Raw genomic sequence first — 230686 nt, forward strand, 5'->3', positions numbered from 1 at the left:
ATTTAGGGCATGTTCTTGCGTGCGGGGTAGGGTGATGGGCTCCATGGAGCAGTCGCCCTGGTAAGGTGCGCTGGGTGCCACTTTATTGATCATCCCTAAATAGCCACAGGCGAGAGAGGCGGCAATGGCTAAATATGGATTGCAGTCAGCTCCTGGAAAGCGATTTTCCAGTCTTTTTCCTTGAGGGGAGCTGTCGGGAACTCGCAATCCAGTTGTGCGGTTGTCATAGCCCCAGTGCAGGCTGGTCGGTGCAGCCATTTCCGGAGTAAAACGTCTATAGGAGTTTACATTCGGGGCAAAAAAGCTGATAAATCCAGGTGTATATTTCTGCATGCCGCCAATAAAGTTTAAGAATGTTTCATTTTCTTTTTCATTTTTGTCAGTGAAAATATTTTTTCCGGTTTTTTCATTAATGACGCTTTGATGTAAGTGTAGTGCGCTGCCAGGCTCATCCTCCATCGGTTTCGCCATAAAGGTTGCATAAATTCCATGGCGCAGTGCAGTTTCCCTTACTGTCCGTTTAAAAGTGAAAACCTGGTCAGCGAGTCGTAAAGGGTCTCCATGCAGAAAATTTATCTCCATTTGCGCGGTGCCAGACTCATGGATAAGCGTGTCCACATCCAGGCCTTGTGCCTCACAGAAATCATACATATCCTCAATGATAGGTTCGTATTCGTTGGCCGCATCGATGCTATAAGATTGCCGGGTTTTTTCTGTGCGGCCAGAGCGACCAACGGGTGCGGAAAGTTTTTCATCCGGGTCTAAATTTCGTTTCACCAGGTAGAATTCCACTTCAGGGGCAACAATCGGCTTCCACCCTTTAGCTGAATATTTTTCTAGAACAAATTTGAGAATATTGCGTGTACTAATCGGATGGGGTCGACCATCGCGTGTATAGCAATCATGAATAATTTGAGCAGTGGGATCATTGGCCCAGGGGTTTAGGCGAACTGAATCGGGATCGGGTACCAAAAGCATATCCGTATCGGCCGGGTCTACCAGTTCGTTATGTTCATCGACGTAGTCGCCGGTCACAGTCTGAACCAGAATGCTTTCCGGAAGGCGGCTGTCCTGGGTGAGGAATTTGTCGGTTGGGGTGAACTTTCCTCTGGCATTGCCCGACATATCAGGTACCAGGCACTCCACCTCGGCGATTTGGTGCTCTGCAAGCCAGTTTGTAATCTTCCGCATCTTAGCCCCTTAGGTAAAATGACCTCTCCCTGTGGTGACTTCAGTATACGCTTGGGCGCCTGCTTGCGTTGTTGTGAGCGAGGGCTGGGGAAAGGGCGCTGCAGATTAATGTGTAGGGTTGACTATGATTGTGACAAAAAGCCTGAGTTAGTATTCAGGAGTGTGTTGTTGCTAATCTTATAAGTTAGTGCTTTTCGGGCGCTCTTATCAGCTCAGGGAATTATTTTAATGAAAGTGCTGAGTGGACATACAGAATCGTACTACGCTGCGAGTGCCAATATGGCTCTCGAATACCCCTTGCTAAATGGGGATATAGAGGCGGATGTCTGTGTGATTGGCGCTGGATACACCGGTCTATCTACGGCACTGCACTTGGCTGAGAGAGGCTATAAGGTTGCGGTGCTTGAAGCTGAGCGAATATCCTGGGGCGCTTCTGGGAGAAATGGTGGTCATGTTGGGGTGGGCCAACGCCGCTGCCAAAGTGATCTGGAGGAAATGTTTGGCGCCGATATTGCGGCCCGGCTCTGGAAGTTCAGTATCGAGGCGGTGCAACTAGTTGAGCGGTTAATTGTTAAGCATAATATCCCCTGTGATCTCAAACGCGGCATTATGCACCTGGCAGCCAAGCCCAGTCATGATAACTATCTGCGTAAGGAAGCGGAGCTGTTGCGGGATCGCTATGGCTACCAGGGGGTGCGATACGCGGATGAGCAGGAAGTACAGGAGCTGGTTGGCTCCACGCGTTATCTCGGAGCTCAAATTGATAGCGATTCGTTGCACCTGCACCCACTAAACTATGCACTGGGGTTGGCAGCGGCCTGTGTTGGGATGGGGGTAAAACTTTTTGAACACAGCAGAGTGCTGCGTTATCGAGGTGGAAGTCCCTGTGAGATCGTAACTGCCAAGGGGCGAGTCAGGTCACGCAATGTGGTGCTGGCTTGTAATGCTTACTTAGGTAAACTCGAACCGCGCATGGCAGGCAAGATAATGCCTATCAATAACTTTGTAATCGCCACCGAGCCTTTGCCCGATTCACAGGCACAAGAGTTGATTGCCAACGATCACGCGGTACAGGACACGCTTTTTGTTATCAATTACTGGAAGCTCTCAGGCGATAACCGCTTGATCTTTGGCGGTGGTGAGAATTACACGACTCGCTTCCCAGCTGATATTCGCAAGTTTGTGCGTAAAAACATGTTGAAGGTATATCCGCAGCTGGAGAGGACTCACATTGAGTATGGCTGGGGAGGGGCTTTGGCAATTACTTTGAACCGCATGCCACACATGGGCAGGCTGGAACCCCATATTTATTACAGTCAGGGGTATTCCGGGCATGGGGTCCCCACGGCTACGTTTGCAGGTAAGGTCCTTGCTGAGGCAATTGCTGGGATCGAAGAGCGCTTCGATATTATGGCCAGGATACCAACAGATACCTTTCCTGGCGGCACCCTGTTACGTTGGCCGGGGCTTGTGTTGGGTATGTTCTATCACAGTATGATGGATAGGTTTGGGCGGTAGTTGCTACCTCGGCATTTCGGAGCCTTGTCTTGCCACCAGCGAGGATGACCAGGACAATTATCTTCTTGGTGGATATCTCTATAGTCTTCTGCTCGTGAAAGGCCCCTGTATACCACTCGACTCCCGAAGAGATCGGTCTATGTCTCTAACTCTGGCTGTGCTTGTAATGGGGGTTTCCGTAGGCTCTCCCTAGCATTGTTTTTTTCAATAATCATGAGACACTCCATTGCAGGCTTAAGTTATGCGGGATGGAGCTCAATCCTATGAGTTGGATTGGCGGCGCGGCGGGCTGCTTATCGGTCATTTGGTGGAAATTTATCAGCGTATAGAGGTTGCATGCCCACCGAATGAGTTGAACGGCCTTCTAAAGTTTGTTTTAGAAGTTAGCGATGCCCAATTGCTGGTGGCGAGCCAAGAGGTATGTCTAAGTGTACTCTGGAAGATTTACGGCGGGTGCTGGGTGTCCTGCTGGAAAAGTGGTATGGCAACAAAAGGCCCGCTGGGCATGAGTATGTGGAGGGGCCTTGATGGATGCTCGACCCGATAAGTTGGTAATTGCAATTTCTTCGCGTGCATTGTTTAACCTGGGTGAGAGCCACCAGGTATTTGAGGAGCAGGGGTTACAAGCCTTTTCCCGTTACCAGATTGACCGGGAGAACGATGTGCTGGATAAGGGAGACGCTTTTCCTCTTGTTGAGAAGTTATTAAAGATTAATGAGCTGCTAGAGGGAGAGCCCCGGGTTGAAGTGATATTACTTTCCCGCAACAGTGCTGATACCGGCTTGAGGGTGTTTAACTCCATCGAGCACTATGGTTTGGATATTACCCGTGCAGCTTTTTGTAATGGCGAGAGCCCTTACCGCTATATCGGCCCCTTTGGCTGTAATCTGTTTCTGTCTACAGATGGGCTGGATGTCCAGCGTGCACTGGAGCAGGGGGTGGCTGCGGCTACCTTGGTGGCAGGTGGGAGTCGCGAGTATCGGGATGACGTGCTGCGTTTTGCATTTGATGGCGACGCCGTTATTTTTTCTGATGAGGCTGAGAGAATTTATAAGCGCGATGGCCTTGCCGCTTTTGCGAAGGCGGAGCGGGCTTCAGCCCAGGAACCACTTGGCGGGGGTCCATTTAAAGGGTTCCTTGAGGCCCTGCAAAAGCTCCAGTCGGAATTCGGCCTGGATTCCTGTCCTATTCGTACTGCCTTGGTTACTGCGCGATCTGCGCCGGCTCATGAGCGAGTGATTCGCACCCTGCGGGCCTGGAATATTCGTGTAGATGAGTCGGTGTTTCTGGGTGGGTTGCCAAAAGGCGAGTTCCTGCGTGCTTTTGGGGCCGATGTCTTTTTTGATGATCAGCCGACACATTGTGCCTCAGCCGCGGAGCATGTTGCCACGGGACATGTGCCCCACGGTATTGCCAATGCTGAAGCCTGATCAAAGAATCCCGCCAGAATGGGATTTATCTCTCAAAGTCGATTGACACTAGCTCCTCTTCACCGGATATTCATCTGTCTGTTGGCCCGGGCTCTAATTCGCTGCTATTCTTTTCGCGCATAACTCAATGTGTTTTTTATAACAAACAATTTATCTGTCAGGGTTGCGCTCGTTCTGGGGCGGGGTGATTGATAGTAAGGGAGGACCTATGAAGCTGCAGCAGTTGCGATATATCTGGGAAGTGGCGCATCACGATCTCAACGTTTCTGCTACTGCGCAGAGTCTCTACACTTCTCAGCCGGGTATCAGTAAACAGATCCGCTTGCTTGAAGATGAGTTAGGTGTCGAAATCTTCGCTCGCAGCGGCAAGCACCTTACAAGGGTCACCCCTGCTGGTGAGGCAATTCTTAAGACGGCCGGCGAAATCATGCGCAAGGTTGAGAATATCAAGCAGGTTGCGCAAGAGTTTAGTAATGACAAGAAGGGCAGTCTGTCTGTTGCCACCACTCACACCCAGGCTCGCTATGCATTGCCCCCGGTTATCAAGCTGTTTATTTCCCGTTATCCGGAAGTGTCCCTCCATATGCATCAGGGCACTCCAATGCAAATTTCAGAAATGGCAGCGGATGGCACTGCGGATTTTGCAATTGCCACTGAAGCGTTGGAATTGTTCAGTGATTTAGTGATGATGCCGGTTTATCGCTGGAATCGCTGTGTACTGGTGCCGAAAGACCACCCCCTGTGCCAGGCCAGCAAACTGGATCTTGAGGAGGTTGCAAAGTACCCAATAGTGACTTATGTATTCGGCTTCACTGGTCGTTCAAAACTAGATGAGGCCTTTCTGGAAAAAGGACTGTCACCGAAAGTGGTATTTACTGCTGCTGATGCGGATGTGATCAAGACCTATGTGCGCCTTGGCTTGGGGATTGGTATTGTGGCGGATATGGCAGTGGATGGAGAGGATGAGGATCTGGTAGCGCTGGATGCCAGCAATTTGTTTGAACCCAGCGTGACAAAGATTGGTTTCCGAAAAGGAATTTTTCTACGCGGTTTTATGTATGAATTTATCCAGCAATTTGCCCCGCATCTAACCCGTGAGCTGGTTGATCAAGCGGCACATGCTGGGAGTCGTGCAGAGGTTGATGCGCTGTTTTCTGGCATGGAACTGCCAGTTTACTAGTCCAGCTATTTAAGAGGCCATGCTTTAAAGGTAGAGGCTAGGAGGCCTCTACCTGAATCATTGGTTGCAGTACTTCTTTGGCGAACTTGAAATAAACGGTATAAATCACCGCTTCCTGGCCTTCCCGCTCAACGACAAAAAAGGGTGCGCGCTCTACTTTGTATTGCTGGGCGATTTTTATTCCGGCGCTCTGTGGGTCGCGCACATCGGCTATCAGCGTCTGGTCGATAAACTTGAGCTGATCATTTCCCTCCAGCTTTTCCTGCACGTCGCGGCACTTGGCGCAGGGAGAGCCATCGGCGAGTACTTTTTTGACCAGTGTGATCTTCACAATAAATTCCTTGATCCGTTATAAGCACCGAAATTGGAGCTATTAACCACGAATTTATCAGAAGGTCTAATAACATTGAAATATCGATCCAGGATAGGGCTATAACCAAAAACTGTAGTCTCACTACAGGAATTGGTGCCAAACGCGGAATTGTCAGCTTCCCATAATCCTATTAGCGTAAAAACTGCTCAGTGGTATCTAAAAGCAGGCGCACCTTGGCTAAGCATTCGCGATGTTCTGCCGCAGGATCCGAGTCTGCGACAATGCCACCGCCCGCTGCGCAGGTTATGCGCCCATTGCTAGCACTGAAAGTGCGGATAGCAATATTGGTGTCAGCTCGGCCACAGCTACTGACGTAGCCGATGCTACCGCAATAAATGCCACGGGGACTGGACTCAAGCTCGCGGATGACTTCCATCGAGCGCCTTTTAGGTGCTCCGGTAATCGAGCCTCCAGGGAAGCAAGCTGCGAGGAGGTCACTGTAAGCAGAGTCCTCTGACATCTCGCCGGTAACAACACTAACGAGGTGGTGAACATTCGCGAAGCTGGCTAGCTGAAACAACTCTGGTACACGCACACTGCCTTTACGACACAACTTACTAAAATCATTGCGGAGTAGATCTACGATCATTAGGTTCTCGGCGCGATCCTTGGGGCTCCTCTGCAGGGTGAAGGCTGCTCTCTGGTCCGCTAGCGGGTCGGCAACCCGGGCAGCAGTGCCTTTGATTGGTTCTGTGCGCAAGCTGTCGCCATCTGCGCGGATAAAACGCTCCGGCGACATGCTCAGTAGGCTTCCCTGAGCTAATTCCATATAGGCAGAAAAGGGACCCGCGACCCGTGTGCGCAGGGCCAGGTAGGCACTGAAGGGGTCGCCTTCATAGGGGGCGCAAAACCTTTGCGTGAAGTTTGCCTGGTAGACATCTCCTGCGGCGATATATTCGAGAATGCGTTCAATCCGAGCGCGATATTCCTCAGCGCTGAACTCATGTTCAAATGGGGCCAGCAGGCGGAACTCCGCCGTGTTCAAAGGCTTTTCCCAGGTTATCGAGTTAAAACGCTCGGTCAATTCTTGCACTTGTCGAGGTGGGCAGGCTGGGTGGAATACCAGGTGGCAGCTGCCTAATTGGTGGTCTGCGATATAAGCCCAGCCATAGAGACCAAAAAAGCCTGCCGGTAAATCGGTAGGGCGGGTGTCCGATGGAAGATAGTTGCCCTCTACCCCAAGTTCATATCCCGCATAGCCGATCACTCCGCCGCAAAAAGGCAATTGCGAGTCCCGCTCCTGTGGGCACAGCTCGCAGGTCAAGTCATCCAGCTGTGAAAAGGGGGCTGGGCTATTTGCATGCAACTCGAGGGTGCTGAGGGGGTCGGCGCTGATGATGTCATAGCGGCCTCCACCAATGGGTCGGCCACTGTCGAGCCATACCGGTGCGGGTAGGTCGGCCACTGCGGCAAAGGCCGCTGCTGTGTTCAGGGAATAGGGCAGGGAGACAATTTGCATATCAAAACATGGCTGTCCGGAAGACGGCGCACACTACACATTTTGTGGCGGCGTGAAAAGTCCGCGTGGTTCTTTAGTCAATTCTGCGTTCGATACCGGCTTGTGACATTAAGCGCGTCGCAAGCTCCTCCACTGAAAGCTGTGTGGCATTGAGAAAAGGCACTTGTGCCCTTCGCAACATCTGCTCCACTTGGCGCACTTCGAATTCACATTGCTCCTTAGAAGCGTAGCGGCTATTGGCGCGTCTTTCCTGCCTAATTTGCATCAGGCGCTTGGGATCTATGGTCAGACCAAATAACTTGCGGCGATAAGGGCGCAAAATCTTTGGCAGTGTGGTGGAGTCCATGTCCTCCTCGGTAATGGGGTAGTTGGCAGCACGTAGCCCAAACTGCAGTGCCAGGTACAAGCAGGTGGGCGTTTTGCCGGACCGGGATACGCCGAGCAGTATCACGTCAGCCTGCTCAAACTCACTAACCCTGCGTCCATCATCGTTGTCGATAGCAAAGTGCACCGCATCAATGCGCTCACTATAGCGGCGGTTGTCGGCAATGCCGTGGGAGACATTGACGGTCTGTGCCGGGTCTCTACCGAACAGGTTGGCTAATGGTGTCAGGTAGTTTTCGAAAACATCCAGCATCAAGGCGGGACTTTGGTGTAACTGATCGCGGATCTGGTCAGAAACGATACTGGTAATAATGATCGGTTGGAGGCCCGATTCTTTAGCAGCTTTTTCAATCCGCTGAAGTGCTAGCTGTACCTTCTCGTTAGAGTCGATATAAGGCAGGGTTACCTGTTCCACATGCTGGTCCTGGAACTGGGCCAGAAGGCTGTGACCGATAGCTTCCACAGTGAGACCGGTTCCGTCGGAAATGAAAAAAGCGGTGCGCTTGTCTTTTGCCATAATTCTTCTCTATCTGTTGGCAGGTTGCCGGGCGGCGAAAAGGCGCCCAGTATAAAAGGGGTGGGACAAAAGGTCTTTTATTCCGTGATACTGAAATTTTTGTAGAAAATTTACAACATTTTCAACGTATTTTACGGGCTATTTTTTACAAGACTCATCCTTATAATCAGCGCCCACTAATACCTGATTTCAGAGGGGCTTCACTTGACGAACTTCACCATCGACTTCGCAAAACTGGGTATGGACGATGTCGACAAGGTCGGCGGTAAAAACGCATCACTCGGTGAGATAATCTCTTCACTTGCCGGTGCCGGCGTGAGTGTACCGGGCGGCTTTGCAACTACCGCGGAGGCCTTCCAGGCTTTCCTCGCCCACGAACAGTTAGAGCAGCGAATCGCCGAGCGTTTGAAAGGGCTGGACGTTGGTGATGTTGTGGAACTGGCGAAGGCCGGCGACGAAATTCGGAACTGGATTCTGCAAACGCCATTCCCCGCTCAGCTTGAAAAAGAGATTCGTGATGGATACGAGGCTTTGGGCGGTGGTGAGACGGCTGTCGCTGTGCGCTCCTCCGCAACAGCAGAAGACTTGCCGGATGCCTCTTTCGCAGGCCAGCAGGAGACTTTCCTAAACATCCGCGGAGTTGATGCGGTTTTGCAGGCGGTTAAGGAAGTTTTTGCTTCTCTCTATAACGATCGCGCTATTGCTTACCGGGTACATACGGGTTATGCGGATGTGGGGGTAGCCCTGTCTGCTGGTATTCAGCACATGGTGCGCAGTGAAACTGGTGCTGCCGGTGTAATGTTTACCCTGGATACAGAGAGCGGTTTCCGCGATGTAATCTTTATCACTGCTGCCTTCGGTTTGGGCGAGACAGTGGTGCAGGGTGCGGTAAACCCTGATGAATTTTATCTGTACAAGCCTGCCTTGGATACTGGTCGCCCTGCGATTTTGCGCCGCAACCGCGGTAGTAAAGCAATCAAGATGGTATACGACCAAAGTGGTGAGTGCGGCCGTTCTGTTAAAACTGTTGAGATGGCAGAAGAAGATCGCCAGCGTTTTGCTCTAAATGATGAAGAGTTGACCAGCCTGGCTGTGCAAGCTCGCAAGATTGAAGAGCACTATGGTCGGCCGATGGATATCGAGTGGGCCAAAGACGGTGACACCGGTGAGTTGTTTATTGTTCAGGCTCGTCCAGAGACAGTTCGTTCTCGCGATCAGGGTACCAGTATTGAGCGTTACAGCCTGCAGGAGCGTGGAGAGGTATTGTGTGAGGGCCGCGCGATTGGCCAGCGCATTGGCGCCGGCCGGGTGCGTAAGCTGAAGTCTGTTGAAGATATGGCGGCGATGCAGGATGGTGAAGTCCTGGTGACGGATATGACCGATCCAGACTGGGAGCCAGTACTGAAGAAGGCCAGTGCGATCGTTACCAATCGTGGCGGCCGTACCTGTCACGCGGCCATTATTGCTCGTGAGCTGGGTATTCCCGCGGTGGTCGGCTGTGGCAATGCTACCGAGCTGCTGGAAAGCGGCACTCCGGTGACCGTATCCTGTGCTGAGGGGGATACTGGTTTCGTTATGTCTGGAGAGCTGGATTTCCAGCGTGAGGAAACTGAAGTTTCCGAAATGCCGGATCTGCCATTTAAGATTATGCTCAATGTAGGCAACCCGGATCGCGCATTTGCTTTCAGCCACCTGCCCAATCAGGGCGTAGGCCTTGCACGCTTAGAGTTCATCCTCAACCGCATGATCGGTATTCACCCAAAAGCTCTGCTGGAGCTGGACAGCCTGCCGGAGGACCTGCAACAGAATATCCGTGAGCGCATTGGTGGCTATGCTTCTCCTGAAGACTTTATTGTTGAGAAGCTGGTTGAAGGTATCGCCACCTTGGCCGCTGCTTTCGCGCCTAACCGTGTCATTGTGCGTTTGTCAGATTTTAAATCCAATGAATACGCACACCTGGTTGGCGGCCAGTTGTATGAGCCTAGTGAAGAAAATCCGATGCTTGGCTTCCGCGGCGCTGCCCGTTATCGCTCTGAAGATTTCCGCCAATGCTTCGCTCTCGAATGTCGCGCATTGAAAAAAGTACGCGATGAGATGGGGCTGACCAATGTTGAAATTATGGTGCCCTTCGTACGTACACCGGAAGAGGCTGAGGAAGTTGTTGGCCTGCTTGCAGAGAATGGCCTGCGCCGCGGGGAAGGTGGACTCAAAGTCATTATGATGTGTGAGCTGCCTTCAAATGCCCTGCTGGCTGAGGAGTTCCTGCAGCATTTCGATGGTTTCTCTATCGGTTCAAATGACCTGACTCAGCTCACCTTGGGACTGGACCGAGACTCCGGCCTGGTGGCTGATCTATTCGATGAGCGCAATCCGGCAGTAAAGGCTCTGCTGTCCCGCGCTATCCAGGCTTGTAAGAAAGCCGGCAAATATGTGGGCATTTGCGGTCAGGGCCCTTCTGACCACAAAGACTTTGCCCGCTGGTTGATGGATGAAGGGATAGACAGTGTTTCCCTCAACCCGGATACCGCTGTAGATACCTGGCTATTCCTGGCGAACGAGGAAGCCTAATTTCCTCGCCGATGCGGCCCTTATTGGGCCGCTTTTCTATTTTTCAGTCTAAAACCTGGCTAAAATTTTTTTGCACAAACGCAAAGCGCCCCTGGCCAAAAATTAGGCTTCTGTTGCTGCTTCTCTCGATATCCTCGAAATTTGTCCTGCATTCTTTGTGTGAGACTTGCAGATCACACGCTACCTAAAAAATTCAAACCTCTATGCTTTTTCACCCAGAGAATTATTCATTCTAAGGCTTTGTATTTACCTCAATAGAATCGGAAGAGTCCTGAGGCAGCGCGTTAACCGGAAAAATTCGCGTATTTTGCTTTAGCACTGATTCACCAAATTGGGGATTATCCCCGGGTTGAGCTTGAAAGTGGATTCGGTTGGGCTGTTTCCCTTTCCATCCACTTCAGCAAAGCAGATAAAGTTGTTGAGGTGAGCTATGCAGTTAAGCAGACAATTAAAGATCCCCATTTTGCACATCTTCCTGATGTTATGTCTTTTGACATTGTTGGCGGTGCCCCCTGCAATAGCGAAGCCACGTGGTGGTAACTGGTTTGATGACCGAGCTGCCGCGAGGGGAGGAAGCCCGTCAATCAGGATTGATTTAAGTGAACAGCGAGCTTACTTGTACAAAGGTGGCAAGTTAGTAGGGGTATCCAGGATATCCTCAGGTAAACGCGGTTATAGCACACGCCCTGGACACTTCCGCGTTCTTTCCAAGCACCCCTATCACCGATCTTCGATTTACGGTAGTTATGTCGACAGGCGCTCGGGCCGCGTAGTGCGGTCTAATGTTAATACCCGTAAGCATCGTCGTCCTGCAGGTACTGTGTATCGTGGGGCCAGAATGAATAATTATATTCGTTTTAATGGTGGAATCGGCTTGCACGCCTCAGGCAGTGTACCCAGATACCCGGCATCCCATGGCTGTGTGCGTATGCCCCCGCATATGGCGAGAAAGTTTTATCGGCATGTGCGTGTTGGTACTCCGGTTAGGGTAACCCACTAGATGAATTTGTAACAGCGAAGGCTTGGCCGGGTATTATCAACAGTGGTGATACCCGGTATTTTTTTGTTTCCCTGCCAGCATTGCCCCAGTATCGCTATCATTCCTCTTTTCCCAATAACTGTGAGATAGCTGATGCCAATTTCTACTCCTGATCTGTGCGATGCCCATGGCGACGAGGTGCGAGTGGTTGAGCCGATGTTTGTAAATTACGGAGGCCGAGAGCGTTTCGGTGGAAAAATTGTAACCATTAAGTGTTTCGAGGATAACTCATTGGTGCGTGAACTGGTGACGGAGCCGGGCCAGGGAAAAGTATTGGTGGTGGATGCGGGAGGTTCTATGCGTAGAGCCTGTTTGGGGGATATGTTGGCAGAGAAGGCCGTGGCAAATGGCTGGGAAGGGATAGTGATGTATGGGTGTATCCGAGATGTCGATGAAATATCTGCGTTGGACCTGGGTGTTCAGGCCCTGGGAACCCACCCGATGAAAACTGAAAAGAAAGGTATTGGCGAAAGAGATCTTGCAGTTACTTTTGGCGGCGCTACCTTCCACCCTGGAGAATATCTCTATGCTGATAATAACGGCATTATCATTGCCGGTAAGTCACTAACCTGAAGTCAGATTCTCTGATTGAGCAAGTTACACAGCGGCGTTATAGGCAACGATTGGCGATATGTGTAGCCCTTTTTCTGTGGGAAAGGCAATTGCCTGCACTGGAGAGCGTGTCCTAGCGACTATCGGCCTGGTCTGCATGGAGTTTTGGGGGAATACGAGCCCTACACTGATAGGTGTTGTTGTCACAATAACTTCCATAAGAACTTCCTAAATCTACTTTTTGTTATCGGTCTTTGGCGCACAAATATATATCCTTTTGGTGAACTTTTTTTTCGCGGAACTTGTTGAATTGTTTGTTTGCCAGGGTTGCTCACCCCGTTTAGAGCGACTGAAGGATAGGTAGACTTTCCTGAACAATGGTGTCAGCTGGCGCATATCTTTACCTCCCTGCTTTCAACGTTCTCCGGCGGGTCATCCATTTCCTCAGGGCGTGGCTCCCCAGCGGAAAACGTCACCTATCATTGTGCTTTGGTAATCCTCGATATCCCGTTGGAAATGGCAGGGTATTTCGCCGTTACTGCCAGTATGGAAGGTAAAAATGAGTGAATGGCGTAAGAAGTTCTTTACCAGGCCTCTTCTCAAAGTCATTAAGCGGGTTCTTCCGCCAATTTCCGAGACTGAGCGCGAGGCGATGGAAGCCGGTGAGGTTTGGTGGGATGCCGAACTTTTATCGGGAAAGCCTGATTGGAAGCAGCTGCTGGACATGGGGCCGCCAGAGCTGAGTGAGGAAGAGAAGGCATTCCTGGATGGCCCCACAGAAGAACTCTGCCAAATGGTAAATGACTGGCAGATCAGCTTTGTCGATCACAATATCCCGGAGCATGTTTGGGACTTCCTGAGAAAAAATCGCTTTTTTGGCATTATCATTCCTAAGAAATACGGTGGTCTTGGGTTCTCCCCCACAGCACATGCCGAGATAGTCACCAAAATTTCCACCCGCAGCAATTGTGTGGGAGTGACGGTGATGGTGCCAAATTCCCTGGGCCCGGGAGAATTACTGTTATCCCATGGTACTCAGGAACAGAAAGACTATTATCTGCCTCGACTTGCGGACGGGACAGATATCCCATGTTTCGCCTTGACCAGCCCCCAGGCAGGCTCAGATGCTGCAGCCATGGTTGACCGGGGTGAGGTTTGTTATGGGGAGTATAAGGGCGAGAAAGTCCTCGGCATGCGTGTGAACTGGCACAAGCGGTATATTACCTTGGGACCGGTAGCCACGGTATTGGGACTAGCTTTCAAACTCTACGATCCAGAGCACATTTTGGGAGACAAGGAAGCGCTGGGAATTACCGTTGCACTAGTACCCACCGATACTCCCGGAATCACAATTGGCCAGCGTCATTTACCAGCCATGCAATCTTTCCAGAACGGACCTAATTGGGGAAAGGATGTTTTTATTCCCATGGATTGGATTATTGGTGGCGAGGAAAATGTCGGGAAGGGTTGGGAAATGCTGATGAGTGCCCTGGCTGCAGGGCGCGGTATTTCTTTACCCTCACTGTCTACTGGCGGGGCCAAGATGGCGGCGCGTACCACAGGTGCCTATGCGCGTATTAGAGAACAGTTCAATGTGCCAGTTGGGCGTTTTGAAGGAGTACAGCGACGCCTGGCAGAGATTGCTTCTATCGCCTTCGTGCTCGATAGTGCCCATAAAACCACAACCCGAGCCCTTGACCATGGACGAAAGCCAGCGGTAATTACAGCCATAATGAAGGCTAATGCCACCTCTGGATTGCGTCATGCAGTTAATGATGCAATGGATATCCATGCTGGCAAGGCGATAATGGATGGCCCCCTGAATTACCTGGGGAATGCCTACCGTGCCGTACCGGTAGCGATCACTGTAGAGGGTGCAAATCTACTGACCCGCAGCCTGATGATTTTTGGTCAGGGTGCAGTTCGTTGTCACCCCTACTTACTGGATGAAATGTTAGCGGCGGAGAATCCAGATGAAGAAGAGGGCTTGGACCAGCTGGATAAGTTATTGCCCAAGCATATGTGGTTCCAGGTAAAGACTCTGTTACGAGGGTTTTTCCATGGCTGGACAGTAGGGCTTTTCGCCAGCAGTCCTCGCAATGTCGGCGGGGCAGCAAAATACTATCGACAATTGAATCGCTATTCGGCAGTGCTCACTTTAGTAACAGAAATTTCTTTGATGAGCCTGGGTGGAGAGTTGAAAAGAAAAGAACTGATTTCTTCGCGCTTGGGAGATGTTCTCAGCCAGCTCTATTTACTCAGCTGCACTCTGAAGCGCTTCTACGACGACGGAAACCCCAAGGATGATTTACCCCTGTTGGAATACTCCATGCGTGATGGACTACACAAGATAGAGGTGAATCTTCTTGAAGTTTTTCAGAATTTTCCTCGACCATTCCTCGGCCAGGTTATGCATTTTCTAACCATGCCCTGGGGACACAGTGTACATACCGCATCAGATCGCCAGGCTCATGCTTGCGCGGAATTATTGCTGACTCCCTCTAAAACCCGGGATCGTCTCACTAGAGGTGTATTCCTGGGCAACCCTGGTGATGGGGTGGATATTGTCGAGCAGGCATTTATAAAAGTTTGCGCGTCAGAGAGAGCTAGGGAAAAGCTCAAGAAAGGGGGAGTGCGTACCCTGAGCCGTGAGAGTGTGGATGAGGGCTTGCAGCGTAATTTGATTAGTGATGAAGAGGCTGATGCTTTGCGTGATGCTGCTGATGCCGTGGATAAGGCAATCCAGGTCGACCACTTTGAGCATTTGGGGGAGGAGTCTGGAAAGATAGAATAACGCTACGTGGAACAAAAAAACTCCATGGAAGGCTCTTCCAAAGAGGCTCCAAGACGCTTTGCCAGTGTCGAGGAGTGTATTGATGCTCTGTTGGCAAAAGTTGGCAAGAAGGTTGTACTGGGTTTACCCCTTGGACTTGGTAAGGCCAACCATTTTGCCAACGCTCTTTATGCCCGCGCTGTTGCCGATCCCTCAATTTCCCTGACCATATTTACGGCTCTCACACTGGAACGGCCTCAGGGGGACAGCGATATCAGTCGTCGTTTTATCCAGCCATTACTGGATCGTTTATACAGTAGTTACCAGGACCTGGGTTATGTCTCACCACGCAGAAAGGAACATCTACCAAAAAATATTAATGTTATTGAATTCTTTATGGAGCCAGGTGCACTGTTGGGAAATCACTATGCCCAGCGACATTATGTAAGTGCGAATTACACCCAGGTGCCTGAAGATCTTCTGCGCTTTGGAGTGAATGTTATTGCCCAGATGGTGGCACCGATGGAGGGGGGAGGGCGTTACAGCTTGAGCTGTAATCCCGATTTGACTTTACCTTTGTTGAAACTGACAGCCAATCGGAAAGATCATCGGTTGTTCTTAGTGGGGGAGGTCAATCCGCAGCTGCCTTATATGACCGGTAGCAGTGAATTGGAAGAGAGTGAGTTTGACCTGCTGCTAGAAGGGGAGGTTTTTGATACCCCTTTATTCGCGGCCCCGGCTATCCCGGTCAGCTTTACCGAATACAGTATCGCATTCCATATTGCTAGCATGGTCGCCGATGGAGGAACCTTGCAAGTGGGTATTGGGGCTTTGGGAGATGCGGTCTGCCATGCACTGCGTTTGCGGCATAAAGAAAATGTCCATTACAGAAGTATCATTGAAAAACTGGTTGATCGTGAATCACTCCATTACCGGAAAGATCTTCCGCTGCTTTTGGAAAGTTTTAAGCAGGGTTTGTATGGCGCAAGTGAAATGGTGCCCCATGGTTTTCTGCACTTGCGCAGGGCGGGGGTTTTGTCCCGGGAGGTTTATCAGGATGCTGGGCTGCAACAGTTGTTGGATGGGGATGAAATCACCCATACCGTAAATGAGGAAACCTTGCTCGGATTGAAGAATGCAGGTCGTATCAGTTGTCCTCTCACTCCCGAAGATACAGAATTCTTACAACGCTTTGGTATAGTCGACCCCAGCTACAGTTGGCGCGGGCACAAGCTATTAACGCCTGACGGTGAGGAAGAAGAGTGTGACCTGCACAGCGAGCATGGCCGCAGACGTCTGATTGGCAGCTGCCTGAATAAGAAACTGCGCGGCGGGATCTGGTTGCATGGAGGTTTCTACTTGGGGCCGGAATTAATGTATCGGGAGCTGCGGGATCTTTCTCCTGATGAGCGCGCGGGAATTGATATGACCGCCATTGACTTCACCAATGATCTGCAGTCCCAGGGAGAACTGAAGCGCGCCCAACGTAAACAGGCTCGCTTTATCAATTCCGCCATGATGGTCACGCTGGGGGGCGCAGTGGTTTCAGATGCGCTGGTAGACAACCAGGTCGTCAGTGGCGTGGGTGGCCAGTACAATTTTGTTGCTCAGGCATTTGCGTTGCCGGGAGCACGCTCGGTGATTGCATTACCCAGCACTCGTGTGCGCGGTGGTATATGCGAGAGCAATATTGTATGGGAGTACCCCCATGCCACTATTCCCCGACACCTTCGCGATGTAGTGGTTACTGAATATGGCGCAGTGGACCTGCGCGGAAAAACCGATCGGGACGTAATGGTTTCCATGCTGAGTATTTGTGATAGCCGTTTCCAGGCAGTATTGTTGGAGCAGGCAAAATTCGCCGGCAAAATCGAAAAGAGTTTTGTCATCCCGCAGTCTTTTAATAACAACACCCCGGAACATATCACTGAAATTTTCTCCGTCGAAAGCACACTGGCGATATTGCCTTATTATCCCCTGGGTACAGATTTTACTGATGAGGAGGCCCTGCTTGCAGTCTCATTGCAGCAGTTGCGTGCGGCGGATCGCAGCTGGTGGAGAATGCTGATGGCAGTGATCCAGGGGCGTAAAGTGTGGCATGACAAGTCGACAGGCACTGAGTGGTTACAGCGTTGTTTGGCGCGAATGGGTTACGATCATACCGAAACTTACGAGCACCGCCTGGAAGCTTACATTGTTGCCGCTGCATTACGGAATCACATCGACAGGCGCCGCCCACTGCGTTGGGAGTAAGCCGTTGCCTGCTTAGTATTGTTTTTAACCCTGATAATCACGTTGTTGCGCCTGAATTGCCGTGAGTGCGATAGTGTAGACAATATCGTCGACCAGGGCACCGCGGGATAAATCATTCACCGGTTTGCGCAACCCCTGCAGCATGGGGCCAATACTGACCAAGTCCGCACTGCGCTGCACAGCTTTATAGGTTGTGTTGCCTGTATTCAAGTCGGGAAAAATAAATACCGTTGCACGTCCAGCAACAGGGCTATGTGGTGCTTTCTGAGCGGCTACATTTTCGGTAACGGCCGCATCGTATTGTAGGGGGCCATCAATGATCAGCCTGGGCCTTTTGCGTTTGGCAATTTCGGTTGCTTCGCGAACCTTGTCTACATCTGAGCCACTGCCTGAAGTTCCTGTAGAGTAGCTGATCATGGCTACACGAGGCTCTACGCCAAATGCTTTCGCTGAATCGGCGGACTGAATAGCAATCGCTGCCAGTTGCTCTGCGTTTGGGTCAGGGTTAATAGCGCAGTCCCCATAAACCAAAACTTGTTCGGGCAGCAGCATAAAAAATATAGAGGAAACCAGCTCTTCACCCGGTGCGGCTTTTATTAGCTGCAGAGCGGGACGGATGGTATTGGCGGTGGTGTGAATAGCCCCGGATACCAGTCCATCGACCTCATCCAGAGCCAACATCATAGTGCCGAGTACTACATTGTCATGGAGCTGCTCCTTTGCGACCACTTCTGTCAGGCCCTTGCTCCTACGCAATTCCACCATGGGCTCAATATAATTGTCACGCACAGTTTCCGGGTCGGTAATGTGAATTTTGTCAGAGAGTGTTAGACCTTGCTGCTCTGCGACCCTGGCAATGGTTTTTGTATTGCCGAGCAGAATAGGTTCGGCAATATCGCGCTCGGTGCAAATCAATGCTGCCCTGATGGTGCGTGGCTCTTCACCTTCGGGAAGTACAATACGCTTTTTTTTTCGGCGGGCCAGTTCCGTCAGATGATATCGGAAGGCTGGAGGGGAAAGTCTTCGGGGGCGGTTGGAAACCTGGCTCAAAGAATTCACCCAGTTTTCATCCAGGTGACTGGCAAAAAAATCTTGCACCCGGTTCACCCGCTCACGGTCATCTGCCGGTGTACGCAGGTTGAAGGTCTGTAAGTCCACTACAGTGCGCCAAGTATTGCCACTTACCAGCATTACTGGCAGGCCGGTCTCCATTGCTGGTGTGCAGAGTTTATGGACTTCACGATCCAGCCGATAACCCCCAGTTAGCAGCAGGCATCCGATTTTTACCCCGTTCATAGCTGCCAAGCAGGCCGCGGTGACTACATCAGGTCTATCGGCAGAAGTAACTAACAAAGCCCCGGGCTGAAATCGCCTGAGCATATTGGGGAGTGAACGGGAGCAGAAAGTTACATTGTGTAATCTCCGGGTCTCCAATTCTCCCCGGTTGATAAGTTGAGCATCGAAATGCCGCACCAGATCTAATGCGCGGGGAGCCAGAAGATCTGCATTCCAGGGTATACAGCCGACAATACGTAGAGGGGTTTGCCGGTAGAGGGATTCCCTGGTGATTGTGACTTTGTTTTCTGCGGGATCTTCACGTCCGGCACGCATACCTGCCGGTTGAGCACCGGGAGTATCAGTTTGCTCTTCAGGGGCTCCAACCTTATTGATAATGCAGCCCACTACACGGTTGGATTTTTCTCCGCCGAAGGAGTGAACAGCGAACTGTAACCGCTCTCGCAATTGCCTGATATCTCCACCATGAGGGCAGGCTACCAGTACTACTTCCGCATCCAGTGTCTTGGCAATCTGGTAATTGAGTTGGTTGGCAAACTGATTTTCACTGCTGGGTAGTACGCCTTCGATGACGGTCACGTCTGCATGCTGGCCGCCGCTTTGATATCGGGCCAGTATTTCTTCTAACAGATCTGGCATTTTCCCTGTAGAGACCATGGACTCAACATGTTTGGCACTGAAGGAGCGTGGAATATCCAGGTTGGAAACCTGCCGCAATATTTCGTTGGTCCGTTCAATGGTACCGTCTGGAGGCGGCGGCTCGGCCACAGGCTTGTAGAATTTAACTTCCACCTGGATACGCTCCAATGCCCGAATTAAGCCCAGGCTTACGGAAGTAATTCCGACTCCAGCGGCAAGGGGAACGAGCATCAGTGTGCGAGTGCGATGAGACATTTCTAGCGCACCTCAGATGCGAGCCTTGCGGCATCCCTGGCGATTACCCAATCCTCCCTGGTTGGGATTACAAAGATATCCAGCGTACCCGCCTTGGATATGAGCCCCTCGGCACCGAAGCGGGTTGCCTCATTGCGCTCCTGATTCAGTTGATAGCCGAGTGCGCTAAGCCAGCTAATGGTCCTATGGCGTACCCAGGAGGAGTTTTCTCCAATGCCCCCGGTAAATGCCAGGGCGCTGACCCTGCGCAAGGGCACAGTGTAGGCAGCGATATATTTAGCCAATCTATAACAGAATACCTCCAGGGCCAGGCGGGCTCCCTCGTGGCCGTTTTCCATTGCCTCTTCCAGTTCGCGACAGTCATTACTCAAACCGGATAGGCCGAGCAGGCCGCTCTCTCTATTCAGCAGCTGTTCCAGCTCGGCCAGGGAATAGTCCAGGGATTCTCCAAGGTGCAATAGCAGGCCTGGGTCCAGGTCGCCACAGCGGCTACCCATTACCAGTCCTTCGAGGGGCGTGAGTCCCATACTGGTATCCACACTGTGCCCGCCTTTGATAGCGGCAATGGAAGCGCCGTTACCCAGGTGTGCGGAAATTACGTTGGCCTCAGTAGTTGGTTTTCCCAATAGCTCGGCACTGCGCTCGGCAATATAGCGGTGGCTGCTCCCATGCATGCCGTAACGTCGAATATGGTGATCCTGGTATAGCCGGTAGGGCAGTGCGTAGAGGTAGGCATAGTCCGGCATACCCTGGTGAAATGCTGTATCGAACACGGCAGCTTGGGGTACTTGGGGAAAAGCGATCAGGGCAGTCTGGATCCCTTGCAGAGCAGCCGGGTTGTGCAGTGGTGCCAATTCGCAGCAGGAGCGAATTGCGGTCAGGACCTGCTGGTCTATCAATACTGAATCTGCGAATAACTCGCCGCCGTGGACCACCCGGTGGCCAATGGCGAGCAGACGGGCTTTTAGTCCGAGCCAGGTCCCATCAAACCGCTCAACCAGCCAACCAATCACACTTTCGCAGTCATCGCTTGGGGAGAGCGGCTGGCTGTTGTCCTCACTGCAATAACGCCAATTGAGAACTGCCCCGGAACTTCCCAGGGCATCGGCTTGACCTGATAAGTATTCCTCTCCACTGAATGGATCGAGTGCGGCAAACTTCAGTGAGGAGCTGCCACAGTTCAGAATTAGTACTAAGCCGGGGTTGGGCATAGGATGGGTGTCCCTGCGTATATACCCTAAGGCTAGCCAAGTTGGCGCAAAAGTCTTTTGAAAACATGGCTGGGGGTGAGAATAAAAAAGGGCCGCGATTGCGGCCCAAATTTAAAATGCAGAGATTAAAGCGCAGTTTGCTTCAACTGTACTTCTTCAGCAGAAACTTAACTCTCAGGCTGAGAGAAATCGTCAGCTTTTATCAGAAGAAGGCGGCTGGCGCCGCCTTAAACATACCTTTTGGGTATATAAAGAGGGCTTAGCCGAACTGGTTCATGGTGTTGTCTTTACCAGCAGCCTTCAGGGCAGCTTCACCAGCGAAGTACTCTTTGTGGTCGTCACCGATGTCAGAACCTGCCATGTTCTGGTGCTTAACACAGGCAATGCCCTGACGGATTTCTTTACGCTGAACGCCTTTCACGTAGCCCAGCATGCCTTGCTCACCGAAGTACTCCTTGGCCAGGTTGTCGGTAGACAGGGCTGCAGTGTGGTAAGTTGGCAGGGTGATCAGATGGTGGAAGATGCCTGCTTCGCGAGCCGCGTCAGCTTGGAAAGTACGGATCTTCTCATCAGCTGCTGCAGAAAGGTCAGAGTCGTCGTACTCGGCGCTCATCAGGTTGGCGCGGTCGTAAGCGGATACGTCTTTGCCTTCTTCACTCCAGGTATCAAAAACCTGCTGACGGAAGTTCAGTGTCCAGTTAAAGGACGGGCTGTTGTTGTAAACCAGTTTCGCATCGGGAACGACTTTACGGATTTCATCCATCATGCCGCCAATCTGGCCGATATGGGGCTTCTCGGTTTCGATCCAAATCAGGTCAGCACCATTTTGCAAGGAAGTGATGCTGTCCAGGATGCAGCGAGCTTCGCCGGTACCTTTGCGGAACTGGAAAAGGTTGGAAGCCAGGCGCTTAGGACGCAAAAGTTTGCCTTCGCGGTTGATTACAACGTCACCGTTAGCCAGTTCAGAAGCGTCGATTTCTTCGCAGTCCAGGAAAGCGTTGTACTGATCGCCCAGGTCGCCAGGCTCTTTGGTCACAGCGATCTGCTTGGTCAGGCCGGCACCCAGGGAGTCGGTACGGGCAACAATAACTCCGTTATCTACGCCCAACTCCAGGAACGCGTAACGAACAGCCCGGATCTTGGCCAGGAAGTCCTCGTGAGGAACGGTCACTTTACCGTCCTGGTGGCCACATTGCTTTTCGTCGGAAACCTGGTTCTCGATCTGGATACAGCAAGCACCCGCTTCGATCATTTGCTTGGCCATCAGGTAAGTGGCTTCCGCGTTACCAAAACCGGCATCGATGTCAGCGATGATTGGTACAACGTGGGTTTTATGGTTGTCGATCTTGTCCTGTACAGCCTTCTCGGCAGCCTTGTTACCGGCCTCGCGGGCAGCATCCAATTCGCGAAACAGGTCGTTCAGCTCGCGAGCATCTGCTTGACGCAGGAAGGTGTACAGCTCATTGATCAGGTGTGCAACAGAGGTTTTCTCGTGCATGGACTGGTCGGGCAGCGGACCAAATTCACTGCGCAGTGCAGCTACCATCCAGCCGGACAGGTACAGATAGCGGCGGTCAGTATTGCCTTCGAAGTGCTTCTTTATAGAAATCATCTTCTGCTGGCCGATGAAACCGTGCCAGCAACCCAGAGACTGAGTGTACTTGGAGGTGTCCTTGTCGTAATTCTCCATGTCAGCGCGCATGATATTGGCAGTGTACTTGGCAATATCCAGGCCGTTCTTGAATTTGTTCTGGGCGCGCATACGGGCAACAGATTCGGGATTGATAGCGTCCCAAGTGCCGCTTTTGCTGTCACGGAGCTTAGCTACCGCGTCGATGTCTTGAGTGTAGGTGGACATGACAGTGTTTCCTTAAAACGGTGACTGCGATTAGGTGTTGAGTATCTTAGGAGGAGTGGCATAATTTGCCTAATTTATTGATTTTATTTTCACTATCGATCTGGCGAATGATGTATGCAACTGGAAAGAGCTGACCTGAACCTGCTGGTGTATCTTGATGTACTGCTGCGAGAACGTAATGTAACCCGTGCGGCAAACTATCTAGGCCTATCCCAGCCAGCTATGAGTAACGGCCTTAAGCGTCTGCGAGAGCTGTTCGATGACCCCCTTCTGGTACGCACTCGCGAGGGCATGATGCCCACCGAGCGTGCCCTGGAGTTGCAGCCGATGGTGCGAGAAGCCCTGTCCAGTATCGATCGGGTGATTCAGCCTAATCGGGATTTTGATCCGGCGAATACACGCCGAACATTTCGAATCATGGCCAGTGACTATGCAGAATCCACTTTGATTCCGCCGCTACTCAAGCAGCTGCGTGATGATGCTCCTGGAATCAGCCTGGATATCATGACCCCCAGTGATGTGAGTTTCGTTGATGTGGAGCAGGGCAAAGTGGATATGGTAATCAACCGCTTTGACAGCATGCCGCAGAGCTTCCATCAGGCTACTGTGTGGCGAGACAGTTTCTCCTGTGTGATGCGGGCAGATAACCCCATGCTTGAAGACTACAATCTGCAAAGCTATTTGAAGGCCCAGCACATCTGGGTCAGTAAAACGGGCATGGGGGTTGGGGTAGGGGTAAACCCAGAGGATGTTCAGAGGCTCGGCTGGGTGGATGAGGCTATTGGGCGCTTGGGGGAAAAGCGCGATATTTCCGTGTTTACACGCCACTATCAGGTAGCCATGCTATTGGCAGAACAGAGCGATTTGATAGTGACAGTTCCCACCCGGCTGGCGCAGCTGGCCAGCGATAATCCGAGGGTTGTGCGAAGGGATCCCCCCCTGGATATTCCACCTCTGGAACTGAAAATGGCTTGGAGCCCCCTATTGCAGCAGAGTGCGCCGCACCGCTGGTTACGCCGCCTGATCTTGGATATCGGTCGGGCTCTGTAAGTGACTGGTGAGTAAGGAAGCATGCGCCTTGTAGGTGAATGCGTAGTTTTACTGGTAAGGTTTCACGCGCCAACCGCATTCATAAAAATTTGATCTATGAATAGTGGAAATTGCGCCTATAAATTAGCGGTATGTCGAAATGGCTGTTTAGAATGCCGTAATTCCAACAATTAGCGAGAGGCCCAGGGTATGACGGAACGAGTCCAAATCGGTAATCTGCAAATCGCACCGGAACTATACAATCTGGTTAGCGAGGAGGTGATTCCAGGAACCGGGGTCGATGCCGATAAATTCTGGGGTGGGCTCGATGCCATCGTCCGTGATCTGGCGCCAGTTAACCGCGAATTACTGCAAAAGCGTGATGAACTCCAGGAAACCCTGGATCGTTGGTACACAGAGAACCCCGAGGGTGTTCGCGACCTGGAAGGGTATCGTGAATACTTGCGTGAAATTGGCTACCTGGTAGATGAGCCTGCTGATTTTGCCGCTACTACCGAGAATGTCGACGAAGAGATTGCCACTCTTGCGGGGCCACAGTTGGTGGTGCCGGTGATGAATGCCCGTTACGCACTCAATGCAGCCAATGCCCGCTGGGGCAGCCTGTATGATGCCCTGTACGGAACTGACGTGATCAGCGAAGAGGGCGGTGCGGAAAAAGGCACCGAATACAACCCTGTACGGGGTGCCAAAGTTATTGAGTTTGCTCGCAACTTCCTGGATCAGTCTGCTCCACTTACCTGCGGCAGCCACAAAGATGCTGTGCAGTACCGCGTAAATGGCTCCCTGCTGGAAGTGGTACTGGCGAATGGTGATATCGCCACCGTCAAAGATGGTAAACAGTTTGTCGGTTATCGCGGTGACAGCGAAGAGCCCAGTTGTATTCTGCTTAAACAGCACGGCTTGCACTTTGAAGTTCAGGTAGATCGGGAAAGCCCTGTCGGTAAGACTGACGATGCTGGTGTAAAAGATGTGCTGCTGGAATCTGCTTTGACCACCATTATGGACTGCGAAGATTCCGTTGCCGCGGTCGATGCCGAGGATAAGGTTGTCGTTTATCGTAACTGGCTCGGCCTTATGCGAGGAGACCTGAAAGAAACCATTAATAAAGGTGGCAAGACCTTTGAGCGTAATTTGAATGCCGACCGTGAGTACACTACTCCAAATGGCAATCAGTTAACTTTGCCAGGTCGCAGCCTCATGTTTGTACGCAATGTCGGCCACCTGATGACTAATGATGCTGTTTTATTTGGTGATGGCCAGGAGATTCCTGAAGGCATCCTTGATGGCATGATTACCAGCCTGATCGCGCTACACGATCTACGCGGCGATGGAGAGATTAAGAACTCCCGTACCGGTAGTATCTATATCGTGAAACCAAAGATGCATGGTCCGGAAGAAGTGGCTTTTGCCAACATCCTGTTCAACCGTATTGAAGATGTCCTTGGCCTACCGCGTTTCACTGTAAAAATGGGCATTATGGATGAGGAGCGTCGTACCACGGTAAACCTGAAATCCTGTATTGCCGAAGCTAAAGAGCGTGTGGTATTTATCAATACCGGCTTCCTCGATCGCACTGGCGATGAAATCCATACCTCAATGCTTGCTGGTCCGATGATTCGTAAAGGCGATATGAAACAGTCTACCTGGATCAATGCCTATGAAGAGTGGAATGTAGATGTTGGTTTAAACTGCGGCTTAAAGGGCCGGGCTCAAATCGGTAAGGGAATGTGGCCAATACCTGACCAAATGTCAGCTATGATGCACGCCAAGCTTGCCCATCCCATGGCCGGTGCCAATACTGCCTGGGTTCCCTCTCCAACTGCCGCGACACTGCACGCATTGCATTACCACAAGGTAGATGTAAACCGCCGTCAAGAAGAAATCCAGCATCGCCATCACGCCAAGCTGGAAGATATCCTTACCGTACCCGTGGCTAATAATACCAATTGGAGCGCCAAAGAGATTCAGCTAGAGCTGGATAATAACGCCCAGGGGATACTTGGTTATGTTGTACGTTGGGTAGAACAGGGTGTAGGTTGTTCCAAAGTACCGGATATCAACGATGTTGGCCTGATGGAAGACCGCGCAACTCTGCGTATTTCCTCCCAACATATTGCCAACTGGTTGAAACATGGCATCGTGAGTGAGAAGCAGGTGCGAGAAACCATGGAGCGTATGGCAGCGATAGTAGATCGCCAAAATGCGGGTGATTCCAACTACAATAATATGGCCCCTGACTTCGATAAAAGCATTGCCTTTCAAGCTGCTTGTGAATTGGTTTTCGAGGGTTGTGCGCAGCCTAATGGTTATACTGAGCCGGTTCTGCATCGTCGCAGACGGGAATTTAAGGCTCTAAATGCATGATGATTTTGCTGCAGGACCCCTTAAGGGGTCTTTTTACTGGTCAAATCATTATGAAATCAAATCTAGCGCATACTTTAACGAGCTAAGGCGGTCGTCAGTACCCTCCTCTCTATGGGGAAGTTGATAAGAAATACCTACTAGACAAGGAAAGGGGTGCAGAGGTAACTGACGTAAGATTGTATATCCCGGGAATCTAGCAATTAGCCTTCCGGGAGACATTTACTAAAATACTGAATGAATTAGTATTTAATTTGACATATATAGATCTTGGAGACAGTGATTATAAGTTGGGAAAGATATAGTTATTCTATAATTTTGGGATAAAAACAGTTCCGTAATTTAAAAACACCCAAATAATAAGAGAGCCTTCAACTTATTTATTTGTAATATGTACATATAGAATACCTGCTAACCGAAAAAATCACATTTCATTAAGGTCAGCTGAATTCGAGTTACGAAATAGTTTCCAACAATATCAGTTTAAAAAATGATATCTATCAAAGTTGGTGTGTTGTTCAAGACACCAAGTAATCTTTAATGAAATGCTTTAAGCTATCAAGTATTATGAAAAGCTTAAGGAGCTACTTGTAGAGAATAATAACCAGGACTATATAATCTTTCACGTTGAATTCAGGTAGTTTTCTTTATAGTATATTTCAGTTTCTGTTGCAAAAAGAGGGGCGCCTCTATAAGTTGCACTTTCCTTAAATATAGTTTCCTCGTAATATTGGTTAGAGGATGCTCAAGCAATATTTTGTAGAGAAGCCAAGCCTTAAGGAAAGCTTTCGGAGTTCTTAGTGTTTTATTTTCCCTGCTTTATAGTTAGGTGTTTAATTAAACATGGAGGATGTTTTGATGATTCCTGGATTGATTCGGTGCTTAAGAACTGTATTTTTATTTAATTTTTTTTCTGCATCTATTTTTTTCAATGTAGCAATTGCGGAGTCGATTATTGATCCACCGAAGAACCCATTCTTGGCTGATTCTCCCTGGCCCATGAGCCATAGAAATCCCTACAACCAGGGGTCTTCATATTTAAAAGGTATAGAGTTAGATGATATTGCAAGCCTTCAAAAGGAGCTCTCTGAAACAATACCTGTTCCAATTATCCTTGCTTACTCTCCAATCTATGAAGTAAATGGTAAGAGAGTGGTTTGGGGAAGTACACTTGGATCTGTTTTTAAAATGGACATGAGTGGAAACCAGATAAATAGGATTGATACAAAGTTAAAAGATGAAATGACAGGAGGGCTCTCTGGTGCATATGTCCTTGTGGATAAAGATTACAAATTTTATGTGCCGGATGGCTCAAGTTTGTTGGTTTATGGGGATGCAATAAAGGGCGACCCAGGATCGGGTATAAATCTATATAAAAAGTTTGATATACCTGAGGAGCTTTTGACTGCTGAGAGTGAAGTAATTGTTGGGATGAATATGACTTACGATGGTTATATTTGTCTCGCAACCTCCAAAGGGTTGGTATTGGTAATCAATAGAAGTCTAGATAAGTTCTATCATACAAAGGTTGATGAAGGTGAGGAGGTATCAAACTCAATCTCTATAGATGAAGAAGGAGGTATCTATGTGGTTTCCAGTAAAAAGATGTATCGATTTCAGTGGTATGGAGATAGGGTGAGCGCCGACGAAGGAAAAGGAGCCTGGAAGGCAGCCTATGAAGCTGGGGGAGAGACACCTTGGCCGGGTCGACTGGGAATTGGTTCCGGCTCCACGCCCACATTAATGAATGCGGGTAATGATAAGCTGGTAGTGTTTACTGATGGTCAGGAGCTTATGAATCTGGTGGTGATGTGGCGAGACCAGATTCCGATGGATTGGAAACCGATTTCTGAAGAGAAAGATAGAAGAATTGCAGCGGAAATTCCTATTACTTTTGGTAATCCCAATGCGACAAGGAGTATATCTGAGCAATCGGTCTTGGTTCGAGGTGATCGAGCAGTTGTTGTTAATAATGACTATGGCTGGGATTTTTCGCGATTGCCGGGTGTTCCCCAAAGGCTTACGGTGTTGTTTTCTAATTTCCCTGAGAATGCCCCCTATGGTATCGAGCAATTTCATTGGAATTCTTACAGTCGCAGTTTGAGTAGTCTTTGGGCGAATAAAGAAATAAGCTGTCCTAATGGCGTGCCGACCATGAGCGAATCCTCTAATTTAGTTTACTGTTGGGGGCAGCGACAGGGTATGTGGACACTTGAAGCTGTGAATTGGGATACGGGTGACAGTGTGTTTCATATTCCGTTAGGATATCGAGAGAAATATAATAGTGTTTATTCGGCTGCTCAAATTGGGGGTAAGGGCGAAATAGTATCGGGTACTTTTGGAGGTGTAGTTCGTCTGCAAACTTCTAAATATTAAAGTGCTGATCAGCCCCACTTCCTCTTAAAATAAGTAGGGTTGATCTTATCTCGTAAATACACATTTATGTAAATAAAGCTGGCCTTAATATCATATTCCCATTAGGTATAGTGGTTTAGAGTTGATCTGACATTTATCGGTTTTTCAGGAAGTGCTCTGTCAGGCCAAATTCAGTTTACAGCCCTCTCCCCAGATGCTTTTCCACCTTCAAGTGTGGCTATCGGTATGCGGCCATTACACTTTTTACTCTGGTAGTGCAATCATTATAGTAATGTACTAGAGGCTGCTTCATAACTAGCAATCGACTATTCTCGCACACTCTCGGAGTAAAAAGACGAGTAGTTGTGAGCCGGTTCAAGTCAGAGTTGGCCCGACGATCAGTGGAAAGTGATTCATCCTTATTTAGCACTGCATCACCTATGGTGCTAAAAGTAGATGCAATCCCCAACGGTGCTAAATTGGCCTCTTTACACTTGCTAAATGAAGGGGATGTAGAAAGTGAAATACATTTAGATAAATTAATTAAGCTCCTATTATTAGAAGAACAAACACCTGAAGGCCAGCTTCGTGTAGTCGCAAGTATATATGAGTATCAAGAAAGTAATGGCTATTTGAATTTGGCGACTCCTACACTAATTACCGCTTATGATGGCCCGGCAGAAGTTAAGTTTATTGATTCTAGTGGCATGCCATTTAAGGTGGTGATTACGCCGGAGATCTGAGCTGAAAAAGGGGAATATATATTTTGAATGGGTTTAGTCGTCATTGTATTTTAATTTCTCTCATCCCATTGCCTAAGAGTTATATATCCAGTGCTTGCTCTCAGGATTGCATGTCATTATTTATATTGGCATACCTTTTCGCCAAGCGATCATGGAGTATTGGAGTATTGGAGTATTGGAGTATTGGAGTATAAAATTCTGACGTTCTTTGATGACAATCAACCCCCATTGACACTTTATAATACAGTCCATACTTACCATATCTATTTATAAATCCCTGATTTTATTGCTTCCTTATATGCCATACTTCTTCCTGTCAAATAAACAATCCCGTAGTTAATTAGTATTTTGGCGTCATTGAATAAAAAGACGTAACCGCTATATCGTGAAAATTCTCGGAGATAAAGTTGCACCTGTCTCGTAATGCGAAAGAGTCGATAAAAATTGCGCTGGCTCTGGTAATTGTTTATGCCATTGCAATGGGTATTAATTGGGAGAAACCTTTTTGGGGTGGATTTGCAGTTATTGTGTGTAGCCAAGCAAATCTCGGACAATCCTTAAATCGCGCCATTTTGTGGATCTTGGGGACTCTTTTTGCGCTATTAGGCGGCTGGATAATCGTTGCGTTGTTTCCCCAGGATCGCTGGCTCTTTATGATTGCCCTTTCTACTTGGGTTGCAAGCTGCGTATATTTTCTGCAGAGATCAAAGCATCAATATTTTTGGATGACTTGTGGCTATGTCATCTTATTGTTATGGGATGCGACAGGAGGTGACTTATCAATTTCCTATGAGGAAGGCATTTTACGTATCCAGGAGTCATTGCTTGGTATTATCGTCTATGGCCTAGTCGCTGTGCTGATATGGCCGAATTGTAGCCGTGAAGAACTACATCAAGCCGCGGTTTCCCTACTAGATGCTCACCGCGCATTTGCAGATAGGTGTTTTACAAGGATTCTAGATCGAAAAAAGGTGAAAATTCGTAGAGAAAAGAGAGTTGAACTGTTAAAAGCAGATGCACGCTTACGTACTGCAATTAATGATGCCAGTTCTGACAGTTACGAAATCTGGGAATGCCGTAGGCAGTGGAATCATTTGGGATGTCGTGCAACAGCGGTTACCCAGTCGTTGCTTAAATTAGAAGAAGGTCTGGCTCTATCCAGTGATCTGGGAATAATGAAGTTTCTTCTGGGAATGAAAGACTATTTGGAGGATATGAAGAGCCGATTTAAGAGGTTGCGCTTCGCCATTGCTGAAGACCAGTTAGCAGGCAGTGCTCAGGAGAGAGTGATTAGAGGAAATATTGATAAGGTAAAGGAGCTATCAACCTCAGAGACCGCGGCAATAGCCGTGACACGACGTTCATTAAATGATCTAGAGGTTGAAACTCGAGCACTAATAAGCTCTGTCAATGATATTAAAAGTTTAGGGAGTTCGTATTTGAAATTCCCTGGTGAAGAGGGCGCATATTGGTTTGGTTTGCTGATGCCTGATCCGGATAGGCTTGCCAATGTTGTTCGTGTGCTTGTTGGTATATGGATTTCCTATCTGGCCTATTTGTTTGTTCCGGATATGATTGGCGGATTGCTAGTTGTATTGTTGATTACAATCATAGCAATCATTGCTGCTGTTAGTCCACAAATTAGATTGTTTGAAACTTGTGCCTACACGATTCTAGTTTGTTTAATGTCTGCGCCATTGTACTTTTTTTTAATGCCCAAGCTTCCTGGGTATTATGCTTTGGGGTCGATGATCTTTGTCTGGACTTTTGTTATCTCTTACTTTGCGAATAAGTATTTTGGCGCTCAATCTATGATAAGGACTTTGGTTCTTATTTTTCCGCAGATCATATTCAATTTTAATAATGATCAAGTTTATAGTTTTGTTGTATATACAAACTATATATTTGTCTTGGCGATAATTTTTTGCATACTAGCTATATCAAGAAATATTCCCTTTTCCTCACACCCAGAAAGAAACTTCAAGAAAAATATAGATAGGCTTCTTGATAGTGCTGCTCGTCTCGTGGTTGAGGGCGATATACAACGTTTAAAAGATCGGTCGATATTCCATCGGCTATATGTCTTATATCATCTTAATATCGTTATGATTTCACATAAGAATATCCTCTATTGGAAAGAGGGAATCAATGAAAAGGCTATTAAGGGTATGTCTACTGATCAAATGCGGAGGATTATTGATTTGCTTATGCTGGTCGCCAATCAAGTAAAAATTTTATATGGAATTGATAGGTCAAAAATGAATTTAGTGGCGACAAAAAGAATGCTCCGAGAAGCATTCATATGGCGGTGTCTAGCAGGAAAAATATTTTTTTATTTGTCAGGTAGAAAACGAAGGATTCATATCGACTCATTAAAGAGAGGGTATAGGCGGATATTTGATAGGGCCAACGTCGATGTCGGCGAACTAATGGAGCTTAGAGAGTGTAGCGAACAGTCAAAAGAAGGAGTGTCTAATTTCTTGTATTTTTTGGGTGTTACGCATTGTATTAATAACTATCTGGCTGAATTTTTTCGTTTGTCAGAATCAGTGGACTGGAAATACTTCTGTGAAGAGAGATGCCTCTGAACCGAATAGGTAAAAGTATGGAAAAGGTACCTCACGATGTATCTATAGGTGGGTTTTTTATTTCTCCTGTTCTGGTTGCAGGCGTACTTGGAGTTATGGCGGCATTACTTACTGCTAGGGTTCTGGATCGTTATCGTCTCTCTAGATACTTTGCAAATCCGCCAATTGTAGTTATTTCGTTAAGCATAATTTACTCAGTCTTTATTGGGTCGGTATTTGTGGGTATATGAGGGTGAAAAAGCATAGAAAATACATACTGACGGGAGGTATGGTTTTCCTTGCTCTATTTTCGTTGGTTCTCCAGTTCTGGAAATACGTTAATAATCCGTGGACAAGAGATGGGAAAGTCCAAGCGGATATAATTCAGGTTACTCCCAGAGTTTCTGGTCAAGTAGTAGAATTACCAATTCGAGATAACCAGTTTGTCAATGCAGGCGAGCTCCTATTCCAAATAGATCCAAGAATCTATGAGGCTGCCTTGGCGGAAGCCCGGGCTCAATATGAAGAGGCAATTGATACCTATAACGCACAAAGGGAAAATATTCTGGCTTATGAAGCCAGACTGCGGGAATCCTCTGCAGCAATAGACCTGGCTCAGAGTAATATCAATGCTCTGGATGCGGAAATCATGAAATCCAGAGCAGAGTTTGAGCGTCAACAGGAATTACTTCCTCAACGTGCCACTTCAGTGCGGTCCCTTCAGGCTGCGCAAGCTGATTATGAATCCTCTGTGGAGTATCGTGCGGGTGCAGAGGCCAGCCTCGCTGAGTCCTTAGCTGTTTTAGAGCAGTCACAGGCAGATTTGGCGAGAGTCCGGGCGCAACTTGGTGCTCTTGGAGCGGATAATCCAGGTGTGCGTGCAGCTCTTGCGATGGTGCGACAAGCTGAACTCAATCTTGAGTACACAACTGTTACTGCGCCAGTTTCAGGTTATGTAACAAATCTGGACTTTCGCTATGGTGATCAAGCTGTAGCGAACCAACCGGCACTATCAATAGTAGATGTTAGTACTTACCGAATAGAGGGCTATTTTCGAGAGACCTTTATCCGTCGAATTTCGCCAGGGGATAAGGCAATTGTAACATTGATGGCTTATCCCCATAGGCCCCTCAAGGGTTATGTAGAGAGTATTGGCTGGGGGATAGCGCAGGATGATGGAACTGCTGGTAATGACTTGCTGCCAAGGGTAAACCCAACATTTGAATGGATTCGTCTAGCACAGCGGATTCCTGTGAGAGTTCACTTAACGGAAAGGCCTGAGTCTGTTGATCTTCGTGTTGGGTTTACCAGTTCAGTGCTCATATTGAGCGATACTGCGAGCGCCGAACAAGATGAAGCGGCGCACTCTCCATAACTCCAGCTATATAAGCTCTATAGGCCAACGATTGGCTTTGGGCATTATTCATCTATTTATTGGCAGCGGCTGTATGCTGGGCCCAGACTATGTACCACCTCCCGTGACCATTGAGGATTCATGGGTTTACCAAAATGATAAACGCCTAGATATCCTGGAGGCGGTCAATCCCTTTTGGTGGCAATCGGCTTTCTCTGACCCGGTACTGGATGAGCTTGTAGCCCAAGCAATAGAAAATAATCTGGAGTTAAGATCTGCTGCTCTCAGGGCACTGCAAGCGCAACAGCTTTTGGCTATCGCAATTGGAGATCAATATCCACAAATACAGCAAATTGAAGGGCTTGTGGATCGTTCAAAATACGTTCGCTCGGGAATAACTGGAAACCTACAAAGTGAATATTATCTTAACTTTAATTTAACTTGGGAATTGGATATGTGGGGGCAGCTGAGGCGTTTGGTGAACTCGGCTGCAGCGGATCTTGAAGCTAGTATGGCTGAATATGATGGGCTACTCATTTCTATCATTGCGCAAGTAGCTCAGACATATATCAATATACGCACCGTCAAGCGTCGAATTGAAGTAGCAAGAGAAAATATTCGTATACAGAGAGAAGGTTTAAGAATTGCGGAAGTGAAATTTCAAGCAGGTGAAGTTAGTGCATTGGATGCTGAACAAGCACAAACTTTACTGAGTAATACAGAAGCTACTGTTCCCGGATTGGAAATTATTCTCCAGCAACTAAAAAATACCTTGGCAATACTGCTTGGTATGCCTCCGCATAGTCTGAACGATATACTTTCCGTATCGCCAACGGTACCTCATGTACCCGCAATCACAGCTATTGGTATGCCTCAAGATCTCTTAAGGCAGCGCCCGGATATCCGACAGGCAGAGCGCCTACTTGCTGCTCAGGGGGAACTGATTGGGGTTGCGAGAGCTGAGCTTTACCCAAACTTTTCGATTGGGGGGTTGATCGGAGCGATCGATATCAGAGGGGGGCAGCTTAATGGTAGTAGCGATGCATGGGATATATTTTTGGAATTTGATTGGAATATCTTTAATTATGGACGACTGCGTAATAATGTCCGCTTACAGGATGCAACCTTCCAACAGCTTGTTTCAGACTACCAACAAGTTGTTTTACAAGCGCAGGTGGATGTAGAAAATGCAATAGTTGCTTATCTTAAATCACAAGAGCAACAGGTTTTCTATGAAACGGCTGCTCAGGCATCGAGGGAATCTGTAGACCTCTCATTTACACAATATATAGGTGGAGAAATAGAATTTAATACGGTCATTACAACCTTGGTTTCCAACCTTAATCAGCAGGATATACTTGTTGTCGCACAGGGTGCAGTGGCAACAAGTCTGGTGCAGGTATATTTGTCTCTTGGGGGAGGGTGGCAAATAAATGATGGACTTATGCCTTTAGAATTACTACCAGAGGAAACTATAGAGGATATGCTTAGACGTACTCATTACTGGGATAAGCTTTTAGATTAACTCATTACTATTAATCCAGATTCAGTTGTTTGATTATTCAATTGAGAATGGGCTCACTAACTTTAAAATATAAGATATGTATTCTTGATTATTAATTTAGAAATTTTTAAGCTTGGCTTTTCCGGGTAGTTCTGAGATTTTTTTTGCTCCGACCTGTTGCATTATCTGTGTTAGCTGTGCTTTCAATAGGTAAATTGCATGATCTGCTCCCTCTTTACCTAGTGCACAAACACTGTACATAAAAAAACGACCCAGAAAGCTGAATTGTGCTCCAAGAGAAAGGGCACTTGCTACATCTGCGCCCGACCTAAGCCCACTGTCTATAAGAAGTGGAATCTTACTCTGGTATGTCGTTTTAAGCTCCTGAACTAAGGGTAATGTAGCTTCTCCTTGGTCTAGTTGACGTGCGCCATGATTCGAAATAATCACTCCATCGGCACCTAATGCGATTGCTTTATCAACATCGGGTTTGCTCATAATACCTTTGATGATTAGTTTGTGTGGCCAACGATCTCGAATACTTTTTAAACTGTCAAAATCCAGTGGCCCCATAGTAGCTGTATTCATAAACTCAGTGAGTTCCAATTTCTTGCTCTCTTTGCTCATATATGGAGTAAGGTTCTTGAACTGGGGCAGCCCGTGCACGAGAGTGGCTAAACTCCAATGAGGCCGGATGGCTGCTTGATAGATGTTTTTTAGTGTAAGCTTTGGAGGCATAGCAAGACCATTGTAGAAGTCCCGCGGCCTTAAACCGAAGGTGGGTACATCAACGGTAATTGCTAGATTTTGATATTGAGCTCTCTCCAAGCGCTTGAGAAGATCGGTTAGGATGGAAGGTTCAGTGGGATTATATAGTTGGTACCACGCCATTCCCTGGGTTACTTCCGCTATGCGTTCTAGTGATTCAGAGGATACGGTACTGAGAATGTAAGGAATTTCATGTCTATAGGCAGCATCTGCCAGTATGACAGGAGCATCTGGCCACATTAGTCCCTGGAGACCTACGGGTGCAATTCCAAATGGTGCGCTGTAATGGTAATCAAACAGTTTGCAGCTTATATCCGGCTCAGTCGGCCGCTTGATGTATTGCGGTGTGAATTCGACAGATTTAAAGGGAATTCGATTTCGGCTAAGGCCTATATCATCCATACAGCCTTCAGTGAGGTAGTCATAGGCAAACTTCGGAATTTTCTTTTTAGCTTTCTTCCTTAATCTTTGGCTGCTTGCGAAGTGCCGATTAAATAGTTCATTGATTTGTACCATTTGGTATTTCCTGCCCGGTTATTTCCTTCAGGTTAGCAGTTGAAGTGTGAAGTATTAGTTCTTATTGAATTGCAGGAATCTTGGAGAGTATTAATTGTATCCAGGCTTCCTGTTCTGCTTTCGGTGAAAACATAGAGCATAACTTTAAATGTGCGACCTCAGTTTTCCAGTTTTATCTAACTCGAACCGTTTAAAGTCAGAAGCTAGCTGTAGATTGCCTCTGTATACAGATTGAGCTTCGAGGTATATGTCATTAATTGAGGGAGTTATATCAGCTCTTGATTGGTATCGCGGACTGAAATGGGTCAAAATCAGGTTGGGTACAGTTGCTTGCTCTGCAAAAGATGCCACCTGCTTGGCACAGCTGTGTCCGACCTTTACAGCTTTTTCAGCCATATCATCAGTAAAAGTAGACTCATGAACGAGAAGGTCACACTCTACGCAGGCTTTTTTTAACAATTCTGGGCTGTCATTATCTCCACAGATCACAATTTTTCTTGGCTTTTGCTTTCGGTGAAGAAACTCTGTAGAAGAGTATTCCCGGCCATTATAGATAATATTAATTCCGGCTCTCAGTTTGCCCCATAAGGGCCCTTGGGGGATGCCTGCTAGACACAATTTTTCGATATCTAAGGAAGCCCGTATTTTTCTCTCGGTAAAACTGTAAGCGTACGAGGGCACCCTGTGGGAAAGTTTAGTCAGGGAAATCATAAACTGTCCTTGGTCCAAGGTAGGTAATTTCTCCGAAGGAAAAAAATTCAACTCAAATGGTAGGTAGAGTTCAGTGCATGCCTGCGTAGATATAAGCCAGTCACGTATAGCCTTTGGTGCTACTACAGTCAGTGGTTTAGCTCTGCCTTGCATCCCCGCACTTGCCAATAGTCCTGGTAGTCCATAGCAATGATCACCATGGACATGGGTGATGAAAATTGCGCTTAGAGAGTTTAAGGACAGGGGAGTATGAAGGATTTGATGTTGAGTTCCCTCACCGCAGTCGATCAGGTACCAGCTTTTACCTTGACTTTCTATTAATGCGACAGCGCTTACGTTTCTGTCCTTTGTGGGAGTACCGGACGATGTACCCAAAAACAATAGTTCCAATGAGCATTTACCTCTGTTGTTGCCCCCCCAATCATACACACGATGTCAAGTCGGGAAGAGGGAATCATAGTTAGTATATTTGGCGATATCACAGTAACCAAGAAGCTGGGTAATCGGTGTTGACCTAAAGTAAAGTTGAGGTATTAAACTACTTTGCAAAATTGATTGGCAAAGAGGAAATGAGACAAATGACCGCAGAAACACAAAGAATCAACTTGCGAGGTTACTTGGAGCGTATCGGCTATAACCGCATGCCTGCTGTTGATTTACCGACGCTCAAGGGTCTCTTATCCCATCATGTGCGGACAATTCCTTTTGAGAATGTGACATCTTTTTTAGGGGGGGCAGTAGATATTGAAATTTCCGCTATCGAGGATAAGCTCGTACGCCACTTGAGGGGGGGATACTGTTTCGAGCAGAATGCTCTCTTGCGCGCTGCTTTGCAGCAGATAGGCTTTGCAGTTATCGGCCTTGCCGCGCGTGTCCTTTGGCAAACCCCAGTGGGACATCAACCTGCACAATCACACATGATACTGTTGGTAGAAGTAGATGAAGTCCCTTACTTGTTGGATGCAGGGTTTGGCAGTAATACACTCACTGCGCCGATGCGTTTGGATTCCACAGATCTCCAGACTACTCCCCACGGCACTTATCGTTTGACCCGAACAGATAATAGAGATTACCTGTTACAGGTAAAGGTCGAGGGGGTTTGGCAAGCTATGTATAGCTTTGATTTGAGTCCCCGTACGGCTGGTGATTATAAAATCGCCAATTGGTATTGCTGCACCCACCCGGAATCCCGCTTTGTAGAACACTTGATTGCAGCGCGGGCATTTTCCGAGGGGCGACATGCTTTGATCAATCGTCAATTGAGCTACCAGCCGATTATTGGCCCCAAAAGCGTAATAATGCTCGCCAATGTTAAGGAGCTTCGCCGAACTTTGTTGGATGTATTTGGTATTGAGGTGCCGACAGGTGCCGAAGTTGATCGGAGGCTGGCCAGTATTTTTCAGGGGCAGTCTTTCCATCAAGGTACAAAAAACGTCGGTGCAACAATCAGCAGAGTAGCCTCATGATTAAGGTGGGAGTTGTTTACCATTCAGTTTGCGGCACTACCAAGGCACTCGCAGAAGCTGTTGTAAAGGGGGTTAATAATCTAACCGGGTGTGAGGGGATAGCCTTGGCTGTTGAGGGACAGCATATACGGGCAGGGCGCTTCGATAACCAAAGAATAATGGCTCAGTTGGACGAGTGTGAGGCGATTGTGCTGGGTTCGCCAACTTTTATGGGGAATGTTTCAGCGCAATTTAAGTCATTTATAGATGCTGCCAGTGATCGTTACAGTGAGCTTAAATGGGCGGACAAGTTGGCTGCGGGATTTACTATTGGCAGCAACTACAGTGGAGATCAGCTTAATACCATCCAGGCCCTGCAGATATTTTCCTCCCAAATGGGAATGCTCTGGGTCCCTCTCGATATCTTACCTAGTCGGGATATACAGGGGAGAAATCGAGGTGGTTGCCAGTTGGGTTTGATTGCCGTAGAGGAGAGTGGGGGTGGTATTCATGAGCTGGATCGGCTAACTGCAGTATATTTGGGAGAGCGGGTCGGGCGTGTTGTCTCTAGAGGAAATTATACCGCCAGTATTTCTACGGTCGCTACCCTGCAAAGAGAGGAGGTGGAGAGAGTTTAGAGCCAATTAATTTGGCAGTCTTCTCCTGGGAGTAGTGCTTGAATTTTGGCTACTTGTTACTCATCTATCGACCTACCAAGTGCGAAGGGTTCGTAAATACCTGTGGCGCCATATGCAATTGCAAGTGAACAGCAACCTTTCGCTGCGGGATGCTTCTCCCGCAGCGAAAGGGCTGGGAATCGATTGACCCACCAATAGCATTAGCATCAAGTCTTTTATCTTTTGAATACAGCTTGGGGACTGCATATTTAGCCAACAGTAAATGTAAAAACTATACACTTACAAAGTCGTTATCATATATTTTAACTAATTAATTTAAAGATCCGAGTATTCGGTAATCAGAAGGTAAGGTTGAAGTTATATAGCGAACAAAGGGCGACTATTTGCGCTAGCAGCGGCTAAAAGAAGGGTTTGGACTTAACTTAGTAATAGCTAGCTTTGCGCGATAGAAATGATGCAACACAAGTCCTTTTTGTCTAGTCGTATCAATGCACTCAGTGATGGCGTTTTTGCTATCGCCATGACTCTGCTGGTGTTTAACATTCAAATTCCTGACTTGGTAGATATTAAGCCGGGCGAGGATTTTCAAACCAAAATGCAGCAACAGATTCCTCATATATTTTCCTGGCTATTGAGTGTTGCAATCCTTTGTCGTTTATGGCTCAACCACAATCACTTGATGGCTGATCATGAGTCTAAGTCTGTGGGCTTTACCAGCCTTAACTTTCTATTACTTGGTGCGGTTGCTTTTATTCCTTTTCCATCGGCTTTGTTGGGAGAGTATCCAGATCAAGCCTGGTCGGTAATTTTATTGTCCATCAGTTACGCAGTTGCTGCGCTGGCAATTGCAGGAATGTGGTTTATTGCTCCAAATAGAGCGAGTGTGAGTGGGAAAAGGGTGCTATTAGTGAGCATGGTCATGTTGCTGACCAGCATTTTGGCATGTCTCTTAACAATCTTTAATCCCTATTGGGGATTGGCGCTTTGGATAACGTACGTTGTGGGTATAGCTCCATTAGCTTACCTAATGGAGCGTTATGTCTTTGTCGAGGCTGATTAGTCTCTGATGGGAAAGGCCTGTACAGTGTAATACTACGGTTAACTCTTTTGTAAGGGGCAGCCGAACTCTTGCAACATTTTAATATGAGGGATTCCGGCTTCATAAAAAACAGGCCCCTCCGTTGTAAAGCCAGCTTTAGCATAAAAGCCTTTGGCATGTTGTTGGGCGTGAAGGTAGACTTTGCGATAACCATGCTGTTTAGCATGATTACAGATTGCTATTAGTAGTTGAGCACCGAGTCCCAGGCCACGGGCAGCTTTGCTAATCGCCATGCGGCCAATCTTACCATCTGTTGTCAACCGACCAGTGCCAACTGGAATGCCTGTACGAAAAACCAGGAAGTGTTGTGCGCTTTCTTCTTGATCATCCCACTCCAATTCCATGGGAACATTTTGTTCTAGCACAAATACGGCTTCTCGAATTGCCCGAATTCTCTCCCTTTCACTATTCCATTCAGCTGGGCGAATGAGAGTGTCCATTTCAGAAGTCCTCAGGTGGATAGATCAATGTGCCCTGTGCAACCAGTTGATCGAGAAGGCCGCTGACTTCGGCTATTTCCGGGAAAGCTTCGATATCATTCCAGGTTACTTCATGGGAGTCAGCGAACTGTTCGGCAAATACCAGTGGGCAGGGGAAGGCCTCACCATCAACAAACAAAGTGGCTGGTTCGCGGCAAAAGGCAGCGCGGGAGGCGGGGTTTAATACCAGTTGTACTCCCTTGGGCATCTGCTCGCGCCAATCTACTGCGTCATCTGCATCCAATGCCACTGTGTCCGGGTATTTTGCTTCAGTCATAACCGCGCCAAACCACTGGGCGATTTTTTCCGGTTGCTGCAGCCACTCGCCGAGCTGTTGTTGCAGGCGGGCAACAGAGGCGGGATCAATTTCCGCTGGGTTTTTCGCCACTTCAGCACCGGCATCGGTGTAGCGCTGGCTGTCCGGTAAATCCATAGCGATTTCAGCGGCGAAATCTTCGAGGATCGCGGCGGCGGAAGGGGCGCGGAAACCAATGGAGATTGTGGTGCATCCGCCTTCGGCTATTCCCCAGTGGCTGTATTGGGGCGGCAAGTAAAGCATATCGCCGGGCTCTAGTACCCAGCTGTTTTCTGCTTCGAATTCTTTCAGGATATTGAGGGACGTTCCTTCAAGGCGAGGATTGCTTTCATCCACCTTGGGGCCTTGTTGCCACAAACGCTTGCCTTCGGCCTGGAGAAGAAACACATCGTAGTGATCGTAGTGGGGACCAACGCTGCCCTTATCGGCGGCGTAACTGATCATCACATCATCCAGGCGCCAGTCGGGGATAAAGCGGAAGAAATCTTTCAGTTCAGCAATTTCTGACATCCACTGATCGACAGCTTGTACCAGCAGGGTCCAGTGGGTTTTAGGGAGGGAAAGAAAATCTTCTTCAGTGAATGGACCTGTGCGCAGCTCCCAGGGACTGCTCTTGCCATTCTCCAATACCAAGCGAGATTCGACCGCTTCCTCCAGGGCCATACCTGCGAGTTCTTCCCCGGAAATGGGCGACTCAAAATTGGCGAAAGCATTGCGTATCAGCAGGGGTTTCTGCTGCCAATAGTCACGCATAAAAACTTCGATGGGCATGTCGCCAAGATGGGTAAGGGGGCTGGCCACGGTAACTCTCACTGTCAGAAGGCTGGGGTTTGTGTCTGGATATTCTGAGGCTCGGAAACTATCCAGCGTACTGTTGTATTTTTTAAAAGATGACCAGCCGCACCAGGTGCGGCTGGTAGCCGGACTCGTTTAAATTTTACGAGCCTGTTCCACGGCGTTACCGATATAGGATGCCGGAGTCATTTCCAGCAGATCGCTCTTGGCCTCTGCGGGAATCTCCAGGTTCTCGATAAATACTTTCAGGGTTTCACGGGTGATACCCTGGCCACGGGTGAGGGCCTTCAGTTTCTCGTAAGGCTCTTCAATGTTGTAGCGACGCATAACCGTTTGGATCGGCTCTGCCAATACTTCCCATGAATTATCCAGGTCTTCCGCCAGGCGCTCGCGGTTGATTTCCAGTTTGCTCAGGCCTTTCATGGTGGCGGCATAGGCAATGGCGGAATAGCCCGCACCCACCCCCATATTGCGCAGTACGGTGGAGTCTGTCAGGTCGCGCTGCCAGCGGGATACTGGAAGTTTGGCTGCCAGGTGCTGGAATACGGCGTTGGCGATACCCAGGTTGCCTTCGGAGTTTTCGAAGTCAATGGGGTTAACTTTGTGCGGCATGGTGGAGGAGCCAACTTCACCGGCAACGACTTTTTGCTTGAAGTAACCCAGGGAGATATAGCCCCACACATCGCGGTCAAAATCGATCAGGATGGTGTTAAAGCGGGCAACAGCGTCGAACAGCTCAGCAATGTAGTCGTGGGGCTCGATCTGGGTGGTGTAGGGGTTCCAGGTAAGGCCCAGGGAAGAAATGAATTCTTCAGCATTTTGCTCCCAATCAATATTGGGATAGGCGGACAGGTGAGCGTTGTAATTACCTACCGCGCCGTTAATTTTACCCAGTAGCGGTACCGCTTTAATCTGTGCTACCTGGCGGCGCAAGCGCGCGGCCACGTTGGCAAGTTCTTTACCAACAGTAGACGGGCTGGCTGTCTGGCCGTGAGTACGGGACAGCATGGGTACGTCGGCAAAGTCCTGGGCCAGGTCTACGATAGCGTCAATCAGGGCTTCCATCGCAGGCAACATGACGTTGTCGCGACCGGCGCGAAGCATCAGGGCGTGGGACAGGTTGTTGATGTCCTCAGAGGTGCAGGCAAAGTGTACGAATTCGCTCACTGTTGCCAGCTGGGCATTGCTGCTGATTTTATCCTTGAGGAAGTATTCAACCGCTTTTACATCGTGGTTGGTGGTGCGCTCGATTTCCTTGATGCGCTCAGCATCTTCCAGGGAGAAGTCGGCCACAATGCTATCGAGCAGCATGTTGGCAGCTTCGTCAAACTGCTCAACTTCGGCGATCTCTTTATGTGCGGAAAGTTTTTGCAGCCAGCGTACTTCCACTTCAACGCGGGCGCGGATCAGGCCGTATTCACTGAAAATTTCACGCAGGGGGGCAGTCTTGCTCTCGTAGCGACCATCAATTGGGGATACCGCTGTGAGTGCGGAAAGCTCAACTGTCATAGTAAATCTCCGGGATTAGTGTTCTATAGATTCGATATGTGCGATCCATTCGTCGGTCGCACGCAAAAGCTTTTTGCGTTGGAACAACAGGTGCAGGCGACGCCCACCCAGCTGTCGCCATAGTGTCGCCGAGCGAACACCGGCAAACAGCATTGAGCGAATTTGATTGGCGATACGTTGCTGTTGCAGGTAGTTAAAATCGCCGAGAACCTGAATACGAAAGCGGAAGGTGCCGAGGGTGTCACTATAGGTGCTGGCCAGATTGGAAAAGATATTTTCGTGCGTCAGTGAAAAGTGTTCGGCTTGACCCTTGGCTTTCTCCAGGCGGCTGCCGATAACGGAAAGCAGGTCCTTTTTCTTGCTCAATTGTCGTTGCAAGTAGAGGACGGAGAGTGTGTAGCGCAGGCAATCTGTGTACTCGGGATGTTGCCGGGACTGCAATATTTGTTTGGAGACCTTAAGGCCGGGCAGCAGGTGCTTTGCCCCTGCAAAAATATCCTCAGTGCGGTCGGGGTTAATCTGGAAGAGGCTGTACACCCCCGTTTCCAGTTGCGCCTGGGGCGCCGTGCCAGTTTTGGCAAGGCGCTCCACCAGAGTTGCGGATTGAAAAATTCCGGCCAGTGCCAATGCCTGATCCCGCCAGTTATTCAAAATTGCTCCTTAGTGCTTCTTGTATTTTTCCAGTATGGCGGAGCCGATGCCTGTGGCTCGCTCAATAACCGCGCCACCGAGGCAAACCTCGCCATCATACAGTACCAGGGATTGGCCTGGCGTGATGGCACGCTGTGGCTCATCAAACGCTACGACCAAGCTCCCATTTTCCTGTACATGCACTGTGCAGTCCTGGTCTGGTTGGCGGTAGCGGGTTTTAGCCTGGCAGCGGAATGTTTCACCTGGTGCGGCTGCGTTAATCCAGTGCGTCTGGCTAGCCTCTAAGCCAGTTGCGTATAGCAGGGGATGATGTGCGCCTTGTGCGACAATTAATACATTGCGCTCCAGGTCCTTACCCACAACATACCAGGGTTCTTCACCGGCGCCTTTTACGCCGCCGATACCCAGGCCTTGGCGCTGGCCAATGGTGTGGTACATCAGGCCCGCATGACGCCCCATTGTTTCACCTTCCGGCGTTTCCATATCCCCGGGTTGTGCGGGCAGATATTGCTCAAGAAAGTCCTTGAAGCGACGCTCACCGATAAAACAGATACCGGTGCTGTCCTTTTTATTGTGAGTAATAAAGCCATTTTCCTCGGCAATACGTCGGACTTCCGGTTTCTCCAGCTCCCCCAGCGGAAAAAGGGAGCGGGCAAACTCTTCTTCTCCAACGGCGTGCAGGAAATAGCTTTGATCCTTATTGCCATCGAGTCCTTTGAGTAGATAGGTGCGGCCATCTATATCACGGCGGCGAGTGTAGTGCCCGGTAGCAATCGCATCAGCCCCGAGAACCTCGGCATATTCAAGGAAAACCTTAAATTTGATCTCCCGGTTACAAAGGATATCCGGGTTGGGGGTGCGTCCTTCTTTATACTCTGCCAGGAAATATTCGAATACGTGGTCCCAGTACTCTGCGGCAAAGTTAGCGGTATGTAATTTGATACCAAGCTTTTCACAGACTGCCTGGGCATCCGCCAGGTCAGCCTTGGCGGTGCAGTATTCTGTGCCGTCATCTTCATCCCAGTTTTTCATGAACAGGCCTTCCACCTGGTAGCCCTGCTGGATCAGCAGGTGTGCGGCTACAGAGGAATCCACACCGCCGGACATACCGACGATGATGCGCTTTGGCTGTTTGTTGAGGGTGGAATCAGGCATAAGAAGAACAGTCACTACTTCACTGGCATGAAAGGGGGGCGAATTTTACCTGCGAACGCCCCATTTGACCAAGACCGCTTTGATCTTCCGTTATAGATTATCGCTTTCGGCGCGGTCGATTGCGGTTGAGTGCTGGTTTTGTTCGGGGTTTGGGGGCGCCAAAAACCTCTTCTGTTCGATACTCGCCAGGCTTTAATGAGTCGAGCTTCCAGCGGCCTATCGCCACCCGGATTAGCCGCAGGGTAGGGAAGCCGACCGCTGCAGTCATCCGCCTTACCTGGCGATTCCGCCCCTCGGAAATAGTCAGCTCCAGCCAGCTGGTTGGAATCGACTTGCGTTCGCGAATTGGCGGTGTGCGGGGCCAGGGCTCCCTATCAGGCAGGCGCCTGGCCTTGGCCGGTGCGGTTCGGCCATCCTTCAGGTCTACCCCTTGCCTGAGCATATAAAGAGCATCATCAGTAATTTCACCCTCCACCTGGGCCCAATAGGTCTTGGGCATCTTCCGCTTGGGGTGGCTGATTTGATGTTGTAGCGCTCCATCATCAGTCAGCAGTAGTAAACCTTCAGAATCGTAGTCCAGGCGGCCCGCCGCATAGAATCCCTTGTGCTGGATATAGTTAGCCAGAGTGGCGCGATCCTGATCATCTGTAAATTGGCTTAATACGCCAAAAGGCTTGTTGAGGAGAATAATCTTTGCCATAAGAAAAATTGAGTATTGTAATCCAACTACAAAAATTAACCGAGGCTGCTATAATCCCGCCGTTTTTTATCCCCGCCCAATGGTCCCGGGGGAGCGGTGCAAGCAACGCTGGACCTAAAAAGTCATAGAATTTTGGGAGTTTACGCAATATGGGTCATATCCAAGTGCCGGCAGACGGCGAAAAAGTTACAGTCAATTCCGACGGTTCGCTGAATGTTCCGAATCGCCCGGTTATTCCTTTCATCGAGGGTGACGGCATCGGTGTGGATATCACCCCGGTAATGCGCAAGGTGATCGACGCGTCTGTAGAAAAAGCTTTCGGCGGCGAAAAGAAAATCGAGTGGATGGAAATCTACTGCGGTGAGAAAGCGGCAGAGACTTACGCTGGCGACTGGTTCCCGGCTGAAACCCTCGAAGCGATCAAAGACTACGTTGTTAGCATTAAAGGCCCTCTGACCACTCCAGTAGGTGGAGGTTTCCGTTCCCTGAACGTTGCCCTGCGTCAGGAGCTGGATCTGTACGTATGTCAGCGCCCGGTGCGCTGGTTCAGCGGTGTACCTTCTCCGGTTAAAGAGCCGAACAAGGTAGACATGGTTATCTTCCGTGAAAACTCCGAAGATATCTACGCTGGTATCGAGTGGAAAGCTGACACTGACGAAGCTAAGAAAGTTATCAAGTTCCTGCAGGACGAGATGGGTGTTAAGAAGATCCGTTTCCCTGAGAACTGTGGTATCGGTGTTAAGCCGGTTTCTGCAGAAGGTACCAAGCGTCTCGTGCGCAAGGCTATCCAGTACGCTGTGGACCAGGATCGCGATTCTGTAACCCTGGTACACAAAGGCAACATCATGAAGTTCACCGAAGGTGCCTTCGCTGATTGGGGTTACGAGCTGGCTCGCGACGAGTTTGGCGCTCAGCCGCTGGACGGCGGCCCCTGGCACAGCTTCAAGAATCCGAAGACTGGCAAGGAAATCGTTGTTAAGGACGTAATTGCTGACGCTATGCTGCAGCAGATCCTGCTGCGCCCGGCGGAGTATGACGTAATTGCTACCCTGAACCTGAACGGCGACTACTTGTCTGACGCACTGGCTGCACAGGTTGGTGGTATCGGTATCGCTCCGGGCGCAAACCTGTCCGACGACGTTGCCCTGTTCGAAGCAACCCACGGTACTGCGCCCAAGTACGCTGGCCAGGACAAGGTTAACCCGGGCTCCCTGATTCTTTCCGCTGAGATGATGCTGCGTCACCTGGGCTGGAACGAAGCTGCTGACTTAGTAATCAAAGGTATGGAAGGTGCTATCGAAGCCAAAACCGTAACCTACGATTTCGAGCGTCTGATGGACGGTGCTGAGCTGAAGTCCTGTTCTGCGTTTGGTGACGAAGTTATCAAGCACATGGCATAAGGTGCCAAATTGGATGCCGGGCTGTGAGGCTCGGCTCCGATAGTAAAAAGGCCCTTCACTGTGCTGTGAAGGGCCTTTTTTTGCGTGCGAACTTGCCGCAATAAGGCTAGTCGAGAGCCTCCGCTTCCTTTTCTCTCGCGCTCTCGGCATAGGCCGGTTCGGAGTTTGGAATGGAAGGTTTGCTGGCAGTGGGCATATCGCCCGAGGGCACAGTAGAAATATTGGCGGCGTGGTAGCCTTTATCGCCCCTGACGATATCAAAGGTGACTTGCTGACCAGCTTTCAGGGTTCGGTAGCCTTCCATCTGAATGGCGGAATAGTGCGCGAACAGATCCTCCCCTCCTTCATCTGCAAGAATAAACCCATATCCCTTTGCGTTGTTGAACCACTTCACGGTACCGGTAGGCATAACGAATTCCCTCTAATTGCCTGAGTGACCAGTTGGCCACCTTACAGAGTTTTTATATTTATTTGACCTGCGGATTAATCGACTGCGATCCTATCTGCGATTAACGGCTGTGAACGTGCAGGCACTAACTCTTGTAGTCAACTGGTATGGGAATGTCAAGAAACGCAGGTGGACTCTGTGATGTCTCTGTGTCGTTGGTCAAATAAGGTTACAATGGCAGGTTGTTGATGGTTGCGCAGGTTGCAACATCGAGGCTTTAAAAAATTCATTGATAATTGTTATGAGTATTCCGCAGATCATTACACTAAGCTCCGATATGTCAGAGGGAGACAGTTACGACTTGGAGGATTCCGATGGCGGGCTTGCACTGGAGGAGGCGCCACCCAAGTTAAAGCAGCCTCCCATGTATAAGGTCATTATGCTCAACGATGACTACACCCCCATGGACTTTGTTGTAGAGACTTTGGAACTGTTTTTTTCAGTCAACCGGGAGCGCGCCACGCAGTTGATGCTGCAAGTACACACGCGGGGAAAAGCAGTGTGCGGTGTCTATACTCGGGATATAGCGGAGACAAAGGCCGCGCAGGTCAATCAATTCGCCCAGGAGAATGAGCACCCCCTGTTATGCGAAATTGAGGCGGATGAAAGTAAAGAAGATTGATCTTGAATAGAGCTGCTTTTAAACAAGGGTCCCGTCACCTGAAGGGAATCAGCCAGGATATAGACGCCGGCAAAGGGTGCGCGCCTACCAGCGGAGTCGGCGGGAAATATTGGCGATTAGGGTTTGAGGTTTAGATGCTCAGCAAGGACTTAGAGGTAACGCTTAATCTGGCGTTCAAGGGTGCGCGCGCTAAACGGCACGAATTCATGACCGTAGAGCACCTATTGCTGGCGCTTTTGGACAATGAATCTGCGGCTGATGTGTTGCATGCCTGTGGAGCCGATCTAAGCGCGTTGCGACGTGAGTTGCTGGAGTTCGTAGACTCCACAACGCCATTAATCCCAGAGGCTGATACAGACCGTGAGACTCAGCCCACACTCGGGTTCCAGAGGGTCCTGCAAAGGGCCGTTTTCCATGTCCAGTCATCCGGTAAAAAGGAAGTCACAGGGGCTAATGTCCTCGTTGCTATTTTTTGTGAGCAGGAAAGTCAGGCTGTTTACTATCTGAAACAGCAGAGTGTTGCTCGTATTGATGTGGTGAATTACATCACCCATGGCATTTCCCGCGTAGGATCCAGTGGTAATAATCACCACCATGGCTCCGATACGACGCCTGAACAGGTTGATGAAGAGATCAGCGGGGGTGCAGAGCCAGGTGGCTCCGATCCACTGGAAAGTTATGCGACCAACCTGAACCAAGAGGCTATCCTCGGCCGCATTGACCCCCTGGTAGGGCGTGGGCCCGAAGTGGAACGGGTAACCCAGGTTCTGGCCAGGCGCCGCAAAAACAATCCGCTGCTTGTTGGTGAGTCTGGTGTTGGTAAGACCGCCATTGCTGAGGGGCTTGCTCGCCGTATAGTGGACGAAGATATTCCTGAACCGCTCAAAGACAGCACTATTTATTCCCTTGATCTTGGCTCCCTTCTGGCCGGGACAAAATACCGGGGAGATTTTGAAAAGCGCTTTAAAGCATTGTTGGCTGAATTAAAAAAGCGCGAGCACGCAGTACTGTTTATTGACGAAATTCACACGATTATCGGTGCGGGTGCGGCTTCCGGTGGAGTGATGGATGCCTCCAATCTGCTTAAGCCACTGCTTTCCAGTGGCCAGCTGCGCTGTATAGGCTCAACGACATTTACTGAGTACCGTGGGATTTTCGAAAAAGATCGGGCACTTTCCAGGCGCTTCCAGAAAATTGATGTCAGTGAGCCTTCGGTTGAAGAAACCATCCAAATCCTGCAGGGGTTACGGAGTTGTTTCGAAGACCACCACAAGGTGCGTTTTACCGATGCGGCCCTGGATGCCGCGGCACAGCTTTCCAGTCGCCATATCACCGAGCGATTCCTGCCGGATAAAGCAATTGACGTTATTGATGAGGCCGGCGCCTACCAATCCCTGCTACCTGCGGAGACTCGGAAGGAAGTAATTGGAGTTGGTGAAATTGAGTCCGTGATTGCGAAAATGGCCCGGATTCCAGCCAAGAGCGTATCGGCATCGGATAAGGAACAGTTATCCAAATTGGACGACAACCTGAAGATGGTTGTGTTTGGCCAGGATAGTGCCATTGAGGCGCTGAGTACGGCGATCAAGCTTAGCAGGGCGGGTCTCGGTGCGGAGGAGAAGCCCATAGGTTCCTTCCTCTTCTCTGGCCCAACCGGTGTCGGGAAGACTGAGCTGTGTCGCCAGTTGGCTAAAGTGATGGGAATCGAGTTGATTCGTTTCGATATGTCCGAGTATATGGAGCGCCATACGGTTTCCCGTCTGATTGGTGCTCCGCCGGGCTATGTCGGTTTTGATCAGGGCGGACTGCTGACTGATTCTGTGACCAAGCATCCCCACAGTGTTGTGTTACTGGATGAAATTGAGAAAGCACATCCAGAGGTGTTTAACCTGTTATTGCAGGTGATGGATCACGGTACTCTGACTGACAATAACGGCCGCAAGGCTGATTTCCGCAACGTTATTCTCATCATGACCACCAATGCAGGTGCTGAGCTGATGAGTCGGCGTTCTATTGGCTTTTCAAATCAGGATCACTCCACCGACGGCATGGAGGAGATCAAGAAAATGTTCACGCCGGAATTCCGCAATCGCTTGGATAGCATTATCCAGTTCGGGTCATTGCCGCTGGATGTGGTGAAGACGGTGGTGGACAAGTTTATTGTTGAGCTGCAGGCGCAACTTGATGATTCCCGCGTAACCTTGGCTGTAGATGATGAGGCCCGCGAGTGGCTGGCAATTCGTGGTTATGATGAAAAAATGGGTGCGCGTCCAATGTCGCGCCTGATTCGTGACAAGCTGCGCAAGCCCCTGGCCGAAGCTGTGTTGTTCGGTGAATTGGCAGAAGAGGGTGGGCGTGTTGCGGTCACTATCGAGGGTGATGAGCTGGCGATAAAAACTGCGGTTCCAGCCTGACTTTACCTCAGGTTCAACCGAAAAAAGCCACCTTGCGGTGGCTTTTTTTTGTCTGGACAAGCGGCCCTTAAGGCACTTCCCCAGGCGAGCAGTTTAACGGGCGCGGTAGGTAATGCGGCCCTTGCTCAGGTCGTAAGGGGTGAGTTCCACCTTGACCTTATCGCCAGTGAGGATACGAATGTAGTTTTTGCGCATTTTTCCAGAGATGTGCGCAATTACCACGTGTCCGTTTTCCAGCTTTACGCGGAAAGTGGTATTTGGCAGGGTGTCAATCACCTCGCCTTCCATTTCAATATAATCGTCTTTTGCCATGCGGCAGCAACCTTCAAATAACTTGATCAGACCATTTACCCCGGTGGCGCTTTGGCCTAGCCGCGGCTTGACGGGCGAGCATTTTGCACGAAAAGGCTGAATAGAGCAAAGGGCGTGTGCTAGTGCTTTAGAGAGACTTCAGGCTCCAGCGGTTTTCCTTAAGCATTTCAATCGGTCGAAACTGGCTTTTGTAGGCCATTTTGTGGCACTGCTCTATCCAGTAACCCAGGTAGAGATTGGGGAGTCCGAGTCGCCTGGCCCATTCAATCTGGTAGAGAATGCAGTAACTGCCCAAGCTGCGCTTGTCCTCATCCGGGTCGAAGAAAGTATAGATGGCAGAGAGGCCAGCGGTGAGCAGGTCAGTAACAGCTACTGCAACCAGCTTGCCTCTAGCGCGCAACTCAATATAGCGGGTGGCTCCCCAAGCCTGGCTCAGGAAACTTCGGTATTGTTCCCGGCTGGGTGGATACATCTCTCCGTCGGCATGGCGTTGCTCAATGTAGCGAGCATACAACTCGTAGTGCTCGTCAGTATCAATAGACTCGATGTGGAAGATATCCAGGTCTCGATTGCGTTTCCAGCAGCGGCGCTGGTTGCGATCTGGTACAAACAGGTTCACCGGCACCCTTGCCGGAATGCAAGCCCTACATGTGGCACATTGTGGGCGGTATAGGTAGGCGCCACTGCGGCGGAAACCCAGCTCGGACAGACGGTTGTACAGGCGTTGGTCCACCTCTGTCTGGGGGTCCACAAAAACCGTGGTGGCCTCCCGGTCCGGCAGGTAGCCGCAGGGGTGGGGCAGCGTGGCCAGCAAGCGTACAGAATCCAGTTGCGAATATTTACCCATAAGTCCAACAAAGCTTCCAAGGCTGTGGAAATGCGGGCTGTCTAATTCCGCTTTCCAGCAATTGTTCGAAATCCCTACGGCACAATTCAATGGCCCCCAGGCTGGTCAGGTGCGGGTTACTAACCTGGCAGTCGACGAGCGGGCAGCCCCACAATTCTAATTGCCGAATGAGGTGGACAAAAGCGACTTTGGAAGCGTCTGTTTCTCTGTGAAACATCGACTCGCCAAAGAACACTTTGCCAATGGCCAGTCCATAGAGTCCTCCAACAAGCTTGCCCTCTCGCCACACCTCTACAGAGTGGGCATGGCCGAGATGATGCATATCTACGTAGGCCTGGCACATCTCATCAGTGATCCAGGTGCCATCTTCGCCGGACCTGGGCGCGCGGCAGGCATCGATGACCTCCTCGAATGCCTGGTCAAATGTAACCTGAAAGGCTCCGCGGCGCAGTACTTTGCGAAGGCTTCGCCCGATCTTAAAGTCGTGGGGAATAACTACACAGCGTGGTGAGGGGCTCCACCAGAGAATGGGTTGCTCGTCGGAGTACCAGGGGAATATCCCGCGTCGGTACGCTGCGAGCAGCCAGTCTGGTGATAGGTCACCGCCAACTGCGAGCAAACCGTTGGGATCATCCAATGCCGCTCTAGTAGGGGGGAAGTCGATATGGTTTTCATCGAGCCACATCAAGCGGCTTTGGGTATTCCTTGCCACAAGCTGACTCCTGTCCGAGGAGATGGCGGGGGTCCGGGCGGAGAGATTCCACCCGGAGTGGGAGGGTGTTACTGGGCGTCCAGGAAGCGCTCGGCGTCCAGGGCCGCCATACAGCCGGTGCCGGCAGAAGTTACAGCCTGACGGTAGATATGATCAGAGACGTCACCGGCTGCAAATACGCCGGGAATGGATGTTTGGGTGGCATTACCCTCCAGGCCGCTTTGAACGATGATATAGCCACCATTCATTTCCAGCTGACCTTCAAAGATGCCGGTATTTGGCTTATGGCCAATGGCGATAAATACACCGGACACATCCAGCTCTTTGGTGGAGTCGTCCTGGGTGCTACGAACCCGCAGTCCCGTTACGCCGTTGTCATCGCCCAAAACCTCGTCCAGAGTGTGGTGCCAGCAAACCTTGATGTTGCCGTTTTCCACTTTTTCCATCAGGCGGTCCTGCAGAATTTTCTCCGCACGCAGTTCATTGCGGCGGTGAATCAGGGTTACTTCACCGGCGATATTGGACAGGTAAAGCGCCTCTTCAACGGCGGTGTTACCACCACCTACAACTGCTACTTTTTGATCGCGGTAGAAGAAACCATCGCAAGTTGCACAGGCGCTCACACCGCGCCCCTGAAAGGCTTCCTCGGACGGAAGACCTAAGTACTGGGCTGAGGCGCCAGTAGCGATGATCAGTGAGTCACAAGTGTAAGTCTCATTGCCCTTGAGGGTGAATGGGCGCTGGTTGAGGTCAACAGATTCAATGTGATCGAAAATGACCTGGGTGTCGAAACGCTCTGCGTGTTGCTGCATTTGTACCATCAAATCTGGGCCCTGCAGATCAGGGATGCCGCCCGGCCAGTTTTCAACTTCGGTTGTGGTGGTCAGCTGCCCACCTTGCTGCATACCGGTGATAACTACAGGATTCAGGTTAGCGCGGGCAGCGTAAATGGCGGCAGTGTAGCCTGCGGGGCCCGAGCCGAGAATGATCAGTCGATGATGATTGTTGCTCATGAAATTCTCTTTAAGACTGTCGGTGTGCAAAGTTTCCCCGGCGAACCGGGTTTCACAAGTCTGGCTACTTTTTGATCAGCCGGGACTATCAAGTTGGCGGATATAATAGGCGATAGTTACAAATGGGCGAAATAGTTTGCCTTAATTTGTTCCATTGGAAAGTGCTATCTGTGAGAGAGGTGTGTGACAGAGGCTCCCCCGACAATGGTTAAATGATGACAGATCATATGAATAAATTACCTTAGTAAGATAAGCTAATTGATTGATATATATGAAATTATACTTAATTAAAATTAATTCTTGGGACGGAACAAGGTTGTGCCTAAAGGTTAGGCGCCAGTCAGTTTTATGTTGGTTCAGATGTTGCCCTTGGATTTTAGATGGGAGGTAGGTGGAGGACCTGAGACTGTCAGCAGCAGGATAGGGCATCCCGCCCTTATTTCAGTTTGAATGAGGCAGTCCAGACCTTCGCAACAGAGATAGTGGATGGCGTTTTTTCTATCCGGCCACTTTTTGTTTTGAAGCCCCGTGGACATCATCGTGCAAGCCAGCACGACCTACCGGACTTGGCGGAGACCTTCGTATCGCTCAGCCGTAAAGCCAGGTGCGATATTGTTGCGGATGGGTACAATGTCCGCACTGTGGATGTTCTTGGCGCCACAAAGATTTCCCCGGAAGTATTGAAGTCTTCGTTAAAGACGCCAGGCATTGCCTTCCAAAAGGAATCTTTTGATGCGGTGGTGCACAAAATGGGTTTGCACTAGGTGATTAGTGTCGGTCAACCAATAGTCATTCAGGGGGCTTATTGAGATTGAAGCCTGGAGGACGGCTCATAGTTTGGGGGTTATTGCCTGGTACTGGCATTCTGCAGGCTGCTTTTATAGATTTTGTGCAAAAATTCAGCATGCCAGTTCATTGTGAGTCCCAGGCGTTTGATCGCTAATTTCTCTGAGAGGATCAGTTGCTATGGCACTTCAAGAGTGCTGATTTTGATGAAGTAGTACAAGTTTCTGTACTGTCTATCGTTTTAGTATGGAAGCCATACTGGGTGCTGAATTGGCCGAAGACCGCAGTAAACTGGTTGCTTTGAACCGGTTTGCGCGAAATAGGATACCGGTGAGCTTAAGACATGGGGCATCCTGGAAGGAAAGTGGGGAGGATCCATCTATCAAGGTATCTGACTGCTTCTTTCGCGCATATAAGCCAAGTTGGCGAAAAACAAATGTGCACAATCCGCGAGCGAACTAACTGAATGTTACTCATAAAAAGACTAGGGTAGAGAGCTGGATAGAAAACTGGGTCAAAGTTAGATGGTAAGGCTGGCCCCAGCTGAGCTGAAAAGCTTTATATTTAGCCAATCTTCAAAAAATCGGCATAAATTTTAGACAGGTGCCGGTTTTGCTAATCATTCTACAAACAACAAATTAGTATTGAGGTAAGCCATTGAAGGCCGAAAGTGCTACTGAAGAGACCTCTGACAAGAGCGGTGCTTTGCCGGATTCACTGATCGCCCGTTTGATTCGCGAAGGCGCATTGATCAGTTTACTAGCTGGGGCGTTATTACTCGCGATCAGTCTGCTGAGTTACGATTCTCAGGATCCCGGTTGGTCCCATACCGGGCAGTCCAGTCAAATTCACAATGCTATCGGCCCAGCTGGCGCTTGGCTTGCGGATGTATGTTTGTCACTGCTTGGTTGGATGGCTTACATATTTCCATTGCTGATCGGCTTGCGCGCATATCGTATTTTGCGTGACCGCAATGCTCGCTTCCATGGTCCTCTCTTTGCCCTCAGGGTTTTTGGATTAATCCTGGTGTTGGTCAGTGGCGCAGCGTTGGCGACATTATGTTTTGCTCCAGCGGACAACCCGTTACCGTTTTCCAATGGTGGAATTATAGGTGCAGCGCTTTCCAGTGCTACCGGTGCAAGCCTTGGTTATGTGGGAGCCACAATTTTATTACTGGCGATATTTGCTATTGGCATTACCGTGTTTACAGGCTTGTCCTGGCTAAAATTGGCGGAATCTATTGGGCGCAACGTGCTGGGATTGTTTGCTCTGCTCATTAGTTTTTATAAGCGCTGGCGCCAAAAACGAACCGAGGTGCGGGTAGCGCGTGAGGCCATAGTGGTGCGCAAAGCTGCGGTAGAAGAAGAAAAGCAACGTACAGCGAAGCGAATCCCGCCGAAGATTGAAGCCACAGCACCCAAGCCCAAGCAAAGCCCGCGTGCAGCCAAAGAGAAACAGGGAGAGCTTTTTAAAAGTGGTCCTGTTACCGGTACTTTGCCGCCTCTGGGATTATTGGACCCTGCCGACCAAAACAAGAAAGCAGGCTTCTCACGAGAGTCTTTGGAGGCCTTATCCCGGCTGCTTGAGTTAAAGCTAAAGGATTTCGGAGTGGTCGCTGAGGTGGTATCTGTTCTACCCGGTCCGGTGGTAACTCGCTTTGAAATCCAGCCAGCTCCAGGAGTGAAAGTCAGTAAAATTTCCAACCTGGCCAAAGACTTGGCGCGCTCCCTGGCGGTGATTAGTGTGCGCGTTGTGGAGGTAATTCCTGGCAAGTCAGTGGTGGGAATTGAGATTCCTAATGAGAATCGCCAGATGGTGCGTCTTAGTGAGGTGTTATCGGCAGATGTTTACGATAATGCCAAGTCGCCATTAACCCTGGCCCTGGGCCACGATATTTCCGGGCAGCCTGTAGTGGCTGATCTTGCGAAGATGCCACACCTTCTTGTAGCCGGGACTACCGGCTCCGGTAAGTCGGTCGGCATCAATGTAATGTTGCTCAGTCTGCTCTACAAGTCGACTCCTGAAGAGGTCCGCCTGATTTTGGTAGATCCAAAGATGTTGGAGTTGTCTGTTTATGAGGGCATCCCCCACCTTCTTACACCGGTTATTACTGATATGAATGATGCAGCCAATGGTCTGCGCTGGTGTGTTGGTGAAATGGAGCGCCGCTATAAGCTGATGGCTGCGATGGGTGTGCGCAACCTGGCAGGTTTTAACCGCAAGTTGAAGGAGGCGGAAGAAGCTGGGGAGCCACTTCTCGACCCATTGTGGCAACCGGATCCTGCTCTGAGCGTGCCCGAAGAGGATCAGACCGCTCCAGCGCTGAAATCGCTTCCCGCTATCGTGGTGGTTATCGATGAATTTGCCGACATGATGATGATCGTCGGTAAAAAAGTGGAGCAGTTGATTGCGCGCATCGCACAGAAGGCCCGTGCCGCAGGAATTCACTTGCTACTCGCGACCCAGCGCCCCTCAGTAGATGTGATTACTGGTTTGATCAAGGCAAATGTGCCTACCCGTATTGCTTTCCAGGTTTCTTCTAAAGTGGATTCTCGGACTATTCTCGATCAGGGTGGTGCTGAGCAGCTACTCGGGCACGGTGACATGTTGTACCTGCCCCCCGGCAGTGGTGTGCCTGTGCGGGTACATGGTGCTTTCGTGGATGACCATGAGGTGCATAAGGTAGTTGCAGATTGGGGGCGTCGCGGACAGCCAGATTATATTGATGGCATCATTGATGACAGCAATAACAGTATCCCAGTACCCGGCCTGCAATCTGAGGGAGGGGAGGATGAAGACCCAGAGGCTGATGCCCTCTATGATGAGGCAGTAGCCTTTGTAACAAAATCCCGGAAAGCCTCTATTTCTTCTGTGCAGCGCCAATTGCGTATCGGCTACAATCGGGCCGCGCGAATTATCGATGCCATGGAGGCTGCTGGTGTTGTTTCCCCTGCGGGGCATAATGGCAACCGCGAGGTATTGGCACCGCCTCCCGCTTAAGCTGAAGAGTCCGAAAAGGGGAGGTGGGGGTTAAGCTACAGTTCACTTGGCTGCGGCTAACCTTTAAGGAAATCAACACACTGGAATTCAATTATGAAAAGTGTTCTGCGCAACTTATTACTAAGTTTGACCGTTGCGACCAGTGCCGCCTGGGCCGATGCTACCGATGATCTCAGCAAACAGTTGCAACCACTGGCGGCGCTGTCTGGAAACTTCAAGCAGACCCTTATTGATGAGCGCGGGAAGGTAACCCAGGAGAGCAACGGTAACTTCTCTGTGCAACGGCCGGGAAAGCTCCGCTGGAAAACAGGGGAACCCTATGCGCAATTGTTGGTTACCAACAATAAAACCCTGTGGCTTTACGACCCGGACCTGGAGCAGGTAACCGTGCGGCCGGTTGACACCCGCATTAAGGAAACTCCGGCGTTGTTGCTTGGAGGCAAAGTAGAAGAGATCCGTAAATCCTTTGATGTAAATCTCAAAGATGGTGTTTATCACCTGACTCCCAAAAACCCCAAAGCCCCTTTTAAGGCAATGGAAATCCACTTTGCTAAGGATGGCTTGCCTGATTCCATGACTGTGCGTGATGGAATGGGGCAGACCACCAAAATTAAATTTAGCGGTATGAAGGCAAACCCGAAATTGTCCGACTCTATATTTAACTTTAAACCGCCCGCTGGTACCGACATTATCAAAGATGAGTGATCTGTTTCATTCCCCTCAAAGACACCAACCCCTGGCTGCTCGTATGCGGCCTAACTCTCTGGCCTCTTATGTGGGCCAGTCGCATTTATTGGGGGAGGGAAAACCGTTGCGCGAGGCGGTGGAGCGTGGTCAGCTGCACTCAATGATTCTTTGGGGGCCACCGGGAGTGGGTAAAACTACTTTCGCCCGATTACTCGCCCAGGAGTGTGATGCTCGCTTTGCCACACTTTCTGCCGTACTGGCTGGAGTAAAGGATATTCGCCAGGCAGTAGCGGAGGCCGAGCAACACAGGATGCAATCCAGCCGCGGCACTATCCTTTTTGTGGATGAGGTTCATCGTTTCAATAAGGCCCAGCAGGATGCGTTTCTTCCCTATGTGGAGGAGGGCACTGTAACTTTCGTTGGCGCCACCACCGAGAACCCCGCTTTCGAGTTAAATAATGCGCTCCTATCGAGGTGCCGAGTTTATCTGTTACGCAGCATTCCCGAAGATGATCTAGCGGGCCTTTTGCAGCGTGCATTGAGAACCGATCAACAGTTGCTCGACCGCAATACCTGTGTACCAGATGAGGTGTTGCTCAAGATTGCGCGTGCGGCCGATGGCGATGCGCGCAGTGCGCTCAATCTACTCGAGGTGGCCTGTGACCTCGCCAAAGAGCAGTCGGGACAGTTGGTTGTCGATGAAAGTGTACTTGCTGAAGTGCTCAGCGCTGATGTGCGTCGTTTCGATAAAGGTGGTGATTATTTTTACGATCAGATTTCTGCCATGCATAAGTCTGTACGTGGTTCCGATCCAGATGCTGCACTTTATTGGTTTGTACGGATGCTGGATGGTGGTTGTGATCCACTTTACGTCGCCCGCAGAGTGGTGCGTATGGCCAGTGAGGACATAGGCAACGCAGACCCGCGCGCATTACAGTTAGCTCTCAACGCCTGGGATGTGCAGGAGAGACTTGGCAGCCCAGAGGGGGAATTGGCAATCGCCCAGGCGATTACGTATCTCGCTGTGGCAGCGAAAAGCAATGCAGTCTATTCGGCTTATAAGCGCGCAGTTGCAGATGTACGTCGCGAGCCTAGCTACGATGTGCCGGTCCACTTGCGCAACGCGCCCACCAAGCTGGCAAAAAGCTTGTCCCATGGAGCTGAGTATCGCTATGCACATGACGAGCCCGATGCCTTTGCCGCGGGAGAAAACTATTTTCCAGAAGAAATTGCGGATCGCCAGTATTACCAGCCTGTCCCGCGGGGGCTGGAATTGAAGATCGCTGAAAAATTGCAGATGCTGCGCCGTCTCAATAGCGAGAGTGGCCAGCAGCGCTACAAATTCAAGCCATAGGTATTAGGGGGAAGCAGTAATGCAGTGGCTGGCTATTGCCGTTGGCGGTGCTCTCGGGGCAATCTTTCGCCACTTGGTTACTATATGGTGCTATCCGGTATTCAACGGTAAATTCCCCCTGGGTACCTTGGTGGTTAACATTGTCGGTTCATTTTTAATCGGAATTGCCTATATATTGATCACTCACCGTGCAATGCTCGGGGAGGAATGGCGACTCCTGTTAATGACCGGGTTGTTTGGTGCCCTAACTACCTTTTCCACTTTCTCCCTAGAAAGCTTGATACTGTGGCACAATGGCCAGCCATTGGTGGCAATTGGCTATGTTGTCGGCAGCCTGGTGAGTTGTCTGTTAGCCACTGGAGCCGCTGTCGCCTTGGCGACACGCTATTTTTAACCCAAGTTTATTTAATTTTAAGTTGTAGGAGCCTGATAGCAGGCGAACTGGAAACGATGCTCGATCCCAAACTGATTCGCACGGATATGGACCAAGTGGCCGCAGCTCTAAAAAAGCGTGGTGTAGAACTGGATACTGCCAAACTGGAAGCCCTTGAGGAGCGCCGCAAAGAATTGCAGGTGCGCACTGAGAGCTTGCAAAGCGAGCGCAATAGTAAATCGAAAAATATTGGCCGTGCTAAGGCCAATGGTGAAGATATTGCGCCCTTGCTGAAAGAAGTGGAGTCCCTTGGGGGTGAGCTGCAAAATGCCAAGCATGCATTGACTGAGTTACAGGAAGAACTCGATGCGATCCTGTCGGCAATCCCGAACCTGCCAGATGCATCTGTGCCTGAGGGCGAGAACGAAGATGATAACGTTGAGGTTCGTCGCTGGGGGCAGCCACGCGCATTCGGCTTCGAAGTTAAGGATCATGTGGATCTTGGAACCCAGTTGGGTGGCTTAGATTTCGAAATGGCCGCAAAGCTGACAGGCTCACGTTTTGCCGTAATGTCTGGCGAGGTCGCACGTCTGCACCGAGCCTTGGCGCAATTCATGCTGGATACCCATATCGAAGAGCATGGTTACCAGGAAACTAATGTACCGGTAGTTGTGAACAGTGACTCCCTCTACGGTACTTCTCAGCTACCCAAGTTTGAAGAAGACCTGTTCAAGCTTAAAGATGAACGTGGTTTCTACCTGATTCCAACTGCGGAAGTCCCACTAACCAATATGTACAGAGATCATATTGTTGAGGATGCAGAAACCCTGCCGCACAAACTGGTTGCTCACACGACTTGTTTTCGGTCTGAAGCAGGCTCCCACGGTCGTGACACCCGCGGCATGATTCGCCAGCACCAGTTTGAAAAAGTGGAACTGGTTTGGGTAACACGTCCGGAACAATCTGAAGAGGCTCTGGAAACCCTTACACAGAATGCAGAAACCATTCTGCAAAAACTCAATCTGCCATATCGCACTGTAGTGTTGTGCGGTGGCGATATTGGCTTCGCCGCCCGCAAGACCTACGATATCGAAGTTTGGATACCTTCCCAGGATAAATACCGCGAGATTTCCTCCTGTTCTCTAGTAGGTGATTTTCAGGCCCGCCGTATGAAAGCCCGCTGGCGCAATCCGGAAACTGGTAAACCGGAGCTGGTGCATACCCTGAATGGATCAGGGCTCGCAGTGGGACGAACCCTGATCGCGGTTTTGGAAAACTACCAGCGCGAGGATGGCAGCATTGAGATTCCTGAAGTGCTGCGTCCCTATATGCGCGGCCAGGAAGTTATCTCAGCTTCCTAAGGGCAGTTATCTGAAAGGGTGGGCTTTGTGCTTGCCCTTTTTTGTTGCCGGAACTTATTTTGCTCCGCCTGCTATTTGATGGAATAAAAAGTTGCGCTATTTACCCCTCGCATTTGATGTCAGACAACGCCCCTGCCTAATAGTTGGCGGTGGTTCTATTGCCACCCGTAAAGCGCGTTTGCTCAGTAAAGCTGGTGCGCGCTTGCTAGTGGTTTCCCCGGATATTACCGATGAGCTTCGTCAACTGGTGACAGATTCAGCTGGGGAATGGTTTGAAGCTGGTTATTCTGCTGAATATTTGCAGCGAACAGAACTGGTTGTGGCGGCATCTGACAGTACGGAAGTCAATGCGCAGGTTTCTGCCGATGCGCAGGCCGTACGCTTACCCGTTAATGCAGTGGATGCTCCGGATCTGTGTACTTTCACTTTCCCGGCAATTGTGGAGCGCGGGGATCTATCTATAGGGATCAGCAGCGGAGGAGCTGCCCCGGTCCTGGCACGAAGAATTCGTGCCCAGCTTGAGGCCTTGCTATCGCCGAGTGTCGCGTCCTTGGTGGACTTAGCTTCCCGGATGCGCGCTAAAGTTAAAGCGGCACTGCCAGAAAGCCGGCGTAAGAATTTCTGGGAGTGGGTATTTGCCGGGCCCGTCGCCAGTCGAATGGAAGCAGGCCAGCTGGCAGATGCGGAGAGAGAGCTACTTGAAGCGTTACAAGAGTGGCAAGGCAGCCCCAACCCAGTAGGGGAAGTTTACTTAGTGGGTGGGGGACCAGGAGATCCCGATCTTCTTACTTTTCGTGCATTGCGCCTGATGCAGCAGGCGGATGTTGTACTTTACGATCGTTTAGTATCTCCAGAGGTACTTGAGTTGGTACGTCGGGACGCCGAACGCATTTACGTTGGAAAAAGGAAGGCGTTTCACTCGGTGCCCCAGGATGATATCAACCAGCTACTGGTTGACTTGGCGAGTAAGGGGAAAAAGGTGTTGCGCCTGAAAGGCGGGGACCCCTTTATCTTTGGTCGCGGCGGCGAAGAGATCGATAGGCTGGCTGGAGCGGGAATCCCATTCCAGGTAGTACCGGGTATTACTGCGGCTGCGGGTTGTGCGAGCTATGCGGGTATTCCCTTGACGCATCGAGATCATGCCCAGTCGGTACGATTTGTCACCGGACATTTAAAGGAGGGCAATCTCGACCTGCCTTGGAGTGATCTGGCGTCGCCAGGCCAAACATTGGTTTTCTACATGGGCCTGACAGGGCTGCAGACAATTTGTACCGAGCTGACCCGTCATGGGTTGCCACCTGAAACACCTGCAGCTCTGATTGAAAAGGGGACTACGCGGGCGCAGAGAGTGACTGTGGGAGACCTCTCCACATTGCCAGCGCTGGCAGAAGAAAAAGCTGTGCGCGCCCCAACCCTGACCATTATCGGTGGAGTCGTCAGTTTGCATGAGAAGCTGAACTGGTACCAGCCTGGCTGAGAAAGTAGCCTGGAAGACCTGCGTGGGTTAGGGTCCAGCTGAGTTTGGCACAGAACCTATACTGAGAGTAATTTTTCAGTGGGGTTTGTGGCATGCTGCTGGCGATCCTTTGCTTTTATTGCACTAATATTGTGCGCTTTTTCCTTCCGCAACAGCGGGAGTTTCCATTAGTTGATCCAGCTGACTACTATTCCCGCCGTTACACTTATCATTACCGGCAAAAGAAAGAGTTGGTGAAATGGTTGTGGATAGGGGTTTCACTGGTGATGCTATGTTTCCCACTATTGCCTTTGGTGCTTGGGCTCAGCTTCTTCACCCTTTTCCTGTCTTTTGCCATTCTCGATGAAACGGCGTGACACCCCTGTAAGAGGTGTCCTTGCAATTTTTACTTTAGTGAAGTGTGAGCTTGTAGTGGGTTTCCTGTTCAATCAGGGGGGAAGGGTTTCCCTCTACCCAGTCACGATGTCCGCTGTCGAAAAATGGGGAGAGGGGATGGCCACTCTGCCCGGTTGCCATATGGAATATTCCCAAGTCCTCACGTCCAGGTGAAATCACCATGCGCTCAGATGCCCCATGAGTGGGCGACTGGAACCGGGGCATATGTGTATCCCCCGCCAGTGCATCGCTGGGCATTGCAGCAAACCAGTTTATGGCAGGGATAGCTCTTGCAAGTGGGTGGCGAATAGTAGCCGTATTTTGAGCGCCCCAGGTTTGCTGCTGTAAAGGGCTTCCTGTTGCAGCCATTTTATCCAAGACCTGGTTCAGTGCTGCGAGTTTGAGGGCTGTCCAGGATTCAAAATCTGGATTAAGCAATTGCTGTGGTTCCTGCTGAGCCAGTGCCCAGATAGGATACTCAAATTGTCTTTTTAATTGGCCAAAAGAAAACTTGGGGTCAAACTTGCGCATGTAGGCCAGGATAGGAGCAGTGCTAAGTTCCATAAATTTAAGGCGGTAATTGCGCACAATTCGGTAGCCCACTGAATCGGCACTGGCGCGAGCGCCCCAATCCTGAACCTGCTGGTAAACTTCGCTATAGCCCTCCTGATTTTTTAAAAAACCAGCCAGGTGCTCTTGCCACCGTTGCAGGAATATAGCGCGGTCATCGAGTTGGATATTTAGTAAGCTTTGTTCGTCGAACTGCTCAAGAGCGAGCAACCCATCGCGAATTTGCTGCTGGCGGGCACCGAGGGCATAGCCGTGGTCACCCATCAATTTCAACCAGTCTCCGTCGGTTGTGCGGGCATTGGCGGTCCAGATACGGTGAGTGGGTGGATTGTAAATGCGTGGCTGCTCTTCGGTTGAAAGGTATCCATTCCAGTAGGCTTCTCCATCAGCCCAGCTGACTGAGCGACTACCATCAAAGCCAACACGACGGGGGATAGCCCCAGCCACAGTCCAGCCGATATTGCCATCCCGGTCACCGACAACAAAATTCTGGTGGGGAATGCCAATTTCTGGTCCAAGATCCAGAGCCTGTTGTGTGGTGGTGGCTGACTCAATGCGCAACAGGTTCATGTTGCCACCTCGAATATCATGGGCTATCCAGCGGTAGGCCAGCGGGACTCCACGATAGTTTTGGCCGATGACCGGCCCCCAGATTGTTTTGCGGACCTCTAGTGTCTCATCCTCTTTACCCTTAATTGCAATAGTTTCTTTCTCGAAGGTGAAGTCCCGCCAGCCATCCGGGGTTCGATATTTGGTAGCGCCCTCATTTAACTCCAGTGGGATAAGATCGCCCCAGTCACCGCCGGTATTGGTGAACCCCCAGGCTACCGCACCGTTACTGCCAGCCACAATAATTGGGCCGCCGGGTAGGGTGACGCCGCGTATTTTTCTATCGCTCCCGGGAATATTCCAACCGGCGCGATACCAGATGTTCGGAACACTTAACCCTAGATGCATATCATTGGCTAAGATGGCACTGCCATGCTCGGTCAATTTTCCACCAACTACCCAATTGTTACTGCCGTAAACTTTATCGTCGCTCTCCATCTCCTGATAAACAATAGGATCGTCCGCTTTCAGCAGTGTAGATATGGGGGTTTGGGGAACAGGGATCTCGGCTTCATTTGGGCCGAAAAGAGGGGCATCCCAAGTCCCGCCTGCAGGGAAAAAGAAAGCGTATAGGTCTTCAGGCAGGAGTTCGGCTAGCGCAGTATCGCGACGTTCAAAATTTCCTTCCTCACTTTGTAACGTCAAGTACATACTGTAAGTTGCCAGCAAGCTGTCGGCGGCATTCCAAGGGCGGGGTTCTTGTCCCAGTAATAAATACTCCCAAGGTTTTGCTCCGAGTTGAGTCAAGCCGAAATTGACCCCTTGTACATAGTGATCGAGCAACTCACGTTGATCAGAGGGCATGACAGCAATATTTCGCTCTGCCCGCTTGCGAAATTGGTGCCTTCTCACCTTTTTATCTTTTTTCAAGGCGGCTTGGCCCAGTAACTCGGATAGTTCACCTGCGGAGTTGCGGCGCAACAAGTCCATCTGGAAAAAGCGCTCCTGTGCATGCAGAAAACCCAGGGCGAAGGCGGAGCTGTTTCGGTCCTTGGACTGAATCATGACCACCCCTTGGGCATCGCGCTGGATTACGACGGGCTCCTCAAGTGAGCCAGTTTCAATTTCGCCACTCAGAATTGGCAGGCTTGATCGCCACCAGGCCCAAATGGAAACTGCAGCCAGAACAAAAATGACTGCCAAAATAATTGGTAAGCGGAACTTCCAGCTTTTTAGATAGGACGTGCGCGCCATAATTCTTCCTGCAAAATATTATTTTATTGGGTCTTGGCCATATCGGGTTAGATTACCATTCGACTTGTGCGAGTTACTACAGAACACACATTGGTAACTTTTCGTGACGTTACTTTGTACACAATTTCCCACATTAACCTGTCTTTTCGCACATTCCTTCGCAAAACTGACCAGTCACCAGAAAAAGGTCATATCGGGGTTTTAAATCCGAAAATGCGATCGTAAGATGGCGTGGAATAACAAAAATAATAAACCGAGATCATCACGCTGTATAACAATAAACGCGAGGACGCGATGATGCACGATGTTGGTAGAACCGCAAAAACCCGTCAATTTAATCTATCTATCCTCTCTGGAGCCGTTGCCTTCATTACCGCTGTCAGTGGTAATGTGCAGGCTGCTGAAATTGAAGAGGTAGTAGTTACTGCCCAGAAGCGCGCGGAAAATCTACAGGAAGTTCCAATCGCGATTACCGCTTTTACTGGAGATAATATAAAAGAGTCAGGTGTCAAAAATCTGACTGACCTGGGGAGATATACGCCAGGCGTTGAAATGCACAATGATACTGCGCTGCAGCCTACTTACAGTGTGCGTGGCATCCAAACCAATGACTGGACCGTGGGATCAGATCCCGCTGTTGCTGTTTATGTGGACGGAGTTTATACCGGTCGTGGAGCTGGTGCCGAAATACCCCTAACCGATATCGAGAGGGTTGAAGTACTTAAAGGGCCACAGGGTACTTTATTTGGTCGCAATGCAACCGGCGGTGCGATCCATATCATCACCACTAAGCCGCAGGCAGATGACTCCACACAATTGAGTCTCACTGCAGGTAATTATGGGCGCCAGTCATCGGACTTACTGGTGAACCGCCAATTTACAGATAATCTGTATGGGCGCTTTTCTGCGTCGACCAATCGCCGAGATCCTTTTGCAGACAACTTAGCTGGCGGCTTCTCCGTAGGTGACCAGGATACCCAGACCTACCGGGCTTCTGTGTTATGGGAGCCTACTCAAGATACTGAAGTGTTGTGGCGTGCTGACTATGGCGTGATGGATCAGGGCAGTGCTTTACGTACGACTATAGTGCCCAGTCTACAGGGTGAAACAGACGTATTTGGCGATTTTGCCCTGGATACACCAACTATTGAGGATCGTGACTCTTTTGGTACCTCGCTGACAGTCACAAGCGATTTCGACAACTTCACTTTTACTTCGATCACAGCATATCGTGAATTCGATGCGCACCTCCAGCAGGACGAAGATGGCACTGCAAACCCGGATTATATGTTTGGCTCGGCCAATACGGACGATCAGAGCCAGTTCTCCCAGGAATTCAGGTTGAATGGAGCCACAGACAACATTAAGTGGACTTTGGGTGCTTCTTATTCCCAGGAGGAGGTAGACCATACAACTTATGCTTACTTCACCACCGGTTCAGTAGAATCCTTTGCTGTGTATGAGGGCGTTAAGGCCGCTTATCCTGACCTCACTCAAACAGAGCAAGAGGATATGGCGGTTATTACACGTCAACTTCTTCAGCAAGCTGGTCGTGAAGGTGTTGCCAGTGCCACTTTTGTGTATGACTTGATGCTCCAAACTGGGCAAGTAGATGCTTTACTTGCCGCCCTAGGGGCACCGAGTACGGTAACGGGAAGTATGCTGCAGGCTGATGCCGTAGTGGCGCAAATGATGGCTGGCTTTCAGCCTTGGGTTGCTTCAGATACGCCATGGAATGAGAGTGTTCGTAACACGGGGGATTATCGCTCAAGTGCCATATATGGAGATATGACTTGGAGTATCACCGACAAAATGGACCTTACGGTAGGTGCACGTTATACCTACGATCAAAAGGATTTCACGATTGAAACAGCCTATGGCAACAGTATTCCACTGTCACTTTCTGGTGGGCCAGTGCCCCTAGTCGATGGTGATGGAAATGTTATCGATGTAATCACGTTCCCAGAAATAGACCTGGGGTCTCAGCTATTTGGTATCGCCTTCTTTAATAATGGCCAGCCAGTTCTAGACTCCAAGTTGAGTGATAGCTGGAGTGATATTTCCGGGCGTATCGTGCTGGATTATCGTTGGACTGAGGAGATGATGACCTATATCTCTCTGGCTGATGGCTTTAAGGCCGGTGGGTTTAACAGCCTCAATTTTGGACCGGGCGTTGAACCCTCTTTTGATCAGGAGGATGTTGTTAACCTGGAGGTGGGTCTTAAGAGCAGCCTGTTTGACAATCGGGTACGCCTGAATGCCTCACTGTATAGCTATGAATACAAAAACTTACAGGAACTGGACCTGGTCGGCACTCCCATTCCCAGTTATAACCTGAGGAACTCCGATGCGGAGGGTACAGGTGCTGAGATAGAAGTGCAGTGGGCTGCGACAGACAACCTGTTCATTGCCGGTAATTACTCTTACTTGGATACCGAATTCACTGATTATCAAATCATCGAGGCTATTGGTGAAACGGAAGAAGACTCAAAAGTGGGTCAGGCAAGGGTTTCCACTCCAGAGAATAAATTTAATCTAATGGCAGAGTACACCGTAAACCTTGCCAGCGGAGGAGAATTTATTTTCCGTGGTGATTACAACTGGACCGATGAGCGGATTGGTTCGATTACTGATCGCACTCGTATCGTTGATGATTACCAGTTGTTTAACTTGCGAGCCGCCTGGAATAGTGCTTCCGATAATTATTCTGTAGCTCTCTGGGTACAGAACCTTACTGATGAGGAGATTGCTGGAGGCTATGGCGGCACAGGTGCGGCCATTGGCGCCAGTCCAGCGTGGCGATTTATGCCGAGAATGTATGGGGCTGATTTCACTGCACGATTTTAATTGAATATTTAATGTTAACATGATGAGAGTGCGGGCCGGTTTTACCGGCCCTTTTTTTTGCATAGTTCTGTTTCTGTAAACAAACTGGCGTGATTTTATTCATGTAGGCCTGCAAGCTCGTGGGAATGCACCTAAAACTGCGTATGATGATTTCAATAGAACAGAAATGTGGTGTAACCGATTATTGATATGGCAATTTTTGCAGGCGAAGTATCTTTAGAAGAAGTACAGCAGCAAATTCTTACAGCATATCGAAGAGTTCGGGGGGAGACAGAGCGTCTTGCTGAGCCTTTGTCCGCTGAGGATATGCAGCTCCAATCCATGCCGGATGCCAGCCCTACAAAGTGGCATTTGGCCCATACCAGTTGGTTTTTTGAGACCTTTGTGCTTAATTCCCGCCTACCGGGATACAGGACTTTCGATCAACACTTTCATCATCTTTTTAACTCCTATTACAACAGCTTGGGAACACCATTCACGCGATCGCAGCGCGGCTTGATTTCCCGTCCGGATATTGATCGAGTTTACGCCTATCGCAAGTCTGTAGATACTGGGATTGAGAAGCTGTTAAAAGATTCCCCGTGCTCATCAAACTTGGCGTCACTCATAGCTCTGGGCCTCAATCATGAGCAGCAGCATCAGGAGCTTTTACTAACAGATATTAAGCACGCTCTGTCGCTGAATCCTTTGGCTCCTGCTTATAGTGATGGGATACCGGAAGAGGAATCTGCAACTGCTGAGCCACTGCGCTGGTTGGAGATTCCAGGTGGCTGCTATGGCATTGGTAGTGAGGGTGAGGACTTTTTCTTTGATAACGAGGGTCCTGCCCATCAGCAGCTTGTACAGGAATTTTCCATAGCATCCCGCCTGGTAACTAATGGAGAATACCTCGCATTTATTGAAGATGGTGGTTATCAGCAACATCGCTTGTGGTTGTCGGACGGCTGGGCTTTGGTTCAACAAAATCAGCACAGACATCCTTTGTATTGGAGGGAAACTGAGAACGGTTGGCAACAGTTTAGCTTACACGGATTACAGCCGTTGAATGAGGCAGAGCCTGTACATCATTTGTCGTTCTATGAGGCTGATGCTTTTGCCACATGGGCCGGTAAGCGCCTACCCACAGAATTTGAGTGGGAGGCTGCTGCTTGTCACTTGCGCCAGCTTGATCAACTGGCTACTGCCAATCTGCTGGAAAAACGCTTCCTCAAACCTCTGCCTGCCCGTCGAGGGCAAACCCAATTCCTGGGGGATCTATGGGAGTGGACTTCCAGCTCCTACCTGCCGTATCACGGTTTTAAGGCTCGTGAAGATGCTGTAGGTGAATATAACGGCAAGTTTATGTGTAATCAGAAAGTTCTTCGAGGCGGTTCATTTGCTACGCCATCGGATCATATCAGAATCAGCTATAGAAATTTCTTTTATCCACATCAAGCGTGGCAATTTACCGGGGTCCGTTTAGCAGGAGACTAAATGTGAAAGCAGCCTTATCGTCCGTTCCAGAAAAGCAGCAACAGGATAGCGAATTTCTCAGGGATGTTCTGGAGGGGTTGGGAGGAAAAAGAAAAACATTGCCCTGTAAGTATTTGTATGACGAAGTAGGCTCTCGCCTTTTCGAGGAGATCTGTGAGGTTTCGGATTATTACCTGACCCGTACAGAGGCAAGTATATTTGCCACTAATCTTAAGGATATAGCCGATAAAATTGGACCTGAAGCGCTGCTAATCGAACCCGGTGCAGGTAATTGTGAAAAAATCGAAGCACTACTTGCTCAATTGGAATCCCCAAAAGGTTACTACCCGATTGATATATCCCCAGAGATACTTCTAAATGCTGAGCGTAGAATCAAGGCGAATCAACCCGAGATGCAAGTCTGGAGTGCGGTTGGTGATTTCACTCAGCCGGATGTATGGGACCAGTTAACCCAGCTTCCCTCTCGCAAGAGAGTCGTCTTCTTCCCTGGGTCAACAATTGGTAACTTCGAGCCGGATAAGGCTGAGCAGCTACTGGAACTATTTGCTGCGAACTTAGGAGCCGGTGATGGGTTGCTTATTGGTACTGATTTGGTCAAGGATTCGGTGAGGCTTGAGCGAGCCTACCATGACAGCGAACATGTTACCGAGAGGTTCAATAAAAACCTTCTAAATCGTATCAATACAGAGCTTGAGGCAGATTTTGACCTTTCCCTGTTTGCCCACCGTGCTTTCTACCACCAACTTCGCAAACGGGTTGAAATGCACTTAGTTAGCCTGAAGGATCACAGTGTATCAGTAGCTGGAACGCGTGTGGACTTTTCCGAGGGGGAAACAATACATACGGAAAATAGCCACAAGTATTCCATCAGTGATTTTAACCAGCTGCTTGCCAGGGGTGGATTCAGGCCAATCTGTCACTGGAAAGATGCTGCTGCATCTTATGCGATTCACTATGCCCAGGCCATTTAACGTTCTGGTAAAGGTTTTTTCATTATTTGTAGTAACAGCCCTCTTTGTCAGTGCTGCTATCGCTGAGCAGGACGATGATAAAATCATCGTCTATAAGCATCCGCTCTGCTTTTGCTGCAAAAAGTGGGTTAGCCATCTGAGAGAGAATCAATTGCAGGCATCATCTGTCTTCAAAGTAGATATGCAAGCAGTAAAAAAGCAATGGGGAGTACCCAAAGGTATGGAGGGGTGTCATACGGCTGTGTGGCAAGGGCGGTATGTATTCGAGGGGCATGTGCCCGCGCAATTCATACAAAAGTTCCTGGCATCGCCCCCTAAAGATAGTGTTGGCCTGATGGTGCCGGGGATGCCGATAGGCAGCCCCGGTATGGAAGCCAAAGATAAATTTGAGCCTTACAACATCTACTTGTTGTTGCAAGATGGGGATTATCGGCTCTATGCGCGCATAGAGGACCCGAGAGCTATTCAGTTAATGGATAGTAAACCTGCAGAATAAATGTCTAGATGTTTTTCCTTGGTTGTTTAAAGCCTTTCCAGATATTTAATATAATTATTTTATTGCAGCTTACTTTATTTGGATGCGTACCATAGAATCCAAAAATAGCTAATCAGTACACTGGAAATGCTCACCGGCAGCATTAAGAAGAAGAACTGCCAAAAGTTAAATGCCTTGATGCCAAATTTCTCAGCCTGTTGCAGCACAATAATATTACTTGCGGCACTGATGATAAATAGATTGCCAGCTACAGTGGAAATTGCAGAAAGTATCATTAGTGTTTGGGTTTCATGTTTGTGCAATAAATTGAGGTATATCTCAACTACAGGTACATTGGAAAACAATTGGCTGGCAAAAAAGCAAACAAAAGCAACAGTTTCTGGTTCAGCCAGATTGATGCCGCTTTCTTTAAGGAAAAACTGTAGTGACCCTGATTTTAAAAGAGAGCCTGTAACCACAAACATCGAAATAAAGAAGAAGAGGGTGGGCCAGTCGACTTCGCGTAAGATTTGCCGTCTTTTCCTGCTGGTTATGTAAATAGGTAGGCATGCAGCCAATCCGATCTGGCCTATAGAGGGGTGGTAAATGCCTTCCACATTATGCAGTACACTTCCCAAAATAATAAATACTAATAGCAGCACAGCAGATAATAGAGCGGGCCACTTTTGAGTGATCTTATTCTCCTCCCGGTATTTCCTGCTTGCCTCATAGTTGGCGATATCACTGGTTCTAAGAAAGCGTTTAAGCCATAGCATAGAGGTTAACAGGGTTATAACTGCAGGGATCAATATCCATTGGGCAAAGACAATAAACATATTGTCGAAATTACCCGCACCGGCAATCAGTATATTTTGTGGATTTCCTACTGGCGAGATCATACTGCCAATCGTTACCGTAGCACATAGAATAATAAGCAGTGGAATCAACCCCCAGTTCATATTGCGTGCCAGCATAATTGCAATAGGAACACCGATCACTGCGGCTGCGTCGTTAGTGAGTATTGCTGCACATATCGCCATGGTGATGACATAAGCTGCTAGCACCATATTGGGACTCTGAAAAGACAGGATACGCTTGCTGATTTGGGTGGATATTCCGGTGTCGTACAAAGCGGAGGCAATTGAAAAAACTGAAAACAGGTAAAGAATAAGATCCCAATCTATGGCAAAAAAAGCTTCCCGTAAGGTGATTTGCCGCATCAATAGCAGTGCTACAGCGCCAAGGGTCATGATATGCCAAATGCGAATAATAGATGGAAGCCACTGACGTGCGGCAATCAATAGAAAAATGATTGCTGAGACAAAGAGGCTTATCGACATGAGTACGGGTCCGGGCTTAGCCCCTTATAGTTGCTACGCTGGAGTCGATGCTCGCCATTTCCGACAGTTCCAAAGCACCAGTCCAGGCGAAAGATTTATAAATAAGACTTAATTATGAGTTTAAACAAACCTCTTCTCTTTACGAATTTCTTCGCAGGAGATGTGGTTGCTGGTTATTTGCTTTCTGCCATACATTGGAAGGCTGATGAAACAGGTATTGTCCTAGAGATAGGCGGGATTACCATTGTACTTCTACAAACACCTGCTGGTGCTTTTATTGATAGCACTCGTTTCAAGTGTGGACTGATTGCTAGTTGCGGCATAATTATTACTGCTGTGTCAGTTTTAATTGTCATGTTGATCAGCCGTAAACCGATTATTTACACGTCCCAGATTTTGATGGGAGTCGCGATAGCTTTTGTTGCGCGCTCAACTGTGGCGATTACTTTGGGGGTTTGCACAGAAAAGACATTTGCCCTGCAAACCAGGCGGCCAATCATGCTGGTAATATTTGCGCTGCTGCAACTGCAGCTGTATAGGCATCGCCGCTGGCGCAGCTATTTTTTTGTAATTTTTGTTCCAGAAACCATGCGCAAATCAGCTAAGTGCTAGTGGGTGAATGACAGCCTTAACCTCATAGATTGTCTCAATGGTAGCCGAGTCTTGACGCGCAACACCACTCCTCAAGCAGTCGTCGGTAGTTATATACTGAAAGTACCCGTATAACCTTTGTACGATACCCAAGGCGCTCAAGGCCTGATCTGATGTCGGAGGCGGTGAATTCCCGCCAGGGCCAGGGTTAGCCACTATGGATAGTGAGTTAAAAGTGTGTGGGGGATTCATTCCGCCAGTTGGACCTGATGTATGACTGAAAAGTTTACGCCTGCAACAGGCCTTGGGAACTGCCACCTTCAAACTGTATTTGGCCGCCTGCACCGGCCTTCCCCGTGGATTAATACCAGCCGTCGCTGGTATGAAACCCCTGATGGCGACTGCCTCGCTATGCACTATCCTCGTCCACTGGTGGATGATCCAGATCTTCCTTTGGTTCTGATACTCCACGGCCTGGAGGGGTCAGTAGCCTCTCCTTATGTGCAGGGGCTGATGCAATCTTTGTTGGAGCGGCACTACCAGGTAGCGGTAATGCACTTTCGCGGTTGTGGAGGTATTCCTAATCGATTGCCTCGAGCCTATCACAGTGGTGATAGTGAAGATCCTCGTTGGATGGTAGAGCAGCTGAGAGGGCAGTTGCCATCTACCCCGATTCTTGTGGTCGGTTATTCACTTGGTGGTAATGTGTTGCTGAAGATGCTGGGGGAGGACGGTATCTGCAGTCCGGTGGTAGGTGCAGTAGCTGTATCTTCCCCAATGGATCTACATGCGTGTAGCCGCAGAATCAACACTGGCCTATCCAAGCTCTACCAGCGGCACTTGCTCAGTTGTCTGCGCCTCACTCTTAAGCAAAAGGCGGAAGACCCTGGTATGGCAGCTGCTTTACCCAATTTGGACGATGCTACTTACTTTGTGAACTTTCGCCGGTTTGACAATACATTTACCGCACCCCTACATGGCTTCCGTGATGTCGATGACTATTACACCCGAGCTTCCAGCAAACGGCTGCTCAAGGAAATCCGGGTGCCAACAATGATTATTAATGCTGTAGACGACCCATTTGTGTGTCCGACTGCAATCCCACAGCAGGGTGAAGTCAGTGCGATGGTCAATCTTGAAATCAGTGAGCACGGTGGGCATGTAGGGTTTGTCGGTGGGACACTATGGAATCCGAATTATTGGCTGGAGCAAAAAATTCCCGCCTTTTTGGACTCTGCCCTAGGGCGTGGCAGATCTGGCTAAGGTTGCCGGCCCCCTATTCATTTTTAGATGTTTAGGAATACCGGCCAAATTCGGATTAGCGAATTAAGTACCCCTAGCAGCATTGTCCCTTGTTTTCGTTGCTTTGCAGCGCACGAGTAGAAAATGGCATCTCACGGCCACAGCCGGGAAATAGGCCGAAATGTTGGGAAAAGTCGCCAATATACTCAAAGTGGGGTGCCATTCGCGTCTCTGCCAGCATTCTCCATGTATTTCCACAGACAGGGAAAACACGGCCTTTCTCAATTACGTGATGCCCATCCAAGATAAATTCGTGTGGGCAACTTGGGATGGTGCCTTTGTATACAACTGCTTGGCCATAGTCTTCACAATCCTTTTCCAGCTGCGCCAGCTTGAACAGACGGTAGGTTGCGGAATAAAAGCGCACAGAACCACAGCGTGCGGAGAGGGTCGTATTTGTAACCTCCAGCGGGCGGCTTTCCATCAAGCGACTATCGCGAAATCCACTGCTTTGTGCCAGTTCCAGGAAGTCATTCCAGTAGAGGGCGCCACCGAGACACTCTCCCACTAGCTCGGGATCGGTGCGCAGGGTGTCTGGTACACGGCGGTCTGCGTAGACGTCGGAAAAATAAAACTCCCCGCCATCCTTGAGTAGCCGGTGGAGGCCGCGCAGTACGGCTCCTTTATCAGTGGACAGGTTCACAACACAGTTCGACACAATCACATCAAAACTGCCGGGCTCCAGATTAAGGTTTTCTAACTGCTCAATGTAACCATGCAGGAAGGTGACGTTGTCATAGCCAAATTTCTCCGAGTGGTAACTCTGGTGTTCGCGGGCAATTTGTAGTTGCTCATCAGTCATATCGACACCGACTACTTCGCCGCTTGGTCCAACCAATTGAGATAGTAGGTAGATATCGCGGCCGGAACCGCAGCCCAGGTCCAGCACCCGGCATCCCTCCAGCAGGGGTGGGCACACAAGCCCACAACCGTAATAGCGGGATAGGACCTCCGGGTGAATATTGGCCAGCAAAGGCTTCAACCACTCCGGGACAGCGCTGGCATCGCAGCAGGCATCAGTCTTCAAGTCCGATGAGCTTTTCAGTTGACGTCCGTAGTAGTCCTGTACAATGTCGTGCATCGGTTTTTTACCTTTCGCAGAGTTGCTTTCCTATATGGCACCAAAGCGCCTTCGCTGGGATCTTTTTACCTGTGTAAGAAGTCTGTAACAAGTGCAGGATTCGCGCGACCAAGTATTAGTAACTGGCAAACGGTTAAAGTTGCCTTTTGATGTCAGTGGGAGCTGGTTGTTAGATAATCTCTGCTTTTTGGTTAATATCCCCAGTTTCCGCGTTGACATTATGAGGGAACGTAATTGAGCAATTACCTTGTCCCGGGCGCCTCCACAGAAGAAGGTGCTGAAGACTCCCTGCAAAATTCACAGTTTCTTGTGGATTTGCGCCAGCAAATGCTTCGTTTTGCCAGTTTGCAGCTGCAGGATACCCAGCTAGCTGAAGATGCTGTACAGGAGGCCCTGATGGGGGCCCTGAAAAACTCTCGCAGTTTTAATGGCCGTTCAGCACTCAAGACCTGGGTTTTTGCCATCTTGAAAAACAAGATCGCCGATGTACTACGCCAGCGTCAGCGCTTTGTGGATGCAGACCAGCTTGTGCACGGCGACAGGGAGGAACATGATCATGATGAGTTATTCGATCAGACAGGTCACTGGCAGAAGGATGAGCGCCCCAAGAAGTGGGCTGATCCCGAGTCGGCGATTCACGATAAGCATTTCTGGCGAATCTTTGAAGCCTGCCTTAATTACCTGCCATCCCGCCAGGCCCAGCTATTTATGATGCGCGAGTTCATAGAGCTGGAAAGCCACGAGATTTGTGCCGCTGCCGAAGTGTCGGTGAGCAACTTGAATGTGACATTGCACCGAGCGCGCCTGCGCTTGCGTGAATGTCTGGAAGATCACTGGTTTGGCGTGGAGGGGTGAGCTGATGAAATCGTGCCGGGAAGCTACACGCCTGATGTCCGAATCCCAAGAGCGAAACCTGAATTTACGCGAGCAGGCGAGCCTAAAATTACACTTGGCAATGTGTGCGCCTTGCAGGAATTTTGGCAAGCAAATGCAAGTTCTTCGTCGTATTAGCAAATCTTATGCTGAAGGCGGGCCGGAGAAATCGGAAGATTAGCCCCACCATATGTTTATGGTGGGGCCCTTCCAAACTACCTGACAATTGCCCGCCTTGGGGGTGGTACATGTCGGTAGGCTATATGACCAGCCACAAAATGGGGCTGATACCAGTAGGCCCCGCAGTGCTCATAGGTCACATTACCAATTGTCACCCTTACACAGCTGGGTGGTAATGTGTACAGCCAGCCGCCTACTCCAACCGCAGTCACACCCCAATATGCCGGCCCTGGGTAGGGCCAGTGACGTGGCCGCCAGGGTGGAGGATAGGGCCGGTGATGAGGGTGTATCGGGCGTACTGGGTGAAATGGTGGATGATTGGGAAACCTGCGCTCAAATTCCCCGGCCCTGAAATCGCCGTGAAAGCGACCTTCAGGCATTGGTCTAAAGGCATTGAAATGCCCACCTACATTAAAATGAGCCCCAGCCCCACCATAGTGACCGCGCGCCTCTACTGGGGTGCTGAGTACCGACATGAACAACCCGCCCGATAGGAGTAGCAGTGCCGCCAGCCTCGCAAAGTTAACACTGATCATTGTGCACCCTCCATTTGCTTATTTGGCTCCGCCTTCTTCAGTGGGATCTTCTTAAGTTTCTCCGTAGCTGGCTTATACTTGCCTGTTGCCCCAGGCTTGGCCTCCATCCACTTTAAAGTGGCGAGGAAACGGGGCTTGGATGGGTCCCGGGTATTCACTGTGGAGATACGCAGGGGTAGAGGCTGATCTCCAACCTTTATCCAGATTTCCCAATCGAGGTTCTCCGACCGAAAAGCCCAGTGTTTGGTGCGCTGGCCATTTACCATAGGTGAGTTCACCAGAAATCCCTCTTTGATTCCGGCCCAGGCATCTGGCTTGCGTCCCCACTCAAGTAAATCGGCGAATGGTATTTCAATGCCGTAGTCCTTGGCTGCCTGGGTGAGCACCTCCGGTGTCGGTTGGGAGGCCTCTATTTCGGCAAAATAGCCATTACGAGGAGCCAGCATCGTGAACTTATTGTCGCTATGGAAGAATTGACGGGTTATTGAATCGGTGGTCAGGTCGACACGTAACTGATCGGGAGGTGTCGCCATATACATGACTTTACCGCCAATTAAGAGCTTCTGCTTATTATCCAGTACCACTTCAGTGAATATGCGGGCATTGAACATCAGCGTTTTCATACTTGCCAGGTATTTCCCCATTTGCTGCAAAGCCTCCATGGCTTTGGGGTCAATCGATTGGTTGGACTCGGCACTCTCCATTTGATTGGTTGGTGTCTGTGGCGAGTCTTTCTGACCTGGTGGCGGAGAGGGCTTGGGCACCGAGCCATTGGGTTCGGTTGTTTGGCTCTGGCTCTCTGCAGTTTCTGATGGCGGGGGGGGAGAGGGCTGGGCGGTTGCGGCAGGAACAGATATTACCAGCACTGCAAGGATCAGGGCACGAGTTAGGCCACCTAAAGGTTTCGGAGCGAGCATTTACCGGTACCTCTCAAGTCATACTCATGGCATTTAAATCAGTGTAGAGGACTTACCGGGTGGCGCAGAAAGGTGTGCTATGAGGCTGACAGGTGCAGGAGTAGCAGTGGCCTAATATGAAAAAACGTACCAGTCAGTTTGATGGGCAGCTTTAATAAAGTGACCCATTAGGCATTTTATCCTTAAAAATGAATAGCTTGGGACGAGCCTATTTGAGCTATCCTGACTTGTTTGCTAGAGTCGAGCGTAAGATTATCCAGTTTCTTTATGTCCATGAATGTTGTTCGACTGTCTTTTTTGCTGATTGCACTGCTGGTCTTCCAGACCGCAGGTGCTTTCTATGACAGTCACGATGAACTCCAGGATATCGCCAGTCACCTGCCTCTTCATCATAATGTGGACCATGAAGAGGCCTCAGGGAAGATTCCATTTCCCAGTGCTCCAAGCAACCCCGCTCTTGATAGAGATACCCTGGTATCTCAAGCTGGGGAAGAGCCTGACCAATCTGCTCCGCTGCTGGATTTTTGTAATCACTGTTGCCACTGCCATGGGAGCTCTATCACCGGGCTACTTGGCCAGGCATTCCAATCAATTTTAACGGGCAGTATCACATACCGGGAGTTGGCAAGCGCCGCGGTTCCCAGTGGTTACTTCTCACCTTTACTACGCCCACCTATAACCCAAGTCTGACCTTTCTATTGCTGCGCGAGTAAAGAGAGTCGAAAGACCCAACTCGCGTGTACGAGATGTGACTTGGGAGATATCCATGGATTTGTTTCACACGCTCATTGCGAGTGTGGTTTGTCGCCGTGCCGCCTGGCCATTGGCGGTGGCGATATTGTGTTTACCTACGCAGTCAGTATTTGCGCAGAAGGGGGAGTTGCTGACACTACCAAATGCGGTTGGGCTTACGCTCGCGCAGAACCCAGAACTTGCAATTTTTCCATTACAAAAAAGAGGGCTGGACGGTGCCGGGCAGACCGCAGCCCTAAAACCGGAGATGGAGCTGGGTGTCGAGACTGAGTACAAGCACTTCAATAATGGTGACTCGGATAATGCCCCAGATCCGGAAGACGATGCTGACAATGAGTTTGAACTGACGGTAACTCTCTCTTCTGTTGTGGAGCTGGGGAATAAGCGGCAGGCTCGAATAGATGTTGTCAATGCGCAGCGGGACCTGCTCATCGCTGATGAGCAGGCGATGGCCTTAGATCTGCTGGCGGAAGTTATCCGCCGCTATGCCCAGGTATTGGCTGCTCAGGAACTGGTGGTATTGGCGGAAGAGAAAGTCTCGCTTGCACGTGAGGCATTGAGTGCCGTTAGTGCGCGGGTCAGCGCTGCGGCCAGTCCTGTGTCAGAGCGAATGCGTGCGGAGTCCTCCCTGGAAAAAGCCATCCTCGCCGAACAGACCGATCAAAGCATGTTGGTGTATTACAAACATGCACTCTCGGCGCTATGGGGGCAGCCGACCCAGAACTATTGGGTGGATTCCGCCGAGCTTTATCGCTTTGAGCCGGGTGCCAGTTTTGAAGTGTTGTATGAAAGAGCCCAGGAAAACCCTGCGATTGCGCGCTTTGCCTCTGAAGAGCGTTTGCAGGCTTCAAGGCTACGGTTGACCCAGACTAACTCAAGGCCGGATGTTGGTTGGTATGCTGGCCTTCGTGTGAATCCGGCAGTGAACGAAACTGCTGTCCTGGCAGGCTTCAACGTTCCACTTTTAACAGCCAAGCGCAACCGTGGTGCCGAACTAGAGGCAGTGGCAGAGCTAGATCAAGTCATGCTGCGCCGTGAGGCTGCCCTGTTGCAGCTCTATCCTCAGCTTTTTCTTGCCGTGACCAGCCGTGAACAGGCTCTCGGCACTGTCTCCACATTGCAGGACTTTATTATTCCCAAACTTCGCCAGGCTTTGAATGAAGTGGATCGCGCTTACCGTCGCGGTAGGGATTCTTATGTAGACCTTATTTCCGCAAGAGAAGAATTGCTAAATGCCAAGCGTGCGCGAATTGAAGCAGCGCGATCTGTACTTCTTTTTGGCGCAGAGATCGAACAATTGACCGCCAGGCCCCTGGGGCCCATGGGCGCCGATAGCAGTAAATAATTTTGGATTGAGAAATGAGTAAATCAACTTATGTGATTCGGTTGGCAATACTATTCTTTTCCCTCATTTTTTCGGGGGATTGGCTGGTATCCCAAAGCTATGCAAGCGGCAGTCATGGTGATAGCCATGGAGGACACGAAGAGCACGAAGAAGCAAAAGGCCCAAACGGAGGCCGATTATTAGAAAAGGGCGATCTCACAGTAGAGCTCCTGATTTACGAAAGCGGTGTTCATCCGGAATTCCGTGCTTGGGTTACCCGTAATGGTAACTCTCTGGAAAATGCCAGCCTTTCCGTTGAGCTGGAAAGGCTTGGCGGCCAAGTGGATCAAATCTCTTTTAGCTGGGACTCCAGCACAGCGTTCTATCGTGGTGAGGGTATGGTAAAAGAACCGCACTCTTTCGATGTTTTAGTTTCTGTTTTCCTCAATGGTGAGCGTACCGAGTGGAAATATGAATCCCATGAAGGCCGCGTACAGATCTCTGAGCAAATAGCAAAAAAGGCTGGTATTAAAACCGCAGTTGCTGGTCCAGGCTCTATTAAAGAAAGCGTCACCTTATATGGTAAAACTGCGATTGATCATCGTAGCCTAAGCCATGTGCGGGCCCGCTATCCGGGAACCGTAATTACCATAAAAAAAGCGCTTGGTGACTTGGTAGAGAAAGGGGAAGAACTCGCTACTATCGAATCCAATGATAGCTTACAAACTTATCCATTGGTTGCACCGATTAGTGGCCAGATTATCGACAAGCAGGCCAGCCGCGGTGAATTCAGTGGTGAGCGAGTGCTGTTTACCATAGCAAACTATGATCAACTGTGGGCCGAGCTCCAGGTGTTTCCCACTCGTCGCGGCCAGATTAGCCGTGGCCAGAAAGTTTCCATTACTGCTGGTGACCGCACTTTCGAGTCAACGATTACCAGTCTTGCTCCCGGTGGTAATGGCCAGCCCTTCGCGATTGCAAGGGCAGTGATTGAAAACTCAAATGATCTCTGGACAACAGATCTGATGGTGCAGGGGCAAGTTGTAACCAGTGAAAATCCTGTGCCTCTAGTGGTTGAAAACCAGGCCTTGCAGCCTTTGCGCAATTGGACAGTGGTATTTGTCAAAGTAGGGCAAGCCTACGAAGTTCGTCCGCTCAAGCTTGGACGTACGGATGGCAAGGTGACAGAGGTGCTGAGTGGCCTCAATGTGGGTGATCGCTATGTCACGGAGAACAGCTACCTGATTAAAGCGGATATCGAAAAATCCGGTGCTGCGCATAACCACTAATTGAGGCGAGAAGATGATTGAAAGCATCCTGCGCTTCTCAATTGAGCGGCGCTACTTCATTCTATCCCTGATTTTTGTGTTGGTGGGGCTAGGGATTTGGAGTTACCAGAAGTTACCGATTGATGCGGTCCCCGACATTACCAATGTTCAGGTTCAGATTAATACCGAGGCTCCTGGTTACTCGCCATTGGAGGCAGAACAACGGATTACTTATCCTGTGGAGGCGGCACTCGCCGGCCTTCCCAACCTGGAATACACCCGTTCGATTTCCCGCTACGGACTTTCCCAGGTCACTGTAGTTTTTAGAGAGGGCACAGATCTCTATTTTGCGCGTAATTTAATTAACAGTCGCCTTGGTGCGATTAAAAGCAAATTACCACCTGAGCTGGAACCAGAGATGGGGCCCATTGCCACCGGGCTTGGTGAGATTTTTATGTACACCGTGGAGGCAATGCCCGGTGCCACCCAGCCAAATGGGCAGCCCTACGACGCCACAGCATTACGGGAAATCCAGGACTGGATTATTAAACCACAACTGTCTTTGGTGCCCGGTGTTACTGAAGTGAATACCATTGGCGGCTATAACAAGCAGTATCATGTCACTCCAGATCCTCGGCAGATGCTCAATTTCGGCGTATCCATGGAGGATATTGCTGAGGCCCTACGTCGCAATAACGAAAGTCGCGGTGCCGGCTACCTGGAGACTAACGGTCGCCAACTGCTGGTGCGCTCACCGGGGCAGCTGCAGAATATTGCCGAAATTGAAGGTGTGGTGATTACCAGCCGCGCTGGGGTGCCGGTCAAAATTTCGGATGTGGCCGAAGTAGCTATCGGTAAAGAACTGCGTACCGGTGCCGCCACTCGCGATGGCGAAGAAACCGTACTGGGCACCGCGATGATGCTGGTGGGGGAAAACTCCCGCGAAGTGGCCCTTAATGTTGCGGATGCTTTGGAGCGTGTAAAATCTACGGTGCCAGAAGGTATCAAGGTGGAGGCGGTTTACGATCGTACAACACTGGTAGATAAAGCCATCGCTACAGTGCAGAAAAACCTTATCGAAGGGGCTCTGCTGGTTATCGTCGTGCTGTTTCTTTTGCTGGGGAATATTCGAGCGGCCTTTATTACTGCAGCAGTGATTCCGCTTTCCATGCTTGCCACCATTTTCGGCATGGTGCAAACCGGTGTTTCTGCCAACCTGATGAGTCTCGGCGCACTCGATTTCGGCCTGATTGTCGATGGGGCCGTGATTATCGTGGAGAATGCCATTCGCAGGCTTGCGGAGGCTCAGAATCGCAAAGGTGGCAAGCTGCCCTTGCAGGAGCGGCTGGAGCTGGTATTTCAAGCCACTAATGAAGTGATTCGCCCCAGCTTATTTGGTGTGCTGATTATCACTGTAGTGTATATACCGCTGTTCACACTGACCGGCGTGGAAGGCAAGATGTTCCACCCCATGGCTGCCACTGTGGTGATGGCCTTGCTGGCCGCATTGGTGCTTTCACTGACTGTTGTGCCCGCAGCGGTTGCTGTTTTCCTTACCGGCAAAATCAGTGAGAAAGAAAACAAGGTAATCGTTGCTACCAAGTCTCTGTATAAGCCACTGCTAATCGCTTCGATGAAAGTGCGCTGGCTGGTGCTTTCCGGTGCTCTTGCGCTGGTACTTTTTTGTAGCTGGCTCGCCACTACCTTGGGCTCGGAATTTATTCCTCAGTTGAATGAGGGAGACATCGCACTGCACGCTTTGCGGGTTCCTGGCACCGGTTTGGAGCAATCGATCGAGATGCAGCGCTTGCTGGAACAGCGGATTAAGGAGTTTCCCCAGGTAGATAAAGTATTTGCAAAAATTGGTACCCCGGAAGTGGCGACGGATCCAATGCCGCCTAATGTAGCCGATAATTTTGTAATCCTGAAATCCAGGGATCAATGGCCCAACCCGAAACTGTCCCAGGAACTATTGGTGGCGGAAATTGAGGAAGCTGTACGTGAGTTGCCGGGTAACAACTACGAGTTTACCCAGCCAATCCAGATGCGCTTTAATGAGCTGATTTCTGGTGTGCGTGCAGACTTAGGTATTAAAGTGTTCGGTGATGATTTGGATCAGCTGGTGACCTCCGCCAATGAAATCCTCGGCGTACTGAATGGGATAGAGGGTGTTGCCGATGCGCGAGTAGAGCAGGTGGAGGGGCTGCCAGTTCTCTCCATATTGCCGAAGCGTATTGCGCTAGCGCGCTACGGCATAGACCTACAAACCTTGCAGGATCTGGTTTCCACCGCTATTGGGGGTGAAGAGGCCGGATTGATTTACGAAGGCGACCGCCGTTTCCAATTGGTTGTACGCTTACCGGAAGAGCTACGCAGGGACTACAAGAATCTCGGTGATTTGCCTGTACCTTTACCTGCAGGCAGCCCATTGGGTAGTTACGTCCCCTTGTCTGAAGTCGCCAGTCTGGAAATGACTCCAGCCCCAAACCAGATCAGTCGTGAAAACGGCAAACGCCGTATAGTAGTAACAGCAAACGTACGTGACCGTGATCTGGGGTCTTTCGTCGAAGAGGCGAGGGCAGGTATTGAGCAGCAGGTCTCCCTGCCTGCGGGCTACTGGTTAGTATATGGAGGCACTTTCGAACAACTGGAGTCCGCGAGCACCCGTCTTTCTATCGTGGTCCCGTTAACACTCTTGGTAATCCTCGGTTTACTGGTAATGGCCTTCGGCTCGTTTAAGGATGCTTTGATTATCTTTACCGGAGTCCCTTTGGCATTGACTGGAGGTGTTTTGGCTCTATGGCTGCGGGATATGCCGTTGTCAATATCTGCCGGAGTCGGTTTTATCGCACTTTCCGGTGTGGCAGTCTTGAATGGCTTGGTAATGCTCTCCTTTATACGGCAACTGCGCCAGCAAGGAGGAGAGCTGCTTACCTCCATCATTGATGGCGCTATGATCAGACTACGCCCTGTTTTGATGACTGCACTGGTTGCTAGTCTTGGCTTTGTGCCTATGGCACTGAACGTGGGCACCGGGGCTGAAGTCCAAAGACCGCTAGCTACTGTGGTGATTGGGGGAATTATCTCTTCGACACTGCTAACTCTATTTGTATTGCCGTTACTTTATCGGATTGTGCATGGGAGAGAAGAGGTCATTAAAGAAAGTATAAAGTTGACTTAATTTTTCGTGTATCTGCCTACTTCACCTAATAAGTGGGAGGTAGGCAGAGCATTCCTGGAAGAATCTATTTTTCCTCCAAGGTTCTTCTCATGTGCCATTCTGATTAATACTTAGACTGGTATTGATATAGACTAGGAAATTGTGACCGGGATATACACTCTTAAACTGCATATAATCATTGATCATATTCTTCACAGATGTATTTATTAGAGTGTTAAAAATAAATTTGGGTATTTAACCCTATGTCTGATTGCTAAAATTCAGATATCATGTCTAATAAATACCATTAATAATTTTAAAAGTGGTTTAAATGTGAGGTGGTATATTAGACAGCTTTCTGTTGGTACTTATTGTTAGATGTAAAATGGCTTTCTGAGTGGTTTAATTTCTGGATCTCAGTGTCAAATATATTTTGGTGTGCTAAAAGTAGGCTTGTATCTTCTTTACTATGCCCCTCTAATCGATATTCTACTTTTTGTCATTGCGGTCGTTGATGTTAGAACTGCTGTAGCACCAACTTTCTTCTATAGTCTTACTGTAGCTTCTATTGGAGTTTTAGTTGTTTTGGTCATGATCTGATTCGCTGGGTGGATACTTAATTCGCTTATTATTTTACAGGTAGATTTAAGCCGGCCAATCCTGGCTTAATTTGAGATGTGGACTTATTGTGTTCTTAAAAGCGGTATTGGCCTGTGTTATTTCTCTGGTACGCGCTATTTGGGTGGTAGAGGATATGAAAAAAGCCTTGCCACTTTCTGTGGGAATATACTGTAAAAATATTGGCATCCTTTTGATCCTGGCTGGAGTTTATTAGTTTGTCAAAAGGGAAAGAAAATCCTGTCATTAGGATCGTTAGCCTATTTCCTAGTATTAAAATCAAAATAGTACCAGCCGCTCAAAGATGAAAAGGCACCACTTATAAAGCGGTGCCTTTTGCTTGTCTAAGGCGAAGCCATGCTTAACTTAGTAAGCTATACCTATTGTGCTTCATGCATAGTTTCAGTAACTTCAACTCGACTTTCAACAGCCAAGCCAGACTGTTTTATCGCATTGAAAGCTTCTACTAAGTCATTGCCTTCTTTAACTTTCAAGATGGCAATATCAGTACCGGGAAATACTGACAATACTTCCATGCCAGAAATTGACGCTACTTCTGATGCTTCAACATTCTTGCCTAATAATATTGTTATATTTCCGGTTAAAGTTGTCAGTTTGTTTGTGATTGTGTTTCGTACAATTGTACCTTTGCCAACAACATCTGATGCAGAATTATTGCCGATATTGACTATCGCCATTTCGCCTTTTGTCACAACAATAGATTCTGGTGCAGCAATGGATGCTGGGACAGTTTTCAAGGATCTTTCAACCTTAAAGATACCAAAATCAGCAGAATTCGTTCTTGCCGCAGCTATAGTGTTTAGCTTCTTAATCTCTATATCTTTCTTTTCCACAGCATCAATAGCGTTTGCCTGTGTAATACCTGATAAACACATTGCAGCAGTTAAGATCGTTAATTTATTTAGCTTCATTGTATTTCCCTTCTTATTGAACAGCACGACCAAACGCTCTAAGTGATACGCCTTCTAGAACACTCTCTACTGGGTTGTTCATCAGGCCTGTTGCATCCCAATAGTTATCTGGGTCTGTGAATACGATATTAGTCTCACCTGTATCTAATGCTTTGATAGTCCAAGTTCCTTTAGCATTTTCACCATAAAATGCATTAGAAAGGAATACGGCACCATTTAAAATATAACCCATGCTATACCCATCAGCAAAGCTATAAGAAGCATCTAATAATGCCTGCTTGGAAGAAAGTAGAACACTTCTTGTACCTGAGGGAGATACCACCTCCAGCGCCAAGTCATTACCAGCGGAGGTTAATAGACTATCATTTAAAATAGAACCCATGTGATCATTACGAATATCAAATTCGAACTGCATAGCTTCAATAATAATATCTTCTGTTACTTCGATTTGTTGGCTCACACCAGCCGCACTGTTATCTGGAATAACCGCCTCCATGGCTTCTTCACCAGCTGTTGAACCCAAACCTTGCCATTGGGTGATAATTTGTTCACCGAGACTCTCTGAGTAATCTAGAGCCATAGCAACAGCTGCACCTGCATCAACCCGACCAAAGCCATATAAGTTATTAAATTGATAACCAGCTGAGTTTTCAATCCAACCATCATGAGCAACAAAAGTACCCTCACCAATGGTGAGTTCAACCTTTTCATTTTCAGCATCAATCACAGTGCTAGTTGAAGCTAAGATGTGACGAACATCACGCCAGGTCAATTCTGGGTTTGCTGATAAGATTAGAGAGACAACACCTGATGCATTTGGCGCAGCGGAAGATGTACCATTAAAAGTTGAAGTATAGTTACAGCTCGCATTCTCAGGATGGCCTGGGTAATTAAATGGGAACTGGCTGGCTGCGAAGTCTTCGCCATAGGCTCCGCCCCAAGCACTTATTGTGCCGCCATTAAAGCCAGAGTAACCATTAATACAGGTCATCTGGTCAGTTGTTACCATCGCGGGAGCATAACGACCATACTCGCCCGCAGGGGCTGATACCATCATACTTGCACCAGCGGTTGAGTAACTTGTATGTTTACCGTTTGCGTTCACCGCTGCAACATTTAAGTAATATGGGTGACCATGGCTAGGCTGAAATGCCGAGTTATAGCACGTTAGGCCTAAATCATTTGCTCCGTTATCGGCACATAAAGAGCCTTCACCATTGCCGTCTTCAAAAGAATTACCGCTAGATTTCATGTTCAAAGCACCCTTACCGCCTCGAAGCATAAGATTAGGATAAGACTCAACAGCTTCATCTAGTGCAGAGTACGCAATAAATCCAGGATAGGTAATACCATAGCTACGGTTAAATGCCGAAATTTCTTCATCTGAAGAAATGCCACTTCCTGGGAATCCATGAACCAATAGATCTGTTTGCTCTATTTTTCCACTGCCTAAAAAGTTCATACCGATTAGCCCTGTGTCTGGAGAAACACCTCGGCTACCGATATTGTTCCAGCCTTTAGCCGCAATTAAGCCAGCTACACTGGTACCGTGATCACCACTATTAGAAAGACTTGTTGGATCTGTTCTGTCAGTTGCTGACTCATCCAAGTTGAGAGAGCGATTTATTAATACGTTATCTATTAAGTCTTCGTGGCGAATTTCTAAGCCTGAATCTACAACAACAGCAGTTACATTTGCACCGGTTACACCTTGAGCATAAGCCGCTACAACATTCATGTCTTCGCCAGCTACAAGCTCCTCGACTTCATTTTCCTCAAAGATGGAATTAATTTCCTCGGTTGTATAAATTCCGATATCGACAAGGCCTTGCTTCATTTCATCACTAAGAGCGTAAGCTTTTTGACCTGTGTTGCGTAAATGCCATTGTTGATAGGCTAAGGGATCATTTTCTACGTTCAGGATATCAACTTTTGCAGATGCTGAGGCACCGTTTGCGGTCACGGTATAAGTAATTGAAGCGTCCTGCCCCGAGATTGAAGTATATTCAAATAGATTGCCATCTAATGTTAACTGGCCATGGCTGAATGTATAAGTGCCATCAAGCGGACTAATAGTTTCATCATTTTCTGAGAAACTAAATGTTAAAGCATCGCCATTTTGATCAGTGCCCAATAGTTTTCCTGATACAGGAATCCATTGCTTTGCCCCATCTACAGTTACATCACTAGCAGTTGGCGGAATGTCAGTAGGAGTGGGAGCAGGAGCGGGAGAAGACGAGTTACTACTGCTATCACAGCCTGATAATGTCATTAAAAGAGCTGCTTGAATCACAGAAAGTCGAAACATTTTTTTATTCATTTAAATTCCCCATTATCCCCATTATAAGTATTTATCGGGTATTGGCATTATAAACCACCTCATTAGTCTTTAGCCAACTAAACTTGGTCAGCAAAATATTGCAACCTGACTTTAAGTGATGTTGTGACATTGAATTATCATATGGATTAAATAATGAACAACTTAAAAGAGGTGTTCGGCATTGAATTATGCTTGGAATTTCCATAGATGATAGTGGACTGGGGTTGTATGATAGGGGGCGTTTGTGAAGCATTGATAGTTATAAAATCTATAATGGGATTGTGGGCTAGACAGCTATGTGAAAAGGTAAGACTTTAGAGGGAATTTTTATTACCATGAATATGAAGAAATACTCACTAAAGCAATAACAAGGTTAGTAATGATGCTGTCAGAATATAGGACATGATTAGACGTCCTTACTATCAGACTGCTCGGTGAATGAAACTACTTGATAATCCAGTTATCAAAAAATATGGATGCGAGTAGCGTCCCAATTAGGTTTCATGAATGTTGGGATATATAGTTTTATGTAGATTGAAAGAGTTTAACTTAGATTTGATAAGTGTGAATTGTTCTGAACCGTTATCAAGTCTGGCTTATTTAGGTGTGCTCGCTTGGACTTGCTTCTACTTCAATAGGGTAGGTGAGGTCATCATTGGGCTACAAGTATGAGGTTTCCAAAAGTCAGAGGGCTTTTTTCTTGAGGTTTCAGTTAGCTAAATTTGGATAATAAATTGGTTGTCGTATTTAAAAGTGATTAAATTGAGTTAAGTAGGATTCTATTAGATGGCCCAATGCAAGGTAATCTGGAAAAGTTATGGAGATCAAGTTCTCATTTAAATCCATATGAGCCCTTGAATTTCTAGTGTTGATTGGGTGAAGTTGGGTTGGGCATTTAGCTTGAGGTATACAATCTTATCTATATATAGACGCACGGAGGATATCGCCGATGGCTTCTTAAACGTTTTCGATCGTGAAGTGCTCCTAATGTTAAGCTCCTCACTTCGAAGTTCATAAGTTCAAGCCTTTAGTGCTGTTTGAAATTAATAGTAAGTTTCTATCTAGGGCAAGGGTTATGGATGATGAAAGAAAAATTTATAGCAGAGTTTTATACTGCTTGATAGCGAGTTACTTATTTGTAGAAACTTTAACATTACCCTTAACGTATAAGCTCTACATGTAAGGTAATCTCAAAAATTCATCCTGTGTTAGCTGCCGTTTAAAGGGGCGCTCAGGATTTATTCGTTAGGTTAACGCTATGAAACCCACCACAATAGAAGAATTTAATGCGGCTCAGAATGATTGCGAAAGCCCTATTTGTGAAAAGCTGATGCATGAAATCAACCGAGGGCTACCTATGGCAGAAAGTAAAATCTGGCACGGACACCCCGTGTGGTTCTTGGATGGGAATCCAATAGTGGGTTATAACAAGCTGAAGGGTTCTATTAGGCTGATGTTTTGGAGCGGGGCTGACTTTGAGGAGCCGGATCTTAAGCCGGGGACAGGTAAGTTTAAGGATGCTTCTGTTTGTTATACAGGGGTTGAGCAATTAAATATAAAAGACCTGAAGCGTTGGCTGAAAAAATCTACAGAGATTCAGTGGGATTATAAGAATATCTGCAAGAGAAAGGGTAAGTTGGTGCGACTTATCTAATAGGTCTTTTAAAGAAACGGCATGGTGCGCAGCTAGTATCCAAATGAGGTTGAAAATAAAGGTAGGTGGTAGTTGACGTCCTCATTATTTCCTCTCCAGATAAATCTGGAAGACACAAGGCTTGCATATTCTCGTTTTTGGGTGTTGTTGGCTCTTTCTGTGAGCTAATTGCCTAGTGAGATTGCCACTGTCTTTGGCACTTGAGTCGCTACAAACTTTGGGATAATTGCCCACCAATTTTTATTGATGATGATTGTAGTGTCAGAGTACAGTCTTTTACGATTTTCTAATCTTGTCACAATGATTCAGCTGTAAGAGGCCGCTCTAATTTGTACGATTTCTCGAAATTTGGATTATTGTTCTAGGAAGAATATTCAGCGTTTTCAGGTGGATAATAGTGACTTCATCAGATAAAGCTTCCTCAAAAGAGAGTCTCAAACTAAAAATTAAGTCGAAAAAAGAATGCGACTCTTGCGCCGAACCAGTGGTCCATAAATATGGAAACAATAAAATTTGTGTCACTGATAAGGTTGGGTTTCCTACTTTAGGTAATAAGTCTCCATTAGATCTGGTGTTGCATAGTGGTGAGGGTTTTATACCGTTGTGGGAGAAGGGTACGACTTTAAGGTGGAAGTTTGATGATGAGTCTTTAAGGTATTTTAAAAATCCAGATGAGATAAAGGACTATATTCGAATTCTTTTGGGCGAGGCACTACTTCAGTGGGGAGATGCTTCCCCGGTGAGGTTCAATGAGAATCCAAATGTTTGGGATTTTAAAATTAGGGTAGAGCCTGTAGAAAACTGTAGTGTTATCGGTTGTACTCTAGCTCGTGCTTTTTTTCCAAATCCTGGGCGGAATGAGCTAGTGCTTTTCCCCACAATGTTTGATCAAAGTCGGAAGGAGCAGGTTGACACTATGATTCATGAGTTGGGTCATATATTTGGGCTTAGACACTTCTTTGCCGATGTGAAAGAGAAGACCTGGCCGAGTGTAATTTATGGTGAACATAAGCCCTTCTCAATCATGAATTATGGGGAGCAAAGTGAACTTACAGAAGCTGATAAGAATGATTTGAAAAGCCTGTATTGCTTAGCATGGGCAGGGCAGCTTACAGAAATTGATGGTGCACGAATCAAATTTGTTATGCCATACCATGAGGCTATCCTTCTTGAGCCAATTAATTATGAAAGCTCACCAGGGTAAACGAGGGGTCTAAGCATAAATAGCTTTAATATACTAAAAGCTTTTTAAATTGCTGATATCAAATAATATTGAATAGTAAGTTTGTAGCCCGTTAAAATTGATTGATATAAGTCCAAAATTTTCATCTGTATGCCCTGTCAGGAATCTTACCCTTGATGAGCCCGCGCCGTAGTTTCCAGCAGATAGTAGAGTCAGGCCCCTTTTTTGGCATTAGTTGACATTCCAGTGCCTTTCCACTAGTTTCGCGACCACGATAAGAGGTGCCTTCTGCCCTGTGCTGGCTGAGAAGGTTAAACGGGAAGTCCGGAATTCCGGCGCTGCCCCCGCAACGGTGATCCACCAGTATTTTGAGTGGTAAGCCCGATACCGGCCTCTTCTCGAAACACGATGGAGCGGAGGGCTACCATCTCGCAATACGATCTTTCACGCTTCGTCGGCGTGCCGCATTGCTATTCCTCCCTCGATCCCATGAGCTTTTGTCCTTAGGGGTTGAAACTTGAAAAAATCTTTATTGAGCTTGACTGTGCTGTCAGCTGTGAGTGTGCCAGTACTTGGCGAATCTACCGATAGTGCATCTTCTATTCCCGACCTGGAAACTTTAGTTGTTGTGAGCTCCCGTCAAGATGAGCCTTTGCGCAGGATCGCCACTTCGGTAACCGTATTGGATGAAGAGCAACTCAAAGCACGAGGTTTGGCTTCCTTGACCGATGTGCTGCGAAGCGTACCTTCGGTTTCTGTCAACAACAGCGGTGGTATTGGTAAGACAACCTCGCTACAGGTGCGGGGGGAATCTGGCTTTAGAACGCTGGTCCAAATAGATGGCATCGATATTTCTGATCCAACCGGTCTCCAGTCGGGTGCTCATATTGAGCATATTATGAGCAGTAATTTGCAGCGAGTAGAATTGCTACGCGGTCCGCAAGGCATGCTCTATGGGGCTGATGCTGGTGGTGTACTGGATATCTCGACCCGTCGAGAGGATGAAGGGCAGCGCTTTGAATTATCCGCTGAGGGTGGTAGCTACGATACTGAGCGCTACAATGCCAGTGCCAGTGGAGCCAATGAAACACTGGATTACTTCCTTTCAGCTGCGGCGCTGGAAACCGATGGTTTCAATACCAGCAGCGATGACACTGAATTGAGGGATGACGACGGTTATGATAACGAGACTTTACATGGCCGAGTAGGCTGGAATATCTCTGAGCTGTGGCGAGTGGAAGCTGTAGCGCGGGATACCGATGCCTCAGGTGAATATGATCGTTGCGGCTGGCCCTCTCAGGACGATTGTAACTTTGATTTCAGCCAGGAAAGTGCTCGTGTCAGTTTGGCCCACAATGGCGAGGATGGTCAACAAGAGTTGGCCTATTCACATTCTGATTTGAAGCGCACCTACATCGGAGGGGGAACTTCCTATGAGTATGAAGGTGATATTGAAAAATTGAACCTCACTGGTTCTCATGGGTTTAGTCGCGAACATGGGATGGTCTACGGGGTGGAGCACCGTGAAGATACTTCGGGAGACTTGGACCGGGATCAGTGGGCGGTTTATTCTGAATACCGGGGAAGCTATGCCGATCAAGCCTATATCACCCTTGGTCTTCGCCATGACAACAACTCAGATTTTGGCCGCTTTAACAGTTTCCGCGTCAGTTCAGCGTACCTGTTTGAGGATGTTGCCAACGGTACTGTAAAGATAAAAAGCAGTTACGGTACCGGCTTCCGCGCTCCCAGTCTGTATGAAGTTAATCACAACGCTACCGCAATTGACCGGTTGACTTCTGAGCCACTAGAACTGCCAACACTATCGCCGGAAGAAAGTCGAGGCTTGGACCTTGGTGTTGAGTACTTTGGTGAAAATTCCCTCTATCTGGAATTCGTACTGTTTAAGCAGGTCATTGATAAGGAAATTGGCTGGAATAACGATGCGTATGGTTACCTGCAAAGCCAGGGAACAAGCAAATCCCGGGGAGTTGAATTGATAGCCGAAACTCAGGTCACTGATACTCTGCTGCTGTCAGCCAACTACACCTATACCGATGCCGAACAGGCTGATGATTCTCCACGCCCGCGAATCCCGAAGCATTTGGCTAACCTGGGCTTTACCTATAAACCGACCGGCGCTCTTAGTCTTCTGGTGAATCTACGCTCTAGTGCTGGAGCGGAAGATACAGATGGCTCCTCCATAGAGGATTACCAAGTATTGGATGCTAGCGTACGTTACCAGTTGAATAACGCTACTGCCGTTTACATTCGTGGAGAAAACCTCGCGGATGAAGACTATGAGGAAGTGCCTGGGTATAACACAGCGGGCGCTGCTGCTTATGCCGGTGTGGAATTCAGCTTCTAAAGCACTCTCTATAATAGATTCTTGAACTGAGGTGGCCATGTCGGAAGAGCAGCAGAAAAAAAATGCCAAACACAAACAGGCAATGCAAAAACATAAGGCGAAGGTTGATGCAAATATAGCAGCGGCCGATATCCAGCGTGGAGTTGCTGTATTGCTAACTGGTAATGGCAAGGGAAAATCCAGCTCTGCTTTCGGCATGGTTATACGTGCGCTAGGTTATGGCCAGAAGGTGGGGGTAGTGCAATTTATCAAAGGCGCACAGCAATCTGGAGAGGAACTCTTTCTCAAAAACCATTGCCCTGAAGTAAACCTCTACCAAATGGGTACAGGCTTTACCTGGAATACACAGGATCGCAGCAGTGATATAGCAGCTGCAGAACGAACCTGGGAGGAAGCCGGGAAAATGCTCACCGATGCCAGCTATGATCTAGTGGTATTGGACGAGTTAACTTATATGCTCGCGTATAAATACCTGGATGAATTACAGATATTGAAAGCTTTGGCGGAACGCCCTCCAGAGCAGAGTGTGGTAGTGACCGGCCGCGGCGGTGGTAGTGCTCTGCAAGAGCTGATGGACACTGTGTCTGAAGTAAAAGATATAAAGCATGCCTTTAAAGCTGGGATCAAGGCCAGAAAAGGGGTCGACTACTAAGTTGTATTCGTTATGTCCGTATTGATGATCCAGGGCACCACCTCGGATGCTGGCAAAAGTACTCTAGTTGCGGCGCTTGCCCGCTATTTTGCCCGGCAGGGAGTTTGTGTTGCTCCATTCAAGCCACAAAATATGGCGCTCAATAGTGCAGTCACTACGGACGGTGGCGAAATAGGGCGGGCGCAGGCGCTACAGGCCCAAGCTTGCGGAATAGAACCGCATAGCGATATGAACCCTGTGCTGCTTAAACCTGCTTCAGACACTGGGGCTCAGGTGATTATCCAGGGCAGGGCGCTGGGAAATATGCAGGCCCTGAATTACCACCATTACAAATCCACTGCACAAAATGCCGTGCTGGATTCCTTTAAACGCCTTAGTGATCAATATGAGCTGGTGCTTGTTGAAGGCGCGGGAAGTCCGGCGGAAATCAATTTGCGGGAAAATGATATTGCCAATATGGGTTTTGCTGAGGCGGTGGACTGCCCTGTGGTGTTAATTGCCGATATCGATCGCGGTGGTGTTTTCGCCCACTTGGTAGGCACCCTCGAGTTACTGTCCCCAACTGAACGCGACCGCGTAGTTGGATTTGTGATCAACCGCTTTCGTGGCGACTTGCAGCTGCTAGAGCCGGGGCTCGAATGGTTGGAAAACTACACCGGTAAACCCGTTCTCGGGGTATTGCCATATCTCCACGACCTGTACCTGGATGCGGAAGATGCGATTAGCACCCAGCAGGCTGGTGCTGATGCTCGGCTAAAGGTAGTGGTACCGGTGCTGCCCCGAATTAGTAACCATACAGATTTTGACGCACTGAGGTTGAACCCGGATATTGACCTGCGATTTGTTAGCGTGCGTGAATCAATCCCCCCTTGCGATTGGGTTATCCTTCCAGGAAGTAAAAATGTGCGGGCTGATTTGGCCTATTTAAAAGAAAATGACTGGCCTGCACAACTGGATCGGCACTTGCGTTATGGTGGAAAACTCATAGGTATTTGTGGCGGCCTGCAAATGCTGGGAAAAGAGGTGCAGGACCCAGATGGGGTGGAAGATGTCCCCGGCAGTGAGCTAGGCCTTGGTTATCTGGATTATATAACCAGGCTGCAGCCATATAAGGCATTAATAAATGTTACCGGGTTTCTATCTCTGGGAAATCAGGATAATGACCAGGGGGATATCGCCCTTCAAGGCTACGAAATACACTGCGGGATTACAGAAGGGCCAGCTTTGCAGATCCCCGCGGTATTTCTTCATGACGAAGCTGGAAACCTTAGGCCAGATGGGGCTATCAGTGCCGACGGGCAGGTGCTTGCTACTTATGTGCATGGGCTTTTCGATTCTCCGCAAGCCCAAAATGCGCTGTTTTCCTGGGGCGGCCTAACAGGGGCTACACCGCTGAACCTGAATGCCCATCGTGAGAAGCAGTTGGATAGGCTGGCTGATTCTATTGCCGAACATATGAAGAACTCTTGGCTTAGGCAATTCGGACGAGACCAAGGTGGGGCAACATTGGAAGAGGTAAGCCGATGACAATCGCCCGTGTCAAAGCTTTGAATCTTGCCTGGTGGGTATTGCCCGCAGGGCTCACAATGAGTTTTGTTGTCGCAGTGGCCGTCGGTGCTGTATATCTTTCGCCTTCTCAAGTTGTCTCTGCCCTCAGTGGGCAAGGGGAGGGAGGTCTGGCAAAAGATATCGTCCAGGCAATTCGCTTGCCACGGGCTTTACTGGCGGCAGGAGTAGGGGCAGTACTCGCCATCTGTGGTGCGATGTTACAGGGCTTATTTCGCAATCCACTGGCTGACCCTTCATTAATTGGGGTTACTGCGGGTGCTTCCCTTGGTGCCTGTCTGGCTATTTTACTTGGAGCAGAAGTAGCCGGTGGCTTTGGAAGTTTGCCGGTGGTATCAATTTCGGCATTTTTCAGTGGCTTGCTAGCAGTGACATTGGTTTATCGGGTGGCAAAAAGTATCAATGGAACTTCGGTGGCCACCATGCTGCTGATGGGTATCGCTGTGACTGCTCTATCAGCAAGTTTAATCGGGCTGATGGAATACTTTGCAGATAATGACACGTTGCGTCGTATGAGCCTCTGGCTAATGGGTGGGCTGGATGCGGCCAGCTATCCCCGTGCTTTTCTGATTTTGGCAGTATTGTGTGGGTTGCTTGCCAGCCTGCCCGGTTTTGGTTCTTCACTGAATGTTCTTTTGCTGGGGGAATCCCAGGCACGGCATCTCGGTGTCGATGTGGAGCGGGTAAAAACCAGCTTGATCGTGCTTGTCGCTGCAGGGGTGGGAACTTCAGTTGCCGTGGCCGGCAGTATTGCTTTTGTGGGTTTGGTGGTGCCGCATATAGTGCGGTTGTGGGTGGGGCCGGATCATCGCCAGCTGTTACCCCTATCGGCGCTGGCTGGCGCCAGCCTGTTATTGGTTTCTGATACCCTCGCACGCACAATTATTGCGCCCGTCGAGATACCGGTAGGGTTGATTACCGCCCTGATTGGGGTGCCATTTTTTATTTCCTTGTTACGCAAAAACAGGGGGTCCCTCTAATGGCTCTGTTACAGGCTGAGGGAGTCACGGTAAGTGTGGACAATCGACCGCTGCTTACCGATGTATGTCTTGACGTTGATGTCGGGGAGCTGGTTTGCGTGATTGGTCCCAACGGTGCCGGTAAGTCGACACTATTGCGCGCACTTTGCGGTGAATCTGCGATGGAGACTGGAAGAGTTCACTTTAAAGGTGAGTCGCTTGCTAGTTTGCCCGCTCGCAAGCGAGCCAGGCAGTTGGCAGTTCTGCCACAAAGCAATCCGCTTTCATTTGCCTTTACGGGCCTTGAACTGGTTGCCCTCAGCCGCACGCCACACTCCACAGGCACTGAGCGAGATAGAATTATTTGTTTGGAAGCTATGGCGGCACTGGACGTTTGCCATTTATCTGGGCGTCTCTATCCCACATTGTCGGGCGGTGAGCAGCAGCGCTTGCAACTGGCACGGGTAATGGCACAAATCTGGCGTGCTGAAGATGGAGGAGATCGTTTGCTTCTGCTGGATGAGCCGGCTACCAGCCTCGATATCGCTCATCAGTACGAAATGATGAGAGCGGTGCGCGACTTTGCGCGAAGTGGTGCGTCTGTTGTGATGACGGTGCATGATCTCGCTCACGCCAGTGGTTACAGTGACCGGATCCTCGCCCTTAAGCATGGCCGTAGCATGGCCTATGGTTGCCCAGAAACGGTACTGACCGCAGAAAATATGCAGCAACTCTATGGTTACAGCGTCACAGTGGTACCACACCCGGTAACTGGTAAATCCCTGGTGGTTGCCGATGTATAACAACAGTAATTTGCACCTGATTCTCGGTGGTGCGCGCAGCGGCAAGAGCCGACTGGCACAGCAGCGTGCTGAACAGTGGCTGCAAAGTAACAATGCCGGTGGACTTAGTTACCTGGCAACTGCTACAGCGGGGGACGAGGAAATGTCTTCTCGTATCGCTCGTCATCAAGGAGACAGGGGGCAACACTGGCAAACTATTGAAGAGCCTATCGCGTTGGCTGAGGCTTTAGATGCATCCCCTAAATCTCACTGTGTTTTGGTGGATTGTCTGACGTTGTGGCTCAGTAACTGCATTCATGAAGGCGTCTGGGCGCGTGAACGCGAAGCATTGATGCAGCGTGTTGATCAAAGGCGCAATAATTCAGAAAACAATGCCGCCCCATGGATATTCGTTAGTAATGAAGTTGGCTCCGGGATAGTGCCTCTTGGGCAATTATCACGGGAATTTGTGGATGCTGCAGGCTGGTTGCACCAGGCGTTGGCGGAGCGGGCTGACAGCGTAACCCTGGCTATTGCCGGTTTACCTCTGACGGTAAAATAGATTGAGCACGAGAGGCGAAAGGTTATGTCTGATGAACTGAGCTGGCTCTATAACCCGGCACCTGCACCAGATCAATCGGCTCGAAATGCAGCTATTGCCCGGCAGAAACAATTGATAAAGCCAGAGGGCGCACTCGGCCGGTTGGAAACTATTGCTGTAGATTTTGCCGGGTTCCAGGGTAAAGGGCAGCCTCAACTTGAACGCCTATCTGTGCGTGTTTTTGGAGCTGATCACGGTATTGCAGCCCAGGGCACTTCGCAATTTCCCCAGGCCGTTACCTCAGTAATGCTTAATATTTTCTGTGAGGGTGGGGCGGCCATCAATGTATTGAGTCGAGAGCAGAATGCAGACTTTGCTGCTATTAATTTGGGTTGTGTGGTGCCCACTGAGCACCCTGAATTGATCGATGAGGTCATTGCGCCTTCTACAGCGGATTTTTCCCAAGGTAAACCCGCGATGACTTATGGGCAGCTCATAAGTGCGTTTAATGTGGGACGAAGGCACTCTACCGATAGTGATTGTTTTATCGGCGGGGATATGGGGATCGGTAATACCACCTCGGCAGCTGCAATTTTTGCTGCTTTGTTTGATTTGAAAGTTCCAGAAATCACAGGGAGAGGTACAGGTATCGGTGATGATGTACTCGCCCGAAAAATTGCACTGATTGAATCTGCTTTGGAGCAGCACAGCGCTGCTCTGGATTCCCCCGTGAGTATTCTGCAAATTCTCGGTGGTTTCGAAATTGCGGCCCTGGCCGGGGCATTTATCGCCTGCGCCCAGCGGGGAACCCCGGTTCTGGTTGACGGGTTTATGGCCACGGCTGCAGCTGCTGTTGCTGGAGCTATCAATCCCTCTGTAAACCCCTGGTTCTTATTTGCGCACCTGTCGGATGAACTTGGGCACAAACTGGCCCTAGAGTGTATGGGGGTTAGTCCTATGCTCAACTTTAATATGCGGTTGGGGGAGGGTACTGGTGCTGTTCTGGCTATAAGTATTATCAGGCAGGCGCTTAACCTGCATAACAAGATGTTCACATTTAGCGAAGCAGGTGTACCGGTTGAGGATTGACCTGTTACGACATGGCGCATGTGCTGGCGGTAGCATATTTCGTGGTCAGATTGATGTCTCTTTAACTGAAGAAGGTTGGGAGCAAATGTGGCAAGGACTCAGGGATCTTACCGGCCCATGGGATAGAATTATCACTTCCCCACTGGGTCGTTGCCAAGCATTTGCTGCCCAGCTGGGCCACAAAAGAAAGTTGCCAGTAGATATTGTTCCCGGTATCCGCGAAATTAGTTTCGGTGAATGGGAAGGGCAAGCGATCGACAAAATCTGGACCGAGCACAAAACCTTGTGTAATGCATGGAGCCGCGAGCCAGAAAAGCACTGTCCCCCAGGCGGTGAGCCTTTCACATCTTTCCGGTCCCGGGTGCTACAGACTATTAGCGAGCTGTCTGTGCGCTACTCGGGAGAATCTCTGTTATTGGTAACCCATGGTGGCGTGATCAAGTTACTGCTGACCATTGCCAATGGTTGGGGGCCCAGTCAGATGATGTCGTTACAGGTAGGCTATGGATTTGCCGCGTCAATGGAATACGATTGCAATAGCGGCACTTTCGGGATTCCCTATCCGGGGCAGGATACCTATGTTTATTGTCCGTAAATTTTCAAGTCTTATCCAGGCATTCCTATATGCACTGGTCTTTCTTACCCGGCTGCCAGTCGCGGGGTTGTTGTACCGGGTCGATAAAGAAACAGTAGAGCGGTCAATATACTTCTATCCGTTTGTTGGAGTTGTTATTGGGCTTCTATTATCCGCCGCAGCATACCTGCTGGCCCCACTGGGAATTCAGCTACAGGCGGCAATATTGCTGGGGTTTTGGGTCATTTTAACTGGTGCCTTACATCTTGATGGTCTTGCCGATTGTACTGATGCCTACTTTGCCGGTCACAAATGTGCCGATCCTGAAGAGAGGCGCAATCGAATCCTCACTGTAATGCATGATCCACATTGTGGCTCAGTTGCGGTTGTTGCACTTGTTGTATTTCTACTGACTAAATTCGCAGCGATCGCAACTCTACTTGCAGCAGAACTGGATGCGATAGAAAACTGGATATACCTGCCGCTGGTGCTGTCGCCGATGTTGGCCAGGGCGGCAGCGTTATCTCTAATGAGTATTTCAGACTACGCCCGTGTGGAGGGTTTTGTTCCACCCTCTGGCTCAAAGAGAAGGTGGGAACTATTACCTGTGGTAGTTATCGTTATGGCCATCGCCTTCGCAGCAGCTCCTATAGCCATCGTAGTTGGAATGGCTATTGCTTTACCTGTGCTGATTCTTTGTTGGCGCCACTTATGGGAGAAAACTATCGGTGGCTATACCGGTGATTGTCTGGGTGGCCTGGTCGAAATTATCGAGCTCGCAATACTAATTCTGTGGGTAGCTCTTGCCAGTGTTTAAAATTTGAGTGTTACAAAACAATAAGTTTAGAGTTAGACGAGTTAAATGATGTCTCGGAGTATTTTCACAATCTTCATTACCACCTTGAGCCTTTTATGGACAGGCTCTTGTTGGGCCGATAAACCAGTACGTGTACAGGATGCACGGGGGCACTGGATCGAATTGGCAGCGCCGGCAGAGCGTATTGTTGCCCTGGCTCCACATATTGTAGAAAATTTCTACAGCGCAGGTGCGGGAGAGAAGCTGGTTGCTGCTGTTAGCTACAGCGATTATCCCGAGCAGGCAAAGAAGTTACCAAAGATTGGCAATTACAAAGCACTAAGCTATGAATCTTTGCTGGCTCTGAAACCGGATCTGATTGTCGCCTGGGGGTCGGGAAATGGCGATGAAATGATCCAAAAGCTGGATGATCTCGGGTTTACGGTATTCGTCACTGAGTCCCGAACTCTGGAAGATATTGCAAAGAATGTAAGATTTTTTGGCGAACTTGCCGGCACAAGCGAGAATGCGGACCGCACTGCAAGCGAGTGGCTTAAGAGACTAAATGAACTCCAGCATAGCAACAAGAAAAAAACACCGGTAAGTGTATTCTACCAGGTATGGAATGATCCCCTCCAAACACTCAATGGCGAGCATTTGATCAGCGATGTGATCCAAACTTGTGGTGGCCGCAATGCATTTGCTGATGCGATGGTTTTGGCGCCCAAGATCAGTATCGAATCTGTTCTTAACCGGAATCCTGAAGTGATTATTTCCAGCGGCATGGGAAAAAGCCGGCCAGATTGGCTGGATGCCTGGAAAGCCTATCCGACACTCAATGCGGTGAAAAATGATAGTCTCTATTTTGTACCCCCAGATATTATCCAGAGACATACCTTTAGAGTGCTGGATGGGATGGAAATGGTTTGTGATCACCTGGACAATGCGCGAATAAAAGTTGGCGCAGGCTCCATATAGCTAAGAATGATCTGTATTCCTGAGCAAAAATAGTTTCTACTGTCCGCTAGATATGATTTTTATATCAAAGCAGTGACGAGGCTAGGTATTTATGTGGTATCTGGTACTGGAAACAATAACAACGATTATAGTTTTTGCAATGATTATTGGAGGATTGCTAGCTATTCCTTTTGGAGCGGCTAAATTAACTAATCTTGAAAAGGGTAGAAATAACCGATGGTCAATTTTTTGGCGTCATATCTCTAAAGATATAGCTGCTGGAAAGGTAGCCTTATTAAGCCCTTTTTTAGGATGGTTTGTCTATTATGGATTCTATCAGTTTGTAAAAGTTGGAGATGATTCCTCTGCGATTTTAGCCATTGTCTCGTGTGCTGCAATTGGCTTGTTCCTTGTTTTTCATATGGGTTTGCTTGACCGTAAATTTTTTGATTTTCATTTAGATAACATGAAATTGCTGGCTGTGAGTTTGATGTCACTTATTCTCGTTGCGCTAAATGTTTCATTTTGGTTTACAACATTTATTGGCGCTATAGCTACTATGATTTGTGCAATAAAGTATTCTGTAGAGCAGATCATTCTGGAGGCTGAGCGAGCTAGAGCCAGAGAAGAGGGGAAATCACGTAAAATCTAACTCAGCCCTCCTTTATGAAGGCTGTTAGGCTGTAGAAGCTATTGAGTTATTGAAAAAATAACTAGAGGCTGTTTCATAACTTGAAATCGGCTATTCTCACGCAATTACATAGAAAAAAGTCCAGCAATAGTGAGCCGATTCAAGTCAGAGTTAACCAATGATCAATGGAAATTGATTGAACCTTGTCTTCCTGAGTTAAAACTAGGAAAGGGAGGCCCAAAACCCATTGTTAATCGAGCTTGTTTTGAAGGCATCCTGTGGGTTTTGCGTTCTGGAGCGCGATGGAAAGATCTTCCTTCACACTATCCATCACCGAGTACATGCTGGAGAAGGCTTCAATTTTGGGAAGAGCAAGGAGCTTGGTTACAGGCATGGAGAAGATTTCTGAAGCTGTTGGATCAGCAGTCTTTGCTTAACTGGGAAGAGGTCTTTTCTGATGGCAGCTTTGCACCAGAAAAAAAAGGGGCTTCGAAATCGGGAAAACCAAGCGGGGTAAGGGTTCAAAGTGGATGGTGGTGGTCGATGGCGAAGGTATTCCACTGGGAGGCACCATTACTTCGGCCTCACCAGCAGAAGTGAAGTTATTACACCCATTACTTGATGTTACGTATAAAAATACAAAGATTCATCGCTTAGTTTATGATAAAGCGGCGGACTCGGATCCTCTTAGAGATAGCCTGTTGAGTCGTGGAATCGACCTTATCTGTCCACACAGGAGAAATAGGAAAAAAGTCTCAAGGCAGGATGGCAGAAAGCTCAGAAGGTACGCTCGCCGTTGGAAAGTTGAGAGGACTTTTGCGTGGTTGGGAAATTACCGCCGTTTAGTTATTAGATGGGAGCGATATTTGTCCACTTATCGTGCTTTTTTCTATATTGCATGCATGTTAATTACGTTAAAGAAGTTATGAAGCAGCTTCTAGGTATTGAACCGAGCATGAACTATCCAGGATTTATGAATGATAATGTGTATGTAGAATCATTTTTTTAGGCATTAAAAACTGAGAAATTTAAATGGTTATTTTTGATTCGGTTGAGGACCTGAGAAGTAACTTATTTTGGTATCTTGATAGATACTATAACCTTATAATAAGACATAGTTCACTTGGGTTCAAAAGCCCTGATGAATATGAAAGAATGGCCGCATAAGATGGCGTCTACTTTAAGGGGAGAGGCTTCTTGGTAAAATTTGATATTCAACCCTTCATAAAATTCCTTTGCTATATTCTTTGGTGTGAATTCCTTTGCTATATTCTTTGGTGTGAATTCCTAATGTGCTGCTTAAAATTTTATACGCCAAATATGAAGTAAATTTCATTTGGGTAGGATATTTATGAAGAAGATGACAACTACGTTGAGGGCAATGATTAATCAGCCAGGCCTAATTGTTGCGCCAGGGGCCTATGATTGCCTTACTGCGAAAATCATTCAGGAAGAGGGTTTCAAGGCACTTTACATGACAGGAGGTGGAACCGCTGTTACTCATGTTGGTCGCCCTGATCTTGGGTTTATTACATTGACTGAAATGGCTGCGAATGCGCGTGCTATAGCTTCAACTGTAAATATACCAGTGATTGCGGATGCAGATACCGGTTTTGGCAGCGCATTAAATGCCTATAGGACAGTCCAGGAATATGAGCGGTCGGGAGTTGCAGGATTACATATAGAAGACCAGATATTACCGAAGCAATGTGGTCACTTAGCCGGAAAGCGAGTAGTGCCAATCTCAGAGATGGTTCATAAAATATACGGAGCACTGGAAGGTCGCACTGACGATGATTTCGTTATTATTGCCAGGACAGATGCCTTGGCGGTGACAGGTATCGATGACACCCTAAAACGATGTGTTGCTTATGCTGAAGCCGGTGTTGATGCATTATTTGTAGAGGCAATTACAAGCAGGGAAGAAGTCCTTCGTGTACAGAATGAGGTGGATATACCTCTAATGTATAATTTTGGCGAACACGGTAAGTCCCCATTATTTACACATAAAGAACTTGAGGAGTTGTCTTATAAATTGGTTATTTACCCAGGAAGCCTGATGTTTTCTATGTGTAAGCTTGCCCAACGAGTATTGAGGGAACTTAAAGCGAAGGGAACAACAGAGGCTCTTATGAATGATATGTACTCTCCAAAGGAATTTTTTGAAACCATGGACTCCCAGCATTTTCAGGACCTTGATAACAAATGGAAAGCAGCGGCAGATAAAAATTTTGGAGATGAGCAAAAAGGGGCAATAAAATAGCTGTTCTTTAATTAATACAATTTAATCTTTAGGTGAGCTTGGTTTCAGATAACAGGTGCAATTGGTAAGGGAGGGCTAAGCTGGTAGAGTCTGTAACTCTCCCGACCAAGAGAAAGGCACTGATGAGCTACTACCAACTGAGCGAGAACGAACGACACCAGATTTACAGCTTAAGAAAATCCGGACACTCTCAGAAAGCAATAGCAAAATTATTAGAAGCTGTTTCATAACTTCTTTAACGTAATTAACATGCATGCAATATAGAAAAAAGCACGATAAGTGGACAAATATCGCTCCCATCTAATAACTAAACGGCGGTAATTTCCCAACCACGCAAAAGTCCTCTCAACTTTCCAACGGCGAGCGTACCTTCTGAGCTTTCTGCCATCCTGCCTTGAGACTTTTTTCCTATTTCTCCTGTGTGGACAGATAAGGTCGATTCCACGACTCAACAGGCTATCTCTAAGAGGATCTGAGTCCGCCGCTTTATCATAAACTAAGCGATGAATCTTTGTATTTTTATACGTAACATCAAGTAATGGGTGTAATAACTTCACTTCTGCTGGTGAGGCCGAAGTAATGGTGCCTCCCAGTGGAATACCTTCGCCATCGACCACCACCATCCACTTTGAACCCTTGCCCCGCTTGGTTTTCCCGATTTCAAAGCCCCTTTTTTACGGGTGCAAAGCTGCCATCAGAAAAAACCTCCTCCTAGTTAAGCAAAGACTGCTGATCCAACAGCTCCAGAAATCTTCTCCATGCCTGTAACCAAGCTCCTTGCTCTTCCCAAAATTGAAGCCTTCTCCAGCATGTACTCGGTGATGGATAGTGTGAAGGAAGATCTTTCCATCGCGCTCCAGAACGCAAAACCCACAGGATGAAAGGTGGCCTTTTGCTCTCCGGAGGTGTCTACCCGCCAGGCGCCATAAAACTGGCTGTGTAAAAAAACATGTGCTTTTAAGTGGAAAACCCTGAGCAAATCACTTAACACGTCCATAACGGCGAACACCTAAAAACCATATAGTCATACGATCTGACATGAAATATATACTTTTAAGCATTTATCATACAGATTGTGAAGATATTATACGTTCCAGGTTAAGCGCTAGCAATGCCCTGCTTACTTACCCTACATAACTTAAGAGCTTTGGATAGGAAAATACCTGATGAACTTTTTAAATAATCTAGTAGCGCCAGTTGTAACACTAGGACTTATCTCTTTCTCACTGAATTGCTTTGCCGATCAAGCTGAACCTGGTATGAAAATTGATCCTGAGCGGACTGCAATCGTAATAACCGACCCGCAGAATGATTTCTTAAGCCCTACTGGTGTTACCTGGGGTGTGGTGGGAGAAAGTGTAGAAAAAAAATACAGTTCAGAACCTTGAACGGTTAATGAAAGTTGCAGGGAAAAAGAATGTGCCTTTATTTATTTCTCCGCATTATTACTATCCTCATGATCACAAGTGGAAGTTTGAGGGGAGCCTCGAAGTGGTAATGCACAAACTTGGTATGTTCAACCGAGAGGACCCTCTAAGTTTAAACGGATTTGAAAACTCTGGAGCTGATTGGTTGGAGCAATATAAGCCATATATAAATAATGGTAAGACTGTTGTGACCGGCCCACATAAAATTTATGGCCCTGAAACAAATGATTTAGTACTTCAATTGAGAAAGCAGGGTATTGATAAAGTAATTCTTGCAGGGATGTCTGCAAATCTATGCACAGAATCTCATATGCGCGAACTGTTAGAACAAGGGTTTGAAGTGGCTGTTGTAAATGATGCAACAGCTGGTGCAAATTTGCCTGAGGGTGATGGCTACGAAGCGGCAATGATTAACTTCAAGTATATGGCTAATGATATATTAACCACAAAGGAAGCTGTTAAATTGATTAGAAAGGAATTCTAAGTAAGCGTAGGCATAATCAAGTCCATTGTTAATCTTGATTTTCAGTGAGTGATTATGCCTACAAAGGACATATATCAACATTTGATGGGTAGGCATTTTGACGAGCTGGGTTTAGGTCTGAAGTATAAAAAATCTCCTAGTTCATGAGTAGTACAGTCGATATGGACCAATTCTGCTTAAACTTCCCGAAGATTTGCCCTCTTATAAAGCATTAAGTGTCAGAGCTATTGACACATCGGGGAATACCATAAATATTGAGATCGCTTTCAGACAAAAGCGTATATACCCATGGTCTCTTCATGAGGTGATCAAATATTGTTCGTCCTGATTGCCTGTCATGATTATCTGTTCCGCTATGTATGATGTGCTTTGTATAGCGCTCCTTAAAGTATCTCCGTAATCAGAAGGAGATGGATTTTTTATGATGCATAAATAAATTGATAATTATATTTTAAATTGATTTCTGGGTTTTAATAAAAGTTAGAGAGAAATTATGTTTACAATAGACGAAAATGACTTCAATCGAACGTATGATGAAAAGCGCGACACTCTAGTTTTAAAAGATGACTTACCTGTTGCGGTTAGAGATGAGCAAGTCTTAAGGAGTCTTGGAACCGTTATATCAATCCCAGGAGTTACTTCAGGTAATGCTCTCCGCCTAAAAAATATTACAAACTCGCCACTGAGGGATTATATTCCAGAGGAAGAGCATATTTGGGTCAACCCTAATTATACAAGTTATGGAACTGCGTGGGAGAAAGCTGGTTTCGAAAAGCCTGATAGAGGTCTGGGTGACTTGGATCACCTTCATTCCAAAGAATGGGCAAAAAAAGGGGGATATGGGTATGTTGTCCTGATTCCCGTCAGATCGGGCGTAAATAGAAGCGTGGGTACCCTCGAAAAGAGCCAGGTAAGTTTAACCTCAAGAAATCATAGCCTCAAAGAACCTATTTTCTACGGCAATTATATTCACTGGGGCAAAATATGGAAACTTAAAATCGATCTTAGACGTGATTGAATGCAGATTTTATAGTGTTAAATCTGATTTCAGGCTTGATTTCACAGTGACATTTTTTAGAGGGTGCTTGTCAGATGAATTCTAATCTAGTAAAGATAAACTAGGCATCATTGACCGTACTCTGGTTTCTCACTTATTGTTATCAAATAGATCTGAATCGTTCAATATCTCCTCCTGATTTTTCAATTTAAAGTCTATTCAATTGAATGTGACTTTACTCAAAATTTGTTAGCCTATCATTGCCTTTCCGTATCTTCCATGTTCCTATTTATTCACTGCTAAGAGATCCTGCCGGGGAGAAATTGCGGTGTTGTCACCCTTGGCTTGTAGTAGTCCAAACTAAAATATCCAAATAAATTCCAGTATAAAAGGAAAATAGTTTTGAATAAGGTTATATTGACGGTTCTACTGATTGTATTCAGTTTTAAAGTGCTCGCATCTGACCCGAACGTAGAGCAAGCACGAGAGTCTTTGGATACCATCAAGGAGCTTACTCCCTGGTCTTGGGAAGAGCCCATTACCCCGATATTTGATAGCTACTTAGCAGCTGATTTCGATCAATACCAGGGAAGGTATAAATCTTTATACATGGTAGAAGATCTACTGATGCATAAGTGGGGCCAGTCTATTACTGAATTTATTGTACTGGCTGAACTATTGTACACTTTCCAGCCGGAAGATTATCAGCAAGAGAATCTGCCGGTATTTGAAGCAGCTATTCATGAATTGGATGAGTTCAGGTTAGCAATTAATGAATTTTTATTGCCCTATGTGCCGAGCTACAGTCTTAAACAGCAAAGTTTAGTTAGGCATTTTGATGGAGAAGGGATCGTTATAGCGGTATTCGATTTATTTGACCCTATACGATTGAAGGAGCAGCGTGAAATGTACCCAAATATTGAGGCTGAAGTTCAATTTGGTGACCCTATTACTTTTCTGCACGGAAATACTGTGATTGATATCATCCTGGATATCGCGCCTAAGGCCACTATTGTTCCAGTGAGTACAGAGAGTAAAACTTACAACGAAGCTATGGAATACATGCGTGCTCGTGAGGATATTAGTGTTATCAACATGAGCAGGGCATTTCACATTACCGACGATCAGTTAGATCAGGAGTTTGCCGATCATTTATCCAGTATCCTGCAGACAAAAATCTTTACAAAGTCCATTGGTAATACAGGAACAGACTTGGATGGAGTAAATACAGATGTTCGTGAGCGCTTAGGTCTGCCGCCGCTTGGTAGCTTTTTCACTTACGACCTGGAGTTAATAAAATCATTTCTTGTGCGAAATGAGGGTCAGCCTGGTGATAAGAACTTAATGTTCGCGATTAATTTGCAGCCTTTTTCAAATGAGGTTTCACTGACCGCCACCGTGCCTGGGTACAATCAGTTGGCTAGTGATCGAAGCTTTGCAATCGCGGGTGATGCGGTCTACTCAGCTTCAAGCAACAATTTTGAGTCCGGTAGTTCCTTTTCCGCGCCACAACTGGCAGCAGTGAGCGTTCTTTTACTGGATGCTGCAGAACGCTATGGTTTCTCTGGGAGTGAGGCAACTCAAAGGGTAGTACAAGCACTTCAATCGACAGCAAGACACTCACATCTGGGGGCTAACAATACAGGTCTCGGTTTTGTTGATGCTCAAAGAGCGTGGCATAAGGTGAAAGGTAAGGGCAGATATAAGCCCCATCCACGTACTGCTGAAAAGTAGTCAGTAATTGATATTTAGAAGATTTCTAATCTGGCAGGGACTTCTCTGTCAGGTTAGATACTATTGGGTTCCTGCCTAGATCAAGTAATAAAGAGATAAGCTCAAAAGTGGCTCTCATCCCCAGTAATAATCGAAGATATCATTGCAAATTAATTAGTATACTATACCTTTAACCTCCCATCGAATATTCAAGTAAACGGCCTTGTCAATATTGATTGCCAAATATCCTGGCTGAATGACTTCTGGTGAATTTATATAAATGGAGAGTGTAATGGATAAGTGCTTTCTTTTTGATAATGACGGTACCTTAGTTGACAGTGAGTATCTCTGTAATATCGGTTTGGCCAAAATGTTCCATCGATACGCCATAAAGCTTGATCCGGAGGAGTTGGTTATACGCTTTAGAGGATGGAAATTGGCCAGTATTCTCGTGATTTTAGAGCGAGAGAATGAGGTGACTCTACCGGATAATTTTGTTGATGAATATCGCTCGGTAGTATCAGACCTGTTCGATAGAGAGCTAAAGCCAGTGAATGGTGTGATCAACGCTCTTGAGGCACTGAATGGGCCTAAAGCTGTGGTTTCCAGTGGGCCATTGTCTAAAATTAAGCATGCGCTAAAGCTATGTGGGTTATCTCATTATTTTGGCGATAACCTATACAGCTCATATGATGTGGGGATCTGGAAGCCTGATCCTGGTATCTATTTGCATGCTGCCAAAGAGATGGGTTATACGGCTGAACAGTGTGTCGTAGTAGATGATGGGCCCGTAGGTGTCGAAGCGGGTTCCAAAGCCGGTATGAGTACTTTCTTTTATAATCGATATAATGAAAAATGTGATATTGATGGTGTTATAAGTTTTACAACCATGAATTCACTACCAGCATTAATAAACGCAGGGGTTTAATGAAGTTAAATTGGTCGCAAGACGTATATCTCAAAGTCTGGAATTTTGCAACCATAGTACATAGTGGGCAAAGGTACGCTAGTTCGGTAGCTGGTCAAGATTTCCCGTACATTAATCATATCGGAAGTGTGGCTATGGAGTTGATCTTTGGATTAGCTTCAGATGTTAACCTTAACGGTAACCTCGCCATTCAGTGTGCTTTACTCCATGATACTTTGGAAGATACTGAGGTTGATTTTGAATTCATAAAGTTCACATTTGGTGGGGATGTAGCTGAGGGTGTTCAGGCACTCACTAAAGACGATACATTAGTTACAAAGCAGGAACAGATGCTTGATTCGCTGAAGCGTATTAAGCTTCAGCCTAAAGAAATTTGGATGGTAAAAATTGCGGATCGAATAACCAATTTATCTGAACCACCGGCACACTGGGATTCAGTGAGGAAATCTGCATACCTGCAAGAGGCAATGGTTATCTATCAACATTTACATGAAGCAAATGAGTTGTTGGGTGCCAGGCTCCAAAAGCGTATTGAAAGCTATCGAAAGTATATCGGTTAGCAAATTCTTATACCATATTCCGATTTCGTACACATAGTTCCAAGATGAAGATAACTTCAGCTTCAATGAAGATTTGATTTTATTTGAGATGCCAGTCCATTGGATAACTGCTATGTTAGTGGTTTACTGGGCATTGACTGGCGGTGTTTTAGCTTGCTGACAGATTTTTAGTGCCTCAATCAAAAAAAGGTTTAGAAAATAATGAATGTCATTAAACGTTGCTTGAGAGTAGGCACTTTTTTTGCATTTTTGATTACCAGTCATGCTTGGGCTTCCGAGGATTTGATATGTGATGAGTCCTGTACATTTGTTCTTAAGAGTGAACGTGAATCCAAGTTTACAGTTATCAATCAAAGCAGGGCAGATACAAGGCTTTCACCTTTTTCCACCTTTAAAATACCCAATACCTTAATAGCCCTGGATTTGGGTGTTGTAAGTAGCTTGAATCAAGAGCTCACTTACGACCATGAGAAGTACCCAGCACAGAGGTGGTGGCCTACGGTTTGGTATGAAAAGCCACTCCCAATACGGGCTGCGTTCCAAAATTCTGCAGTTCCTATATACCAGCAAATCGCCTTTCAGGTTGGTGTGGAAAGAATGAATCAGTATTTGACAAGATTTAACTACGGAAATATGGATATTTCCTCTGGAGTGGATCGTTTCTGGTTAGATGGTAGTTTAAAGATTTCTGCTCGAGAACAGGTTAACTTCCTACATAAGTTATTTAGTGGGCAACTGCCGGTATCCTCAGATACATTGGTTTCTTTTAAAAAAATCATGCTGGTTGAGGAAACTGACAAATATAAATTCTATGCAAAAACGGGTGGAGGGCAAACCTCAAAAGGATACGCATTAGGCTGGTATATTGGTATTGTGGAATCCAAGGATAATGTGCATTACTTTGCGCTTAATATGGACGGGGATACGTTTGGTGAGGTTCAAAAGAATAGAGTTAAAATGGCTAAGCAGCAGTTAATAAAGCTTGGGATCCTTTAAATAACCCCTAATACTTCATATGCATACAATGAGTCAATATGCTAACGGACTCATTGTATTTCCTTTGTGAAGAGTTTGTGCTACAGGTTATGGAATTCGGTAGGCCAACCATTAAAAATAATTATATGTTAGTGATAAAATATATTAGAATATAATTTTAATATAGGTTTGGATATCTTGACTTGAACTCCTTTATCGCTTCGGAATTGTAAGGGGTGGGGATATTCATCTTCCTTCCGAGTTCAACGATATGGCCATTTAAGGAGGCAATTTCAGTTTTTTTATTCTCTTTGATATCCTGGTAAGTGGATGGGTAATGATTCATATCCTTTACTCTATGATAAATGTTGTCCCAAAGAGTCTCTTTACTTTGATCAAATTCAATCTTTCTTGATAAAATATCATATGACTCAAAGTATGTATTTCTTATCCTTTTAGTTATTTTTTCGTCTTCGAATAAACCTTTATAGTTCTTTAAATAAATCGCAGAGAATATATTGGTTGAGCAGTTAAAGATGGCTTTTATAGCTCTCTGCTGAGAGATCTGTTTGGTTGTAGCTATCTCAATTTCTGCATCCTTAAATACGGAATATATTTTACATGTGTGCTCACTTTTTTCTATAAGAAAGCCTTTACCTCTAATGTAAGTGAGCTGATTGCCACGCAAATTAAATCCGTCATTAACAACAGCGATGAAAGTATTCTTTTCACTTGAGCCTATAAATTCGGATATGTCAAAAATACAATTTTGCAGCAAAATATTGATTTTTGACTTGATCTTGCTTTTGGCTAAAAGGTCCAGATTTTCTTTTACATCAAAAAGCTTGGAAGTTAACAGTACAATGTCATAAGAGGTGCCGTTTTTTAATGCTTTAGAAACTGGAGGGAAATTATACTTTTTGTTATTGATGTAAAGTTGTCTTCCAACTTTTTCAGCTTTTCGGCCTATGACGTCTACATGGTACTGCGCATTGTAAAGTTTTGTAGCTATATATGAGCCAACTGAACCTGCTCCAAGAACTAATATTTTCTCGTCTTTCATGGTAACTTTTCACACTTTATGATTGATAGCACAAATTAGCGCGGGCACTTTCTGTAGATGGGTACTTAAAGTGGAACAATCAATAAGTGTAGCGCAATTAAAAGACTTTCTTCCCTTAGGCACGATATTCATTATATCTTTCTATATATGACCTGTTAACTATTCTGTACAGCGGTAATGGTTAAGTAAAGGTCAACAAGACTTGAGCTCATTTAAGTCATCAATTGTCAAAAATTTGATGTGTTTTATTTGGTATATTTCTAGGTTAAAATCGATGGTGTAAATCCTTAGTTGCGTGCCGCTAAACCCCTTGAGCTATCATCTGAGTAACTTAACTATGATTGGATTTTTTTTATTTCCACTTCCAGGTAAATTGAGTCAGTAATTAATGTATAAGCCAAGCCAGCTGGATAAAATAATGAGAGGCATAATGCTTGGTTTTATCCCTCCTACATTTGCTTTATTCGCATATATTGCATTTTTTGCCAGAGGAGCAAGAACTGCAGTGGGAGTAAGCGATGTTGGTGATTTGTTATTTCTATCTTATGGAGAAATATTAATTGCATCATATATTTTTCTTTATATTGTTTCAGCAGTACTAGGTTATTTTATTGGATGGGATGGCTTTAGGTTGGTGGCGAAAAAAACAGGTGGGATTGTTGAAAAGATAAAGTTCCCTAGGAAAGTATCGGATCGGGTATTTGGTCCCAAAGTAGATATGGATGCCAAGATAATCAGTCCGAGAGAGCGAGTGGAGATGATGCATGATAAATCGTAGTTGATATAGGTTTATACCATCAGAAAAACCTATTGACGATCGGTTTTTGACGTTCTACCATCACTTAAAGAATGATTTTCACTGTTGGAATAATGGTCTATGCGACTTGGCGATCTTGAGAAACAGGTGCTCCAATATCTCTGGGATAGAAAATCTGCGGATGCCAAACAGGTCCACTCGGACTTGAGCCGGGCCCGTGGAGGATCTCTCAATACCATCCAAAGCACGCTGGACCGCCTCTACAAGAAAGGTTTGCTGTCCCGGGAGAAGCAGGGGCATGCATTCCAATACAGCCCGGCAGTGGAGCGCTATGAGTTTGTCGGGCAGCTGATTCAAGACGTTACTCGTGAGTTTGTTGATGATGAGAACGGGCTGGTAGCCGCATTTACCTCTATCTCATCGGAACTGAGCGAAAGTCAATTAGAGCAACTGGAGCAGTTGATCGAAAGCCAGAAGGTAAAACGCCAGCAGGGTGATCGCGAATGATTTTGGGGCAGGTTGCACTCTGGCTAAACCTGCTGACTATTGCGGTGCTTGGCCTGTTTGTCGGCATTATACTGGTGTCAGCTGCCTGCCTTTATGCTTCCCGGCATTTACTTCACTTGTCTGCCAGTAGTCGGCGTTTACTGCTATGGAGCGCGGTATTGCTGCCGTGGTTCGCGGCTTTCTCTGCCGCTGTTATCCTGGCATTCCCAAACCTTTTAGGGGGCGTTGCATCTCTGGCGCACTGGCACCATATCAACGCTTTTAATCTCTACAGTTGGCATGGTGTTTTTACCATTGCGTTTCTTTTCCTTACCGGGTTTTTGGTGTTTCAAAGTTTTAAACGAGTCCATCGTCATTTGGCGCAGCTCCGATTGTTAATGCAACTTTGCGAAAGGGATAAGTCTGATCAGAGTATTATCCAGGCCCAGGGTCCCCAAGCTTTCACCAGTGGTCTGCTCCGTCCACAAGGGTTTTATACCAGCGGTCTGCGAGACCAGTTAACAGCGGAAGAGTTTGAGGTGGTGCGCCTACATGAGGAAGCCCATGCGCAAAAATTTGATCCTCTGAAGAAATTAATATTCGCTTTGTTTGCCAGCTTTTTCCCTACGCGTTTGGGGAATTATCTGAATCGACAGATGGCGCTGTGTATGGAGCAGCGTGCAGACGCTTATGCCCATAGGCAGGGGTGGAGTGAGACCTTTATCGCCCAAACCCTGCTTAAGGTAACCCGTATCTCCAATGGGTTGCAGCCCAAAGAGAGAAGTTCAGCATTGGTCTGTTATTTCGCTCTTGACCAGTTGGATGCCCGTATACGTTACTTGCTGTCTGATAATAAGGGGCGCAACTTATCCCCTTTATTGTTAGCTGGATTGTTTGTAGTTCTCACTGGCACTTGCCTTGTGTCGGTGGATGCGCTCCACCACACCGTCGAAACCCTGTTCTCCCACTAAGGAAGCCGAAGTGTTTAATTGTTTGCGTTTAGTCATAACTAAAAAACCGACTATAGATCGGTTTTTTATGGCCGGGGCTGTGTTCATTTTAGTCGCATTGAGTGGGGCCCTTAGGGCAGAGCAGGGCGAGGAGTTATCGGGCCTCACTTATGAGCAGGCAATTCTTAAAAGCTTGCAAAATCACCCTGAACTGGCGGGTTACCGATATCAGTTTGAAGCTGTGGATGCTCTATCCGAGCACGCCAAGCTAGGACCACGACCGGAGCTTAGTGTTGCCGCTGAGGGGGTGGGAGAGGATAAGAGCAGCGATGGCAACGACAGTTCCCAGGTAACAGTCGGCATCAGTTGGCTATTACAGGGTGATCTCGCAGAAAAACGTGTATTGGCTGCACGCAGCAAGACTCCTGTGATTGAGGCCCAAAAGCAGGTTCTTGAATTGGAAATTGCCGCTAATACCGCGCGTTACTTTTTCCAGGTCCTGGCGCACCAGGAACGCCTGAAAATTGCTAAAACAGCTGTCGACCTGGCTCGCAATATGACCGCTGAAATTAATCGTCAGGTTAGTGTTGGCAGAACGAATGAAGCCGATGCTTTTCGGGCTGAAGTCGATTTGCAGCGTCGACTCTTAGCTGTGGAAGATGTCGAACACGAATTGGATATTGCCAGATATCAATTAGCTGCCCAGTGGGGCTCCAGAGAGCCCAGCTTTCTTGGGGTGGCGGGCTCTCTTTCCAGTGTCATTCCAGAAGTTGATTTATCTAGATTGCGAAGCTTGGTTGCGAGCAACCCAAATTTGGAAATATTCATGAGCCGCGAGCGCGTGAAGCAGGCGGAAATTGATTTGGCACGTGCAGAAGCGGGCATTCAGTGGCGGATTGATACAGGAATTCGTCGCAACGAAGCGAGCGGAGATTATGGATTGGTGGCCGGCTTCGCAATCCCACTAGGAAAGGGCGATCGCAATCGCGGCAAGGTATCTGCTTTGAGGGCGGAACAGAATCGTTTCCGAGCAGAAAGAAATGCGAAAGAGATTGCATTGGATACACAACTCTTTGTGATGACCCAAAGGCTACAGCATCACCGGCACGTGGCTGCCGCCTTGAATGAAAAGATGATTCCCAGTCTGGATAAGGCGCTCACCGCTACGCAAAAAGCCTATCGACGTGGCCGCTATAACTACTCGGAATTGGCACTAGCCCAACAGGGACTTACCGATGCGCAGCTTTCACTGCTCCAGGCACAGTACAACGCACACCTTAGCCTGATTGAAATTGAAAAACTCACCGGCCTGTCAGTGGCACAGATAAGCGAGAGCGAGATATGAGATCCGCAGTTTTTTCCAGCCTGATATTCAGTGCTTTACTTTCCTTGTTCCTTAGTGGCAGCGGCAGTGTCTATGCGGCCGGAGCTGTCGCTGGGGCGGAACCGGAAAAAGGGCCCAATCGTGGGCGCATGTTGCGTGAAGGTGATTTTGCCGTTGAGCTAAGTATTTATGAAACTGGTGTTCCCCCGGAGTTTCGGGTTTGGGTGAGTAATGATGGAGAGCTGGTTAATCCTCAGCAGGTTGATCTTAAAGTGGTTCTTACAAGGCTTGGAGATGGAGAGGATCACATCGAGTTCAGGCCCGAGGGGGATTATCTGCGTGGTGATATGGTGATCTATGAGCCCCACTCATTTGTTGTGACTCTAACAGCCAAGTACCAGGGGCAAGAACACCGTTGGCAATATGATAACTTTGAGGGGCGAACCCGTATTGAATCCGCTATTGCTGAATCCATGGAAATTGATACGGAAACCGTTGGCCCAGCCAGGATGAGTGAAACCAGCCGCGCTTACGGCAGGCTTATTGTAGACCCAGAGCAGGTACGTGAAATTAGTGCACGTTTCGACGGCTATGTAGAAGCTGTGCAGGTGGGATTGGGGGAGCGCGTTAAAAAAGGGCAACCCCTAATTGCCATTAACAGCAATCAAAACCTAAACACCTACACTATTCAATCACCAATTGCCGGTGTAGTTGTCCAGCGCAATGTAAACCCTGGTGAACAGACCGCAGGTCGAGTTTTATTAACGGTTGCCGATGATACTGCTTTGTTGGCAGAGCTGGATGTTTTTCCCTCGACACGCCCCCAGATTCGCCAGGGCGCGCCCGTTTCCGTCAATATCAAGTCCCTGGAAACTCCTCTGCTCGGGGTAGTAAAACAAATTGATACTTTGATGAAGCCCAACCAGGCCACTGCCGTTCGAGTGTCACTGCAAGATATACCCTCAGGCCTCGCACCAGGTTCTTTTGTAAGCGGCGATATCCAAGTTGCTGAATATGAGGTGCCTCTTGCCGTCAAGCGTTCCGGTTTACAGGCGTTCCGCGATTTTACTGTCGTTTATGCCAAGGTGGGCGACCAGTATGAAGTGCGTATGTTGGAGTTAGGGCGTGAAGCCGGTGATTGGGTTGAAGTGCTGGGGGGGATTCGACCGGGAATCGAGTATGTCACCGGTAACAGCTACATCATTAAAGCGGACATTGAAAAGTCCGGTGCATCCCACGATCACTGAGGGTTCGACATGCTTGAGTACTTGATAAGAACCTCAATTCAAAATCGCGGGCTGGTTATTGCCCTTGTGCTACTACTGTGCGGTTTGGGCATTTGGAATTTCACCCGGCTGCCCATTGATGCGGTACCGGATATCACCAATATCCAGGTGGTTATTAATACGGAGGCACCGGGGTATACCCCTAAAGAAGTTGAGCAACGGGTTACATACCCAGTGGAAAATGCAATGGCTGGTTTGCCGAGCCTTGCTTATACACGCTCCGTTTCGCGGTATGGATTGTCGCAGGTTACGGTGATTTTTGAAGATGGCACCGATATTTATTTTGCCCGCCAGTTAGTGAATGAACGGCTCACTAGTGTACGTGGTGCACTGCCTGCTGGTTTGGAGCCGGAGCTTGGACCCATCGCCACGGGTCTTGGCGAAATCTTTATGTTCACAGTGGACTCTGAACCTGGAGCCACCAATGCTGATGGCAGTGCCGTAACACCTAAGGACTTGCGTTCGGTGCATGACTGGATTGTGCGCCCGCAGTTATTGCGTGTACCAGGTGTGGTGGAAGTCAATCCGATTGGCGGGTTCAAGAGAGAAATTCTGATTGCTATAGAGCCGGATAAACTGCTGGCATTTGGCCTGACGCAGGAAGACCTGATTCGCTCGATCGAGGAGAACAATCGTAACCGCGGTGTAGGCTTTATTGAACACAGTGGCGCCCAGTGGTTGTTGCGGGTTCCGGGGCAGGCAAGCTCGTTAGAGACACTGAAGGATTTCCTGGTTGCGGAAGTGAATGGCGTTGCTGTTCGCCTTGGCGACTTGGCCAAGATCGAAGAGGGGCGCGAAATGCGCACCGGAGCGGCTACTCAGAACGGCAGGGAAGTGGTGATGAGCACCGTTTTCATGCTGGTTGGCGAAAATAGTCGCACCGTTGCAGGTGCAGTTGGTGAAAAGCTAGAGGATATCAAACAGAGCCTACCGCCTGGTATCACATTGACTGCGGTTTATGATCGTACCGGTCTGGTTGACCAGACATTGCGCACGATCCAAACCAATCTTATGGAAGGTGCGCTGCTGGTTATCGCGGTTCTTTTCCTGCTGCTGGGGAATGTTCGCGCAGCAATTCTCACTGCGCTGGTCATTCCGGTAGCCATGTTAATGACTATCACCGGCATGGTTCAGGCCCGCGTAAGTGCAAACCTGATGAGTCTGGGGGCGCTGGACTTTGGCTTGTTGGTGGATGGGGCCATCATTATTGTCGAGAACTGTCTGCGACGTCTCAGCGAATCCGCCCGCGAGCGTGGCCAGTTGAGTCTTAAAGAGCGGCTTACCCTGGTATTTCAATCGACGCGGGAAGTGATTCGCCCGGCCATGTTTGGTGTTTTCATTATCACAGCCGTGTATTTACCCATTTTTGCCCTGACCGGAGTGGAGGGCAAGATGTTCCATCCGATGGCAATTACCGTGGTGATTGCGCTGCTTTCTGCGATGTTTCTTTCCATCACTTTGGTGCCAGCCGGCATAGCGCTGCTATTTCGCAAACCGGTGATCGAAAAGAAAAACCCTGCACTTGAGAAGCTGAATAGCTTTTATCGCCCGGCCTTGGAGTTTGCACTGCGCCAGCGTGGCATGGTTGTCGCTATTGCTGCGCTACTGGTGTTGGTTTCCTGTTATACGGCAAGCAGAATGGGTAGCGAATTTGTGCCGAATCTGGATGAAGGCGATATTGCCATGCACGCCTTGCGTATTCCCGGCACATCCCTGGAACAAGCGATTGCACTACAAAAATCCTTGGAGGAGCGGATTAAAGAGTTGCCCGAAGTGGAGCGTGTATTCGCCAAAATTGGTACTGCGGAAGTGGCTACCGATGCCGTTCCCCCAAGTGTTGCCGATAACTTTATTATCCTAAAACCCAGGTCTCAGTGGCCAGATCCGGATAAGCCGAAAGAGCAATTGGTAGAAGAGCTGGCAAAGCTGGTAGAGCCAATCCCCGGCAACCGCTATGAATTTCTCCAGCCAATCCAGATGCGCTTTAACGAGCTTTTAGCTGGGGTGCGTGCGGAATTGGCGATCAAAGTCTTTGGCGATGACTTTGAGCAATTAGAGCGTTTGGGCGGTGAAATTGAAGCGGCTATTGGCAGTGTAGAAGGCGTTGCTGATATACAGATGGAGCAAACCAGCGGTTTACCGGTTCTCGCCATTGTTCCTGACCAGGCCGCACTAACCCAGTATGGGCTGGCTATCAATCAGGTACAGGAGCAGCTGGCAACCGCCCTGGGAGGTACGGTTGCTGGCCGCTTTTATGAAGGAGACCGCCGCACCGATATTGTTGTGCGTTTGCCAGAGGTATTGCGCCAGGATTTGGATGCGCTAAAGAAACTGCCGATTCATCGACCCAATGGCAACTATGTGCCCCTGGAGGAAATTGCCAGCTTGGAACTCACTGCCGGTATCAATCAGGTTTTCCGCGAGAACGGTAAACGCAGGGTAGTGGTAACGGCCAATGTGCGGGGTAGGGATCTGGGTAGCTTTGTTGCTGATGTACAGCAGTCCGTTTCCGATAAAGTGGAAATACCACTCGGTTACTGGGTTGAATACGGCGGAACCTATCAAACCCTACAGTCTGCTACTGAACGCTTATCGATTGTAGTGCCGCTGACCCTTGTGTTGATTATGGGGCTTCTCCTGCTGGCACTTCGCTCCATAAAAGATGCGGCAATTATTTTTACCGGTATACCCCTCGCATTAACCGGCGGTGTGCTCTCTTTAATGTTGCGGGATATCCCTTTCTCCATTTCCGCAGCCGTTGGTTTTATCGCACTTTCCGGGATTGCCATCCTTAACGGCCTGGTAATGGTTTCCTTTATCCGGGACCTGCGTGACCAAGGTTACAGCATAGAAAAGGCCATTATTGAGGGCGCCCTGATCCGCTTACGTCCGGTCATTAGTACCGCACTGGTTGCCTCACTCGGTTTTGTGCCCATGGCCCTGAATACTGGTATTGGCTCTGAAGTACAGCGCCCACTGGCTACGGTGGTTATTGGCGGTATTGTCTCATCAACAATCCTGACGCTTTTAGTCTTACCGGCACTCTACAGAATTTTACATGGCAGGAATGCCAAGTCTGAGAGCTTACAAGATAACCCTGAAGTGGCTCTGGCTGGAGCCAGTTAACTGGGCCTGTGTGCGCTTTGGTTCACAAGAATTTAGAACTTTAAAAACGGGAGGTAGTAACGTTGCTCAATAGTTTAAAAACAGTTTTCGGCTTGATGACGCTGATAGCAGGTATGGTGATATCTATGCCGCTATTTGCCCATGGAGTGGACGATGCGACCAAGACTTTTCTTGCCGGCAACGAAGGGGTATCTATTATTCCCTTTCTATATATTGGCGCCAAGCATATGGTGACTGGCTATGACCACCTGCTGTTCCTGGTGGGAGTCATTTTCTTTTTATATCGATCAAAAGATGTTCTTATCTATGTAAGCTTCTTTACGCTCGGTCATAGCTTAACTTTGTTATTTGGAGTGCTTAACGACACCCATGTGAATGCCTATTTGATCGATGCCATTATTGGATTATCCATTGTCTATAAAGGCTTCGATAATCTCGGCGGCTTCAAACGGGTTTTTGGCTTCCAGCCTAATACCAAGGCTGCCGTACTGATTTTTGGACTCTTCCACGGTTTTGGTTTGGCAACCAAATTACAGGAATTCAAGCTGTCCAGCGATGGGTTGGTGGAGAATATCCTGGCCTTTAATGTCGGAGTAGAAATTGGTCAGTTTGTTGCGTTGCTGTTTATTCTTCTCGCCATCAATTATTGGCGTCGCTTTGACAGTTTTCTGCGCTTTTCCACCATGACAAATACCTTACTAATGAGTGGTGGACTGATGTTGGTGGGTTACCAGATGACAGGCTACTTCGTAGGTTAGATAGCCAGAAAGTGACTTTATAAAGTTAATTGAACAGAAAGAATATAGATTTAGAGCTTACAGAATGAATACAACTGAAATGCCAGTGCAGACTGCACAAACGCTGATTAAATCCACACTTGCTGCTGGCGTGCTTGCAGCCATTATGTTGACCACAGTAATCCTGCCAGCTGAATACAATATAGATCCTACTGGAATTGGCAGTGCACTGGGACTGACTGAATTAAACAGTCAAGAGCAGGAAATTGCTGCACCAGAAGTAGTGCAGCGTGGCGAGCAGTCCTTTGCTTATCGGACTGACACTACAACTATTGAAGTGCCCGCTGGCCGTGGAATTGAATACAAATTTCAATTGGATAAATACGGTCATTTGGAATATGAGTGGGTAACGGAGAGTGGTGAGCTTTACTTTGATTTTCACGGCGAACCCACAGGCGATACTACCGGCTACTTTGAGAGCTTTGCTATTGCTACCGCAAATAAAATGAGTGGCTCTCTCACCACGCCTTTTGATGGTTCCCATGGCTGGTATTGGAAGAATAACGGTCAGGAGTCTGTGAAAATCACTCTAAAAACAAAGGGGTTCTACGAGGTTATTGGACTCAAACAGTAACGCTTTTTTATCAACATTCGCTAAAACCGAGAAGAAAGAGAGTATTATGAACAAACTTATTCGAGTCATCTGTGTATCAGTTACCTTAGGCTTCGCAAATCTTGCTTTCGCCCATGGTGACCATGAGAGAGACAATTTTGCCACTGTATCTATGGTAGAAGCCAAAGGCATCGCCAGCCAGGAAGTAGCTCGCCTAATCAAAGAGGGTAAGCTTAACGAGTCCTGGTCTGGCAAGCCGCTCAATGCCGCCATGCAGCGTGTTGACAACCAGCGACAGTGGGTTGTCAGCACTCAGGGTAAGGATGGGGGCCTGGATAAAATACTGAAAGTGTTTTTATCAACGGAAGGGTACTTTCTTTCTTTTAAAGTGACTGATCGTTAAAAAATCAGTAATGTTCCTGCACTGCTGTCTGTAGGCATCGGCGCAGGAACATGACCTATAACTCTGATATGCCCAATGCGGCTATGAGGGTAATTATAGCTCTACATTTAGACCTCTTTTTTACTGAACTGGCTAGCTGCGTTTTCAAAGAATGTCTTGAGTAAAGTTGGTTTTCTGTCCAGAAGTTGCTCTACGTGATTGGAAAGCTCAATCGTGTGCCCCCACTCGCGGGTTACAGGCCAAAGCTGTGCCAACGCATCGGCAGCTCTCTCTGAAACCCCCAAACTTAATAATCCTGACCTTGCTGCTTCATCACTAATAGGTTGATAGGTTATCTTCCTCTGCAGGACTTCAGATAATATATTTGATATATCCGTATAAGTTAATTTTTCTGCCCCAGTAAGAATATACTTCTTACCAATATGCTCGCCCGGTTCTACTAGTATTTTGGCTGCTATATCACCGATATCCTGATGGTCAACAGTAACAATAGCTGCCCCCGGTGCAGAGCCAAATGGAGCACTAATTGTGCTTTGTTGAGCAATTTCTTCTGCAGAGGCAAAGAAATTGCTGTTAAAACTGGCGGGCTGAAGAATTGTCCAGTTTAACGTTGATTCGATAAGATGCTCTTCTGCCTCTCCCAACCATCTAGCTATGTCAATTGGTGAATCCTTATCAGCACCTAAGCCGGAGATTTGTACAATATGCTTTACGCCAGCTTGCTCCGCTATACGAATAAAAGCGGCATGCTTATTAGTAAATGAAGGTTCGAATGCTGTAACCAAAAAGGCAGTCTCGATACCTTGCATAGCTTCCAGTAGTGAAGATTCATTCTCATAGTCTCCTATTACATAGCTGATATTGTCAGCTACGATTGGAGCTCTGGAAAGATCCCGAAGCAGGGCCCTGACAGGTATATTGGTGTTTGCAAAGTTTTTAAGAACGGCTTTGCCGTTATTTCCGGTACCGCCGGTAATTAAGATTTTTTCCATGATTACACCTAAGTGAAATTGATATATGTGTAAGTTAAGAGTTTTGTGCCACTAATGAGGGGTAATCTAAATACCCGCGTTCATCGCCAGCGAAAAATGAAGACATATCCTCTTCGTTAAAGGGGCCATTATTTGCGAGGCGCTCTACGAGGTCCGGATTGGATATAAATAAACGGCCAAATGAAATGTAATCGGCAGAGCCATCGGCAATGGCATTGTTTGCGGATTTAAGATCATACATTCCATTGGCTACGTAAAGGCCTTTATAGGTTTTGCGCAGCTGGGTGTGGTCAATGTTTGGTTGGTTCTCTCTGTCCCAGGCCCGTTCCATCATCTGTAGGTAAGCAAGGTTATATCTGTTCAGTTGGTTGACAACATATAGATAGGTTTTTTGAGCATTACTGTCCGTCAAGCTGATTTCCGGAGATAGCTTGATTCCAACTCTATTTGATCCCCAGACCTCACATAATGCAGAAGTTACTTCGAAGATGAAGCGAGCTCTGTTTTCTACACTGCCGCCGTAGGCATCTGTACGATGATTGGTGCTGTCGTGAAGAAACTGAGCCGGAAGGTAAGGCCCTGCAGCGTGGAGTTCAACCCCATCAAAGCCGGCTATAAGCGCATTCTTAGCTGCCTGCTTATAATCTGCGATAATACTTTGAATCTCCTCATATGTTAGAGCCTTCGGAACTGCATAAGGCTTCTTTCCCGTATAAGTATGTGCTTCACCCTCAGCTGCAATCGGCGAGGGAGCAACAGGTGTTTGACCGCCGATAAGGTCTGGATGTACTTCTCGGCCCATGTGCCAGAGCTGGACAAAAATTTTTCCTCCCTGACGATGTACAGCATCGGTAACCTTTTTCCAGCCCGCGATTTGCTCTTCTGTAAAAATGCCTGGGGTATTCACCCATCCAAGCCCTTGGGCTGAGATCGCGGTAGCTTCCGAGATAATCATCGCCGCACTGGCACGCTGGGCGTAATACTTGGCGTTAACGTCTGTTGGTACACCATCTCGACCGATCCTTGCACGTGTCAAGGCAGCCATAATGATACGGCTATCAGTTTCCATATGGCCGAGCTTTCCGTGGGAAAAAATGCTCAGATCACTGTCTTTTTTAGTCATTTCTGTTGACTCTGCTTGTTTCGACAGGACGCAGATTAGCCATACTCCCGATAAAATAATAATGGTATATTTGGATCAAAATGATAGATTCTATGAATCGAGTATTGATATGACCCAAGAGCAGCTCAAGATGTTTATTGCCGTTGTGGAGCAGGGAAGCTTTCGTGGAGCGGCCAAGGCGATTTTCAAAACCCAGCCGACGATTAGTAATGCGGTTAAGAAGCTTGAAGAAGAATTTGGCTTTCCCTTATTTGATAGGGATAGCTATAGACCGAACCTCACAAAACAGGGGCAGGCTTTTTATCAGCAGACTAAGAGAGTTATGCAAAGCCTCGAGCAGCTCTCTGTAATGGGGCACCAGCTTGGTGCGGGAATAGAACCCAAATTTACTGTGGTCATTAGTGGTATTGTCGAGCTAAGCCCACTTCTGGAACAGATCAAACCTATAGTGCTGTCTTTTCCTAATACGGATTTTAGTATTAGCACTGAACTATTGTCTGGCGTAATGGAGCGCATAGATGGCAATGAAGCTGATCTGGCATTTGCTACTTTGTTCGGCGTTGAGAGCAAGCATGAGTGGAAGAAAATAGGGCAGGTCGAATTAGTTAATGTTGTGGCTCCTGATGTTTTTCCTGGCGATGAAATTTCACAATTGGAGGCTGCACAACTACCCCAAATTGTCGTCAGGGATACGGGCCGCTCAGAAAATAAGGGAAATATCAACTTGCTGGAAGTTGGGCGCAGATGGTTTGTTAATGACTACCATACAAAAAAAGAGCTGACCCTTGCTGGACTTGGTTGGGGTCGAATACCAAGGCACTTCATAAAGAGTGAACTAGAGCGAGGTTTGCTTGTACCTATTAATGTTGAGGGGATTGAAGCATTTAGCAGTTTTGATCTATGTATTATTCGTAATAGAGAGCGCTCTTTGGGACCAATTGCTGGTAGATTTTGGGACTCTTTTTAAGGTTGGTATATTTTTAATACATTTACAACTATAAGGGGATTAAGCCCACCTTACAAATTTGAGTGGGGAAATTGTTCTTCAAATAAGATGTCTATTTTAACAAAATATGTTGATAAATTAGTGTGAGCGGGTTGAGACAGTTCAGACCTAAAATGAAGTTTTCTGAGTAACCGAGGCTGATCATATCAGGTCTGAACATCTACATTTTTTGCGTTATTCCCATCAATAATGGAGATTTGCGAGTTGAAATCTCTATTAGTCAGTCTTAGGGATCGATATTCACAACAACTTTCCCCATAGCTTGCCCACTTGCCAGCCGTTCATGGGCCTTGCCAATATCAGGCAAACTATAAGAAGTTTCATCAAGCACAGGTTTGAGATCGCCTGCTTCAGTAATGGCTTTTAGTGCTTTTAAAATATGCCCGTGTTCCTCACGGTGGTAATTGTGTAGCATTGGAATTAACATAAATATGACATGCAAAGACAAGCCTTTAAAGTGAGCAGGCGTCAGATCAAGTGCTACCATGGAAACGGTAGTAGCTACTTGGCCATTGAGTTTTGCTGCCTCAAAAGAGTTCGTTATATTTGCACCACCGACTGAGTCGAATACTATATCGAAGCCTGCTCCGTTGGTGTACTTCAGTACATAAGACTCAACTGATTCAGTCCGGTAGTTAATCGGCGTTGCCCCCAATTTTTCAATCATTGCCAGTTGAGGATCTCCGGAGCCTGTTGAGTAAACATCAGCACCAAAGTGACGAGCCAGCTGTACAGCTATATGACCCACACCGCCCGAGCCACCGTGAACAAGAACACTTTGTGCAGGCTTAACCCCCGCACGCTGTAACCCTTCGTAGGCGGTTATGCCTACTAAGGGCAAAGCTGCTGCTTCCCGCATGGTCAGGTTCTCGGGTTTCAGGGCAATTAAGTTCGCGTCTGCAACAATATATTCGGCTAATGTTCCCGGTAAGTCAGCCAGTCCACCTGCGCAGCCATAGACTTCATCGCCCACTTGATAATCGGTTACACCTTCGCCAATCTCTTCAACAACACCAGCGAAGTCCATACCCAATATTGCTGGGGCTTTCGGTGAAAGGGGTAATGCAGGTCCCATTTAGCGAATCATGGTATCTACGGTGTTGACGCTGGTTGCTGATATTTTAATCAGCACATGGCCAGCTTTGGTGGTCGGCTTGGGTACTTCAGCAGCTTCAAATACGTCTGGGCCGCCAAAGGTATTTACAATCATTGCTCTCATTTTGATTCCCAAAAAGTGTACTTTCTGTAGAGATTTATCTAAGTGTCAGAAGTAAGTAGGGCATCGCAGTCTGTAAATCGTCGGATGCCCAATTGCTACTGCTAGTTTATTTTTTGTACATCCATCACCAGTTGGTTCCAGTTCCGCTGATTTTCAATATCGTGTTCCAACCCTTGTTCATCTGCGATAGAGAAGCGTTTTAAGGCAGGTGTTTTACTGGTTGCTTGATACAGCCAATAGGCCTCCGCTTTTAGCGCTTCATTGATAGGCTTATCGACTGACTCATAAACCGCCTGCTTACAGGCATTGATTGATTCTGCTGGAAATTGAGCAATTCTCTTCGCCAGGCTATCGACATACTCGCCAATTTCATCTGGGTCTAGTGCTTTGTTGATTGTGCCGAGCCTTTCCGCTTCGTCAGCATCGAAATCACGTGCGCTGAGAATAATCTCCAGCGCTTTACCCAGTCCTGTCTGGCGAGCCATCCTTGATGCGCCTCCCCCGCAGGGGAGGATTCCCATACCCACTTCCATTTGCATGAATTTATATTTTCCTCGGGCTGCGAAACGCATATCGAGTGCCAAGGCCAGTTCATGGCCACCACCTCTGGCGAAGCCTTCTAGTTTGGCGATCGTTGCCTGGGGCACCTTACTGATGCGTTCACAGACAGCCTGTAAATCCAACAGTTGGGCTTCTTCGCGAGATACAGCTTCATCAGACATGTTTTTTAATAGCTCAGTATCGTAATGACATACCCAAACCTCCGGATTTGCAGACTGAAACACAACGACTTTGGTTTTTCGATCCCGTTCCAGGCGCATAGCCAGGCTGTTTAAGTCGGCCAGCATTTCTTGCCCTTGGACATTCACGGGACCAAAGTCAAATGTCACAGTTAGGATTCCGTTATCTTGTTTCGCCGTGAATGTGGTAAAACCTTCATATTTCATGGTGAATTCCTTTTAATTGATTGCGTTAACGTCTTAGGTATTTTTAATGCCGAGTTTGTCGAGAGTGTTCTCAATTTCTTCAATAAGTACCTTTCTCTTTTTCTCATCTAGCGCGTCTGGGTGCGGCTGGGACCAATTGCCTATGTCATTGTCAAAGTATTTACCGCTAGCGTTTGAGAACTCATCATCGAGTGCCGCCCGTACCAATATATTGGCGCCGATACTTAAGTCTTTCCCTTGAGCTCCGTAAGCATCTTTTACCATTTTGCTACCCAGAAATGAGGCGGGATTGATTGCGATAAATTGCGGGGCCTTGTCGCCAAGTGAGCGGGCTAGTTGAAAGGTCCACATGGTAAGAGCCAATTTACTTTGGGCATAAGCGTCGCTGTCGGATAGTTGTTGGTGACCTTTGAGCGCTTCGAGGTTCACAGTTGCTTGCGCCGCAGAAGATAGATTAATAATGCGGCCATCGGCGCTAACCAGCGGCAATAGCCGTGTCGTTAACAAATAGGGGGCAATAACATTTATAATAAAACGAACATCGTAACCCGTGTCGGTTATTGGGTTCTGTACTTTAAATACGCCGGCATTATTGATAAGAACATCAATATTTGAATATTGATCTTTTACCATTGAGGCCAGTGCTAACACATCTGATAAATTGGATAAATCTGCTCGGAATGTATTTATGTGGCCCTTGGGATAGCTTTGCTTTATTGCTTCTTTCACACTTTCTAGTTTTGTATTGCTACGGCCATGTAAGAGCAGAGTATGACCCTTTGCTGCCAGTATTTTAGCAGTTTCTAATCCGATACCGTCAGTACCGCCTGTCAATAAAATGGTCTTACGCATTTGTTATTCCTTTTCATTAAAACGTGGGAGAATTATTTCCGAAATTGCTCCAAGCGTTTCTTCAATATTTGCCCGGTTAAATCGGAGGTTCAGAGCAACATGGTTAACCCCGATCTCTTCTTGCGACTTAAGGTATTGGTATAATTGGTTAATACTCAGTCGATATCCCAAGTGTATGGGGTGTGGTAGGGCATCTGGGGTTTCAGTTATATCAATATAGAGTGGTTCCATCAAAGGCTTGTTAATGGCAGAGTTATTTCTCAATTGACCAATAAATTGCTCTTGCGCGTTATATGGACGAGGATAGGTGATCCAACCATCTCCGTTGTTAGAGAGCCAATCTGGGGACTGCTGAGAGGATCCCGTTATCAAAAAGGGCAGTATTGTTTTTTTCGGTTTGGGTAATATGTCCAGGTCACCAGAAATTGCCCCAAAGGAGCTTTGAAGTTGGGGGGAGGGCTCTGCTACACGGCGAATATATTTATAGTTTTCCCGGAACAGTTTCCCTCGCTCCTGATACGAAACATTCATCGCAGGATATTCTTCCGGACGATCGCCGTTGGCGATCCCTAGAATTAAGCACTCGCCTGAGATTTGATCAACAGAGGCAGCAGCTTTTGCGATCCTGACCCAAATCGTACTGAATCCCAATTTCTCCACAAACTGAACTGGCGTAATATGATCAAGCATGGTTTGAATTTATTGTATAATTTTTTATGGGGTCACAATTCCAATTGAATGTTTTCCCGGTTTGAATGTGGAGATATAATCTAAATTGATACTAGGGAAGTATTGATCTTTATCTTTGTGTTTAGGTTCTAAGATGACGACTCCTGTATTGTTCGAACAGGAGAGAATTGGTTGTCAAGTTTTATAAGATTAATTTTGGGTAGTGTTGAGCCAACTAATGATTGCTTTATGTTCGACTTCCCCTATTGTATTCATGCTCGGATGATATCTGTCATGAATTTTGATGATCTTGATATTGTCATTTCTCAACTGTTCGAAATCTGCGTAAGGCGAAATTTTGTCCGAATCTGAGAGTATTAGTAGTGTAGGGGCCTGGGAGGACTCAATAATAGGTAGTATTTTTGTATCATTCAAATTGATTTTGGCTTTTTTTAAGGCTAAAAGCGCACCCTTACGGAAGTCCTTCTCAGGAATAATTCTGCTTAGCAGGGGGTGGTCACGTTTTGCATAATTGTATACAGCTTCATCAAATGGCGGCATCGGAGCCAAAAGAATAATTCCACTGATATCTGTTCTTAAAGAGGAAATGTATGTGGCCGTTAAGGCGCCCATAGAATTTCCTACAATATAAATTCTCCCACTGTTGATAACCCCTTCCTCAATTAGGCTGCCAATAAGATTGTTGATATATTTACTGTCTTCTACCCCATATTTCCTCCTGCCACCCGAGCCACCATGGCCAAGTAGATCAGGAACAACAACCTGAAATCCTAGAAAGCGGAAATACAGAGCTGAATTAAGCATAAATTCTTTGGCGGTTCGAAATCCATGTAATAATATTACAGTGCCAGAGTAATGTCTTTCTAAAGAATTTCTACTTAAGTTAATCCCTACAACATTCTTCCTGTCTCCCTCTCCAAATTTCACAGAGTACTGTAGGTTGTTGCTGGTTAAAGGTGGTCCGTAATAATAACTAATGCAGTTGTTTTTTTTGATTGGGCAATATTTATCTTTTTTGAAACCTAAGTCTTCAACTTTAATATTGCTTGTTTCTTCATCAAGGGCGAAGTTTTCAGCTTCCTCTATAAATCTGGCAATTCTTTTAGAACAAGCCGAGGTGGCTAGGCATATTAAGGCGACAATGGTCGTTCTAATTAAAGTTTCTTTTAATGTCATCATGCTTGGTTTAATTGATAACTGTAATTAATTTATTCGACGCTTAGATCATCATGATACCGAATGAATAATTCATTCGAAGATCTTCCACTGCTGCTCGCTCTTGGTCTACAGTCTAGTCGATCTGATTCAAATTGGATCCACATGTCCGTTACCTTGTTAAAAGTAGTATTCATTGGCGAATGAAAACAGGTGAGACCGTTGGTGATTTATGAATGGATCCCTCCCAGGATGCGTAAGCGGAGTAAAAAAAGTATCTGGCTCTCTTGCCCCGCGGACTCAGGACCATAATCCAACATGATCTGACCTTATCTTTGAGGTATATTATATGAGTAATCTTCGCTTCGGCCGGCAGGACAACAACGTGAGGCGTTTCGATCTACATTTGGGTCTCTTATAATTCCACCCGCTATGCTCTGTGATGTTAGGCTGCTTTTGTAGAGTTGACTAAGTTCTGAATTTCCGCCATCTCTGGATTGTCTCCTGTAGACTTTTTCAATGAGGGGTAATCTCTCAACGTGTATAGTATGTTACTGGTTAACAAATTTTTTGGCTTTAGAGCTTGTAGCTACGTAATTTTTGTTACTTTGATTTTTATCAAAATTTATCGAAACAAAATAAATAAATTACAGAAATTAAAGTACCCTAAAGGGCCCGCTGTCAACATTGACAGCTCAGGCTCTTCCCGATATTCCTGGTCGCCGTCAAGAATATCAGCCTCAAAAAAGCTGAGTATCTCTAGTGTTTCCTCGGAGACTTGTGTTGTTTTCGTAGCCTTATTAGCGATAAGGAAGGCTTTGATGTCCATGTAGTAAGGATAATTGCTTTTCATTCATATAGTCTGAGGTGGGCATCCCCAGCAGTTCCTGTTCATTGGTTCGCGGCATTGCATGAACCTTAGTCACACTGCTCTGTTTGACTTGAAATATTTTATATATGATATAACATATCATTTTCTGGTTGAAGTGTGGCTATCTGTCTTAAATGCTCGAAGATTAAAAGGATTGTTGTGAGAGATACTTTAGGGATTTTGGCTTCTGGAGTTTGCCTGGTGCACTGTCTTTTGACCCCTTTATTACCGTTATTGGGTGGTTTGGGGATATTGGGTGCACTGCAGGACGACCAGTTTCTCCACTTGCTTTTGCTCGTGCCGGTAGTGACCCTGGCTTTGGCCAGCTTCCCAGCCTCCTGTCGACGTCATCAACGCTATGCGGTAATGATCGTGGGCTTCTCTGGGGCACTGCTATTGGTTGGGGCGCTTTATCTGGAGGGAGTATGGGAGCTAGTCGCCAGTATCCTCGGTGCTGGCTTGTTAATCATCGCCCACTGGGTAAACCAGCGCTTGATATATCGGGTCGCTTAGGTTGGTTAGGTGCGGATAATGAATTTTGCAGGGGTTCTGTTGGTTGCTTTGTTGTTTGCCGGTCCAGTTGCCTGAGATATAGGGGGCATACTCACGGTAAGGCAATAATGTACCTGGTGGCCGAGGCAGATAGAATCCGTATCGAGCTGGAGTCACCTTCAGCCAATCTGGTGGGGTTTGAGCACGTGCCACGTACCATGCTCAACAACAATTGTGGGATCAGGTGTCCCTCGAACTTGCTAAGCCTGATCTCTTCCTGGAGTTTGTTGGAACCAATTGTAAGCCCCGAAGCGTGGATGTTGAGGTGCCTTATAGCGCGGAAGTTAGCAGTGATAATTCGGTGCATAGCGGTTTCCATGCTAGCTATGAATTCAAGTGTGATAATCTGGCACAGTTCAACAGCGTTATTGTTACCCTGTTCGAGAGATTTCCCAGTATTTATGGGGCTGCAGTGCAATGGGTCAGCTCCGGTCGACAGGGGGCTGAACTGCTCACTGTTAAAGACAACAAACTTCAAATGAAATAGCTATGAAAGCATCCCAAATCAGACAGACCCTGAGCGTGGCAGAACAAGCCTGCCGTAGTTCAGGGGCGCGTCTGACTGAAAAGCGCAAGAATGTTCTAACCGTTTTACTGCGGTCAAAAACTCCGCTTTCTGCCTATGAAATAGCGGAGCATTACAATAGTGACGTCGGCGATTCAATTCCCGCCATGTCGGTCTATCGAATGCTGGACTTCCTGGTCACAGAGAACTTGGTCCACAAGCTTAATTCAGAAAACAAGTACCTGGCCTGTGCTCATATTACCTGTGATCACAGCCACCAAACCCCACAGTTTTTAATCTGCAACCGGTGTAGCAAAGTACGGGAAATTGGCATCAGACCGGAAGTCATCACCGCGCTGCGCGATACGGTTGAAAGTGCTGGGTTTCATCTTCAAACGTCGCAACTAGAGTTGGATTGTGTCTGTGATGAATGTAGCCGGGATGCAGCTTAATGGCAGCTAGTCAGTTGATACGCGGGGTGCCCGCCAACGTTATCACCGGTTTTCTGGGTGCTGGCAAGACGACCGCAATCCGCCACCTTCTGGAAAGTAAGCCCAATGATGAGCGCTGGGCCCTTCTGGTGAATGAATTTGGAGAGGTGGGTATTGATGGCGCACTATTTGAATCGGGCCAGGAAGACAGTGTTTATATTCGAGAGGTACCCGGTGGTTGTATGTGCTGTACGGCTGGCTTACCAATGCAGGTTGCTTTAAATCAGTTACTGGCCAAAGCCAGGCCCCATCGTCTATTGATCGAGCCCACGGGCCTGGGGCATCCACGAGAGGTGCTCGAAGCGCTGTCTGACGCTGTACGCGGCGGTGTTTTGAACCTTCGTGGTACGCTTACTTTGGTGGATGCTCGCTGTATAGAGGACGACCGCTATTTGCGTAGTGAGACTTTTCGGCAGCAATTGGAAGTTGCCGACCTGGTGGTTGCCAACAAGTCTGACCTCTATGGTCCTGAGGACTTGCAAAATCTTCAGCGTTTTCTCTCATTTTTAGGTGAAGGCACAGAAAAACCTCTGCAAGTGGTGGAGCAGGGGCGTATCGAATTAGATTGGCTTCAAATTCCCAGTAGTTTCCAGCTTTCTACAGGGAATGATCACCAGCATCCGGTAACTCAGGTGGTAGATGAAGTTGAGTTGTTGCCAGAGAGTGGCTATCTCCGTTCAGAGAATAGCGGAGAGGGTTACTACAGCTGTGGCTGGCGTTTTAGCCCTGAATTTGTATTTGATTTTGACGCACTTTTTTCACTATTCAGCGGTACTGAAGCTGAGAGAATCAAGGGTGTATTTATTACCGAGCAAGGTGTTTTCGGATTTAATAAGGCTGATAAAGTGCTCACGGTCTTGGAACTGGATGACACATTGGAAAGCCGGGTGGAGGTGATTAACCAGGTGCGCTTGAGCTGGGATGAGATGGAAAGGTCCTTGGCCGATACTCTGACAAATAATCAAGATATCAAGCCGAAGGTTTTTTAAATCCAAATAGTTGTTAGGTAAGATACTCAATTCTGGCCATCCTTACAGGATGTCTCTGACTTAATTTAAAATTTCCGAGTAAATATGAAAATAAAAAATTCGATCGTTTTCAGGGTTGCAATTGCTGCATTATTTGCTGGAGCGAGTTACTCCAGCCTTGCCACAGAGAAGGAGAGTGGTTCAACCGAAGGCATGTGGCAGCCTCACCAGTTGCCTGAACTGTCCAAAGAGCTTCGCAGTCATGGCCTGGAGCTGGACCCAGCCAGCATGACCAAGCTTACCGAATTTCCAATGAATGCGGTGATCAGCCTGGGGGGATGTTCCGCTTCCTTTGTCTCACCCAAGGGATTGGTGATTACCAACCACCACTGTGCCTACGGTTCAATTTCATACAATTCAACAGAATCCAAGGATTTACTCGCTGAAGGTTTCCTGGCCGGAGATTTATCAGAAGAGCTGCCTGCTGCACCAGGCTCCCGGGTCTATGTCACCGTTGCAATGAAAGACGTGACGAATAAGGTCAACGATCGCCTGACTGATGAGATGGATGGTGCTGCACGTTTTACTGCAATCGAAGAAGCCGAGAAAGCACTGGTTTCTGGGTGTGAAAAAGATCCGGGGCATCGCTGTGAGGTTTACAGCTACTACGGCGGTTTGAATTACTACCTGGTTAAGCAATTGGAAATCCGCGATGTGCGTTTAGTCCATGCACCGGCATCTTCGATTGGAAAATTCGGCGGAGATATCGATAACTGGATGTGGCCTCGCCATACCGGCGATTACGCTTTCTACCGCGCCTATGTTGGTAAAGACGGTAAACCGGCCGACTACTCCAAGGATAATGTCCCTTACGAGCCCAAGCACTACCTGCCCGTAGCGGCAAAAGGGCCTAAGGAAGGGGATTACGTTATGGTGGTGGGTTATCCAGGCCGCACTAATCGTTATCGTACAGCTCAGGAGGTGCAGACTAATTTCAGCTGGTACTACCCCAGAATGAAAAAAATGTTGAGTGAGTGGTCAGAAACAATTGCGAGGGCTACTGCTGATAATAAAGATGCTGAGTTGAAGTACGCTAGCCTTGTGGCAGGGTTGAACAATTATTCAAAAAACTTTACCGGAATGATGGAAGGTTATCAGCGTAGTGACCTTTTACAGCGCAAACACAAGCTTGAAACTGACCTGCAGGCTTGGGTGGAGTCAGACAAGGCTCGCAAAAAGAAATACCAATCAACTATCGATGACTTGGAAGCATTGATAGTTGAAAAAGAGTCAACCTATGAGCGGGATGTAACAAATTCAGATGTCGGCCGCTCCGCTATGTTAAGTGCCGCACGAGATCTCTATCGCTTGGCAATGGAAAGGGAAAAGCCCAATGATGAGCGCAAACCGGGATATCAGGAGCGAGATTTAACACGTTTTACTGAGCGTATGCGGCGTATCGAGCGCACTTATGATGCATCGGTAGATAAGCAGATTTGGTCCTATTTTTTACAGCGTTACCAAGCGTTACCCAAAGAGGACCGAATTGTCAGCTTTGATCGTTTCTTGGAGATAGACCAGGAAGGCGGTGATCTGAGTTTGGCCCTCGATAACATGTATAACGAAACAGCGCTCTCTGATGTGAAGGTGCGTGAGGCGTGGATTGGTAAGAAACCTGAAGAATTTGCAGAAAGTAAAGATCCTTTTATTCAATTAGCGGTAGCAATATACGAGGAAAGGCTTGCTCAGGAGCTCAAGGACGAGGCAATGAAGGGTCGTTTTGCTCAATTACGCCCCCAATATATGGAATTGCTTATTGATTATTATCGCTCCCAAGGTAAGCCGGTCTATCCAGATGCCAATAGCTCCCTTCGCGTGACCTATGGCCTGGTTAAAGGCTATGAGCCACCAGCCGGAACGATTAAAAAGGCTGCCGATGGTAATGATGGTAAGCAGGGTTTTGTACCTTTTACAACCTTGCGTGGTATTAAGGCAAAGTACACAGGTGAGGACCCCTTTGATGCCCCCAAAGCTTTAATGGAAGCTATCGATAAGAAGAACTTTGGCCGTTACTATGAAAAGCAGCTGGATTCAGTGCCGGTTAATTTCTTAAGTACCGTAGATATTACGGGCGGTAACTCAGGATCTCCGACAATGAATGGTCGCGGTGAGCTGGTGGGTGTTGTGTTCGATGGAACCTACGATAGCATCAATGCCGATTGGGATTTCACCGATAGTACTCGGGCGATTCATGTCGATATCGCTTATATTCTCTGGGTAATGGAGAATATTGACGGTGCTGGATATCTTGTAAGGGAAATGGGTCAGTAATTTTAAGTAATTGGCTAGTACCACTCTGTATTTGGGGAAAATGATATAGGCCGTATTTCTAAGCCTGAGGCCCATATAAAAATGAGGTGAAAAGAATAGTGCCCATTGGTAAATCATATTTTATAGATTTCCCTTTGGGCTCTACCTTCCGCACAGTTAAAAGTGAGCATTATTTCAATTGGCTCTCAGAGCTTTTTCTAGGTATTTTAATGACCATAGTAAAACCATATCTTGTTGGGGTTTGTCGCTAAACTAGCTTATTAGACATAAATAGGCTTGTCGAGTCGGGGAGCTCCGCCTTTAATTTGTAAACAGTTACTAAGTTTAAATCATAATATGCTCCCCCATTTCTACTGTGCGGTTTGCCGGTATTCGGAAGTATGCAATCGCACTGCTTGAGTTACGCACCATGGCTGAAAATAGTCTTTCCCGCCAGGGAGGCATATTGCTGTAACCATGTTTTACCGGGATTATATTTGTTCTACAAAGGAAGAAGGATGCTTTACTTGGATCGATATCCAATAAATGGGTATTGTATAATCGCCGTAGGGCTCGCTCAACATCCGGATGCTCCATATAGCCATACCGAAGAATTAAGCGGTAGCACCCCTCCCTTAGCTTGCTAATGATAAACCGGTTCCGTGGTACAACAAGGGGTGTGTTGGCAACTGTCACGATGAGAAATAATAATTTTTCGTGAAGAACCTTATTGTGCTTAAGATTGTAAATTAGGGCATGAGGAGTATAAATTTTGTTCGTGGTCACAAATACTGCTGTACCAGGAACACGAGTTGGTGGATCTTTAAATAGGGAAGTTAAAAATGGCTCGAGTTTATAGTCTTTGCTTTTTTGATAGCGCTCTATAGCCTTTTTGCCTTCCCGCCATGTCGTCATCAGTAGCCCAATTACGGCTCCTAAGGTAATTGAAAACCATCCGCCATGGCTGATTTTGGCAATATTGGAGGTGAAGAAAGATAGATCAATGAGGATAAAGAAAATTGCACCAAGGATACAGATAGGCAGGCTGTACTTCAGGTGGTGTCGATAGACAATGGCCGCAATACAGGTTGTAGTCAGCATTGTACCACTGACAGAGACACCATAGGCTCCTGCCAGGTTAGTCGAAGATCCAAACCCCAGAACCACAATAATTACCAGAACCATCAATATAAAATTTACGCCGGGCATATAAAATTGGCCAGCAAGATCCGAGGATGTATAACGTATTGCCAAGCGAGGCAGAAAGCCGAGTTGGATTGCCTGCTTGGCAAGAGAAAATGTACCGGAAATACAAGCTTGTGATGCAATACATGTGGCTGCAGTGGCTAAGGCGATCATCGGGAAAAGCGCCCAGGCCGGGTACATACGAAAGAATGGGTTGTCGGAAGAAGAGGGGTCTACCATCAGAAGGGCGCCTTGCCCCATATAGTTCAGTGTCAGGGCCGGGAAGACCAGCCCTAGCCACGCGATACGTACTGGGGTGCGACCAAAGTGCCCCATATCGGTGTAGAGTGCCTCACCACCGGTGAATACCAGCAGTACAGCTCCAAGAATCCAAAATGAGGCTATACCGTGCCCGGTAAGGAATTTGAAAGCATGGATTGGGTTTAACGCATGAATTATTTCGGGTTTTTGCACGACCCAGGTGATACCGATAGTTAATAAAGACAGAAACCAAAGAGCGGTAATGGGGCCAAATAGTTTTCCGACGGTCTCTGTTCCAAATCGCTGTAGAAAGAAGAGTCCCAGTAGAATTCCAATCGCAATAGGTAAAACCATCGGCTTAAAAATATCCCCACCAATCTCAAGGCCCTCTATTGCAGAAAGGACGGAGATCGCTGGAGTTAAAACGGCGTCACCAAAGAATAGTGCAGCGCCACAAAGGCCAGCCAAAATAACGAACTTCCGTAGATACCTCCGATCTTGTATTGAGGAAAGAGCAAGCGTCAAAAGCGCCATAATCCCGCCTTCACCACGATTGTCCAGGCGCATCACCAGGATGACGTACTTGACAGTGACAATAATCACTAGAGCCCAAAAAACTGCCGAAACGCCTCCAATGATATTTTCATGGGTAAGTGGAATACCATGTCTTTGGTGGAAGATCAGCTTAAAGGCATAAAGAGGGCTAGTGCCAATATCACCGAAAACTACGCCAAGAGCAGCAAGGGAAAGCACCCAGTGCTTTTTTACGCCTTCCGAGCGTTTTTTCATTTGCAACTCTTACAATCCGGTGTCATACAGAGGCAGGGATCAACAATGTATTGATGGAAAGGACTCACGTTATTAATAGTTCATTCCTTTGCCCTGATGTTAGCAACCATGTAGACCGAGCGGCCTGGTCCGCTACTGGGATCCTAAGAAGATGATTATTTTGAAGCCAATTTAATTTGGAGATTTTCGCCGCTCACTGGCAGTTCTGATTTAGAAAAATACTGGCAGTCATGTTGTAGGTCAGGAGCATCTGGTGCCCCACATCCTTTGGCGTCATCCAAGTAAGTGCTGGCAAAAGTGCCAGCGATCATAGGAGCCGTATCAATGAAAGCATCCGATCTATTTATTCATGCCCTGGAGGCTGAAGGCGTCGAATATATTTTCGGTATCCCCGGGGAGGAGAACCTGGATGTACTCGAGTCTTTACGTGGCTCCAAGATCAAGCTGGTTCTAACCCGTCACGAGCAGGGTGCCGGATTTATGGCTGCTACATATGGTCGTCTGACCGGTAGATCGGGCGTGTGTTTGGCGACTTTAGGGCCAGGCGCTACAAACTTGGTGACGGCAGCGGCCTATGCCCAGTTGGGTGGCATGCCAATGGTACTTGTCACAGGCCAAAAGCCCATTAAGAGCTCCAAGCAGGGCCAATTCCAGATTATCAATATCGTGGATATGATGCGTCCGCTCACCAAGTACACCAAAACGATCGTTGGTGGGGACTATGTGCCATCTTATGTCAGGGAGGCATTCAGGCGTTCAGAAGAAGAGCGTCCAGGAGCAACACACCTTGAAATTCCTGAAGATATAGCTCGTGAACACTCCACAATGCCAGTGCTGGAAGCAAGCTATACCCGCAGGCCCATCGCTGAAGAGAAAGCTATACGCCATGCTGCAGAAGCTATCTCAGGATCACGCAAGCCGTTATTGTTAATTGGTGCCGGTGCAAATCGAAAGCTCACGGCAAAGATGTTGCGTAAGTTCGTCGATAAGCTGGGAATTCCTGCGGTAACAACACAAATGGGTAAGGGGGTCATTGATGAATCCGGCCCACACTTTATTGGTAATACGGCGTTATCTGATGGAGATTTTGTACATCGGGCGATTGAGCAGGCAGACTTGATTATCAACGTAGGTCACGATGTAGTAGAAAAACCGCCTTTCTTTATGCGTCCTGGGGGAGCGGAAGTTGTACATATTAACTTCAACTCTGCCCAGGTAGATCCGGTTTACTTCCCCCAAATCGAAGTTATAGGGGACATTGCCAACAGCCTTTGGCAATTAACTGAGCATCTGAAGCCACAGGAACACTGGAGCTTTACCGATGCCCACCGTATTCGCGCTGCATTGTTAAAGCAGATTGATGAAGCTTCCAAGATTGACACCTTCCCAATCCGCCCGCAGCGATTGGTCAGGGATGTGCGGGAAGTAATGCCAGAGAAGGGCATCATTGCCCTTGATAATGGCATGTTCAAAATCTGGTTTGCTCGTAATTACCCAGCACGATGCCCAAACACGGTACTTCTGGATAATGCCCTGGCCACTATGGGGGCTGGGTTGCCCTCGGCTATGGCAGCCAAACTGGTTAACCCTGATCGTCGTGTGGTCGCAATTTGTGGTGACGGTGGCTTTATGATGAACTCCCAGGAAATAGAGACGGCAGTTCGTTTAAAGATGGACCTGATCGTACTGATTTTGCGGGATGACGCCTACGGAATGATCAAGTGGAAGCAGGCTATGATGGAGTTCAGCGATTTCGGTCTGGACTTTGGCAACCCGGATTTTGTTGCCTATGCGCATTCCTATGGTGCTCATGGTCATCGTATCGAGGCAACAGGAGAGCTAAAGCCAATGATCGAGAAGTGCTGTAAAGAGGGTGGGGTACACCTGATTGATGTTCCTATGGACTACAGCCATAACGATCGCATCCTCAACCATGAGATTCGTGAGTTATCCAGCAAGCTGTAATATGGGGGCGCCAGGAGGGGCTAGTTGACTTTTAGCCTCTTCTTACACTCTTATACCGCTTTTGCGTTCTATCTATTGGTCTTTTTCCCGTTATTCCTACCCCATTTTTTTGATCAAGATTAAAAGTGGGTGTCTACTGATTGCTGGAGCTTTGCCATCGGCTCGATATGAGAGAAATTATAGTGGGAAAGTAATCACCTTCAAAAAACCAAGTGTCAAGTTTCCGAGAATTATGATAGAAGAAGCTCCTTAGGGTGATGAAATCGAGCGATCAGTAATAAAGTTATGAAAATTGTTTCCATCAATGTTTCCAAGAAGAGGGTTGTTGAATACAAAGGTGAGCTGGTCACCACCGGTATTTTTAAGAAACCGGTGAAAGGTAAAGTGTTTGTTAGTAAAGGCAACCTGGAAGGGGATGAACAGGCCGACCTAAAGCATCACGGCGGCGTTGATATGGCCGTTTATGCATTTGCCAGTGACCACTATGAATATTGGAAAGGAATTCTGGACAGAAGCGAATTACCTTATGGAGCTTTCGGTGAAAATTTAACGGTGACCGGGCTTATCGAAGAAAAGATTTTTATTGGTGACCGGTTTCGTGTGGGAGATTGCCTTCTGGAGGTGAGCCAGCCAAGAATCCCTTGCTTTAAGCTCAATATAGCATTTGACAGTGATAAGGCCGTTAAACTATTCAAAGAGTACTTCAACACAGGTGTATACTTCAGGGTACTTAAAGAAGGCTATATCGGGCAGGGAGATGAACTCAGGAAAGTAAAGGAGTTAACAGGCTCTATTAGCGTAAAGTCTGTGTTTAGGGCTCTATTTGACAAAGAGTATACGCGTAGTACGCAGATTCTTGAAACTGCTTGTCAATTACAATCCCTTTCTCAGGAGTGGCGAGAAAAAGCGAAAAAACGTTTAAAGCGGGTTAGTTAGCCCAATGCCCAGATTTTTTTAAATAATCCTCTTGTAAAATATCCTGGACCGGCAGCCGCTTTGCAGCAGTATTTTTACTTGCTTTACCAGGAGGCTTGCTTATCTAACTGTTGCAGGTTTTCCTTTCCTATATCGCATCATTAGTTGCAATTTTTTAAATAAGTTCCCTGGGTAATATGGCTAATTAGGCTTGAGGTATGGCCAAGTGGATCATGAAAGATTGTAAAGGGATCTTTCCACAGCAGTAGGAACCGTGTAAGTTTTTTCATATCGACATAAAAAATAAATAGAAAATTATTACAGTTAGGCTGTGTGAAGAAGGTGTTGTAAATGGTTGAGCTGGTAATATTTAGTTCAATGATCAATCAGAAATTTAGCCTAAAGCCCTTTTACCTATATATTCCTTATTTTCACTGCAGAGTTATTCCAGCTTGCTTGATTAAAAGATAAAACTATGGCGCAAGAACAGTAGATTTCACTTAATAATGGTGTTTGTATCACTTTGTGCGATACGTCATTCGTGATTTTTAATTAAATATTACCCTTTAGTTTGTGGATTTGGGTTTAGAGGAGGTGTTTCTAAAAATTAGGAAATTTATGACCAAATTTGAAAGACATTAAATTGAATTGAAAGTTAATTTCCAGATATTTAATAAAGATATAAAGGTAAGATTCTGTGAGTAGTCCAGTTAAAAATTCCAAAATACAGCCCCAAACCGATATTTCAGTCTGCAGTTTGATCGCACAGCAAATGCTGGAAGCCCCTGATCGATTAGCCATTATCGATGGGAGAGCCAGTGTGAGTTTTAAGCGTCTGCTACAACGGGCCAGTGCGATCTCAGCTGAACTTGAGATTCGTGGTATTAAGCCCGGATCTTTGGTTGGGGTATGCATGAGCCGCTCCTGGGAGCTTGTGGCAACTTTAATTGGCGTAATGCGAGCGGGGTGTGCCTATGTACCTTTAGACCCCGCTTACCCTCAAGGTCGCATTCGTTACATGCTGGAACACTCACGTGCTTTGGCGGCTATCGTGGATAATGATAGCTCTGCTGACCTATGTCGCGAAGTGGGTGAGTTAATCTGGCTCGACAAAGTGAGCGACCAAGGGGAGGAGATTTTAGATAGTCATGCCAGGCCATCAGCAAATGACTTGGCCTATGTTATCTATACCTCTGGTTCTACTGGCAAACCAAAAGGTGTTGCAGTTGAGCATCGGTGTATTGTGGCAATGTGTCACTCTATGGGTGAGTTGTTCAGTGAGAAGGAACTCCAGGGAGTATTCGCAGGGGCCTCAGTCTGTTTTGATACTTCTGTAATGGAAATATTTGGCACCTTGTCACTCGGGGGCACGGTAATACTGGGTAAGAATATACTTGATTTGCCAAACCATCCGGCAGCGGATCAAGTAAGAACCTGTGTATCTGTGGCATCGGCAATGCAGACATTACTAGCCACTGAAAAGTTACCCGAGGGGCTTCAGTGCCTGGTATTTGGTGGTGAGGCGTTAAAGCGATCCCTGGTTGAACAGGTTTATTCATTGAGACCTGGGCTGCGTGTATTCAATGCCTATGGCCCTACTGAGGATACGGTTTACTCAACAATTACCGAAGTTGAACCAGGCATCAAGGCGATTACGATTGGAAAATCAGTGCCAGGTTCCCGTGCGTATATTTTGAATGAGTCCATGCAACCGGTTTCTTCGGGTGAAGCCGGTGAGTTGTATCTGGCTGGAAGCAAACTGGCAAGAGGGTACTTATATGATGAAATTCTCACTAAGGAGCGTTTTATCGAGAGGGAATCTAGTGACCTTATCCCGGATCGCCGCTTGTACAGAACGGGAGACCTGTGTCAGTGGACGGAAAATGGTGAGATAGAATTTCTTGGTAGAGTTGATCAGCAGGTTAAGGTCAGGGGGTTCCGTATTGAGCTTGAGGAGATAGAGTCGACGCTTGAGACTATGCCGGGTATTGAAGCTGCTGCAGCGGCCGCCGTAGATGGTGGCATTGGTCAGAAAATGCTTGCAGTCTACATTGTTAGCCGGGACAAGACGATAACAGATACAGCCGTTAAAGATTTCCTGGCGCAGCGGCTTCCGAAATATATGATCCCCCAAATCGTGAGGCACTTAGAAGCATTACCTGCGTTACCCAACGATAAGCTCGATCGCAAAAAGCTGATAAAACTAGAGGAGAGCTATGCTGGGTTGGGATCAAGTGTTGATACTGAGAACAGTTCCAGTGACTTGATGCAACGCCTGATCGGTTCCAGCTCAGAACAGCAAGCAATTTTACTGTCGATTATTCAAAGAGAGGTGGCCATACTCCTTAATTTTGCAGATCCAGAAGAAGTATTACCGGAACAATCTTTTTCTGGCCTCGGTCTCGACTCTCTCACAACCCTGGAATTGGCTCGGCGTTTGAGCAATAACCTGGGCCGTTCGGTTGCTTCCCAGGCGATTATGACTTACGCAACCCCAAATACCCTGGCAAACCACATCCTTGGTAGTTTGAGTGATAATTCAGCTAAGGATTCGAATGAAAAAGTGAATCGTGCAGCATCGGATTCACTTGCCAGCTTCCAATCGCATATCCAGTCTAGCCATCCGACTTTCCAGGCTGCAAAAGCACCGTCCTGGTCTGCACTGGATAAGAGTAAGCTGGTGCAAGAAGTCATGTATATGGTGAACGACCAGCGCCGAAACCCTTACAGTAAAGTGCTGCGCACAGGTAGTGCCACTCGGGGCACAGTGAGTGATGTTTACAATGATGAAGAGCAGGAAGCAATAATCTGGACAACCAATCTATATCTTGGTCTGAACCGGGATAAGGAAGTTATGGAGGAAGCCGCTTCCGCGGTAGCGAAGTTTGGCACTGGGATGGGTACTTCTGCCGCTGCGTCAGGTCTCACAGATCTCCACCTGGAGTTCGAGACTGAGTTTGCAGAGCTGGTAGGAAAACCGAGTGCATGCTTGTTCCCTACAGGGTATACCGCCAATGTTGGAGTGGTTGCAGGTCTTCTTGGTGAAGACGATGTGGTGGTTATAGACCAGCTTTGCCACGCATCTATTGTTGATGGTGCCCGTCTCTGTGGCGCAACAATCCGGACATTCAAGCATAATGATGCCGCCGACCTGGAGTCTGTGCTTGAGTCAGAAGTATCCCCATACCGTACGGTCCTCGTTGTTTTGGAAGGCGTATACAGCATGGGGGAGGGCGCCGCACCGGTAGCCAAAATTGTTCGTACAGCAAAGAAATATGATGCGCTCGTTTTGGTGGATGAGGCGCATTCCTTCGGATTCTATGGTGAACGTGGAGCGGGCATTTGTGCCGCGCAGGGAGTTACCGACCAGGTGGATTTCATTATGACGACGCTCAGTAAGGCGCTGGGCAGTCTTGGTGGCGTTATTGCCGCGAAGGAAGAGTATGTAGATCTTTTGAGGTCATCATCAAGAGCTTATATTTTCCAGGCTTCGATCAGCCCTGCAGATATTGCCGCGGCACTGACGGCTTTGCGGAGGCTTAGCACCGATGATGGCTTACGGGAGCGGCTCTGGGATACGACACGCTATATGCGGCAGCGGTTCGAACAAGCCGGCTATGATCTGGGGACAGGAGATGGGCCTATTGTTACGCCGCACTTTAGTAACAAAGATAAGCTGTTTGCAATAGTGCAGGAGTTATATAAACGCGGTGTCCAGACATCGGCGGTTACCTATCCCATAGTGGAGAGCGGGCGTGGCCGGCTCAGGCTTATTTGCTCAGCAGCCCATACGAAAGGGGATGTGGACAAGACCGTTGAAGCCCTGATCGAGGCGGAGCGGGAAGTTGATAACTTATTGGTTGCCACAAAAGAAAAAGCTATGGACCCGAGCATAGCGCAGTCCGAAGTGGAAGATTGGGCGAATAATTTCTCCAGCTATCTTAAACGATCATTAGCAGGAGGCTCAGCCCCAACTCCAAACCTGGCTATGTCTGTAAGTGTCACTGACCAGTCTGAGCCGGTAAGGATTTTGTACTACGACGGAAATGTGACCTTAAGTGATCATAAAATATCCGGTCTGCCTTCCTGCTCAATGCTCCTAAAAAGTAGCGATGCAGTTTCCTCCTTGCACTCCTCCGATGTACAAGGGTTACTGAAAAGCATCTGTGCAGGGAGTTGTGTTTTAAATGGTCAGGTGGAGGCATTTATTTGGTTTATCGCGCGCATGGTTGATTTGCGGCGGGGCTCAAACGAGTCAGCAGCTAGCCGGCTGCCTCATGAGCAAGTTGTCTGCTAGTTGAGTCGAAAATTAATCTGGATGATTGGCCCTAGCAAATACTGCGGGGCCTCTTTTGGATGCGTTATTGGCATCCATGCCCCATATGGCTCCAGGTGCAGTTGTAGCTTTGACATCTCACTCTTGAGGAAGCTTTCATGAGACGTAAGTTACTGATTTCTCACTTCTCCACTCTGGCTAAGTTTTGCCAACCCAGCTGAATTAGTAACAGGACCAATATTGCTGCGGCAGCAGTGATAAAAAATGGCAATCGAATATTCAATTCCATCGCTCCCCCACCGACCAGGGAAATCAGACTTGCTACCAGCGTAAAGCCCGCGGTGGCTATTCCCATTACCCAGCCCTGTTCAGTTTCATCGACGCTATTGGCAAATGTCTTCAAGAGGGCGGGGTAGGCGAGCCCAAAGCAGAGATAGGCAAAGAAAATGCTCAAGTAACAAAGCCAAATTTGATTACTAAATGCAAAGACTAAAGCGCTGCCTCCCATAACCAAGGCAGATAATTTGATAACCAATGGCTTGCTCCAGCGTGATAAGACTGGCTTAACCATAAACAGGCTGGATATCGCCACAGCAATGCCCATAGTCAGCATGGCCATGCTGGTCACCAGCAAGCCTGCCTGGAACCGGCTACTCAAGTAATTGGCGATAAAGATATAAAAGCTGAGATGTACCAGCATAAAGCAGAGGTAGGCGGGGCAAAGCCTGATTACCCCTGGGCGGTCTTTTAAATGTATGAACTGTGTAAAGAGATCCAGGAATCGCAGCTTAAGCTGCATCGGCGCCTTTCGGCTGTCATGGAAGAAGAGCAAGATTAGGCATAGGGTGACGGCGACAAGCACTAGCGCAAAGTAGAAGGGCAGTTGAATGCTGGCGATATTCCCCAGTAGTTCTCTATCTGCCAACAAGCCAGCCATGATAGGGCCGGCAACCGCGCCGGCACTCATGCCGGCCACTAGAAGACCCAGGTTCCTGGAGGCTTCCAGTTCTGTCTTGCTGGCATCAATCATTGCCGCCTGCGCTATAGGCTGGTTGCCTGCAGTGAATCCGCTGACCACTCGCCCCAGGATCAGGAGCCAGAGGCTGCTGTTAACCAGAGAGAGGATAGTTATTGCATAACCAACAAGAGCACCTATCAGGCATAGCACCATAGCATTCTTGCGCCCAATACTATCGGATAGCTTTGCGATATACACAGAGCCGACAAACCAAGCCAGAAAGAAACTACAGATAACGACGCCATAATATAGATGCCGTGTCGCCTGGGGCGTATCTGTAGGTAAGAACTGGAATTTTGTCGACATAACCAGTTCATTGATAATTGGAAAAAGGAGTCCCTGGCCCATTAGGTCAACAAATACCACAGCCAGCAGGGCTAAGCGGCACATTGAAGACATGATGGGGGCCTCGCTTCTTGTTCGGTTATCAATTCCAATAACTGAATCAAGATAGCAGTTGGGGTGCTTTGACAGGAGTATCTACTGGAGCGGTAGGGCGATTGCTACTTTGCTTTTTTCGGGTGTCGGTATGGTGGAATTACGCTCCCTTGCGTATTTTACTGTCTGGATTATCGATCAGCAGAGTTGTCGCTGGTTTTGGCGGATTTCGATCATCCAGCTTTCGGATACACCAGCGCTTTCAGCGAAGCCCTCCCATTTGTTCACGGCTGCTGCTACCTCTTCAACAATATCCATTGGCCGCTTGATGCTGATTGCCCTCCCTACGGCAAGCAAATCTTCTAATTGGAAATTGTCGCGCTTACCATTGATACTCATCTGATGTTGACTGGTCCACGCGCCCCCCGGATTGTGGGCGTAGGTTACATCGAATGCGGGCGACAGAGACCATTCGCCTTCGGGGCCCATCAGGAATGCAATGTTCTTTGTGTGATCATCTTGGTTCCTGGCTAAAACATTGAATACCATTCGGCGATATTGTTGAATCGCTTCATTCTTGGGCAAGTAGAGTTCACGCATAACGCTGAAGGCCTGCTCGTAAGAGTGGGCGCCAGCCATATTGAAATCCAGGTGCGCGATGCCGCAGAGAGATTGCATATGTAGCTTCTTGCCATTCACGCGATCGAAGCGCCGCGTCATGAAATGTGCCCGGCCGTTTTCTTCGAGAAGCTGGCAGTCTGTCATGTTAATACCAGCCTCCAAGGCCATAAGATGGTATGCGTACTCAATCCTCCCGTACCCATCGGTGGCGCCGAGTTCCAGATCCCCGGCACCATCAAATTTCAGCAGCCAGTAGTCGTAATCTTTCGGCGCGGGAACTTGGCCCGAACGTATATCCCCCTCGCTATTCATAGCAATCACCGCTTTTGCTCTGGCGCCTCCAGCGCTGGTACCCACTCTTAATATGTCCAGCAATGCCCCGGATTTCTCGGTATCACTCTTTCCAAGTTGGGCGTTCAGGTCAGTTTGCCTGTGGGTAATGGCTGCAGCTAGTTTTACCAGCTCCTCAATATTGAGATCGACAGAATCCTTAAAGCTGCCATCCACCGCGGGCTGAAATTCCAGCGCTCCCATACCACGGGTACCGGTATAGCAAAGCCGCTCAATGGGGTTAAAGCTTTCCGGAGTCCGCCCCTGCCGAGCGAGCCAGGCATCAATAACGGCATTACCGAATTTGTCGGGCAGACAGTCTGCAAGTAGCCCCGGCAGTCCCTTAAAGGTGTCCCGATTGAGTGTGCGGAACATATAGGGTTCTAATGGAGACTCGATAGGCATGGTAATAGGGGCAATATCCAGCCTGCGCTGTAAAAACTCTGGGGCATATTCAAAAGCACCATACCCGCTGTCGTCCCAATGGACAGCGCCAACTATTTCCCCCCACAGATGCACTACTGCAGTATTTGTTCGATTTACCATTCTGGCTTATCCCTCTTTTTAATGTTTCTTGCCGGGGTCTTGGGGGTGCCTTCATCAGCCCCCTCTTTAAGGGCTTTAGTGGCGCCAGAGGCTCTGGCTCTTTGCCGCTGCTTGCCATGCATAGCAAGTTGCATGGGACTAACAGTTGGAGCTGGGAGGAAAGCTTCCAGTGCATCCAGCCGTCGAAGCACTCTCAGTGCCGCAACCAGGCTGTCGAGCCTGCCGCGACCAGCCTCTAACCCTTTGATGGTGGAGGTAGATAAGCCGGCACGCTCAGCCATATCATCCTGGGTGAGGTTCATCCGCAAGCGGTACTCTCTGAGCCTGTTGCCCAGCGTATAGAGTATCTGTTTATCAGACTGTCCGTGGAAGGCCATTGTAGCTGTTATTCCATCTGTAAGTTACTAATCAGCTGTTTAATAGCTGCTTTTTGATCTATTAGCACAAGTTAAAGTTATATGCTATTAGTAGTTAAAAATCCACCTTTTAACTAGCTTAAAATTAAATTATAGGTGGAGAAGCGGCTTTTATTCAGGGTAAAGGTCAATGCCAGGGGTAAAATCGATCTCGATACCAATGTTCATAATTAAAAGTCGGGGCAGCCTCTATCTATGGTCCTCCGAAGATCCTCGTGCAGGTGAAGGTGCTTGGGGCTACTTCAGGAGGAAAAGAGCTGTAGATCCTGGAAAGGGCTTTGAGCCTTACGAGATGCGTAAACAATGATGTCAAGGAGCTTAGTCTGTTCGCGCATTGTTCACCTGCAGCAACTCCTTCCTAAGAAGCGTTTAAGCTAAGAGGGTTTAACTATAACCTGACCTGGATGGTACTTGTGCACCGTATGAAAATTCAATCTGGAGTCAGCCAGGCAATATGTATCGATAAATAAATATTTAATTTTTAACTTAGAAGCCAATATTATTCGTGGGTATGTTATTCATCTGTAGAAGAAAATATTCTTCGAGTATAAAAATTCGAAGTTCCCAAGGCTATGAATAGCTTAGAAGATACTAAATAGATAGTTATTTTTATATATCAACTTGTGAACAATTTGTACTAAGTATGGTGGGTTCCCAGTCAAGTGGAGTTGGTTATAAAAATTTAGGGAAAAGAGTGAGTCTTCGAGTAAGCTTAATAGCCGCCTTGATAGAGACGAAGTAGAAAATATGGATGTGAAAAAAATGAAGTACGTACAGGAATACATTTTCTTAGTTTTGTTTTCCCTGTCATCCACTGTCAGTGCCATTGTTATCCGTGATGATATTGAAGATGAGAATTACCAAGTGCCCACCTCAATACTGCCAGCATTGGCCGACTTTCCAGGAGAAGGGCACGGGGTCCTGATTTTTCCTCAGTGGGTTGTTACCGCGGCACATGTGACCTGTTCGAAACACCCTAAGGAGATCAATATTAATAGCCGGCCGCGTAAAATTGCGTCCGTATTCGTTCATTCTGGGCACAAAATGCTTCCCGAAGCCCTTATCAAAGAGGCATTAGCTACAGGTGAAGGCATTAAGTTACAGGAATTCCTCGCAATGTCAGATGATATTGCGTTAATCAAGTTGGAAGAGCCAATCAATGATGTGGAGCCAATCCCTCTCTATCGTGGCAATGACGAACTTGGTAAGACTATCCAGTTAATCGGCAAGGGAAGCACGGGTAATGGTAAAGAGGGGCCAAAACCCAATAGCCCACATCGAACTTCTTTGCGTAGAGCCTTCAATGTTATCTCCAGTGTTGATATGCGCTGGATTTCCTACACATTTGATTCGCCAGCATCTGCTGTTTCACTTGAGGGTATGGCTGGCAATGGCGATAGTGGCAGCCCGGTTCTTATCGAGGAAGAACAAGGATGGCAGCTTGCTGGTCTTGTTGCTTGGGTTTCCAGCAACAGGGATTTGCGCACGTATCACGGTGGGCGTTATGGCGATAGAGGAAATAACGTTCGCATCTCTCACTATATAGACTGGATCGATAGTACTATATCTGCCGATGAGCAGGAGCGGAGTTTAGAGTCGGCCGAAGATAAATGATTGGTTCCTATGATAATGGGAAAAGGCCTGACGGTGATCTGAGGTTAGATTTGGAGTAAGTATAATGTATGAGATGCTAGTAGGCCTGGAAGTAAGTAATGATGATATTTACCAAGCGTATCGCGATGCGATGACGCCTATATTAGAAGCGTATGATGGCTCATTTGGATATGATTTCAGGGTGTCAGAGGTGTTGAAGTCTGAAAGCAGTTTGGAGATTAATCGCGTATTTACGATCAGGTTTCCAACTGAAGAGATGATGAGCAAATTCTTCTCCGACCCTGAATACCGAACTATAAAGGAAAAGTACTTCGAGTTATCAGTGCAGAGCACTACGATTATAGCCGGTTATGAGAAGCATATTTAAAAGAGCAAAATAATTAATTTTACCTCGCAACACTTGGTATAGCTCAGTATATTAATGATTAAAGGATTAGCAATATAAGAGAGTTGGTCTTCAATGGATAAATAGACCAGCAAACTGGAGATGCGGATAACTAGTAATTGTTCTGGTTGGAATAGTGCCATACAATTTTGGTGTTTGTTTAGTAATGTTGTTATTAAGTAAATGATAAATTTGTGAATTAGAGGATGGCCGGAGAGATCATGGAAGCAAATATTCAGTTAATTCAGCCGATAATAGCGCTAGTGATTTGGTCTCTGGTAATGTGGCTATGGATGTACGCTACGAGATTGCCAGCTATTGCCGCTATGAAAATGAAGTTAGATCCTGAGGCACCAGTTGGCACTCAAATGTCGAAACTTCCGCCAAGAGTTCGCTGGAAAGCGGATAATTACAATCATCTACTGGAGCAGCCTACTGTCTTCTATGCCATTGTGCTTTCTCTAACTTTCCTTGATGGAGCTACAGAGGTGAATGTTATTGCTTCTTGGCTGTATGTTGGATTGCGGATACTTCATAGTCTTGTCCAGGTCTTGTGGAATAAGATTGAAATTCGTTTTGTTATTTTCTTTTTATCCAATATTCCATTATTCATTTTAGCTTTTAGCGCGGCAAAAATAGCATTCTAAAGGGAAAAGAAAAATAGGTGATTTGAATAAGCTTATTACTAAATCCGGTTGCTACTTCTGTTAGGTTATTATTCTTTCTGGCTGTATATAGAGCGGTCTATTTGGGCTGTGTTTACACTTTGGATAAACCATTTTAACCAATGAAGTGGTAAATAGTATCAAAGGATATACTTAATTGAATTTTCCCGGTTAATTGTGGTGCTACATATATACAGGTAAATTATATGATTGATGAAAATGCAATTTCAGTCGGTGGTTGTTTATGTGGAGCTGTACGATACGAGGTGAAAGGGCCGCTGCGAAACGTAGTAAACTGTCATTGTGATATGTGTCAAAAGCTACATGGAAACTTTGGTCCCCACACAAAAGCTCGCAAAGTTAATATTAAGATAACAAAAGATGACGGGTTAGCTTGGTATAAAACATCAGACATTGCTCGCAGGGGGTTTTGCCGGGAGTGTGGCTCAGGGCTTTTTTGGGAGCCGTATGAGCTTGATGCAACTGGAATTATTGCTGGATCATTGGATGGCCCAACCGGGTTGAAAACCATGGGGCATATATTTGTCAGCGAAAAGTCTGATTTTTACGATATTGAGGATAAACATCCTCAGTTTCAACAGTCATCAAATGGCCAATTAGTTAACGACTATAAGTAGGCAGATATTGTAACTATGAATGATGTGGTTTAGTACTTTTACCGCACTACAAACTTTGTAGGATTATGCAAGGAAGCATTGGACTCCATAGAATACTTAATAGCAAACCTAATATAAGGGAGCTGCTACTATGACGACAGTAATTGATGTATGGGCTCAGCATCCAACAAAGCGTTTTCTTTCTGAGCCCTTTTTAGATACATTGAAGAGGTGGACACGACAAGACTTTGAAGAGTTGCCTCTGGAGTGGACATTGCTGGCGATGGAATCAGCGAATGTCTCCAAGGCGCTTATCTCTGCTTGGTATGGTCCTAGCGGAGCATTGATTAGTAATGAAGAAGTTCTTGCAATAACCTCGACTCACCCAGACAAATTTTCTGGGCTTGCCTCAGTTGATTTGAGAAACCCCATAGAGGCAGTTCAAGAGTTACGTAAATATGTCTGTGAGCATGACTTTAAGGGCTTGCGCATCGTGCAGTGGCTGTGGGAGCTTCCATGTACGCATCCCCTTTATTATCCACTGTATGCCGCTTGCGTTGAGCTGGATGTACCTGTTTGTTTGCAAGTTGGGCTCACAGGCCCCTTACGCAGTTCTGAATCCGGTCGGCCTATTCATATCGAAAGAGTAGCGCTTGACTTCCCAGATTTGAAGATAGTTTGTGGTCATATAGGTTATCCTTGGCATAACGAGATGATCGCTTTCGCCACCAAGTTTCCAAATGTGTATATAGATACTTCTGCATATAAACCTAAGCGATACCCCAAAGAGTTGGTTTCATTTATGAAGGCCCATGGCAAGAATAAAGTGATGTTTGGCACTAACTACCCGATGCTGACACCGGAAGCCTGCATGAAAGAGATGCATCTGTTGGAGCTGGATGAAGAGGTATCGGAGTTTTTTTTGTATAAGAATGCTGAGAGAGTTTTTAAGCTTTAGTCTGTCCGCTCTAATGACGTCGGCTTTTCAAGACTTCACCTGGCGGTAGCCTGCCTGGTTAGCGAGTTCCAACAGATGAAGCCATTGTAAGCAATCGTATAGTTTAGAATGCAAAAGTGATTTTATGCTTTACTTTTATTTTCTATATATCACTATGCGGACCAAACACTTCATAAAATATCCTACCGGAATCAACTCCTAGCTCCATAAGTTGTTCCTTAATATTCTTCATGAAACCTGTTGGGCCGCATAAATAAAAATCGCCCTGGGTAATGGGCAGCTGTTCCCGGATAAAATCCAGATGCATAAGTCCGGAAAAGCTGTTTCCTTTAGCGCCTGAAGCATACCAGTAGTAGTGTTTTATGTTTGAGTTGACTGAAGATAGTTCCGCAAGTCGTTCCTTGAACGAGTGTTGCTCTTCTTTCTCGCAGGCATGCAAGAACGTAATTTTCCTGTCTGGCTCTTTTTCATGTATGGATTCCAGCATGGAGAGCAAAGGAGTTAGGCCGACACCTGCAGAAATCAATACAATTGGCTTTATTGAGTCTTTTAGAAAAAATGCGCCGCTTGGTGGGTAGGCCTCCAGGATATCCCCAACCTCCACAGTTTCATGTAAGTAAGAGGAGACAATACCATCTCTAGGCTGGCTTTCTCTTTTTACGCTGATTCTATAGGTTGCACTATTGGGTTTATCGGAGAGTGAATATTGACGGATCTCAAGGTATTCATGTTTTGGAGGTTTTACCCGAATTCCCAGGTATTGGCCAGGCTGATAATCAATTACACCATTTCCATCCTCTGGTCTTAAGAGAAAGCTGGTAACCAGCTCAGACTCTACGGTTTTATCCTCTACAATAAACTGCCTGGGGCCATGCCAGCCTCCGAGGGTATTTCTTGAGAAGTCATAGAGTTCATATTCTCGTTCTATTAGTAACTTCGCAAATAGGTTATAAGCTCTTTGCCAGGCATCAATAACTTCTGAGGTGAATGTATCCGGCATAACCTCCACGAGAGTGGCAAGCAGATGGTCTCCTACGATTTCGTATTGCTCAGGCTGAATAAAATAGCTGGTATGCTTTTGAGCAACCCTCTCAATTAACGGATCCAGGGCTGGAAGGTTGTCAATATTCTTTGAGAAAGTTGATATGGCACTGAAGAGGGCAAATGGCTGTTTACCACTTTCCTGATTACTCATATTGAATATATTTTTTAACTCAGGATTGCAGGAGAACATTCTATTGTAGAAATACTTTGTGATATCTACACCTGCACTATCGAGTACTGGACTTGTGGCTTTAACAATTTTGATTTCTCTAGATGTCAACATGATTTGCTCCTATATACATCTAACGGAAAATTTATCGTGGACAATCCGAAACAGAGGCATTAGTCCAATGCCTGTAAAAATTGCTGATAGTTGCGTTCAGCCAATAAGTGAGAAAGCGGCTACTTATTTCACCTCTAAAGAGAGGCTATATTGTGCGACGCAGCGGCTTATGTATCCGATTTTTATTAGTGTCGCGCTGATCACCATAAAGATATGGCCAGCGACTTGTGCCGGAAGGGAGAAATAGTGGGACATGGGGTAGCAGATAACGACAGTTACTATCAAAAAAGGAACTGACAGTAGAAGGGTCAGATTGCCAGCTTTGAGCAGAAGTTCGAAGCGTCTGCGCAGGACAGGGTTTTCAGTGTCGAGCATTTTTAACCTCTATGGCAATTTTGGTTTCGCTATATAACTAGCAAGCCCCATGCCAAAAATAAAAATGCTTATAAATCAATAAGTTGAAGGTTTTTTTCGGTTTTAACATGTCATTATGACTTGATAACTTTATGTGTCATAATGACCTCAATAGATCATATGGACCTATGCATGTATGACAGATATCAACGCCAATCTCCTGTTGGAAGTAGCATTGGATCTGGCTAATAGCCTGAACAACAGCGATCGCTTTGAACGCCTGCTCTCTACTATCCGCAAAGCCATCAAGTGTGATGCCGTGGCCCTATTGGGGTTAAATGAGAATGTACTTACCCCCCTGGCGGTACAAGGGCTTGCCAGAAGAACGCTTGGCCGCCGTTTTGTAGTCAATGAACATCCGCGCCTTGCCCAGATTTGTGCCTCAGAAAATCCAGTTCGCTTCCCATCAGATTGTGATTTGCCAGACCCTTTTGATGGCTTACTACTGGATAGGGAAGGGGACTTGCCGGTGCACTCTTGCATGGGTTTGCCCCTGTATTCTGATAACCACTTGGTGGGCTTGCTAACTCTCGATAGCATGGCTTCAGATGCTTATGGCCAAATTAGTGACAGAACCCTTGAGTTGATAGCAGCCCTTTCTGCAGCAACACTAAAAACAGCTTTGGAGTTAAAAGAGCTTTCTCTTTCTGCAGAACATGCAGAACAGTTGGTAAAAGAACTGACACAGGAGGCTTTTCTACGAGATGGTGGGGAGCTCATTGGAGAGAGTCAAGTCATGAAAGCCCTGCGCAGTGATATTGAGCTGGTAGCAGGTTCTGACTACAACGTCCTGATCCTTGGAGAGACAGGTGTCGGCAAGGAGTTAGTGGCTCGCACTATACATAGGCTCTCTTCTCGCAGGGAAAAACCACTTGTTTACCTCAATTGCGCATCCTTAACGGAGACTCTGGCTGAGGCAGAGCTTTTTGGACATGCAAAGGGCGCTTTCACGGGGGCGGATCGCGAGCGGCCAGGTAAATTCCTTCTGGCGAACGGTGGAACTATTTTCCTTGATGAGGTGGGCGAGCTACCTTTAGCTGTACAGAGTAAATTGCTGAGGGTGCTGCAAAGCGGTGAAATCCAGCCGGTTGGTAAAGATACAGTCCAGCATGTCGATGTCAGGATAGTTGCCGCAACAAACCGGGAGCTGTTGAAGGAAATAGAAGACGGAGGTTTCAGGGCCGACTTGTATCACCGTCTTTCTGTATATCCACTGGAAGTTCCACCCTTATCACAAAGAGAGAATGATGTTCTGTTACTGGCGGATTACTTCCTGGAAAAGTCCCGTAGAAAGCTGGGCTTTCGTCAACTCAGATTGTCGGCAGAGGCCTCACGTAAATTAAAGCGTTATGGTTGGCCGGGGAATGTAAGGGAGTTGGAGCATATCATTAGTCGTGCAGCCTTGAAGGCCAGAAAGGGCTCCTCTCCGTCAGAGATTGTATCGTTAACCGCTGCGCATATAGAGATTCCTGACGATATCATGGCACAGCCAGAGTTTGAGAAACCGGCTCAACCACCGCTGGAAGTTGTGAATCTCAGGTCTGCGACCGAGGATTATCAGCGCGATCTTATAAAGCATACGCTGACTAACTGTGATGGGAATTGGAGTCGAGCTGCAAAATTGCTTTCTATGGATAGAGGAAATTTGGTTCGTCTTGCAAAACGATTAGGCGTCTATATTAAGAAAGAGGTTGTGGGCGGAAAGTGATGTTATGATTGCGTAATATAAATCTCACTTTTTTACAGTTAAGAGAAAGGCATGAATAAGGATATTACGTTTCCAATGGCTATTGGATTGCTAGCTTTATTAGTTGGCGTGGTGACCTTCATGTATAACTGGCTTATTGTCGGTGGTGGTTGGGAGTATTTTGGAGTCTTCCTATTTCCAGGGAATCTAATCTTATCTCTGTTCACAGAAGAAATAGATTTTTGGCCAAAGTTTGCTTTACAAATGAGTGGCCAGTTTTCAGTAATTTTTTCTGTTGCTTACTTGGCGAGGCGGGCTTTGAAGGAGGTCGTCAGCTAATAGAGTGCTCATAAGCTTTTTTTAAAGTTGAGTTGTTAGTGCTGCTAATTAAATAACGGTTTGAATTTTAACAGAATCTTTATTGTCTAATAGGGTTGGGTGAGAGCAAGTAAGTTACTCACTTTTTGCGAGTAATTATAAATCAATCCTATTCGGCGACATACAATATATCAAATAAGTGCCAGCTAAATCAAAAGATGGAAAGGGGTTGGTCTCTACATCTTTTATTAAGCTAGATGGTATTGTTGGCTTTCAAAAAGCGGGTATTTCTTGAGGAAAGCGTATCTGGGCATGACAAATTAAATATTTTGTGAATTCTTTTAAAGATATACTCCTATACGCTCAAGTTAAAAAGACAATTACATTTTTAATGAGGATGAATGGCTGCAATGCTGTAGAGCTTTTGCTCCGCGAAGAGACGATTAACCCAAGTCATTGTAGTGCACACACTAGACGCAAATTTGCACCAATTTCCAAGTCTACACAGAACAGGTGGACTGGCCAAGCAGGTTATGTACTTTTATAGGAAACTACATCCGATAGATTCAAAAGCCGGAGGTGATAGCTAACTGCAAAGCAGTGATGTGATTTACGGCAGGAGGAGTCCAGGCCGATTGCGGCTATCCGTAAAACAGGCTAGATGAAAAGTAATCAAAGCTACTACCCAAGTCTCCACTCAGTAAAGCCATAGAATACGGCCTAAAGCACTGGAAAGGACTTTATGAGCTTTTGAAGGGTGGCCGCATCGAAATCGAAACCAATTTGACTGAATAAAAAATCAAACCCTTCGTAAGGTATCGAAAAAACTACCTGTAAGCATCTTCACTCGAAGGGGTTGATTCACTGTACTTACACTTTAGCTATTTTGCAAATAGCCAAGATCTACGGTATTGCTACATATAAGTATTATGTGGAAGTACTTGGAAAGTTCCACGCAATCAGTCTGTAGAGAGCTATGAAACATTACTACCCTGGAATTCTAGCCTAACAAAGTTGGGCTGGGAGAGTCGGATTGATATTTTCTGCTAGCTATATAAACTATTGGCGACCCCCTTTCTTGCTAGGCATCCTTTGAATGTACCCTCAATCTTGTAATTCCTGAACTTCAAATACAATCTTATCCTGCGAGATGGTAAGATTGCTTGCAATACATTGTATAGCCGCACTCAAGTTTGTACGAATTTCACTCATAAGTGATTTCTACTACTTGAGTAACAACTAGTTAAATACAACTAAAATAGAGAACTAAGTATGAACATCAAACTAATGCCAGCTATTACTGCTGCTATTTTGCTGGCTGGCTGCTCTGCTACACAAAATACAGAGGATTCAAAGCCTAATGGGAATGATAAAACGGGTAGTTCATGGGGAATTTTAAGTTTAGATAATCTTCCATCTTGGATTCAAGATGAGATGCTGAAAGATAAAATTGTTGATAATAAGTCTTCACTTGAAGTTGAAAGTCTTAATTTCAAAAGAGAAATTTTAGGTAAGGTTGCGGCTTCAAAAAATAGCGATGGAACCTGGTATTACCTAATTGATATTGATACCTCTGTCCCAATTGAGTGTTATATTTTTAATGAATATGATGGCCCAGCAAATTCTCTTTATGGGTTGATTGATAGCAGTTTGGCTCAGGCTGAAGAGCTTAATAATAAATCACTTTCAGCCCGTTTTAACTATGCTGTTGATGTCGGCATTACCGAGAATACACCTTATCTATCACTAGATACCCTTTATTTTCTTGGCGAAAAAAGTGAAGCTGTAGCAGGGTTAATGAAGGGCTTGTCAGCGGAAGTTGATGGGAACCTACAGGTCTGTCTGCATAATCAAATGGGATACCACCAGGCTTTTGTTGATGTTTTTGAATCATTTATAGGCGTATCCACAGGAAACAATCAAAGTGCGGAGTTCTTTGAGTCTGTTCATCAGATGAAGCTTAATGATATATCTGTTGGATATAGCTATGAAAAATATACTACAGATGATGAAGGTGATATCAATATTCAAAGCAGAGCCGCCTTTATTTTCCCAGTTGATGCCAGCTCTATATCCGCTTCAGACTTTGTATCTTCTTCCTGGAGTAGGCCGGATGGTTATTTAATTAATGCTTCAGAATATTCAATTGATAATGGTGAGCTGACTTCACATTATTCAATTAAGAACCAAAATGATAAGTGGCTGGTAGGAGGTGAATTCCAGGGAAAAAAGATCAATTCTGAACTGGATTATACCGGTATGTTATTGTCAAACTTTGGTAGTTATCTTCAAACAGCCCACTTAAACGTGTCAGATCAGGATTCTGCTGAATTTTATATGTGGCTATCTGATGCGGACCCTACATCAGCACAAAAAGTCCTGGTAAGCAAGCTGGCTGATAACCCCAGTGCAAACTTTAAAATGGATATAGGCCCGATTGTTATGAAATTTACCGCTGAAGACAGTGGGATTTTCAAGCAGGGAACTATGAAGCAAGGGCCGCTTGTGCTGGATATGGAATTATTGCATGTAAAAGGTGAGCCTAAACTGCCATGAAGCAGTTTTTTCCGCTCTTATTAACTTTGTTGGCACTTAATGTAAATGCACAGAGTGTTCCATTCTTTGCTGAATTGAGCACAGAGCTTGCAACTGATCAGCCTCTGCCTCTTGCTGATACTATTCACTTTGAGCTAGTTTCACCAGAGGCACAAAGGATTGCTACAGCTTTGTTGGATTGGAAGGGCATCACTGTTGAGCACATTAAAGGTGAGTCCTTGTTTATTACCATGAGAACTAAGCCGAATTTTTTTGGTGAAGTTCATGCAAAACATAGAGAGAATAGTTTTGTAATTGACCTGGATGAGGAGAGTACAAAGGAATTTACTTACGGCTTTACAAGTGGAGTCAGTGAAAATTGGACATTAACAGAGCTAGAATCATATGTAGATGATTATATTGAATATCCTACATATATCCATGGCTTTAATATAGCTTCAGTGGTGGCTACCCAACGTAGCGGCGACTGTACGGAGTATGCGGTGCTTACTACTGCACTTGCTCGATCATTAAATCTTCCTGCAAGAGTTGTTTTAGGCACCGTAATACTTGAAGATAAAGAACAGGTAACGTCTTTTGGCCATGCCTGGGCGGAAGTATGGCATAAAGGCCAATGGCATATTCTTGATTCAGCCTTATACCGCTCTAATGCAGTTCGGCATTTTTATTTGCCGGCAAGTGAGCTGGATAAAGAAGGGCCAGGGTTTTCTTTATCATTGATGAGATCAATTCAATTGTTTCCACAGAGAATAGAGAATATTAAGGCAGTTAAAATTAATTAAATGTTATCTGTTAGATTATCTATAAGATTTATTTCATGGTAAAATGGCCTGATCAGTGAGCTTTGCTGATCAGGCTTTTTTATATGTACTCCAGGTTTTTCTGTCACTGCGAGAGAATACTCAGTATAGCTTTTGGACTAGTGCGAAGTTACCATTCGCGGTCCAAATTTATAGGTTCCATTAGCGTCCCGCCTGCTGATACAACGGATGCTCTGAGCGGCAGGCTGATAGCTGTATAGTTCTGATTTGTTGATATTCAGCTCCATAGCAAGGTTGTAAGTCGGTTACTTCGAGATTGCCATGGGTAATGGTACTGGCCGTACACTTCAACACAGAAGATGATCTTGCCGAGATCGACGGCGTGCTTAATATTATTACAAATTGCTGGCGTTAGGCTACTAACAACGAATACGGGTTTAGCTAAATAAGAACTTTGGGCTTGCTTTATTTAATTGTCGAATGCCGAGCTATCTCTAGACAGCCAGTATCGATATCCTCCAAAAATTTTATTGTCTGTTATAGTGATTTTAATGGCACGATAATTTCAACGGGCGATATTTGATACATTAGTAAAACCACTGGGAATAAAATTGATAAGGGGGCAGTTGTTAAGTAATCAAGATGCTTATACTAAGCTTCAGTGATTTGAATCCTTGGTAAAAAGATACACGATTATATTTTGGTTATCCTGAGCGGTGATCCAAATTTTACTATCTTGAAGTCAAAGCTGTCTTGTTTTGAGTGCTCCCTAATTCTTTGAGGCATAAGCGCTGTATTTTTTGATGTAAATAAAAATTTTTGAGTCCATTGTTGAAATGCGGACTTACTTCTCTATATTCATACTGTCAATTATATGCCTACTGTTCTGGAGAATATTCGATGAGTAAGAAATATAGAGGTGGCGCTAATATATTTATTTTATTGTTTGTCTTATTGCTATCCTTTGATGTATTATCAGGCGAAGCTAAATCGTTTTATTCAAAGTTTGATTTTGGTCAAAGTTCTGAGGGTATCCTGGCTTCATATAAATTGGGGCATTCAGTATCTGGTCAAGAAATTATATATATTGATTATATTTGTATTCCCGGTGATGAAAGTAAGCCTTGTATACTGGACCTGAATGGCAACTTTCCAACTGTCGAGTATGTAATTGAAGAGGGAGCTTATTTACATGAAGTTCGCCTCTCTGGTCAAACAACAGTTGTGACCATGGGAGGAGGCCAGATTACCAGCTCTATTCAGGTATTTAACAATTCAGAATTATTTCTGCTGGGTGGAGAGATAGTATCGGTCAATGCTAGGAATATTAGTCGCGTAGTATTAGATGGCGGACAGGCATCAATTGCTCATGCATATGATAGCTCAACGATTTATAGCACTAGTAACTCACCCACAAGATCTCTATTGTCCTACCAGAATGCGTCAATCTATATCTTTGGAGCAGACTACGCGGAGGGTGAGCAGGTTCAACTGTTCTCTTTTGATAATTCAAATTTAAACCTATATGGCGAGAGATTTATCTATATATTAAGCACTAACGGTTGTGAATGGTCTGATAATAATCCTCCGGAAGGTGACCCGGGCATTTATACCAATATCTCTGGACAATGTCTTTCTGTAGGAAGGATAAGTGGAAGCCAGGTATTTATTACATCCACAGCAACAGAGAATGGGGAGGTAAGGTTTATTGACGTTGAGTCATAAACTAACTCCTGAAGGGTAAACTTCATCCGTCCCTAAGCTTTTGGGATGGATGAAGTTTAAAGCATATTACTAAGCCGAGTTTGTATATCGGATTCTACAGCAGGTCACTTCCGCATCAATCGCAATCCATTGAATACCACCAGCAGACTGGTACCCATATCCGCAAACACTGCCATCCACATGGTAGCTTCTCCAGCAAAGGCGAGGATAAGAAATATCGCTTTGATGCCGAGAGCAAGGACAATATTTTGCCAAAGTATATGGGCCGTGGTGCGTGACAAGCGGATAAAACCAGCAATTTTGCCAAGATTGTCATCCATTAAGGCAACATCGGCGGTTTCTATAGCGGTATCTGTACCTGTAGCTCCCATTGCAAAGCCGATATCGGCTCGCGCCAGTGCTGGTGCATCATTGATTCCGTCCCCAACCATACCAACTCTGCCATGACCGGCCAGGGACTCCACCTGCTGCAGTTTATCCTCTGGAAGAAGGTTGCCTTCGGCTCGATCGATGCCTACTTCGCGGGCGATGGCGTCGGCAGTATGTTGATTATCACCGGTTAACATTAGGGTTTTCACCCCTAATTCGTGGAGTTCTTCAATGGCTTTCCGACTGGACTCTTTGACGGTGTCCGCAACTGCGAACAAAGCCATTACTCCGGATTCTCCCACCAGCATAACGACTGTTTTGCCCTGGGATTCAAGTTTGCTAAGCAGCTGTTCAAGATCCGGACTACAGGCCCCAAGCTCTTCTACCAAGCGGTGATTCCCCAGATAGTACCCCATATTAGCTATTTCGCCGCGAACACCCCGGCCGGCCAGGGCTTCAAAAGCCTCAACTTCATGTAGCTCTGCGTTTTCTGCGCTGAGATATTCTGCGACGGCTTTTGAGACAGGATGATCAGAACGTGAGGCCAGGCTGGCAGCTATAGTTCTGATTTCGTCAGGTTCAGCACCTGACCAGGGTTCGAAGTCGGTTACTTCGGGCTTGCCATGGGTAATGGTGCCGGTCTTATCTAGTGCAATCCAGCGCAGGCGACGACCCTGCTCGAGATAGGCACCGCCCTTAATCAGGGTGCCGTGACGGGTTGCTGCCGCTAGGCCGCTGACAATGGTGACCGGTGTCGCAATTACCAGAGCACAGGGGCAGGCGATTACCAGCAATACCAGAGACCTGTATATCCACTCCATCCAGGCGCCGCCGAAAAAGAGTGGGGGTATTAACGCTGTGGCTAAGGCTACGGCAAACACGAGGGGTGTGTACCAGCGGGCAAATTGGTCGACAAAGCGCTGCGTCGGCGCGCGGCTTCCTTGGGCCTCCTCTACCGCATGAATAATCCGGGCCAGGACAGCATCATTAGCGACAGCGGTTACTTTGTATTCGAGCGCGCCAGATTCATTAATGGTCCCCGCAAAAAGTTCATTGCCGGCTGTCTTGTCTACAGGCAAGCTTTCCCCGGTAATTGGGGCCTGGTTAACTGCGGAATTGCCTTTTACAACCTCCCCATCAAGGGCGATACGCTCGCCAGGTCTTACCCTGACAATGGCTCCTAAAGGTACCTCTTTTGCGCCGATCTCACGCCAACTTCCATCATCCTGCCGTACAGTGGCTGTTTCCGGGGTTAGGCTCAGTAGCTCCCGGATGGCATTTCGAGCGCGGTCCAACGATTTTGCTTCAATCAGTTCTGCCAGGGTAAATAACACCATTACCATGGCCGCTTCTGGCCAGTGTCCAATTAATATGGCGCCAGTGACCGCAATTGACATGAGCGCATTCATGTTCAGATTGAGGTTCTTAAGCGCTATCCATCCTTTTTTGTAGGTGGAGAGGCCACCGCCAGCAATGGCAGCCAGAGCCAATACAAATACTAACCAGGTGTTACCGCCTTGCAGCCAATACGCCAATTCTGATGCCAGAGCTGCAACGGCTGCGGCACCAAGCAACCACCAATTGGCCTTAGCGGCTGGAGGGGCACCCTCGGTATCTTCCTCGGTAGCCAGCCTGGCATCCAGGTCGAGTGGCGTTAATACATCCAGGATCATCTGCTCCATGCCAGGTGCATGGCCGACCGTCAGGATTCGCTGTACCAGATTGAAGTCGAGGCTGTAGATCCCCTGAATACTGGAAAGCTTGGCGCGTATCAGGCTTTCCTCGGTTGGGCAGTCCATCTTGCCAATGGAGAACAGGGAGGATTCTCCTTCTTTATTGACTGTACTATTGCCGGGTCTTTCGAGTGGCTCTGTGGGCTTTTCACAACCGCAGCCAGTATCGCGCTTTTCCATAGTCAACTCTCGGATAGCTCAAAAGGTGAGCCATTATTACTATCCCTCTAGTAACTATAGAGTCAAGGGGACACCTGCATGCCCTATATGATTGGCGAAGCCAGCTGTGAAGTGGAGGCAGTGCGTTACTACGATCAGGTGGACTCGTTACCGGAACCTGTGCGGACCAGGGATAATTTATAACTTTATTCTGGAGCTCATTTAAAGCAATTTCACTGCATTCGCCACTGCCGTTCATTGGGCATGCCATTGGAAGATACTCGAAATCTGCTCGAACTCAAAGTGCAGCCAATTGAGAATTGCCTGGAAATCAATGAGCTGGTTGATAAAACCTATCCGCCATATTGAGGATCAAATGGATCTGTAGGTACAACTTCGACAAAGTTTGTAGTAACTACGAGATCAATGTATCGACCTGGAAGCTGCAGGTACCTGTAAAGTCATGCGTATGCTTAGCGATCTCGAATTCTATGCTAAAACAGATTCCCAAGTTTGAAGGGTTTAATTTCGGAAAACTAAGCTACAGAGGTTCATGACTAAGATCTCTTAATTAAAATTCCCTAAGGTGCTCCAAGTGCTCCTGATTTTTTTAGGGAGGCCAGTGATATTAACCAGGTTATAAGGTGGGGCTAAGGGCAATGAGACCGTTCCAGTTAATCACAAATTTACCCAGCGAATAGATGGGCTTTTCTTCGATAATATCGATGCCTACAGGTTTAGAAGGTGCATGGTTCTGCATACGTCTAGATGATGGAAAAACCGTTAAAGCCCTTATTAATCAGATGCTGATAGCGCTTCAGAATGGTATCGCAATGAGGAAAGCTCAGCGTTACCGCCTAGCCTAGTCTGCTGCTTCTCTTGCCTTTACCCTACATAGAGGCAGTATAGCCTTTTGTCGTGATTAGTAAGCGCTCGTGATCAATCTTTCCAGTTCGATCAGGTGCTGTTTTTTTAGTGTCTTGAAGGTTTTTGCAGAGTAGAGCTTTTTCAAGGTGGGTTCAGATATCAAAAAATATTGAACGGCCCCAAGTAATTGGTAGATAAAGGCAAGCGGCTTTATCTCTTGAAAGTGTCCCTGTTTCTGGCTCGCTTTCACCAGTCCTTCTAGATGATCGAGAACGGGCTTTAGAAACCACTGATGGGCGTGTTCGGAGCGCTCTTTATTATCTAACAGCTCTCGCATCAGAAGAAGAATAACGCGGTGGGTTCTTTTGTCGGGTGCTGCCAGTACGTTTAATAAGTTCAACAGCTGTTCTCTGGGAGCTAGCTCATGCTCAATGTTGGGTTTCAGGTTCTCAACCAGATGGGTAACAGCGGACTCAAGTACCGCAGCATAGAGTTTTTCTTTGCTGGGGAAGTGGTGCAGCAGCCCTTGTTTGCTGATAGTCAGTTCGGCGGCGACATCATTGATGCTGGTTCCGTAAAAACCTCTCTCAGAAAAGAGAATTTCGGCCTTGAGAAGTAACTTTTCTCGTGTCTTCATTGAGCTTCAATATGGTCTGGCTAGACAGCTTGACACCTTACCGATTGGTAGGTAGCCTGTCAATAAACTTACCGGTTGGTAGGTTCTGATTGCCATAACGCAAGGGATGGAGTATGGACAGACAAACAGAGCTCGATCTTATCCAGCGATGCTGGGGACTGGTACAAGATAAAACCACAACCCTGGCGGATGAGACGGCCAACGCTGATACACGACGATACCGCAGCAAAGAGGTGTTCGAGCTTGAGATGGAGCATATTCATCGTCGTTGGCCATGGCCTCTGGTACATACTTCTGAACTGATTGAAGCGAATAGCCTCAAAGCGGTCGAGACGCCACTCGGCTCTTTGATTGTCAGTCGCGATGCTTCAGGCCAATGGCATGCCTTTCACAACAGCTGTCGTCATCGCGGTGCCACACTACTAGGGGAGGGAGAATGCCGGCAGGCAAAACGCATTCACTGCCCCTATCATGCCTGGTCATATACCACAGATGGCGCGTTGGCCTCGGTTCCTGGTAAGCAACAGTGCTTTCCTGATCTTGATAAGTCAGACAATGGCCTACTCGAACTGCCTGTTAAAGAAAAGCATGGATTCATTTGGCTTTGCCCTGATGGGGCTTCGGCTCCAGACCTGGATGAAGCTCTGGAGGGTATGTCACAGCCGCTAGCGGCCCTGCAGCTCGATCAGCTCTCTGTGTTTGCGCAACATCGCAAGGTTTGGAACACAAACTGGAAAATAGTGGCAGAGGGCGGTATTGAAACCTACCACTTTTCCTATGCCCACAGCGAGAGTATTGGCCCTTATTTTTATAACAACACCGCGGTCATCGATGCCCTGGGACCCCATCTACGGGTAGTAATGCCGACCAAGGCTTTAGCTGCGGTGGTGGAGAAACCCGTCGAGCAACAATCCCTGCGAGAATGCAGTCATACATTGTATTCATTGTTTCCTACCTCGGCCTTGCTGATTCAGCATCAGCATATTGACTGGGTGCAGTTCAGGCCCCTGGCCCTCGATAAAACGGCCATCGCTGTTACCACACTGGTTCCGACTGAGTTGCGGGAAACCATGCGGGATCATTGGCAGCGTAACCATGATATTACTGTAGCGGTGTTGAATGAGGACTTTGAGCTAGGAGAGGGTGTTCAGCGCTCCATGAATAACGGTGCGCTGGAGCGTATCAATTACGGGAGGAACGAATGGGCCCTAAAGCGGATGAATGGTTTTATTGACGACCTGTTAACGGAGAAATAGTAGGGTTATATAGCGTTTTAGAGAGTGTATTGCCTGGTTTTACAGTCATGTGTAAAACTCGGGAAAACTATAATAATTAGGCGCTCTCAGGTGCTGCAATTCTCAGGGGTTGTTGATTTGACCAATAAATGAGGCCCTTTCTCGTCCATTCGTCAGTAGAAGCGTCGACAAAGGATTTTATCCGTTGCTAGCGCTGCACTGGAAAGCCATGACCCTTCAGAGCTGATCATGGAGAAGATCGTCAAGGTCAGTCAAGTTTCTAGCAAAACCCTGTATAACTATTTTAATAACCGGGATCTGTTATTGCTTAAGCGGCTGTGAATGGTTGCTGGATATCGAGAGTAGTGAGCAGTTGCAGCAAGCTGAACCTGGGCTGGTTAGCCTTTGACCTATAGACTTAGTGCGATTGAGCAGTTTAATCTCAAGCCCGATCGAATTTGTCTTTTCTTTTCCATTTTGATTCAGTATGACAAGGGTAATGATGGAGCGAATCAGCTGAGTACAACTCTATTTAGGGAAAGCAATATCCATCTTGCTGAGAATGGTATGGCGCTGCGTGAAGGCACCATTATAGATGCCACTACTATCTCCGCTCCAACTTCGACAAGTCCGCTAAATGCGGATCTAGGGCAGTAAAAATGGAGATAACTGTATATAGAAAGCGCGATTTCGAGTAAAAAGTAGCTATTTTTAGTTATGTGAAGCGTGATGTAACGCTAAAGGCTGGTTTTTCAGAGTATCCCTAAATAGTAGATACCGTACTGTAGCCTGAAGTGTTGTAGGTTTGGGTCATTGAGTGAGTATATTTCTTGAGCAAATATCGTAACATTTCCGCAATACTTTTTATCATTGGTCTAACCATCTCTATTTGGGCTTTCTTTGCAGAGCCAAATAGTTTCAGAATCCGAGAGCAGACGATAACGATTGATTCCTGGCCAGAAGCCTGTAATAACAAGAAGGTGGCCATCCTTGCTGATTTACATGTGGGCTCTCCGTATAAAGGGGTTGATAGCCTTCGGTGGTTAGTTGATGAAGTAAATGCGAGTTTGCCTGATTTGATTTTGTTACCAGGTGATTTTGTTATCCAGGGCGTTGCAGGTGGCTCTTTTGTTTCTCCCGAAGAGGTTGCCGAGATACTGGAGGAATTGAAAGCGCCCATGGGCGTTTTCGCAGTGTTGGGAAATCACGACTGGTGGCTTGATGCCAAGCGGGTAGAGAAGGCATTCGCTGATCGAGGGATTACGGTACTTGAAGACCGATCAGCAAAGCTGAATAGTGGCGCTTGTAAGTTACGCCTGGTGGGTCTCAGTGATTTTTGGGAGGGGCCACATGATATCGCACAAGCGATGGATGGCATTGATACCGCTGAGAGCATTTTGGCTTTCACGCACAATCCCGATATATTTCCAGAATTACCGAAGCAAATCTCACTGACTATTGCTGGGCACACTCACGGAGGACAGGTTTACCTGCCATTTATTGGGCGCCCGATAGTTCCCTCTCGTTACGGGCAACGTTATGCGATAGGTCATATCGAGGAAGGTGGAAAAAACCTGTATGTAAGCCCTGGAGTAGGGACCAGTATTTTACCTGTGCGATTCCTAGTTCCGCCGGAAGTAACGCTCTTGTCTATCTCTAGTAACTAAGCGTAAGCAAGTGGGGCGTGCAGGATGATGGATTTGGTAATTCTGTTTGATCGGAATAGAGCAGGTACCTTGCCATACAATAGCAATGCTGCTTTGGACTTTCAGGATTGGCCAGATGATAACCGTTAAACGCAAGGTATTGTTCGGTGATTGTGACCCTGCGGGTATTGTATATACCCCAAGATTTTCCGACTTTGCCCTGGAGGCAACTCACGAAGCGATGTCTGTCCTGTTTGACGGCCCAGCCATTAGAAGGATGAAGCAGCTGGGCTTTATAACTCCGGTAAGAGCATTCAACTTGGAATTCCTGACCCCTGTGACTTGGGATCAGGAGTTAAAAATTCAGGTTTCTATCTCAGATATTGGCAACCACTCTTTTAGCTTCCAGCTTGAGGCTTATCTGGAGAGTGGGGCACCGGCTTTTACGGCGAACATTACCTATGTCACTTTATCTGCCTCCGACAGGGTCAAAATCCCTCTGCCAGGTCACCTTAGGGATACTTTGGCTCAAGCGAACCAAGCAAATGCACCATAAAGTAAATGAACTATAAAGGTGGTAGGTGGCGATGAAATCTGCAACTACACACTCCACTCGAAGAGGCCCTTCTCCTCGTTAAGGAAATCGAGCAAGGCCGCGAGTTTCTTCGGTTTGTTCAATCCGGTTCGGTATACGGCATGAATGTTCATTGGTGGTACATGCCATTCTGGGAGCACTTTTACCAACTGCCCGCCAGCCAATTCCTCAACAATATTGTTAATTGGCAATTGGGCGATGCCGAGCCCATTCAACGTTGCATTTTTTAATGCCTGGATGTTAGCGCAAAAGAAATTTCCGCTTACGGATAAGTTGATGGTTGAGTTAGCAGATGTCAGTGTCCATTCCGATTCCCCCGGATTGAATTGAAATCGAAGGCAGTTGTGACCCGCCAGCTCTTCAGGAAGTTGGGGAGCCCCATGCACTGCCAGATATTCTGGATTGGCCACAAGAACCCTGGTGGAGTAGCCGAGCTTGCGGCTTATTAGGCGGTCGTCCTGAATTTCTCCTACTCGGAAAGCCAAGTCGATACCCTGGGCAAATAGATCCTCGAAGTCATAGGTAAGGTTGAGAGAAACCGTAATTTTGGGCCAGCGTTTCAAAAATGGGGGCAAGACCTTTTGTGAGAGAAACTCGCCAAGAGCGGGCGGGGCAGAAACTTTAAGGAGCCCTTGTACCTGTTGCTCCATAACCAGCACATCGTGCTGAAGGGCTTTAAAATCTTCCACCAATTGAAGTGCTCGCTCATAAGCAATAGCACCGACTTCAGTTAACTCAACCCGACGGGTTGAGCGGTCCAGTAACTTTGCTTTCAGATGGGACTCCAACCGGGATATTTCCTTGCTGACTGTGGATTTCGGTAGGCCCAACTGCTCAGCCACAAGTGTGAGATTCAGAGTTTTACTGACCTGGACAAATACCGATAGGGTTCTCAAGCTTACTGTTTCTAAATCGCGAACATTCATTTTCAAATTGGGTAATTGTTCATTTATGGGTGGATAATAGAATGGCTTCGTCTTCGAAACAACATGATTCACAGGAGATTCAACCATGTCGAATGAACGAATTGCACTAGTTACTGGCTCTAATCGCGGTATTGGTCTCGAAGTTGCCAAGCAGCTCTCTGACCAGGGGGTCAAGGTAATTCTGTCTGGCCGCAACCAGGAGAAGCTTCAAGAGGTGAAAGCGGCCTGGACAGGCAAGGTAGCCCCACTGGACACCATAGAATTGGATATCACCAAGGCAAACGACAGGGCGCGAGCAGCTCAAAAAATTGCTGAGCAGTATGGCCGACTGGATATTCTAGTAAACAATGCCGGTGTGATTGTGGAAGGAGAATGGGCGCAGAATAACAGTGAGACTGTTTCCCAAGCTGATCTGCAAACCACCTTCGATATCAACTTGTTTGCTCAAATTGGCCTCACGCAGGAACTACTGCCACTACTCAAGAAGAGTAAGGCTGGACGTATTGTAAACGTTAGTAGCATCTTGGGTTCCCTGGCAGTAAATGCCGATGTTGAATCCGGCTGGAGTGCGGTAAAACCGTTTGCTTACAACGCATCTAAAGCCGCATTAAATATGTTTACAGTTTCCCTGAGCCAGAGCCTTGCAGAGACCAATATCAAGGTCAATAGTGCGCACCCCGGTTGGGTTAAAACCGACCTGGGCACCAGCGCGGCGCCAATGGAAGTTACCGACGGAGCTTCAACGGTTGTAGACCTGGCCCTGATTGATGGCGATGGCCCCAACGGACAATTTGTCCACCTCGGTGAAGAGCAACCTTGGTAAGCACCTTTCGCAATATCAATAGCCTATTTGCTAGCTACCCCTTCACATAGTGAAGGGGTAGCTAGGTGTATGCTCCAGTTCAGTGGGGAAGGCTATCTGCGATCAATGATTTTTTTAACCTTGCCAGCTTTTTTACTGATTTCCCCAGGTTGTAAAATTTCTATATTGATTCTTGAGGCCGTTTCGAGCCCCAGGAAAATCATACGAAGGGTTACATCTGAACTGGTGAGGTTGCTATAAAATAGTCGCGCTAAATGCGCTTTCTCCTGCTGATTGACAGCTTCTCTTGCTTCAATTTCGAAGGTCAAATGATCATGCCCATCGACTTTTTCGATAATGCAGTGGTAAAAGGAGCTGAGACCAGCGATAGCAGTGATGGCGTTTTCCAGCGTAATCGGATAGATATTGCCGCCATTGATTGTGAACATATTATCGAGACGCCCCTTGATGGGCCCCAAATAGGTTCCGGGATGGCCACACTCGCAAGGGCCTCTGTGCATCTCCACCAGATCATGTGTGTTATAGCGAATCAGCGGAAGGGCTTCACGCTGCAGAGCGGTTATCACTAATTCCCCAGTGACACCATCTTTACATGGTTCTCCTGTATCGGGGTCAATAACTTCTGCATGAAAGAAATCTTCCCACACATGTAAGTTATGATGCTGGCATTCACTCGCTATTAGCCCAAGCTCAGTATTCGCATACATATTAATCAGCTTGGAGTTGAACAACTGCTCATAGCGAGCCCGAAAGTCTTCAGAGAACAGTTCACCCACCATAAATATATTGCGTATGTTTAAGGATGCCGGTGATATATCTTTCTCCAGGCAGTGGCGTTCCAGCCGAGGTAATAAAGAGGGAAGGCAGACCATATAATCCAGCTGATCCCTTTGCAGGCTCTGAAGCTGATGGTCAATCCCCAGAAATGAATCTGCGGGAATGGTGAGGCCAAATATTTCAGCGGCAGCATGACAAATCATACCACTGGGCCAGGGGCCATAGGTCATTGCACACAAACATTTATCGAATGGTTCAACACCTGCAAATAAGTAGCTGCGCGCTTGAGAGATTACCGCGTTCTCAATATCTTTGCGGGTATAGGGCACTCGCTTGGGAGTGCCGGTGCTGCCTGAGGTGTGGCAATAGCGAACAATATCGTTAAAAGCCATACTCACTGTCGGTATAGGCTTTAAAAATACTTCAGAGCTTATAATCGGCAGTTGGTGTAAATCTGTACAGGTTTGTATTGCCTCTATATCAACATTGTTTTGCGCAAGTAATTCACGATAGTAGTTGGACTTTGCAACAGCCTCACTGAGCAGCTTCTTGATTTGATTATCTTTAAATGCCTGCTGTTCATTTCTAGACCGGCTATTAATGTGCAGAAAATCTGTCAGTAGTTCGTTATAGTTCATAAATACACTAACTATCTATTTATAGATATTTAACTGGTCGTTCTGCAGAGAAATGCACACGGTGTAATTCCCGCCGTTGATTGTAGTCATTTACCGCATAGTGTAAGACCTGGTGATTGTTCCAAAGCACCAGGGTGCCAGGGCGCCATTGCACTCGGCAGTTAAATTCCGGTTTTTCGACGTGCTGAAACAGGTAATTTAGCAGGCCCAAGCTTTCATCAGTTGTCATACCCTCAAACTGCGAGGTAGTAGTTCGGTTCAGGTAGAGAAAAGGCTTACCAGTTACAGGGTTTTTACAAACTGCTGGGTGTATTGCAGATTTCAACGGCATTAATTTTAGCGCCCGCTCTATACCGGACCCATCCTCACCCGAACTTTCCATTAATTTTGTTAATGGTTGCTTTTTGAGCATTAGTTCTGTGGTGTGTATCACATTGAGAGATTTAACTACTTGCTGCATTGCAGTTGAAAGGCTCTCATAAGCAAGTGTTGAGCTAGTAAAGAGGGTATCCCCCCCCCTGGGGGGAATATCTATACCATACAAAGCGATACCTTTTACCGGATTCGAATAATAGCCCTGGTCATGATGCCAGATTCCCCCAGTATTTTTCTTTTCACCGGCCTCTTTAATGATTCTAGCAACTTGTGGATACTCCTCTGAGTGACCCTGAAAAAAGAAATAATTTTTTTGAAGTTCCCCAAATAAACTGCAGAAGTTGACAAATGCTTGAGTATCCAGGTCCATATCCCTGATAACCAATAGCTCGTGCTCATGCCATAAGTTTTGCAGTGTGAGCCCTGTGCTTTGGTCCATATCGGCTAGTCCATTCGCTGGAATCTCAATGCCGAAATTGCCTGTTAAATAGTTAAAATTCATAAAATGCTCTCTACCTGGGCTGTTGTAAATTGTGACCAGTTCGCCAATTTTAATGCTTCGGGTAAACCACCTGTTGAGCGCATCATTGCGGCTCTAGCTGAGCAAAAAGTTGCTGCGCGGACAATTTCTCTTAACGTATCCAGCTGGTCGTTGACATTGTTAAGTGCGGCCATTCCACAGGGTACGAGGTCCTGATTGTTACCTTCACACGAGAAACTCATCTGACGCACGGGTGTTGACCTGGCTTTTATTTCCTGGAACAGAGCTGACGTCAGCTGGTGAATTCCTTTACAGTGGTTGAACGATTCAACACTCAAATTGTCCGGCAGTCCTCCATTTAAGCGATGGTCCATTAAAATCAATATTTGTCGATCAAGCATTTCGGCCAGGCGATGAATAATTTCCTGCATAAATTCAGCAGAAGCCGCCAGCCCAATCGCATAAAAGAGTCCGCCATGCCAGGGGCCAGACTCAAGAATTAGGGGATTGTCGGCAACGGCAAGCGCTTCGGAACGAATTTTGGCTTCGGAGTAATCCAATAAGTCAAGACAGTGCCCCAGTATCTGGGGAGCGCAGCGAACTGAATAACGAGCTTGTAATAGACTTTTCTCACCTTCGACAATATTCGGCGATTGTAAATAGTCATGTCGGAGTTGTGTTAGCAAGTTGCCTGCTCGAGCGTAGCTGGTATGTACCTCTCCATAGTGTAAACCTTCCGAGAAATGTTCATCTCCAGCACCTATGGCCAAGGACATCAGCGCTACAGATTTAAAACAGTCCCTTAATAACTTCCTTAATTGATAATCATGCTCAATAGCCCATGAAGCCATCATGGCATTGGTATTTACCAGGCCAATTACGTCGCGGGGGCCTTTTGGCCCATGCTCAAATAGTGGAGATATGGCATGGGCCATAGAAATTAAGTCACCACTGGCACCCAGGCTGCCTTTTCGGGGGACTCTGGGAAGAGTTTCACTGTTTGCCAGCTTAAGAAGTGCTTGGTAAGTGGAAGGGTGGATACCTGACAGGCCGTGAGCTGTTTTTCGAGCTTGTAGTTTTAACGCGCGCCTGACGACCGATTTGGGTAGCGGAGCACCGATACCAACTTGTAAATATTCCAAGAGGTTGACTTGGGTATTTTTCCATTGGTCTGGGTCTAGGCGATTTCGCTCATTCTCACCATAGCTGGTGTGTAGTCCATAGATAGGGTTGTTAGTATCGCCTATCTGATCTTGTAGTAATGCATAGGAGTGTTTAACTCTGGAAATGTCTTTATCACTCGCGATGATTGGGTTGTGTAGGTATCCCCATTCATACCAAGTCTGCAAAGGAAAAGTTAAAGCCATACTGAAATTAGTTTCAGAGGATACTGCATTACTATTCGCTGCTGAGGGATAGCTGAGAGATGATGTAGACACTCTGTCTCCGGAAATTTTTTTGAATAAATAGGAAGCAAAGAAATTAACATGAGTGTAAAAACATGAAAAATAGAAGTCGGCGCTGGTTACCATAGTCAATATCTATGGCAACCAAGAGTATGTCGATGTAGACTCGACAACTGTTTTTTAAGTTAAGTAGCTAAATAAGTTGCGCTCTATGTTCCCACACGCTGATGAACTTAATTATTTTATTGAGGTTGCAAAAACAAAAAATATATCCAGGGCAGCAGAAAGGTTGGGGATTCGGCAGCCTAGTTTGAGTGCTGCTATCAAAAGGCTGGAAAGACAGCTGGGTACTGAAGTAATAATACGGGAAAAAACCGGCGTTCAACTTTCACGTGCGGGTCTCAGGCTATTAAAAAGCGCTCAGCAGCTACTAGATGATTGGGATGAGGTTAAATACTCTGCGCTGCGAGAAAATAAAGAGGCCGTTGGCCACTTCACTATCGGTTGTCACAGCTCCATTTCACTACATATGCTGCCTGATGGTCTGCCTGCTTTTATCGCACAAAACCCAGGTATTGAATTAAGCTTTCAGCATGCACTTTCTCGTGAGATTGTAGAAGCAGTGATCAGTTGGAAAATTGATATCGGTATTGTCGTAAACCCTGTATCTCATCCTGATCTGGTGATCAAGCATCTTTGTCATGATGTGGTGAGTTTTTGGCATAATCCTGAGAAAATTCAATCTAGAGACGTACTGATATATGATCCAGCACTGATGCAGACGGATTGGCTACTGAAAACCATTGCTGAAAGAAATAAATATAAACAATATATAAGGTCTTCTAGTCACGAGCTGATCACAAAAATGACATTAGAAGGAACTGGCGTTGGTATTATTCCTGGTCGTGTTGCGCAGACACTCGGAAGAAACCAGCTTGAATGGGTGAGTGAAGACCAACCAGGTTTTAAAGATGAAATATGCCTGGTGTATCGACGTGAGATAACACATAGCCTGGGTGCTGAAAAGTTAATTGAAGAATTTAAACTTTCTAATTATAAAAAAAATTTCTATTAGGTGTAATTAAAATGAATACACTCAATTCGTAATTTTATTGGTAATATTTTGATGTGTAAGCGGCTGATGATCAATATCCATGAAGTTTGAGTGGTTTTAAATTGCATGTGATTTTGAATTGAAGTAAACATCGAGAATTCTAATTATTTAATTAAGAATGGCTCCGAAAAGGGATTGTAGCGAATGCCATGCGCTCGCCTTTGTGAGGTGGTAAATTCTTCAGCCCAGCCAATGATTAGTCTGACGCTATTCGCGGCATCCTCCAGAAGCTCTGACTGTTCCGGGTTCAGCCTTAGCCAGGCACTTTGATCTCTATTGGGTGTTACGTAGGCTGAGAGAACTTTGTCAAACTCCGCACCAGTAACAATATGTGAGGCAACCCTGACCCTCAGTGCTTCTGACATTGCTTTGCGGAAATGGACAGCTCTGGTTGGGTGCAGCCTTCCCATTTCTTCCAGTTTGGAAAGTTGAGCTAGGGAACTGACTTCATCTATATCATAGAACCACGCGAGGCCTTTCAATATGAACTGAGGAGCTCGATAAAACTCTCTTTTAACTCGCTTAATGTCAGAATAGGGGGCTGGCGGTTGGAAATTTTTATCATTAATCGCAACTTCCATAGCTTGCAGCCCCTGCTTTCTCTTCCTTGTTAGAAGCGAATTAGAGCCAAACTCAATAGCTTGCTTACCTAAAACAAATTTAACTTCATCCACTAGTTCTCTATGCAGCTTCGGGTTGCCAAAAGCGTGAGCACATTCTTGAAGTCCGCTAACAATATGTTTCCGGAGGTAACGTTTAGGATCACTTGGGTATTGGTAGTACTCTTCAAGAAGCCCCGTTAGAGCAGCTGCGGTATTGGTTAGGTCAAAAATAACTCGATCTTTTTTAATTAGGCCATCTTTGTTATTCCTTTCCATCCATTTCTTTGTCACCATTCCCAGTGGATTTAACCCTCCAGTACAGAAAACAAAACCTTTTCCCGGGCGCAGTGTTTTCATACGACTGTCATTGATATTATCTAGTCGCTTTTGAACGGCGAGATTAATCTTCCTCCATGTTTCCCTTTGATTTTGGGTAATCTTGGGTATTACGATAAAAGCATCTAAGTCTGATTGAGGGCAAGCCTCGCCTCTCGCACCGGAGCCAGTTATGCAGAAAGAAAAATCGGAAGGGCGGCTATGAATTGTAAATTGATCCTTATATAGCCTTTCGATAAAGCCAACTAATTTCTTTGTCCATGATGACATCATTTGCCATGCTGTTTTTTCGTTGTCAAGCATATCTTTGATGTCAGATCTTTGCCCGTCTAAAAAATCTGCAAGACAAAGTGTGCATGTATTTATTAAAGGGCCACTTAGGGATGGTCCTGGGCATAGCTGGCTACTGTATTTGCAAGACATAGATAACCCTAAGTAAAAGAAAAGACTTTATGAGTAAAATTTGTAAAGATTGGTTTTTTAAAGAACCATATTCTTACAAGAACATACTCCCATGGATGAGAACAAACTCTCAACTAGGCGAAATTTGAGAGAGGGATGTACTAAGCCTGATTGAGAACTTACTTTATCGTGGTGTTTTTTAGTTTTTCTCCTGGCCATTCTTAATAACCGTAGTGGGAACTCCCTTTACCCCTGAGTAGAAGATAATAAGGTTAGCAGGCCCATTGCCTTCATTGCGCCCATAGTGCCACTTGTCAGTTACCTCGGCATAAGCCTTAGCCTCACCCAGGGGGTTCAATCTAAAAGGGTAACCTCATTGAAGGCGGGGGTGGTAGTCTGAGTAATCAGTGGAGATTTCTATTAACTTCACTAGCGCTCCAGGTAGGCCGCAGTTGCCATACCTCCTGCAGTACAGACACCAATAACTGCTTTATGCTTATCCCTTCTTCCTAACTCCAATAGGGTGGAACCCAGATAACGGATTCCCGACATTCCATAGGGGTGGCCAAGGGCAATGGCTCCTCCGTTGACATTGGTTATTTCCCACGGAGTATCCAGTTCAGCCTGGTTATAGAGTGTAGTTACGGCAAAGGCTTCATGGAGCTCCCATAAGTCGATATCTGCCATAGCCAGGCTGTGATGCTTCATTAGCTTTTTGATAGCGGGTGCCACAGCAATACTCATTTCCTTTGGTGCAACTGCAGATAGTTGCATGCCGCGGAACAGACCAAGGATTGGTAGATTTCTCTGTGCGGCTAATTCTGCATCCATCATTACCACAGCCGCTGCGCCATCGGAGAGCTGGGAAGCGTTGCCTGCTGTAATTGTGCCGCCTGTGTTCACGGGCTCTAATGCCGTTAGGCCTTCCAGGGTGGTGTCAGGGCGAGGGCCTTCATCTTCACTCAAGGTAACGTGTTTATTACTTGTTTCACCGGTTTCCTTGCTTTTTACCGACATTACCGTCTTGAAAGGAACAATTTCTTCGGCAAATTTCCCTTCCTTGAGTGCCGTAGCCACTCGCTTTTGAGAGTCCACAACGTAGCGGTCCTGGGTCTCACGGCTAATTGAAAACTTATCGGCAACAAAGTCCGCTGTTTGAATCATGGTCCACCAGACAGCGGGAATTTTCTTCTGTAGGGGTTCGTAAACGAAATGATCAAGGTTTAAGTGAAACTGAACCAGACTAATGCTTTCTACGCCACCAGCAATACCAATTTGCATCTCTCCAGCAGCTATTCGGTTTGCTACAACCGAGGCGGCATTCAGCCCGGAACCACAATAGCGGTTGATCGTAATCCCCGGTGCCTGGGTCCCGCAGCCGGCAAATAGTGCGGCATTGCGTGCGATATTGTGCCCGGTGGCCCCCTCAGGTAAACCGCATCCCAGCACTACATCTTCAATCTCGTGAGGATCTAACTGTGCTCTATCAATGGCTTCCCTTATTACATGGGCCGCCATCGGAATACCGTGAGTTTGATTGAGTGCACCACGTCTTGCTTTGGCGATAGCAGTTCTGCAATAGGCGACGACGGCGACATCTTTCATAAGAAGCCTCGGGGTAGTGGGATGAGTTGTAATTAAAGTAGATTAGACAATGAAAAGAGGGCAGTTTTGTTATTTATGCTTGCGGGAATCCCACGAGTGATCATTCCGTCTATGTGTGATTACGCGACTATGGGTCGTCACATGGATTTTAGTTCTACCCTTTCTCAATCGATTTGGTGGAATTTTGTTCATCCTGTTTGATTGAGATCAGTATTGCGAGCTTTATCACGAGCACTGACAGGAGGTTACTCCACTAGTTGCGATATTGTGTGAATCTAGGGCCAACTTCCAGAGTTAACTTTTCCATCAATTAGTGGAAATCCAGCTTAATTGAATATGAGTGCTTTTCAATGAGGCGCATAGCGGAGAGAATCTGGGCCCAAATCTAACCAAGCCCGTCTAAATGTCTGGTATTAGCTGGTAGAGTTTAAGTTTCTTTTAAATTGACTGATATGCAGTTTAAGTAGAAGTATATTTAAAGCTTGATTGAGATATTAAATATTCAAAGGGAAATTCATGAATTAAATTTTCACTTTAATCTGTTTGCTGGTTGTTGGTTGTTGGTTGTTGGTTCAAATGCTGCCTCAGAGCCGACATGGTATCGTGGCGAAATCAATAGGATATGGACGTATGGCCAAGGAGATTTTATCGTCACCTTTGTCGGAAACACAGGGCTTAGTGATTGCAGGTATAATTACGCTTATTTTACTTCGGTGGACCTTCAGCCTGAAATGCTTAAAAGTTCTCTATCGGTGGCGCTGTCAGCATATCATACAGGTGAGACGGTCGGTATTGTCATTGATAAGGACCTAAATGATGATGCTTGTCATGCGGCAGGCATTGGCCTTAGAAAATATATAATAGATGTAGTAGTCAAGTCTGCATCACAGCATGTTGCAACCAAGCCTAACCGGATACAGAGGTAAGCAGATTTCTCAAATCCAATCTTATTATTGTATGTATCCAGCGTAAACTTAATAAATGACATGGGCTCTCACGTCTCTTGCAATACCTCTCCGTAATAAGTAGGGGGTTTCTCGTTAACCTCCTACTTTTTAGGATACAAAAAACTCAAACCGTGTATTTCCCCAACTGAAAGATAGTCACACTTGACAGGTTGCATCGATCTCTTTTGTTTTACTTCTAGTTGCCCTTTATTCGATTTCCTTTAAACTCTCGCATGATTTTCTATTCGACTTGATGTGAATAGAGCTACTTTTAATGTTGCTACTTGGTAGGTAAACGGATGCGCTTCGGGGTTGCTTTATATTTCTTCCTAATATTTCTTGTGAGTGTATCTGGCTATGCATCGGATGCAGCCGCCAATATCTCGGGCCCTACAACTAGCGCTACTGGTAGATACACATTAACTCACACAACCAAAGCCGAATACCTGAAAACTGGAATATTTTTTGCTGGCGGAGGGTCTAGTTACGGGTCTATTCCAGTTGGAAATGGCTCGACGGATATCTATACCAATGATAGTGGGATGTATACCTACAGCGCCCAAGCTGATGGGCCTTGTCTCTTGTATGACCCAACGACCCGTCGCTGTGAAGAGTATGGTGAACCACTTGTATATGGCAGCCATACTGTATATGTCACCATAACCCCAAATAAGCCTGCAAGTATCGGCTTTCAGTCTGATCTTTCCGGGCCAACGGGTTTCATTGATACTGATGGTAAATATACTTTGGTCTGGGGCACATCCAAACAAGACTCCCAAGACCCCTATGTAAGTGGTTATCAGTGGTGTCAAGAGAAAGATGGTGTGTGGCAGGCAGAAAGTTCTTGCCTTACTGTCGAGAATAATCAGCTCTCAATAGATTTTCCAATCACTACGGGTGCAATGCCATCTGGCAACTATAGATACAAAGTCCGAGCATTTGTAAGTGTTGGCCCTTATTATCAATATAGTGATTGGATAGTTTCCGATTCACTTGAGGTTAAACATTACCCTGACGAACCTTATTGGCAAGAGCCTGGCGGTAATACTCTTCCCAGTACTAACTTTGCTTTAGGCTGGGGTATGGAAGACCCAGACTCCATTGATCACTATGAATTACGGTGGAGTGGGGACGGTATCAATTATTGGGAGATTCCTCTCAATAATGGATTGAATAGCGGAAACCCGGCTAAATTAACCTCCACGGAAGTTGATCTTGCCAATCTTATAAATCCAACAGTGCCTGAGACCCCTGATACTTTAGTACCCATCCTTGTGGATGATATTACAGTTTTTGTTCCAAAAAGTAGGGATGTAGAATACTTGGATTCCTACTGGTTCCAGGTAAGGGGTTGCAATACTTTAGGTTGCGGAAATTGGTCAACAAAGCAGTTGTCTGCGCCTGCAGCACCAGAACCCAAATTCTCATCAGATCTTCCCGACGAATTTTTCAAGACTGATCAAACCATTACCTGGGAGGACGTTGGGGCTAAAAGCTATCGGCTCAGACGTATGAAGAAGGGATGTGTTGAGAGTGAGCCCGGAAATAGCTGTTGGGAAATTGTATATTACACAACTTCCGTTTTTGAGTATTTCGTCGGAGGAGGAACACCGGGCACCTATCTTTATGAGCTAGAGGCTTGTAATGAGTTTGGAAAGTGTAGTTCTGTATCTAGTACCTGGATTAAGGTCCATAACCTCGCAAATGTAGATGGAGATCCGGCGGTGACCACTGAAGTTGTGGATACTCCGGGAAGCTTGGCCTACAGTGCAGATGTCAGTGCAACGGGTAATGCGATAGTTAAGGTTCCCCTGCAAGCCGCCCCCGGTGTTAATGGATTACAGCCAAACCTGTCTCTACATTACACCAGTGCCCGCTTCCAGAAGCGGATGACTGAAGCTCTACCGGAGGATTTTCTCGGCTATGGCTGGCGCCTGGGTGGTTTAAGTAAAATTCGTCGTTGTACAGTGAATAGGCCAAAGTACACCAAGATTCTTCTTGATGATACGGACTCACTGTGCCTGGATGGGGAGCCTCTGGTACTTGTCAGCGGTAATCACTGGCAAGAGGGAGCACAGTATCGCACATTACGCGATGGCTTCCGCTTAATTGAATTGCAAAAGACTGATAATGGGAAAGTCTGGTTTACGGTCAAGAGTCCTAATGGCTCCACTAGCGAGTACGGAGCTACACAAGATAGTCGCCTCAGAGGTGAGGAAACGACACATTTTGGCTGGACTTTAAACAAGATTACTGATGCGTTCGGCAATACGATGGAGTACAAATACCATCGCGATATTATTGAAGGCATTAACTACCCATTAGAAATTACCTACGGTAACCAGGGCGATGCAAAAATAGAGTTCCAGTACGGAACCCGAACAGATGCACCACCAGTTCCATTACAGGAGATTCCTCAAAAACAGCTGGTGCTGTTACACCATATCCGTGTGCATCTGGATGGTGTGCTGCAGCGGGAATACAAGCTGATTTCAGAAGAAGAGCTTGCTGGAGAGCATTTCCGCCGCTTAAAGCAAGTGCAGTTATGCGCCTATAGTGAAGATGGTGATCGTCAGTGTTTAAAACCACTGGATTTCAAATGGGCCTTTGATGACTTGGCCCACTATGAAGATTTTGAAACTGGTATTGAACGCATCACTAACGGCCTTGACGCTCAAACTGAGTTTACCCTAAAAAGAATTTCCTCTAGTGCAGGGGAAAGAACAGTGGCTCCTTTTAACGAAGGTTCAGCCCTGTTTGGCCCTGACGGCTCTATTCCTGATGTAAGTCCAGTTACACCTAATGAGGATGAAAACTACCGTACCGTCGTTACCGAGGTAAAGCGCTCTAATGGTCATAACGGGGGTTGGCATACTACTGAGTATGCTTACCAAGGCTACGGTCTGAGTAGTGACAAAGGTTGGGGTTTTCTTGGTTATAGGGCTCAACGAATTTACGACACTGCGGCTGATATTGTTACTTACCGTCAGTACCGACAGGACTTCCCTTTCTTTGGAAAAATTGCACGCCAAATCCAGTATAAGACGGACTATCAGTTTGGTGAGATGCTGACCAATCAGCGCTTTAGTTACGATGCACTGGAGTTGAATTCTGGGGGTAATACTACTTACTTCCCTTATATCGCACAGAGAATCGATACCCTGCTGGAAGGTGATCAGCCACCGCTTGGATACGTGGTGAGTGACAGCGTTCCACAAGCCATGTCTTATGGTAATGCTGGCGACTTGTTGAGCGGAGCTGTAAATACGACTCGGGTGATCGAAACTACCCAAATCAATGATAGCCAGAGTATTTGGGGAGAGGCTCTGCCGATTTCGCAATACGGCAATGTCCGCCGCAGTGTAGAGAGCACTACCGTACTGGATAACCGTGTTAACGGAAGTTGGTTGATAGGTTTCCCCAGTGCCAAAGAGCAACGTTATTTTAGTGGGGATACCTCTGGTACTCCCGACCAGCAATCCAGCAGCAGTATGACACCCTATGGTAATACCAATAGGGTGAAAACGGCAGTCCAATACCCCGGCGATGCTAAATATCAGATGGAGGTGACTTATACCTACGATACTTACGGCAATGTGGCCAGTGAAAGCGCCAAAGGTAATGTAGATGCATCTACTAACAATGTGGGCACACAAACCCGCAGTACTTCAGTAGTTGGCGACTTCCTTGATGGTCGCTATGCCACCAAACTGACCAATGCACTGCAGCACACGATTGAATTGAAGTATGACCCACGTTTTGGCAGCGTAAGCAAGATAACAGACCACAATGACCAGTCTACAAGGATTCAGTACGACCCCTTTGGTCGTGAGTCTTCGCGCACCAATACTGATAGGCTGAATACAGACAAGGTTAAGTTCGACAGCAAATACGACTTTTGCCATGGCAACTGTCCCGTAGTGAGCGAAGTGCAAGCGTCTTACTACGTGGAGACAACTTCGGACATTACCCCTGTAACAAAATATTACTATGACCAACTGGGCCGCTTGATACAGCAGGATACCAAGGCCTTTTCCGGTGACTTCGTATCTCGCCGTGCAATTACGTATGACCCCCTAGGGCGTATGGATACTGAAACAGCCCCTTTCTTGGCTCCAGTTGAGGGAGGCTTTAGTGGAAGTAAGCCGATCACTCGTTACGAGTACGACCTGCGTAATCGCCTCGATTATATACACAAGGCCGGTGGCGGCAGCGTAGATATAAACTACAGCGTCGTTAATGGCAGCAGTGGCAAAGAGGTTAAAGTTGAAGTCACTGAATCAGTGGTTGGAAATAGCGGTACAAATACACAGGTGCAAGAGAGTTATTATGACCTCACCGGCGATCTGGCCCGTACTGTAGACGATGCCACCGGCACTGCCGTAACCACCGACTACACCTACTATGGCAGCGGTCTACCAAAAACTGTGCTGGTTAGCGGTGATACCCACGATATCGAGTCTAGCTTTGTATTTGACTATGCTGGCTTCCGAACCAGTCTCACCGATCCCAACATGGGCACAGTAACCAGTCAATATAATGCCTTTGGTGAGCTTGACCAGCAATCAGACAATAAGAATCAGAGCATTACCTATTTGTACGATAAGCTCGGTCGCTTGCTGGAACAGCGAGATGATGACGGCTTGGCTAAGTGGGAATACGATGCTACTAATTCGGTAGGTAGCTTGGCGAGCCGCAGTTATACCGAAAATGGCTCCCAGGTGTTTTTTGAGTCCTACACCTACAGGTATTCAGATGGCGAGCTGGATACTATCAATACTCAGCTGTTGGCTGGGGGAGTAAGCCGCAACTACCAGCATCAATACGGCTACGATAGTTATGGCCGTATGAATAAAATGGTTTACCCCGGCGGGGTTGAAGCCCATTACCATTATAATGATCGCGGCTATGTACAGAGCCTCAGTAGAGATGCTGCCGGCAACAACCCCCTGCAAACCTTTGACAGCATCAACGCCTGGGGACAGGTAGAGCGGGAGAGCTACGGCAACGGTCTGGTTACTAACCGCACTTACAATCCTAATACTGGGCGCTTGGAAACCATTAAAACCGGTGGCGGACAGGTTCAAAACAACGAGTACCGCTGGCGCACCAATGGCACCCTGGAAAGTCGCCTCAGTTACAGTGCCTCCCAGGCACTGCAGAAGCAGGAAGACTTTAGCTACGACGGCCTCAATCGCCTGCGCTACGCCACGATGCAAGTCGGTGGCGATCGCCAGCTCAGTACCCAGTACGATAAGCTGGGCAATATTCTGTCCAAGACCTCCAGTGTCAGCAACGACACCCAGGTAAGCGGCTACCAATACGGCGAGTTCGGCAATGCCGGTCCCAATGCGGTCAGTAGTGTCACCATTAATGACGTCTCCCACAGCCTGCACTACGATGCCAACGGCGCAATCGAACGCTACGACGCCGCCAGCGGCGACGACAAATGGATTAGCTGGAACGCACGGCAACTGCCCACGGAAATTGTACTGGGCAGCAGTCAAGGCGATAGTACACCGACTGCCAGGGACCGTTTCCAATATGGCCCTAATGGCCAACGCTTCTATCGCGAAAGCAGCTGGATGGAAGATGGCCAGCTCAAAACCGAGAAGGCCTTTATTGTGGGCAGCTATGAGGAGCAAATCCCCGCAGGTGCCAGCATTCTCGCCATTGAAAAAACCACACTGGCCGGCAGTGTTCAACATATCGCCATTACGGATCTCACCGGCACCAGTGGAGAATATCAATACCTGCACCGGGACCACCTGGGCTCCATTGAGAAAATCACCGATGAAGCCGGGCTGGAGATCTTAAATCTCGCCTTTAACCCGGACGGCAGCCGCCGCCAGGGGGACTGGGGTGGGGACCTGAATCAGCAGCAACTCCAGGAGCTGCTGGCAATACAGGGCCTCACCACCAGGCGCGGCTATACCGGCCACGAGCATCTGGATAGAACCGGCCTGATCCATATGAATGGGCGTATCTACGACCCCACACTGGGCCGCTTTCTCAGCCCTGACCCACTTGTGCAGGCACCGACCTATAGCCAGAGCTGGAACCGCTATAGTTATGTGTTTAATAACCCGTTGAGTTTTACTGATCCCAGTGGCTATGCGGCAAGCGAACAGGATGAGAGGCCACAGCAATGTGCGGATGATGGCTGCACCTCAGATGGCTGGCCAGTTTCTGTCACAGGTAATAATGGCGGCGGTGCCTTCAGTGGTGGAATTATCCAATGGGGTCCTGGCATAGTAACTGGCACCACGACTATTGCTGGAAAAGGTTATATCATTGTTGCGCAGAACCTGGTCTATGGTCCCGGCGGCTTTATGATGGATGATAGCCACATGGAGCAGCTGATGGATGACATAACGGCATCTATCGTAGCGGATATGCAAATGCCGACGTTTTCATTGGATGGGATACAGGTGCAGCAGAGTCCATCTGTAACACCTGCGGCTTTGGCTTTAAGCAAGTTAGGAGGTAGAGGTGCACAAAAGAGCCTATGGGGTGGGTTTCAGAAAGGTGTTTCTATTGTAGATCCTACGGTTGGTGCCGCGCAGTTATTTGGAGTGGCTGCAATTACCTCACTCGTGAATCGAAGTGGTGTAAATGGTATCGATGATATTAGAGCAAACAAATGGACTCCATTTCCTGTTGCAAACGCATTAGATACTTCTAAAAGTCTCCAAGCGCTAAAACATGCGGGTGCAGGACTTTTTTATGTCAGTACAGCTATTTCACTTTGGAATGGTGGTCAGGCCTTAAGTAACGGGAATGGCTTTGGTGTATTTAATGCAGGTGTTGACTTAGCGTTTGGTGTAGGAGGGTTTGCAGGGGGTACTGTGGGTGCAGTTGGTGCTGTTAGCTATGGTGGAACATCAGCAGCTATTAAATATATTCCTGGAGTGTATGATTATACTGTCAAACCTGGGACAGATTTCTTGTGCTGGTATACTGAGAGTTGTTAGATCAAAACATGCTTAATTCTTTTTATTTTAAATTTTTTGCTCTCTCCCAAAAGATCAATGGTGTGGGCAGGCATAATCACTACTATGCCTGCCTGTCCCTATCTTTCTTTGAAATTACTCTTTTTGTAAACGGAGTTTTGCTTGCACATATGTTTTTAGGGATAGGAGAGGTTTTTTCTGGTGTTACCAAATTTTCGGCAGTATTAATTTTCATTGCTGTTTTTTTAGTAAATTATATACTTTTTTCTATTCGAAGTCGCAGTAAGGGTTTTTTAGCTAAGAAAAAGGTTGTTCTCTGTAAGTCCTCTGGGCATGTAGGTGGAGTGCTGAGCTTATTGGTTCCTATAATTTGTATGTTTTCTCTAGCATATTTCTTGATTGAAAGATGAGCTGCTGCACAAAAGGCAGTGTTCGATGTAGCTATGTCACGAGCTAGTGAAGCTCTTAAAGATGGCCGCCTATTTCTTCTTGAGGCTAACTCTATCTGGCGAGCGAATAATAGGGCGGGCCTAGAAGTTACTGTTGATGCAACTCAATTGAAGGTGGAGATAACCTCCTTATGGAGGTCGGCAGGGACTGCAAGTGTGGTTGTTAAAGGGGCTGATTGGTTGGTCCATGGTTCCGTAACTTTATATAAAGACCCATCAAACGGAGCTATTTCAATCTTGCCCGGTATGTATGATTTTGAGCAACATCAAGGGTGAACAATTAGAAATATTTTAACTTATGGTGGTTTTTATGTTACTTCCAATGCTGGAACTATGGTTGGGCTTGATTATCTGATTAAGTATTCTGGCTCTCCTCAGCTAGTCACACCGCAATCTACTTCTAAGGCCGGCTCTACACCTTAATAGAGAAGTTTACTTGTTATGTATAAAGAAAAATTAACAATTTTAATTGCCCTCTCATTATTCCTTTTGGGGTGCGGAGGCGGTATTTCTGATGGTTACACATATATTGAAGGACAATATTATTATTTGAATGCTGGTGAGCCAGAAAAAATGATTGTAAGGAAGTCAAAAGATGGTTTGGATGAGATAGTTATTGATGCTAGGGTCGATGGATATATAGTTAAAGAGGGAAAAATCTTTATTGCTAGAAGACCAAGATCGGTTAGTGTTATCAATAATGTTGCAGAAACAAATCTATCTTCAGCTTGTGAATATTGGGTGATTGATCCTATTACTAGTCACGTTGAAAGAGTTTCCGTGTTAAGTAAGGAGGCTGTTGAGGTTGAGTGCTTATAAAAATGATTGAGGAGTCAGTCCTGATTACGAGCTAATGCACAAAAGGGGACTTACTGGGATGCGTTCAGTGATAAATGGAATGAGCGTGTAGGCCAAATCACTGGTGCAGCAGATAGAGCTGTTGATTATTGGGTTGAACGTGACAATCCAATAATGGGCACTATGGCGATGATGATGACGGATAAGTACATCGGTTATAAAGTGTCTGCATTGACATTACAGGCTGGAGGATTACATGCCATCAGAAATATGAGGCTAGCCTACCAAGCCGGACTTACTCGGGTAGCTGGGTTTGTTAGCAAACCTTATAGCAGAGAGGTTATAGCACGGGGAATAGTTCGTGGGCGAAACCAAATTAAATACCTGACAAGGCCCCCGGCATTCGGAATTTACTAGGAAGGTACCATAGGCCATTTTCTAAAGATCTGATCTCTCAAAAAGGTGTAGAAGGTGTTATCAGTAGGGGAACGGTTACGAATAACGGTTCTAATAGATGGCTAGTAGGTTGGTAGGCTTTTAAAATGGTTCAACTAGTAAATTTTTTAAATAGATCAGAGAGTTTTATCTTCGAGAAGAACTTATCCAAGTTGACGCCAAACTCAGTTGAATATTTTAAGTCAGATCAAAGCTCCTTTGGATATGGCGTTTTCTATTTAAGTTTGAAGCGGTGGAGATTTGCATGCTTATATTTAGAAAATGAGAGCTTATTTTTTAGTGCTGATGATTTCTCAATAGAATTAACCCCTGATATACAGTTTAGTTGGAGTAGACCGCTTCCAGGATTTCTTCACAAGTTTTGCGTTTCCTCAAATGATAAGGTTTTAACCAATCAAACTTATGTTAACCCAGTTCTGCAGCGGCCCTTTCTGCTTTTGGATAACAGTTTTGATGGATTAGATAGGGAGTTTTTAGACTTCTTTTATTGGCTTTCAATTGATCTAAATAGCAAGGAATGGAGAGAAGAAACCATACGGCGGTGGGAAAATGGTATTTGAACTCAATTGGGAAGTATCAAAGTGAGGTAAAACCCGCGTCGGGGCAAAAAAGTGATGATGGGCCAGTGGCGCCGGCAAAAATGGTTGCTAAGTCGTTGATTGCGCTAGGGAAAATGGAATGTTAAGGTACGACTGGCCTCGGGGTGATGTCAATGTGGGTATCAGTGGGGATATTCCTGGAGTGGGGAAAGCTTCTGCTGATGCGGCTATTGGAACTATTGCGTTTATAGGTGGCCCTCCAGGGTGGATTGGCGGTGCTAGTTATTTTATTTTTGATACAACAGTCGGTATTGAGTCTTTAAGTAAGCCTCTAACTGATGCAATGTGTTCAACCTCGGGTAAACGTTAGGTTTCCATGATTTTTTTAAAGAAAATATACATCGATTTATTTTTGGCGTGCTATATATCAATCGCTAAAAAGAGTCCACACGATGAGCATAATAAAGTAAATGCTATTTGCTTTATGTCATTTTTATTGAGCCTAAATGTTTCGTGTATACCAGCGCTCATGTCTATATTATTTGAAATAAACGTAGCTAGTATATATTCGAGTTGGACTGTTCCTGCAATAGTGATAGCTTTTACTGTAATGCTGTTTAACTTTGTGTGTATACGTTTTTTGAGAAATGATATCCAAGAGAGTTTAAGGGCGGCCTCTGTTGAGTTAGGTGATAAAAACAAGGTTTTTGTAAAGTATGTGGCTTTTTCGGTACTATTGCCTACTGCATTGGCGATTTATTTTTTTCTAGCTCAACAAGACTGGTAAATTCAGGATAACCATAGATGGCGTTAATGAGATTTTTTTGGATGCTAAAATTTCTTATGTTCCCCAAATAGGTGACACGATAACTAATTCGTGACCGCAGATGCGGTTAATGCTTTTCATTCTGAAAGTGGGGCTGCCAATGTTAGTATTTCCGTTACGGTAAAAAATAGCGAGGGGGGTGGTTATTTCTCATCAGAAGGGAGGGCCAACCTTTTGGTGAGCAAAGCTATGTTTTGTTTTATTCGGGATTTATTTAAAAATGGACTTTTCTTAACGAGTTTTTGGGGGGTGATAATTTATTCCGCTTACTTCTTTAAGCGCGATTTGGGAGGGCTTGGCTGGATACCGTTAATTGTCTTGATTCTCTATTGGCTATATGCGTTAGGTTTATTTATTAAGAGATGGAGAAGGGAAGATTAAAATGGTTTGGGAGATGGTAAATTCAGGACTCTCATAAATTAAATTCAGAAAACCCATAAATTGAGGGGGAAGGTGTTAGCTGAGGCGCAGATGCCATCTTGGCGGCTGTTTCTTCTTAGATTGATACTAAGACGTAATGAAAGGATCAAGAATTAGGTTTTGGATTCGAAAGTTAGGGTTTTCGGTAGAAACCAAGAGGAATGCAGGTAGCTAGGGTGGGGGGCAGAATCAGCAGGGCGTGGCAGAAAGGAAACGCCGGCAATCGCCGATGCCGTGTACCCAGCATTTATTAAGCCGGGTACAGGCTTGTTGTACTGCTTCCACTGATCCCACCAAGCCTTTAAAGCGGCTTTCAAAATTTCGGTTGAGATAGAGCCGGTGTTTGGGTGAAATACCCAGCCGTTCAAGGATAGGAGACGTGTTTTCGGCAATACACCCTCGCTTCCTGGGGTCAAAGTGTCAACCGCCCCAATCGACTAACTCCAAATAGTGATCCAGCTGAAAGGGCAACCCTTTTGGCATATTCAGTTATCCGCCTCCTGTCCCTTTTTAATGCGCCTATAAATCTCTTCACGATGAACAGGCAGGGATTTAGGGGCGTTTATTCCTATCTTTACTTGATTCCCCTTAACTTCCAAGACTGTGACCGAGACATTTGCTCCAATCCTTAAGTTTTCTCCAGTGCGGCGCTTTAAAATCAACATACTCATTTCCTATTGATACTTAAACAAGGGGTGGTCTTTCTTCGGTGGGAAAGATTGGGAGGTAACGTCTGAAGGAAATGAGAGGAGGTGCACGAGAACGGTAGGCGTAGAAGAAGAAAAGGCGGGCGCAACGCTCCCAGAGCTTGAGGACACACTCCAAGCTGCTGAATCTACTCGACTTTATTGAAGACGAGCGGGTTTCTAGCGTATTATCCATTGAGCCATTTTGATACTTGCTTATCAATTTGGTTAGCTGGCCCCAGGTGTTCTCAGCACCTTGGGTCAGCGCCTTTTACTTACTTTTATGTCACGCTACCATTCTCCTTTGAGGAATTGGGCTTTTAAAAAACTCTTGGATCTCTTGAGTGTTGACTTATACCGCTCAACTTAATTGCGACCCAAATACCGATAAATATCTACCAATTCTACGGAGCTTTGACATTAAAACAATCTTAATAAAATCCAATAAGATAATTTCCGCGCCTATATTTGTTGCGCTGCTGTTTAGAGTAAATTTTATTTCCCTCTAAAAATTGTGGGCTAAATTGACTCTTTTTTCTAGCTCCCAGGCTTGAGCTCAATAAAGAAAACATCAGTAATACAGCGGCTTGAAACTGTTTCCTTATGTCGATAGAAAGCGTTTGATTGGCTTTGGAGATACGGCCTTCTGAGTGATAACACGCTTAAAATTTATGAGCATACTCTTCAAGGAAGTATCTCAAATCTAATAATATTGATCGATTTTCCTGGTGTTTTATAAGAAAACTATTTGTTTTCTCCACGGATTAAAGTGCTTGTTTCCTTTCTGGGAGTGCCTGTCGTTACCGCATAACTAATGTTAGTGACTGTTTAAGAGGTTTAGTATCTGTAAGCGATTTTCAATTAAGGCCAAATAAATTGACATTACTGTCATTTTATTATTTTCATCTTCAATAATCCGTTTACCCGGACTTTATAGGCCGTCAAATCTTCTTTGTTGGTACGTTCTTCTATAGAATCCGCCCCCTTTCACATTTTGCAACTCATAACTAACAGGAAGTGGGGTTTATGACTGTCTCTCGTCGTACGTTTGTTCAAGGTATGGGGCTTGCACTGCTGACGCCGTTTACCGTTCGCTCTTTGGCTGCCAGCAGCAGTGAAACCTATGCGCGTTTTAATCTCGGTAGTAGCCCATTCAACTCTGAAATCGACAATGACGGCCTTGTCTTTGATCTATCCGTTGCCTCTGGAGATCCTAGCCAAACTGGTGTTGTACTTTGGACTCATATCAATCCGGCAGCGTACGTATCTGGCCAAACTCTCTATATTGATGTGGCATTAGATGAAGGCTTTACCCAGCCGATTCTAAGTGCTGAGGTCAGTGCCGATGACATCACCGCCGATCGTGATTACACGGTGAATATTGACCTGGAAGGTTACTTATCACCCAACCAGAGATACTACTACCGCTTTAAGTACGGCAACCTTTGCAGCCGTACTGGTCGTTGCCACACGTTGCCAACTGGCAGCCTGGAAAGTATCAAGATGGCAGTGGTGACCTGCCAGGATTACACCACCGGTTATTACAATGCCTACAGCCACTTGGCGGATGAGGATGTCCACTGCGTGTTGCACCTGGGTGACTTTATCTATGAGTATGCGGAGTATGAAGGCTTCGAAGATTCTATTGTTCACTCCTTAGCCTTGCCTTCCGGTGGATCAGTGGCGATGAACCTGGAAGATTACCGCCATATCTATAAGGAATACCGTAAAGACAAGAACCTGCAGCGCGCAATGGAAATGCACTCGTTCATCATCACCTGGGATGATCACGAAACTGCGGACAATGCCTACTGGGACTACGACCGCGATACCCTGGGCGTACCATCTCACCCATACCAAACCGGGAATAATAACCCGGATCAGTTGCGCCAACTTCGCCGCGATGCCCAGCAGGCCTGGATTGAATATGTCCCTGCGCGGGTAAAAGTGAATGAGGCAGCCAGCCACGCTTTTGATTACCTGCAGATTTACCGCTCTTTCCAGTTTGGTGATCTGGTCGATCTCTATATGACCGACAGCCGTACCTATCGCACCAAAGAGCCTTGCAAGGACGGCACCGCCTGGGAAAATTACTGGTGCACCGACTATGAAAATGAATCCCAAACCATGCTTGGGAAAACACAGCGCAATTGGCTTATTGATGGCATAGTGAATTCATCTGCACGCTGGAAAGTTTGGGGCAACCAGACCTTGCTGGCGCAACTTGCCGGTACTGCATTGGGTCGTCCCCTGGTGTTTGCCAATTACGATGCCTGGGATGGGTATCAGTGGGAGCGCGAGAAAATTCTCTCAAGCATCAAAGACAGCAGCATCGATAACTTTGTTGTGCTGACTGGCGATCTGCATTCCAGTATTACGTCTTATCTGAAAGTGAACTTCAATAATATTAATAACTGGAATTACGATAACCTGGTGGGTGTTGAGTTGATGACTCCCTCTATCTCCTCGCCAAACATGAACGATACGGTGGAGAAGGGCATTGATGTAGGTAGTGTGTTTACCTCCTTGCTAAACGGTGGAGTGCAGCTAAACAACCCCCATATCAAGGACTTCGTCAGTAACATCTATGGCTATGCGGTAATTGAGTTCAACCACAGTGAGCTGAATTGGACTGTTTATGACATTGATAAAAAGTCTGACAACCCGGCTGCCACAAAGAAAATTTACAAAGAGTTCAATTATGAACCTGTGGGAATGTGGTTGACTGAAAAGTAACTCTTTCTCTCTAAAGCTTCTTTCCAGTATCACCACTCTTAAGAAGAGTGGTGATTCATTGATATTTACTTCTCATTAGTCCCCCTGCAATTGCCTTTCTTTTGTCGCTTTTAACCTTCACTTGCTATCTCACTGATAAGCATATCTTGGTTGATTAATGGTCGGCCGTAACCTATACACTCGGGAAGCTTATCGCTGGCACTCAGGATGCCTGCCAATCCAAAGCCACCGCTTAAAAGGAAATGATCGTGCTGCAAAAGGCATACCCTTACTATCTAGCTAATGAAGCCGTATTCGCCAATGAGGATCTAGAGGTCACCGATAAGTATTCAGGTGAGGTGGCAACCCGCGTAGCTATGGCGGATGCGAGAACTATAGACAGTGCGATCGATTGGGCGCTTCTAGCTGAGAAGCCTATGGCAAAGCTAGCTCCCTATCGCCGCCAGGAGGTACTTAGTCACTGTGTTCAGCGCTTTCATGAGCGTTTCGAGGAACTGGCGGAGTCATTGTGCATTGAGGCTGGCAAGCCAATTCATGACTCCCGCGGAGAAGTTACGCGCTTGATCGATACTTTTCGTGTTGCCGCCGAAGAAACTGTACGTATCAATGGCGAGATTATCAACTTGGAGATTTCCAAGAACACCAGGGGCTACCGTGGTTTTGTCAAACGTGTACCGGTGGGCGCATGCTCCTTTATCTCTCCCTTTAACTTCCCACTCAATCTGGCGGCCCATAAGGTGGCACCGGCCATTGCCTCGGGTTGCCCCTTTGTATTGAAACCGGCGAGCCGAACACCGATAGGCGTACTGATAATCGCAGAAATCCTGGCCGAGACCGACCTGCCCAAAGGGGCTTTTTCTGTGCTGCCCTGCCACCGGGAAGGTGCAGACCTCTTTACCGTGGATGACCGCTTCAAGCTGCTCAGTTTTACAGGTTCGCCCGCTGTGGGCTGGGACCTAAAGGCCAGGGCAGGGCGTAAGAAGGTGGTATTGGAACTGGGTGGCAATGCCGCTTGTGTTATCGATGAAAATACAGACTTAGATGACGCTTTGCAGCGTCTGATCTTTGGTGCCTTCTATCAATCTGGGCAGAGTTGTATTGGCGTACAGCGTATCTATGGGCATAAAAGCCTGTATGAAGAGCTGAAACAGCGCTTAGTGGAGAAGACGCAAAAGCTTAAGAAGGGGGATCCGAAAGACGAAGGGACTTTTATTGGTCCGATGATCTCCGAGGGGGAGGCAAAGAGACTGCACGGATGGGTTGAAGAAGCAATTAATGACGGAGCCACACTTCTGTGTGGCGGTAGCCGTGATGGCGCCATGCTCGATCCAACTCTATTGGAAGGTGTGCCTCACGAATGCTCAATAGTCCAACAGGAAGCCTTTGGCCCTGTAGCAGTACTGGAGCCCTTTGATGATTTCGATGAGGTCCTTGAGCGAGTCAACGATAGTGCCTTTGGTTTGCAGGCGGGGATCTTCACCAAAGACTTATATCGAGCACAGAAGGCCTGGGATACCTTGGAAGTAGGGGGCGTTGTTATTGGTGATGTGCCCAGCTGGCGTGTGGACAACATGCCTTATGGCGGGGTAAAGGACTCAGGCCTCGGCCGTGAAGGTGTACGTTGGGCAATCGCCGATATGACAGAAGAGCGCTTGATGGTGGTGCGAACGCCTTAAGAGGGCTCAAACCTATTAACTTTGCGATTCTGAATTTTGAAGATTGTATATAACTGGGTTTCTCGTTTTAAAAACATTCCCTGAGTGCCTTTGTGCTTCGATAAATACGTTGCTTTTGAGTGCGTTTTTCTCTTCATGACTAAAAGACTCTTTGATCGATTTGATTATTTCTTTGGTCTGCACCCTATACAGAACAGTTTTATTGTATTTGAAGAAACATATAGGAAATTCACAGTAATTGCAGTAGCTGTAGTTCTCGAAACTGTATTTACTTAAACAAAATTGGAAATATCTCTATGCCAAAAAACCTAAAATCAAGAAGGCGCAGTGGAATATATTTTATAGCCTGGAGTGCAGCCCTGATCTTGGTAGTCGGTTATGTTTCTCCCTCATTTGCCAAAACCGAGGTAACACTCAATGATTTTTATCGTCCATTCGATCTTTCTGAAATCAATCAGAATAATATGCAAAGTTGGCCTTACTATAGATATACGTCCATGCATTGGGATGAGTATGGTATTTTCGGTACAGTACATATCATGGAGGCAGAAAAACCCGCCAAGCTGGAAGTCGTTAAAGAGCCCTTTAATATAAGTTTGGATATTCGTAAGGGATGGCCTTTCGTTGAGTCTCTAACTGCGACGCAAACCAAAGGTTTCCTGATTATGAAGGATAATCAAATTATTGGAGAGTTTTATGATAATGGGCTAGATCACAATCAAACTCAGCTTTTGCAGTCTTCTTCTAAAACTTACGCAGGGGTCATTATTTCAAAGCTGATTGATGAAGGTAAGATCGACCCTAATCAGTCGATTGAAAGCTATCTACCTGATTTTGCCGGTTCAAAAATTGGCAAAGCCAAAGTCCAAGAAGTACTTGATATGACCTCCGGCCTGCTGCCCGCTACGGATTATCATGTGCCCGGAGGTGAAGCCTTCTTATTTGAGATCGAACAAGGACTAAAGCCAGGCAAACCAACGGGACATCGTAATGCTATCAGGAACGCTAAGGTCCAGAATAAACCGGGTGAGGTATATACTTACAATGATAAAAATACCGATTTACTGGCCATACTAGCAGAGGAAGTTTCAGGGCACCCATTCAACAAGCTTCTTTCGGATCTCTTTAATGACTTTGGAGCAAATAGTTCTGGCTCCATTGCCTTAACGGTTGATGGAACTGCTAGTCCTTCCTATGGTATCAGTACCACCCTGCGCGACTATGCACTTTTTCATCAGTGGATCGCCCAGGGCAAGGCTCCAAAGAGTTTCTATGATTCTGTAAAGAATCTTGACAAAGACCTTCTTGGAAAATCAGAAAGTGGCAAGTCGCTTGCTAATGCACTGGGAACGCCTGTGGCATATGGTTCTCAAGCCTGGTATTTACCAGAATACAATGTCATCTACACTGCGGGTTCCTATGGGCAGTATGGGTTTAGTGATCTCAATAGTGGAATGTCTGTGGTCTTTATGCAGGACTGGGAAGACAATGCTGTACCCCCAAAATTAGTTGAAACAGTGGAACGTGCTAAATTCCTTATTAATCAGCTAGGAAAACAAAATGATTCTTAGCACAAGATTCATGTATGAACAATTCTTCACGCTTCAATTGATAATAATCTTGGAAAGACTGACAGGGCTCGTTGAGAGTATATCTAACTCTATTTTTTTAAGAATAGGTCAGGTTAAAATCAGTACTTCAACTGGACTGCTTAATATTAATTTAAATATAAAGTTATCAGTGTAAATCAAACTGAGATTGTAATTGTTACATTATGTGGTGTTTGTGTTGGTTTGGTTTTAGTGCTTCAGACTTGATCTGACAGTTATCATTTTTCATGTGATGGTCCGCCAGCTCAAGTCTGAATTAATCCAACATAGTGATACGAGATGCAGTCAGGCTATAAGATGAGTCATCCTATCAGTTGCCACACGCGCCTCTTCTCGCTTAGCTATTTATGCTAATCCTTATTCTCAAGTTGGTAGAGGAGCAGATTCATCGACAAGTTTTTCTTGACGTAGTTCTTGCCATAGTGTCTCTGGAATATTGGTTTCGAGAGCCTCAACATCCTCTTTGATCCTGCTAGGTTTACTCGCACCTGGTATAACTGCAGCTATAGCCGGATTAGCCAGAACAAACTGCAATCCAATAGCCTTAGTGCTGACTCCATACCTATCACCAATTGCTTTGATTTTAGAAACTTTCTGAACTATGTGCTTTGGTGCTGGCGCGTACTCAAAATTTGGTCCCCCAACCAAGGCTCCTGAACTATAAGGACCTCCGGCCACGATACTGAGGTCGCGTTCTATCACCTGGGGTATAACTCTCTGAAGAGCTCGAGAATGATCCAACAGGCTGTAGCGGCCAGCTAGTAAGAAGCCATCGGGGCGAGGTTCCTCAAGATCAAGAAGTATCTCAATCGGCTCCACTCGGTTTACTCCCAGGCCCCAGGCTTGAAGTACGCCTTCATCACGCAGTTTATCAAGAGCCCTGAAAGCACCTTTTCTCGCGCTTTCAAATATGCCAAGCCATTCGTCACCATAGAAATCCTGGGCTACATCGTGAACCCATGCAATCTCAATATGATCGGTTTTTAAGCGCTTGAGGCTATCTTCTATCGAGCGCATTGTTGCATCGTATGAATAGTCATTAACTATCTTATTGGGGCGGCCATACTTGAAAATATCACGCTTATCTCCAAGTTCTCTGCCGCCACTATCTTCAACTTCATCCAATATCAAGCGGCCAACTTTGGTGCTGATTACATAGTCTTCGCGTGGGAATCCAGATAGCGCCTCACCCATGCGAATCTCGGCGAGTCCGGCCCCATAGAAAGGGGCATTGTCAAAGTATCTGATGCCGCAATCCCAGGCTGACTCTACAGTTGCCAAGGCCTCAGATTCTGGAATCTGGCGAAACATATTGCCAAGAGGTGCAGTACCAAAACCGAGTTTACTGGGTAAAAGATTTCTCAATTTCACTTTGAACTCCCATCAATCAAATTCATAAATTTTGAAGGTTTTGACTAATTGGCCAGCCTGTTAAGAGTCCCAGACTAACCTGCTACTCCGCTTAACCATGCAATCTGTAAAGCGCTTCTGATTACTAGCACTTGTGCGACAGCAGTCAACGGCAGTGGCTTGAGGGGCTAGTCTGCTCTAGTTGCTTTTGATGAAAAAGCCGTCTATAAGCAATAGACTATTGATTTGGAGTCAACAATGAAGATCACCCTTCAAGAATTACAGGTATTTACCACTGTGGTAGATACGGCTTCGATCACTTCGGCTGCCGATAGGCTAGAGCAGACTGTATCTGGGGTAAGCCGTGCACTCGCCCGCTTGGAGAGTAAACTGGAAGCGACATTGCTTCAGCGCACTACACGGCGTTTGAAACTCACTGAAGAAGGGCAGGCTTTCCTTAAATATGCTCGGGATATTCTCATCTCAGTGGAGGAGGCTGAGGAGCAAATGGCGGCTCGTCAAAAGCAACCCTCAGGTCTTCTGCGTATAGACGCTGCCACACCATTTATGCTGCATGTAATAGCACCATTGATAAATAGCTTCCGTGCTAAATTTCCCCAGATAGAGCTGGAGCTAAACAGTAATGAGGGAATAACTGATTTGATAGAGAAGCGAACTGATGTGGCATTTCGTATTGGGAAACTTCAGGACTCAACATTACATGCCCGCTCAATAGGGACTAGCAAAGTCCGAATACTTGCTAGCCCTGGCTATTTACAACAGCATGGTACTCCAGAGAGTGCAGAAGAACTTGGCCAACACGTATTACTTGGTTTTACAAAGCCTGAATCCCTTAACAAATGGCCGCTTTATGAACGAAGCGGAGATAAACTGCAGATTAAGCCAACGATGGCTTCATCTAGTGGGGAAACTTTACGGCACTTAGCCCTCTCAGGTGCAGGGATCGTTTGCTTATCTGATTTTATGACTCAGAGGGATCGTCATGCTGGGCGATTGGTGCAGCTATTCTCAGATCAAACTGTAGAAGTCAAACAATCCATTAATGCAGTTTATTACCGTAACACCGCGCTTTCATTACGAATTACCAGTTTTATCAACCATATTGTTGAAGAACTGGGTAAGCAACCATTTGATAAGGTTTAACCGCAGACATCCTTACTTAACACTCAAATAATCCACGGATTCCCAAAATACATAGTCCACAGGGTATTATCTATAGTTGTTAACAGTAATTAGACTTCTGCTATTGGTGGTTGCTTGTTAGAGTGACATATTGCTACGTTACCGTTGGCGACTATTTTTTGTACGACAAAGATTGGTTTGAAGATTGAGCCATTGGCGTGGCTCATTAAAAGCCAAAATTCAGAATTCCATTATAGTCTGCTAGGTAATTTTGATGACTATGTATGGCGTGTTGAACCAGTCCTCTATTGTCTATTTGATAAATAGCTGCACCACATTGATTACAAAAACCATATTCTTTTACTGGTCCAGACTCAAAAGAGTAAGTATTGAGCCGCTTTGATGGATCTTCAATCATTGCTGGATTTGAAGCCTCAACAAAGCTTATTCCACGACCTGTCTTTGGAGAGATTGAGCTATTGAAAAGTTTGTAATGGATGGCCCCACAGTGACAAGTTAAGTTGTTCATCGATTTATCTCCGGAGTGGATTGGTATGGGTTTAGAGTTTACTATTTGGCAGGTCTCGATAAAGATTATCAGCAGAAAGTCATAATTAGCTTTAAGGAAACAGTCGGTGCGGCGGGAATATGATAAGTACCACTTGATTAGTGTCTTTTGTGCCGTAGTGGATCATGGCTCCCTAAGTAAAGCTGCTAGCCACTTGGGATTATCAGCGCCAACTGTGAGCAAGACATTGGTACAGTTAGAGAAAGTGTTGGGCCAGGTGTTGTTGAACCGAACTACCAGAGCACTTTCTCTTACAGAAGCAGGCAGGCTTGTATACCAGAGCGGCCAGAAGATACTCAGTGCATTTACTGACCTGGAAGATCAGGTCGCTGAGGTTGGTAGTCTTGATCGTGGTAAGTTACGCATTACTTTCCCTGAAACCATAGGGAAAACTGTGTTTAGCAAGATCTGCAATGATTTCCAAAAAGAGTACCCTGACTTTAGTCTCGAGTTAATTTTTACTCCCTTTCTCATGGATATGATTGAGGATGATATTGATATAGCCTTTCGCGTATCTGAATCATTACCAGATAGTCAGTTTTTTTCTCTACCACTACTCAATATATATCCTGTATTCGTGGCATCACCCGAATATTTAGCGAAAAATGGGTGCCCGTATTCAATAGGCGAACTCAGTCAACACAACATATTGTTGACGAGGCTAAATGGCCTTGAAGATGGATGGTTGATTGATGGGAAATATTACCAATTCAAGGGCAACTTAATTTCCAATGAAACTTACCATACCCGCTCTGCGGCATTGAATGGTAATGGTATAGCTATTTTACCCTCTTATTTCTGTAAGAAAGATATTGAAAGAGGCAGATTAATAGAGTTACTCCCTGAACTGGAAAGAAAAGATAAAACGGTAGGAGCCCTGTACAAAGTGAAACGTAAAGGTTCTAAGAAAATTGATATTTTTTTGAGTTTTGTGGAATCCAAACTGCAAGAGTCAGATGTAACCATGTGTTAAAAATAGTAAGCCTGGTAGTATATTAGACCGATGTTGCTTCTTGTTTAACTGTTATCAGGAGCTGGCTTTCTGAGTGGGTATGCGATTTACATCTGTTTCAGGGAAGAAATTTTGCCAGACAACCCAGTAAGCTTCAGATTTCATCGTTTCAACGCGTTCTAACTTCCCCACGTTACTCTCTCCGCCGAACTGTACATTAGAGATCTGGCTACCATTGTCATTATAATATGCACCAACGCTATCGAGGTCTGAATGGTAAACGATAACAATATCCCGGCCACCGATTTCTACGTTTAATAGTCCACCATGATCCTTAATGAAATCTTTTGTATAAGCTACATAGTCTTCGCCGATATTAACACCGTAAATTTTAGTTTTATTCGGCAACCTATTATCAAATTTCTTAATGGTAGGAAACGCAGGTTCCTCTTTTTTAGCTTGATCTGAGATTGCGTGAGTGAAGATCATATGCATCAGGCGATCGAAGATGGCTAAAAAGGGGTTGTCGGTAAAATTTGGTATTGGGTTCAGAAATATTTTCCCATTGGGAAACGCTTTCTCAAAAGCCCACAACGGCATCCGATAGCTGGGCCATTCGGGCATCCTCGGCCCTTTAGGGCCTGCATCTTCACGGGTGCCCCAAAACTGCTGAATTGGCTGCCCGGTTTTTTTATCCCACATCACCAAATTATTCTCGATCTGGGTCATAACACCTAAATCCAGGGCTTCCCCATCAATTTCGGGTGTGTAGGCAATTCCCATATTAGTCAGGCCACAATAGGTCATTACCACATTTTCACCAGCTAGCCCTTCCTTTGTACCGGCCACATGTGGCCGAAGAATGTGATCATCAGGGTGACCTCTAGCTTCGCCGTTAGCGTCAATTACTATCAGGCTGGTATCCGGGGATAGGTTCTCTTGGGCCTCAGCTATGGAAAAATAGCGCGCATTATGTTGTTGCGCGCGCATCATAATAGAGGGGTTGATATACCCAGAGTAGAAGGCGAAAGCAGACAGGGCACTGATGATCCAGAAAATGACATCAGAGCCAGCGCCAGAAAACCATAGCGTCAGTGCTGATACCAACCATAATATCCCTGCGGCAGTAGCAATCTTGTGCCTCCGATAGAAGGTCCACATTGTCGCTTTACGAGGAGTTTGCACAATCCACTGGCTAAGATCTGCGAGGTCGCGAAACAGACGTAGGCTTAGATAAAGGCAACCCAGTAATGATAACCAGTGGATACACTGAATAAGAAAGGCCATGGATAAAGTCCCTGACTAAACCATCAGAATACCTGGCAGAACACCTCGTCGAAAAACAGGATGACTCTGCCTGACAATCCCTGAATCACTAGGGTAGTAGAGGAGCAGGCATTAAGCGCGGGGCTTTGTGGGCACTGGTGTTCTCACAGTACCCTGCGATTATGATCGCTCCAGTTGATTGAATGCAATGCCTGGTAAAAAGACCTATCGTGGAGGTGAATTGCATCTTCCTTCGTGAGATTTCCATTGCCAAAATACCTGGGACATCTCCAGCAGCACCAGCGACCGTAGTTTTAGTGCCTGCTACCATCGGTGTAGCAATGCGTTCTTCTACTTATGTTGACTAGTAACGTGCCGCCGGCCTATAAAAGCATCATTCAATTATGTTAAATGAATTATCCTCGAATACGCCGTACCCGGAATTTACGCCCCTTCAGCTTTCCGTTTTCAATTTTCTTTAGTGCTTGTGCTGCCACATTGCGTTTAATCGCAATATAAGCCGTCTGATCCAGCACGTTTATCTTGCCAACATCTTTTCCATTTATCGGACGATCGCCGCCGGTCAGCGCACCCAGGATATCGCCGGGGCGAACTTTCTGTTTCTTGCCGCCATCGATCTGCAGGGTAGCCATCGGTGCCTGGAAAGGAGGTTCACTCAATATGCTGGCTGGTGGTGGTGTATCTGGGTCGGATAGTGGGTCCTGGGTTAGTTCCATACGAACCAGTTTGTGGCCTTCCTTCTCCGCAAAAAAGGAGTAAGCGCAACCGCGCTCACCGGCACGGCCGGTTCGTCCGATGCGGTGGGTGTGCACTTCCGGATCTTTGGCGATATGAAAGTTGATAACGGCATCCAGCTTGTCGATATCCAGGCCGCGTGCCGCCACATCGGTAGCTACTAGGATTGAGGCGCTGCCATTGGCGAAACGAATCAGCGTTTCGTTACGTTGGCGCTGTTCCATATCACCATGGAGGGCAAGGACATTAAAACCTGCCTGTTTCAGGTTATCGGCCACCTCATCGGTTTCACGTTTGGTATTACAGAAAACCAGAGTATTGATCGGCCGATCATTCAGTAGAATACGGCGGGTCATCTCCAGCCGATCGTCGAAACTCTCAGTTCGGTAAAAACGTTGCTCGATTACCTCATCACTGTGCGCAGAATCAACCTTAACCATCACTGGTTTTTGCATCACACGCGCGCTGAGCCGTTCGATTTCATCGGGATAGGTGGCGCTGAATAGTAACGACTGCCGTCCAGTAGGCACCTGCGCCAGAATAGTATCGATAACTTCCTGAAATCCCATATCGAGCATCCGGTCAGCCTCGTCAAAGACCAGCGTATCGACATTCTCAAGGGACAACGTTCCTTTGCGTAAGTGTTCTTCGATACGCCCGGGGGTGCCAACGATGATATGTGCACCATGTGCCAGGGAGCCGATTTGAGGGCCGAAGGGCATGCCGCCGCAGAGAGTGAGAATCTTAATGTTGTGAATTGCCCTCGCCAGTCGGCGCAGTTCATGGGCAACCTGGTCTGCCAGCTCACGTGTCGGACACAGAATCAGCGATTGAACCCGAAACCGGCCGACATTGAGCCGTTGCAACACCCCCAAACCGAAAGCCGCAGTTTTTCCGGAACCGGTTTTTGCCTGGGCGATAACATCTTTGCCATCCAGCATGATCGGGAGCGTCTTGGCCTGAACCTCGGTCATGGATTTGTAGTTGAGTGACGCCAGGTTTTTCAGCAGGGCGGGGTTTAGGGGGAGATCGGAAAAAGGTGTGGTCAAGGTAAATCCTGGAGTCGTTAAATGTCAAATAGGCGCATTACACAAGCAGCCAGTAAAGTGAATTTCACTTTCTCAGCATTTGTTGTCGCTGCAATTTTACAGTCTGGGCAATATAAATTTTGTAAGGAATTTTAACAGTTAACCCCGGGGAAACCTATGAATCACCTTGTTCCAGCCTAAGGAACTCCCGTCCAGATTACCTTCCTACGAGAGGAGTATTGGGGCACCGCATAAACCCGGCCCCCCAATTTACTAGCGTCGGCTTTGCTTAACTTCGCGAGCTTTCCATTGGTAGAACACTCCGGGCATTACTAACAGCACAAATAGCAGTGTGGTTATGGTGCCGCCCACCATGGGCGCTGCAATCCGTTTCATAACGTCTGCGCCGGTGCCATCGGAAATCATCACTGGTATCAATGAAATTAACAGTGTCAGGCTGGTCATTAGCATCGGGCGAATACGTCCGGCTGCTGCTTGGGCAACAGTCGCAGTATTGCCGCGCTCAGAGTTATTTCCGGCGGCAGATAAGTAGTGCAGCATTAATAACCCCATCTCAGCGGCGAGACCAGCCATGGCAATCATGCCGACCCATACAGCAACGCTCAGTTTGTAGTCGAGCAGGTACAGCAGCCAGAAGGCGCCGATCAGTGCCATTGGCATGGCAGTGAGCACAAACAGGGTGTCGGACAGCCGGCCGCGATGCAGGTATAAAAGGAAGCATACAGCCAACAAAGTCAGGGGTACCAACCATTGCAGGCGGGACTTGGCGCGCTCCAGGTATTGGTATTGGCCGGCCCAGGCGATACGTTGGCCTGGAACCAAGTTAACCTGGTCGGCGACAACCTGCTTTGCGCGATTGACATAATCTGCGACGCCGATATCGCTTTTCAGGTCGACAAAAACCAAGCCAACTAGTTGCCCATCCTCATTGCGAATCATGGGTGGGCCGGTTCGGAAATCCAAATCAGCCAGTTGGTTCAGGGGCACCTGGGAGCCATCAGAGGCGGGGACCAGGATTTGTTCCAGCTGTTCGGGAGTATCCCGATAGTCGCGGGCATAGCGCACCAGTACATCGTAACGTTCGCGGCCTTCAATGGTTTGGGTTGCGGCCAGGCCGCCCGCTGCTGCGGCAATCACATCCTCGATATCCTGCACATTTAGGCCGTGGCGGGACGCCCGTGCGCGATCAATATCAAAGTCCAGGAAGTATCCGCCGGTTAGGCGCTCGGCGAAAACACTACGGGTTTGTTCCGCCGTGCGCTGGTCGCTGCGCAAAGCCTCTTCGATGGCCAAAGCAGTCTGCTCAATTTCCTCCAGGTTATCTCCAAAGACTTTAATGCCCAGCTGGCTGCGAATGCCTGTGGCGAGCATTTCAGTACGGGTTTGGATTGGCATCCACCAAATATTGGGCATACCGGGGTAGCGCAGCTTTTCATCCATTTCCGCCAGCAGCTGGTCCCAGGTCATACCGGGGCGCCATTCATTCTTGGGTTTTAGGGTAATCACTGTCTCCACCATGGATAGTGGTGCAGAGTCAGTAGCACTATTGGAGCGGCCAATTTTGCCAAAGACACGCTCGACTTCCGGAAAGGTTTTCAGTTCTTCATCCATTTGCTGCAAAACTTTTCCCGCTTCGGTAACGGACATTCCGGGTAGCGCGGTAGGCATATACAGGATACTGCCTTCATTGAGCGGTGGCATAAATTCACCACTCAACTTGCTGATGGGGTAGGTCACGGAAACCAGAGCTAATACTGCGAGAGTGGCTACAACTTTGCGTTGCCGTACGCAGAAGTGAATCACTGGCTGCAGTGTATGAACTAAGGCGCGGGAAATTGGGTTTTCCCTGGTGTGAATTTTCCCGCGCATTAGCAGTACAGCGAGGGCTGGAATCAAGGTGATTGCCAATAGGGCGGCGAAAGCCATGCTGTAGGTTTTGGTATAGGCGAGGGGTTTGAATAATCGGCCCTCGGTAGCTTCCAGTGCGAATACCGGCAGGAAAGAAACCGTAATAATAATCAGGGAGAAGAAAATACTCGGTCCGACTTCCTGCATTGCCCGAACGATTAGCGTTCTTTTCTCGCCCGGAGACAACTCCTTATCGCCATCGGCTGCCAGCTTTTTGTGGATGTTATCCACCATTACCACTGCCGCATCCACCATGGCACCGATGGCTACGGCAATACCTCCCAGTGACATAATGTTGGCGGTAAGCCCTTGTAGGGACAGTGGAATAAAGGCCAGTAAAACAGCAATCGGTAGAGTGATTACAGCTACCAATGCGGAGCGGGCGTGGAGCAGGAAAATAGCGATCACGGCGGCGACCACTAGCATCTCTTCAATCAAGGTGTTTTTGAGATTGTCGATCGCGCTATTAATCAATTGTGAGCGATCGTAGGTTACTACCAGCTCAACGCCTTCCGGTAGGCCTGCACGGATTTGCTCGATACGCTCTTTAACTCTCTCAATAACCTTTAGGGCATTTTCACCGTAGCGCATCACTACGATGCCACCTACGGTCTGGCCCTCGCCGTCCAGTTCGGCAATGCCGCGCTGCATTGCGGGCCCCAGGGTAATATCCGCTACTTGATCCAAGGTTACCGGAATCTTTGCCGCATTGACCCCGATCACTACCTCTTTGAGATCATCGATGCTGCGGATATAGCCGCGCCCTCGCACCATGTGCTCGTGGCCTGCGATCTCCAATACCCGCCCTCCGGTATCGTTGTTACTGCGGCGAATAGCTTCGACCACTTTGCCAAGTGGGACCTTGAACATCTGCAAGCGATGGGGGTCGATTTGGACCTGGTACTCCTTTTCGTAGCCGCCAATCGAGGCGACCTCGGCAACGCCCTCGACAGAAGTGAGCCAATAGCGCAATTTGAAATCCTGCAGCGCGCGCAGCTCTTGCAGGTCGTTGTTACCGCTTCGATCAACCAGTGCGTACTGGAACACCCAGCCGACTCCAGTGGCATCGGGGCCTAGAGTAGGTTGAACATCTTCGGGGAGTTGGTCAGCTACCTGGTTGAGGTACTCCAGAACCCGTGAACGGGCCCAGTAAATATCCGTGCCATCTTCAAAGATGGCATAGACAAAACTGAGACCGAAAAAGCTCTGGCCCCGCACATATTTGACCTTGGGCAGCCCTAGCATTGCAGTGGAAAGCGGGTAGGTGATTTGATCCTCCACCAGATCCGGGCTGCGACCTGGCCAGTCTGTCATCACAATCACCTGGGCGTCAGACAGGTCCGGAATAGCATCCAGGGGAACACTGGTTAGCGCCCGATATCCGGCCAGGGCGGCGATAGCAACAAGCATCAGAGTGATCCCGGGCTTACCGGCACAGGCCCCAATAATTCGGGCAATCAGCCCTTTGGGTTCGGAATTTACCATTGTTGTACCCCTGATTTGAGGCGGCTTTCTGCCGCGATCAGGAATACTCCAGAGGTGACAATTTTATCCCCAGCCTGGAGGCCAGAACGAATCACAATTCGTTCGCTGTCACCGTAACCAGTGCGTACCTGTACGGGCTCCAGACGGCCCTGGCCCAGGTCCCGAAAGACGATACGCTTCTTACCGGAAATCAGCACTGAATCTCTGGGTACCACCAGGAGATTTCCCAGCTCGGCACTCAACATGATGTCCGCAAACAGCCCTGGCCGAAGTTCACCGTCGGTATTGGGCAGGGTCACACGTAACCGTGCACTGCGGTTGCTGTGATTCAGGAAAGGGTCAATTTGAGTGAGAGTGGCTGGGATTTCTTCATGGTAGACGTTGGTTAGACGCACCTTGGCCGGCATACCTTTTTCTATCAGCGGCAGCTGATCTTCGTAGGCGTGGGCTTCGATCCAAACCTGGCTGAGGTCGGCAATACGAAGGAGGTTGTCCCCCTTTTTGAATGCAGAACCCGCAACGATGTTCCTCTCAATAATGACACCACCGGCAGGTGCAAAGATCGGGATATAGTCCTGAGCTTTTTGCTGTTCAACCAGCCAGTCGATTTGCTCTTCTGATAGTCCCCACAGAAGCAGGCGCCTTCGCGCCGCTTTCTCCAAGGCATCGCCACGGCGGCGCGCTTTCAGATATTCATCCTGGACGGCAAGTAGCTCCGGGCTGTAAACAGAGAACAGTACTTCGCCACGCTCAACCTGCTTGCCTTCAAAATCCGCATCCAACTCACCAATCCAGCCGTCGAAGCGCAGGCTGATATCCCGCAAACGGGTTTCGTCATAGGTCACCTGGCCGTGCAGGTGGATGGGTAGGGCGAAAGGCTGTCGTTCGACGATACCGGTTTTGATGCCAATAGCTTGGCGCCGACCGCTATCTACCACGATGCTGCCACTTTCGAGTTCATCGTGGCTAACTGGCTGCAGGTCCATACCGCAGATGGGGCAGGTACCGGGCTCTGCAGCGCGGACAGAAGGATGCATGGCACATGTGTAGTAAGCAGTATCGGAGGCTTCCGGTGCTGACTTTAAGCGCAAGCCTTTGCGGTTGGTGCTCATGTCAAAGGCCAGGTCTACATGGCGATCGTGGCCAGTTGCCACATCAACCACCATGGGCCAAGAGCCTACCATGGCAAGCTCTATCTCCCCTGAGAATACCCCGGGGCTGGTTTCATAGACTTCGGCTTGAGCACGCATTGCCGGCATGGCACCCATGGCAGGCATCTCAGCCACTGCGCGGACTTCGGCGCCTGCAACTGGCCGGTTTTCCATATCTCTCACTTCAATACGAATCTGGTTCTTGCCAGCGCGAGGCTGCAGTGGGTCCACGGATACCGCAATCCGGAAAGGGCCAGCAGGAATAAACTCCACACTGTCGGATACAACCAATCCGGCTGTTTTCTTCCAATAGAAAGCGGTACCGACCGCCAGAAATACAGCGAAAGCAACTAAGCCCAGCATTTTTGAGCGGCTCATAACACACCTCCAGAAAAGGAAGTGATGAGTATTTGGGCGCCAAAGGCACCGACCATTTCTTTGCTACTGGGGGTAGCAATGGCTTGTTGGGAAATCAAAGGGTTCACTCCTGGAACAATCTTTCTGAAGCCCGTCAGCAACAATGAGGCTGCGGGATATTCCGCACATCAGAGAGAGGGAGTGATCAGATACGCAAGCGCAGAGTTTCAAGCCAGGTACGATTACCTGGAGAGGCATGAGAAGAAAGGGGTTCGAAGTCAGGTGATTCCGCTGGCGGAGCCAAAATCTGGGGCCACCGATAGGATGGCGGAGGTGCTAACTGGGGTAACTCAAGGTGCAGGAAGGCGGCTGTGAGAGCGACTTCATGGTCATCTAATGAGGTCTTGAGGGAGACCTGGGCATCATACTCGCAGCAATCTTCATCTGATTGAGAGCCTTTGGCCAAGTGGTCACAACAGCATTCTGCTGCCGGCTCCGGGCTATCCATCATTTCGCAAGCGAGCACGGTCTGCACCTGGAACATCAGCAGGAGCAGGGCCGCCATTGCAACTAGCTTGGCGCGGAATGTGGATGGGTAGCTCTTCATTACCTATAAATCATACAACAAGGACAGTCTGTTCGACAAAGGCGAGATAATCGAGCCCATTTTGTAACTCTAGGGCCTATGACACTAAGTAAAGGAAACGGTAGTGCGCATCCCGTTAGGGTAAATGGTTCTGCCGAGGGCTCAAGGAGCTGTAATGACTCTCGTCAATTTTGTAGAGGTCCCTCTTAGACTGCTTTCGATTGGGCTGTAAAAAGCCCAAGGAGCCGATATCGACTGGTTAAAGCCAATCTCAAAACGATATGAAGGAAAAAGGATTTGCAGTGGCGAAAAATTAGGTAGTCTTCAAACGCCAGTCAGGGCTTCTAGCTTCCCGCATTGAGACACTTGGGTTTTTCATTCTTGATTATACTTACCTATGATTGATAACTCGCTTATTGATCATGTGGCAAGGCCTTGATTTTGTGGTAGTAACAATGGCTGGAAGATGGATCTTAACTTGTCTTGTCGCATTTCTCTTTTCACTGCCCGCCCTATCTGAAGACTTTGTGACCGAACCACAAAACTACAGTCCAATCGCGAAAATGACTGATCTTTGGTTGAGGGGTGAAATATCCAGAAGGCAGATCAGGGAATTGGCCCTACGAGGGCGATATGTAAACAACTCCGAAGCCAACAATGCCTATGTATCCTTTTATCTTGATAATATGCAGATAGTGGCTCGCGGAACTTCTGTGTCTGGGCGCTCTGCGCAAATCAATATTCAAGTTAATGAATCCAAATTTGACCTGGATTATGATCTTGTATCAATGCACTTACTCATAAACGGACATGGTAGTGGCCTATCCAACGAACAAAAGTTCCTCTTGATCGTTATGAGTTACCGGCTGGCGGCGGAAGGGTGGAGCAAATCTTTGGGAGTAGATCAGATGGAAAAAAGCCTTATCTACCGCACACTGAATTATCTTTCCAAAATGCCGACAGACTACAAAATGTGGGGTATGGCTAAGGAGATCCAATATCCATTGCATTAAAGTACAATTCTTATGCTCCCAATAAAAATTTCAATGGGGCAATTGTTGATTCAATGACTTTAGAAAGTATTCTGGCCCTAAAGTTAATATGCGCTATTTGTATTGAGCCACTTGATAACTGCATTATGCTCGCTCTGTCCTATTGTAGTCATACTCAAATGATTCCTATTGTGAACTTGGATTAACTCGAGATTTTTTTTATTTAGGCCCTGATAGTTGCTGTAAGGAGAAATACGATCTGAATCTGAGGATATTAGAAGCACAGGGACCTTTGAGGACTTTATAAGAGGCAATATGTTTGTTTGATCCAGGTCAATATTCGATTTTTTCAGAGCTAAGGTAGCACTTTTACGAATGTCTTTCTCTGGGATAATTCTGCTAAGCAATGGGTGACTAACCCTCGCGTAATTATATAAGGCTTGATCAAATTGGAGCATGGGCGCTAATAAAATAGCCCCACTGATATCTACTCTCATATTAGAGATGTATGCAGCTGTTAATGCACCCATTGAACTCCCGACAATATACATATCTTCATCCTTGATCACTCCTTCTTCGATCAGTTTATCGATAAGGGAGTTAATATACTTACTATCATCAACCCCATATTTTTTGTTACCACTTGAGTCACCATGGCCGAGAAGATCTGGGACAACAACCTGGAATCCAAGAAAGCGAAAATATAGTGCTGAATTCAGCATGAACTCTTTGGAAGCACGAAACCCATGTAATAAAAATACAGTGCCAGAAAATGTCTTTTCTAAAGAATCCCTATTTAAATTAAGGTTTACAATACTTTCATTGCCATCTGCCTCAAACTTGACAGAGTATTGAAGTTTTTGTTTGTTTAAAGGTGGTCCATAATAATAGCTGATGCAAACATCTTTTTTTGCTGGGCAATACCTCTCCTTATTGAAACCTAAATCTTCAATTTTCTCTGTGGTGATTATTTCAGTAAAAGGAAAGCTCTCTGAGCTTTCTATAAGGCTGGCAATTCTCTGAGAGCAGGCAATAAGGGCCGGGCATAATATGATGGCGGCGAATAGTATATTTAAATTAATTCTAAATTTCATTGCTATATTATTTTATATTTTCCTATTGACGATTTGGGTGTTTAATTTTGGTCTGTAAGTTAAGCAGTTCTTTTGTGAAAAAGTGTGAGGTATACAGGAGTTTCTGATAAATGCTTGAATAGTTATATATTAATCGTGTTCAGGATGGTAGATCCTAAGATAAGTAAATGCATGCTGGACATAGTCCGCTTTTCCAAGATCAATCTTCTGCGCCCTTAAAATGGCATATGCTGTATTAAGATGAAAATAGAATTGGGGAAGGGCCCAATCTCTCGCATATTGCTCGCCTGTCATATCGAAAGTCATTCCATTTGGAAGCTCTAATTCGATCATTTGATCAGTACACATATCAAGCGCACCGGGTTCAAGACTGCGCAGAACTGTTAGTGCTTCGTTGATTCGTGTGCAAGCTGCTGAAATAGAACCTGGTTGAGCCCCTGCATTCTGACCTTCGCGTGCTAAGTGGTCTAAATGGTCGGGAAAAAGCTCTCTTCTCAAGCGAAATTGGGCCTCTTGAGCTTGCAGGCACGCAAAGCGTATTTGGGATGAAAGAGGGTACATATCCGGTGTGAGTCTGGCAGACAGCAACTCTTGAGCCTCTTTTTCAGGGAGCTGCTTACAGGCCTTATCCAGCCAGCTCGATAAAGCCTGTAACATTTGTATATATGTGGGTATAAGGAGGCTTGATAGTGACATGGTCATTTTCCTTTTACATTAAGGGTAGCTCCTTATCAATTAAACACAGTACTCCCCCCCCTACATTGAGCACTAAAACCAGAGAGGTCTATTTATTGCTATCACTTATATGAACGATGGGAGGCACTTTGTTAGTCCTTTTGACTCTCCTCAGCCTTTCAACTTGCTTTACGATAAAGGCTCCAGGGTATTGCTGTGCAACCGATGCCAAGTTGTGAATCCTTGTCAACACTCGATTACGAATCACTTCGGGATCGGCGCTGCCGGTAAATATCAATGTAAGCTCGCTTGCAGATTTACGTGTTTCCCCATTTTGGGTGAGAACCAGCTGGGCCTCCTCCACGTCATTCTCCCTTGTAGCGATATCAAGTATTTGCCCAATACTTAATAGTGCACTACATAGGCTCACATCATCGTCTGCACGCCCCTCAACCAGTAACGCTCTTGGGCGGCCACACCGACAAGTGGTTTGCTGTATTAAATCTCCTAAGCGATAGCGTATTAATGGCACCGTCCAGTCGTTACCTATCCGGGTGAGTAATGCACCCTGCTCGCTCGGCTCAATGAGCTGTCCTTCAAGCAAATGATACTTTTCCAAGTCACATTTTGGCGTGTTTATTGCAATACTATTGGTTTCCACGGAGCCGTAATCACACCAGAAGCCAGCGTTTGGAAACACGCTTTGTACAGTATCGTATTTGGCTTTCGTCCAGGGTTCAGCCATCCAAATGATCGTATGGATAGGGAGATTACCGCCTGAGTTTTTTAGCCCCTGGGCGAAGTCGGCGAGGCCTGTAGGTGCGCCAGCTAGTGTATTTACGCCAACATCTTGTAATACTTCTAACCAGGCTGTGAGTTCCGATGGGATAAATGGGCCCGTGGGTGCGCTTACTGACTGGCTTTTCTCGGCAAGGGTCTGGATAAAATAGTGGGCTCCCCACAAGCGGCCGGGATTGAAGAGGTTTAGTACTACGCTGTCTGGCCCAAGAGGTCTCCATTCCCTTAGGAGTCTCGCAGTAGCTTGGTGATAGGGAGTGTAAGTAAGTTTGGGTTTTCCGGTCGTACCTCCACTAGACATCAAGATTGCGCCGGCCGTAATTGCATTCGCTTTTGATACCTGGAGAATTTCTTCGGGGCCGCTGATGTGAAGGTCTTCAATTTTTGAGGCGGAATCCGGCACAGTCAAAGCGCCAAGCCGGGAAAGTTTTTGAGCCTGTGATAAGACTTCTTGCCAGTCTAAATGCCCAATGGACATTAGAATCTCTCCCATTGTTTAAGTTACGGCTTTATAGCTGAGACTACGGCAAAATACCCAAGTGCTTTATGACATTGAGGGTTCTCAAATCCTGCTTGATTAAGTAACTGGAATAGTTCCTCTAAAGAGAGGAGTTGCGCTCCATGATTCATGAAAAGATGAAAACTAAATAAAACTGGAGTAAGTTTGGTTATATTAAAGAGCATGTCATGAATAAGGACACTACCGCCTTTTGGCAAGGCCGCGTAAGCCTTACTCAATAGCTCTATGCTGGTGTCTGGTTTCCAATCGTGCAGCACATTGCTAAAACAGACCCCATCGCAACCAGTTGGCCAATCTTGCTTGAAGAAATCTCCCTCTACTATGCTTATCTGTTGCTTCTTAGCAAACTTATCTACATATTTTTTGGCTGTCATACAGACAGGAGCAAGATCAAAAAGAAGAGCATTGCGTTCCGGATATGCATCACAAAATGCCAATGCGATAGTGCCTGACCCAGCACCAGCATCGAGTAAGGTTTGAATATTGCTAAAGGCACCATTCTGAACCGCTGAAACAGCTGAGGCAAAACCTTGTGAGTGCATCAGGTGGGTGAAAGCCGCCGCTGAATCACCATCCATTTCATCATGTCGCCACATATCTGTTACAGAGCGACCCCTGCATTCAAGCTCGTATTCATGTTTCAGGCTGGTGAGAATCTTTTTATTAAGATGGTTTACATTATAAATATTGAACGGATCCAGGAGAACTTCTCCCCAGTAGTACTGGCTATTCCTATCCAGATACTGCTTGGCGAGTTCCGTATTTTTTAATTGATTGCGTGTAACATTGATATACCCTAAGTGTTGAAGCAGCAAGATAAACAGGTAGATTCCTTTACGGCTTAATTGCAGTTTGTTGCTCAGCTTCTCGCAGGTATCAAAGCCACCGTCAATAAGCCCAGTTATATCAAGCTGAGCTGAGACCATCAGGCAGGCAAAGGTGTAATTACCCATTAAGAGGTCCCACATTGGGGCATCTGATGTTGTAGGCGCTTTTATTTGCATCAGGCTATCCTTTTTGTCAGTAGGTGCCCAAATTCACAAGATAAATTAGCCTAAACAGCTGAAACTTTCAGTGAAGTTATCTCAATTAGATGTCTCCAGCTGAAGATAGGGATCATTTGATTAATTTTCCGTCAATGACAGTCAATAGGGCGACCGCTCCTTGATACTTATCCTTGTGTTCAAGTTTGAGTGAATCTGGGATGGCACTATGCCAGCCCTCTTTATTTGCTCAGACTACAGCTCCTTGACCATAAAGTACTTACATCCTTCTTTAGGGTATCCCTCTTGAACCCACTTAACTTCATAGCCCTGATTTTTATAGAATGGCATGGCCTGGAAGTTCAAAGTATCTAGTAAGCATTTTTTACAACCACGTTGTTTACCGGATATCTCAATTTTGCTCAATAGTTGGCTACCAATATTTTGCCCCCTTAGCTCTTCAGATACCCACAAAGTGTCTAGTAATAGCCAATCACCGAATGACCTTGCGGCTGCTCCGGCTATCACTTCACCAGAGGCATTTCTAATCTGAACAGCAAGGGGAAGCCTTTCTTTAACTTCCCAGTTTCTCCAGTTGAATTCATCAAGTTTTTTATCCAGAAAGTCGATTAATTCTTGTGCTGGGTTTTCAAGTACTTCTATATCCATTGTGATTGCCTTCCGGGCCAGAGTATAAGTTGAAAAAATTTTAGTTAATTTTTTCCGTATTTAATAAAGTTTGCTCTAAAAAATCAATCTTGATTTTGACTGCACCTGAAAGGAATACTGCCTGAAATAGCCAACCATTTAAAATAATTTTTACATGAACTGTGCTTAAGGTAATCAAGGATATGCGGAACAGGTCTCCTAATTGTAAAAGTGGTCAAGTTGATATAGATTCGATGTTGTTGTGAATTTACTTTATTGGCAAAAGATAACTCCAGCTTTTTGGAGATTGTTGATTTCTTTCTCTGTTATTCCAGCTTCAATTAAAATGTCTCGTGTATTCTCACCATAAAGAGGTGCTGTCTGGAATTCCACCGAGGGCGTACCCGGTATAGAAAAAGGCGCACAGAGGAACTCAATACTTTTGCGATCTGTACTACGGGAGTAGGGAACAGAGAGAATTTTATCGTTGTTGCGGACGTAGGGGTTGTCCAGGGCTTGTGCAATATCATAAACGGGTGCGCAGGGAACCTTACCTTCCATCTGGGCAGCCCAGTTAGCATTTGTTTTCTTCTGGAAATGATTGTCAAGCGATGCCGTTAGCTCCTCCCGGTGCTTCATTCTACTCTCGTTGGTTAGAAAACGTGCATCGTGCTTAAGAGAATCATCCCCCAGTTCTTGGCACAGAATCTCCCAGAACTTCTGTGTTAAACAAGCTACATAGAACCAGCCATCGGCGGTTTTTACCAATTGGCACGGTGCTTGTGATGCGTGTGCGGAGCGAGGCTGCTTTCCTGGAACTATCCCCTCATTGAGAAACCATAGGCCTTGATAGCACAAGCAGTTCAGTGCAACATCGAACAAGTTAGTATCAAAGTCGCCACCTTTTCCTGTAATTTCGGTACGCAGCAGTCCTGAGACTGTACACAGGGCGGCATACACGCTGCCTAATAAATCAACAACAGATACACCAACTTTGGTAGGTATTGATCCCGGCTCGCCGGTTACAGACATCCAGCCTGTTTCAGCCTGCATAAGGAAGTCATAGCCAGGCCAACTTTTCCTTTCATTGTCCCGGCCATACCCTGAAAGATGTGTACAAACGATTCTCGGGTTGACGACTTTTAACTTCCTATAAATAACTCCTAATTCTTCCGGCAGGGAACCGCGGAAGTTATCGATTACTGCATCTGATTTCTCAACAAGACTGAGAAAGACCTTTTTCCCCTCTGCCGACCTGATATCCAGGGCCAGGCTCTTCTTATTGTGCAAAGTAGACTCGCCAGATTCATTATCTTCCTGACTCTCATCAAGGAATAATGTGCCCATTCTTCTTAAGGGGTTCCCACTTTGTTTGGGATCCTCAATATTAATTACTTCGGCGCCCAGCATGGCTAACAGAGTGCCATGGAAGGAACCTGCTCCCCAGGTTTCGAAGGAGAGAATGCGCTTATTTTTTAGCGGCAACATGATGGAAATTTGAACTCTCAGGCAGTAAATGGCACACTTTTGCGGATTTTCGCAAAAGTAACTTGTATCGTTAGATTACTTATAGACCACAGTGTTTATAGATAGGCACGGACAACCCTCTAATTGCAACCTTGTGTCCAACCATCATTATCAATCTGTGGGTAAAACCCCAAGCAATAACAATAGGATACTCGATAGAATTTGTTTGAATAAAATAGTTTACCTGCTGGAATTGGGCAGCTTTTTCCAATCCTATGCCAGTATCTATATGCATCCTGGAGAAATGAATCTTTAAGTCTTTGCTCACTTCATCTCAGTAACTTTAAACTTTGTTAATTTATGTAAATAACTTTATTCTTTGGCTTTTATTTTAGTAGTTATTATTTAATTTTTAATATAGGAAGCTCGCACTGCTCGAAATAGCAATGCTAAATCATAGGTTAACTCTGTAAGTTTGAATGTTTATACCCAAAATGACCACGTATTTAGATGAAAATGACATTGAGTTCTTGGTAGTCATAGGTCAAATATGTACATAGGATGGCGTTAATATCAACCTTAAAGGGTCAGAAAATATAAGCAACTATTTGAAACAGGCTAATGATTGAATCTGTAGATGAATTGATATTATTTTAAGGAACGCCTGAAGTTCATTATATCGGGTTGATCATCTTGCTGAATAATTTATTATGCGGGTGACATCTAAAAAAAGCGATTCCTATCATGAACATCTCCCAGTATTCAAAAGGCTGTGGTGCACTCGTGGAAGGCGTACAGCTGGCCAATTTATCCGATGCCGAGCTTGGTGATCTACGCCGGGCCTTCGCCGACCATGGTGTGTTGTTTTTTCGTAACCAGTCCCTTTCCCCCGATGATCATCTAACCTTCGCCCACCGCTGGGGTGAAATTGTTATTAATAAGTTTTTCACACACACACAGGAATACCCTGGCATTGCTGAAGTACGTAAGGAAAAAGATCAGGAGACTAATATTGGCGGCGGTTGGCACACAGACCACTCTTATGATCAAAAACCCGCCTTAGGTTCCATCCTTGTAGCCAGGGAGCTACCCAAAACCGGCGGCGATACTCACTTCGCTAATCTGCAAAAAGCTTATGAAAGTTTGTCCGACGGTCTTAAGAAGACGCTGGAAACACTAAGAGCCGTGCATTCTAATGTGCATGTTTATGGTGAAGACGGTTACTACCAGTCGACAGACCTTGCTTCGCAACTTGGCGGCGTTGATGATGTGGGCGAGGCAATACATCCGGTAGTGATACAACACCCTGATACTGGGCGCAAGATTCTCTACGTCAATCCAGGGTTCACCCTTTGCTTTGAGGGGTGGACCCCGGAGGAGAGCAGGCCACTCCTTAACTACCTGTTCGCCCATGTGCTTACCAATGGATTTACCTGTCGGTTTAATTGGGAGCCTGGGTCGGTTGCATTCTGGGATAACCGCTCTACCTGGCATTCCGCGGAAAATGATTATCCAGGCCAGTTCCGCCTGATGCACCGTATCACACTTGCTGGTGGCGCATTACAGGGGGTGTGATATGAGGGTGGGTGTTAAATACACCCACCCTCAGCGAGGGCGCGTGTCGCCAGGCATTGGACGACATGCCCAGGTATAAGCCTACAGATAGGGCTTTAGTTAATGGAGCCCCAGTTCACGTCTATCTGAAAACGCTTCTGCTGTCTTTCTACAGATCTATGGTTCAAAACAGCATCTTAATTGGCATATTGTGCCAATCAAACACATCAGCAAAGTCTTTCTTTTAAGTCTGAGGCCTTAAAAGTTTCTATTCTTGAGAAATAGAATCAGACAACACATTTCTGAAGGCCAATTTCAAACTGCTCAAAGAGTATTGTCATGAAAAAGGTTTTAGTGACCGGCTTTGAACCATTCGGGCATACGCCAATAAATCCTGCAGAGTCGGTAATGCGTGTTTTGGATGGTACCCGTATTGGGAATTCAGATGTATTTGGAATCCTGGTTCCTAGTAGCTTCTTTGAGTGTATTGACGTAGTAACTAGCGCTATAGATGAGCTCCGTCCACAAATAGTGATAATGATGGGTGAATATGGTGGGCGATCGATGGTTACTGTAGAGCGAATTGCTCAAAATTTTAACGATTCTACTCGATATAACCTGAAGGACAATCGTGGCGTAGAGATGCAGGGCGCACCTACGGTTGCCAATGGACCGGTAGCCTATCGTAGTAATCTTCCTCTTAGAGCTATGGTAAGGGCAATGCGTGAAGCTGGAGTGCCTACAGATATTTCGGATAATGCCGCCACTTTTTGCTGTAATCACTTGATGTATGGCGTTTTGCACTTTATTGCCAGCAATCAGCTGGATATACGCGCAGGGTGGATTCACCTTCCGCAATTACCTCAAGTAGCAGCTTTGCCCGAAAACCTTGGTACACCCAGCATGTCCAGAGAGACCTCAGCACTTGGTGTCCATGCTGGAATAGAGGCCGCATTGCTACATACTGAGGATATTGATGTTCCTATTCCATCCAAATTTCAAGTCTAAGATTTACTGAAACTATTAAGAAGGGTTCTGACAATGGAGATTGAATGCCTTTGGGAGTGTAACGATGGATTGGGAGAAACACCCATCTGGCATGCAGAAGATACTTCTATCTACTGGGCGGATCATGTCGGCCCTTCGGTTGATTTAGCTGGGCCTCGGCGGCCATCGATTCGGCGGCTAAACATCTCTACTGGTGAAAGAAAGACCTGGGAAATGCCGGAGCAGGTAGGGTCCTTTGGTTTCCGTAAGGGAAGAGGGTTAGTTGGTGCTGCCAATACTGGGTTTTGCACCATTGACCTCGAAACAGGAGAGTTTGAGACAGTTGTTGATCCGGAACCGAATTTACCCCAAAACCGGTTAAATGATGGAAAAATTGACCGAAGAGGGCGTTTTTGGTGCGGTAGTATGGATACGCAATTGAAAGGTAAAGTCTCTCATTTATATTGTCTTGAGCCTGATTTTAGCGTGCGCAAGGTTGCTAAGGACTTTTCCTTTGTATGTTCCAATGGGATTGCCTTCGATCCGGAGGACACTCGTATGTACTTCGGCGATACCATTGGTGGTATGGTCTATGTATTTGACTTGGATATGGATGAGGGCCATATCAGTAATCGAAGGCCATTCTTTTCAGTTGAAGATCGCAAGCCCGCGATTGTAGATGGCGCAACAGTCGATGCTGAAGGGTACTATTGGTTTGCTTTGAATCTTGGCGGTAAGATTTTAAGGATTGACCCTAAGGGCCGCCTTGACCGTGAGATTGACCTACCGATCCGGAGTCCCACCTGTGTCACATTCGGTGGCGACAATTATGAAACGCTCTACGTTACTTCACAGCAATCATTTGTAACTCCTGAGGAGCTGGCCCGCCACCCGCAGCCAGGTAGTATTTTTGCTATTCATGGCCTTGGTGTTCAGGGGCTCCCGGAGCCAAAATTTGGAGCTTGAAAAGCCCACCAAATAATTTTCTAGATGCATAATCCCCCAAGATTAGGGCACCCAAACCCAGTAAGAATGGGTGTGGGTGCCCGCTTGGTGCTTGTTAGTTACCGTTTAGGTCGTAAACAACAAATTTCTCCCAGGAACCTAATGCTTTGCGATTCGCATTAGCCCGGCCATCTGATTCCGCAACGATATAGTTACCATGTTCCGGGTTGTATAAGGAAATTACGTCACCATTTTGTAAACAGCCCGAATTGTCTGAGTGATTGATCAACTTAAATGTTTCCCAGCTGTACCGAGCGGTTCTATCGACATCTAAAGCACCACTTTGTTGGGCACTGTAATAATAACCATCGGTGCTTTGCAGCCACACTTCATCCCCGTCAATCAGACAACCCTGTTGCAGGCTATTTCCTGTAAGGACAATAGTCTCATGGCTACCAATTACTGAGGCATTGGCGTTGGCTGTTTTTCCATTACCTCCATTACCTGCCGCGCCAAGATACTTCCCATGGGCTCCTTTAAGTGCCACTTTTAAGGATTTAACTGGGGGCTTTCCGACAGCCATATAACCTACAACTGCCTTTATAGTTTCCTCTTTATTACTGTTTGCCTCCTGTACCATCAGGCTCATTTCAAATGTGCCAGTTTTCTTATTTCTGACACGTGTGCTTAGTGTTTCATCCCTGTCACTACCTTGTACTTGGCTGATCAGTAAGTAATCCTGTAAGTCGACCCCGACAGTTTCAAAGTCCGGGGAGCCACTCAAATTATCTTCCAGTGCAACAGCGCCAATATGAAGCTTCAATCCATTGGCAATTGAGTAACTACCAGCCTCCATCACCACATAATGCACCACTTCCGATGTATGGATGCCGTCGTTCCAGGCAAACTCTGCAACACGCACATCGAAGCTGGTTGAAGTGATATTGCGAATCTCAGTTGTTATCGGGTCAGTGCCGGCAATACCAATGACTGAAGCAAACACCACAGGGTTTTCATAACTGAAGTCCAACTCTATAGTGGTCCATTCGTGATTTATTCCGTTAGCCTTATCAGCCTCACCACCAACAAAGCGCCGGTTAGTAAAACGCACTACATCGACCTTTTCACCTTCATGGATCAATTCCATATCTTGTGACTGGTCTTCTACGTTAATCAGATAGCATTCACCGTTATCGGCCTCTGCCATACGTAATATTGTTGGATCAAAACCGTTAAAGCTTACATTTTGATGTAAAAGCACATCGTTTGAACTCTCGCAATTACCATGACCCGTATTAGTTTCTGTGTCTGTTACATTATTGACCTGGAATCCACTCACCGAAGCCATTTCGATAGTAGATGTGTTATTAGCACTGGCCAGTTCCCACATTTCTCTATCAGTCAAATCATCTACGTTTGCTTCCCAGCCAAAACTTAAGGTCTTTCCATCGACCTCTAAAGTTGTCTCCCATACATGGCGGGTCTCTGCCCAGCTCCAGTACCATTTGCTTTTGATCTTGGCTTGCGAAACAGTGAAAATGAAATTACTAAAGCTTTCGTGAGTCTGGGTATTACCAACAACTGTTGCCCAGACTTGTTCATCAGCACTACAGCTGTAAATTTCTACAACCTCCTCATTACGAATAAAGGTTTTGGTATCCAGGCAGTGACGATAAACAGCCACATAACCATCACCCTCACGTGCAAACAGCCAGTTCTGGAAACTGGTTGTTTCATCGAATTGCTCCGTTGGCCAATGCAAATTTACTGGTGCAGTTAGAAAGTCATCTACAGGTAAAAAGTCCGTTGCTCTGTTAACACCATCCATAAAGCGCAGCTCCATCGCAGGTTTATACAAAACCAGGGCTACATTCTCATTTTGCTTTATATAGGGTAAGTGCGTGTTCATTTGCTCCTGGCCACCAGCCTTCCAGCCTCCGTATTCCGCACCTGACCGAGTGTAAACCGGTATAGTACCGGTTGTTGCTATCCAGGGCAGCTGCTGCCAACCTGCATTCCCCGCATGGAAATCCTGGTATGAGGATAATTGCACATTGCCATGGCGATACAGATCCATGGTTTTTTCTGAAATAATTGAGCTTGTGGTGAAAGGTGCACTGGTTTCAGTAAGAAGAACACCTGACATATCGACTACGTCATCTGCCAGGTTAGACTCCACAATCAAATCTTCCAAAAAGAAGTTCAGACCGGCAAGTGGATTCAGGTAATATTCCAGCATCTCATCAATGAGTTCTGGATGGGCATAGGCGCCGGCAGATTGAGAGAAAATCAACTTATCTTGGAGGTCCAACCCAGCCCATACGGTATCAACTTCAGAGATAGGATGGCCTGAAGAATAGCTTATGTTAATCTCACCATTCAGTTTTTCAAGGCGATTATAGGCAACACTGCTTACATCAAGTGTAGTCATGGCAAAAATATCCATATGGGTACTACCCGTAAAATCTTGTGGACCTTTGCCAGTAATCAAAGCGGTATATCGTGCGAACTTATTATTCAAGAAGTTAAGATCTTGGTGAACACCCTCATAGGTCCTTGAATCGACGGCTATAGCAGCACCAAGGTCGTTGGTGACCATAGCGATATCATTAAGAAAAATAAGGGCAACCTGTCCAGCCAGGGTTTTAATCTCTGTATCCTGGGCATAGTCGTATAAATTTAACAATGCTGTCAGGGAAAATGGGCTATAGACATTTGAAGTGGACTCATATATTCCAAACTGCTTTTTAACCTCCAGATAACGTACGAGACGCTCCCTTAGTTTTTCGGGTCCACCACCTATATCCCAACCTTCCATTTCAGATAGTAACCAGCTGGAAGATAGCCACATAAGTACGTGATTTTCAGAAGTGTAAACTCGCTTTCCTTCAGTATCTTCGTCCTGCCAATAAGGGAGTTTGATAATTTCACTCAGGATAATATCATCGTACTCATCACTCTCCGCCAATAGCCTAATATATTCTATCAGGCGCATATCAGGGTTTTTGTAAGCGTGCTTTCCTGGTGTAAAAAGATCGGTCAGCCCCCGAGCCAGAGCCTCTTTATCCAGTGGTAAATCAAAATAAGCCCTGAGTACATAATGATCGTTATTAGGTTCGGCTTTGGCTGAATCAAGAACGCGTTCGATATAAGCTACCTGCCGATCACGGAAGGCATTTAAATATGCAGGATGCGAGGAAGTATCATAGTCTGTAAGGCTCCACTGCCGCGCACCGTCCTCGGAATTCTGCCCCCCCGTGGTGAACCAGTCCGATATATCGAGATTCAGGCCGAAGTAATTTAATGCCGTGACTGTACCATCGGCAACGCCGTAGAAGAAATTAAGTGAACCTTCAACCACGGTCGTTAGTCCATCGTATATCCACTCACCGGTATCTACAAAGAAACCAATTGCTGCCGTTACACCATCCTCTACCGTTGTAACTATATCCTCAATAACCTCTTCAACTCTCACTTCAACAGTGTCCCAAGTATCAACAACCCAGGTTGTAAATTTGTCCCACAATCCTGCATGGGCGTATGCTGGTAAGATTAGAACAAACATAAGTGCGATACATACACCTATTTTTTTGAGCTTCATGATCAAGTCCTATATTATTTTTTTTGACCAAATAGAAGTAACTCTTTGGAGGAAGAACATATTTCGTTAAAAATTAATCATATAATTTAGGGGGTCCTATAAGTTTCATGTGATGCCGCATATTAAATTATTATTGGCTAAAAGAAATAATGGATGCTGGCTGTTCGAACTTCAAAATTCGTTCAGCAATGTAAGACCTTGTTGTTGATCGGGTCAAACAGAGATGGCGTATAGTGAGAAACTGATCTCACGAAGCTCTTAAAAGTTGTTTCTACAGTCTCATGAAATATAGCGTTAACTATTTCGTAATATTTGTGGGCTTCTGTGTTGAGAAAATGACTTCGAGGGGCTCGTGCAAATGGTTTATCTAATTTAACCTAATTAGTAGAGGCATGACTGTCGCAACTAAGATGTGGGGTGCCAAGGGGCTAGTACCTAAATTGGTCTTACTCAAGTACAGTAGATGTACTCAGTAGTATAAGCATGCGAAGTAACCACTGCCCATAAGTTTTTCTCATATTCCGATTTTGGTGCTTTAATGAAGGGGCGAAATTTATAGTGACTTATAATAAAACCTGGATGTACAGTAGAGTAGGGTGGTCATTTTATTGAAACTACTTTTCATACTGATGCCGGAATTACTCAAGGGAATGATATCTGCATGCTCTATCAAGAAGGTTATAAGGGGTTAAATTTAACTAACAGTTCTCAATTTTCCAATCATCAATAATTTGCACATCCTTAATTACAATTTCCGCAGTAGTACGATCGTTGCCTTGCTGATCTTTTCTCATTCGATGCTGCAGCTTTCCTTCTAGATCAATCAGCGAGCCTTTGCGCCCATAATTAAGCAGATATTCAGCCTTGTTTCCATACGCAATACAGCGATGTGTTTCTGTCTTTTCTTGTGCTTTTCCGGATTGGCGGTCAGACCAAGTTTCACTGGTAGTGACATTGAATGCTATTGCAGTTTTTTTAGGCGATACTCTCAAAGTCAATTGTTACCCTGCCCATTAAGAATATTCTATTTTTTGAGCGGCGATGTGCCATAATTTAAGTCCGTGCCAGAATTTTAATTAATAGCTTAAGGTGCAAATAGTAGGAGGTGTATAGCTATTCTGGTGTCGGGTTGTCACTTTTATTAGGCTTTTGTTGCCTGCTGGATTTGCGGTCTTCATTGGAGTTCTTTTCAGTGGGGAAGTTTTTATTTTTTGAGGGGATATTATTTTTCTCTAAGTTCTTTTTGGGTATATTTTTGTGGTATGACTTTATTATTATCATTTTTGCTCCTGGTAAGAGAGTATGTTGAGTTTTGTGAATAATATAGTGACTTGTTTATTTTCCGGCCTTGTCTGCTGTTGCTTCCTGTTTTTGTTCAAATCAATATTGTTTTCTCAAGGGGATAGCGCAAAAGATAATTATTTTATATTTACGATTGATGCTGATTGCTGGATCACAGCTTCTTGCATATCTGACGTTATTTTCTTTACGTTGGCAGATTAGAGAATTGAGCAAACTGAGTATTTGCTCTATGCAAAGAATGTATGTAACAGAAACGCAGAAGTTTACTGCAGCGATGAAACCGGCATTCGCAGTAATTGCTAACTAAGCGTCGCTATACGCCAAAAGCGAAAACGCGAATTATGAAGTTAAGTGCTAAGCGCACTCAATCTAATAATGTTCAACCTGTGGCGTTTCAAGGATATGCGTCAGGTTTAGGCTAAACTAATCTATTTATTGGGCGGCTTTCTGAACTCTGTATAATGATAATATTTTGGCCTACTATCGAAACGAATGTGTAACCATGCAACACCTCCGCCCGCTGTGCTTAACCAAACAGGATTATTTGAAGCTAGCTTTAGACCTAAGCCACCAACTGTACTCCAAAGTTCATGCTGCTGCCTACTGGGTGCTGTATTGGTAAAGGAGGCTAAGTGACAATAATTTACAGCGGTTTCTTGATTTGAAGGCACTACAATAGTGGCATCTTTGCCAAGATTTTGAAACCAAACAACGGACTTTGATGTATCACGAATATATGCCTCGAAAGGGCTTGAGTTGGGTGTTTGATCTAAAGATGGCGCATCTAAAACGACAAACTCAAATATTCCTTGCAGTGATTTCTTGGTAAATCCTGGTGTCTCCCATCTATACGCCTGATATGGAATCGCCTGAAGCGAAGAGATTAAAAAGTTCCTAAATTTCGCGTTATCCCGAAGGTACTTCAGCGCCTCATAAAATGTAACAGCCTCTCGATTATTATTAATAGTAAAGTGATACCCATTACTTACCTTAGATTTACTTAGATTCCACATATTACTTACCACTGACCTTGCTCACAAAAAGTAAACAAAAATTTACTTGCATTTTGCATTGTTCCAGCAATTATCTTTCTTAATCATGAAAAGCCGAATGACCTAACTTGACAGCAGGTGTTGATCTCTTAGCGACACTATACATTGCGATAACTAATATATTTACAATTACTTTTTCTTTTGCACGAATTTAGCTCTATATCTGTTTTTGTTTTTTATGGTAACTGTCGTATAAGTTTGAGACAAATTTTCTCAACAGCATGGCAGAAGTGTGAATTCTGCTTCAGGGCTATCTCACACATGTTAGTAATAGCTAAACGCCCTAGAGCGTCATCAACAGAATAGATAGAGTAAATTATAGACAATGAGGACGTTTCTAGTATCAAAGGTTTGTGATATGTGACTTCCATCAAAGCAAAAAGTTACAATCGCATTGACTTTTTTTTTCATGGCGGTACGATCGCCTCATTGCAATGGATTTGAATAAAAATGGATTGCAATTGAATAATAACGGTACTTACAAAATGGAGTACCACAAGGATTGTCTTACAAGGTTGTGTGTGATAGCAGTTTTGGGCTGCTATTAGTTGACTACTGCTTTGTATCTTAGGAGTTTTCGCCTTATGGCAAGAGGCTATTTGAGAAGTTACCCGTTCTCAGTTAGGTTAAGCCCGTCTGCACTCAGTAATTTAGCGATTGTACAGTTGAATTACGCATATACGGGTGTGATGGAAATCACAACTGGAATCATTGATTTATGTGGCGCAGCCGGGACTAACCCGCACTACAACACGAGAACACCTATAAAGCATGATATTTTTCCTCAATTCGTCGGCACTCATAATGTCGCTCCAATTGTACATGGAGGAAGAGGTAGCGGTAATACGAGCCATCAACAGTTAGCTCGTGTCATTATGGCTCAAAACAATCGCTTAGCATCGTCGGAAGATGATTTTTGTGGTTTCACTATTAGGTTCAACGGTAAGCCAAACGCGGATTTTTCAGGGACATCTCGATCCTTGAATATGGGCATCGGATTTTCCAATGGAGAGCTCGAACTCTGCTTGAGAAATGCCATTATGCAAAAAGTTGCTTCCGTAATCCGTTTATACGGGTGGACCAATTTGACTTACGCTCCACCTCGAGCTGACCCTAATGCGGCCAATGCTGCACGAGGCCGCGGGATTCATGCCGCTGGACTGCTTGCCAGTATTCAGCAACTCAACCGCACGCCAGCTATTTAACTTGCTCCATTTTGGAAAAAGAGTACGGTTAATATACTGATCACTTAATTAGTGATAATACAGATGTAGAAATTTTCTGACAAAACCCTGTTATTGGTAGAGGGTGGTTGGAGCGCCGAACAAGGAATGTTTGGCGATATACCGTCTGTAGATGGCAGGAGCTTGTATTAGTAGCTAATAGCTGAAAAGGCGTGAATTCGATACTATCATCTAAAGCTAAACTAATTACTACTGATTGGCTTGATACCTTCTGCCGAATAAATCACATTGCTTGACCTTGGACTGACAGAACACCTTCTGAAAACTACCAAATGTCAGATCAACTTTGGATTACGACAACTTAGACTGTCATTTAAAATGGAGGCTTGTCGGTAGAGTAGGGCGGCGGTATTACTACCGCACTTCCTTTACTCGTTTAGTTCGTCCACTCTCGTGCCGCTCACGCATATCTGAATCAATATACCGATCAGTGGTGGCCATACTGGCGTGGCCAGCGTCATCACGGACATGCTCACGGGGCCGGTATTTTACATCCTCTGAGATGCCGGTATGCCTTAACCAGTGCACTGTTGCCGCTTTTAAGTCCTCAGCGTCTTCTCCCAAACCTTCTTCAACCATCCTCTGGTAGGCAGCATCAAAACAGCTCTGTACGATGATCCGTACTTGTCGGGTGCTGGTAACAGGTCCCTTGCCGCGGGACTTTTGTAACAAGGGTGTTTGCTCGTTGATACTCGGCAAAGCAGGCAGTTGTAAGTGGATTCTATAGCGTTTCAGTGCATTCAACATTTGATCGCAAACAGTGATTGCTCGCCCTTTGTTACCTTTACCTGTGACATGGAACCACCAGTTTCCGTCGCGATCTTTCTTGAAATCGCCCATAACAGGTGCAGACCTTTCATCGGCAACCAATTCCGAGATTCGCAGGTACATGGCGAATAGGGCGTTCATAATAAACAATGTACGTTCATGGTCACCAGGTGACATTTCAGCCATGACTTCGGCCGTTTCCAGTACATAATCCCATTGCAGATTACTGATACGTCGTACGACTTGGTTTTGCTGTTGGCGCCGCACAAACTTACTTTTCTGTCGGATGAGAGCTACGGGGTTGGCTGGGACCAAGCCTTCCTGATAAAGGAAATCAAACAAGGATGATAATGCGGTAAAAATACACTTGATAGCAGCCTGGGACGGACGAAAGTCTTTGAGTGAAGGCGTTTTGCCAGCTCGAAACTCAACCTTGGAAACATTGACCACAAATGGTCGCCAGTCTGCATTCACAAAGCGCTGACCATTTCTGGTTTTAAACCTGGCTACATTCTTGGTACCGATCCAAGCAATCGGCGGTTCAATGCAAAACTGTACAAAATCCTCAATGTGTTCACGCTTCAGCGTCATAATCGAAATTTCCTCTACGCGCCACGCCCATTGCAGCAATCGTTCGATCTCTCGGCGGTAACTGTTAAATGTTGCTTGGCTGCCGTTATAGCTGTAGAGAAACTTCAGCGCGAATTCCAGATCAGTGTCAGCACCGGGAATCTGCTTGTTAATATACTGGCTCGATGAAAAGCTCGTGTAGCGAAATGGATTCTCAAGATTGCTGAGGTTGTCGATGATTGGCGCAGGCGGCTGGTTGGTGGCAGACATAGAAGCTTTAAATTGTTGTTGGAATGCGGCCAATTATACGTGGAAAACACTCAAATATAAATATTCCGATATTCACAAATATCGGAATTAACGCAACCCATTGATCCCCCTCACGTTTTCAATTTTTTCTTGGCAGCTAATTCCGATAACCAAGTCTGGCCCTGTTTTCCGAACGATTGATCGCGGTGTTCGTACCGAACCGTGATCAGATCAAGCTCTCCGATGATTTCCTGTAGTGCTCCCATGATGCTCTCCGTTTGTTTTAAGTCCCTGGTTGTTAGGTTAACCAGACGGCGCTGGGTTATCAACCAAGATTTCAGCTCCTGCACATCCGTCGCAAAGTCTCCATTGCCTGTCTATACCTATCCCTGCGCACGTACTACAAAGCCTCACGAGCAGCTATTGTCATCCGGCTAGCTCTTGTGGACTTGTAGCACTTCCAGATTTTGGGGTTTGCTCTGTACTCCTTCGCCTGGATGAGGTGAGAAACGGCTTTGCCGTTGTTCTCTGGGTCATGCTTTATCTCCTTCCAGCAAGGCCTGAACTTCCAGGGCAAAACGCCAGTCATGTTGCGGTGACGGAATACAAACTCAGTATTTGGCGTTCGAAGGCTTCCCATAGAGTGCTGGGGCGCTCCATGTGTTTGGTGTTGCCGTCGGAGTCGGTCCAGGTAACCGGCGGAACATTATCGCTAGGGTGGATGGTCACAGAGTCGGGATTAAAACCGCCCCGCCCTTCCCTGTAGATGGTCTGACATTCGTCCAGGACAAGCAGCGCATCGAAGGGGGCCCAGTGGAACCAGCGCGCGAGGTGTTGTTTTGCTTTGTCGTTGCCCTGGGTATCGATATAGATAAGCTCTTCATCCTGGGGAATGTCTACGTCCAGGGCTTCACAGATACGATCGATGTAATCGAAACCTTTGATGTTGGTGACAACGGTGCGCCCTTCCTGCAGAGCAGGAACCGCGATGCGTTGGACAATGCCAAAGGATCTAAACGAGCCGTTAGGGCCGTGATGAATGATGACTGTCATTTCCTAAAACCAAATTACTCACGCAACTCCGAAAAACTTTTGAGTAAGATGGCTTTGATGCTTTGATGCTTTGATGCTTTGTGATTGGGCTGGAATTGAGAAAGCCAGTTCACTCAGCTGGCGACGCACTCTGATCACAAGTGTAATTCACAAGCAAAAGCAGTCTGTCAAAATAGCTCAGAGAAATGCTGGTCACGTTAATCCATCAACAACATTAATCTATGAAGAGCCGCCAGAAGAAGTCCTTAAAGATGCTTTAAAGAATCTAAAGTAATTACCCGCGTGGAATTTAGTCACACCATTATGATTTCGCTTTTCTTAAGCCAAGACTGTACAGCATAGCTCTCACAGACCTTGGATTTTTGGTGTCAGCAACAACAGCCAAACTCTTCTGCGCTCTAATGCATATTACGTAAAACAATCTACGTGTTATTAATAGTATTGACACCCTAAAGATTGCTGTCTTTGTCTCGTTGGAAATTGGGCCATTCAAAGTTAATCCAAAAGCAAATTGGTTCGGAATTATTCAGCGGTTTTCTAAGGCAAAAATAGACTTTTACCCTATTATAAAACAACTGAAGATAATCTAAAAAAAATAGAATTCATCTCTGACCACATCAATCACATATTTATCATGAATATACTTTACCTGCTAAACCTAACACTTTGTGTTGTTTTACTATCCTCCTTCACAACCGACTCAGAGAAAGCTGATCGGGTCTTAACTGGAGGTATAATAGAGACAATGAACCCCAATCAGCCTAAAGCAACAGCAGTCGCCATACTTAATGGGAAAATTATTTATGTAGGGAATGATAAAGGCGCCAAAAAATACATTGGTGATAAGACGGATGTAATCGCCCTCAATGGAAAGTATGTCACTCCTGGCTTTATTGAGTCTCACAGTCACGTTGTTGCTTCTGCATGGACCACTATGGGAGTAGACTTAAGTGCCGCCCGCTCAGTAGATGACATTGGTCGGATATTGAAAGATTATGTCGAAGAAAACCCCAACGAAAAGGGTCCTCTCATTGGATTTGGGTGGATGCCAGCGAATATAGGTGCCAGGGGGCCAAGGGCTAAGGATCTCGATAAATGGAACCTTGGCCGGCCAACCATTGCTATTGGAAATGCTGTTCACGATGCTGGACTAAACACACTAGCACTTAGAGCAGCCGGGATTGATAACAATACCCCGGACATTCAGCCCGGTGTAATGTTTTGGGAGCGAGATAAAGAAAATAATATCACCGGCTTGGGAATTGAGGTCATTTTCTTCGATGCATTTATCAAAATTGGGGCCTGGCAACCCGAAAAAATGGTTCCTGAATCTATAGATAAACTACAAGGTTTCCTTGCTAAGCAGGGAGTCACCACAGCCATGGTCCCTGGATTGGTAACACCTGCGGCAGCTGTCAGTTCAGAACTATCAATGGAAGACATGCGTGAAATCATGGCTATTTTGAAACGGCGAGCAGATCGCGGTGAAGCCCAGATGCGTCTTAACGTGATGCCAATGTTTAAACTTCCAGATGCAGATCCTCAGGAATTTGTTGATTTTACTTTAGAAATGAAGTCACTCTATAACGATGATATGGTGCGTGTTGATAAGGTTAAAATTCATCCTGAGCTAGCTTGGAATCAACGCGGAGCCACTCAACTCGTTCCCTACTTACCGGAGAATAAAGATGATGCACCTACATGGGGTAAGTATGGTGTCACCCCTGATCGAATTTTTGAGGTTATAAACAGAGCTAATAAGAATGGGCTGGATGTCATTACACATGCCGACGGCGCCCGTCTTATCAAACG

Annotated in this window: 191 protein-coding genes, 2 pseudogenes and 1 riboswitch (2 of these 194 only partly in view); of the genes and pseudogenes, 122 read left to right on the top strand and 71 right to left on the bottom strand. The window is 46.9% G+C overall.

What is annotated here, in order from left to right; translation table 11 throughout:
- Positions 1-1191, bottom strand: the 5' portion of a protein-coding gene (locus tag ACJJI7_RS16860) for a glutamine synthetase family protein (RefSeq protein WP_020415223.1). The gene continues 144 nt to the left of window position 1, outside the view; 1191 of the gene's 1335 nt are visible here — the first part of the coding sequence; the start codon lies at positions 1189-1191; its stop codon lies beyond the left edge, outside the window.
- Between the two features lie 228 nt (positions 1192-1419).
- Here ACJJI7_RS16860 and ACJJI7_RS16865 point away from each other — a divergent pair, with 228 nt between their 5' ends.
- The 3 genes from ACJJI7_RS16865 (at position 1420) to cysB (ending at position 5319) form a co-directional block, all read left to right on the top strand.
- Positions 1420-2709 (top strand): NAD(P)/FAD-dependent oxidoreductase, encoded by a 1290-nt coding sequence (locus ACJJI7_RS16865; protein ID WP_020415224.1) that lies wholly within the window; start codon positions 1420-1422, stop codon positions 2707-2709.
- 527 nt (positions 2710-3236) lie between these two features.
- Positions 3237-4139, top strand: coding sequence for a 5'-nucleotidase (locus tag ACJJI7_RS16870; RefSeq protein ID WP_282950739.1), 903 nt, complete (start codon positions 3237-3239; stop codon positions 4137-4139).
- A 208-nt stretch (positions 4140-4347) separates the two neighbouring features.
- Positions 4348-5319, top strand: a complete 972-nt coding sequence (gene cysB, locus ACJJI7_RS16875) for an HTH-type transcriptional regulator CysB (protein WP_020415227.1) — start codon at positions 4348-4350, stop codon at positions 5317-5319.
- Positions 5320-5356: 37 nt separating this feature from the next.
- On the opposite strand, the gene ACJJI7_RS16880 is transcribed toward cysB, so the two are convergent.
- From ACJJI7_RS16880 to ppsR, 3 genes are all read right to left on the bottom strand, one after another.
- On the bottom strand, positions 5357-5650 hold the full coding sequence (locus ACJJI7_RS16880; RefSeq protein WP_020415228.1) for a hypothetical protein: 294 nt from the start codon (positions 5648-5650) through the stop codon (positions 5357-5359).
- A 172-nt stretch (positions 5651-5822) separates the two neighbouring features.
- Entirely contained in the window at positions 5823-7151 is a 1329-nt protein-coding gene (pabB, locus tag ACJJI7_RS16885; RefSeq protein ID WP_020415229.1) for an aminodeoxychorismate synthase component I, read from the bottom strand.
- Between the two features lie 73 nt (positions 7152-7224).
- Complete coding sequence (gene ppsR / locus ACJJI7_RS16890) at positions 7225-8052, bottom strand: phosphoenolpyruvate synthetase regulatory kinase/phosphorylase PpsR (protein WP_020415230.1); 828 nt, start codon at positions 8050-8052, stop codon at positions 7225-7227.
- A gap of 204 nt (positions 8053-8256) precedes the next feature.
- Between ppsR and ppsA the strand changes: the two genes are divergently transcribed.
- The 3 genes from ppsA (at position 8257) to rraA (ending at position 12232) form a co-directional block, all read left to right on the top strand.
- Positions 8257-10620: a phosphoenolpyruvate synthase gene (gene ppsA / locus ACJJI7_RS16895; RefSeq protein ID WP_444901674.1), complete on the top strand. Its 2364-nt coding sequence runs from the start codon at positions 8257-8259 to the stop codon at positions 10618-10620.
- A gap of 430 nt (positions 10621-11050) precedes the next feature.
- Complete coding sequence (locus tag ACJJI7_RS16900; protein WP_245556727.1) at positions 11051-11620, top strand: L,D-transpeptidase family protein; 570 nt, start codon at positions 11051-11053, stop codon at positions 11618-11620.
- 132 nt (positions 11621-11752) lie between these two features.
- Positions 11753-12232, top strand: coding sequence for a ribonuclease E activity regulator RraA (gene rraA / locus ACJJI7_RS16905; RefSeq protein ID WP_444901673.1), 480 nt, complete (start codon positions 11753-11755; stop codon positions 12230-12232).
- A 24-nt stretch (positions 12233-12256) separates the two neighbouring features.
- Here the strand turns inward: rraA and ACJJI7_RS16910 are convergent, their stop codons facing one another.
- Complete coding sequence (locus ACJJI7_RS16910; protein ID WP_282950736.1) at positions 12257-12430, bottom strand: hypothetical protein; 174 nt, start codon at positions 12428-12430, stop codon at positions 12257-12259.
- A 340-nt stretch (positions 12431-12770) separates the two neighbouring features.
- Between ACJJI7_RS16910 and ACJJI7_RS16915 the strand changes: the two genes are divergently transcribed.
- Positions 12771-15005, top strand: coding sequence for an acyl-CoA dehydrogenase (locus ACJJI7_RS16915; protein ID WP_020415234.1), 2235 nt, complete (start codon positions 12771-12773; stop codon positions 15003-15005).
- Positions 15006-15011: 6 nt separating this feature from the next.
- A complete protein-coding gene (locus ACJJI7_RS16920) occupies positions 15012-17237 on the top strand; it encodes an acetyl-CoA hydrolase/transferase C-terminal domain-containing protein (protein WP_245556728.1) in 2226 nt (741 codons plus the stop codon).
- A 24-nt stretch (positions 17238-17261) separates the two neighbouring features.
- Here ACJJI7_RS16920 and pta read toward each other — a convergent pair whose 3' ends face one another.
- The 3 genes from pta to ACJJI7_RS16935 all read right to left on the bottom strand — a co-directional run bounded on the left by pta (position 17262) and on the right by ACJJI7_RS16935 (position 22496).
- Positions 17262-19427, bottom strand: coding sequence for a phosphate acetyltransferase (gene pta, locus ACJJI7_RS16925; RefSeq protein ID WP_353375333.1), 2166 nt, complete (start codon positions 19425-19427; stop codon positions 17262-17264).
- A gap of 2 nt (positions 19428-19429) precedes the next feature.
- Positions 19430-20638, bottom strand: a complete 1209-nt coding sequence (locus tag ACJJI7_RS16930) for an acetate kinase (RefSeq protein WP_020415237.1) — start codon at positions 20636-20638, stop codon at positions 19430-19432.
- A 259-nt stretch (positions 20639-20897) separates the two neighbouring features.
- Complete coding sequence (locus ACJJI7_RS16935; protein ID WP_020415239.1) at positions 20898-22496, bottom strand: isocitrate lyase; 1599 nt, start codon at positions 22494-22496, stop codon at positions 20898-20900.
- A gap of 114 nt (positions 22497-22610) precedes the next feature.
- Between ACJJI7_RS16935 and ACJJI7_RS16940 the strand changes: the two genes are divergently transcribed.
- The 8 genes from ACJJI7_RS16940 to ACJJI7_RS16975 all read left to right on the top strand — a co-directional run bounded on the left by ACJJI7_RS16940 (position 22611) and on the right by ACJJI7_RS16975 (position 34451).
- Positions 22611-23546: a LysR family transcriptional regulator gene (locus tag ACJJI7_RS16940; protein ID WP_020415240.1), complete on the top strand. Its 936-nt coding sequence runs from the start codon at positions 22611-22613 to the stop codon at positions 23544-23546.
- Positions 23547-23735: 189 nt separating this feature from the next.
- A complete protein-coding gene (locus tag ACJJI7_RS16945; RefSeq protein ID WP_020415241.1) occupies positions 23736-25910 on the top strand; it encodes a malate synthase G in 2175 nt (724 codons plus the stop codon).
- Positions 25911-26750: 840 nt separating this feature from the next.
- Entirely contained in the window at positions 26751-28283 is a 1533-nt protein-coding gene (locus tag ACJJI7_RS16950) for a hypothetical protein (RefSeq protein ID WP_444901672.1), read from the top strand.
- 380 nt (positions 28284-28663) lie between these two features.
- Entirely contained in the window at positions 28664-29005 is a 342-nt protein-coding gene (locus ACJJI7_RS16955) for a hypothetical protein (RefSeq protein ID WP_282950729.1), read from the top strand.
- A 407-nt stretch (positions 29006-29412) separates the two neighbouring features.
- A complete protein-coding gene (locus tag ACJJI7_RS16960; protein WP_444901671.1) occupies positions 29413-31593 on the top strand; it encodes an FUSC family protein in 2181 nt (726 codons plus the stop codon).
- 17 nt (positions 31594-31610) lie between these two features.
- Positions 31611-31823: a DUF1656 domain-containing protein gene (locus tag ACJJI7_RS16965; protein ID WP_169337146.1), complete on the top strand. Its 213-nt coding sequence runs from the start codon at positions 31611-31613 to the stop codon at positions 31821-31823.
- A 2-nt stretch (positions 31824-31825) separates the two neighbouring features.
- The gene (locus ACJJI7_RS16970) at positions 31826-32947 is read left to right on the top strand and encodes an HlyD family secretion protein (RefSeq protein ID WP_444901670.1); all 1122 of its coding nucleotides are present in this window, start codon (positions 31826-31828) and stop codon (positions 32945-32947) included.
- A gap of 103 nt (positions 32948-33050) precedes the next feature.
- Entirely contained in the window at positions 33051-34451 is a 1401-nt protein-coding gene (locus ACJJI7_RS16975) for an efflux transporter outer membrane subunit (RefSeq protein WP_475717089.1), read from the top strand.
- Between the two features lie 96 nt (positions 34452-34547).
- Here the strand turns inward: ACJJI7_RS16975 and ACJJI7_RS16980 are convergent, their stop codons facing one another.
- The gene (locus tag ACJJI7_RS16980) at positions 34548-35714 is read right to left on the bottom strand and encodes an alpha-hydroxy acid oxidase (RefSeq protein WP_282950725.1); all 1167 of its coding nucleotides are present in this window, start codon (positions 35712-35714) and stop codon (positions 34548-34550) included.
- 144 nt (positions 35715-35858) lie between these two features.
- Positions 35859-36815 (bottom strand): ribonuclease Z, encoded by a 957-nt coding sequence (locus tag ACJJI7_RS16985; RefSeq protein ID WP_444901668.1) that lies wholly within the window; start codon positions 36813-36815, stop codon positions 35859-35861.
- A 188-nt stretch (positions 36816-37003) separates the two neighbouring features.
- Here ACJJI7_RS16985 and ACJJI7_RS16990 point away from each other — a divergent pair, with 188 nt between their 5' ends.
- The 3 genes from ACJJI7_RS16990 to ACJJI7_RS17000 all read left to right on the top strand — a co-directional run bounded on the left by ACJJI7_RS16990 (position 37004) and on the right by ACJJI7_RS17000 (position 39568).
- Positions 37004-37891 carry an arylamine N-acetyltransferase family protein gene (locus ACJJI7_RS16990; RefSeq protein ID WP_353375342.1) on the top strand — a complete coding sequence of 296 codons (888 nt, stop codon included), beginning with the start codon at positions 37004-37006 and terminating at the stop codon, positions 37889-37891.
- The gene (locus ACJJI7_RS16995) at positions 37888-38508 is read left to right on the top strand and encodes a flavodoxin family protein (RefSeq protein ID WP_282950722.1); all 621 of its coding nucleotides are present in this window, start codon (positions 37888-37890) and stop codon (positions 38506-38508) included. The genes ACJJI7_RS16990 and ACJJI7_RS16995 overlap by 4 nt, the downstream gene beginning before the upstream one ends.
- A 451-nt stretch (positions 38509-38959) precedes the next feature.
- Positions 38960-39568, top strand: coding sequence for a TMEM175 family protein (locus ACJJI7_RS17000; RefSeq protein ID WP_083922847.1), 609 nt, complete (start codon positions 38960-38962; stop codon positions 39566-39568).
- Positions 39569-39606: 38 nt separating this feature from the next.
- Here the strand turns inward: ACJJI7_RS17000 and ACJJI7_RS17005 are convergent, their stop codons facing one another.
- From ACJJI7_RS17005 to ACJJI7_RS17030, 6 genes are all read right to left on the bottom strand, one after another.
- Entirely contained in the window at positions 39607-40047 is a 441-nt protein-coding gene (locus ACJJI7_RS17005; protein ID WP_444901667.1) for a GNAT family N-acetyltransferase, read from the bottom strand.
- 1 nt (position 40048) lies between these two features.
- Positions 40049-41203 (bottom strand): JmjC domain-containing protein, encoded by a 1155-nt coding sequence (locus ACJJI7_RS17010; RefSeq protein ID WP_444901666.1) that lies wholly within the window; start codon positions 41201-41203, stop codon positions 40049-40051.
- Positions 41204-41332: 129 nt separating this feature from the next.
- Entirely contained in the window at positions 41333-42706 is a 1374-nt protein-coding gene (gene purB / locus ACJJI7_RS17015) for an adenylosuccinate lyase (protein ID WP_282950720.1), read from the bottom strand.
- Between the two features lie 15 nt (positions 42707-42721).
- Complete coding sequence (gene hflD, locus ACJJI7_RS17020; protein ID WP_020415256.1) at positions 42722-43357, bottom strand: high frequency lysogenization protein HflD; 636 nt, start codon at positions 43355-43357, stop codon at positions 42722-42724.
- Positions 43358-43366: 9 nt separating this feature from the next.
- Complete coding sequence (gene mnmA / locus ACJJI7_RS17025) at positions 43367-44512, bottom strand: tRNA 2-thiouridine(34) synthase MnmA (protein ID WP_282953588.1); 1146 nt, start codon at positions 44510-44512, stop codon at positions 43367-43369.
- Between the two features lie 97 nt (positions 44513-44609).
- Positions 44610-45212, bottom strand: coding sequence for a pseudouridine synthase (locus ACJJI7_RS17030; protein WP_282950719.1), 603 nt, complete (start codon positions 45210-45212; stop codon positions 44610-44612).
- 149 nt (positions 45213-45361) lie between these two features.
- Between ACJJI7_RS17030 and icd the strand changes: the two genes are divergently transcribed.
- Positions 45362-46612 (top strand): NADP-dependent isocitrate dehydrogenase, encoded by a 1251-nt coding sequence (gene icd / locus ACJJI7_RS17035; protein WP_020415259.1) that lies wholly within the window; start codon positions 45362-45364, stop codon positions 46610-46612.
- Between the two features lie 106 nt (positions 46613-46718).
- Here the strand turns inward: icd and cspD are convergent, their stop codons facing one another.
- Positions 46719-47021: a cold shock domain-containing protein CspD gene (gene cspD / locus ACJJI7_RS17040; RefSeq protein ID WP_020415260.1), complete on the bottom strand. Its 303-nt coding sequence runs from the start codon at positions 47019-47021 to the stop codon at positions 46719-46721.
- Between the two features lie 280 nt (positions 47022-47301).
- On the opposite strand from cspD, the gene clpS reads away from it, so the two are divergent.
- Entirely contained in the window at positions 47302-47682 is a 381-nt protein-coding gene (gene clpS / locus ACJJI7_RS17045) for an ATP-dependent Clp protease adapter ClpS (RefSeq protein ID WP_020415261.1), read from the top strand.
- Positions 47683-47816: 134 nt separating this feature from the next.
- A complete protein-coding gene (gene clpA / locus ACJJI7_RS17050) occupies positions 47817-50096 on the top strand; it encodes an ATP-dependent Clp protease ATP-binding subunit ClpA (protein WP_020415262.1) in 2280 nt (759 codons plus the stop codon).
- A gap of 93 nt (positions 50097-50189) precedes the next feature.
- Here the strand turns inward: clpA and infA are convergent, their stop codons facing one another.
- The 4 genes from infA to trxB form a co-directional block, all read right to left on the bottom strand.
- Positions 50190-50408: a translation initiation factor IF-1 gene (infA, locus tag ACJJI7_RS17055; RefSeq protein ID WP_010130378.1), complete on the bottom strand. Its 219-nt coding sequence runs from the start codon at positions 50406-50408 to the stop codon at positions 50190-50192.
- A 127-nt stretch (positions 50409-50535) separates the two neighbouring features.
- Complete coding sequence (locus ACJJI7_RS17060; RefSeq protein WP_020415263.1) at positions 50536-51255, bottom strand: arginyltransferase; 720 nt, start codon at positions 51253-51255, stop codon at positions 50536-50538.
- Entirely contained in the window at positions 51248-51940 is a 693-nt protein-coding gene (gene aat / locus ACJJI7_RS17065) for a leucyl/phenylalanyl-tRNA--protein transferase (RefSeq protein WP_444902641.1), read from the bottom strand. The genes ACJJI7_RS17060 and aat overlap by 8 nt, the downstream gene beginning before the upstream one ends.
- A gap of 95 nt (positions 51941-52035) precedes the next feature.
- Complete coding sequence (gene trxB, locus ACJJI7_RS17070) at positions 52036-52980, bottom strand: thioredoxin-disulfide reductase (RefSeq protein ID WP_282950717.1); 945 nt, start codon at positions 52978-52980, stop codon at positions 52036-52038.
- Between the two features lie 446 nt (positions 52981-53426).
- On the opposite strand from trxB, the gene ACJJI7_RS17075 reads away from it, so the two are divergent.
- The 8 genes from ACJJI7_RS17075 (at position 53427) to ACJJI7_RS17110 (ending at position 62374) form a co-directional block, all read left to right on the top strand.
- Positions 53427-53744: a hypothetical protein gene (locus ACJJI7_RS17075; protein WP_282950716.1), complete on the top strand. Its 318-nt coding sequence runs from the start codon at positions 53427-53429 to the stop codon at positions 53742-53744.
- A gap of 679 nt (positions 53745-54423) precedes the next feature.
- Positions 54424-56766: a DNA translocase FtsK gene (locus ACJJI7_RS17080; RefSeq protein WP_444901665.1), complete on the top strand. Its 2343-nt coding sequence runs from the start codon at positions 54424-54426 to the stop codon at positions 56764-56766.
- 93 nt (positions 56767-56859) lie between these two features.
- A complete protein-coding gene (gene lolA / locus ACJJI7_RS17085; protein ID WP_020415268.1) occupies positions 56860-57471 on the top strand; it encodes an outer membrane lipoprotein periplasmic chaperone LolA in 612 nt (203 codons plus the stop codon).
- A complete protein-coding gene (locus ACJJI7_RS17090) occupies positions 57464-58807 on the top strand; it encodes a replication-associated recombination protein A (protein ID WP_282950715.1) in 1344 nt (447 codons plus the stop codon). The genes lolA and ACJJI7_RS17090 overlap by 8 nt, the downstream gene beginning before the upstream one ends.
- Positions 58808-58826: 19 nt before the next feature.
- Positions 58827-59201, top strand: coding sequence for a fluoride efflux transporter CrcB (gene crcB / locus ACJJI7_RS17095; protein ID WP_020415270.1), 375 nt, complete (start codon positions 58827-58829; stop codon positions 59199-59201).
- A 56-nt stretch (positions 59202-59257) separates the two neighbouring features.
- Positions 59258-60541, top strand: a complete 1284-nt coding sequence (gene serS / locus ACJJI7_RS17100; protein ID WP_282950714.1) for a serine--tRNA ligase — start codon at positions 59258-59260, stop codon at positions 60539-60541.
- Between the two features lie 91 nt (positions 60542-60632).
- Positions 60633-62018 (top strand): siroheme synthase CysG, encoded by a 1386-nt coding sequence (gene cysG, locus ACJJI7_RS17105; protein ID WP_020415272.1) that lies wholly within the window; start codon positions 60633-60635, stop codon positions 62016-62018.
- Between the two features lie 92 nt (positions 62019-62110).
- Complete coding sequence (locus tag ACJJI7_RS17110) at positions 62111-62374, top strand: hypothetical protein (RefSeq protein WP_020415273.1); 264 nt, start codon at positions 62111-62113, stop codon at positions 62372-62374.
- 34 nt (positions 62375-62408) lie between these two features.
- Here ACJJI7_RS17110 and ACJJI7_RS17115 read toward each other — a convergent pair whose 3' ends face one another.
- A complete protein-coding gene (locus ACJJI7_RS17115) occupies positions 62409-64766 on the bottom strand; it encodes a penicillin acylase family protein (RefSeq protein WP_444901664.1) in 2358 nt (785 codons plus the stop codon).
- Between the two features lie 294 nt (positions 64767-65060).
- Between ACJJI7_RS17115 and ACJJI7_RS17120 the strand changes: the two genes are divergently transcribed.
- From ACJJI7_RS17120 to ACJJI7_RS17135, 4 genes are all read left to right on the top strand, one after another.
- Complete coding sequence (locus ACJJI7_RS17120; protein ID WP_020415275.1) at positions 65061-67613, top strand: TonB-dependent receptor; 2553 nt, start codon at positions 65061-65063, stop codon at positions 67611-67613.
- Positions 67614-67802: 189 nt separating this feature from the next.
- Positions 67803-69086, top strand: a complete 1284-nt coding sequence (egtB, locus tag ACJJI7_RS17125; protein ID WP_353375351.1) for an ergothioneine biosynthesis protein EgtB — start codon at positions 67803-67805, stop codon at positions 69084-69086.
- A gap of 2 nt (positions 69087-69088) precedes the next feature.
- Complete coding sequence (gene egtD / locus ACJJI7_RS17130) at positions 69089-70057, top strand: L-histidine N(alpha)-methyltransferase (protein ID WP_282950712.1); 969 nt, start codon at positions 69089-69091, stop codon at positions 70055-70057.
- A complete protein-coding gene (locus ACJJI7_RS17135) occupies positions 70041-70553 on the top strand; it encodes a DUF411 domain-containing protein (RefSeq protein ID WP_020415278.1) in 513 nt (170 codons plus the stop codon). The genes egtD and ACJJI7_RS17135 overlap by 17 nt, the downstream gene beginning before the upstream one ends.
- 74 nt (positions 70554-70627) lie before the next feature.
- On the opposite strand, the gene ACJJI7_RS17140 is transcribed toward ACJJI7_RS17135, so the two are convergent.
- Positions 70628-71872, bottom strand: coding sequence for an ArsB/NhaD family transporter (locus ACJJI7_RS17140; RefSeq protein ID WP_282950711.1), 1245 nt, complete (start codon positions 71870-71872; stop codon positions 70628-70630).
- A gap of 114 nt (positions 71873-71986) precedes the next feature.
- Here ACJJI7_RS17140 and ACJJI7_RS17145 point away from each other — a divergent pair, with 114 nt between their 5' ends.
- Both ACJJI7_RS17145 and ACJJI7_RS17150 read left to right on the top strand, forming a co-directional pair.
- Complete coding sequence (locus tag ACJJI7_RS17145; protein WP_282950710.1) at positions 71987-72484, top strand: hypothetical protein; 498 nt, start codon at positions 71987-71989, stop codon at positions 72482-72484.
- Between the two features lie 252 nt (positions 72485-72736).
- The gene (locus tag ACJJI7_RS17150; protein WP_282950709.1) at positions 72737-73726 is read left to right on the top strand and encodes a hydrolase; all 990 of its coding nucleotides are present in this window, start codon (positions 72737-72739) and stop codon (positions 73724-73726) included.
- 73 nt (positions 73727-73799) lie between these two features.
- Here ACJJI7_RS17150 and ACJJI7_RS17155 read toward each other — a convergent pair whose 3' ends face one another.
- Complete coding sequence (locus ACJJI7_RS17155; protein ID WP_282950708.1) at positions 73800-74846, bottom strand: methyltransferase domain-containing protein; 1047 nt, start codon at positions 74844-74846, stop codon at positions 73800-73802.
- 234 nt (positions 74847-75080) lie between these two features.
- Between ACJJI7_RS17155 and ACJJI7_RS17160 the strand changes: the two genes are divergently transcribed.
- The 3 genes from ACJJI7_RS17160 (at position 75081) to ACJJI7_RS17170 (ending at position 76251) form a co-directional block, all read left to right on the top strand.
- Positions 75081-75701: an RNA polymerase factor sigma-70 gene (locus ACJJI7_RS17160; protein WP_444901663.1), complete on the top strand. Its 621-nt coding sequence runs from the start codon at positions 75081-75083 to the stop codon at positions 75699-75701.
- Positions 75702-75705: 4 nt separating this feature from the next.
- Positions 75706-75900, top strand: a complete 195-nt coding sequence (locus ACJJI7_RS17165) for a zf-HC2 domain-containing protein (RefSeq protein ID WP_282950707.1) — start codon at positions 75706-75708, stop codon at positions 75898-75900.
- 174 nt (positions 75901-76074) lie between these two features.
- Complete coding sequence (locus tag ACJJI7_RS17170; protein WP_282950706.1) at positions 76075-76251, top strand: hypothetical protein; 177 nt, start codon at positions 76075-76077, stop codon at positions 76249-76251.
- A 180-nt stretch (positions 76252-76431) separates the two neighbouring features.
- Here ACJJI7_RS17170 and ACJJI7_RS17175 read toward each other — a convergent pair whose 3' ends face one another.
- A complete protein-coding gene (locus tag ACJJI7_RS17175; protein ID WP_020415285.1) occupies positions 76432-77352 on the bottom strand; it encodes a DUF2092 domain-containing protein in 921 nt (306 codons plus the stop codon).
- A gap of 267 nt (positions 77353-77619) precedes the next feature.
- Here ACJJI7_RS17175 and ACJJI7_RS17180 point away from each other — a divergent pair, with 267 nt between their 5' ends.
- The 4 genes from ACJJI7_RS17180 to ACJJI7_RS17195 all read left to right on the top strand — a co-directional run bounded on the left by ACJJI7_RS17180 (position 77620) and on the right by ACJJI7_RS17195 (position 83878).
- Positions 77620-78042: a hypothetical protein gene (locus ACJJI7_RS17180; RefSeq protein WP_282950704.1), complete on the top strand. Its 423-nt coding sequence runs from the start codon at positions 77620-77622 to the stop codon at positions 78040-78042.
- A 76-nt stretch (positions 78043-78118) separates the two neighbouring features.
- A complete protein-coding gene (locus ACJJI7_RS17185) occupies positions 78119-79450 on the top strand; it encodes a TolC family protein (protein ID WP_282950703.1) in 1332 nt (443 codons plus the stop codon).
- A gap of 14 nt (positions 79451-79464) precedes the next feature.
- Complete coding sequence (locus tag ACJJI7_RS17190) at positions 79465-80718, top strand: efflux RND transporter periplasmic adaptor subunit (protein ID WP_444901662.1); 1254 nt, start codon at positions 79465-79467, stop codon at positions 80716-80718.
- 13 nt (positions 80719-80731) lie between these two features.
- Entirely contained in the window at positions 80732-83878 is a 3147-nt protein-coding gene (locus tag ACJJI7_RS17195) for an efflux RND transporter permease subunit (RefSeq protein WP_353375359.1), read from the top strand.
- Positions 83879-84855: 977 nt separating this feature from the next.
- Here ACJJI7_RS17195 and ACJJI7_RS17200 read toward each other — a convergent pair.
- Together ACJJI7_RS17200 and ACJJI7_RS17205 are read right to left on the bottom strand one after the other, a co-directional pair.
- Entirely contained in the window at positions 84856-85407 is a 552-nt protein-coding gene (locus ACJJI7_RS17200) for a serine protease external chaperone (RefSeq protein WP_282950700.1), read from the bottom strand.
- Positions 85408-85420: 13 nt separating this feature from the next.
- Positions 85421-87727, bottom strand: coding sequence for a S8 family serine peptidase (locus tag ACJJI7_RS17205; RefSeq protein WP_020415292.1), 2307 nt, complete (start codon positions 87725-87727; stop codon positions 85421-85423).
- A gap of 1258 nt (positions 87728-88985) precedes the next feature.
- On the opposite strand from ACJJI7_RS17205, the gene ACJJI7_RS17210 reads away from it, so the two are divergent.
- The 17 genes and pseudogenes from ACJJI7_RS17210 to ACJJI7_RS17290 form a co-directional block, all read left to right on the top strand.
- The gene (locus ACJJI7_RS17210; protein WP_444901661.1) at positions 88986-89381 is read left to right on the top strand and encodes a DUF1801 domain-containing protein; all 396 of its coding nucleotides are present in this window, start codon (positions 88986-88988) and stop codon (positions 89379-89381) included.
- A gap of 397 nt (positions 89382-89778) precedes the next feature.
- Positions 89779-90585: a zinc metalloprotease gene (locus tag ACJJI7_RS17215; RefSeq protein ID WP_020415294.1), complete on the top strand. Its 807-nt coding sequence runs from the start codon at positions 89779-89781 to the stop codon at positions 90583-90585.
- A gap of 241 nt (positions 90586-90826) precedes the next feature.
- Positions 90827-90974, top strand: a riboswitch (cobalamin riboswitch).
- 107 nt (positions 90975-91081) lie between these two features.
- Entirely contained in the window at positions 91082-92932 is a 1851-nt protein-coding gene (locus ACJJI7_RS17220) for a TonB-dependent receptor plug domain-containing protein (protein ID WP_444901660.1), read from the top strand.
- A 37-nt stretch (positions 92933-92969) separates the two neighbouring features.
- Positions 92970-93584 (top strand): cob(I)yrinic acid a,c-diamide adenosyltransferase, encoded by a 615-nt coding sequence (gene cobO / locus ACJJI7_RS17225; RefSeq protein WP_444901659.1) that lies wholly within the window; start codon positions 92970-92972, stop codon positions 93582-93584.
- A 12-nt stretch (positions 93585-93596) separates the two neighbouring features.
- A complete protein-coding gene (locus ACJJI7_RS17230; RefSeq protein ID WP_444901658.1) occupies positions 93597-95111 on the top strand; it encodes a cobyric acid synthase in 1515 nt (504 codons plus the stop codon).
- Positions 95108-96130 carry a FecCD family ABC transporter permease gene (locus tag ACJJI7_RS17235; RefSeq protein WP_020415298.1) on the top strand — a complete coding sequence of 341 codons (1023 nt, stop codon included), beginning with the start codon at positions 95108-95110 and terminating at the stop codon, positions 96128-96130. The genes ACJJI7_RS17230 and ACJJI7_RS17235 overlap by 4 nt, the downstream gene beginning before the upstream one ends.
- Positions 96130-96912 (top strand): heme ABC transporter ATP-binding protein, encoded by a 783-nt coding sequence (locus ACJJI7_RS17240; protein ID WP_444901657.1) that lies wholly within the window; start codon positions 96130-96132, stop codon positions 96910-96912. The genes ACJJI7_RS17235 and ACJJI7_RS17240 overlap by 1 nt, the downstream gene beginning before the upstream one ends.
- The gene (gene cobU / locus ACJJI7_RS17245; protein ID WP_353375365.1) at positions 96905-97453 is read left to right on the top strand and encodes a bifunctional adenosylcobinamide kinase/adenosylcobinamide-phosphate guanylyltransferase; all 549 of its coding nucleotides are present in this window, start codon (positions 96905-96907) and stop codon (positions 97451-97453) included. The genes ACJJI7_RS17240 and cobU overlap by 8 nt, the downstream gene beginning before the upstream one ends.
- Before the next feature lie 24 nt (positions 97454-97477).
- Positions 97478-98521, top strand: a complete 1044-nt coding sequence (cobT, locus tag ACJJI7_RS17250; protein WP_444901656.1) for a nicotinate-nucleotide--dimethylbenzimidazole phosphoribosyltransferase — start codon at positions 97478-97480, stop codon at positions 98519-98521.
- Positions 98511-99116, top strand: coding sequence for a histidine phosphatase family protein (locus tag ACJJI7_RS17255; protein WP_282950691.1), 606 nt, complete (start codon positions 98511-98513; stop codon positions 99114-99116). The genes cobT and ACJJI7_RS17255 overlap by 11 nt, the downstream gene beginning before the upstream one ends.
- Positions 99100-99912 carry an adenosylcobinamide-GDP ribazoletransferase gene (cobS, locus tag ACJJI7_RS17260; protein WP_444901654.1) on the top strand — a complete coding sequence of 271 codons (813 nt, stop codon included), beginning with the start codon at positions 99100-99102 and terminating at the stop codon, positions 99910-99912. The genes ACJJI7_RS17255 and cobS overlap by 17 nt, the downstream gene beginning before the upstream one ends.
- 48 nt (positions 99913-99960) lie before the next feature.
- Positions 99961-100869 carry a cobalamin-binding protein gene (locus ACJJI7_RS17265; RefSeq protein ID WP_444901653.1) on the top strand — a complete coding sequence of 303 codons (909 nt, stop codon included), beginning with the start codon at positions 99961-99963 and terminating at the stop codon, positions 100867-100869.
- Positions 100870-100960: 91 nt separating this feature from the next.
- A complete protein-coding gene (locus tag ACJJI7_RS17270) occupies positions 100961-101500 on the top strand; it encodes a hypothetical protein (protein ID WP_282950688.1) in 540 nt (179 codons plus the stop codon).
- Between the two features lie 129 nt (positions 101501-101629).
- On the top strand, positions 101630-102079 hold the full coding sequence (locus ACJJI7_RS17275; protein WP_444901652.1) for a transposase: 450 nt from the start codon (positions 101630-101632) through the stop codon (positions 102077-102079).
- Positions 102010-102408 carry a transposase gene (locus ACJJI7_RS17280; protein ID WP_444901650.1) on the top strand — a complete coding sequence of 133 codons (399 nt, stop codon included), beginning with the start codon at positions 102010-102012 and terminating at the stop codon, positions 102406-102408. The genes ACJJI7_RS17275 and ACJJI7_RS17280 overlap by 70 nt, the downstream gene beginning before the upstream one ends.
- 422 nt (positions 102409-102830) lie before the next feature.
- The gene (locus ACJJI7_RS17285) at positions 102831-103742 is read left to right on the top strand and encodes an isocitrate lyase/PEP mutase family protein (protein ID WP_282950686.1); all 912 of its coding nucleotides are present in this window, start codon (positions 102831-102833) and stop codon (positions 103740-103742) included.
- Positions 103743-103864: 122 nt separating this feature from the next.
- Positions 103865-103960 (top strand): annotated as a pseudogene (locus tag ACJJI7_RS17290) (helix-turn-helix domain-containing protein); the annotation flags it as partial.
- 6 nt (positions 103961-103966) lie between these two features.
- Here the strand turns inward: ACJJI7_RS17290 and ACJJI7_RS17295 are convergent.
- Positions 103967-104401, bottom strand: a complete 435-nt coding sequence (locus ACJJI7_RS17295; RefSeq protein ID WP_444902640.1) for an IS5 family transposase — start codon at positions 104399-104401, stop codon at positions 103967-103969.
- Positions 104402-104453: 52 nt separating this feature from the next.
- On the bottom strand, positions 104454-104609 hold the full coding sequence (locus ACJJI7_RS17300) for a transposase (protein ID WP_353056824.1): 156 nt from the start codon (positions 104607-104609) through the stop codon (positions 104454-104456).
- 299 nt (positions 104610-104908) lie between these two features.
- Between ACJJI7_RS17300 and ACJJI7_RS17305 the strand changes: the two genes are divergently transcribed.
- The 7 genes from ACJJI7_RS17305 to ACJJI7_RS17335 all read left to right on the top strand — a co-directional run bounded on the left by ACJJI7_RS17305 (position 104909) and on the right by ACJJI7_RS17335 (position 110847).
- Positions 104909-105130 carry a hypothetical protein gene (locus ACJJI7_RS17305; RefSeq protein ID WP_444901648.1) on the top strand — a complete coding sequence of 74 codons (222 nt, stop codon included), beginning with the start codon at positions 104909-104911 and terminating at the stop codon, positions 105128-105130.
- Between the two features lie 7 nt (positions 105131-105137).
- Positions 105138-105653: an isochorismatase family protein gene (locus ACJJI7_RS17310; RefSeq protein WP_444901647.1), complete on the top strand. Its 516-nt coding sequence runs from the start codon at positions 105138-105140 to the stop codon at positions 105651-105653.
- Positions 105654-106146: 493 nt separating this feature from the next.
- Positions 106147-106671, top strand: a complete 525-nt coding sequence (locus tag ACJJI7_RS17315) for a hypothetical protein (protein WP_444901646.1) — start codon at positions 106147-106149, stop codon at positions 106669-106671.
- Positions 106672-107052: 381 nt separating this feature from the next.
- Positions 107053-108384: a S8/S53 family peptidase gene (locus ACJJI7_RS17320; protein WP_444901645.1), complete on the top strand. Its 1332-nt coding sequence runs from the start codon at positions 107053-107055 to the stop codon at positions 108382-108384.
- A 271-nt stretch (positions 108385-108655) separates the two neighbouring features.
- Positions 108656-109291, top strand: a complete 636-nt coding sequence (locus ACJJI7_RS17325; protein ID WP_444901644.1) for an HAD-IA family hydrolase — start codon at positions 108656-108658, stop codon at positions 109289-109291.
- Entirely contained in the window at positions 109291-109851 is a 561-nt protein-coding gene (locus tag ACJJI7_RS17330) for an HD domain-containing protein (RefSeq protein ID WP_444901643.1), read from the top strand. The genes ACJJI7_RS17325 and ACJJI7_RS17330 overlap by 1 nt, the downstream gene beginning before the upstream one ends.
- A 201-nt stretch (positions 109852-110052) precedes the next feature.
- A complete protein-coding gene (locus tag ACJJI7_RS17335) occupies positions 110053-110847 on the top strand; it encodes a penicillin-binding transpeptidase domain-containing protein (protein ID WP_020415312.1) in 795 nt (264 codons plus the stop codon).
- A gap of 157 nt (positions 110848-111004) precedes the next feature.
- Here ACJJI7_RS17335 and ACJJI7_RS17340 read toward each other — a convergent pair whose 3' ends face one another.
- Positions 111005-111889: a ketopantoate reductase family protein gene (locus ACJJI7_RS17340; protein WP_444901642.1), complete on the bottom strand. Its 885-nt coding sequence runs from the start codon at positions 111887-111889 to the stop codon at positions 111005-111007.
- A gap of 430 nt (positions 111890-112319) precedes the next feature.
- Between ACJJI7_RS17340 and ACJJI7_RS17345 the strand changes: the two genes are divergently transcribed.
- The 9 genes from ACJJI7_RS17345 (at position 112320) to ACJJI7_RS17385 (ending at position 121571) form a co-directional block, all read left to right on the top strand.
- Complete coding sequence (locus ACJJI7_RS17345; protein ID WP_282950678.1) at positions 112320-112667, top strand: hypothetical protein; 348 nt, start codon at positions 112320-112322, stop codon at positions 112665-112667.
- 99 nt (positions 112668-112766) lie between these two features.
- Complete coding sequence (locus tag ACJJI7_RS17350) at positions 112767-113153, top strand: BlaI/MecI/CopY family transcriptional regulator (RefSeq protein ID WP_020415315.1); 387 nt, start codon at positions 112767-112769, stop codon at positions 113151-113153.
- A complete protein-coding gene (locus ACJJI7_RS17355; RefSeq protein WP_444901641.1) occupies positions 113150-114103 on the top strand; it encodes a hypothetical protein in 954 nt (317 codons plus the stop codon). Before ACJJI7_RS17350 ends, ACJJI7_RS17355 begins: the two co-directional genes overlap by 4 nt.
- 79 nt (positions 114104-114182) lie before the next feature.
- Positions 114183-115427 (top strand): TolC family protein, encoded by a 1245-nt coding sequence (locus tag ACJJI7_RS17360; protein WP_282950676.1) that lies wholly within the window; start codon positions 114183-114185, stop codon positions 115425-115427.
- Positions 115424-116653 (top strand): efflux RND transporter periplasmic adaptor subunit, encoded by a 1230-nt coding sequence (locus ACJJI7_RS17365; protein ID WP_444901640.1) that lies wholly within the window; start codon positions 115424-115426, stop codon positions 116651-116653. Before ACJJI7_RS17360 ends, ACJJI7_RS17365 begins: the two co-directional genes overlap by 4 nt.
- Before the next feature lie 9 nt (positions 116654-116662).
- Positions 116663-119818 (top strand): efflux RND transporter permease subunit, encoded by a 3156-nt coding sequence (locus ACJJI7_RS17370; protein ID WP_444901639.1) that lies wholly within the window; start codon positions 116663-116665, stop codon positions 119816-119818.
- A 62-nt stretch (positions 119819-119880) separates the two neighbouring features.
- The gene (locus tag ACJJI7_RS17375) at positions 119881-120576 is read left to right on the top strand and encodes a HupE/UreJ family protein (protein ID WP_425411211.1); all 696 of its coding nucleotides are present in this window, start codon (positions 119881-119883) and stop codon (positions 120574-120576) included.
- A gap of 64 nt (positions 120577-120640) precedes the next feature.
- Entirely contained in the window at positions 120641-121189 is a 549-nt protein-coding gene (locus tag ACJJI7_RS17380) for a hypothetical protein (RefSeq protein WP_020415321.1), read from the top strand.
- A gap of 46 nt (positions 121190-121235) precedes the next feature.
- Positions 121236-121571 carry a DUF6488 family protein gene (locus tag ACJJI7_RS17385; RefSeq protein ID WP_020415322.1) on the top strand — a complete coding sequence of 112 codons (336 nt, stop codon included), beginning with the start codon at positions 121236-121238 and terminating at the stop codon, positions 121569-121571.
- A 107-nt stretch (positions 121572-121678) separates the two neighbouring features.
- Here ACJJI7_RS17385 and ACJJI7_RS17390 read toward each other — a convergent pair whose 3' ends face one another.
- Positions 121679-122563: an SDR family oxidoreductase gene (locus tag ACJJI7_RS17390; protein ID WP_020415323.1), complete on the bottom strand. Its 885-nt coding sequence runs from the start codon at positions 122561-122563 to the stop codon at positions 121679-121681.
- Between the two features lie 34 nt (positions 122564-122597).
- Positions 122598-123686: an alkene reductase gene (locus ACJJI7_RS17395; protein WP_444901638.1), complete on the bottom strand. Its 1089-nt coding sequence runs from the start codon at positions 123684-123686 to the stop codon at positions 122598-122600.
- A 109-nt stretch (positions 123687-123795) separates the two neighbouring features.
- Here ACJJI7_RS17395 and ACJJI7_RS17400 point away from each other — a divergent pair, with 109 nt between their 5' ends.
- Positions 123796-124653: a LysR family transcriptional regulator gene (locus ACJJI7_RS17400; protein WP_444901637.1), complete on the top strand. Its 858-nt coding sequence runs from the start codon at positions 123796-123798 to the stop codon at positions 124651-124653.
- 265 nt (positions 124654-124918) lie between these two features.
- On the opposite strand, the gene ACJJI7_RS17405 is transcribed toward ACJJI7_RS17400, so the two are convergent.
- The 6 genes from ACJJI7_RS17405 to ACJJI7_RS17430 all read right to left on the bottom strand — a co-directional run bounded on the left by ACJJI7_RS17405 (position 124919) and on the right by ACJJI7_RS17430 (position 129579).
- Entirely contained in the window at positions 124919-125767 is an 849-nt protein-coding gene (locus ACJJI7_RS17405) for a zinc-binding dehydrogenase (RefSeq protein ID WP_444901636.1), read from the bottom strand.
- A complete protein-coding gene (locus ACJJI7_RS17410; RefSeq protein ID WP_444901635.1) occupies positions 125768-125911 on the bottom strand; it encodes a hypothetical protein in 144 nt (47 codons plus the stop codon).
- A gap of 101 nt (positions 125912-126012) precedes the next feature.
- Positions 126013-126858: an enoyl-CoA hydratase/isomerase family protein gene (locus ACJJI7_RS17415; RefSeq protein WP_444901634.1), complete on the bottom strand. Its 846-nt coding sequence runs from the start codon at positions 126856-126858 to the stop codon at positions 126013-126015.
- A 33-nt stretch (positions 126859-126891) separates the two neighbouring features.
- Positions 126892-127710 carry an SDR family NAD(P)-dependent oxidoreductase gene (locus ACJJI7_RS17420; RefSeq protein ID WP_444901633.1) on the bottom strand — a complete coding sequence of 273 codons (819 nt, stop codon included), beginning with the start codon at positions 127708-127710 and terminating at the stop codon, positions 126892-126894.
- Between the two features lie 3 nt (positions 127711-127713).
- Positions 127714-128400 carry an LLM class flavin-dependent oxidoreductase gene (locus tag ACJJI7_RS17425; RefSeq protein ID WP_444901632.1) on the bottom strand — a complete coding sequence of 229 codons (687 nt, stop codon included), beginning with the start codon at positions 128398-128400 and terminating at the stop codon, positions 127714-127716.
- A gap of 189 nt (positions 128401-128589) precedes the next feature.
- Positions 128590-129579, bottom strand: coding sequence for an alpha/beta hydrolase (locus tag ACJJI7_RS17430; RefSeq protein WP_282950668.1), 990 nt, complete (start codon positions 129577-129579; stop codon positions 128590-128592).
- A 1048-nt stretch (positions 129580-130627) separates the two neighbouring features.
- On the opposite strand from ACJJI7_RS17430, the gene ACJJI7_RS17435 reads away from it, so the two are divergent.
- The 5 genes and pseudogenes from ACJJI7_RS17435 to ACJJI7_RS17455 all read left to right on the top strand — a co-directional run bounded on the left by ACJJI7_RS17435 (position 130628) and on the right by ACJJI7_RS17455 (position 135273).
- A complete protein-coding gene (locus tag ACJJI7_RS17435) occupies positions 130628-130939 on the top strand; it encodes a MerC domain-containing protein (RefSeq protein WP_475717091.1) in 312 nt (103 codons plus the stop codon).
- Positions 130940-131046: 107 nt separating this feature from the next.
- Positions 131047-131465: pseudogene (locus tag ACJJI7_RS17440) on the top strand (ZrgA family zinc uptake protein).
- Positions 131466-131467: 2 nt separating this feature from the next.
- Positions 131468-131935 carry a Fur family transcriptional regulator gene (locus tag ACJJI7_RS17445; protein WP_444901630.1) on the top strand — a complete coding sequence of 156 codons (468 nt, stop codon included), beginning with the start codon at positions 131468-131470 and terminating at the stop codon, positions 131933-131935.
- Positions 131935-132963 carry a CobW family GTP-binding protein gene (locus tag ACJJI7_RS17450; protein WP_444901629.1) on the top strand — a complete coding sequence of 343 codons (1029 nt, stop codon included), beginning with the start codon at positions 131935-131937 and terminating at the stop codon, positions 132961-132963. The genes ACJJI7_RS17445 and ACJJI7_RS17450 overlap by 1 nt, the downstream gene beginning before the upstream one ends.
- Before the next feature lie 84 nt (positions 132964-133047).
- Positions 133048-135273 carry a S46 family peptidase gene (locus tag ACJJI7_RS17455; protein ID WP_444901628.1) on the top strand — a complete coding sequence of 742 codons (2226 nt, stop codon included), beginning with the start codon at positions 133048-133050 and terminating at the stop codon, positions 135271-135273.
- Between the two features lie 324 nt (positions 135274-135597).
- Here the strand turns inward: ACJJI7_RS17455 and ACJJI7_RS17460 are convergent, their stop codons facing one another.
- The gene (locus tag ACJJI7_RS17460; RefSeq protein WP_444901627.1) at positions 135598-137487 is read right to left on the bottom strand and encodes a potassium transporter Kup; all 1890 of its coding nucleotides are present in this window, start codon (positions 137485-137487) and stop codon (positions 135598-135600) included.
- A 324-nt stretch (positions 137488-137811) separates the two neighbouring features.
- On the opposite strand from ACJJI7_RS17460, the gene ACJJI7_RS17465 reads away from it, so the two are divergent.
- The 3 genes from ACJJI7_RS17465 to ACJJI7_RS17475 all read left to right on the top strand — a co-directional run bounded on the left by ACJJI7_RS17465 (position 137812) and on the right by ACJJI7_RS17475 (position 144664).
- Positions 137812-139452 (top strand): acetolactate synthase large subunit, encoded by a 1641-nt coding sequence (locus ACJJI7_RS17465; RefSeq protein WP_282950633.1) that lies wholly within the window; start codon positions 137812-137814, stop codon positions 139450-139452.
- Between the two features lie 285 nt (positions 139453-139737).
- Positions 139738-140388 (top strand): MOSC domain-containing protein, encoded by a 651-nt coding sequence (locus ACJJI7_RS17470; RefSeq protein WP_444901626.1) that lies wholly within the window; start codon positions 139738-139740, stop codon positions 140386-140388.
- Positions 140389-141064: 676 nt separating this feature from the next.
- Positions 141065-144664 carry an amino acid adenylation domain-containing protein gene (locus ACJJI7_RS17475; RefSeq protein WP_444901625.1) on the top strand — a complete coding sequence of 1200 codons (3600 nt, stop codon included), beginning with the start codon at positions 141065-141067 and terminating at the stop codon, positions 144662-144664.
- A 160-nt stretch (positions 144665-144824) separates the two neighbouring features.
- On the opposite strand, the gene ACJJI7_RS17480 is transcribed toward ACJJI7_RS17475, so the two are convergent.
- The 3 genes from ACJJI7_RS17480 to ACJJI7_RS17490 form a co-directional block, all read right to left on the bottom strand.
- Entirely contained in the window at positions 144825-146060 is a 1236-nt protein-coding gene (locus ACJJI7_RS17480) for an MFS transporter (RefSeq protein ID WP_353375401.1), read from the bottom strand.
- A gap of 177 nt (positions 146061-146237) precedes the next feature.
- On the bottom strand, positions 146238-147536 hold the full coding sequence (locus ACJJI7_RS17485) for a type II toxin-antitoxin system HipA family toxin (protein ID WP_020415370.1): 1299 nt from the start codon (positions 147534-147536) through the stop codon (positions 146238-146240).
- Positions 147530-147913: a helix-turn-helix transcriptional regulator gene (locus ACJJI7_RS17490; protein WP_353375402.1), complete on the bottom strand. Its 384-nt coding sequence runs from the start codon at positions 147911-147913 to the stop codon at positions 147530-147532. Before ACJJI7_RS17490 ends, ACJJI7_RS17485 begins: the two co-directional genes overlap by 7 nt.
- An 801-nt stretch (positions 147914-148714) precedes the next feature.
- Between ACJJI7_RS17490 and ACJJI7_RS17495 the strand changes: the two genes are divergently transcribed.
- The 5 genes from ACJJI7_RS17495 (at position 148715) to ACJJI7_RS17515 (ending at position 152191) form a co-directional block, all read left to right on the top strand.
- Positions 148715-149566 (top strand): S1 family peptidase, encoded by an 852-nt coding sequence (locus ACJJI7_RS17495; protein WP_040629505.1) that lies wholly within the window; start codon positions 148715-148717, stop codon positions 149564-149566.
- Positions 149567-149630: 64 nt separating this feature from the next.
- Positions 149631-149933 (top strand): DUF1330 domain-containing protein, encoded by a 303-nt coding sequence (locus ACJJI7_RS17500; protein WP_353375403.1) that lies wholly within the window; start codon positions 149631-149633, stop codon positions 149931-149933.
- 239 nt (positions 149934-150172) lie between these two features.
- Positions 150173-150598: an MAPEG family protein gene (locus tag ACJJI7_RS17505; RefSeq protein ID WP_282950626.1), complete on the top strand. Its 426-nt coding sequence runs from the start codon at positions 150173-150175 to the stop codon at positions 150596-150598.
- A gap of 224 nt (positions 150599-150822) precedes the next feature.
- Positions 150823-151254: a GFA family protein gene (locus ACJJI7_RS17510; protein WP_353375404.1), complete on the top strand. Its 432-nt coding sequence runs from the start codon at positions 150823-150825 to the stop codon at positions 151252-151254.
- A gap of 130 nt (positions 151255-151384) precedes the next feature.
- A complete protein-coding gene (locus tag ACJJI7_RS17515; protein ID WP_353375405.1) occupies positions 151385-152191 on the top strand; it encodes an amidohydrolase family protein in 807 nt (268 codons plus the stop codon).
- A gap of 142 nt (positions 152192-152333) precedes the next feature.
- On the opposite strand, the gene hmpA is transcribed toward ACJJI7_RS17515, so the two are convergent.
- Positions 152334-153518 carry an NO-inducible flavohemoprotein gene (gene hmpA, locus ACJJI7_RS17520; protein ID WP_282950623.1) on the bottom strand — a complete coding sequence of 395 codons (1185 nt, stop codon included), beginning with the start codon at positions 153516-153518 and terminating at the stop codon, positions 152334-152336.
- Between the two features lie 550 nt (positions 153519-154068).
- Between hmpA and norR the strand changes: the two genes are divergently transcribed.
- The 6 genes from norR to ACJJI7_RS17550 all read left to right on the top strand — a co-directional run bounded on the left by norR (position 154069) and on the right by ACJJI7_RS17550 (position 160979).
- The gene (gene norR / locus ACJJI7_RS17525) at positions 154069-155640 is read left to right on the top strand and encodes a nitric oxide reductase transcriptional regulator NorR (protein WP_444901624.1); all 1572 of its coding nucleotides are present in this window, start codon (positions 154069-154071) and stop codon (positions 155638-155640) included.
- A 51-nt stretch (positions 155641-155691) separates the two neighbouring features.
- Positions 155692-155958 carry a hypothetical protein gene (locus ACJJI7_RS17530; protein ID WP_282950621.1) on the top strand — a complete coding sequence of 89 codons (267 nt, stop codon included), beginning with the start codon at positions 155692-155694 and terminating at the stop codon, positions 155956-155958.
- A gap of 687 nt (positions 155959-156645) precedes the next feature.
- Complete coding sequence (locus ACJJI7_RS17535) at positions 156646-156732, top strand: hypothetical protein (RefSeq protein ID WP_475717141.1); 87 nt, start codon at positions 156646-156648, stop codon at positions 156730-156732.
- Between the two features lie 477 nt (positions 156733-157209).
- On the top strand, positions 157210-158493 hold the full coding sequence (locus ACJJI7_RS17540; RefSeq protein WP_282950620.1) for a hypothetical protein: 1284 nt from the start codon (positions 157210-157212) through the stop codon (positions 158491-158493).
- Positions 158490-159275 carry a transglutaminase-like domain-containing protein gene (locus tag ACJJI7_RS17545; RefSeq protein ID WP_282950619.1) on the top strand — a complete coding sequence of 262 codons (786 nt, stop codon included), beginning with the start codon at positions 158490-158492 and terminating at the stop codon, positions 159273-159275. The genes ACJJI7_RS17540 and ACJJI7_RS17545 overlap by 4 nt, the downstream gene beginning before the upstream one ends.
- Before the next feature lie 879 nt (positions 159276-160154).
- Positions 160155-160979 carry a hypothetical protein gene (locus ACJJI7_RS17550; protein WP_444901623.1) on the top strand — a complete coding sequence of 275 codons (825 nt, stop codon included), beginning with the start codon at positions 160155-160157 and terminating at the stop codon, positions 160977-160979.
- Between the two features lie 104 nt (positions 160980-161083).
- On the opposite strand, the gene ACJJI7_RS17555 is transcribed toward ACJJI7_RS17550, so the two are convergent.
- On the bottom strand, positions 161084-163261 hold the full coding sequence (locus tag ACJJI7_RS17555; protein WP_444901622.1) for a heavy metal translocating P-type ATPase: 2178 nt from the start codon (positions 163259-163261) through the stop codon (positions 161084-161086).
- Between the two features lie 243 nt (positions 163262-163504).
- Here ACJJI7_RS17555 and ACJJI7_RS17560 point away from each other — a divergent pair, with 243 nt between their 5' ends.
- On the top strand, positions 163505-163609 hold the full coding sequence (locus ACJJI7_RS17560; RefSeq protein ID WP_020415387.1) for a MerR family transcriptional regulator: 105 nt from the start codon (positions 163505-163507) through the stop codon (positions 163607-163609).
- Between the two features lie 553 nt (positions 163610-164162).
- Here the strand turns inward: ACJJI7_RS17560 and ACJJI7_RS17565 are convergent.
- Positions 164163-164744 (bottom strand): TetR/AcrR family transcriptional regulator, encoded by a 582-nt coding sequence (locus ACJJI7_RS17565; protein WP_444901621.1) that lies wholly within the window; start codon positions 164742-164744, stop codon positions 164163-164165.
- 113 nt (positions 164745-164857) lie between these two features.
- Between ACJJI7_RS17565 and ACJJI7_RS17570 the strand changes: the two genes are divergently transcribed.
- The 5 genes from ACJJI7_RS17570 (at position 164858) to ACJJI7_RS17590 (ending at position 168181) form a co-directional block, all read left to right on the top strand.
- A complete protein-coding gene (locus ACJJI7_RS17570) occupies positions 164858-166000 on the top strand; it encodes an aromatic ring-hydroxylating oxygenase subunit alpha (protein ID WP_444901620.1) in 1143 nt (380 codons plus the stop codon).
- A gap of 228 nt (positions 166001-166228) precedes the next feature.
- Positions 166229-166321, top strand: a complete 93-nt coding sequence (locus ACJJI7_RS17575; protein ID WP_475717092.1) for a hypothetical protein — start codon at positions 166229-166231, stop codon at positions 166319-166321.
- A gap of 63 nt (positions 166322-166384) precedes the next feature.
- Complete coding sequence (locus ACJJI7_RS17580) at positions 166385-166636, top strand: hypothetical protein (RefSeq protein ID WP_020415391.1); 252 nt, start codon at positions 166385-166387, stop codon at positions 166634-166636.
- A 173-nt stretch (positions 166637-166809) separates the two neighbouring features.
- On the top strand, positions 166810-167646 hold the full coding sequence (locus tag ACJJI7_RS17585; protein ID WP_444901619.1) for a metallophosphoesterase: 837 nt from the start codon (positions 166810-166812) through the stop codon (positions 167644-167646).
- 115 nt (positions 167647-167761) lie between these two features.
- The gene (locus tag ACJJI7_RS17590; protein ID WP_040629508.1) at positions 167762-168181 is read left to right on the top strand and encodes an acyl-CoA thioesterase; all 420 of its coding nucleotides are present in this window, start codon (positions 167762-167764) and stop codon (positions 168179-168181) included.
- Between the two features lie 44 nt (positions 168182-168225).
- On the opposite strand, the gene ACJJI7_RS17595 is transcribed toward ACJJI7_RS17590, so the two are convergent.
- The gene (locus ACJJI7_RS17595) at positions 168226-169116 is read right to left on the bottom strand and encodes a LysR family transcriptional regulator (protein ID WP_169337149.1); all 891 of its coding nucleotides are present in this window, start codon (positions 169114-169116) and stop codon (positions 168226-168228) included.
- A gap of 115 nt (positions 169117-169231) precedes the next feature.
- On the opposite strand from ACJJI7_RS17595, the gene ACJJI7_RS17600 reads away from it, so the two are divergent.
- Positions 169232-169969, top strand: coding sequence for an SDR family oxidoreductase (locus ACJJI7_RS17600; protein ID WP_444901618.1), 738 nt, complete (start codon positions 169232-169234; stop codon positions 169967-169969).
- Between the two features lie 92 nt (positions 169970-170061).
- Here ACJJI7_RS17600 and ACJJI7_RS17605 read toward each other — a convergent pair whose 3' ends face one another.
- From ACJJI7_RS17605 to ACJJI7_RS17615, 3 genes are read right to left on the bottom strand one after another with little or no spacing between them, the layout of a single operon-like run.
- Entirely contained in the window at positions 170062-171384 is a 1323-nt protein-coding gene (locus tag ACJJI7_RS17605) for a phenylacetate--CoA ligase family protein (RefSeq protein WP_444901617.1), read from the bottom strand.
- Between the two features lie 19 nt (positions 171385-171403).
- Positions 171404-172261 carry a TauD/TfdA dioxygenase family protein gene (locus tag ACJJI7_RS17610; protein ID WP_444901616.1) on the bottom strand — a complete coding sequence of 286 codons (858 nt, stop codon included), beginning with the start codon at positions 172259-172261 and terminating at the stop codon, positions 171404-171406.
- Positions 172258-173679 (bottom strand): aromatic amino acid ammonia-lyase, encoded by a 1422-nt coding sequence (locus ACJJI7_RS17615; RefSeq protein ID WP_169337150.1) that lies wholly within the window; start codon positions 173677-173679, stop codon positions 172258-172260. Before ACJJI7_RS17615 ends, ACJJI7_RS17610 begins: the two co-directional genes overlap by 4 nt.
- A 178-nt stretch (positions 173680-173857) precedes the next feature.
- Between ACJJI7_RS17615 and ACJJI7_RS17620 the strand changes: the two genes are divergently transcribed.
- Positions 173858-174721: a LysR family transcriptional regulator gene (locus ACJJI7_RS17620; protein WP_444901615.1), complete on the top strand. Its 864-nt coding sequence runs from the start codon at positions 173858-173860 to the stop codon at positions 174719-174721.
- Between the two features lie 143 nt (positions 174722-174864).
- On the opposite strand, the gene ACJJI7_RS17625 is transcribed toward ACJJI7_RS17620, so the two are convergent.
- Positions 174865-176001 carry a DUF294 nucleotidyltransferase-like domain-containing protein gene (locus ACJJI7_RS17625; RefSeq protein WP_444901614.1) on the bottom strand — a complete coding sequence of 379 codons (1137 nt, stop codon included), beginning with the start codon at positions 175999-176001 and terminating at the stop codon, positions 174865-174867.
- Between the two features lie 528 nt (positions 176002-176529).
- Positions 176530-177705 carry a thiolase family protein gene (locus tag ACJJI7_RS17630; protein ID WP_282950611.1) on the bottom strand — a complete coding sequence of 392 codons (1176 nt, stop codon included), beginning with the start codon at positions 177703-177705 and terminating at the stop codon, positions 176530-176532.
- A 482-nt stretch (positions 177706-178187) separates the two neighbouring features.
- On the opposite strand from ACJJI7_RS17630, the gene ACJJI7_RS17635 reads away from it, so the two are divergent.
- From ACJJI7_RS17635 to ACJJI7_RS17665, 7 genes are all read left to right on the top strand, one after another.
- Positions 178188-178631 (top strand): hypothetical protein, encoded by a 444-nt coding sequence (locus ACJJI7_RS17635; protein ID WP_444901613.1) that lies wholly within the window; start codon positions 178188-178190, stop codon positions 178629-178631.
- Between the two features lie 320 nt (positions 178632-178951).
- Positions 178952-185626, top strand: coding sequence for an RHS repeat-associated core domain-containing protein (locus ACJJI7_RS17640; protein WP_444901612.1), 6675 nt, complete (start codon positions 178952-178954; stop codon positions 185624-185626).
- The gene (locus ACJJI7_RS17645; RefSeq protein ID WP_475717093.1) at positions 185620-186015 is read left to right on the top strand and encodes a hypothetical protein; all 396 of its coding nucleotides are present in this window, start codon (positions 185620-185622) and stop codon (positions 186013-186015) included. The genes ACJJI7_RS17640 and ACJJI7_RS17645 overlap by 7 nt, the downstream gene beginning before the upstream one ends.
- A gap of 480 nt (positions 186016-186495) precedes the next feature.
- Entirely contained in the window at positions 186496-186873 is a 378-nt protein-coding gene (locus tag ACJJI7_RS17650) for a hypothetical protein (RefSeq protein WP_444901610.1), read from the top strand.
- Positions 186874-187394: 521 nt separating this feature from the next.
- Positions 187395-187868 carry a hypothetical protein gene (locus tag ACJJI7_RS17655; protein WP_444901609.1) on the top strand — a complete coding sequence of 158 codons (474 nt, stop codon included), beginning with the start codon at positions 187395-187397 and terminating at the stop codon, positions 187866-187868.
- 118 nt (positions 187869-187986) lie between these two features.
- A complete protein-coding gene (locus tag ACJJI7_RS17660; RefSeq protein WP_444901608.1) occupies positions 187987-188217 on the top strand; it encodes a hypothetical protein in 231 nt (76 codons plus the stop codon).
- A 507-nt stretch (positions 188218-188724) separates the two neighbouring features.
- Positions 188725-189054: a hypothetical protein gene (locus ACJJI7_RS17665; protein ID WP_444901607.1), complete on the top strand. Its 330-nt coding sequence runs from the start codon at positions 188725-188727 to the stop codon at positions 189052-189054.
- 524 nt (positions 189055-189578) lie between these two features.
- Here the strand turns inward: ACJJI7_RS17665 and csrA are convergent.
- Positions 189579-189758, bottom strand: a complete 180-nt coding sequence (gene csrA / locus ACJJI7_RS17670; protein WP_353375426.1) for a carbon storage regulator CsrA — start codon at positions 189756-189758, stop codon at positions 189579-189581.
- Between the two features lie 1047 nt (positions 189759-190805).
- On the opposite strand from csrA, the gene ACJJI7_RS17675 reads away from it, so the two are divergent.
- The 3 genes from ACJJI7_RS17675 to ACJJI7_RS17685 all read left to right on the top strand — a co-directional run bounded on the left by ACJJI7_RS17675 (position 190806) and on the right by ACJJI7_RS17685 (position 195762).
- Positions 190806-192515 (top strand): alkaline phosphatase D family protein, encoded by a 1710-nt coding sequence (locus tag ACJJI7_RS17675; RefSeq protein WP_444901606.1) that lies wholly within the window; start codon positions 190806-190808, stop codon positions 192513-192515.
- A gap of 242 nt (positions 192516-192757) precedes the next feature.
- Positions 192758-194191, top strand: a complete 1434-nt coding sequence (locus ACJJI7_RS17680) for an aldehyde dehydrogenase family protein (protein WP_475717094.1) — start codon at positions 192758-192760, stop codon at positions 194189-194191.
- Between the two features lie 296 nt (positions 194192-194487).
- Positions 194488-195762: a serine hydrolase domain-containing protein gene (locus ACJJI7_RS17685; RefSeq protein ID WP_020415419.1), complete on the top strand. Its 1275-nt coding sequence runs from the start codon at positions 194488-194490 to the stop codon at positions 195760-195762.
- A 402-nt stretch (positions 195763-196164) separates the two neighbouring features.
- Here the strand turns inward: ACJJI7_RS17685 and ACJJI7_RS17690 are convergent, their stop codons facing one another.
- Positions 196165-197172: an aldo/keto reductase gene (locus tag ACJJI7_RS17690; protein WP_282950595.1), complete on the bottom strand. Its 1008-nt coding sequence runs from the start codon at positions 197170-197172 to the stop codon at positions 196165-196167.
- A gap of 237 nt (positions 197173-197409) precedes the next feature.
- Between ACJJI7_RS17690 and ACJJI7_RS17695 the strand changes: the two genes are divergently transcribed.
- A complete protein-coding gene (locus ACJJI7_RS17695) occupies positions 197410-198315 on the top strand; it encodes a LysR substrate-binding domain-containing protein (RefSeq protein ID WP_444901604.1) in 906 nt (301 codons plus the stop codon).
- Positions 198316-198520: 205 nt separating this feature from the next.
- On the opposite strand, the gene ACJJI7_RS17700 is transcribed toward ACJJI7_RS17695, so the two are convergent.
- Positions 198521-198823, bottom strand: a complete 303-nt coding sequence (locus tag ACJJI7_RS17700; protein ID WP_282950593.1) for a hypothetical protein — start codon at positions 198821-198823, stop codon at positions 198521-198523.
- A gap of 106 nt (positions 198824-198929) precedes the next feature.
- Here ACJJI7_RS17700 and ACJJI7_RS17705 point away from each other — a divergent pair, with 106 nt between their 5' ends.
- Positions 198930-199835, top strand: coding sequence for a LysR family transcriptional regulator (locus tag ACJJI7_RS17705; RefSeq protein ID WP_444901603.1), 906 nt, complete (start codon positions 198930-198932; stop codon positions 199833-199835).
- A gap of 54 nt (positions 199836-199889) precedes the next feature.
- Here the strand turns inward: ACJJI7_RS17705 and ACJJI7_RS17710 are convergent, their stop codons facing one another.
- The 5 genes from ACJJI7_RS17710 to ACJJI7_RS17730 form a co-directional block, all read right to left on the bottom strand.
- Positions 199890-201101, bottom strand: coding sequence for a DUF3179 domain-containing (seleno)protein (locus ACJJI7_RS17710; protein WP_444901602.1), 1212 nt, complete (start codon positions 201099-201101; stop codon positions 199890-199892).
- A 395-nt stretch (positions 201102-201496) separates the two neighbouring features.
- A complete protein-coding gene (dbpA, locus tag ACJJI7_RS17715; RefSeq protein ID WP_444901601.1) occupies positions 201497-202885 on the bottom strand; it encodes an ATP-dependent RNA helicase DbpA in 1389 nt (462 codons plus the stop codon).
- A 252-nt stretch (positions 202886-203137) separates the two neighbouring features.
- On the bottom strand, positions 203138-206278 hold the full coding sequence (locus ACJJI7_RS17720) for an efflux RND transporter permease subunit (protein ID WP_444901600.1): 3141 nt from the start codon (positions 206276-206278) through the stop codon (positions 203138-203140).
- Positions 206272-207807 carry an efflux RND transporter periplasmic adaptor subunit gene (locus ACJJI7_RS17725; protein ID WP_444901599.1) on the bottom strand — a complete coding sequence of 512 codons (1536 nt, stop codon included), beginning with the start codon at positions 207805-207807 and terminating at the stop codon, positions 206272-206274. The genes ACJJI7_RS17720 and ACJJI7_RS17725 overlap by 7 nt, the downstream gene beginning before the upstream one ends.
- Before the next feature lie 184 nt (positions 207808-207991).
- Positions 207992-208393 carry a hypothetical protein gene (locus ACJJI7_RS17730; RefSeq protein ID WP_020415432.1) on the bottom strand — a complete coding sequence of 134 codons (402 nt, stop codon included), beginning with the start codon at positions 208391-208393 and terminating at the stop codon, positions 207992-207994.
- Positions 208394-208794: 401 nt separating this feature from the next.
- Here ACJJI7_RS17730 and ACJJI7_RS17735 point away from each other — a divergent pair, with 401 nt between their 5' ends.
- A complete protein-coding gene (locus ACJJI7_RS17735) occupies positions 208795-209385 on the top strand; it encodes a hypothetical protein (RefSeq protein WP_353375436.1) in 591 nt (196 codons plus the stop codon).
- An 83-nt stretch (positions 209386-209468) separates the two neighbouring features.
- Here the strand turns inward: ACJJI7_RS17735 and ACJJI7_RS17740 are convergent, their stop codons facing one another.
- The 6 genes from ACJJI7_RS17740 to ACJJI7_RS17765 form a co-directional block, all read right to left on the bottom strand.
- Positions 209469-210458 (bottom strand): alpha/beta hydrolase, encoded by a 990-nt coding sequence (locus ACJJI7_RS17740; protein WP_444901598.1) that lies wholly within the window; start codon positions 210456-210458, stop codon positions 209469-209471.
- 129 nt (positions 210459-210587) lie between these two features.
- The gene (locus ACJJI7_RS17745) at positions 210588-211154 is read right to left on the bottom strand and encodes a DUF1993 domain-containing protein (RefSeq protein WP_444901597.1); all 567 of its coding nucleotides are present in this window, start codon (positions 211152-211154) and stop codon (positions 210588-210590) included.
- An 88-nt stretch (positions 211155-211242) separates the two neighbouring features.
- The gene (locus ACJJI7_RS17750; protein ID WP_282950582.1) at positions 211243-212409 is read right to left on the bottom strand and encodes an AMP-binding protein; all 1167 of its coding nucleotides are present in this window, start codon (positions 212407-212409) and stop codon (positions 211243-211245) included.
- 23 nt (positions 212410-212432) lie between these two features.
- The gene (locus ACJJI7_RS17755; protein ID WP_282950581.1) at positions 212433-213455 is read right to left on the bottom strand and encodes a methyltransferase; all 1023 of its coding nucleotides are present in this window, start codon (positions 213453-213455) and stop codon (positions 212433-212435) included.
- 234 nt (positions 213456-213689) lie between these two features.
- The gene (locus ACJJI7_RS17760) at positions 213690-214103 is read right to left on the bottom strand and encodes a GNAT family N-acetyltransferase (protein ID WP_020415438.1); all 414 of its coding nucleotides are present in this window, start codon (positions 214101-214103) and stop codon (positions 213690-213692) included.
- 252 nt (positions 214104-214355) lie between these two features.
- The gene (locus ACJJI7_RS17765) at positions 214356-215570 is read right to left on the bottom strand and encodes a CaiB/BaiF CoA transferase family protein (RefSeq protein WP_353375441.1); all 1215 of its coding nucleotides are present in this window, start codon (positions 215568-215570) and stop codon (positions 214356-214358) included.
- A 723-nt stretch (positions 215571-216293) separates the two neighbouring features.
- Between ACJJI7_RS17765 and ACJJI7_RS17770 the strand changes: the two genes are divergently transcribed.
- The 3 genes from ACJJI7_RS17770 (at position 216294) to ACJJI7_RS17780 (ending at position 219056) form a co-directional block, all read left to right on the top strand.
- On the top strand, positions 216294-217124 hold the full coding sequence (locus ACJJI7_RS17770; protein WP_282950579.1) for a TauD/TfdA dioxygenase family protein: 831 nt from the start codon (positions 216294-216296) through the stop codon (positions 217122-217124).
- Positions 217125-217442: 318 nt separating this feature from the next.
- Positions 217443-218111 carry a pyroglutamyl-peptidase I gene (gene pcp, locus ACJJI7_RS17775; protein ID WP_020415443.1) on the top strand — a complete coding sequence of 223 codons (669 nt, stop codon included), beginning with the start codon at positions 217443-217445 and terminating at the stop codon, positions 218109-218111.
- A 33-nt stretch (positions 218112-218144) separates the two neighbouring features.
- On the top strand, positions 218145-219056 hold the full coding sequence (locus tag ACJJI7_RS17780) for an SMP-30/gluconolactonase/LRE family protein (protein ID WP_020415444.1): 912 nt from the start codon (positions 218145-218147) through the stop codon (positions 219054-219056).
- Positions 219057-219150: 94 nt separating this feature from the next.
- Here the strand turns inward: ACJJI7_RS17780 and ACJJI7_RS17785 are convergent, their stop codons facing one another.
- The 3 genes from ACJJI7_RS17785 to ACJJI7_RS17795 all read right to left on the bottom strand — a co-directional run bounded on the left by ACJJI7_RS17785 (position 219151) and on the right by ACJJI7_RS17795 (position 224951).
- Positions 219151-222636: a fascin domain-containing protein gene (locus ACJJI7_RS17785; protein WP_444901596.1), complete on the bottom strand. Its 3486-nt coding sequence runs from the start codon at positions 222634-222636 to the stop codon at positions 219151-219153.
- Between the two features lie 698 nt (positions 222637-223334).
- Complete coding sequence (locus tag ACJJI7_RS17790; protein WP_282950576.1) at positions 223335-223634, bottom strand: single-stranded DNA-binding protein; 300 nt, start codon at positions 223632-223634, stop codon at positions 223335-223337.
- Between the two features lie 732 nt (positions 223635-224366).
- Positions 224367-224951: a DUF6940 family protein gene (locus ACJJI7_RS17795; RefSeq protein WP_020415448.1), complete on the bottom strand. Its 585-nt coding sequence runs from the start codon at positions 224949-224951 to the stop codon at positions 224367-224369.
- 623 nt (positions 224952-225574) lie between these two features.
- Here ACJJI7_RS17795 and ACJJI7_RS17800 point away from each other — a divergent pair.
- The gene (locus tag ACJJI7_RS17800; RefSeq protein ID WP_020415449.1) at positions 225575-226195 is read left to right on the top strand and encodes a hypothetical protein; all 621 of its coding nucleotides are present in this window, start codon (positions 225575-225577) and stop codon (positions 226193-226195) included.
- 393 nt (positions 226196-226588) lie between these two features.
- Here the strand turns inward: ACJJI7_RS17800 and ACJJI7_RS17805 are convergent, their stop codons facing one another.
- The 3 genes from ACJJI7_RS17805 to ACJJI7_RS17815 form a co-directional block, all read right to left on the bottom strand.
- Complete coding sequence (locus tag ACJJI7_RS17805; protein WP_444901595.1) at positions 226589-227842, bottom strand: tyrosine-type recombinase/integrase; 1254 nt, start codon at positions 227840-227842, stop codon at positions 226589-226591.
- Between the two features lie 110 nt (positions 227843-227952).
- Positions 227953-228087, bottom strand: coding sequence for a hypothetical protein (locus ACJJI7_RS17810; RefSeq protein WP_444901594.1), 135 nt, complete (start codon positions 228085-228087; stop codon positions 227953-227955).
- Positions 228088-228406: 319 nt separating this feature from the next.
- Positions 228407-228874 carry a zonular occludens toxin domain-containing protein gene (locus tag ACJJI7_RS17815; protein ID WP_444901593.1) on the bottom strand — a complete coding sequence of 156 codons (468 nt, stop codon included), beginning with the start codon at positions 228872-228874 and terminating at the stop codon, positions 228407-228409.
- A 745-nt stretch (positions 228875-229619) separates the two neighbouring features.
- On the opposite strand from ACJJI7_RS17815, the gene ACJJI7_RS17820 reads away from it, so the two are divergent.
- Positions 229620-230686, top strand: the 5' portion of a protein-coding gene (locus tag ACJJI7_RS17820) for an amidohydrolase (RefSeq protein WP_444901592.1). 601 nt of this gene lie beyond the right edge of the window; 1067 of the gene's 1668 nt are visible here — the first part of the coding sequence; its start codon is at positions 229620-229622; its stop codon lies off the right edge, out of view.

Source organism: Microbulbifer variabilis (genome assembly GCF_056232115.1).

Bases quoted from the DNA above. Each gene is read 5' to 3' on its own strand.
- ACJJI7_RS16865 (WP_020415224.1), top strand. From the start codon at position 1,420: ATGAAAGTGCTGAGTGGACATACAGAATCGTACTACGCTGCGAGTGCC.
- ACJJI7_RS16870 (WP_282950739.1), top strand. From the start codon at position 3,237: ATGGATGCTCGACCCGATAAGTTGGTAATTGCAATTTCTTCGCGTGCA.
- cysB (WP_020415227.1), top strand. From the start codon at position 4,348: ATGAAGCTGCAGCAGTTGCGATATATCTGGGAAGTGGCGCATCACGAT.
- pabB (WP_020415229.1), bottom strand. From the start codon at position 7,151: ATGCAAATTGTCTCCCTGCCCTATTCCCTGAACACAGCAGCGGCCTTT.
- ppsR (WP_020415230.1), bottom strand. From the start codon at position 8,052: ATGGCAAAAGACAAGCGCACCGCTTTTTTCATTTCCGACGGAACCGGT.
- ACJJI7_RS16900 (WP_245556727.1), top strand. From the start codon at position 11,051: ATGCAGTTAAGCAGACAATTAAAGATCCCCATTTTGCACATCTTCCTG.
- rraA (WP_444901673.1), top strand. From the start codon at position 11,753: ATGCCAATTTCTACTCCTGATCTGTGCGATGCCCATGGCGACGAGGTG.
- ACJJI7_RS16910 (WP_282950736.1), bottom strand. From the start codon at position 12,430: ATGGAAGTTATTGTGACAACAACACCTATCAGTGTAGGGCTCGTATTC.
- ACJJI7_RS16915 (WP_020415234.1), top strand. From the start codon at position 12,771: ATGAGTGAATGGCGTAAGAAGTTCTTTACCAGGCCTCTTCTCAAAGTC.
- pta (WP_353375333.1), bottom strand. From the start codon at position 19,427: ATGTCTCATCGCACTCGCACACTGATGCTCGTTCCCCTTGCCGCTGGA.
- ACJJI7_RS16930 (WP_020415237.1), bottom strand. From the start codon at position 20,638: ATGCCCAACCCCGGCTTAGTACTAATTCTGAACTGTGGCAGCTCCTCA.
- ACJJI7_RS16935 (WP_020415239.1), bottom strand. From the start codon at position 22,496: ATGTCCACCTACACTCAAGACATCGACGCGGTAGCTAAGCTCCGTGAC.
- ACJJI7_RS16940 (WP_020415240.1), top strand. From the start codon at position 22,611: ATGCAACTGGAAAGAGCTGACCTGAACCTGCTGGTGTATCTTGATGTA.
- ACJJI7_RS16945 (WP_020415241.1), top strand. From the start codon at position 23,736: ATGACGGAACGAGTCCAAATCGGTAATCTGCAAATCGCACCGGAACTA.
- ACJJI7_RS16950 (WP_444901672.1), top strand. From the start codon at position 26,751: ATGGAGGATGTTTTGATGATTCCTGGATTGATTCGGTGCTTAAGAACT.
- ACJJI7_RS16965 (WP_169337146.1), top strand. From the start codon at position 31,611: ATGGAAAAGGTACCTCACGATGTATCTATAGGTGGGTTTTTTATTTCT.
- ACJJI7_RS16980 (WP_282950725.1), bottom strand. From the start codon at position 35,714: ATGGTACAAATCAATGAACTATTTAATCGGCACTTCGCAAGCAGCCAA.
- ACJJI7_RS16990 (WP_353375342.1), top strand. From the start codon at position 37,004: ATGACCGCAGAAACACAAAGAATCAACTTGCGAGGTTACTTGGAGCGT.
- ACJJI7_RS16995 (WP_282950722.1), top strand. From the start codon at position 37,888: ATGATTAAGGTGGGAGTTGTTTACCATTCAGTTTGCGGCACTACCAAG.
- ACJJI7_RS17000 (WP_083922847.1), top strand. From the start codon at position 38,960: ATGATGCAACACAAGTCCTTTTTGTCTAGTCGTATCAATGCACTCAGT.
- ACJJI7_RS17005 (WP_444901667.1), bottom strand. From the start codon at position 40,047: ATGGACACTCTCATTCGCCCAGCTGAATGGAATAGTGAAAGGGAGAGA.
- purB (WP_282950720.1), bottom strand. From the start codon at position 42,706: ATGACAGTTGAGCTTTCCGCACTCACAGCGGTATCCCCAATTGATGGT.
- mnmA (WP_282953588.1), bottom strand. From the start codon at position 44,512: ATGCCTGATTCCACCCTCAACAAACAGCCAAAGCGCATCATCGTCGGT.
- ACJJI7_RS17030 (WP_282950719.1), bottom strand. From the start codon at position 45,212: ATGGCAAAGATTATTCTCCTCAACAAGCCTTTTGGCGTATTAAGCCAA.
- icd (WP_020415259.1), top strand. From the start codon at position 45,362: ATGGGTCATATCCAAGTGCCGGCAGACGGCGAAAAAGTTACAGTCAAT.
- cspD (WP_020415260.1), bottom strand. From the start codon at position 47,021: ATGCCTACCGGTACCGTGAAGTGGTTCAACAACGCAAAGGGATATGGG.
- clpS (WP_020415261.1), top strand. From the start codon at position 47,302: ATGAGTATTCCGCAGATCATTACACTAAGCTCCGATATGTCAGAGGGA.
- clpA (WP_020415262.1), top strand. From the start codon at position 47,817: ATGCTCAGCAAGGACTTAGAGGTAACGCTTAATCTGGCGTTCAAGGGT.
- infA (WP_010130378.1), bottom strand. From the start codon at position 50,408: ATGGCAAAAGACGATTATATTGAAATGGAAGGCGAGGTGATTGACACC.
- ACJJI7_RS17060 (WP_020415263.1), bottom strand. From the start codon at position 51,255: ATGGGTAAATATTCGCAACTGGATTCTGTACGCTTGCTGGCCACGCTG.
- aat (WP_444902641.1), bottom strand. From the start codon at position 51,940: ATGTGGCTCGATGAAAACCATATCGACTTCCCCCCTACTAGAGCGGCA.
- trxB (WP_282950717.1), bottom strand. From the start codon at position 52,980: ATGAGCAACAATCATCATCGACTGATCATTCTCGGCTCGGGCCCCGCA.
- lolA (WP_020415268.1), top strand. From the start codon at position 56,860: ATGAAAAGTGTTCTGCGCAACTTATTACTAAGTTTGACCGTTGCGACC.
- ACJJI7_RS17090 (WP_282950715.1), top strand. From the start codon at position 57,464: ATGAGTGATCTGTTTCATTCCCCTCAAAGACACCAACCCCTGGCTGCT.
- crcB (WP_020415270.1), top strand. From the start codon at position 58,827: ATGCAGTGGCTGGCTATTGCCGTTGGCGGTGCTCTCGGGGCAATCTTT.
- serS (WP_282950714.1), top strand. From the start codon at position 59,258: ATGCTCGATCCCAAACTGATTCGCACGGATATGGACCAAGTGGCCGCA.
- ACJJI7_RS17110 (WP_020415273.1), top strand. From the start codon at position 62,111: ATGCTGCTGGCGATCCTTTGCTTTTATTGCACTAATATTGTGCGCTTT.
- ACJJI7_RS17115 (WP_444901664.1), bottom strand. From the start codon at position 64,766: ATGGCGCGCACGTCCTATCTAAAAAGCTGGAAGTTCCGCTTACCAATT.
- ACJJI7_RS17120 (WP_020415275.1), top strand. From the start codon at position 65,061: ATGATGCACGATGTTGGTAGAACCGCAAAAACCCGTCAATTTAATCTA.
- egtB (WP_353375351.1), top strand. From the start codon at position 67,803: ATGGCAATTTTTGCAGGCGAAGTATCTTTAGAAGAAGTACAGCAGCAA.
- ACJJI7_RS17135 (WP_020415278.1), top strand. From the start codon at position 70,041: ATGCCCAGGCCATTTAACGTTCTGGTAAAGGTTTTTTCATTATTTGTA.
- ACJJI7_RS17140 (WP_282950711.1), bottom strand. From the start codon at position 71,872: ATGTCGATAAGCCTCTTTGTCTCAGCAATCATTTTTCTATTGATTGCC.
- ACJJI7_RS17145 (WP_282950710.1), top strand. From the start codon at position 71,987: ATGAGTTTAAACAAACCTCTTCTCTTTACGAATTTCTTCGCAGGAGAT.
- ACJJI7_RS17150 (WP_282950709.1), top strand. From the start codon at position 72,737: ATGACTGAAAAGTTTACGCCTGCAACAGGCCTTGGGAACTGCCACCTT.
- ACJJI7_RS17155 (WP_282950708.1), bottom strand. From the start codon at position 74,846: ATGCACGACATTGTACAGGACTACTACGGACGTCAACTGAAAAGCTCA.
- ACJJI7_RS17165 (WP_282950707.1), top strand. From the start codon at position 75,706: ATGAAATCGTGCCGGGAAGCTACACGCCTGATGTCCGAATCCCAAGAG.
- ACJJI7_RS17170 (WP_282950706.1), top strand. From the start codon at position 76,075: ATGTGTACAGCCAGCCGCCTACTCCAACCGCAGTCACACCCCAATATG.
- ACJJI7_RS17175 (WP_020415285.1), bottom strand. From the start codon at position 77,352: ATGCTCGCTCCGAAACCTTTAGGTGGCCTAACTCGTGCCCTGATCCTT.
- ACJJI7_RS17180 (WP_282950704.1), top strand. From the start codon at position 77,620: ATGTCCATGAATGTTGTTCGACTGTCTTTTTTGCTGATTGCACTGCTG.
- ACJJI7_RS17185 (WP_282950703.1), top strand. From the start codon at position 78,119: ATGGATTTGTTTCACACGCTCATTGCGAGTGTGGTTTGTCGCCGTGCC.
- ACJJI7_RS17190 (WP_444901662.1), top strand. From the start codon at position 79,465: ATGAGTAAATCAACTTATGTGATTCGGTTGGCAATACTATTCTTTTCC.
- ACJJI7_RS17195 (WP_353375359.1), top strand. From the start codon at position 80,732: ATGATTGAAAGCATCCTGCGCTTCTCAATTGAGCGGCGCTACTTCATT.
- ACJJI7_RS17200 (WP_282950700.1), bottom strand. From the start codon at position 85,407: ATGAAGCTAAATAAATTAACGATCTTAACTGCTGCAATGTGTTTATCA.
- ACJJI7_RS17205 (WP_020415292.1), bottom strand. From the start codon at position 87,727: ATGAATAAAAAAATGTTTCGACTTTCTGTGATTCAAGCAGCTCTTTTA.
- ACJJI7_RS17210 (WP_444901661.1), top strand. From the start codon at position 88,986: ATGAAACCCACCACAATAGAAGAATTTAATGCGGCTCAGAATGATTGC.
- cobO (WP_444901659.1), top strand. From the start codon at position 92,970: ATGTCGGAAGAGCAGCAGAAAAAAAATGCCAAACACAAACAGGCAATG.
- ACJJI7_RS17230 (WP_444901658.1), top strand. From the start codon at position 93,597: ATGTCCGTATTGATGATCCAGGGCACCACCTCGGATGCTGGCAAAAGT.
- ACJJI7_RS17235 (WP_020415298.1), top strand. From the start codon at position 95,108: ATGACAATCGCCCGTGTCAAAGCTTTGAATCTTGCCTGGTGGGTATTG.
- ACJJI7_RS17240 (WP_444901657.1), top strand. From the start codon at position 96,130: ATGGCTCTGTTACAGGCTGAGGGAGTCACGGTAAGTGTGGACAATCGA.
- cobU (WP_353375365.1), top strand. From the start codon at position 96,905: ATGTATAACAACAGTAATTTGCACCTGATTCTCGGTGGTGCGCGCAGC.
- cobT (WP_444901656.1), top strand. From the start codon at position 97,478: ATGTCTGATGAACTGAGCTGGCTCTATAACCCGGCACCTGCACCAGAT.
- cobS (WP_444901654.1), top strand. From the start codon at position 99,100: ATGTTTATTGTCCGTAAATTTTCAAGTCTTATCCAGGCATTCCTATAT.
- ACJJI7_RS17265 (WP_444901653.1), top strand. From the start codon at position 99,961: ATGTCTCGGAGTATTTTCACAATCTTCATTACCACCTTGAGCCTTTTA.
- ACJJI7_RS17270 (WP_282950688.1), top strand. From the start codon at position 100,961: ATGTGGTATCTGGTACTGGAAACAATAACAACGATTATAGTTTTTGCA.
- ACJJI7_RS17280 (WP_444901650.1), top strand. From the start codon at position 102,010: ATGGTGGTGGTCGATGGCGAAGGTATTCCACTGGGAGGCACCATTACT.
- ACJJI7_RS17285 (WP_282950686.1), top strand. From the start codon at position 102,831: ATGAAGAAGATGACAACTACGTTGAGGGCAATGATTAATCAGCCAGGC.
- ACJJI7_RS17305 (WP_444901648.1), top strand. From the start codon at position 104,909: ATGAACTTTTTAAATAATCTAGTAGCGCCAGTTGTAACACTAGGACTT.
- ACJJI7_RS17310 (WP_444901647.1), top strand. From the start codon at position 105,138: ATGAAAGTTGCAGGGAAAAAGAATGTGCCTTTATTTATTTCTCCGCAT.
- ACJJI7_RS17315 (WP_444901646.1), top strand. From the start codon at position 106,147: ATGTTTACAATAGACGAAAATGACTTCAATCGAACGTATGATGAAAAG.
- ACJJI7_RS17325 (WP_444901644.1), top strand. From the start codon at position 108,656: ATGGATAAGTGCTTTCTTTTTGATAATGACGGTACCTTAGTTGACAGT.
- ACJJI7_RS17330 (WP_444901643.1), top strand. From the start codon at position 109,291: ATGAAGTTAAATTGGTCGCAAGACGTATATCTCAAAGTCTGGAATTTT.
- ACJJI7_RS17335 (WP_020415312.1), top strand. From the start codon at position 110,053: ATGAATGTCATTAAACGTTGCTTGAGAGTAGGCACTTTTTTTGCATTT.
- ACJJI7_RS17340 (WP_444901642.1), bottom strand. From the start codon at position 111,889: ATGAAAGACGAGAAAATATTAGTTCTTGGAGCAGGTTCAGTTGGCTCA.
- ACJJI7_RS17345 (WP_282950678.1), top strand. From the start codon at position 112,320: ATGCTTGGTTTTATCCCTCCTACATTTGCTTTATTCGCATATATTGCA.
- ACJJI7_RS17350 (WP_020415315.1), top strand. From the start codon at position 112,767: ATGCGACTTGGCGATCTTGAGAAACAGGTGCTCCAATATCTCTGGGAT.
- ACJJI7_RS17355 (WP_444901641.1), top strand. From the start codon at position 113,150: ATGATTTTGGGGCAGGTTGCACTCTGGCTAAACCTGCTGACTATTGCG.
- ACJJI7_RS17365 (WP_444901640.1), top strand. From the start codon at position 115,424: ATGAGATCCGCAGTTTTTTCCAGCCTGATATTCAGTGCTTTACTTTCC.
- ACJJI7_RS17370 (WP_444901639.1), top strand. From the start codon at position 116,663: ATGCTTGAGTACTTGATAAGAACCTCAATTCAAAATCGCGGGCTGGTT.
- ACJJI7_RS17380 (WP_020415321.1), top strand. From the start codon at position 120,641: ATGAATACAACTGAAATGCCAGTGCAGACTGCACAAACGCTGATTAAA.
- ACJJI7_RS17385 (WP_020415322.1), top strand. From the start codon at position 121,236: ATGAACAAACTTATTCGAGTCATCTGTGTATCAGTTACCTTAGGCTTC.
- ACJJI7_RS17390 (WP_020415323.1), bottom strand. From the start codon at position 122,563: ATGGAAAAAATCTTAATTACCGGCGGTACCGGAAATAACGGCAAAGCC.
- ACJJI7_RS17395 (WP_444901638.1), bottom strand. From the start codon at position 123,686: ATGACTAAAAAAGACAGTGATCTGAGCATTTTTTCCCACGGAAAGCTC.
- ACJJI7_RS17400 (WP_444901637.1), top strand. From the start codon at position 123,796: ATGACCCAAGAGCAGCTCAAGATGTTTATTGCCGTTGTGGAGCAGGGA.
- ACJJI7_RS17405 (WP_444901636.1), bottom strand. From the start codon at position 125,767: ATGGGACCTGCATTACCCCTTTCACCGAAAGCCCCAGCAATATTGGGT.
- ACJJI7_RS17410 (WP_444901635.1), bottom strand. From the start codon at position 125,911: ATGAGAGCAATGATTGTAAATACCTTTGGCGGCCCAGACGTATTTGAA.
- ACJJI7_RS17415 (WP_444901634.1), bottom strand. From the start codon at position 126,858: ATGAAATATGAAGGTTTTACCACATTCACGGCGAAACAAGATAACGGA.
- ACJJI7_RS17420 (WP_444901633.1), bottom strand. From the start codon at position 127,710: ATGCGTAAGACCATTTTATTGACAGGCGGTACTGACGGTATCGGATTA.
- ACJJI7_RS17425 (WP_444901632.1), bottom strand. From the start codon at position 128,400: ATGCTTGATCATATTACGCCAGTTCAGTTTGTGGAGAAATTGGGATTC.
- ACJJI7_RS17430 (WP_282950668.1), bottom strand. From the start codon at position 129,579: ATGATGACATTAAAAGAAACTTTAATTAGAACGACCATTGTCGCCTTA.
- ACJJI7_RS17445 (WP_444901630.1), top strand. From the start codon at position 131,468: ATGAAAGCATCCCAAATCAGACAGACCCTGAGCGTGGCAGAACAAGCC.
- ACJJI7_RS17450 (WP_444901629.1), top strand. From the start codon at position 131,935: ATGGCAGCTAGTCAGTTGATACGCGGGGTGCCCGCCAACGTTATCACC.
- ACJJI7_RS17455 (WP_444901628.1), top strand. From the start codon at position 133,048: ATGAAAATAAAAAATTCGATCGTTTTCAGGGTTGCAATTGCTGCATTA.
- ACJJI7_RS17460 (WP_444901627.1), bottom strand. From the start codon at position 137,487: ATGAAAAAACGCTCGGAAGGCGTAAAAAAGCACTGGGTGCTTTCCCTT.
- ACJJI7_RS17465 (WP_282950633.1), top strand. From the start codon at position 137,812: ATGAAAGCATCCGATCTATTTATTCATGCCCTGGAGGCTGAAGGCGTC.
- ACJJI7_RS17470 (WP_444901626.1), top strand. From the start codon at position 139,738: ATGAAAATTGTTTCCATCAATGTTTCCAAGAAGAGGGTTGTTGAATAC.
- ACJJI7_RS17480 (WP_353375401.1), bottom strand. From the start codon at position 146,060: ATGTCTTCAATGTGCCGCTTAGCCCTGCTGGCTGTGGTATTTGTTGAC.
- ACJJI7_RS17485 (WP_020415370.1), bottom strand. From the start codon at position 147,536: ATGGTAAATCGAACAAATACTGCAGTAGTGCATCTGTGGGGGGAAATA.
- ACJJI7_RS17490 (WP_353375402.1), bottom strand. From the start codon at position 147,913: ATGGCCTTCCACGGACAGTCTGATAAACAGATACTCTATACGCTGGGC.
- ACJJI7_RS17495 (WP_040629505.1), top strand. From the start codon at position 148,715: ATGAAGTACGTACAGGAATACATTTTCTTAGTTTTGTTTTCCCTGTCA.
- ACJJI7_RS17500 (WP_353375403.1), top strand. From the start codon at position 149,631: ATGTATGAGATGCTAGTAGGCCTGGAAGTAAGTAATGATGATATTTAC.
- ACJJI7_RS17505 (WP_282950626.1), top strand. From the start codon at position 150,173: ATGGAAGCAAATATTCAGTTAATTCAGCCGATAATAGCGCTAGTGATT.
- ACJJI7_RS17510 (WP_353375404.1), top strand. From the start codon at position 150,823: ATGATTGATGAAAATGCAATTTCAGTCGGTGGTTGTTTATGTGGAGCT.
- ACJJI7_RS17515 (WP_353375405.1), top strand. From the start codon at position 151,385: ATGACGACAGTAATTGATGTATGGGCTCAGCATCCAACAAAGCGTTTT.
- hmpA (WP_282950623.1), bottom strand. From the start codon at position 153,518: ATGTTGACATCTAGAGAAATCAAAATTGTTAAAGCCACAAGTCCAGTA.
- norR (WP_444901624.1), top strand. From the start codon at position 154,069: ATGACAGATATCAACGCCAATCTCCTGTTGGAAGTAGCATTGGATCTG.
- ACJJI7_RS17530 (WP_282950621.1), top strand. From the start codon at position 155,692: ATGAATAAGGATATTACGTTTCCAATGGCTATTGGATTGCTAGCTTTA.
- ACJJI7_RS17540 (WP_282950620.1), top strand. From the start codon at position 157,210: ATGAACATCAAACTAATGCCAGCTATTACTGCTGCTATTTTGCTGGCT.
- ACJJI7_RS17545 (WP_282950619.1), top strand. From the start codon at position 158,490: ATGAAGCAGTTTTTTCCGCTCTTATTAACTTTGTTGGCACTTAATGTA.
- ACJJI7_RS17550 (WP_444901623.1), top strand. From the start codon at position 160,155: ATGAGTAAGAAATATAGAGGTGGCGCTAATATATTTATTTTATTGTTT.
- ACJJI7_RS17555 (WP_444901622.1), bottom strand. From the start codon at position 163,261: ATGGAAAAGCGCGATACTGGCTGCGGTTGTGAAAAGCCCACAGAGCCA.
- ACJJI7_RS17560 (WP_020415387.1), top strand. From the start codon at position 163,505: ATGCCATTGGAAGATACTCGAAATCTGCTCGAACTCAAAGTGCAGCCA.
- ACJJI7_RS17565 (WP_444901621.1), bottom strand. From the start codon at position 164,744: ATGAAGACACGAGAAAAGTTACTTCTCAAGGCCGAAATTCTCTTTTCT.
- ACJJI7_RS17570 (WP_444901620.1), top strand. From the start codon at position 164,858: ATGGACAGACAAACAGAGCTCGATCTTATCCAGCGATGCTGGGGACTG.
- ACJJI7_RS17575 (WP_475717092.1), top strand. From the start codon at position 166,229: ATGGAGAAGATCGTCAAGGTCAGTCAAGTTTCTAGCAAAACCCTGTAT.
- ACJJI7_RS17590 (WP_040629508.1), top strand. From the start codon at position 167,762: ATGATAACCGTTAAACGCAAGGTATTGTTCGGTGATTGTGACCCTGCG.
- ACJJI7_RS17600 (WP_444901618.1), top strand. From the start codon at position 169,232: ATGTCGAATGAACGAATTGCACTAGTTACTGGCTCTAATCGCGGTATT.
- ACJJI7_RS17605 (WP_444901617.1), bottom strand. From the start codon at position 171,384: ATGAACTATAACGAACTACTGACAGATTTTCTGCACATTAATAGCCGG.
- ACJJI7_RS17610 (WP_444901616.1), bottom strand. From the start codon at position 172,261: ATGAATTTTAACTATTTAACAGGCAATTTCGGCATTGAGATTCCAGCG.
- ACJJI7_RS17620 (WP_444901615.1), top strand. From the start codon at position 173,858: ATGTTCCCACACGCTGATGAACTTAATTATTTTATTGAGGTTGCAAAA.
- ACJJI7_RS17625 (WP_444901614.1), bottom strand. From the start codon at position 176,001: ATGCTTGACAACGAAAAAACAGCATGGCAAATGATGTCATCATGGACA.
- ACJJI7_RS17630 (WP_282950611.1), bottom strand. From the start codon at position 177,705: ATGAAAGATGTCGCCGTCGTCGCCTATTGCAGAACTGCTATCGCCAAA.
- ACJJI7_RS17640 (WP_444901612.1), top strand. From the start codon at position 178,952: ATGCGCTTCGGGGTTGCTTTATATTTCTTCCTAATATTTCTTGTGAGT.
- ACJJI7_RS17650 (WP_444901610.1), top strand. From the start codon at position 186,496: ATGTATAAAGAAAAATTAACAATTTTAATTGCCCTCTCATTATTCCTT.
- ACJJI7_RS17655 (WP_444901609.1), top strand. From the start codon at position 187,395: ATGGTTCAACTAGTAAATTTTTTAAATAGATCAGAGAGTTTTATCTTC.
- ACJJI7_RS17660 (WP_444901608.1), top strand. From the start codon at position 187,987: ATGTTAAGGTACGACTGGCCTCGGGGTGATGTCAATGTGGGTATCAGT.
- csrA (WP_353375426.1), bottom strand. From the start codon at position 189,758: ATGTTGATTTTAAAGCGCCGCACTGGAGAAAACTTAAGGATTGGAGCA.
- ACJJI7_RS17675 (WP_444901606.1), top strand. From the start codon at position 190,806: ATGACTGTCTCTCGTCGTACGTTTGTTCAAGGTATGGGGCTTGCACTG.
- ACJJI7_RS17680 (WP_475717094.1), top strand. From the start codon at position 192,758: ATGATCGTGCTGCAAAAGGCATACCCTTACTATCTAGCTAATGAAGCC.
- ACJJI7_RS17685 (WP_020415419.1), top strand. From the start codon at position 194,488: ATGCCAAAAAACCTAAAATCAAGAAGGCGCAGTGGAATATATTTTATA.
- ACJJI7_RS17695 (WP_444901604.1), top strand. From the start codon at position 197,410: ATGAAGATCACCCTTCAAGAATTACAGGTATTTACCACTGTGGTAGAT.
- ACJJI7_RS17700 (WP_282950593.1), bottom strand. From the start codon at position 198,823: ATGAACAACTTAACTTGTCACTGTGGGGCCATCCATTACAAACTTTTC.
- ACJJI7_RS17710 (WP_444901602.1), bottom strand. From the start codon at position 201,101: ATGGCCTTTCTTATTCAGTGTATCCACTGGTTATCATTACTGGGTTGC.
- ACJJI7_RS17720 (WP_444901600.1), bottom strand. From the start codon at position 206,278: ATGGTAAATTCCGAACCCAAAGGGCTGATTGCCCGAATTATTGGGGCC.
- ACJJI7_RS17725 (WP_444901599.1), bottom strand. From the start codon at position 207,807: ATGAGCCGCTCAAAAATGCTGGGCTTAGTTGCTTTCGCTGTATTTCTG.
- ACJJI7_RS17730 (WP_020415432.1), bottom strand. From the start codon at position 208,393: ATGAAGAGCTACCCATCCACATTCCGCGCCAAGCTAGTTGCAATGGCG.
- ACJJI7_RS17735 (WP_353375436.1), top strand. From the start codon at position 208,795: ATGTGGCAAGGCCTTGATTTTGTGGTAGTAACAATGGCTGGAAGATGG.
- ACJJI7_RS17740 (WP_444901598.1), bottom strand. From the start codon at position 210,458: ATGAAATTTAGAATTAATTTAAATATACTATTCGCCGCCATCATATTA.
- ACJJI7_RS17745 (WP_444901597.1), bottom strand. From the start codon at position 211,154: ATGTCACTATCAAGCCTCCTTATACCCACATATATACAAATGTTACAG.
- ACJJI7_RS17750 (WP_282950582.1), bottom strand. From the start codon at position 212,409: ATGTCCATTGGGCATTTAGACTGGCAAGAAGTCTTATCACAGGCTCAA.
- ACJJI7_RS17755 (WP_282950581.1), bottom strand. From the start codon at position 213,455: ATGCAAATAAAAGCGCCTACAACATCAGATGCCCCAATGTGGGACCTC.
- ACJJI7_RS17760 (WP_020415438.1), bottom strand. From the start codon at position 214,103: ATGGATATAGAAGTACTTGAAAACCCAGCACAAGAATTAATCGACTTT.
- ACJJI7_RS17765 (WP_353375441.1), bottom strand. From the start codon at position 215,570: ATGTTGCCGCTAAAAAATAAGCGCATTCTCTCCTTCGAAACCTGGGGA.
- ACJJI7_RS17770 (WP_282950579.1), top strand. From the start codon at position 216,294: ATGAACATCTCCCAGTATTCAAAAGGCTGTGGTGCACTCGTGGAAGGC.
- pcp (WP_020415443.1), top strand. From the start codon at position 217,443: ATGAAAAAGGTTTTAGTGACCGGCTTTGAACCATTCGGGCATACGCCA.
- ACJJI7_RS17780 (WP_020415444.1), top strand. From the start codon at position 218,145: ATGGAGATTGAATGCCTTTGGGAGTGTAACGATGGATTGGGAGAAACA.
- ACJJI7_RS17785 (WP_444901596.1), bottom strand. From the start codon at position 222,636: ATGAAGCTCAAAAAAATAGGTGTATGTATCGCACTTATGTTTGTTCTA.
- ACJJI7_RS17795 (WP_020415448.1), bottom strand. From the start codon at position 224,951: ATGTGGAATCTAAGTAAATCTAAGGTAAGTAATGGGTATCACTTTACT.
- ACJJI7_RS17800 (WP_020415449.1), top strand. From the start codon at position 225,575: ATGGCAAGAGGCTATTTGAGAAGTTACCCGTTCTCAGTTAGGTTAAGC.
- ACJJI7_RS17805 (WP_444901595.1), bottom strand. From the start codon at position 227,842: ATGTCTGCCACCAACCAGCCGCCTGCGCCAATCATCGACAACCTCAGC.
- ACJJI7_RS17810 (WP_444901594.1), bottom strand. From the start codon at position 228,087: ATGGGAGCACTACAGGAAATCATCGGAGAGCTTGATCTGATCACGGTT.
- ACJJI7_RS17815 (WP_444901593.1), bottom strand. From the start codon at position 228,874: ATGACAGTCATCATTCATCACGGCCCTAACGGCTCGTTTAGATCCTTT.